Source organism: Flavobacterium pedocola (assembly GCF_053764385.1).
Map to the genome: position 1 here is coordinate 57,672 of NZ_JBSNCR010000004.1, position 230,686 is coordinate 288,357.

General features: G+C 40.1%; 230 protein-coding genes and 2 tRNA genes (2 of these 232 only partly in view). 156 read left to right on the forward strand and 76 right to left on the reverse strand.

The genetic code is table 11. The features are described from left to right. Positions 1-1,735, reverse strand: the 5' portion of a protein-coding gene (gcvP, locus tag ACWPKD_RS10080; protein ID WP_455412566.1) for an aminomethyl-transferring glycine dehydrogenase. The gene continues 1,133 nt to the left of window position 1, outside the view; the window shows 1,735 of its 2,868 coding nt (coding positions 1-1,735); the start codon lies at positions 1,733-1,735; the stop codon falls past the left edge of the window. 181 nt (positions 1,736-1,916) lie between these two features. Between gcvP and ACWPKD_RS10085 the strand changes: the two genes are divergently transcribed. From ACWPKD_RS10085 to ACWPKD_RS10105, 5 genes are all read left to right on the forward strand, one after another. Continuing rightward, on the forward strand, positions 1,917-2,732 hold the full coding sequence (locus ACWPKD_RS10085; RefSeq protein WP_455412567.1) for a hypothetical protein: 816 nt from the start codon (positions 1,917-1,919) through the stop codon (positions 2,730-2,732). An 84-nt stretch (positions 2,733-2,816) separates the two neighbouring features. Continuing rightward, positions 2,817-4,223, forward strand: a complete 1,407-nt coding sequence (locus ACWPKD_RS10090; RefSeq protein WP_455412568.1) for a Gfo/Idh/MocA family protein — start codon at positions 2,817-2,819, stop codon at positions 4,221-4,223. Continuing rightward, a complete protein-coding gene (locus tag ACWPKD_RS10095) occupies positions 4,138-5,130 on the forward strand; it encodes a sugar phosphate nucleotidyltransferase (RefSeq protein WP_455412569.1) in 993 nt (330 codons plus the stop codon). The genes ACWPKD_RS10090 and ACWPKD_RS10095 overlap by 86 nt, the downstream gene beginning before the upstream one ends. Next, positions 5,090-6,172, forward strand: a complete 1,083-nt coding sequence (locus ACWPKD_RS10100; RefSeq protein WP_455412570.1) for a phosphotransferase enzyme family protein — start codon at positions 5,090-5,092, stop codon at positions 6,170-6,172. Before ACWPKD_RS10095 ends, ACWPKD_RS10100 begins: the two co-directional genes overlap by 41 nt. A gap of 308 nt (positions 6,173-6,480) precedes the next feature. Beyond that, positions 6,481-6,774, forward strand: coding sequence for a hypothetical protein (locus tag ACWPKD_RS10105; RefSeq protein WP_455412571.1), 294 nt, complete (start codon positions 6,481-6,483; stop codon positions 6,772-6,774). 63 nt (positions 6,775-6,837) lie between these two features. On the opposite strand, the gene ACWPKD_RS10110 is transcribed toward ACWPKD_RS10105, so the two are convergent. The 8 genes from ACWPKD_RS10110 to ACWPKD_RS10145 all read right to left on the reverse strand — a co-directional run bounded on the left by ACWPKD_RS10110 (position 6,838) and on the right by ACWPKD_RS10145 (position 11,722). Next, complete coding sequence (locus ACWPKD_RS10110) at positions 6,838-7,233, reverse strand: hypothetical protein (protein ID WP_455412572.1); 396 nt, start codon at positions 7,231-7,233, stop codon at positions 6,838-6,840. Between the two features lie 2 nt (positions 7,234-7,235). Next, positions 7,236-7,985 (reverse strand): class I SAM-dependent methyltransferase, encoded by a 750-nt coding sequence (locus ACWPKD_RS10115; RefSeq protein ID WP_455412573.1) that lies wholly within the window; start codon positions 7,983-7,985, stop codon positions 7,236-7,238. Then, entirely contained in the window at positions 7,952-8,713 is a 762-nt protein-coding gene (locus ACWPKD_RS10120) for a DUF2071 domain-containing protein (protein WP_455412574.1), read from the reverse strand. The genes ACWPKD_RS10115 and ACWPKD_RS10120 overlap by 34 nt, the downstream gene beginning before the upstream one ends. Positions 8,714-8,718: 5 nt before the next feature. Beyond that, entirely contained in the window at positions 8,719-9,135 is a 417-nt protein-coding gene (locus tag ACWPKD_RS10125; RefSeq protein ID WP_455412575.1) for a DoxX-like family protein, read from the reverse strand. Next, positions 9,132-9,503, reverse strand: a complete 372-nt coding sequence (locus ACWPKD_RS10130) for a hypothetical protein (protein WP_455412576.1) — start codon at positions 9,501-9,503, stop codon at positions 9,132-9,134. Before ACWPKD_RS10130 ends, ACWPKD_RS10125 begins: the two co-directional genes overlap by 4 nt. Beyond that, positions 9,500-10,213, reverse strand: a complete 714-nt coding sequence (locus ACWPKD_RS10135) for a YqjF family protein (RefSeq protein WP_455412577.1) — start codon at positions 10,211-10,213, stop codon at positions 9,500-9,502. The genes ACWPKD_RS10130 and ACWPKD_RS10135 overlap by 4 nt, the downstream gene beginning before the upstream one ends. Continuing rightward, entirely contained in the window at positions 10,210-11,151 is a 942-nt protein-coding gene (locus tag ACWPKD_RS10140) for a hypothetical protein (protein ID WP_455412578.1), read from the reverse strand. Before ACWPKD_RS10140 ends, ACWPKD_RS10135 begins: the two co-directional genes overlap by 4 nt. A gap of 67 nt (positions 11,152-11,218) precedes the next feature. Beyond that, entirely contained in the window at positions 11,219-11,722 is a 504-nt protein-coding gene (locus tag ACWPKD_RS10145; protein ID WP_455412579.1) for a GbsR/MarR family transcriptional regulator, read from the reverse strand. Positions 11,723-12,139: 417 nt separating this feature from the next. On the opposite strand from ACWPKD_RS10145, the gene ACWPKD_RS10150 reads away from it, so the two are divergent. Then, positions 12,140-16,828: a beta strand repeat-containing protein gene (locus ACWPKD_RS10150; protein ID WP_455412580.1), complete on the forward strand. Its 4,689-nt coding sequence runs from the start codon at positions 12,140-12,142 to the stop codon at positions 16,826-16,828. Between the two features lie 69 nt (positions 16,829-16,897). Here ACWPKD_RS10150 and ACWPKD_RS10155 read toward each other — a convergent pair whose 3' ends face one another. The 6 genes from ACWPKD_RS10155 to ACWPKD_RS10180 form a co-directional block, all read right to left on the reverse strand. Then, complete coding sequence (locus ACWPKD_RS10155) at positions 16,898-18,925, reverse strand: M3 family metallopeptidase (RefSeq protein ID WP_455412581.1); 2,028 nt, start codon at positions 18,923-18,925, stop codon at positions 16,898-16,900. A 206-nt stretch (positions 18,926-19,131) separates the two neighbouring features. Further along, entirely contained in the window at positions 19,132-19,617 is a 486-nt protein-coding gene (purE, locus tag ACWPKD_RS10160) for a 5-(carboxyamino)imidazole ribonucleotide mutase (protein WP_455412582.1), read from the reverse strand. Between the two features lie 27 nt (positions 19,618-19,644). After that, entirely contained in the window at positions 19,645-20,058 is a 414-nt protein-coding gene (locus ACWPKD_RS10165; RefSeq protein WP_455412583.1) for a hypothetical protein, read from the reverse strand. Positions 20,059-20,061: 3 nt separating this feature from the next. Further along, a complete protein-coding gene (locus tag ACWPKD_RS10170; protein WP_455412584.1) occupies positions 20,062-21,216 on the reverse strand; it encodes a 5-(carboxyamino)imidazole ribonucleotide synthase in 1,155 nt (384 codons plus the stop codon). Between the two features lie 97 nt (positions 21,217-21,313). Continuing rightward, positions 21,314-22,429 carry a hypothetical protein gene (locus ACWPKD_RS10175; RefSeq protein ID WP_455412585.1) on the reverse strand — a complete coding sequence of 372 codons (1,116 nt, stop codon included), beginning with the start codon at positions 22,427-22,429 and terminating at the stop codon, positions 21,314-21,316. A gap of 82 nt (positions 22,430-22,511) precedes the next feature. Next, complete coding sequence (locus ACWPKD_RS10180; protein WP_455412586.1) at positions 22,512-23,042, reverse strand: hypothetical protein; 531 nt, start codon at positions 23,040-23,042, stop codon at positions 22,512-22,514. A 119-nt stretch (positions 23,043-23,161) separates the two neighbouring features. Here ACWPKD_RS10180 and ACWPKD_RS10185 point away from each other — a divergent pair, with 119 nt between their 5' ends. From ACWPKD_RS10185 to ACWPKD_RS10225, 9 genes are all read left to right on the forward strand, one after another. Continuing rightward, the gene (locus tag ACWPKD_RS10185; RefSeq protein WP_455412587.1) at positions 23,162-23,692 is read left to right on the forward strand and encodes a phosphoribosyltransferase; all 531 of its coding nucleotides are present in this window, start codon (positions 23,162-23,164) and stop codon (positions 23,690-23,692) included. 47 nt (positions 23,693-23,739) lie between these two features. Beyond that, the gene (locus ACWPKD_RS10190; RefSeq protein ID WP_455412588.1) at positions 23,740-24,312 is read left to right on the forward strand and encodes an adenylate kinase; all 573 of its coding nucleotides are present in this window, start codon (positions 23,740-23,742) and stop codon (positions 24,310-24,312) included. Positions 24,313-24,378: 66 nt separating this feature from the next. Then, the gene (locus ACWPKD_RS10195; protein WP_455412965.1) at positions 24,379-25,611 is read left to right on the forward strand and encodes a hemolysin family protein; all 1,233 of its coding nucleotides are present in this window, start codon (positions 24,379-24,381) and stop codon (positions 25,609-25,611) included. Positions 25,612-25,744: 133 nt separating this feature from the next. Then, positions 25,745-26,746: a GTPase ObgE gene (gene obgE, locus ACWPKD_RS10200; RefSeq protein WP_455412589.1), complete on the forward strand. Its 1,002-nt coding sequence runs from the start codon at positions 25,745-25,747 to the stop codon at positions 26,744-26,746. Positions 26,747-26,865: 119 nt separating this feature from the next. Further along, on the forward strand, positions 26,866-28,110 hold the full coding sequence (locus ACWPKD_RS10205; RefSeq protein WP_455412590.1) for a zinc-dependent metalloprotease: 1,245 nt from the start codon (positions 26,866-26,868) through the stop codon (positions 28,108-28,110). Positions 28,111-28,269: 159 nt separating this feature from the next. Next, positions 28,270-30,420 carry a S46 family peptidase gene (locus ACWPKD_RS10210; RefSeq protein ID WP_455412591.1) on the forward strand — a complete coding sequence of 717 codons (2,151 nt, stop codon included), beginning with the start codon at positions 28,270-28,272 and terminating at the stop codon, positions 30,418-30,420. A gap of 194 nt (positions 30,421-30,614) precedes the next feature. Next, on the forward strand, positions 30,615-31,298 hold the full coding sequence (locus tag ACWPKD_RS10215; protein ID WP_455412592.1) for a tetratricopeptide repeat protein: 684 nt from the start codon (positions 30,615-30,617) through the stop codon (positions 31,296-31,298). Between the two features lie 17 nt (positions 31,299-31,315). Next, positions 31,316-32,671, forward strand: coding sequence for a UDP-N-acetylmuramate--L-alanine ligase (locus ACWPKD_RS10220; protein WP_455412593.1), 1,356 nt, complete (start codon positions 31,316-31,318; stop codon positions 32,669-32,671). Between the two features lie 43 nt (positions 32,672-32,714). Then, positions 32,715-33,362, forward strand: a complete 648-nt coding sequence (locus tag ACWPKD_RS10225; RefSeq protein ID WP_455412594.1) for a hypothetical protein — start codon at positions 32,715-32,717, stop codon at positions 33,360-33,362. On the opposite strand, the gene ACWPKD_RS10230 is transcribed toward ACWPKD_RS10225, so the two are convergent. Beyond that, a complete protein-coding gene (locus tag ACWPKD_RS10230) occupies positions 33,359-33,946 on the reverse strand; it encodes a DUF1287 domain-containing protein (protein WP_455412595.1) in 588 nt (195 codons plus the stop codon). The two genes, ACWPKD_RS10225 and ACWPKD_RS10230, sit on opposite strands and share 4 nt — an antisense overlap. A 49-nt stretch (positions 33,947-33,995) precedes the next feature. Here ACWPKD_RS10230 and radC point away from each other — a divergent pair, with 49 nt between their 5' ends. From radC to ACWPKD_RS10260, 6 genes are all read left to right on the forward strand, one after another. Further along, complete coding sequence (gene radC, locus ACWPKD_RS10235; protein WP_455412596.1) at positions 33,996-34,688, forward strand: RadC family protein; 693 nt, start codon at positions 33,996-33,998, stop codon at positions 34,686-34,688. 63 nt (positions 34,689-34,751) lie between these two features. Beyond that, positions 34,752-35,381, forward strand: coding sequence for an ABC transporter ATP-binding protein (locus tag ACWPKD_RS10240; RefSeq protein WP_455412597.1), 630 nt, complete (start codon positions 34,752-34,754; stop codon positions 35,379-35,381). After that, positions 35,378-36,634, forward strand: coding sequence for an ABC transporter permease (locus tag ACWPKD_RS10245; protein WP_455412598.1), 1,257 nt, complete (start codon positions 35,378-35,380; stop codon positions 36,632-36,634). Before ACWPKD_RS10240 ends, ACWPKD_RS10245 begins: the two co-directional genes overlap by 4 nt. After that, positions 36,627-37,166, forward strand: coding sequence for a hypothetical protein (locus ACWPKD_RS10250; protein ID WP_455412599.1), 540 nt, complete (start codon positions 36,627-36,629; stop codon positions 37,164-37,166). The genes ACWPKD_RS10245 and ACWPKD_RS10250 overlap by 8 nt, the downstream gene beginning before the upstream one ends. After that, positions 37,167-37,856, forward strand: coding sequence for a YjjG family noncanonical pyrimidine nucleotidase (locus ACWPKD_RS10255; RefSeq protein WP_455412600.1), 690 nt, complete (start codon positions 37,167-37,169; stop codon positions 37,854-37,856). 1 nt (position 37,857) lies between these two features. Then, on the forward strand, positions 37,858-38,592 hold the full coding sequence (locus ACWPKD_RS10260; protein WP_455412601.1) for a hypothetical protein: 735 nt from the start codon (positions 37,858-37,860) through the stop codon (positions 38,590-38,592). Positions 38,593-38,604: 12 nt separating this feature from the next. Here ACWPKD_RS10260 and ACWPKD_RS10265 read toward each other — a convergent pair whose 3' ends face one another. Continuing rightward, complete coding sequence (locus ACWPKD_RS10265) at positions 38,605-39,882, reverse strand: replication-associated recombination protein A (protein ID WP_455412602.1); 1,278 nt, start codon at positions 39,880-39,882, stop codon at positions 38,605-38,607. 185 nt (positions 39,883-40,067) lie between these two features. Between ACWPKD_RS10265 and ACWPKD_RS10270 the strand changes: the two genes are divergently transcribed. Further along, entirely contained in the window at positions 40,068-40,865 is a 798-nt protein-coding gene (locus ACWPKD_RS10270) for a rhomboid family intramembrane serine protease (protein ID WP_455412603.1), read from the forward strand. Positions 40,866-40,950: 85 nt separating this feature from the next. Here ACWPKD_RS10270 and ACWPKD_RS10275 read toward each other — a convergent pair whose 3' ends face one another. The 8 genes from ACWPKD_RS10275 to ACWPKD_RS10310 form a co-directional block, all read right to left on the reverse strand. Next, the gene (locus ACWPKD_RS10275; protein ID WP_455412604.1) at positions 40,951-42,645 is read right to left on the reverse strand and encodes a bifunctional metallophosphatase/5'-nucleotidase; all 1,695 of its coding nucleotides are present in this window, start codon (positions 42,643-42,645) and stop codon (positions 40,951-40,953) included. Between the two features lie 10 nt (positions 42,646-42,655). Next, the gene (locus ACWPKD_RS10280) at positions 42,656-43,759 is read right to left on the reverse strand and encodes a c-type cytochrome (RefSeq protein ID WP_455412605.1); all 1,104 of its coding nucleotides are present in this window, start codon (positions 43,757-43,759) and stop codon (positions 42,656-42,658) included. A gap of 211 nt (positions 43,760-43,970) precedes the next feature. Further along, the gene (rlmB, locus tag ACWPKD_RS10285) at positions 43,971-44,705 is read right to left on the reverse strand and encodes a 23S rRNA (guanosine(2251)-2'-O)-methyltransferase RlmB (protein ID WP_455412606.1); all 735 of its coding nucleotides are present in this window, start codon (positions 44,703-44,705) and stop codon (positions 43,971-43,973) included. 131 nt (positions 44,706-44,836) lie between these two features. After that, a complete protein-coding gene (locus ACWPKD_RS10290) occupies positions 44,837-45,805 on the reverse strand; it encodes a hypothetical protein (protein WP_455412607.1) in 969 nt (322 codons plus the stop codon). Between the two features lie 18 nt (positions 45,806-45,823). Then, on the reverse strand, positions 45,824-46,636 hold the full coding sequence (locus tag ACWPKD_RS10295) for a hypothetical protein (protein WP_455412608.1): 813 nt from the start codon (positions 46,634-46,636) through the stop codon (positions 45,824-45,826). Positions 46,637-46,650: 14 nt separating this feature from the next. Further along, entirely contained in the window at positions 46,651-48,162 is a 1,512-nt protein-coding gene (locus ACWPKD_RS10300) for a SusD/RagB family nutrient-binding outer membrane lipoprotein (protein WP_455412609.1), read from the reverse strand. 4 nt (positions 48,163-48,166) lie between these two features. Then, entirely contained in the window at positions 48,167-51,220 is a 3,054-nt protein-coding gene (locus ACWPKD_RS10305) for a SusC/RagA family TonB-linked outer membrane protein (RefSeq protein ID WP_455412610.1), read from the reverse strand. Between the two features lie 70 nt (positions 51,221-51,290). After that, on the reverse strand, positions 51,291-52,958 hold the full coding sequence (locus ACWPKD_RS10310; RefSeq protein ID WP_455412611.1) for a hypothetical protein: 1,668 nt from the start codon (positions 52,956-52,958) through the stop codon (positions 51,291-51,293). 181 nt (positions 52,959-53,139) lie between these two features. On the opposite strand from ACWPKD_RS10310, the gene rpsL reads away from it, so the two are divergent. The 39 genes from rpsL (at position 53,140) to ACWPKD_RS10505 (ending at position 81,455) form a co-directional block, all read left to right on the forward strand. Then, positions 53,140-53,523 (forward strand): 30S ribosomal protein S12, encoded by a 384-nt coding sequence (gene rpsL, locus ACWPKD_RS10315; RefSeq protein ID WP_026981392.1) that lies wholly within the window; start codon positions 53,140-53,142, stop codon positions 53,521-53,523. A gap of 23 nt (positions 53,524-53,546) precedes the next feature. Next, the gene (rpsG, locus tag ACWPKD_RS10320; protein ID WP_367231019.1) at positions 53,547-54,023 is read left to right on the forward strand and encodes a 30S ribosomal protein S7; all 477 of its coding nucleotides are present in this window, start codon (positions 53,547-53,549) and stop codon (positions 54,021-54,023) included. 10 nt (positions 54,024-54,033) lie between these two features. Further along, the gene (gene fusA, locus ACWPKD_RS10325) at positions 54,034-56,190 is read left to right on the forward strand and encodes an elongation factor G (RefSeq protein ID WP_455412612.1); all 2,157 of its coding nucleotides are present in this window, start codon (positions 54,034-54,036) and stop codon (positions 56,188-56,190) included. An 11-nt stretch (positions 56,191-56,201) separates the two neighbouring features. Beyond that, the gene (rpsJ, locus tag ACWPKD_RS10330) at positions 56,202-56,507 is read left to right on the forward strand and encodes a 30S ribosomal protein S10 (protein WP_023579610.1); all 306 of its coding nucleotides are present in this window, start codon (positions 56,202-56,204) and stop codon (positions 56,505-56,507) included. 116 nt (positions 56,508-56,623) lie between these two features. Further along, positions 56,624-57,241: a 50S ribosomal protein L3 gene (gene rplC, locus ACWPKD_RS10335; RefSeq protein ID WP_455412613.1), complete on the forward strand. Its 618-nt coding sequence runs from the start codon at positions 56,624-56,626 to the stop codon at positions 57,239-57,241. Next, a complete protein-coding gene (rplD, locus tag ACWPKD_RS10340; RefSeq protein ID WP_455412614.1) occupies positions 57,241-57,870 on the forward strand; it encodes a 50S ribosomal protein L4 in 630 nt (209 codons plus the stop codon). The genes rplC and rplD overlap by 1 nt, the downstream gene beginning before the upstream one ends. Before the next feature lie 7 nt (positions 57,871-57,877). After that, the gene (rplW, locus tag ACWPKD_RS10345) at positions 57,878-58,168 is read left to right on the forward strand and encodes a 50S ribosomal protein L23 (protein ID WP_455412615.1); all 291 of its coding nucleotides are present in this window, start codon (positions 57,878-57,880) and stop codon (positions 58,166-58,168) included. A 6-nt stretch (positions 58,169-58,174) separates the two neighbouring features. After that, complete coding sequence (gene rplB, locus ACWPKD_RS10350) at positions 58,175-58,999, forward strand: 50S ribosomal protein L2 (RefSeq protein ID WP_237790055.1); 825 nt, start codon at positions 58,175-58,177, stop codon at positions 58,997-58,999. Positions 59,000-59,009: 10 nt separating this feature from the next. Then, entirely contained in the window at positions 59,010-59,288 is a 279-nt protein-coding gene (gene rpsS, locus ACWPKD_RS10355; RefSeq protein WP_023570340.1) for a 30S ribosomal protein S19, read from the forward strand. A gap of 9 nt (positions 59,289-59,297) precedes the next feature. Continuing rightward, entirely contained in the window at positions 59,298-59,708 is a 411-nt protein-coding gene (rplV, locus tag ACWPKD_RS10360; RefSeq protein WP_026981385.1) for a 50S ribosomal protein L22, read from the forward strand. Positions 59,709-59,716: 8 nt separating this feature from the next. Continuing rightward, positions 59,717-60,451, forward strand: a complete 735-nt coding sequence (rpsC, locus tag ACWPKD_RS10365) for a 30S ribosomal protein S3 (RefSeq protein WP_455412616.1) — start codon at positions 59,717-59,719, stop codon at positions 60,449-60,451. A gap of 18 nt (positions 60,452-60,469) precedes the next feature. Continuing rightward, on the forward strand, positions 60,470-60,889 hold the full coding sequence (gene rplP / locus ACWPKD_RS10370) for a 50S ribosomal protein L16 (RefSeq protein ID WP_026981383.1): 420 nt from the start codon (positions 60,470-60,472) through the stop codon (positions 60,887-60,889). Between the two features lie 12 nt (positions 60,890-60,901). After that, on the forward strand, positions 60,902-61,093 hold the full coding sequence (rpmC, locus tag ACWPKD_RS10375) for a 50S ribosomal protein L29 (protein ID WP_026981382.1): 192 nt from the start codon (positions 60,902-60,904) through the stop codon (positions 61,091-61,093). Positions 61,094-61,110: 17 nt separating this feature from the next. Further along, complete coding sequence (rpsQ, locus tag ACWPKD_RS10380; RefSeq protein WP_026981381.1) at positions 61,111-61,368, forward strand: 30S ribosomal protein S17; 258 nt, start codon at positions 61,111-61,113, stop codon at positions 61,366-61,368. Between the two features lie 2 nt (positions 61,369-61,370). Further along, the gene (rplN, locus tag ACWPKD_RS10385; protein ID WP_014166275.1) at positions 61,371-61,739 is read left to right on the forward strand and encodes a 50S ribosomal protein L14; all 369 of its coding nucleotides are present in this window, start codon (positions 61,371-61,373) and stop codon (positions 61,737-61,739) included. Between the two features lie 12 nt (positions 61,740-61,751). Then, positions 61,752-62,066 carry a 50S ribosomal protein L24 gene (gene rplX, locus ACWPKD_RS10390; protein WP_237790051.1) on the forward strand — a complete coding sequence of 105 codons (315 nt, stop codon included), beginning with the start codon at positions 61,752-61,754 and terminating at the stop codon, positions 62,064-62,066. 2 nt (positions 62,067-62,068) lie between these two features. Continuing rightward, positions 62,069-62,620 (forward strand): 50S ribosomal protein L5, encoded by a 552-nt coding sequence (gene rplE / locus ACWPKD_RS10395; protein ID WP_455412617.1) that lies wholly within the window; start codon positions 62,069-62,071, stop codon positions 62,618-62,620. 3 nt (positions 62,621-62,623) lie between these two features. Further along, on the forward strand, positions 62,624-62,893 hold the full coding sequence (gene rpsN / locus ACWPKD_RS10400; RefSeq protein ID WP_023574067.1) for a 30S ribosomal protein S14: 270 nt from the start codon (positions 62,624-62,626) through the stop codon (positions 62,891-62,893). Between the two features lie 141 nt (positions 62,894-63,034). Beyond that, positions 63,035-63,433 (forward strand): 30S ribosomal protein S8, encoded by a 399-nt coding sequence (gene rpsH / locus ACWPKD_RS10405; protein ID WP_237790049.1) that lies wholly within the window; start codon positions 63,035-63,037, stop codon positions 63,431-63,433. An 18-nt stretch (positions 63,434-63,451) separates the two neighbouring features. Continuing rightward, a complete protein-coding gene (gene rplF / locus ACWPKD_RS10410) occupies positions 63,452-63,994 on the forward strand; it encodes a 50S ribosomal protein L6 (protein WP_455412618.1) in 543 nt (180 codons plus the stop codon). An 11-nt stretch (positions 63,995-64,005) separates the two neighbouring features. Next, complete coding sequence (rplR, locus tag ACWPKD_RS10415; RefSeq protein ID WP_455412619.1) at positions 64,006-64,353, forward strand: 50S ribosomal protein L18; 348 nt, start codon at positions 64,006-64,008, stop codon at positions 64,351-64,353. Between the two features lie 5 nt (positions 64,354-64,358). Next, positions 64,359-64,883 carry a 30S ribosomal protein S5 gene (rpsE, locus tag ACWPKD_RS10420; protein WP_237790046.1) on the forward strand — a complete coding sequence of 175 codons (525 nt, stop codon included), beginning with the start codon at positions 64,359-64,361 and terminating at the stop codon, positions 64,881-64,883. Positions 64,884-64,895: 12 nt separating this feature from the next. Then, complete coding sequence (rpmD, locus tag ACWPKD_RS10425; RefSeq protein WP_455412620.1) at positions 64,896-65,078, forward strand: 50S ribosomal protein L30; 183 nt, start codon at positions 64,896-64,898, stop codon at positions 65,076-65,078. A gap of 13 nt (positions 65,079-65,091) precedes the next feature. Continuing rightward, the gene (rplO, locus tag ACWPKD_RS10430; RefSeq protein ID WP_455412621.1) at positions 65,092-65,544 is read left to right on the forward strand and encodes a 50S ribosomal protein L15; all 453 of its coding nucleotides are present in this window, start codon (positions 65,092-65,094) and stop codon (positions 65,542-65,544) included. Positions 65,545-65,557: 13 nt separating this feature from the next. Continuing rightward, positions 65,558-66,904 carry a preprotein translocase subunit SecY gene (gene secY, locus ACWPKD_RS10435; RefSeq protein ID WP_455412622.1) on the forward strand — a complete coding sequence of 449 codons (1,347 nt, stop codon included), beginning with the start codon at positions 65,558-65,560 and terminating at the stop codon, positions 66,902-66,904. A 5-nt stretch (positions 66,905-66,909) separates the two neighbouring features. After that, positions 66,910-67,125, forward strand: coding sequence for a translation initiation factor IF-1 (gene infA / locus ACWPKD_RS10440; protein ID WP_026714631.1), 216 nt, complete (start codon positions 66,910-66,912; stop codon positions 67,123-67,125). A 12-nt stretch (positions 67,126-67,137) separates the two neighbouring features. Continuing rightward, a complete protein-coding gene (gene ykgO / locus ACWPKD_RS10445) occupies positions 67,138-67,254 on the forward strand; it encodes a type B 50S ribosomal protein L36 (RefSeq protein ID WP_002987490.1) in 117 nt (38 codons plus the stop codon). A gap of 2 nt (positions 67,255-67,256) precedes the next feature. Continuing rightward, positions 67,257-67,631 carry a 30S ribosomal protein S13 gene (gene rpsM / locus ACWPKD_RS10450; RefSeq protein WP_026981370.1) on the forward strand — a complete coding sequence of 125 codons (375 nt, stop codon included), beginning with the start codon at positions 67,257-67,259 and terminating at the stop codon, positions 67,629-67,631. A gap of 11 nt (positions 67,632-67,642) precedes the next feature. After that, complete coding sequence (gene rpsK / locus ACWPKD_RS10455; protein WP_023574076.1) at positions 67,643-68,026, forward strand: 30S ribosomal protein S11; 384 nt, start codon at positions 67,643-67,645, stop codon at positions 68,024-68,026. A gap of 85 nt (positions 68,027-68,111) precedes the next feature. Beyond that, entirely contained in the window at positions 68,112-68,717 is a 606-nt protein-coding gene (gene rpsD / locus ACWPKD_RS10460; RefSeq protein WP_455412623.1) for a 30S ribosomal protein S4, read from the forward strand. Positions 68,718-68,742: 25 nt separating this feature from the next. Continuing rightward, a complete protein-coding gene (locus ACWPKD_RS10465) occupies positions 68,743-69,735 on the forward strand; it encodes a DNA-directed RNA polymerase subunit alpha (protein WP_455412624.1) in 993 nt (330 codons plus the stop codon). A gap of 62 nt (positions 69,736-69,797) precedes the next feature. Further along, positions 69,798-70,295 (forward strand): 50S ribosomal protein L17, encoded by a 498-nt coding sequence (gene rplQ, locus ACWPKD_RS10470; RefSeq protein WP_455412625.1) that lies wholly within the window; start codon positions 69,798-69,800, stop codon positions 70,293-70,295. 256 nt (positions 70,296-70,551) lie between these two features. After that, positions 70,552-71,661 carry a glutamine-hydrolyzing carbamoyl-phosphate synthase small subunit gene (gene carA, locus ACWPKD_RS10475; RefSeq protein ID WP_455412626.1) on the forward strand — a complete coding sequence of 370 codons (1,110 nt, stop codon included), beginning with the start codon at positions 70,552-70,554 and terminating at the stop codon, positions 71,659-71,661. A gap of 32 nt (positions 71,662-71,693) precedes the next feature. Then, complete coding sequence (gene eno, locus ACWPKD_RS10480; RefSeq protein ID WP_455412627.1) at positions 71,694-72,989, forward strand: phosphopyruvate hydratase; 1,296 nt, start codon at positions 71,694-71,696, stop codon at positions 72,987-72,989. Between the two features lie 165 nt (positions 72,990-73,154). Beyond that, the gene (locus ACWPKD_RS10485; RefSeq protein WP_455412628.1) at positions 73,155-74,492 is read left to right on the forward strand and encodes a peptide-N-glycosidase F-related protein; all 1,338 of its coding nucleotides are present in this window, start codon (positions 73,155-73,157) and stop codon (positions 74,490-74,492) included. A gap of 185 nt (positions 74,493-74,677) precedes the next feature. Beyond that, positions 74,678-76,648, forward strand: coding sequence for a tetratricopeptide repeat-containing sensor histidine kinase (locus ACWPKD_RS10490; RefSeq protein WP_455412629.1), 1,971 nt, complete (start codon positions 74,678-74,680; stop codon positions 76,646-76,648). Further along, positions 76,649-77,419, forward strand: a complete 771-nt coding sequence (locus ACWPKD_RS10495) for a LytR/AlgR family response regulator transcription factor (protein ID WP_455412630.1) — start codon at positions 76,649-76,651, stop codon at positions 77,417-77,419. A 93-nt stretch (positions 77,420-77,512) separates the two neighbouring features. Continuing rightward, positions 77,513-79,993, forward strand: coding sequence for a DUF7619 domain-containing protein (locus tag ACWPKD_RS10500; RefSeq protein WP_455412631.1), 2,481 nt, complete (start codon positions 77,513-77,515; stop codon positions 79,991-79,993). 178 nt (positions 79,994-80,171) lie between these two features. Then, on the forward strand, positions 80,172-81,455 hold the full coding sequence (locus tag ACWPKD_RS10505) for a citrate synthase (protein ID WP_455412632.1): 1,284 nt from the start codon (positions 80,172-80,174) through the stop codon (positions 81,453-81,455). A 62-nt stretch (positions 81,456-81,517) separates the two neighbouring features. Here ACWPKD_RS10505 and ACWPKD_RS10510 read toward each other — a convergent pair whose 3' ends face one another. Next, on the reverse strand, positions 81,518-81,976 hold the full coding sequence (locus tag ACWPKD_RS10510; RefSeq protein WP_455412633.1) for a hypothetical protein: 459 nt from the start codon (positions 81,974-81,976) through the stop codon (positions 81,518-81,520). Between the two features lie 243 nt (positions 81,977-82,219). Here ACWPKD_RS10510 and ACWPKD_RS10515 point away from each other — a divergent pair, with 243 nt between their 5' ends. Together ACWPKD_RS10515 and ctlX are read left to right on the forward strand one after the other, a co-directional pair. After that, the gene (locus ACWPKD_RS10515) at positions 82,220-83,173 is read left to right on the forward strand and encodes an arginase (RefSeq protein ID WP_455412634.1); all 954 of its coding nucleotides are present in this window, start codon (positions 82,220-82,222) and stop codon (positions 83,171-83,173) included. 3 nt (positions 83,174-83,176) lie between these two features. Next, positions 83,177-84,127: a citrulline utilization hydrolase CtlX gene (gene ctlX / locus ACWPKD_RS10520; protein WP_455412635.1), complete on the forward strand. Its 951-nt coding sequence runs from the start codon at positions 83,177-83,179 to the stop codon at positions 84,125-84,127. Between the two features lie 65 nt (positions 84,128-84,192). On the opposite strand, the gene ACWPKD_RS10525 is transcribed toward ctlX, so the two are convergent. Further along, the gene (locus tag ACWPKD_RS10525; protein ID WP_455412636.1) at positions 84,193-84,816 is read right to left on the reverse strand and encodes a MarC family protein; all 624 of its coding nucleotides are present in this window, start codon (positions 84,814-84,816) and stop codon (positions 84,193-84,195) included. Between the two features lie 145 nt (positions 84,817-84,961). Here ACWPKD_RS10525 and ACWPKD_RS10530 point away from each other — a divergent pair, with 145 nt between their 5' ends. Next, positions 84,962-85,318 carry a CoA-binding protein gene (locus ACWPKD_RS10530; RefSeq protein WP_455412637.1) on the forward strand — a complete coding sequence of 119 codons (357 nt, stop codon included), beginning with the start codon at positions 84,962-84,964 and terminating at the stop codon, positions 85,316-85,318. Here ACWPKD_RS10530 and ACWPKD_RS10535 read toward each other — a convergent pair. Further along, positions 85,315-86,811 carry a sodium:solute symporter gene (locus ACWPKD_RS10535; RefSeq protein WP_455412638.1) on the reverse strand — a complete coding sequence of 499 codons (1,497 nt, stop codon included), beginning with the start codon at positions 86,809-86,811 and terminating at the stop codon, positions 85,315-85,317. The two genes, ACWPKD_RS10530 and ACWPKD_RS10535, sit on opposite strands and share 4 nt — an antisense overlap. An 83-nt stretch (positions 86,812-86,894) precedes the next feature. Here ACWPKD_RS10535 and recR point away from each other — a divergent pair, with 83 nt between their 5' ends. From recR to ACWPKD_RS10645, 22 genes are all read left to right on the forward strand, one after another. Further along, entirely contained in the window at positions 86,895-87,515 is a 621-nt protein-coding gene (recR, locus tag ACWPKD_RS10540) for a recombination mediator RecR (protein WP_455412639.1), read from the forward strand. Positions 87,516-87,598: 83 nt separating this feature from the next. Next, positions 87,599-88,396 (forward strand): polysaccharide biosynthesis/export family protein, encoded by a 798-nt coding sequence (locus tag ACWPKD_RS10545; RefSeq protein WP_455412640.1) that lies wholly within the window; start codon positions 87,599-87,601, stop codon positions 88,394-88,396. A 9-nt stretch (positions 88,397-88,405) separates the two neighbouring features. Further along, positions 88,406-90,865 carry a polysaccharide biosynthesis tyrosine autokinase gene (locus ACWPKD_RS10550; RefSeq protein WP_455412641.1) on the forward strand — a complete coding sequence of 820 codons (2,460 nt, stop codon included), beginning with the start codon at positions 88,406-88,408 and terminating at the stop codon, positions 90,863-90,865. Between the two features lie 81 nt (positions 90,866-90,946). After that, complete coding sequence (locus ACWPKD_RS10555; RefSeq protein ID WP_455412642.1) at positions 90,947-91,927, forward strand: SDR family oxidoreductase; 981 nt, start codon at positions 90,947-90,949, stop codon at positions 91,925-91,927. Between the two features lie 2 nt (positions 91,928-91,929). Next, complete coding sequence (locus tag ACWPKD_RS10560; protein ID WP_455412643.1) at positions 91,930-93,318, forward strand: UDP-glucose 6-dehydrogenase; 1,389 nt, start codon at positions 91,930-91,932, stop codon at positions 93,316-93,318. Between the two features lie 16 nt (positions 93,319-93,334). Further along, positions 93,335-94,612, forward strand: coding sequence for a nucleotide sugar dehydrogenase (locus ACWPKD_RS10565; RefSeq protein ID WP_455412644.1), 1,278 nt, complete (start codon positions 93,335-93,337; stop codon positions 94,610-94,612). 22 nt (positions 94,613-94,634) lie between these two features. Then, positions 94,635-95,879: a hypothetical protein gene (locus ACWPKD_RS10570; protein ID WP_455412645.1), complete on the forward strand. Its 1,245-nt coding sequence runs from the start codon at positions 94,635-94,637 to the stop codon at positions 95,877-95,879. After that, the gene (locus ACWPKD_RS10575; RefSeq protein ID WP_455412646.1) at positions 95,879-97,330 is read left to right on the forward strand and encodes an MOP flippase family protein; all 1,452 of its coding nucleotides are present in this window, start codon (positions 95,879-95,881) and stop codon (positions 97,328-97,330) included. The genes ACWPKD_RS10570 and ACWPKD_RS10575 overlap by 1 nt, the downstream gene beginning before the upstream one ends. Continuing rightward, positions 97,320-98,396: a glycosyltransferase gene (locus tag ACWPKD_RS10580; RefSeq protein ID WP_455412647.1), complete on the forward strand. Its 1,077-nt coding sequence runs from the start codon at positions 97,320-97,322 to the stop codon at positions 98,394-98,396. Before ACWPKD_RS10575 ends, ACWPKD_RS10580 begins: the two co-directional genes overlap by 11 nt. Further along, positions 98,393-99,517 carry a glycosyltransferase gene (locus ACWPKD_RS10585; protein WP_455412648.1) on the forward strand — a complete coding sequence of 375 codons (1,125 nt, stop codon included), beginning with the start codon at positions 98,393-98,395 and terminating at the stop codon, positions 99,515-99,517. The genes ACWPKD_RS10580 and ACWPKD_RS10585 overlap by 4 nt, the downstream gene beginning before the upstream one ends. An 83-nt stretch (positions 99,518-99,600) precedes the next feature. Continuing rightward, a complete protein-coding gene (locus tag ACWPKD_RS10590) occupies positions 99,601-100,797 on the forward strand; it encodes a glycosyltransferase (RefSeq protein ID WP_455412649.1) in 1,197 nt (398 codons plus the stop codon). After that, positions 100,794-101,840, forward strand: coding sequence for a glycosyltransferase family 4 protein (locus ACWPKD_RS10595; RefSeq protein WP_455412650.1), 1,047 nt, complete (start codon positions 100,794-100,796; stop codon positions 101,838-101,840). Before ACWPKD_RS10590 ends, ACWPKD_RS10595 begins: the two co-directional genes overlap by 4 nt. Before the next feature lie 43 nt (positions 101,841-101,883). Continuing rightward, positions 101,884-103,032 carry a hypothetical protein gene (locus ACWPKD_RS10600; RefSeq protein WP_455412651.1) on the forward strand — a complete coding sequence of 383 codons (1,149 nt, stop codon included), beginning with the start codon at positions 101,884-101,886 and terminating at the stop codon, positions 103,030-103,032. Then, on the forward strand, positions 103,032-104,120 hold the full coding sequence (locus ACWPKD_RS10605; protein ID WP_455412652.1) for a hypothetical protein: 1,089 nt from the start codon (positions 103,032-103,034) through the stop codon (positions 104,118-104,120). Before ACWPKD_RS10600 ends, ACWPKD_RS10605 begins: the two co-directional genes overlap by 1 nt. A gap of 1 nt (position 104,121) precedes the next feature. Continuing rightward, the gene (locus tag ACWPKD_RS10610) at positions 104,122-105,276 is read left to right on the forward strand and encodes a glycosyltransferase family 4 protein (protein WP_455412653.1); all 1,155 of its coding nucleotides are present in this window, start codon (positions 104,122-104,124) and stop codon (positions 105,274-105,276) included. Then, a complete protein-coding gene (locus tag ACWPKD_RS10615; protein ID WP_455412654.1) occupies positions 105,269-105,871 on the forward strand; it encodes a sugar transferase in 603 nt (200 codons plus the stop codon). The genes ACWPKD_RS10610 and ACWPKD_RS10615 overlap by 8 nt, the downstream gene beginning before the upstream one ends. Positions 105,872-105,873: 2 nt before the next feature. Then, entirely contained in the window at positions 105,874-106,476 is a 603-nt protein-coding gene (locus ACWPKD_RS10620) for an acetyltransferase (RefSeq protein WP_455412966.1), read from the forward strand. Positions 106,477-106,480: 4 nt separating this feature from the next. Further along, entirely contained in the window at positions 106,481-107,038 is a 558-nt protein-coding gene (locus ACWPKD_RS10625; RefSeq protein ID WP_455412655.1) for a sugar transferase, read from the forward strand. Between the two features lie 80 nt (positions 107,039-107,118). After that, entirely contained in the window at positions 107,119-108,258 is a 1,140-nt protein-coding gene (locus ACWPKD_RS10630; protein ID WP_455412656.1) for a DegT/DnrJ/EryC1/StrS family aminotransferase, read from the forward strand. Between the two features lie 19 nt (positions 108,259-108,277). Further along, positions 108,278-110,242, forward strand: a complete 1,965-nt coding sequence (locus ACWPKD_RS10635; protein WP_455412657.1) for a polysaccharide biosynthesis protein — start codon at positions 108,278-108,280, stop codon at positions 110,240-110,242. Between the two features lie 60 nt (positions 110,243-110,302). Beyond that, positions 110,303-111,133: a polysaccharide biosynthesis/export family protein gene (locus ACWPKD_RS10640; protein ID WP_455412658.1), complete on the forward strand. Its 831-nt coding sequence runs from the start codon at positions 110,303-110,305 to the stop codon at positions 111,131-111,133. Between the two features lie 4 nt (positions 111,134-111,137). Beyond that, positions 111,138-113,531, forward strand: a complete 2,394-nt coding sequence (locus tag ACWPKD_RS10645) for a GumC family protein (protein ID WP_455412659.1) — start codon at positions 111,138-111,140, stop codon at positions 113,529-113,531. Positions 113,532-113,543: 12 nt separating this feature from the next. Here ACWPKD_RS10645 and ACWPKD_RS10650 read toward each other — a convergent pair whose 3' ends face one another. After that, the gene (locus ACWPKD_RS10650; RefSeq protein ID WP_455412660.1) at positions 113,544-114,278 is read right to left on the reverse strand and encodes a tyrosine-protein phosphatase; all 735 of its coding nucleotides are present in this window, start codon (positions 114,276-114,278) and stop codon (positions 113,544-113,546) included. 236 nt (positions 114,279-114,514) lie between these two features. Between ACWPKD_RS10650 and ACWPKD_RS10655 the strand changes: the two genes are divergently transcribed. The 28 genes from ACWPKD_RS10655 (at position 114,515) to ACWPKD_RS10790 (ending at position 142,573) form a co-directional block, all read left to right on the forward strand. Next, complete coding sequence (locus ACWPKD_RS10655; protein ID WP_455412661.1) at positions 114,515-115,384, forward strand: ABC transporter permease; 870 nt, start codon at positions 114,515-114,517, stop codon at positions 115,382-115,384. Between the two features lie 42 nt (positions 115,385-115,426). Further along, entirely contained in the window at positions 115,427-116,710 is a 1,284-nt protein-coding gene (locus ACWPKD_RS10660; RefSeq protein ID WP_455412662.1) for an ABC transporter ATP-binding protein, read from the forward strand. 1 nt (position 116,711) lies between these two features. Next, on the forward strand, positions 116,712-117,251 hold the full coding sequence (locus tag ACWPKD_RS10665) for an acyltransferase (protein ID WP_455412663.1): 540 nt from the start codon (positions 116,712-116,714) through the stop codon (positions 117,249-117,251). Positions 117,252-117,255: 4 nt separating this feature from the next. Then, positions 117,256-117,891 (forward strand): acyltransferase, encoded by a 636-nt coding sequence (locus ACWPKD_RS10670; protein ID WP_455412664.1) that lies wholly within the window; start codon positions 117,256-117,258, stop codon positions 117,889-117,891. Continuing rightward, positions 117,892-118,644, forward strand: a complete 753-nt coding sequence (locus ACWPKD_RS10675; protein ID WP_455412665.1) for a cytidylyltransferase domain-containing protein — start codon at positions 117,892-117,894, stop codon at positions 118,642-118,644. Beyond that, the gene (locus tag ACWPKD_RS10680) at positions 118,641-119,672 is read left to right on the forward strand and encodes an N-acetylneuraminate synthase family protein (RefSeq protein ID WP_455412666.1); all 1,032 of its coding nucleotides are present in this window, start codon (positions 118,641-118,643) and stop codon (positions 119,670-119,672) included. The genes ACWPKD_RS10675 and ACWPKD_RS10680 overlap by 4 nt, the downstream gene beginning before the upstream one ends. Position 119,673: 1 nt before the next feature. Then, a complete protein-coding gene (locus tag ACWPKD_RS10685; protein WP_455412667.1) occupies positions 119,674-120,231 on the forward strand; it encodes a serine O-acetyltransferase in 558 nt (185 codons plus the stop codon). Then, positions 120,232-120,726 carry a KdsC family phosphatase gene (locus ACWPKD_RS10690; RefSeq protein WP_455412668.1) on the forward strand — a complete coding sequence of 165 codons (495 nt, stop codon included), beginning with the start codon at positions 120,232-120,234 and terminating at the stop codon, positions 120,724-120,726. Then, complete coding sequence (locus ACWPKD_RS10695) at positions 120,726-122,141, forward strand: hypothetical protein (protein WP_455412669.1); 1,416 nt, start codon at positions 120,726-120,728, stop codon at positions 122,139-122,141. Before ACWPKD_RS10690 ends, ACWPKD_RS10695 begins: the two co-directional genes overlap by 1 nt. Positions 122,142-122,143: 2 nt before the next feature. After that, positions 122,144-123,106 carry a glycosyltransferase family 2 protein gene (locus ACWPKD_RS10700; RefSeq protein ID WP_455412670.1) on the forward strand — a complete coding sequence of 321 codons (963 nt, stop codon included), beginning with the start codon at positions 122,144-122,146 and terminating at the stop codon, positions 123,104-123,106. Further along, a complete protein-coding gene (locus ACWPKD_RS10705) occupies positions 123,107-124,027 on the forward strand; it encodes a glycosyltransferase family 2 protein (protein ID WP_455412671.1) in 921 nt (306 codons plus the stop codon). After that, a complete protein-coding gene (locus tag ACWPKD_RS10710; protein ID WP_455412672.1) occupies positions 124,017-124,679 on the forward strand; it encodes an acylneuraminate cytidylyltransferase family protein in 663 nt (220 codons plus the stop codon). Before ACWPKD_RS10705 ends, ACWPKD_RS10710 begins: the two co-directional genes overlap by 11 nt. A 6-nt stretch (positions 124,680-124,685) precedes the next feature. Continuing rightward, a complete protein-coding gene (locus tag ACWPKD_RS10715; protein WP_455412673.1) occupies positions 124,686-125,339 on the forward strand; it encodes a hypothetical protein in 654 nt (217 codons plus the stop codon). Next, positions 125,336-126,382, forward strand: coding sequence for an N-acetylneuraminate synthase family protein (locus tag ACWPKD_RS10720; RefSeq protein ID WP_455412674.1), 1,047 nt, complete (start codon positions 125,336-125,338; stop codon positions 126,380-126,382). Before ACWPKD_RS10715 ends, ACWPKD_RS10720 begins: the two co-directional genes overlap by 4 nt. Positions 126,383-126,388: 6 nt before the next feature. Then, on the forward strand, positions 126,389-127,510 hold the full coding sequence (gene neuC, locus ACWPKD_RS10725) for a UDP-N-acetylglucosamine 2-epimerase (RefSeq protein ID WP_455412675.1): 1,122 nt from the start codon (positions 126,389-126,391) through the stop codon (positions 127,508-127,510). Then, positions 127,511-128,938, forward strand: a complete 1,428-nt coding sequence (locus ACWPKD_RS10730; RefSeq protein WP_455412676.1) for an MBOAT family O-acyltransferase — start codon at positions 127,511-127,513, stop codon at positions 128,936-128,938. It abuts the gene before it with no gap. A gap of 2 nt (positions 128,939-128,940) precedes the next feature. Beyond that, positions 128,941-129,840, forward strand: a complete 900-nt coding sequence (locus tag ACWPKD_RS10735; protein WP_455412677.1) for a hypothetical protein — start codon at positions 128,941-128,943, stop codon at positions 129,838-129,840. After that, positions 129,827-131,245, forward strand: coding sequence for a UDP-glycosyltransferase (locus ACWPKD_RS10740; RefSeq protein WP_455412678.1), 1,419 nt, complete (start codon positions 129,827-129,829; stop codon positions 131,243-131,245). The genes ACWPKD_RS10735 and ACWPKD_RS10740 overlap by 14 nt, the downstream gene beginning before the upstream one ends. Beyond that, positions 131,238-131,876, forward strand: coding sequence for a CatB-related O-acetyltransferase (locus ACWPKD_RS10745; RefSeq protein ID WP_455412679.1), 639 nt, complete (start codon positions 131,238-131,240; stop codon positions 131,874-131,876). The genes ACWPKD_RS10740 and ACWPKD_RS10745 overlap by 8 nt, the downstream gene beginning before the upstream one ends. Next, positions 131,867-133,015 carry a glycosyltransferase family 4 protein gene (locus ACWPKD_RS10750; protein WP_455412680.1) on the forward strand — a complete coding sequence of 383 codons (1,149 nt, stop codon included), beginning with the start codon at positions 131,867-131,869 and terminating at the stop codon, positions 133,013-133,015. Before ACWPKD_RS10745 ends, ACWPKD_RS10750 begins: the two co-directional genes overlap by 10 nt. Positions 133,016-133,025: 10 nt before the next feature. Then, complete coding sequence (locus ACWPKD_RS10755; protein WP_455412681.1) at positions 133,026-134,558, forward strand: glycosyltransferase family 2 protein; 1,533 nt, start codon at positions 133,026-133,028, stop codon at positions 134,556-134,558. Between the two features lies 1 nt (position 134,559). Continuing rightward, positions 134,560-135,552: a glycosyltransferase family 2 protein gene (locus ACWPKD_RS10760; protein ID WP_455412682.1), complete on the forward strand. Its 993-nt coding sequence runs from the start codon at positions 134,560-134,562 to the stop codon at positions 135,550-135,552. 2 nt (positions 135,553-135,554) lie between these two features. Beyond that, a complete protein-coding gene (locus tag ACWPKD_RS10765; protein ID WP_455412683.1) occupies positions 135,555-136,568 on the forward strand; it encodes an ATPase in 1,014 nt (337 codons plus the stop codon). A 10-nt stretch (positions 136,569-136,578) separates the two neighbouring features. Next, complete coding sequence (locus tag ACWPKD_RS10770) at positions 136,579-137,694, forward strand: glycosyltransferase family 4 protein (protein WP_455412684.1); 1,116 nt, start codon at positions 136,579-136,581, stop codon at positions 137,692-137,694. A 1-nt stretch (position 137,695) separates the two neighbouring features. After that, positions 137,696-138,790: a glycosyltransferase gene (locus tag ACWPKD_RS10775; protein ID WP_455412685.1), complete on the forward strand. Its 1,095-nt coding sequence runs from the start codon at positions 137,696-137,698 to the stop codon at positions 138,788-138,790. Next, positions 138,787-140,154 (forward strand): O-antigen ligase family protein, encoded by a 1,368-nt coding sequence (locus tag ACWPKD_RS10780; protein WP_455412686.1) that lies wholly within the window; start codon positions 138,787-138,789, stop codon positions 140,152-140,154. The genes ACWPKD_RS10775 and ACWPKD_RS10780 overlap by 4 nt, the downstream gene beginning before the upstream one ends. Next, entirely contained in the window at positions 140,102-141,112 is a 1,011-nt protein-coding gene (locus ACWPKD_RS10785; protein ID WP_455412687.1) for a glycosyltransferase family 4 protein, read from the forward strand. Before ACWPKD_RS10780 ends, ACWPKD_RS10785 begins: the two co-directional genes overlap by 53 nt. 75 nt (positions 141,113-141,187) lie before the next feature. After that, the gene (locus ACWPKD_RS10790; protein WP_455412688.1) at positions 141,188-142,573 is read left to right on the forward strand and encodes a sugar transferase; all 1,386 of its coding nucleotides are present in this window, start codon (positions 141,188-141,190) and stop codon (positions 142,571-142,573) included. A gap of 14 nt (positions 142,574-142,587) precedes the next feature. Here ACWPKD_RS10790 and ACWPKD_RS10795 read toward each other — a convergent pair whose 3' ends face one another. Further along, positions 142,588-143,721, reverse strand: coding sequence for an Lnb N-terminal periplasmic domain-containing protein (locus ACWPKD_RS10795; protein ID WP_455412689.1), 1,134 nt, complete (start codon positions 143,719-143,721; stop codon positions 142,588-142,590). A gap of 3 nt (positions 143,722-143,724) precedes the next feature. Next, complete coding sequence (locus tag ACWPKD_RS10800; protein WP_455412690.1) at positions 143,725-144,795, reverse strand: putative type IX sorting system protein PorV2; 1,071 nt, start codon at positions 144,793-144,795, stop codon at positions 143,725-143,727. A gap of 99 nt (positions 144,796-144,894) precedes the next feature. On the opposite strand from ACWPKD_RS10800, the gene ACWPKD_RS10805 reads away from it, so the two are divergent. Together ACWPKD_RS10805 and ACWPKD_RS10810 are read left to right on the forward strand one after the other, a co-directional pair. After that, entirely contained in the window at positions 144,895-145,638 is a 744-nt protein-coding gene (locus ACWPKD_RS10805; RefSeq protein WP_455412691.1) for a CDP-alcohol phosphatidyltransferase family protein, read from the forward strand. A 3-nt stretch (positions 145,639-145,641) separates the two neighbouring features. Continuing rightward, positions 145,642-146,517 (forward strand): glycoside hydrolase family 25 protein, encoded by an 876-nt coding sequence (locus ACWPKD_RS10810; protein ID WP_455412692.1) that lies wholly within the window; start codon positions 145,642-145,644, stop codon positions 146,515-146,517. 28 nt (positions 146,518-146,545) lie between these two features. Here the strand turns inward: ACWPKD_RS10810 and lptB are convergent, their stop codons facing one another. From lptB to ACWPKD_RS10830, 4 genes are all read right to left on the reverse strand, one after another. Continuing rightward, on the reverse strand, positions 146,546-147,286 hold the full coding sequence (gene lptB, locus ACWPKD_RS10815; protein WP_455412693.1) for an LPS export ABC transporter ATP-binding protein: 741 nt from the start codon (positions 147,284-147,286) through the stop codon (positions 146,546-146,548). A gap of 82 nt (positions 147,287-147,368) precedes the next feature. Then, positions 147,369-147,719 carry a carboxymuconolactone decarboxylase family protein gene (locus ACWPKD_RS10820; protein WP_455412694.1) on the reverse strand — a complete coding sequence of 117 codons (351 nt, stop codon included), beginning with the start codon at positions 147,717-147,719 and terminating at the stop codon, positions 147,369-147,371. 1 nt (position 147,720) lies between these two features. Next, complete coding sequence (gene tatC / locus ACWPKD_RS10825) at positions 147,721-148,539, reverse strand: twin-arginine translocase subunit TatC (protein WP_455412695.1); 819 nt, start codon at positions 148,537-148,539, stop codon at positions 147,721-147,723. Then, positions 148,539-149,504: a KpsF/GutQ family sugar-phosphate isomerase gene (locus ACWPKD_RS10830; RefSeq protein WP_455412696.1), complete on the reverse strand. Its 966-nt coding sequence runs from the start codon at positions 149,502-149,504 to the stop codon at positions 148,539-148,541. The genes tatC and ACWPKD_RS10830 overlap by 1 nt, the downstream gene beginning before the upstream one ends. An 87-nt stretch (positions 149,505-149,591) precedes the next feature. Here ACWPKD_RS10830 and recQ point away from each other — a divergent pair, with 87 nt between their 5' ends. Beyond that, a complete protein-coding gene (gene recQ, locus ACWPKD_RS10835; protein ID WP_455412697.1) occupies positions 149,592-151,787 on the forward strand; it encodes a DNA helicase RecQ in 2,196 nt (731 codons plus the stop codon). Between the two features lie 58 nt (positions 151,788-151,845). Here the strand turns inward: recQ and ACWPKD_RS10840 are convergent, their stop codons facing one another. Continuing rightward, positions 151,846-152,082, reverse strand: a complete 237-nt coding sequence (locus tag ACWPKD_RS10840; protein WP_455412698.1) for a hypothetical protein — start codon at positions 152,080-152,082, stop codon at positions 151,846-151,848. 90 nt (positions 152,083-152,172) lie between these two features. Here ACWPKD_RS10840 and ACWPKD_RS10845 point away from each other — a divergent pair, with 90 nt between their 5' ends. The 9 genes from ACWPKD_RS10845 to ACWPKD_RS10885 all read left to right on the forward strand — a co-directional run bounded on the left by ACWPKD_RS10845 (position 152,173) and on the right by ACWPKD_RS10885 (position 157,914). Next, positions 152,173-153,237 carry a DUF2891 domain-containing protein gene (locus tag ACWPKD_RS10845; protein WP_455412699.1) on the forward strand — a complete coding sequence of 355 codons (1,065 nt, stop codon included), beginning with the start codon at positions 152,173-152,175 and terminating at the stop codon, positions 153,235-153,237. 60 nt (positions 153,238-153,297) lie between these two features. Then, entirely contained in the window at positions 153,298-154,863 is a 1,566-nt protein-coding gene (locus tag ACWPKD_RS10850) for an NAD(P)/FAD-dependent oxidoreductase (protein WP_455412700.1), read from the forward strand. 42 nt (positions 154,864-154,905) lie between these two features. After that, positions 154,906-155,433 carry an isopentenyl-diphosphate Delta-isomerase gene (gene idi, locus ACWPKD_RS10855; RefSeq protein WP_455412701.1) on the forward strand — a complete coding sequence of 176 codons (528 nt, stop codon included), beginning with the start codon at positions 154,906-154,908 and terminating at the stop codon, positions 155,431-155,433. Then, entirely contained in the window at positions 155,430-155,840 is a 411-nt protein-coding gene (locus tag ACWPKD_RS10860; RefSeq protein WP_455412702.1) for a 6-pyruvoyl trahydropterin synthase family protein, read from the forward strand. The genes idi and ACWPKD_RS10860 overlap by 4 nt, the downstream gene beginning before the upstream one ends. After that, positions 155,840-156,298: a peroxiredoxin gene (locus ACWPKD_RS10865; RefSeq protein ID WP_455412703.1), complete on the forward strand. Its 459-nt coding sequence runs from the start codon at positions 155,840-155,842 to the stop codon at positions 156,296-156,298. The genes ACWPKD_RS10860 and ACWPKD_RS10865 overlap by 1 nt, the downstream gene beginning before the upstream one ends. After that, a complete protein-coding gene (locus ACWPKD_RS10870) occupies positions 156,298-157,269 on the forward strand; it encodes a type I phosphomannose isomerase catalytic subunit (protein ID WP_455412704.1) in 972 nt (323 codons plus the stop codon). The genes ACWPKD_RS10865 and ACWPKD_RS10870 overlap by 1 nt, the downstream gene beginning before the upstream one ends. A 56-nt stretch (positions 157,270-157,325) precedes the next feature. Beyond that, complete coding sequence (locus ACWPKD_RS10875) at positions 157,326-157,592, forward strand: hypothetical protein (RefSeq protein WP_455412705.1); 267 nt, start codon at positions 157,326-157,328, stop codon at positions 157,590-157,592. A 121-nt stretch (positions 157,593-157,713) separates the two neighbouring features. After that, a tRNA-Thr gene (locus tag ACWPKD_RS10880) sits at positions 157,714-157,787 on the forward strand. Positions 157,788-157,840: 53 nt separating this feature from the next. Next, positions 157,841-157,914 (forward strand) — tRNA-Thr (locus tag ACWPKD_RS10885). 95 nt (positions 157,915-158,009) lie between these two features. On the opposite strand, the gene ACWPKD_RS10890 is transcribed toward ACWPKD_RS10885, so the two are convergent. The 8 genes from ACWPKD_RS10890 to htpG form a co-directional block, all read right to left on the reverse strand. After that, entirely contained in the window at positions 158,010-158,729 is a 720-nt protein-coding gene (locus ACWPKD_RS10890) for a DUF4369 domain-containing protein (RefSeq protein WP_455412706.1), read from the reverse strand. Positions 158,730-158,833: 104 nt separating this feature from the next. Continuing rightward, a complete protein-coding gene (locus tag ACWPKD_RS10895; RefSeq protein WP_455412707.1) occupies positions 158,834-160,699 on the reverse strand; it encodes a M61 family metallopeptidase in 1,866 nt (621 codons plus the stop codon). A gap of 99 nt (positions 160,700-160,798) precedes the next feature. Then, a complete protein-coding gene (locus ACWPKD_RS10900) occupies positions 160,799-161,080 on the reverse strand; it encodes a TIGR03643 family protein (protein ID WP_455412708.1) in 282 nt (93 codons plus the stop codon). Between the two features lie 150 nt (positions 161,081-161,230). Continuing rightward, the gene (locus tag ACWPKD_RS10905) at positions 161,231-161,833 is read right to left on the reverse strand and encodes an alpha-ketoglutarate-dependent dioxygenase AlkB family protein (RefSeq protein ID WP_455412709.1); all 603 of its coding nucleotides are present in this window, start codon (positions 161,831-161,833) and stop codon (positions 161,231-161,233) included. 62 nt (positions 161,834-161,895) lie between these two features. Continuing rightward, complete coding sequence (aqpZ, locus tag ACWPKD_RS10910) at positions 161,896-162,603, reverse strand: aquaporin Z (protein WP_455412710.1); 708 nt, start codon at positions 162,601-162,603, stop codon at positions 161,896-161,898. A 51-nt stretch (positions 162,604-162,654) separates the two neighbouring features. Then, on the reverse strand, positions 162,655-163,548 hold the full coding sequence (locus ACWPKD_RS10915) for an EamA family transporter (protein WP_455412711.1): 894 nt from the start codon (positions 163,546-163,548) through the stop codon (positions 162,655-162,657). A gap of 154 nt (positions 163,549-163,702) precedes the next feature. Continuing rightward, positions 163,703-164,536, reverse strand: coding sequence for a hypothetical protein (locus ACWPKD_RS10920; protein ID WP_455412712.1), 834 nt, complete (start codon positions 164,534-164,536; stop codon positions 163,703-163,705). A 135-nt stretch (positions 164,537-164,671) separates the two neighbouring features. Continuing rightward, the gene (gene htpG, locus ACWPKD_RS10925; RefSeq protein WP_455412713.1) at positions 164,672-166,555 is read right to left on the reverse strand and encodes a molecular chaperone HtpG; all 1,884 of its coding nucleotides are present in this window, start codon (positions 166,553-166,555) and stop codon (positions 164,672-164,674) included. Positions 166,556-166,721: 166 nt separating this feature from the next. Between htpG and ACWPKD_RS10930 the strand changes: the two genes are divergently transcribed. Together ACWPKD_RS10930 and ACWPKD_RS10935 are read left to right on the forward strand one after the other, a co-directional pair. Next, positions 166,722-167,192, forward strand: a complete 471-nt coding sequence (locus tag ACWPKD_RS10930; RefSeq protein ID WP_455412714.1) for a lipocalin family protein — start codon at positions 166,722-166,724, stop codon at positions 167,190-167,192. Positions 167,193-167,203: 11 nt separating this feature from the next. Next, positions 167,204-167,899 (forward strand): OmpA family protein, encoded by a 696-nt coding sequence (locus tag ACWPKD_RS10935; RefSeq protein WP_455412715.1) that lies wholly within the window; start codon positions 167,204-167,206, stop codon positions 167,897-167,899. Positions 167,900-167,963: 64 nt separating this feature from the next. On the opposite strand, the gene ACWPKD_RS10940 is transcribed toward ACWPKD_RS10935, so the two are convergent. After that, positions 167,964-168,581: a hypothetical protein gene (locus ACWPKD_RS10940; protein WP_455412716.1), complete on the reverse strand. Its 618-nt coding sequence runs from the start codon at positions 168,579-168,581 to the stop codon at positions 167,964-167,966. A 132-nt stretch (positions 168,582-168,713) separates the two neighbouring features. Between ACWPKD_RS10940 and ACWPKD_RS10945 the strand changes: the two genes are divergently transcribed. Beyond that, positions 168,714-169,658, forward strand: coding sequence for an ABC transporter ATP-binding protein (locus ACWPKD_RS10945; protein ID WP_455412717.1), 945 nt, complete (start codon positions 168,714-168,716; stop codon positions 169,656-169,658). Continuing rightward, complete coding sequence (locus ACWPKD_RS10950) at positions 169,659-170,045, forward strand: hypothetical protein (RefSeq protein ID WP_455412718.1); 387 nt, start codon at positions 169,659-169,661, stop codon at positions 170,043-170,045. A gap of 41 nt (positions 170,046-170,086) precedes the next feature. On the opposite strand, the gene ACWPKD_RS10955 is transcribed toward ACWPKD_RS10950, so the two are convergent. Further along, positions 170,087-172,501 carry a prolyl oligopeptidase family serine peptidase gene (locus ACWPKD_RS10955; RefSeq protein ID WP_455412719.1) on the reverse strand — a complete coding sequence of 805 codons (2,415 nt, stop codon included), beginning with the start codon at positions 172,499-172,501 and terminating at the stop codon, positions 170,087-170,089. Positions 172,502-172,690: 189 nt separating this feature from the next. Between ACWPKD_RS10955 and ACWPKD_RS10960 the strand changes: the two genes are divergently transcribed. Together ACWPKD_RS10960 and ACWPKD_RS10965 are read left to right on the forward strand one after the other, a co-directional pair. Beyond that, a complete protein-coding gene (locus ACWPKD_RS10960; RefSeq protein ID WP_455412720.1) occupies positions 172,691-173,698 on the forward strand; it encodes a 3-oxoacyl-ACP synthase III family protein in 1,008 nt (335 codons plus the stop codon). Between the two features lie 276 nt (positions 173,699-173,974). Beyond that, positions 173,975-174,637, forward strand: a complete 663-nt coding sequence (locus tag ACWPKD_RS10965; RefSeq protein WP_455412721.1) for a sterol desaturase family protein — start codon at positions 173,975-173,977, stop codon at positions 174,635-174,637. Between the two features lie 72 nt (positions 174,638-174,709). Here the strand turns inward: ACWPKD_RS10965 and ACWPKD_RS10970 are convergent, their stop codons facing one another. Further along, entirely contained in the window at positions 174,710-177,217 is a 2,508-nt protein-coding gene (locus ACWPKD_RS10970) for a TonB-dependent receptor domain-containing protein (protein WP_455412722.1), read from the reverse strand. A gap of 289 nt (positions 177,218-177,506) precedes the next feature. Between ACWPKD_RS10970 and argS the strand changes: the two genes are divergently transcribed. From argS to ACWPKD_RS11020, 10 genes are all read left to right on the forward strand, one after another. After that, on the forward strand, positions 177,507-179,282 hold the full coding sequence (gene argS, locus ACWPKD_RS10975) for an arginine--tRNA ligase (protein ID WP_455412723.1): 1,776 nt from the start codon (positions 177,507-177,509) through the stop codon (positions 179,280-179,282). A gap of 72 nt (positions 179,283-179,354) precedes the next feature. Continuing rightward, entirely contained in the window at positions 179,355-180,803 is a 1,449-nt protein-coding gene (locus ACWPKD_RS10980) for a hypothetical protein (protein ID WP_455412724.1), read from the forward strand. Continuing rightward, entirely contained in the window at positions 180,793-182,214 is a 1,422-nt protein-coding gene (locus ACWPKD_RS10985) for a GDSL-type esterase/lipase family protein (RefSeq protein WP_455412725.1), read from the forward strand. The genes ACWPKD_RS10980 and ACWPKD_RS10985 overlap by 11 nt, the downstream gene beginning before the upstream one ends. Before the next feature lies 1 nt (position 182,215). Next, on the forward strand, positions 182,216-183,901 hold the full coding sequence (locus ACWPKD_RS10990) for an MBOAT family O-acyltransferase (RefSeq protein WP_455412726.1): 1,686 nt from the start codon (positions 182,216-182,218) through the stop codon (positions 183,899-183,901). A gap of 73 nt (positions 183,902-183,974) precedes the next feature. Next, positions 183,975-184,301 (forward strand): hypothetical protein, encoded by a 327-nt coding sequence (locus tag ACWPKD_RS10995; RefSeq protein ID WP_455412727.1) that lies wholly within the window; start codon positions 183,975-183,977, stop codon positions 184,299-184,301. 65 nt (positions 184,302-184,366) lie between these two features. Beyond that, a complete protein-coding gene (locus ACWPKD_RS11000) occupies positions 184,367-184,558 on the forward strand; it encodes a hypothetical protein (protein ID WP_455412728.1) in 192 nt (63 codons plus the stop codon). 129 nt (positions 184,559-184,687) lie between these two features. Further along, positions 184,688-185,146 carry a hypothetical protein gene (locus tag ACWPKD_RS11005; protein WP_455412729.1) on the forward strand — a complete coding sequence of 153 codons (459 nt, stop codon included), beginning with the start codon at positions 184,688-184,690 and terminating at the stop codon, positions 185,144-185,146. Positions 185,147-185,264: 118 nt separating this feature from the next. Beyond that, positions 185,265-186,605 carry a signal recognition particle protein gene (ffh, locus tag ACWPKD_RS11010; protein ID WP_455412730.1) on the forward strand — a complete coding sequence of 447 codons (1,341 nt, stop codon included), beginning with the start codon at positions 185,265-185,267 and terminating at the stop codon, positions 186,603-186,605. 63 nt (positions 186,606-186,668) lie between these two features. Then, positions 186,669-187,550, forward strand: coding sequence for a bifunctional 5,10-methylenetetrahydrofolate dehydrogenase/5,10-methenyltetrahydrofolate cyclohydrolase (locus ACWPKD_RS11015; RefSeq protein WP_455412731.1), 882 nt, complete (start codon positions 186,669-186,671; stop codon positions 187,548-187,550). Then, positions 187,551-188,057, forward strand: coding sequence for a GNAT family N-acetyltransferase (locus ACWPKD_RS11020; RefSeq protein ID WP_455412732.1), 507 nt, complete (start codon positions 187,551-187,553; stop codon positions 188,055-188,057). 18 nt (positions 188,058-188,075) lie between these two features. On the opposite strand, the gene ACWPKD_RS11025 is transcribed toward ACWPKD_RS11020, so the two are convergent. From ACWPKD_RS11025 to rluF, 6 genes are all read right to left on the reverse strand, one after another. Next, entirely contained in the window at positions 188,076-188,909 is an 834-nt protein-coding gene (locus ACWPKD_RS11025) for a hypothetical protein (protein ID WP_455412733.1), read from the reverse strand. A 62-nt stretch (positions 188,910-188,971) separates the two neighbouring features. After that, complete coding sequence (locus tag ACWPKD_RS11030; protein ID WP_455412734.1) at positions 188,972-189,787, reverse strand: hypothetical protein; 816 nt, start codon at positions 189,785-189,787, stop codon at positions 188,972-188,974. 46 nt (positions 189,788-189,833) lie between these two features. After that, positions 189,834-190,559, reverse strand: coding sequence for a hypothetical protein (locus tag ACWPKD_RS11035; protein ID WP_455412735.1), 726 nt, complete (start codon positions 190,557-190,559; stop codon positions 189,834-189,836). Positions 190,560-190,768: 209 nt separating this feature from the next. Next, the gene (locus tag ACWPKD_RS11040; protein ID WP_455412736.1) at positions 190,769-190,987 is read right to left on the reverse strand and encodes a helix-turn-helix domain-containing protein; all 219 of its coding nucleotides are present in this window, start codon (positions 190,985-190,987) and stop codon (positions 190,769-190,771) included. Between the two features lie 582 nt (positions 190,988-191,569). Continuing rightward, positions 191,570-192,331 carry a hypothetical protein gene (locus tag ACWPKD_RS11045; RefSeq protein ID WP_455412737.1) on the reverse strand — a complete coding sequence of 254 codons (762 nt, stop codon included), beginning with the start codon at positions 192,329-192,331 and terminating at the stop codon, positions 191,570-191,572. 126 nt (positions 192,332-192,457) lie between these two features. After that, positions 192,458-193,282, reverse strand: coding sequence for a 23S rRNA pseudouridine(2604) synthase RluF (rluF, locus tag ACWPKD_RS11050; protein ID WP_455412738.1), 825 nt, complete (start codon positions 193,280-193,282; stop codon positions 192,458-192,460). Between the two features lie 92 nt (positions 193,283-193,374). Between rluF and ACWPKD_RS11055 the strand changes: the two genes are divergently transcribed. Together ACWPKD_RS11055 and ACWPKD_RS11060 are read left to right on the forward strand one after the other, a co-directional pair. Then, entirely contained in the window at positions 193,375-194,385 is a 1,011-nt protein-coding gene (locus tag ACWPKD_RS11055; RefSeq protein WP_455412739.1) for a hypothetical protein, read from the forward strand. Next, a complete protein-coding gene (locus tag ACWPKD_RS11060) occupies positions 194,363-195,043 on the forward strand; it encodes a S8/S53 family peptidase (protein ID WP_455412740.1) in 681 nt (226 codons plus the stop codon). Before ACWPKD_RS11055 ends, ACWPKD_RS11060 begins: the two co-directional genes overlap by 23 nt. On the opposite strand, the gene ACWPKD_RS11065 is transcribed toward ACWPKD_RS11060, so the two are convergent. The 3 genes from ACWPKD_RS11065 to ACWPKD_RS11075 are packed head-to-tail and all read right to left on the reverse strand — an operon-like array spanning position 195,044 to position 197,809. Then, the gene (locus ACWPKD_RS11065) at positions 195,044-195,898 is read right to left on the reverse strand and encodes an alpha/beta hydrolase (protein ID WP_455412741.1); all 855 of its coding nucleotides are present in this window, start codon (positions 195,896-195,898) and stop codon (positions 195,044-195,046) included. Positions 195,899-195,931: 33 nt separating this feature from the next. Continuing rightward, positions 195,932-196,711 carry a zinc ribbon domain-containing protein gene (locus tag ACWPKD_RS11070; RefSeq protein ID WP_455412742.1) on the reverse strand — a complete coding sequence of 260 codons (780 nt, stop codon included), beginning with the start codon at positions 196,709-196,711 and terminating at the stop codon, positions 195,932-195,934. 3 nt (positions 196,712-196,714) lie between these two features. Beyond that, positions 196,715-197,809 carry a Nif3-like dinuclear metal center hexameric protein gene (locus ACWPKD_RS11075; RefSeq protein ID WP_455412743.1) on the reverse strand — a complete coding sequence of 365 codons (1,095 nt, stop codon included), beginning with the start codon at positions 197,807-197,809 and terminating at the stop codon, positions 196,715-196,717. An 81-nt stretch (positions 197,810-197,890) separates the two neighbouring features. Here ACWPKD_RS11075 and lpxK point away from each other — a divergent pair, with 81 nt between their 5' ends. Together lpxK and ACWPKD_RS11085 are read left to right on the forward strand one after the other, a co-directional pair. After that, positions 197,891-198,916, forward strand: coding sequence for a tetraacyldisaccharide 4'-kinase (gene lpxK, locus ACWPKD_RS11080; protein WP_455412744.1), 1,026 nt, complete (start codon positions 197,891-197,893; stop codon positions 198,914-198,916). After that, complete coding sequence (locus tag ACWPKD_RS11085; protein WP_455412745.1) at positions 198,888-199,700, forward strand: purine-nucleoside phosphorylase; 813 nt, start codon at positions 198,888-198,890, stop codon at positions 199,698-199,700. The genes lpxK and ACWPKD_RS11085 overlap by 29 nt, the downstream gene beginning before the upstream one ends. An 8-nt stretch (positions 199,701-199,708) precedes the next feature. Here ACWPKD_RS11085 and ACWPKD_RS11090 read toward each other — a convergent pair whose 3' ends face one another. Genes ACWPKD_RS11090 through lipA form a run of 3 tightly spaced genes read right to left on the reverse strand, consistent with a single transcriptional unit; the run spans position 199,709 to position 203,851 of the window. Then, the gene (locus tag ACWPKD_RS11090) at positions 199,709-201,913 is read right to left on the reverse strand and encodes an ATP-binding protein (protein WP_455412746.1); all 2,205 of its coding nucleotides are present in this window, start codon (positions 201,911-201,913) and stop codon (positions 199,709-199,711) included. A 32-nt stretch (positions 201,914-201,945) separates the two neighbouring features. Next, positions 201,946-202,950 carry a type I glyceraldehyde-3-phosphate dehydrogenase gene (gene gap, locus ACWPKD_RS11095; protein WP_455412747.1) on the reverse strand — a complete coding sequence of 335 codons (1,005 nt, stop codon included), beginning with the start codon at positions 202,948-202,950 and terminating at the stop codon, positions 201,946-201,948. A 28-nt stretch (positions 202,951-202,978) separates the two neighbouring features. After that, entirely contained in the window at positions 202,979-203,851 is an 873-nt protein-coding gene (gene lipA, locus ACWPKD_RS11100; RefSeq protein ID WP_455412748.1) for a lipoyl synthase, read from the reverse strand. A 156-nt stretch (positions 203,852-204,007) separates the two neighbouring features. On the opposite strand from lipA, the gene nhaA reads away from it, so the two are divergent. Beyond that, on the forward strand, positions 204,008-205,162 hold the full coding sequence (gene nhaA / locus ACWPKD_RS11105) for a Na+/H+ antiporter NhaA (RefSeq protein ID WP_455412749.1): 1,155 nt from the start codon (positions 204,008-204,010) through the stop codon (positions 205,160-205,162). Between the two features lie 25 nt (positions 205,163-205,187). Here nhaA and ACWPKD_RS11110 read toward each other — a convergent pair whose 3' ends face one another. From ACWPKD_RS11110 to recF, 7 genes are all read right to left on the reverse strand, one after another. Beyond that, complete coding sequence (locus ACWPKD_RS11110) at positions 205,188-206,015, reverse strand: energy transducer TonB (protein ID WP_455412750.1); 828 nt, start codon at positions 206,013-206,015, stop codon at positions 205,188-205,190. A gap of 168 nt (positions 206,016-206,183) precedes the next feature. Then, a complete protein-coding gene (locus ACWPKD_RS11115) occupies positions 206,184-206,702 on the reverse strand; it encodes an RNA polymerase sigma factor (RefSeq protein ID WP_455412967.1) in 519 nt (172 codons plus the stop codon). Positions 206,703-206,740: 38 nt separating this feature from the next. Then, the gene (locus tag ACWPKD_RS11120) at positions 206,741-207,847 is read right to left on the reverse strand and encodes a glycosyltransferase (RefSeq protein WP_455412751.1); all 1,107 of its coding nucleotides are present in this window, start codon (positions 207,845-207,847) and stop codon (positions 206,741-206,743) included. 97 nt (positions 207,848-207,944) lie between these two features. Beyond that, complete coding sequence (locus tag ACWPKD_RS11125) at positions 207,945-208,559, reverse strand: FMN-binding negative transcriptional regulator (protein WP_455412752.1); 615 nt, start codon at positions 208,557-208,559, stop codon at positions 207,945-207,947. Between the two features lie 80 nt (positions 208,560-208,639). Further along, the gene (murB, locus tag ACWPKD_RS11130; RefSeq protein WP_455412753.1) at positions 208,640-209,653 is read right to left on the reverse strand and encodes a UDP-N-acetylmuramate dehydrogenase; all 1,014 of its coding nucleotides are present in this window, start codon (positions 209,651-209,653) and stop codon (positions 208,640-208,642) included. 18 nt (positions 209,654-209,671) lie between these two features. Further along, positions 209,672-210,367: a thioredoxin domain-containing protein gene (locus ACWPKD_RS11135; RefSeq protein ID WP_455412754.1), complete on the reverse strand. Its 696-nt coding sequence runs from the start codon at positions 210,365-210,367 to the stop codon at positions 209,672-209,674. A 25-nt stretch (positions 210,368-210,392) separates the two neighbouring features. Beyond that, the gene (recF, locus tag ACWPKD_RS11140; RefSeq protein ID WP_455412755.1) at positions 210,393-211,472 is read right to left on the reverse strand and encodes a DNA replication/repair protein RecF; all 1,080 of its coding nucleotides are present in this window, start codon (positions 211,470-211,472) and stop codon (positions 210,393-210,395) included. 135 nt (positions 211,473-211,607) lie between these two features. Here recF and ACWPKD_RS11145 point away from each other — a divergent pair, with 135 nt between their 5' ends. The 6 genes from ACWPKD_RS11145 (at position 211,608) to ACWPKD_RS11170 (ending at position 217,662) form a co-directional block, all read left to right on the forward strand. After that, entirely contained in the window at positions 211,608-212,399 is a 792-nt protein-coding gene (locus ACWPKD_RS11145; RefSeq protein WP_455412756.1) for a tetratricopeptide repeat protein, read from the forward strand. 2 nt (positions 212,400-212,401) lie between these two features. Next, positions 212,402-212,896: a 6,7-dimethyl-8-ribityllumazine synthase gene (ribH, locus tag ACWPKD_RS11150; RefSeq protein ID WP_367230879.1), complete on the forward strand. Its 495-nt coding sequence runs from the start codon at positions 212,402-212,404 to the stop codon at positions 212,894-212,896. A gap of 161 nt (positions 212,897-213,057) precedes the next feature. Next, on the forward strand, positions 213,058-214,938 hold the full coding sequence (gene mutL / locus ACWPKD_RS11155; RefSeq protein WP_455412757.1) for a DNA mismatch repair endonuclease MutL: 1,881 nt from the start codon (positions 213,058-213,060) through the stop codon (positions 214,936-214,938). Beyond that, positions 214,935-215,669 carry a rhomboid family intramembrane serine protease gene (locus tag ACWPKD_RS11160; protein WP_455412758.1) on the forward strand — a complete coding sequence of 245 codons (735 nt, stop codon included), beginning with the start codon at positions 214,935-214,937 and terminating at the stop codon, positions 215,667-215,669. The genes mutL and ACWPKD_RS11160 overlap by 4 nt, the downstream gene beginning before the upstream one ends. Before the next feature lie 55 nt (positions 215,670-215,724). Continuing rightward, positions 215,725-216,600, forward strand: a complete 876-nt coding sequence (locus ACWPKD_RS11165; RefSeq protein ID WP_455412759.1) for a rhomboid family intramembrane serine protease — start codon at positions 215,725-215,727, stop codon at positions 216,598-216,600. A 21-nt stretch (positions 216,601-216,621) separates the two neighbouring features. Continuing rightward, entirely contained in the window at positions 216,622-217,662 is a 1,041-nt protein-coding gene (locus tag ACWPKD_RS11170; protein WP_455412760.1) for an endonuclease/exonuclease/phosphatase family protein, read from the forward strand. A gap of 4 nt (positions 217,663-217,666) precedes the next feature. On the opposite strand, the gene ACWPKD_RS11175 is transcribed toward ACWPKD_RS11170, so the two are convergent. From ACWPKD_RS11175 to ACWPKD_RS11215, 9 genes are all read right to left on the reverse strand, one after another. Beyond that, on the reverse strand, positions 217,667-218,278 hold the full coding sequence (locus tag ACWPKD_RS11175) for a WbqC family protein (protein WP_455412761.1): 612 nt from the start codon (positions 218,276-218,278) through the stop codon (positions 217,667-217,669). A gap of 4 nt (positions 218,279-218,282) precedes the next feature. Then, positions 218,283-218,615, reverse strand: a complete 333-nt coding sequence (locus ACWPKD_RS11180) for a four helix bundle protein (RefSeq protein ID WP_455412968.1) — start codon at positions 218,613-218,615, stop codon at positions 218,283-218,285. Positions 218,616-218,736: 121 nt separating this feature from the next. After that, a complete protein-coding gene (lepB, locus tag ACWPKD_RS11185) occupies positions 218,737-220,488 on the reverse strand; it encodes a signal peptidase I (RefSeq protein WP_455412762.1) in 1,752 nt (583 codons plus the stop codon). Between the two features lie 80 nt (positions 220,489-220,568). After that, complete coding sequence (gene dapB, locus ACWPKD_RS11190) at positions 220,569-221,285, reverse strand: 4-hydroxy-tetrahydrodipicolinate reductase (RefSeq protein WP_455412763.1); 717 nt, start codon at positions 221,283-221,285, stop codon at positions 220,569-220,571. 8 nt (positions 221,286-221,293) lie between these two features. Further along, positions 221,294-221,860: a DUF5683 domain-containing protein gene (locus ACWPKD_RS11195; RefSeq protein WP_455412764.1), complete on the reverse strand. Its 567-nt coding sequence runs from the start codon at positions 221,858-221,860 to the stop codon at positions 221,294-221,296. Further along, entirely contained in the window at positions 221,860-222,759 is a 900-nt protein-coding gene (locus ACWPKD_RS11200) for a ParB/RepB/Spo0J family partition protein (protein ID WP_455412765.1), read from the reverse strand. The genes ACWPKD_RS11195 and ACWPKD_RS11200 overlap by 1 nt, the downstream gene beginning before the upstream one ends. 6 nt (positions 222,760-222,765) lie before the next feature. Continuing rightward, a complete protein-coding gene (locus tag ACWPKD_RS11205; RefSeq protein ID WP_455412766.1) occupies positions 222,766-223,533 on the reverse strand; it encodes a ParA family protein in 768 nt (255 codons plus the stop codon). Between the two features lie 363 nt (positions 223,534-223,896). Continuing rightward, entirely contained in the window at positions 223,897-224,778 is an 882-nt protein-coding gene (locus ACWPKD_RS11210; RefSeq protein WP_455412767.1) for an SDR family oxidoreductase, read from the reverse strand. A gap of 59 nt (positions 224,779-224,837) precedes the next feature. After that, positions 224,838-225,347, reverse strand: a complete 510-nt coding sequence (locus ACWPKD_RS11215) for an SRPBCC family protein (RefSeq protein WP_455412768.1) — start codon at positions 225,345-225,347, stop codon at positions 224,838-224,840. A gap of 195 nt (positions 225,348-225,542) precedes the next feature. Between ACWPKD_RS11215 and ACWPKD_RS11220 the strand changes: the two genes are divergently transcribed. Beyond that, positions 225,543-228,797 (forward strand): VIT domain-containing protein, encoded by a 3,255-nt coding sequence (locus ACWPKD_RS11220; protein ID WP_455412769.1) that lies wholly within the window; start codon positions 225,543-225,545, stop codon positions 228,795-228,797. Between the two features lie 39 nt (positions 228,798-228,836). Here ACWPKD_RS11220 and ACWPKD_RS11225 read toward each other — a convergent pair whose 3' ends face one another. Next, the gene (locus tag ACWPKD_RS11225) at positions 228,837-229,964 is read right to left on the reverse strand and encodes a methionine aminotransferase (protein WP_455412770.1); all 1,128 of its coding nucleotides are present in this window, start codon (positions 229,962-229,964) and stop codon (positions 228,837-228,839) included. 236 nt (positions 229,965-230,200) lie between these two features. Between ACWPKD_RS11225 and ACWPKD_RS11230 the strand changes: the two genes are divergently transcribed. Together ACWPKD_RS11230 and ACWPKD_RS11235 are read left to right on the forward strand one after the other, a co-directional pair. After that, the gene (locus ACWPKD_RS11230; protein ID WP_455412771.1) at positions 230,201-230,521 is read left to right on the forward strand and encodes a panthothenate synthetase; all 321 of its coding nucleotides are present in this window, start codon (positions 230,201-230,203) and stop codon (positions 230,519-230,521) included. Positions 230,522-230,642: 121 nt separating this feature from the next. After that, on the forward strand, positions 230,643-230,686 hold the start of the coding sequence (locus ACWPKD_RS11235; protein ID WP_455412772.1) for a class I SAM-dependent methyltransferase. It continues 769 nt past the right edge of the window; 44 of the gene's 813 nt are visible here — the first part of the coding sequence; the start codon lies at positions 230,643-230,645; the stop codon falls past the right edge of the window.

A 230,686-nucleotide genomic window follows, 5' to 3' on the forward strand; every position in this document is an offset into this window, starting at 1 on the left:
TCAATCCTGCGTATTCTCCCTGAGCACCGGAGTTAGGTTGTAACGAAGTACCTTTGAAACCGGTTACTACGTTCAACTGTTGCTCTAATTTTTTAAGCATAGTCATATAGCCCTGTGCCTGATCTGCCGGAGCAAACGGGTGAATGCTGTTCCAGTTTGGCATTGATAACGGTAACATTTCTGCAGCCGCGTTCAATTTCATGGTACAAGAACCTAACGAAATCATGGAGTGGTTCAATGATAAGTCTTTACGCTCTAATTTTTTGATATAACGCATCAATTGGCTTTCCGAATGGTGGTTGTTGAAGACCTCGTGCTGTAAGAACGATGAGGTACGCTCCAAGGCTTCCATTCTGCCTGACGGCATTAATATTTTTCCTGATGGTAATAAGATTTTTACCGGAGTGAATGTTGCACCTGTTGCTTCTGAGAAGATCGCCAAAATCTGGTTGATGTCTGCAATGGAAGTTGTCTCGTTGAAAGAGATAGAAACGCTTTCGCTGTTCGGGTAGAAGAAGTTCACTTCGTTTTTCTCAGCAATCGCTCTTACTTTGGCAGCATCCGCTTTTACTAAGATCGTGTCAAAGAAAGCCGAGTTCATTTGGCTGATGCCCATTTCGGCTAAGGATTGCGCTGTAGTAGCTGCCGAAGCATGTACTTTATCAGCAATATATTTCAAACCTTGTGGTCCGTGGTAAACCGCATACATACCTGCCATAACCGCTAACAATACCTGAGCGGTACAGATGTTTGAAGTTGCCTTTTCACGTTTGATGTGCTGCTCTCGAGTACCTAATGCCATACGTAAAGCACGGTTTCCGTTTACATCGATAGAAACACCAATAATTCTGCCCGGCATCGAACGTTTGTATTCTTCTTTAGTAGCAAAGTAACCGGCGTGAGGTCCTCCAAATCCCATTGGAATACCGAAACGTTGTGTAGTTCCCACTACCACATCGGCACCCATTTCACCCGGTGATTTTAATTTCACAAGGGATAGGATATCTGCAGCAACGGCTACTTTGATTTCTTTTGATTTTGCTTCGTTGATGAAACCGGCATAATCGAAAACCTGTCCGTATTTACCAGGATATTGTAACATCGCTCCGAAGAAGTCTTCTGAGAAATCAAACGCTTCGTGGTTTCCTACAACTAATTCAATATTTAATGGGGTCGATCGGGTTTGTAAAATCGATAATGTTTGTGGTAAAATTTCTTCCGAAACGAAGAATTTACTAACGTTATTTTTCTTTTGGTCACGCGTTCTTACGTCAAAAAGTAACGTCATTGCTTCAGCAGCAGCAGTACCTTCGTCAAGTAATGAAGCGTTAGCGATTTCCATTCCTGTTAATTCAATAACCATAGTCTGGAAATTTAACAAAGCTTCTAAACGACCTTGTGCAATCTCCGCCTGATATGGCGTATAAGCTGTGTACCAGCCCGGGTTTTCGAAAATGTTTCTCTGGATAGCCGGAGGAACAATCGCTGGGTGGTATCCTAAACCGATGTATGATTTGAATACTTTATTTTTAGCGCCCAACTGCGTAATGTGAGTAGCGTACTCATATTCCGTCATCGCCGGGTCTAATTCGATATCTTGTTTTAAACGGATTCCGTCAGGGAATGTTTCGTAAAGTAATTGTGTCATGTCCTTCACGCCAATGGTTTTGAACATGTGTTGTAAATCCGATTCTCTCGGGCCAATGTGTCTTAAAGCAAATGCATCTGTTCTCATCAGTTTTCTCTACTGTTTGTTTAAGTGTTTGGGGCAGAACCTCAAACAAGTTTAAGTTGTGTTTAAAAAGCGAACAAAAATAATTATTAATCTGCTAATAATCTTGTTTTTTAACGGCAATTTTTGGAAGAATTTTTAACCAAAAAAGGAGGTTGTTAACATATTGTGTACTTTTGTAAGGATGCAACTACTCAAACGCATATTCGACTTTTACCTGCACGGAAGCATCCACGTGGCGCTGGCGGTTTATGCCCTGGTGCGCATGACGTTTCATTTCTTTCATATTGCGTATGATGCGCCAATGGCTTTGTTCGCTTTTTTCGGAACCATTGTAGGGTACAATTTCGTGAAATACGACGAATTGGTACGCGCCAAAAAACTCAAAATGACTACCGAACGAAAAGCAATTGTTGCCCTGAGTTGCGTTTCGTTTTTAGGAGCCTTGTATTGTTTTCTTCAGTTGCAGCCCCAAACGCTGATCGTTTCCATAGCTTTTATGGGGTTGACGATGTTGTACACTTTGCCTGTTTTTCCGAAGATCGGCAACGCCAGAAATTGGGCCGGTGTGAAGATTTACATCGTAGCCTTCTGTTGGGCGGGCATCACCCTTTTTCTGCCGATTATCAATGCGGATTTACCGCTTTCTCAGGATGTGTGGCTGAAGTTCTGTCAGCGTTTTTTACTGGTCATTATTTTAATTCTGATATTTGAAATCATCGATTTAAAACACGACGATGCCTTGCTGCAAACCGTTCCGCAGAAATTGGGTGTCCAAAAGACTAAACTGCTCAATCTTTTCCTTCTGATTCCGTTCTACTGCCTGGAGTTTTTAAAGTCTGATTTTCAGATTATTCAGTTGTGGATCAATCTGGTACTGATAGTTGTAATCGCTTTGTTTACACTTTTTGCCAGCCCGAAGCGCTCGGAATACTACACGTATTTCTGGGTGGAAAGTATACCGGTTTTCTGGTGGTTGATGGTGGTTTTCTGGGGGTAGGATTGCTGATATCGTAGTTTTTTTGTTAAAATGAAGCAATTCTTTAAAAAATGCTATTTTAGCAAATCTAAAAAAAAAGCTACCATGACTCATGATTCAAACCGACGCGATTTTCTGAAAACAACTGCGCTTGCAGGTTTCGGAGCCTTAATTTTACCTAATTCTTTGTTTGCTCTTGACAATGAAAACACAAAAGATGGAATCACAAAAAAAGTCCGTTTGGGTTTCATTGCAACAGGATACAGGGGACAGTCTCACATGGAAGAAATGCTGAAAAGAGAAGATGTTGAAATTGTAGCTATTGCAGATCCGGATAAGCGAATGCTTGCAATGGCACAAAAACTCGTAGCGAAATATAAGAAAACTGCACCCAAAGAATTTTCCAACGGGAATTATGATTACAAGAATCTGTTAAAGGAGAAAAATATCGACGCGGTAATCATATCCTCACCATGGGAGTGGCATAAAGAACAAGGGATTGATGCGATGCGTGCCGGGAAAATTGTAGGAATGGAAGTTTGCGGTGCCATGAAACTTTCCGATTGCTGGGAATATGTAAAGGCTTACGAAGAAACCAAAGTGCCTATTATGATGCTCGAAAATGTGTGCTACCGCCGCGATGTGATGGCCGTGCTGAACATGGTGCGAAAAGGGATGTTTGGCGAATTGGTGCACGGTCAGGGCGGATATGAACACGATTTGCGGGGCGTTCTTTTTAACGATGGGCAATCGGCTTATAATTCAGGCGTAGAGTTTGGTGAAAAAGGATTTAGTGAGGCCGCATGGCGTACCAATCATTATCTGAATAGAAACGGAGAGCTTTATCCAACGCATGGTTTAGGCCCTGTCGCAGTAATGTTTGATGTTAACAGAGGAAACCGATTGCTGCGCTTGTCTTCATTTTCAAGTAAGGCGAGAGGCTTGAACAAATATATAACCGACCATCCCAAAGGCGGTAAAGATCACCCTAACGCCAAAGTGGAATTCAAACAAGGTGATATCGTTACTACCCAGATACAATGTGCCAATGGTGAAACTATTCTGTTAACCCATGATACAAGTTTACAACGTCCTTACAATTTAGGTTTCCGGGTACAGGGGACCGAAGGGTTGTGGCAGGATTTCGGTTGGGGAGAAAAGAATCAGGGCTTTATTTACTTTGAAAAACAGATGAAACATTCCCATCAATGGGACAATACTGAAAAATGGCTAACAGAATACGATCACCCTTTGTGGCAACGATATTCTGCAGCCGCCGAAAATTCAGGGCATGGTGGGATGGACTTTTTTGTTGACAATACCTTCATCGAATGCATCAAGAGAAATATAGAATTCCCTCTGGATGTTTATGATTTGGCGACTTGGTATGCCATTACACCCTTAAGCGAAATGTCGATTGAGAACAATGGAGCCGTTCAGGAAATTCCTGATTTTACCAAAGGTGCCTGGAAAACCCGTAAACCTGTTTTTGGCTTCGATGGTGCATTCTAACTCTCTTAAAACGGTTGTCATTTTAGCTGGAGGATTAGGTTCCCGATACAACGGACTGAAACAAACAGATGCCTTGTTGGCTACCGGGGAAACCCTGCTTGAATTTTCGATATTCGATGCGATACAAGCCGGATTTAACAAATTTGTTTTAATTGTAAATCAGCATATCGCAAAAGAATATATCGCAAGATTAGTACAAATCGGAGCAACTGAAAACGTTGAAATGCATTTTGTCCGTCAGGAAATAAACGGGTTCTTGCCCGATGAATACAGTGATCTGGCAAAAGAACGACGCAAACCCTGGGGGACGGCACATGCTGTTTTGACGGCGAAAGCTGTTGTTAGTGAGCCTTTCGTGGTAATCAATGCCGATGATTTTTACGGAAGGGCGTCGTACATGAAAATTAAGGAATCGATAGCTTTTGATACCATTAAAAAGGACCATTACGAGATGATTGCCTTTCCCGTGAGTGCAACATTGAGTAAAAACGGCACGGTTTCCAGAGGTATTTGTACTTTGGATAACCAACAGCATTTAATTGGAGTTGTAGAACATACGCGCATAAAAAAACAGGATGCGGAAATTGTTTCGGAAATCGGAACAGGGAATATTGTTCTAAAAGAAAACATATTGGTTTCCATGAATTTTTGGTGCTTTCATCCTTCGGTATTTGATTTTTTACAGCATGAGCTTTTGCAATTCCTTCAAAAGGGGAGTGCCGCAGATTCGGAGTTTTTTATCCCTGCTGTGGTTCAGCATCTGGTAAGCTCGAATCGGATAAAAGTAAAAGTTCACGAATCCGAATCACAATGGATGGGATTGACGTATCCCGAGGACAAAAGTGAGTTGACAACATTTCTTTCGGATGAAATTAAGAGAGGAAATTACCCCAATGGACTTTGGTAGTATGGAAAAGATTCGACACATCGCCGCCCAATTTTTTACGGTTCCTTTCGAAGCTATTCAGATTTCCGAAATTGGACACGGATTGATTAATAATACCTATCTGATTAGCTCTGGAAACACAAATAAAAAATACATCCTTCAAAAAATAAATACGGCTGTTTTTAAGGATGCAGAAGCTTTGATTCAAAATGCAGCCAACGTGGTTGTGGCTTTGAAACAATCCGATTATCCGTTGGAAGTGAGTTCTTTAATTGCAACAAAAACTGGGGAGCTGCTTCATTATGATGTAGACGGTCATCCATGGCGGATGTTTACTTATGTTGAAAAAAGTATTTCATTAACCAAAGCGGACAATCCGGTAATTGCTTTTGAAGCTGCCCGGGCCTTCAGTTTGTTTTATAAGACGAAGAACGGTAATGTACATAAAATGCAACTTCAGCCAGTTCTTCCGGATTTTATCAATTTTAAAAAAAGAATTGCCGATTATAAAGGTGCATTGAAAAATGCCTCAGAAGAACGCAAACGTAATGCGGCGGCTGTTATTGAGTTTGTAGCCGAACATATCTCATTGCCGGATAGGTGGATTGCTCTGCAATCCGCTAATTTGCTTCCTAAAAGAATTATACATGCTGATCCGAAAATCAGTAATGTGCTGTTTCATGAAGAGACACATAAAGCTATTGCCGTCATTGATTTGGATACGGTGATGGAAGGGACACTGCTGTATGATTTTGGAGATATGATTCGTTCTTACACCAATATCACCAATGAAGACGTTACCTCGGCTACTACTACTTTTGATCCGGAATTGTTTGTCGCCACAAAAAAAGGTTTTTTGTCCTGTCTTGAAACAATTTTGGAACCTGTTGAAAAAGAAAATCTTGATTATGCGGCCAAAGTGGTCGTGTTTATTCAGGCTATCCGATTTTTAACCGACTACCTAAAGGGAGATACTTATTACCATATATCCTATGAAAACCATAATTTGTACCGCACCGCAAATCAGATTAATTTACTGAAAGGGATTTTGGATTTCTGTTAAAGGAACGTTTAGGGTTTTGATTGTTGTAATCGCCTTTTTTACGGTTTTTTTCAGCCCAAAATGCTCGGAATATTATACCTATTTCTGGGTGGAAAGTGTGCTGGTATTTTGGTGGGTTTTGGCACTCTGCTTTGCCTGAAAAAAATCTTTTTCAAAAACAGGTATTTCTACGCTATACTCTTTTTCGCTCAGTCTTTAAGTTTGCTTTGTAATATTACTAACGACGTCGGGGTTGAGTTGCAACAACCTTAAAAACGAGGCGGAATCTGAAAAGCCAACGAGTAGGAAAACCAGAAAAATATAGAATTATGTCAACCAATACAGTTTTAAATAATGAGAATGCAGTTATTGTAGGAGGATGGTCTGCTTACCACCCGTTAACAGCAAATGATAAAGCGGTTTTTGATCAGGCTATGAACGGATTCGTAGGTGTTTCTTACACTCCAAATGTAGTGTCTTCACAAGTAGTAGCGGGAACTAACTACCGTTTCAAATGTACGGCAAGCATGCCGCCGGCAGATGTGGTTTGGGAAGCTATTGTTGAGATTTTCCAGCCGTTAAACGGAGGAAAGCCTTATGTTACCGGAATCGTAAGAATCTAAGTTTTCTGTTTTCATGATATAAAAAGCGGCTTGATTAAGCCGCTTTTTCTGTTGTATACTTATTTAATTGAAGTAAATCAAACCGAAAACAGTGGTCATATACATCCAAAGCAGAGAAAAAGCAATGTGCACGAGCGTTTCAAATGTTTTTCCTTTCCAGAGTTCGGGTGAATACCCAAAGAACTGAACAATCAGTCTGACAAACCAAAAGATGCCCAAGCCCAATGCAATTTTTCTTCCGAAAGGCGTCGCGGTTAATTCTTCTGCAGAAGTGAAACAAAGCATTGCCATCAGAAATACCACAAAGGCAATGAAAAACGTGTGCACCTGCATCACTTGCCGGTTGATCAGACTTAATGAAGCCAATTCCTGTTTCCAGTTGAAGTATTGTGGAAAAATAATGTGCAGCATAGCCAAACCGGTTAATAAGGTTCCGATGATTTTTAAATGTAGTTCCATAATTATTTTTTGAGTATAAAAGTTGAAATAAAGGGTGTGGTTTTGATTTCTTGTATCAGGTTGAAATTGGCTTCTTCAAAGGTTTTCAGCCAGTTCTTTTTGCTGTAAAAATGAAAGAATCCGATGTTAAAGGCAAGGAAGTTAGGTATGTCCCGAAGATGTTCCGTTACCACAACAGTTCCGTTTTCTTTCAGTGCCCGTCGTACTTCTTTCAGAAAAACAATCCTTTCTTCAGGATTTCGTATTTCATGAGCTGCTAAAATAAGTAACACTTTATCCGTAGAATTGGTTTCCAAAGCAAGTTGTTGGGTAGCTGTTTTTACAAGGAATGGATTTGGCGGATAGGCTTTTCGGGCTCTTTCAATAGAGATTTCTGTATGCCTTTCCGGGTTGTAGAAATCAAATTGACGAATGACAGCATTCGGATACTTTGCTGCAAGTAACGCACTGGTTTCGTCAAATCCGGCACTGATGTTGGCAATACTTTCACCTTTTTCTATGCTGATGGAGTCAAGCCATTTCAGTTGAAACAAATCCGACTTGTCATAAATGTAATAAGAGGCTAGCAAGGAAGTCAGGCAGGATGCTAGACTTAAAAAGCCCAGACAGGTCAACAACAGTTTCAGCTTTTCCGGTGCATAGTAACGGAAAACGAATAGTGCAACAGTCATAAGTAATGCAAAAGCGTAAAAATGCCAGTTAAAGCGGACGATGTTCGTTACGCCTTGATAAGGTTTTCTTGTGGTGTCCATGGGTCGGTTTTTCCTTTTTTCCAGTAATAAGGGATAGCGTCAATTTTGAAGGCATTGGCCAACACGCAGTCTTTCAGGTTCAGTTTTTCCAGGAAAGAAAAGTGTTGCTCGGTAACTTCGATCGGTTCCGGTTTCCAGTTTTCCCGGACGCCTTCGATGATTAAAATTTCCTTTTTGTCAGCATTGTAAGTAAACGTGAAAGGCAGCGGGCCGGCAAAGCGTCGGGCTTCTTTCCAGTCCCCGAAAGGCGAATTTTCAGGTAAAGCAATAAGCTCGTTTTTCTGCTGAAACGTAAAACGGAAATCTGATTTTTCAGAACGGTATTCGATGGTGTCGTTTGTAATTTGCTTTGCAATGTCAATTTTGCTGTAATGATAATGCGTGAACAGATTCCCGAAAAAGACCATTTTACTTTTGTCTGTTTCCGATTTTAAGATGTACAAACCCCGAAGTCTTTTACCGGAACTGTTGGTGTAACGGACGAAGATGCGATAACCCGTCAGGAAAAAATCGTTCCCGAAAACAGCCGGAAAACCTTTAGGACGTAAGCCTGCAGTTTCCACCATGGCCACAGCAATAAAAGCCCATTTATCCTGAAAAGTGTCCAGCGTAAGGCATTCCGGAATTAAAGGTTCAAGCTCCTCTTTGGGTACGGCAAAAGTCAGTACGACAGAGCTTTTAAAAAATGCCTCTACCGGAAACGGATGGTTTTGTAAAGATTCCAACATCTGTTTTAATTTTTAGATTCAACAAATTCACGATAATACAGGAAAATCATAAAACACACTGCAAAAATGATGTTCCATCTGCCCCAAAGCAACAGGTCGGAGGCGAAGATTAATTCCAGAACGTTCATCAGTCCTATGATTGCGATTTGCAGGCGTGTGTTCAGCTTTGAATGGATTCCGCTAAAAATCCAGACGGCCATCAGGATTTCTGAAAAACCAATTAAAAAAGTCATTTCCCGCGCCATATCCTTTCCGAAGAAAACTGCAACAATCTGCTCGTGTCTGGGTACAAGGTTCAGTACTTTGCAAAAAAAACCGTTACAGAACCAGACCATTACAATGAGAAAAGTTGTGATTTGCGTCCAATGGTTTTGTGATTTGTAATGTTGTAGCATTGCTGTTTTCTTCGTTGTGTTGTTCATGGTTCGTAAGTGTTAGGTTTAACGGCTTCTTCATACCGGATAAGTTTGTTCAGGATTCTCAAAAAGTAAAGCGCGCATACATTTGGAAAGAAAGTGATGAAAGGGAACTGCAGGATGTCGTTGTTCAGTACCGTTTCAAAAAACACAGAGACTATCGCTAAGTTCAGGATTGTAGTGATCCAGAAAATTTTCAGTTCTTTCCGATAGATGGTAATGGGTTTAGTATACACATCGAGGGTAATGCTTAGTGCTGATATCAGTACGGCGAGTTCCAAAAACACCTGGCCGATAAAACGCAAATAGCAGGTCAGATATAACAGGAAACAGAACAACATTGCAAATTTGATAAAAGCTTTCAGACGTCTCATAATACAATTTTTTGTTTGTTTTTTACCTGGATTTCAGAACCTTCCGCTAAAAATACAGAAGTTGGTTCGAGTTGGTTCAGGAAGGCAAAATCGTTTCCGTAAACCGTTTTGAAATCAATGCTAATCTGATGGTTTTTGATGACGTAATGTTTCCATTTCGGATGCTGTACTTCGTATTCGTAGGTAGTACTTTCGTTATATTTGGTATATCCGAAATAATGCTCCATGATGAATTCGGCTTCAGAATCGGCATCGGTTTCTGTGGCAAAGTCATACGCATTTACTGCTATGGAATGTGTTTCGCTTTGGTTTTTCCAATGATAACCCACAGTTAGGATTTCGGCCTGAAGTTGGTTCTGATGCGTCATGTCACGGGTTTCGTAATGTTCGTTATAAAGAGAGTTGGCTACAAAAGTGATGGCGCGTTTCGGAACTATTTCTTTCACAAACACCACACCGCGTTTCCAGTGGCCATTCTCAAAACGCTTTACGTAAAAACGCAGGTTCACTTCTTCGAAATCGGTATGTTTTGGGATGCTGAACCCTAAAACTTTGGTGTTTTGGAATAGAAAACCTACTAAACTTACGTAACAATTTCCGTTCCAGTAATCCAACTCAGTACCAGCCGGTAGATATTTTTTTAGTTGCTCCGGTTGCACGATGTAATTGGCCAGTATCAGGTTTTTCCAGTTCGCGGTTAAGAAGGTCATGACGGTAGGTTTTCAAGGTTGTTTTTTAAAGCATTCAGTAAGTTTTCTTCGAAATCTAACAGGATTTTTCCGGCTATGAATTTTGTATAATTCGTCAAATTAGTTTTCAGACGGTAATTACAGGTGAGTTTAACGGCTGTGGTTTTTGAGCTTATGCGGGTCAATTCGTAAGTGATTTTGTCAAATTGTATCGATTCTTCTTTGATCACATTTTCTAGCGTCGGACTGTTCACGATGGTGGATTTTTGCATGTCGATTGAAAAGCTCAGTTTTTTGCCGTGCTGTTCTTCCACGACTTTTTCGTGTAAAATGATGCCGTTGTCGAAATAGCCAAGACGGATGTTTTTAACCGGATCGTATTCGGAATGAATAGGTTTTGGAATGCCGATGCTGTTGATAAAACTTGTTCGCGTGAATTTTGACAGGTTAGGAACCGCATGTAAGTGCCGCCAAATCGTTTCATTGTCTGTGTTGATGATAATCGTGCTTTCGGTTTTGTGTTCAATAGTTTGCTTTCCGATATGATTTTCTACGGCATGAGAAAGAAAAGGGAGCAGTAAGAGCGGCAAAAGGTTGGCTTGTAGGCGGTTCTTTTTTCTATTTTTCATGATTTGGCGTAACCCTAAACTGGTGAAGACCGAAATCAAAACGTAGGGCAATCCGATTATGATGAAACATAAAAGTTCTTCAATCCTGCTTATCACCGCAATCACAAGAAAAAGTACCACGGCTAACAAAGGATAGCAAATACATTTCAGTATGCTTTTAAGGAACGTTTCGTCATTAAGGAAAAACGGAATGAAGCTCATCACCATTGGTGCGATGATAAGATAAGAGCTTGAGTTGATGTCGATATAACCGAATGCTGCAGCATAACGGATAATCAGGGCATAAAGAGCACTAAACAGGATTCCGGCTAATGGTTTTAATATTTTCATAATATTGATTATTTTAAACTTTCAGAAAAAATTGAAACTTTTATTTAAAAAAATATAATTGATTATTTTATTTCATAAATTTTACAAACAGCTGTGCCAGCCAATTGTCTTTGTATTCGGTGATTTTGTCCAGTACGTTGTCTGCTTTTAAAACGAAATCGTACAGTTTGGAGGTTTGTTCCACAAAATGTTTTTCTTCTGCCGATGCATTTGCCTGAATTGAGGACACTTCCTTTAAAACTTTCAAGGCAGGTTTAATTTCTCTCTTGCTGCGCTCTTTTGAAATTTTTACGGCCAATTCATCCAGATCCTTCTCAGCGGTGAAAAACTCTCGACGTTCCCCGGCTTTGAATTCTTTGTAGACGATACCCCAATCCATCAGGGCGCGTAAGTTCATACTGGCATTACCTCTGGAGATTTGTAACTCCTCCATAATGTCTTCCATAGAAACCGGTTCGTTCGATACCATCAGCAAGGCGTGGATCTGTGCCATCGTTTTATTGATGCCCCATTGCGATCCTAAGGCTCCCCAGGTCTGAACAAATTTATTCTTAGCTTCTTTGAATTCCATTTGAAGTTCTTATTGTTTTTTAAAGGTCAAATGCAAACGCCTTAAAAAGGCTCATTGTCATAGGTCAAAGATATAAAATATTTTTAAACTTTCAAAAATTATTGAAACTTTGAAAATTGCTTGACATTGCAACTTTTTGTAACAAAATTTGGGACAAAATGATACATATTAGGGACAGATATCAATTTTTTGTAGTATTTTTAGTAAGTAAAAGCTGTTTAATAATAACAAAACGAATCCTTTATGTTTTAAAAACAACAATAAAGGATAAACGGTGTTAAAAAATCGACGAAAGGCTCCTGAGAATTTTGGAAAACAAAACGAGGAGGCATTTTTTTTAAATTTGTAACCAATAATCAACAGACATATATGAGTAAAAATTACTTTTTTAAAAATGGAGTGCATTTTTTGTTAAAAATGTTTACTTCTGAAAATCAGTTACGTGCTAAAAAACGATCAATGTCGATGGTTTTGGGTATGATGCTGACTTTTTTTGTTTCTGCCTTTTCTTTTGCGCAGGTAACAACTAACAGCGGATCAGGGCTGAATGCTTCGTATCCGGATTTAGCCACTGCTATTACCGCTTTGAATGGTGCGACCATTACCAGTCCGGTAGTAATTACGTTGGCTGGTAACGAAACGGCTCCAGCAGGAGGGTATGTAATTACGGCTGTAGGAACATCGGTCAACACCATTACAATTACAGGTAGTGCCAGTACAATTACGGCTTCCGGTGCTTTAACGGCCGGTAACCTTAATGATGCTATCTTCAAGCTTGTGGGTTCGGATTATGTTACTATTCAAAACTTTACAATGCTTGAAAATGCAGCAAATACAACAACCACTGCTGCAAGTAATAACATGACAGAATGGGGTGTTGCCTTGCTGTATGCTTCGGTAACCGATGGCTGTCAGAACATTACCGTTCAAAACAATACCATAGATTTAAACAGAACGTACCAGAATACTTTCGGTATTTATGCTAATGCGACACATACGGCTGCTGCACCAACAACTTCTGCAACAGCAACGGGTGTAACGGGAGGAAATCACGGTCTTAAAATTTATGGGAACCAGATTACCGATGTAAATATGGGTATCGTAGTTGTGGGACCTACTGCGGCTACAGATCATAATGATGGAGTAGATATTGGAGGTGTTGCTTTGGCTACAGGAAACACTATTACAAATTACGGGACTACCGGTACTTTTTCGGGCTATGCCAATGTTTCGGGTACGGTAAATGGTATCTTGGTGAGAAATACTAAAAATTTCAATATTTCTTTTAATACGGTAACAAGTTCCAATGGAGGGGTTACCGCTGGTACATTAAGAGGGATTTTTATTCCGAGTTTTAATAATGCACCGACAGGGACTTTTACAAATAATATCCTTAATAACAATATCTCAGTACGAAGTGCTAATGCCAGCGGATCAATTTTAGGGGTTCACAATGATGCAACTACTGCTTCAGCTACTGCCACATTGAATATTAATAATAACGATTTCAATACCAGCGGTCACACGGTGGCAGGGACGGGTACAATTACTTTTATCCAGAATGCTGTTACTGCGGGTACTTTGAGTATTAGCGGGAATACGTTTACAAATATGTCGGTTAATACAACTGCTACAACGTATCTGATAAACAATAACTGTTCGACGAATAATTTTACAGTAAACAACAACTCGGTTGTAGGATCGTTCAGTAAAACGGGTGCGGGAGGAATTATGTATGGATATTATAATTTTGGTTCACCAACTGGAGGAACAGCAGTAGTTAGTAATAACAACTTTTCCAATATTTCTGTAACCGGAGCAACGAATTTTTACGGGATCAGACAATATACTACTGTTGCACAGATTGAAAATGTAATCAATAATGTGGTTTCTAATATTACGGGAGGAACGAGTGGTATTTTTGGAATCTCTCATGGTTACGGTGCTGCCGGAAGTACGGTGAGCGGGAACCTTGTTCATACGATGAGTAGCGGAGCAGCTATTAATGGTATTAATATAGGAGATACTACTGCGGGTACTGTAGACTGTTATAATAATACGGTTTACGGGTTAACCACTACCGGAGGAAATACTGTTTCAGGGATTTCTGTAGCTACATCAGTAACATGTAATGTTTACAAGAATAAAGTTTATAATCTGGAAGCCAATAATGCTACCGGGACTGTAAACGGGATTTTAGTATCAGCAGGTACGACAAATAATATTTACAACAACATCGTTGGGGATTTAAGAACACCAATTGCCAATGCAGCTAACCCGCTAAACGGAATCAATATTGCCGGAGGAACAACTGCAAACGTGTACTATAATACCGTAATGTTGAATGCTTCAAGTGCAGGGGCGTTGTTTGGATCAAGTGCTGTTTTTGCAAACAGTACTCCTACAGTAACGTTACGAAACAATATTTTTGTTAATAATTCTACTGTGGCCGGTGCGGGTCTTGCGGCAGTATACAGAAGATCATCGACTACTTTAACATCGTACGGATCAGCTTCAAACAACAATTTGTTCTACGGAAGTACGATTTTTACAGATGGAACCAATACAGACGCAACTTTAACAGCATACAAAACAAGAGTAAGTACGAGAGATGCTTCGTCTATCACTGAAAATCCAACATTTGTAAGCACTGTTGGGTCTAATGGACAGTTTTTACACATCAATACTGCTACCCCGACATTAATTGAAGGAGCAGCTGTTGCAATTGCAACCTTTACAGATGATTTTGATGGGGATGTACGTAACGGGGTCACACCGGATATTGGTGCGGATGAGTTTGCAGGTATACCAATTGCGGTTGTAGTAATCAACAGTATTTCTCCAAATCCAATTGTAAATCAGTGTACTGCGGTAAGCAGAATGGTTACTGCGAATATTACGGCAGGAGGTAATGATATTACTTCCGTAAGTTTGAATTATTCCTTTAATGGAGTGCCGCAAACACCAATTGCAATGACCGGAGGGAATTTAACGGCTGGGACGACATCTGATTTTACAGGTTTAATCCCGGCGGCGGTACCGGTAAACGCCACGGTAACATGGAGCGTAACCGCAGTCGATCCGTTAACGTCAAAAAATTCAGCAGGAAATACTTATCAAGATGAGCCTTTATTTGGATCAACAGCCACTGCAAATGCTTCAGTAATGACCATTTGTAACTCAGGAAGTTCTGTTTTAAGTGCAACACTAACTAACATCGGTACAAAAACATTGGGGGCTGGTGCTTCGGCAACAACTTCCAGCGGTACGTCTGCAACAAACTATGTGAGTCCTTTTACGCATTATTATGGAGGATACAAGGCACAATACATCATTAGAGCTTCGGAATTATCAGCAGCAGGTTTTGGTGCAGGAAGTAGTTTAACCTCATTGGCTTTTGATGTAACAGCGGCCGGGACTACTTACAATGGATTTACCGTTAGCATGGGAGCTACTGCAACGAATTCTTTGACGACTACTTTTGATACAACTCCTTTAACACAGGTGTATAACGGTAACTTAAATGTGGCGGCAACCGGAATATTGACTTTACCTTTCGGAACCGGTGGTGGAGCTTCATCATTTGTTTGGGACGGAACTTCAAATATTTTAATCAACCTTTGTTGGAGTAATGCCAATACAGGAGGTACAGCAGCTGAGGTTCGATACGACGCTACTTCATTTGTGGCAATGGCTTATTACAGAGCGGATAGTGCAACACAAGCAGCAATTTGTGCACAAGCTACAGCTACAAATACACAATCCAACAGACCAAAAATGGTTTTCGGTGGAAACTTTGCAACTTCAATTACAGCCTATTCATGGTCTGATGGTTCAACAGTAGTGGGAACTGGAAATAATTTATCTGTTTCTCCTACAGTTACGACTACTTACACCGCTACATTAACAGCAGCAGGTTGTACAATTGCTACCAACAGTGTAACAGTGACCGTAAATGTTACCGCTCAGCCAACCGCTTCTGCACAAACTTTTTGTAACAGTGCAATCGTTGCGGATTTAGTGGCTACAGGTACAGCAATTCAGTGGTATGCAGGCCCTTCAGGAGGTTCTGCTTTAGCATCAACGACCGCTTTGGCTACTGGAACTTACTATGTAACACAAACGATCGCAGGATGTGAGAGTACAAGATTGGCAGTGTCAGTTACTGTAAATGTGACGGCTCAGCCAACAGCTTCTTCGCAAACATTCTGTAATACTGCAACCGTAGCGGATTTAGCGGCTACAGGTACAACAATTCAGTGGTATTCCGGTCCTTCAGGAGGTTCTGCTTTAGCGTTAACAGATGCTTTGGCTACAGGAACTTACTATGTGACTCAGACCATCGCAGGATGTGAGAGCCCGAGATTGGCAGTATCAGTAACGGTAAATGTTACGGCTCAGCCAACTGCTTCTTCACAAACTTTCTGTAACAGTGCAACCGTAGCGGATTTAGTGGCTACAGGTACAGCAATTCAGTGGTATGCAGGCCCTTCAGGAGGTTCTGCTCTAGCATCAACGACCGCTTTGGCTACTGGAACTTACTATGTAACACAAACGATCGCAGGATGTGAGAGCCCGAGATTATCAGTTTCAGTAACTGTGAACGTTGTGGCTGCTCCAACAGGTTCTACCACTCAGGTGATTTCAGTACCGGTTCCAACGGATGCAACAATTGAAGATATTGTAGTTGTTGGATCAAACATTATTTGGTATCCTTCTGCAGCTGATGCTGTGGCCGGAACAAATGCACTTCCTGCGGGAACAATTTTGATAACTGGATCTACTTATTATGCAACGCAAACGGTAGGAGGTTGTACAAGTGCAACTTCATTAGGGGTTACTGTAACCGTAACACTGGGAACTTCAGATTTTGATACAGCTGCTTTTAAAGTATATCCTAACCCGGTTACAGATATCTTAAATGTTAGCTATTCTGAGAATATTTCAGACATTGAAGTATATAATACAATTGGTCAGCAGGTTATGGTTAAAACTGTCAACCAAATGAATGCAACTGTAGATATGTCTGGATTGGCCGGAGGAACTTACTTTGTAAAAGTGCGTGTGGACAATGCAGTGAAAACAGTGAAAGTGATCAAAAAATAAGACTGCTTTATAATAGAAATGCCACCTCAATCGAGGTGGCTTTTTTTATGGATATAAGTAAAGTTGCTATTAAAGTAACCCGGCACGTTTTAACAATGCCTCAGGTTTCGGCTCCTGTCCGCGGAATTTTTTGTACAGCGTCATCGGATGATCGGTACCACCCTGTGAAAGCACATTGTCTTTGAATTTATCGGCTACTTCTTTGTTGAAGATTCCTTTTTCCTGGAAAAATGCGAAAGCATCTGCATCCAAAACTTCAGCCCATTTATAACTGTAATAGCCCGACGAATAACCGCCCTGGAAAATATGTGAGAAAGAAACACTCATGCAGTTTTCCGCTACATCCGGATACAAAGCCGTGTTTTCCATTGAAGTTTTTTCAAAGGCTTTTACATTGGTGATGTTGGAAGGATCGGCACCGTGAAAATCCATGTCCAATAAACCGAAGCTAAGTTGTCGCATCGTAGCCATGCCTTCTAAAAAGCTGGCACTTTCCTTGATTTTATCAACATATTCCTGAGGAATGATTTCGCCTGTTTCGTAATGATATGCAAACAAAGCCAATGCTTCCGGTTCGTAACACCAGTTTTCCATCACCTGGCTTGGCAACTCCACGAAATCCCAATATACTGAAGTTCCTGATAAACTAGGATAGGTCGTATCAGCTAACATACCGTGTAATGCATGACCGAATTCGTGGAATAAAGTAGTTACTTCGTTAAAGGTCAATAAGGATGGTTTGGTTTCTGTCGGTTTGGTAAAATTACATACGATGGATACGTGTGGCCTTTCATTTACGCCTTCTTTAATATATTGTGGTTTGAAAGATGTCATCCAGGCGCCGTTTCGTTTTCCTTTTCTCGGGAAGAAATCGGAGTAGAAGATGGCTACTAAATCACCTTTTGCATCAGTTACTTCAAAAGTATGGACATCTTCATGGTATTTGTCAATATCAAAGACTTCTGTGAAAGTCAATCCGAATAAACGTTTTGCCACTTCGAAAGCGCCGTGCTGAACATTCTGTAATTTGAAATACGGTTTCAGTTTTTCATCATCAAGATTGAAAAGTTCCTGACGCAGTTTCTCCGAATAATAGGCTCCGTCCCATTTCTCCAGCTTTTGGGTTCCATCCAGTTTTTCAGCGAAGCCGGTTAACTGTGAAAACTCTCGCTGTGCTGCGGGTTTGGCTTTGGTTAATAAATCGTTTAGAAAGGATTTTACTTTTTCAGGGGTTTGTGCCATGCGCTCTTCCAAAACGAAATCGGCATGGGTTTTATAGCCTAATAAATTGGCTCTTTCGTGTCTGAGGTTGGCAATTTTTAAAACATTGGCCTCATTGTTGAATTCGTTCTGCTGAAATGCTTTTTTTCCGTAGGCAATTGCCAGTGCTTTACGCAATTCGCGGTTGTCGGCATACGTTACAAAAGGCTGATAACTCGGAATGTCTAAAGTGAAAACCCATCCGTCCTGATTATGGCTCTTGGCAATGGAGCGGGCAGTTTCAACAGCGCCTTCCGGCAAACCTTTTAAATCTTCCTCGTTAGTGATATGGAGTTGAAACGCATTGGTTTCGGCTAAAACATTTTCACCGAACGTCAGTTTTAATTTGGCCAGTTCGGTATCGATTTCACGTAATCTGGTTTTCTTGTCTTCGGCTAATAACGCTCCGTTTCTGGAGAAATTTTTGAATTTCTTGTCTAAAAGAGTGGCTTGTTCCGTGGAAAGATCCAGTTGGTCTTTTTGATTGTAAACGGCTTTGATTCGTTCAAACAGTGCCACATTTAACGTAATGTCGTTGCTCAATTCGGTCAGCATCGGCGAAACGTCCTGTGCTATTTTCTGCATTTCGTCACTGGTTTCGGCTGAATTCAGGTTGAAAAAAATGCTGGTGATTCTGTCCAGTGTCTGTCCGGCAAATTCTAACGCTTCAATAGTGTTTTCGAAAGTGGGCGTCTCATCCGTATTGACAATCGCATCAATTTCGGAACGCGTTAAAGCAATGCCTTCCTTTATGGCCGGTACATAATCTTCGATTTTTATCTGCGAAAATGGAGCTGTATTGTGCTTAGTTGAAAAATATTTAGTAAGAATATTCATTTTGTTATGTATTTCATCGATTTTATTTGTTGTATATCGAATGGAATTATATATTTGACAAGTATAATTTTGATTTCTAAATTATTACAGCTCTTTTTGGCCCAAAAATATTACGATACACTAAACTAATATAACCCATTAGTTTTGTGGACCCCTGAAAAAGCGCTAGCCACAAAGCGCTTTTTCTTTTTTATATCCTTACTGTTTTATTTTTTCAGGTTTTCTGCTGCAGTCAGTACTGCTTGCTTCAATCCTTCTTTGTACTCAATCATTTTATCCAAAACTACTTTGTCGTGGCTTCCGATGATTTGTGCTGCCAGGATTCCTGCATTTTTTGCTCCGTTTAAAGCTACAGTAGCTACCGGAACACCACCGGGCATTTGTAAAATGGATAAAACGCTGTCCCAACCGTCAATGGAATTGCTCGATTTTACCGGAACACCAATTACAGGCAGCGGGCTCATCGAAGCAACCATACCCGGTAAATGTGCAGCTCCGCCAGCTCCGGCAATAATAACCGAAATTCCTCTGTTGTGAGCATTTTTGCTGAAATCGAAAAGCTTTTCAGGGGTTCTGTGTGCTGAAACGATGTCTACTTCTGTCTCGATTCCGAAGGTTTTTAATATGTCGATGGCTTCCTGCATGACCGGCATGTCGGAAACACTTCCCATTACGATGGCTACTTTATTCATTTTATTTTAAGTTTTTTAACACGCTTCTTAATTGATTGCAGCTTTCTTTTTAACAGCCAACCCGTGATAAACTATTGCAGAATATTTTTGAGTGGGTTCGCTGCTGAAAACTAGTCCTCTTTCTCTGTCAATATACGTTTTTTTTAGGGTTATAATGGCGTCACAGCACTTACTTTTACTAAGCGTTTTTATTTTTTCTAGTAATTCTGCATCATTGGAAAATTGTTCTCCCTGCACCTCTATCATACCTACTTTTTCGTATTCGAAATCTATTTTCTCACCTTCAAAGAATAACTCTACATTTTGGGGAGGATTGTCACAAGTTGCAGTGGTATTTTTTAATGGAGTGAAATTTTGACTAACGGAATAGCCAAAACCACAAGATTGGATTGTTATACATGAAAGTATTATTAGTGTCAATCGAATTGTTTTTTTCATCATTTTTTAAATTGAAATCACTCGGATACTGTTTTTTACTTCTTCCGCAATTTTTCTTGCTTCGGCCATGTTTTCGTTCACGATGGTCACGTGGCCCATTTTTCGGAACGGACGGGTTTCCCTTTTTCCGTAGATGTGAGGTGTCACGCCGTCAATAGCCATGATTTTTTCGATGTTTTCATAAATCACCGGGCCTGAAAATCCTTCAGCGCCTATCAGGTTTACCATGATTCCGGCTACTTTGCTGTCTGTATTTCCTAAAGGTAAATCTAAAATGGAACGGATGTGTTGTTCAAATTGTGACGTATAACTGGCTTCAATGCTGTAATGTCCGGAATTGTGAGGACGGGGCGCTACTTCGTTTACCAGAATTTCGTCGTCTTCCGTCTGAAACATTTCCACGGCTAAAAGGCCGATGTGGTTAAAGGCTTCCGAAACTTTTAAGGCTATTTTTTGGGCTTTCTTGGCCACTTTGTCGTCAATACGGGCCGGACAGATTACATATTCCACCTGATTGGCTTCCGGATGGAATTCCATTTCCACTACCGGGTAGGTTTTTACTTCACCGGAAACACTTCGGGAAACAATAACGGCTAATTCATTTTTGAAAGGTACCATCTGTTCGGCGATGCATTCCACTTCCGGTAAATCCATTAAATCCATGGTGGAACGAACTATTTTCACTCCATTACCGTCGTAGCCGAACTGCGCACATTTCCAAACGAAAGGAAAATCCAATTCGTCTTCTTCCAGTGCTTTTTTCAGATCATTGATGCCTATGAAACGCTGGTGTGCCGAAGTCGGGATTCCGTTTTCTACATAAAAATCCTTCTGACGTCCTTTGTTTTGAATTAAGCGTAAGGTTTTCGGAGATGGATAGACTTTTAAACCTTCTTCTTCCAAGGCATCCAAAGCGTCTAAGTTTACGTTTTCGATTTCAATGGTCAGTAAATCAACCATTTTGCCAAATTGGTAAACGGTGTCGTAATCCATTAAACTTCCTAAAAAGAATTTTGTCGCACCAAATTGACAAGGTGCTTCTTTACTGGAGTCTAGAACGTAAGTTTGAATGTCTAATTTGCGGGTTTCCGTCAGGATCATTTTTCCTAACTGACCTCCGCCTAAGATTCCTAATTTGAAATCGGAAGAAAAATAATTCATTGCAGTTGTGTTGTGTAAGGCACAAAGATAGTGTTTTTGAAAAAAAGGAAAAAATTAACCCGACAGGTTTGCAGTTGCCGGGTTTTAGGTTTTGTATTTACAGCTTTACTTTTTTCAGTTGCATTTGGATCGTGTCGTTGTAAAGCACCATTTTCCAGGAAATATTGTCTTTGTTCAGTTTGAAATCCACGGGGATGGTATCTGGGGTTTCCCGCTCGAAGGCGATTACCTTCATGGATTTTTTTTCTTCATCATAATCGTATTTCATAAAAACGGAAACACTGTCGATATAAACATAAGGATTCGGACAATATAATAATTGGTTTCGCTCTTCAAAATAAATGTTTTTCCAAGCTGTAGTGTCTTTAATCCATGCAAAATCGTCTATGTTTTTACCATTGCGAACCATAGATGTTACGTGCCATTTTCCATGAAGGCTTTTAGGGACTTTTACATGGAAGAAACTGAAATACGTCACAAATACAGCGGCAGTTGCGATGCTCATGATTTTACCAACGGTTTTAAAAGTTGCATTGTTAAGCGGTTGGGTTGCGGTTTTTAAGTTTGTGAAAAAAGCGATGATTTCATCTTTGTGTAAAAACAGCAAATAGCACAAGCCAAGATTGGTTAAAACTGCGGTAATATAAGCTCCTGGGCCATTCAAATAGAAGAAGTTGATCAGGAGGATATTAATCATTATCGGGAAGAGTATGGCGGCTCCCAATAAAAGCGTACGTCTAAATAAAAGCAGTATGCCACCGCCAAGCTGCATGATGCCTATTATGAAGGATAGTGCATAAGAGTATCCATAATACGACCAGGTCAGTTCGTTTCCGGACAGCATGCTAAGTGGAGTATCTTTATGGATGTAAGCAATCCCGAACTGCACTTCAAAAAATTTCGAAAAGGCAAAACTCGTCATTTGAAAGGCGATCCAATAGCGCAAAAGGGCAATTGACCAGTCTTTATATTTGTTGGAATCGATGGTGCCTGTTTTTTCTTTTTTATGCCAATAGACTGAAAAGACTATCGAAGCTATGAGAAAAAGAGAGAATACAGTTATAACTACAAATGGAGTAACCTCTCTTTCAACAGTGTCAGGGATTAAAGGAATAAAGGTTAAAAGTGAATTTCCGATTCCGAAAAGACCTAAAAAGGAAATGATGAATTTAGAAAACCAGTTCGTTTTGTTTTCGATAGGGTGAGTGGTCATAGAGTTTGTTTGGGTAAATTGTTTCTGGTTAAAATTTTTTTCAAGGTCAATAGTTAGCCAATATGGAACGATGTTGTAATTGTTATTTGTTTTTTAGAATTTCTTTCGCAGCGGCTTTATATCCTGCCGATTGGTGGGTATAATCGCGACTGACGATATCTCTTATTTCTTCAGTAATCCAGGGTTCATTTTTGCCAAAATGCTGCAGGGTTTTCATTGCGTATACTTTGCAGGCAACACGTTCGTCACGGATGAGCCAGTCGAGACAGATTTCCACCAGTTTTTCGTGTTGGAATTCTGTAAGCGTTATTTTTCCGGAAGTTCCTAAAAAATAAGCCACGCGCGACATACCCCTTATGGCGGAATCATTGGTGTACTTCGAGATGGTGGTGCAAATTCGGTCTGCAAACGGAGCGAGTAATTCGGTTTGGTGTTCGGCTAACATTTCGATAATCCAAACGCCTTTATGATGGTTTTTATTGTTGAGGTCGGTTCCGAAAGCAATCAGTTCTTCCAGATGTTCCGGATGTTGGAGTACGAAATCCCGCATGCCCTTGCGGTTCAGAGTGCTGGCGTTTATACGGTTTAACTGTTCGCTGAAGGTCAAATTCATTTTTGATTTTCTTGAAAGTACTAAATTAAGTGAAAAAGCCAGATTAACAATTCATAACTTATAATTCATAACTCATATCTAAAATTAATTATCTTTGCCAATTATTCTATACGTTAACAATGGAAATTCAACTTCACGACAAACAGTTTGTGCCTTTTATTTCGGCGGAAGAACTGGATTGGGCGATTGCCAGGATGGCGAAACAGGTTGCCGATGATTTGGGCAATGAAATCCCCGTGTTTATTGGTGTTTTGAATGGTGCATTTATGGTCGTTTCCGATTTCATGAAACATTATAAAAAACCGTGTGAAGTCAGTTTTATCAAAATGGCTTCTTACGACGGCATGGAAACAACCCATGAAGTAAAGGAGCTGATCGGACTGAATCAGGACCTTAGCGGAAGAACCGTTGTGGTGATTGAAGATATTGTGGATACCGGGAATACTGTGGAAGAACTTCAAAAAATGTTTGCTGGGAAAAACCTGAAGCAACTGAAGTTTGCCACCTTGTTTTTAAAGCCGGAAGCGTATAAAAAAGACATCAAAATTGATTATATTGGTATAGAAATTGAAAACCGGTTTATCGTAGGTTTTGGTTTGGATTATGATGGATTAGGAAGAAATCTGCCGGAAGTATATCAGTTAAAATGATTAAATAAGAATAAACATAACAACACACATAAACATAACTTTTTAAAATGATCAATATTGTTTTGTTCGGGAAACCGGGCGCAGGTAAAGGAACTCAGGCAGAATTTTTAAAAGAGAAATACAATTTAACACATCTTTCCACGGGAGACATCTTTCGTTTCAATATGAAAAATGACACCGCTTTGGGAAGAGAGGCCAAAAGCTACATCGACAACGGTGATTTGGTTCCGGACAGCGTAACCATTAAGATGCTGCAGGATGAAGTAGAGAAAAACATGGATTCCAAAGGTTTTTTGTTCGACGGATTTCCAAGAACATTAGCGCAAGCCGATGCTCTTGATGCTTTTCTGAAAACCAAAAACTGGGAAGTTACCGCCACGATTGCTTTGGAAGCCGATGACAATGTTTTAGTGGAAAGAATTCTGGAAAGAGGAAAAACCTCAGGCCGTATTGATGATCAGGATGAAGAAAAAATCCGTAACCGTTATCAGGAGTACAATGAAAAAACCGCTCCGTTGATGGATTACTATAAAGCACAAAATAAATTCCACGCCGTAAACGGTATTGGTTCTATCGCCGAAATTACCGAGCGTTTGAGTAATGTGATAGACAAATTGTAACTAAAATTCTAAAATTTGGAAATAGTCATAATCTTCTTGCTGATTTTACTAAATGGAGTTTTCTCCATGTCGGAAATCGCACTCATATCAGCAAGAAAGAACAGGTTGGAAACCGCCGCTAAAAAAGGTAACACGAGTGCAAAAACAGCTTTGGATCTGGCGAATTCGCCGAACAAATTTTTATCCACGGTACAAATCGGGATTACCTTAATTGGTATTTTGACCGGTATTTACAGTGGTGAAAAAGTAACCGATAACGTTCAGCTTTTTTTAGAGCAGTTTGAAATATTAAAACCATATTCTCAAAGTTTAGCTGTTGGGATAGTAGTGGTGATTTTAACCTATTTCTCATTGGTTTTAGGAGAGTTATTGCCGAAACGTATCGGATTGAATTACCCGGAAACCATTGCTAAGGCCGTGGCTGTTCCAATGAAAATGGTCTCAGTTGCTACGGCTCCGTTTATCTGGTTGCTTACTACATCCACCGATTTTGTGCTGAACGTGTTAAAAATCAAACCGACAGCAGACGGAAAGGTAACCGAGGAAGAAATCAAAGCCATCATTAAAGAAGGGACCGAAGTAGGGGAAGTTCAGGAAATTGAGCAGGACATTGTGGAGCGCGTGTTTCACATTGGTGACCGAAAGATTAATTCCTTAATGACGCACCGTAAATCCCTGATGTATTTAACTTTGGAAGATACCATCGAGGAAACCAAAGAAAAAGTACTGGAAGAATTGCATTCGCTGTATCCTGTTTGTGAAGAGAATCTTGACAACGTGATCGGGATGGTGCTTTTGAAGGATTTGTTCCTGGCTTTTGAGAAAAAAGGAACTTTTGATTTGAAATCCATCGTGAAAGAACCGGTGTATTTCATTGAGCATACTTCGGCCTATAAAGCTTTGGAAATTTTCAAAACAACAAAAGTACATTACGCTTTAGTAACCGATGAATATGGTGTGGTTCAGGGAATTATTACCTTGAACGATATCCTGGAAGCCCTTGTGGGAGATGCTGCTGAATTTTATGATGAAGAATTCCAGTTGATTGCCCGTGAAGACGGTACCTGGTTGGTAGACGGCCATTATTCGTTGCACGACTTCCTGACGTATTTCGATATGGACGACCTGATCAACGATTATGACGTGACTACTGTTAGCGGTTTGATTATGACTGAGCTGACCTATATACCGAAAGTAGGCGAAAAGCTGATCTGGAATAAGATGGAACTGGAAGTAATCGATATGGACGGGGTTAAAATCGATAAGGTTTTGGTCCGCGCCCTAAAAGATGATGAATAAATAAAATTTTGGTTTGCATAACTGTAAACTGTAAACTGAGAAATGACTGAGGATTTGATGTTACATGGATGACAGTTTATGATTGTCAGATATGATCAAACTTTGGACATTAATATAGAGAGAGGAAAATAAAATGACAGAAGGGAATTTCGTAGATTACGTTAAAATATATGCCGCTTCCGGAAAAGGAGGTAAAGGTTCTTCGCACTTGCACCGCGAGAAATTCATTGAAAAAGGAGGCCCGGACGGTGGAGACGGAGGTCGTGGCGGCCACGTGATCTTAGTGGGGAACAAGAACTTATGGACGCTCTTTCATTTGAAATTTTTGCGTCACGTTAAAGCGGGACACGGAGGTGATGGTGGAAGTTCTCGAAGCACCGGTGCGGATGGTGAAGATAAATTCATCGAAGTGCCGCTGGGAACGGTTGTAAAAGATGTGGAAACCGGTGAAACCCTTTTTGAAATCACCGAAGACGGACAAAAGGAAGTTCTGGTAAAAGGAGGAAAAGGAGGTTTGGGGAACTGGAATTTCAGGAGTTCGACCAACCAGACGCCTCGTTATGCACAACCCGGAATTCCAGGAGAAGAAACCGATGTGATCTTAGAGTTGAAAGTTCTTGCTGATGTAGGGCTGGTAGGTTTTCCGAATGCAGGGAAATCAACGTTGCTTTCAGTATTAACGTCTGCAAAACCCAAAATTGCGGATTATCCGTTTACAACTTTAAAACCGAATTTAGGAATTGTAGCTTACAGGGACTTCCAGTCGTTTGTAATTGCAGATATTCCTGGAATCATAGAAGGAGCTGCCGAAGGAAAAGGTTTAGGCCATTATTTCCTGCGTCACATTGAACGGAATTCGACTTTGTTGTTCCTGATTCCAGCCGATGCCGCCGATATTATAAAAGAATACGACATTCTGATTGATGAATTACGTCGTTATAATCCGGAGATGTTGGACAAAGACCGTTTGGTGGTTATTTCCAAATGCGACATGCTGGATGAGGAGCTGAAATCGGAAATGAAAAAGCAACTCGATAAAGAGTTTAAAGGCACAGAATACATGTTTATTTCTTCTGTGGCACAACAAGGGCTTATAGAACTGAAAGACAAGCTTTGGCAAATGCTTAATGCATAAAATAAATAAGTAAAAAAAGCGCTCATTTGAGCGCTTTTTTTATTTAACAATTTAAATAGTAATATGTTATAAAATTAAAAAATAATTTTATTTTTGCGACTTAACTAAAACCTAACTAAATGAAAATCAAATTACTTTTAATCATAGCTATGGTTTCCCAAATGGCTATATCACAGCAAAGGACCTGTGGTGCTCATGAGCACATGAGCAAGTTGATGCAAGATCCTGAAAAGAAAAGAGAATATTTAGCGATTCAGGAGAAATTCCGTGCTGAGTACCAGAAAATTTTGGCACTTCGTCAAACCGGTAAAAATGCAAATGCAACTATCAGAATCCCGGTTGCGGTACATTACCCAAGTGCCGGTGCTGCATCAGCTGCAGTAAAAACCTGTTTAAGGAACTTTGCTCAAAATCAGATTAATATTCTAAATGCAGATTATAATGCAATGAACTCAGATCTTTCCAACTGGACAGCGGCAAGTGGTTTTTACCCTGGCGTTGTGGTTGGGGATTTAGATGTTGAGTTTGTGTTGGCTACTAGAAACCACCCTGCCGGTACAGGATTGGTAAACGGTGATGTGGCGGTTACTTTTGGTACAGATTTCTTGTCCAACAGTGACAATGATCCTACTTGGGCAGGCTATATGAATTTTGTGGTAAGAAATATTTCGGGCGGTATTTTAGGATATTCTCCACTCGGAGGAACTCCTGGAAACGGTGCGACTGTTGTAATGGATAATAATGCTTTCGCTTCAGGTGCGGGTTGTACAGGTTATGTTCCGGGTGCTCCTTATAACTTAGGAAGAACCGTGACTCACGAATTAGGACATTTCTTCAACTTAGATCATACTTTTGCTAATGATAATGGTTGTGGAACGGATGATGACGGTATCGCTGATACACCAAAAGTAGGTGAAGCAACATACAGCTGTCCGGCAGACGGAAGTGTAGCGGGTTGTGTTGCAGGTCAGTATGCTTTAACCATGAACTATATGGATTATGTTGATGATGCTTGCATGTACATGTTTACACAAGGTCAGGCAGATGTGATGAGAGCGTATTATAATGCAATTGCTTCACAATTCCAGGCGAATGTTTTGGGTAACAACGAAGCGTTCAAATCTAAATTTGTTGTTTATCCTAACCCGAACAAAGGAAGTTTCAATATTCAGTTTGAAGAAGTGTTTTCTAACTACAGCATTCAGGTAGTGGATCAGTCAGGAAGAGTTGTTTTAGATAGCGAATATGCTCAGAACGGAAGTTTGTTGCAAACCATCAATTTAAATGCTACGGCTTCAGGAGTTTATTTTGTTACAATTAAAACAGACAATGAAATCGCTACGAAAAAAGTTGTTGTAGAATAATTTTCAGGCATAAAAACATGGTAAAGCGCTCCTCGGGGCGCTTTTCTTTTTTATATCACGTTTTGTTAAAATTTTCTTAACGTTTGTGAATTGTAAACCATAATGTCCTGTCAATTAGCCAAAAAAAATTATATTCGCACCACTAAAAATAAATTAACTATGAAAAAATTACTTTTATCTCTAATCGCAGCAATCATGCTTGTTCCTTCAAGTGTGAAAGCGGATGAAGGTATGTGGTTTTTGATGTTCATCGAGCGTTTGAACCACAGAGATATGCAAAAAATGGGATTGCAGTTAACCGCTGAAGAAATCTACAGTATTAACCATCACAGTTTGAAAGACGCTATCGTTCAGTTCAACGGAGGGTGTACTGCGGAAATGATTTCAAAAGACGGTTTAGTGTTGACCAACCACCACTGTGGGTATGACGCTATTGCAGAATTGTCGACAGCAGAGAAAAACCACTTGAAAAACGGTTTCTGGGCGAATTCAAGAATGGAAGAATTAAAGCCTTCAAGCTTATTCGTACGTTTCTTCGTTCGTATGGATGATTGTTCCAAAAGAATTTTAGCTGTAGTAAACGATAAAATGACTGAGGCAGAGCGCGAAAAAGCGATCAATGCTGAAATCGCTAAAATTGAAAAAGAAAATAACGAAGGAGGAAAATATACTGTTTCGGTTCGTTCTTTCTTCCAGGGAAATGAGTTCTACTACTTTGTTTACCAGGATTATAAAGATGTTCGTTTAGTAGGTACACCTCCGGAAAGTTTAGGTAAATTCGGTGGCGATACAGACAACTGGGAGTGGCCTCGTCACACTGCGGATTTCTCTATGTTCCGTGTTTATGGTGATGCTAACGGTAACCCTGCTGAGTATTCAACTAATAACGTGCCTTTAAAACCTAAACATTACTTACCGGTAAACATCGGAGGGGTTAAAGAAAACGATTACGCAATGATTTTAGGATATCCGGGAAGAACGAACCGTTGGATGCCGGCTTCAGGAATCGAGCAAAACGTAAAATTTGCTTACCCGGCTTGGGTAGAAGGTTCTAAAACCGGAATGGACGCGATGAAAAAATACATGGATCAGAGCGATGCTTTGAACTTGGTGTATGCTTCTAAATATGCGGGTGTAGCTAATTACTGGAAAAACCGTCAGGGTATGATTGATGCCTTAACGAAATTCGGTACAGCTAAAACTAAAGCGGCTCAGGAAGCTAAATTCAACAAATGGGCTAACAAAGCGGAGAACAAAGCAAAATACGGAAACGTAGTAGCTACGATCAACAACTTCTACAAACTGACTAACGAGAAATCACGTCATGACAATTACTTAATGCAATTGTTGAGAACAAGTGCTTACGGAACAGTTTCAAGAAGTTTAGGAAAACAATTGGAGAACTACGCTAAAGCGGATGCTGCTAGACGTGCACAAATGGCTCCGGCTATTGCTGAAATGGCAGAAGAATTCTTCAAAGAAGTACACATTCCTGCTGAAAAAGACATCTTGGCTGCAGAATTGAAATTGTATGCTACGAAGTCTACAGGTTACGCGATTGCTCCGGCAGTTGCAGAATTAGGAAAAGCAAACAACAATGATTTTACTAAATACGTAAACGCTGCTTTCGATTTGAGTATCTTATCTTCTAAAGAAAGAATCAAAGCCTTTTTGGAAGTGCCGAACGAAGCGTTAATTACTAATGATCCATTAGTGAAATTATCAAACGATTTATTGAACCACTATAACTCAAAATCAGACGAGGTTGCTAAAGCACAAAACGATTACGGTGCAGCGTTCCGTAAGTTGGTGGAAGGATTACGTGAGTCTAAAATCGGAACAATCAAATATCCGGATGCTAACTCAACATTACGTTTAACGTACGGAAAAGTTCGCTCTTTGCCAGCAGACAAACGTAATGATGCGACTATCAACAACTACACGACTTTGGCTGGTCAGGTGAAAAAATACAAAAAAGGTGATCAGGAATTCGATTTGCCAACGCGTGTTTTGGAAATGAACAAAAACAAAGATTTCGGTCGTTATGCAGATAAAGACGGATCGTTACACGTAAACTTCTTAACGGACAATGACATTACAGGTGGTAACTCAGGTTCACCGGTATTGAACGGAAAAGGAGAGTTAATCGGTTTGGCTTTCGACGGAAACATCGAGGCTATGGCGGGTGACGTAATCTTTGACAAAAACTTACAAAGAACCATCAACTGTGACATTCGTTACGTATTGTGGGTGATTGAGAACTTCTCAGGAGCGAAACACATCGTAGACGAAATGACTATCGTGAAATAATTTTTTCCTTTATGGAAATTAAGATCCGGACGCAGCAATGTGTCCGGATTTTTTTTTTGGAGCGATTGGTCTGGGTATTTTTGCAAACGTAGTTCCCGTGTTCCGCTTTATCCCGATTGCTATCGGGATCGCTGCACCCGGGGCTAAAAAGCAAAGGTCTTTTGTGTTTGGATGCTTTTCCCTATTTTTGACCCATGAGGCATTTTTTATTTCTTTTGCTGTTTCCCTGTTGGATCTGGTCACAATCCGATTACGACAAGGGCGTGAAACTCTTTCAGGAGCGAAAGTATACTGTTGCCCAGAAATTCTTTGAGCAGTATCTAACTGAGCGTCCAAACGATTCCAAAACCTTGGAATATCTTGGAGACATTGCCGGTTACCAGAAACAATGGGACGAAGCTATCGGTTACTATAAAAAACTGAAACTCCAATTCCCAAAAACGGCAAACTACCATTACAAATTTGGTGGTGCTTTAGGATTGAAAGCCCAATCGGTGAGTAAGTTTAAGGCCTTGGGAATGGTTGGCGACATTAGAGAAGCTTTTGAAACTGCTGCAAAACTCGATGCAAAACACATTGATACCCGTTGGGCTTTAGTAATGTACTATATCGAATTGCCCGGAATTGTAGGCGGCAGCGAAACCAAAGCCCAGCAATACGCCGACGAGCTCATGCAATTGTCCAAAGTAGACGGTTATTTGTCCAAAGGCTACATCGATGTCTATTTTAAACGGTATACCCGTGCGGAAAATAATCTGAAGAAAGCGCATGAAATTGGCCAGTCCAAAACCACTTTCGAAAAGCTTTATGATTTATATTTGAACAAATTAAAAAATGTTGAAAAAGCCAAAAAACTGAAGGCTGATTTCGACAGATAACAACATAGAATAAACAAATGCGTACACATTTTATAGCGATTGGCGGAGCGGCCATGCACAATTTGGCATTAGCATTACACAGTAAAGGCTATCAGGTAACCGGTAGCGATGATGCTATCTTCGAACCTTCGAAATCAAGATTGGAAAAGAAAGGATTATTACCTGTAGAAATGGGCTGGTTTCCTGAAAAAATCACGTCAGACATCGAAGCGATTATTTTAGGAATGCACGCCAAAGCTGACAACCCTGAATTGTTGAAAGCAAAGGAATTAGGATTGAAAATTTATTCCTATCCGGAGTTTTTATACGAGCAGTCCAAGAATAAAACGCGTGTGGTAATCGGGGGTTCCCACGGAAAGACGACCATTACTTCTATGATTCTTCACGTAATGCATTATCACGGGATCAATGTGGATTATATGGTAGGAGCACAGTTGGAAGGTTTCGATACCATGGTGCATTTAACCGAGGAGAATGACTTCATTGTTTTGGAAGGCGACGAATATTTGTCCTCACCGATTGACAGAAGACCAAAGTTTCATTTATACCAACCGAATATTGCCTTAATCAGTGGTATTGCGTGGGATCATATCAACGTGTTCCCAACCTATGAAAACTATGTAGAGCAATTTGAAATTTTCATTCAGAAGCTTACCAATGGTGGTATTTTAGTTTACAACGAAAACGATCCGGAAGTAAAACGGGTAGCAGAAGCCGCGACTAATCCAATCCGTAAAATTGCGTACAATACACCGGAATATGCAGTAGAAAATGGCGTTACGTTATTAGAAACTCCGGAAGGTCCAATGCCGATTGAAGTGTTTGGGGCGCACAACCTGAACAATTTAGCGGGCGCCAAGTGGATTTGCCAGAACATGGGTGTGGACGAGGCGGATTTCTACGAAGCGATTGCCAGTTTCAAAGGTGCTTCCAAACGTTTGGAGAAAATTGCGGAAAGCAAGACCAAAGTTGCTTACAAAGATTTCGCGCATTCCCCAAGCAAAGTAGCGGCCACGACTAAAGCTGTAAAAGAACAATATCCGAACCGAACTTTGGTAGCGTGTCTGGAATTGCACACCTATAGTAGTTTAAATGCAGCTTTTTTAAAAGAATACGAAGGCGCTTTGGACAATGCCGATGTAGCGGTGGTGTTCTATTCACCCGATGCCGTAAAAATCAAACAACTGGAAGAAGTAACATACGAACAGATTGCACAGGCTTTCAAACGTAACGATTTGATCATTTATACCAATCCGGAAGAATTTAAACATTTTTTGTTCAACCGTGATTTAGAGAATTCTGCCTTATTGCTGATGAGTTCCGGGAATTACGGGGGATTGAATTTTGATGAAGTGAAAAATCTGATGCAATAATACTTTAGCACTGTCGTTTTGTATTAAAACCAGTGTTAAAGTTATGAAAAAAGTTATTTTGCTATTGTGTTCAATGGCAGTTTTTTGTTCGTGTTCCAATGATGATTCCACTGCCGATCCGCAAGAGGATTTCTTTAGATTGGAGGAGGGGAATCTTTGGGTATACAAGCGTTATTATTCCAACGATAATATCACTTATAGTCATACTACTTACATTGATAGTGTAAGGGTTCAGGGCGATTCTGTAGTTGGAAATTATACGTACAAAAAAGTTGTTCATAACCAATATGATAATACTAGATTTACAGGATCCTTTACTGAAAATCTGCGCGTTGACGGCTTCGGCCATTTGGTTAATTCAGACGGGCTGGTGCTTCACCCGGGAACAGATAATCAATATCAGTATTCAAGAGAAGTTAGGTTTCCAAATCCTGATGTTGGAAATTATACAGTATTCGGGAATGTTAATTATCAATTATTACCGAATCCCATCCAGGTGAACGTGGAAGGATCTGATTATTTGGTTCATTCGTATTACGGTAACTTTATTTCAACCAGACCGGAAGAAACTCCGGACAATTATGTTTTTTTTCAGTATAAGCAAGGGTTGGGTTTTGTCAATACACATTGTGCAGGGCTTTCCGGGAACTTTTTTTATGAAGACCGCCTTGTTTCTTATGATATAGATTAACGACTATACTTATAATGCCCGACAATGGCGTAGGAGAACAAACAATCCTCCAACACTTGTCCGGCACCCACATTATGAACAATCATCGGGCGTTTGCCGTCCGGTGATTTTTTGTTGGTAACGATACCAATGTGCGGCAGTTTATCGTTAATCATCCAGGTTACGATTTCGCCCGTTTTATACTCTTTCGGGTTTTGGCTCACTATGAGTTTTTTGCCTTTTCGTTCGAAGAATACTTCCAGATTGGGCACTCTGCGATGATCAATATTGGTGTCCGGTTTTTTTAATCCCCATCGTTTCTGGTTGGGATATAGTGAAAAATTTGCCTTCATGTCCTCATGCACTTCTTTCTGTAAATCGATGCCCAGTTTTCGGTAGGCGCGGATTACCACATCGGTGCAAACGCCTTTGTTTTTGGCAACATCGCCACCGGGATATTTAAGTGTGACATAACTCGGGTCGTAAGTGACGTTGTCTTTGGTCAGTGTCAGCGCAGCATCGGATAACTTCTGATAAAAGTCCATATTTGACACGATGAAACTATTAAAAAGTAAGAAAATGACTAAGTAGTATAAAAGTTTCATATCTTCGTTTTTTCAGTATAACGCCAAAATAAATTTTTAAGTATAAGCCATGGAAACTACAAACTTCTCCATAAAGTATTGGGCTGAAGACGATAAGCCCCGTGAAAAATTACTGCTCAAAGGAAAATCGGTACTCAGTGATGCCGAATTGCTAGCCATCCTGATTGGTTCCGGCAGCCGAAATGAAAGCGCCGTACAACTTTCCCAACGTATTTTGTCTTCGGTTGATAATAATTTGAATGCCCTGGGAAAACTTCCTGTGAAACAATTGACACAATTCAAAGGAATAGGGGAAGCGAAAGCCATTTCCATAGTCGCCGCCACGGAATTAGGCCGAAGGCGGAAAGCCGAAGAAGCTGTAACACTTTTCAAAATTACTTCCAGTAAAACAGTTTTTGAACTCATGCAACCGCTGCTGGGGGAACTCCCGCACGAAGAATTTTGGGTGGTGTTTCTTAACAATTCGAATAAAGTGATTTATAAGTCACAAATCAGTAAAGGCGGCATCACAGGAACCGTTGTGGATACGCGCATCATTTACAAAACCGCTCTGGAGCACCATGCCACCTCCATTGTTTTGGTACACAATCATCCTTCCGGAGCTTTAGTGGCCAGTGAAGCGGATAAACAGGTCACCCGAAAACTGAAGGAAGCCGGAAAACATCTCGATATTTCCGTACTCGATCACGTGATCGTTACCGAGAAGGCCTATTTTAGTTTTGCCGATGAGGGAATTTTGTAGATTAAGGTTCCTTTAAGATGTTATTCTTTCTCAATTTCTTAAATTGCGCCAAATTGTTTCCGGATGATCCAAACCAAAAACATAACGTTTTCCTATAATACTGCAACGTCGTTTCAGTTTCCGGACATGAATTGTCAGGAAGGGGAGACCTGTCTGATAACAGGCGGAAGTGGAAAAGGGAAAACTACTTTGTTGCACATATTGGGCGGGCTGTTAAGAGCAAGTTCCGGCGAAGTGATCATCAATAATACTAATATCGAGCAGTTTTCGGAACGGAAGTTGGATTATTTCCGTGGAAAAAATATCGGTTTGGTGTTGCAGGAAAACCATTTTATTGAAGCATTTACCGTTTTGGAAAATGTAACGCTGGCCTCTTGGCTGGCTTCCGGGAAGAAAGCGAAAGATAAAGCAAAAGCCTTATTGGAACACCTTGATCTGAAAGATCAGCTGCATAAATTGCCATCCCAATTGAGTGTCGGCCAGCAGCAAAGGGTTTCCATTGCACGGGCCTTAATTAACGATCCTAAAGTGGTATTGGCCGATGAGCCTACTTCGAGTCTGGATGATGAAAATGCTTTTAAAGTAGCCGATTTACTTGAGAAATTATCCGTGGAATATAAAACTGCCTTGGTTATCGTAACCCACGATTCCCGTTTAAAAGAACGATTCACCAACCAAATTTCGTTATCATGATTGTAAAATTAGCGTGGCGAAATACCTGGTTCAAACCTTTAAGCACTGTACTGAGCATCATTTTATTGATGTCGAGCGTGGCGATCATCACCGTTTTGATTTTGCTGAACAAACAATTCGAGGAACAGTTTTCCAGCAATGCCGATGATATCGATTTGGTTTTGGGAGCTCAGGGAAGTCCTTTACAATTAGTACTGTCATCCGTTTATCAGATGGATGCGCCAACGGGAAATATCGATTACAGCGAAGCTAAAACCTGGATGCAAAACCCGTTTGTGAAATCTGCAATACCTTTGGCTTATGGTGATAATTATCTCGGATTTAAGATATTAGGGACTACGCCTGAATATCTGGCCAAATTCGGCGGAAAGGTTGAGAACGGAAAAATGTTTGCCAATACTTACGAAGTCGTAATCGGAAGTGAAATTGCCGAAAAACTTCAATTGAAAGTAGGGGACAGCTTTTTTGGTTCCCACGGCGACGCCAAAGAAGGTGAGAAGCACGAAGAGGCCGCTTATAAGGTAGTAGGGATTGCATCTAAAACAGGGAAAGTGGTCGATAATCTGATTCTTTCCAATATCCAGAGTGTTTGGGCGATGCACGAAACCCATGACCATGAAGAAGGTGTGCACCCACATGGGGAAGCAGAACATGTTCATGAGGAAGGGGACGAAACGCAGCAAGATCTCACCATTGTAGAACAAGGTAAAGAAATCACAGCAGTACTGATTAAGTTCCGCAACAAAATGGGCATTGTCTTATGGCCAAGAATGATTGCACAAAACACCAAGATGCAGGCTGCTTCTCCGGCAATTGAAATCAACCGTCTTTTCACACTTTTCGGGATTGGGTTGGAAGCGTTGCAATATCTTGCGTATGGGATCATGCTGATTTCAGGGATAAGCATTTTTATTGCCTTGTTCAATACGCTGAAAGAACGAAAATACGAATTTGCCTTGCTAAGGATTCAGGGGGCTTACCGTTTCCAGTTGTTGCAGGCGATTGTTATTGAAAGTATGATTTTGTGTACCATCGGCTTTGTTTTTGGAACAATTCTTGGTAGAATAGCTTTGGTATTCATCTCCAAATCCTCCGATGAAGAATTCAAGATTGCATTCAATCCGTTGGAACTGGTTTGGGAGAAGGAAGGAGTTTTATTTTTAGTAACTATATTTGTAGGGCTCTTGGCGGCTTTTATACCGGCGGTTAAGGCTTATCGTTTAAATATTTCAAAAACGTTGTCCAATGCGTAAATCGTATATACTATTATCCATATTAATTGTTGCGCTCCTGCTTATGGAAGCTTTTTACAGTCCGAAGGAAAAAACTTTGGATGAAAATGCTTTTAGGTTTCAGCAGGCCGGATTTGTTTCCTTTCCGAATGAAGTTTCGTTCTTTCAGAAGCATCCGGATACGCTTACCTGGAAATTGCTGGGCGACATCAAATTCGTGAAGAAAAAGCATGAAAGCTACGGTGAAGTGATGTTCCCGGTGGTGAATACCAAACTGCGTCTGACCAACAAACGCAAAGTAGCCATGAGCGGTTTCATTGTGCCGATAGATAACAAAAATTATGCGTTGAGCAAAAACGTGTTTGCATCTTGTTTTTTCTGTGGGAAATCAGGGCCTGAAACGATTGCCGGAATTAAATTTCGAGGCGAAACCCCAAAACTGAGAACCGATCAGTATGTTACGATAGTGGGAACCTTCCGATCCAATGAAACCAATGTGGACGACTGGATTTATCATATCGAAGATGCTGTAATTGTGAAAGGAGCCAAATAAATGAGATTTTCCAACAAGACCGATATTTTTTTTGATCTTGACCATACGCTTTGGGATTTTGATCGTAATTCCGCCTTGACTTTTGAGAAAATTTTCCGGGAACATTCCATTAGGGTTGATGTCGAAGCATTTTTAAAGTATTATCCGCCGATAAACCAACAGTATTGGGTCTTGTACCAGCAGGAAAAAATCGGGCATCTGGAATTACGTTACAGGCGGCTGAAAGATTCGTTTGACAGCGTGTCTTTTGATGTTGACGACACTACCATTGATTTGATTTCAGAAGAATACATTAAATACCTGCCGACGTTTAACCATCTTTTTGAAGGAGCGATCGAAGTTTTGGATTACCTGAAGCTTAAGTATAACCTGCATATCATTACCAATGGTTTTCATGAAGTTCAGTACGGGAAACTGCGGAATTCGAATATCGCGCATTACTTTTCAACGGTAACCAATTCGGAAATGGCGGGGGTAAAAAAGCCAAATCCTAAAATTTTCGAGTATGCCCTGAATCTGGCAAAAGCAGAAAAAAATTCAAGTCTGATGATTGGCGACAGTTTTGAGGCAGATATCGAAGGCGCTTTGAATATTGGGCTGGATGCCGTTTTTTTTAACGAATTTAGAATAACCGTTCAAAATGATGTACCGCAGGTATATCATCTGACAGAATTAAAAAACATATTATAAGATGAAAAAGCTATTACTATTGGCCGGACTATTGTTTTGCGGCGTAACCTTTTCACAGGAGGCAAATGATTATCAGTATATTGTTGTTCCTGCGAAGTTCAGTTTTCTTAATGAGCCCAACAAATATAATCTGAATGCGCTGACAAAAATGGTTTTTGAAAAGCAAGGTTTCCAGGTTTTTTATGATACCGATAAATTACCGCTTGAAATATCTGAAAACAGATGCAAAGCGCTGTATGCAGACATGATCGAGGAAAATACCATGTTTGCCACCAAGATTAAACTGCAATTGAAAGATTGTCAGAATAAGTCCGTTTTTATGTCCCAGGAAGGCACTAGCCGTGATAAATCCTATTCGAAAGCTTATTTGGAAGCTTTTCGCGGAGCCGGTAAATCGGTATCGGTTTTACAAAGTGCTCCTAAAACGGTTATCTCAAATCCGGTAGTGACTACAACGCAGGTGGAAAGTGTAAAAATCGAAGATAAGACGGTGGTTGTAACGACCAAAACGGTTTCAGCAAACAGTCTTTATGCTCAACCCATTGCCAATGGCTATCAGTTGGTAGATACCACCCCGAAAGTGATTATGAAGGTTTTTAAAACTACGGATGCAAATGTTTTTATCGCACAAAAAGAGACACTTTCAGGAGTTATGATCAATAAAGCAGGGAGTTGGTATTTTGAATACTATCTTAACGATAAACTTGTTTCAGAAAAAATGGAGATTAAATTTTAATCTCCATTTTTTTTAATAGCCGTATTTATCTTCCCAGCGGTTTTTCAAAAACTGGCGCAGTTCCCGTTCACGGGCGTTATTTCCCGGATCGTAAAAGGCGGTGTTGGAAAGTTCATCAGGTAAATATTCCTGAGCGGTAAAATTATTGGCATAATCGTGGGAATACAGGTATTCGTCACCATAGCCGAGTTCTTTCATGAGTTTGGTCGGAGCATTTCGCAAATGGATGGGTACCGGCAAATCACCGGTTTGTTTTACGATTTGCTGTGCTTTCCCGATAGCCATATAACTGGCGTTGCTTTTTGCTGAAGTGGCCAGATAGATTGCGCATTGGCTCAAGAGAATCCTGCTTTCCGGATAACCGATAGTGGTTACTGCCTGAAAGGTATTGTTGGCAAGGATTAACGCGGTCGGGTTGGCATTGCCGATATCTTCGGAAGCTAAAATCAGCATTCTTCGGGCGATGAACTTCACGTCTTCACCCCCTTCTATCATTCGGGCCAGCCAGTAAACCGCTCCATTGGGGTCACTTCCGCGGATTGATTTGATAAAAGCCGAAACAATATCGTAATGCTGTTCTCCTGTTTTGTCATAGAGTACCGTGTTTTTCTGTACCAATTGCATTACCTTTTCGTTTGTGATTTCAATGGATTCCGAATCTGAGGCGTTGATGATCAGTTCGAAGATGTTAAGCAGTTTTCTTCCGTCACCTCCGGAAAGCCTCAGTAAAGCTTCCGTTTCCTTTAACTTGATGTCTTTGGTTTTGAGGATAGTATCGGTTTCGATAGCCCGATGCAATAAAGCTTCCAGATCGTCTTTCGTGAAAGCATTCAGTATGTATACCTGACATCTTGACAATAGGGCGGGAATTACCTCAAAGCTTGGATTTTCGGTAGTGGCGCCAATTAAGGTTACCCAGCCTTTTTCCACAGCGGCCAATAAAGAATCCTGTTGTGATTTGCTGAAACGATGGATCTCATCGATAAATAGAATCGGATTTTTAGCTGTGAAAAGGCCACCGCTTTGTTTGGCTTTGTCGATTACCTCACGGATATCTTTTACCCCGGAATTGATAGCACTTAAAGTATAGAAAGGACGTTTGCTTTCCTGTGCCATGATTTGCGCCAGCGTGGTTTTTCCCGTTCCCGGAGGTCCCCATAAGATAAGTGATGGGATGATGCCACGATTGATCTGATGGGTTAACGAACCGTTGGGGCCAACCAAATGTAACTGACTGATATATTCCGATAAATTTTGCGGACGAATGCGTTCGGCTAAAGGTGCTTCCATTTTTTTATTTTTGGTTTTTCGTCAATTCGATGATTCGGTTATTTGGGAATTACGAAACATCAAATTTAGACATTTCTGTTGTCAAATCAACAAATAACCAAAGCATCAAATACCCAATTTCTGCCAAAACTTCATTAAATTTAGTTTGGATATGTTTTTGATAGCACTAGTATAAAATCAATCTGATGAAAGAAACCGATTTCAAATTTTCCGCTTCCGTGATTGCCTGGCCTTTACTTTTTCTGTTGGCCATTTGGGTGGTTTTTTGGGTTGAGATCCGTTTTAAGATTAGTTTATACGATTACGGAATTTACCCTCGTACCTTTTCCGGAATGAAAGGAATAGTGCTGAGTCCTTTTTTACACGGCAGTCTGGAGCATTTGTATAACAATTCCATTCCGCTTTTCTTTTTGGTGATGGCTTTACGGTATTTCTATAGGGAACAGAGTTTCAACGTGTTGTTTTTTGGGATTTTGCTTTCCGGTTTCGGGACCTGGCTTATTGGTAGGGAAAGCATGCATATCGGTGCCAGTGGATTGATTTATGTTTTGGTGAGTTTTATGTTTTTCAAAGGGATTCAGTCCCAGTATTACCGTTTGGTGGCACTTTCGCTGACCATAGTGGTTTTGTACGGCGGAATGGTTTGGTATTTGTTTCCTAGTGCCGAGCAGAATATTTCCTGGGAAGGGCATTTGGCGGGTTTTATCACCGGTTTTCTGCTGTCCTATTTTATTAAGACTCAGGATTATCAAAAACCTATAAGATACGATTGGGAACGACCGGATTTTGATCCTTCGCAAGATCCTTTTATGAAACATTTCGACGAAAACGGGAATTTTTCGCCACCGCCAAAACCGGATCTGATGGAGCAGCAATATTCTTATTTTATCTCCAACTTGCCGGTAATTTATTTCCTGAAAGACAGCCAGCAAGAAAACGGAAACCCTTCTAGCCCCGATAGTACGGAAAGCTCCGTAACGTAGTGAAGGCCTTGGAGGGAGAGCGGGATTAAGGAAAACAAAAAAGCCCGAAACTCTCGCTCCGGACTTTGTTTAATTCTTTAAAATCTTATCTAAAAGTATAATCCACGCCTGTTACCTGTGTAAGTAAGGTCTCTGGAGCATCGAGGATAATTGCATTTTTTTGTGGTAACGGTGTCACCGGAGAATTCGTGGCTAAATACTCCCGCATCACGGTATGTAAAGTGGCGTTAGTGTTTTTAGGCTCGACCACTCCTTTCATCCGGCAAAGCATGTCTACAGGATCGCCATCGCGTTCACAGGCCAGGATGGAGTAGTATTTGTCGTATTCAATAGGTTGGTTTTTAACGGTGATGGTTTGTACGCGTTTCCCCATTTCCGCAAAAGCATTGAATTGTACTTCCATTCCTTTGAATTTCACGACCCAGCCGCCAAAACGCTTGGAAGCGTCGGAAGCAAAAACATTGTTCAATTCTTTTTCAAGCCAGTTTTTCAATTGGGTTCCTGTTACTTTGGCTGTTCTTACCGTACTGTCTACAGGCAGCATGTCGAAAATGAATCCGTTGGTAATAGGGATGTTACCGGTATGATCCGGTGTTGTTTTTGGAGGGCAGAAACGGAATCCGTTGGACAGGGCAATGTCGATTTCCGGAAATTTCCATTTTAAGGCATCCAGAATCATGGTGTCAATCGGGTTTTCCACTACGAAATAACGGTAGAGCGGAATGGTGCTGTAACCCAAAACCTGACTGATGCTTTCGTGATGCTGTGTTTCTTTTTCCTGCAACAGTTTTTGGATTTTGGTATCCGGTTTTATTTTGGAGGAATTCACTTCGATCAGTTCATAATGGTCCTCAATTACCTTTCCGTTTTGAACGGTTAAATCCAGTTTGCCGATGAATGATCCAAAGGCACCCGGTTCCACCACCTTAGCATATTGACATATAATTGGTTTGCGCACGCGTTCATGGGTATCGCCTCCTAAAATATAATTTACGCCTTTGCATTCCGGGCTGTTGGCCAGCGCGATTTGTTGGGAAAGACCAAGATGTGCAATGATAATGATAAAGCTGCATTGTTCCTGGTTTTTCAATACATCTACATAATGGGCGAGATTCTCTTCGGGATTGGTATAGACGATGCCTTTACTGTAATTCGGGCTTTGACGTATTGGAACCAAAGGATCTGTATAGCCCAAGAACCCGATTTTTGCACCGGCAATGTTCCAGATGGTATAAGGCTGGAAAATAAGTTCACCGCGTTTACCGTCTCCTAAATCATGGTACATATTGGTACATATTTTCGGAGCATGTAAGGAGCCCATAAGGGTTTGCATTTTTCGCTTTCCATAAATCACTTCCCAATTGCCGGGAAGGTATAGGTCATAGCCGAGAGCGTTTAAGATAGGGATAAAAGCATCGCCTGTTGTTTTTACGCTTAAGGCACTGCCCTGGAACATGTCGCCGGTATCAATGGTATAGGTGTTCGGGTTTTTTCTTTTTAATTGGTCGAAAAGGGTTTTCATCTGAGCATAACCACCTGTTTTTCTGAAAACCATTTTTTCATTTTCCCAAAATAATTCGTCATGCGGATGGATTTGGCAATGTACATCCGTTGTTTGAAGGATGGAAACCGTTGTCGGTTTTGTCAAATCTGTTTCTTTTTCGGTAAAAATTTCTTCGGTCGGATTAGTGCCGGCAATAGCATTAAAAGGTGCCACAAGTGCGGTGCCAAGCCCTAAGGTTCCTACGGATTTGAGAAAGTTTCTTCGGTTATTGCTCATGGGTATGGGGTTATTTTTTTGGGTGTGCTTTTTTTATAGGTTTGAAAGGCCCAAATTTATGCTGAATTTCGCTAAACTTATCAGAAAAAGGTCCAAAAGGATGGTCAACCGGTTTTTTGGAAATATCCGGCCAATCCTTGCTGAAATCTTTTGTGGGTCTTGGTTGGGTTTCAACATAGGCCGCAATGTCCCAAGCTTCTTCGTTAGTTAGTTGAGGATTTGCGTAAGAAGCCCCTTGAGGCATGTTGTATTTGATGTACCCGGCAAAGCGACTGATTCTGTATAATCCGGCCCCTTGGTTGTAGGAGGTATTCCCCCATAGGGGCGGATAGGTGTATTCTTTTTTGTCGGCTGCCAAAACACCTTGTCCGTTGGTTTGATGACACGTGACACATTTTGCAGCGTATAGCGTTTTGCCTTTTAAAGGATCGGCAGCCCGGTCTAAGTATTCCAGATTGTAAATCCCGGCACCATTGGCTTCCTTTCCTTTTGGTACATTGCTGCCTATGAAATCAATGTAGGCAATCATGGCTTTCATTTCTTGGTCTTCTTTTTCAAGTGGCTCACCGTTAAGGCTGCGCTGCATGCAGTCGTTGATTCTCTTGAAAAGATCTTCTATTTGTCCGCTTCGGGCTCTCATTTTAGGATACATGGAATACACAGAACCGTAATTGTTGCCCCAGGGTTTGGTTCCGGCTTCCAAATGGCAGTTGTTGCAGCTCATGCCGTTTGTGATTTGTTTCACGCTTCCGTTGGGTCCCAGGTATTTAGAGGTATGTGCGATTAGCTCTTTGCCGTATTCGACTTGTTCTTTTAAAGTGCTGTCTGTTATAGTGTTAAGATCGTTAGGTTTCCAGAGTTTTGCCATTTCTTTCTCCAGTATTTCTTTTTTTTCAAGGTCAGCGTACAGTTTGCTGATTTCCGCTTCGTTATTCTTGGGCCCTGTGCTAAAGGAAGGTTTGAAGAGGAGAAAACCGAATGCTGTTAGGATTAGAAAAATAAAGGAGCTAAATAAATACACCAGTCTTTTTGCCAGTGTTGAGAATTGTTGTTGCTGTTGATTGTTCGAATGCATCTTTTGTTGTAGCGGTTTAGCCGGAACGAATTTAAACATTCGAAAAGGATTATGAAATGATTCTCAGGATAATTCTAAAATTATTAAAAAACTGTTAATGGGTTTGCTAAAATTAATATGGAAACCTAACTAGCCCCGATAGGACGGAAAGCTCCGTAACACCGTGAAGGACTTGGAGAGATAGCGGGAACAGGATAAGCAAAAAAGCCCGAAACATTCGCTCCGGACTTTTCAATTTTATATGTCTAAATTAACTGCGCTGTCTAACGGTTTCATATAAAAACGCACCGCATGCTACCGATACATTTAAGGAAGAAATGGTTCCGAACATAGGCAGTTTGGCTTTTTCGTCTACAATTTTCAATACCGAAGGATTTACGCCGCGGTCTTCGCTTCCCATGATGATGGCTACCGGTTCGCTGAAATCGATATCGTAAATGTTCTGGTCTGTTTTTTCAGTGGCTGCAACCGTTTTGATTCCGGAACCCTGTAAATAGAAAATCGCATCTTTAATATGATCGACTTTACAAATCGGAACGTTGAAAACCGCTCCGGCAGAGGTTTTTACGGTGTCGCCGTTTACAGGTGCCGAACCTTGCTTCTGAACGATGATGCCGTCCACACCGGTACATTCCGCCGTACGGATGATGGCACCGAAATTACGGGCATCTGATAGCTGGTCCAAGATAAGGAATAGGGGGTTTTTACCGGTTCCCATAACGCCTTCCACTAAAGTTTCTAGCGATACGAAAGTGATAGGAGCAATGCTGGCCACAGCGCCTTGGTGGTTGTTGTGGGTTAGCCTGTTGAGTTTTTCAACGGGCACGTAGCTGAAATTGATATTGTTTTTTTTCATGGTCTTCATGAGCTCCTGCATCAGGTCGCCTTGGGCATCTTTCTGAATGAAAACTTTGTCAATCTCTTTTCCGGCATTGATGGCTTCTATAACCGCACGGATTCCAAATATCTGGTGTTCTTTTTCCATCTGGCAAAGGTATAAAAAAACACCTAAAAATCGAGGACATTTAGGTGTTATGGGGAATAAGGTATTTTGGTGCTTCTTTTGAAGGATTTAAAAAAAAAAAAGAGGTTGCCTAGGCAACCTCTTTGGGAAAATTATTTTCTGGTTTTTTTCAAACCTTTTTTAAACATGTTGGATTTGATTTTTCCTTGCTCCAATACGTTTCCTTCGAAATCTGATAAGGTGTAAGTGTCACCTGCTTTAGTTACAATACCTACTGGAACATAAGCATCAGCGTTTCCGTTTTCTGCAGGAACTGTGCTGGTGTTGATTAGGTCTGGGTATTCGAAAACTCTTGCCCATACCCCTTGTTTCGCTACGGTAACCGTGAAAGGAATATCTTGATCAGGCATAGGGTCTGCATCACCTAAACTCCAAAAACTTCCAATGATGTAATAATCGCCATCAGCAAGGTCACCTGTCAAGGAAATAATTTCCTCAGGACAGTTTGTGTAACTATCAGCAACAACGTTGAAGCTCTCATCATAAAGTTCTAAATCGAAGTCAATGTCACAATTATCATGCTCTTCACCATCTGTTCCGATATAGGTTCCATTCCAGTTTAGGATGCTGATTAAATCAGTAGAGGTGTAGTTGTTGATGGTAACCTTAACAGTTTGGTCAATTTTGATTTCACCTTTTCCAACGCTGAAAAATCTTAACTCTAATGTTTCTGCACCTTCAGGGAAAATATCCTGAACAGATTCAAGAGTCAAAGTGTAGTGCGATGTTAAAGGATCGATTTCGATATAATAACCAGGACCACCGAAGAAACCTCCTCCGATATCCTCAACAGTTGGCAATTCATTGATGTAATCATCACCATCAGCTGTTGATGAGCTAAGAACTTCCATTCTCAATTCTGCAACGCTCTTGATAGGGAATTCGAAAGTAAAGTCTAATTCAATGTCTTCACCTTCAGTGATTGTAATGTCTTTGTTGTCAACCGTGATGGTTGGTTTGCCTTTGCGCTCAAGAGACTCATCCTCCTGACAAGAATTCAAAAGGAAAGGTGTGATTCCTAATGCGGCAATTATAGCTAATAATTTAATTTTTTGTTTCATAACTGTTTGATTAAGTTATTAATTTAGAGTATAAGTTGATGTCGCAATAGCTGGAACAACTGGAGGGTCAGAAGGGCTTGTACCGTTGTGAATAACAAGGTTTGTGAACGTGATTGTGTTTGCAGTTGGATTGAAAACAATGTCGTCCGCTGTTATTAAATACGTACCGTCTAAATCTGAACTTACCATAGTTAATGTACCACAAGTGTCGTTAAATACGAAACGAATCAACTGACCTCCTAAGGTATATCTAGGTAAAACAGTTTCAAATGTGTTAGGAGCAATTTCTTCAACTAAAGCTGAACCACCTGTTGAAGTAGGTAAGCCCGGGTTTAGGTAAGTTCCAGGAATAATCTGAGAGTTACATCCAACGAATTCGATAGTAACCGACTTTCTTGAGTTAGTAGAAAGTAAGCTACCGTTAGTAACAATGTTTAATTTAACAAAGGTTGGAGCAAGAGGATCCAAACTTCCAGTGTTAACAGCGATTTTGAATTTACCTAAATCACGGTTTGCATCAATAGTGAAAGTTTTTCCTTGTGGGAATGAGAACTCTTCACCTTCCGTAGCTGTACTGCTTGGGTCGATTTCAAATGTAGCTGTCGTTGCTGAATTCGAAAAACCGGTCTGTCCACCAATAACCTCTACAAAGATGTCATTTTCAACTGTACCAACGTTCTCGAAATAGCTAAAGTTTAAGCTAGTTCTGCTGAATCCAACTACGATTGGAGTGTCTTTTAAATTTTCGGTTGAAACTTCATCGTCAACCAAACAAGAAGTTGCTATGCTTCCTACAAATAGGGCTGCTAGTAAAATTTTAATTTTTTTCATGTTTTTTCTTCTTTTTAGTTATCCCAGAAAATTCTACTTGTAAACGCATCTCCTGAAGTTTGAGCAGGAACGTTGTTCGAGTTTCCAGAGTACTCAGACTGAGGATATAACAATCTTACAGGTCTGCTTGTTTGTGTAGTAATAGTCGGTAGAGGAATGTTTGCAGGGAATCCTGTTCTTGTATACTCAATCCATCCTTCGATACCGTTGATACTGTTCAAAGCAATCCATTTTTGAATGATAATTGCCTGGATTTTGTCTGCAGAGGCAGTCCAGCCTAGACCATTAACACCGTTAGCGTTAGCAATGTATGACGTAGCTTGTGCACCATTTGGATCTAAGCCTAAAGTGTTGAAAGATGCTTTGATTCCGCTTTCGAAAGTCGTTTGTGCATCTCCGGCTAAGTATCCTCTTTGCATAGCTTCAGCCTGAAGGAAATAACTTTCTGCAGCAAGCATTAAGAATAAATCTTGGTTTGAACTTTTGATGATACCAGGTCCTAAATAAGAAGGTCTTCCAGTAGTTGCACCTTGAACAGTTCCAGAGATATCTGCACCAGAACGTTGTTCGAAGATTCTGAATCTTCTAGGATCTGCAGTACTTCCTGAAACCAAACCTTTTAAGAAATCTGAAACATATCTTGAAGGGCCAACTAAATTTCTGTTTGAATCTGCATCACTTCCTAAAGCATTGTAACCATAAGTTTCGTAGAAAGGATTTAGTTTTCCTTCAGAGTTGATGTAGCCAGGGTTAACTGTAACGTCTGAACCAACAAATTCAGCACCAACAAGATCAGCAAATTTTGTGTTCAAATACGTTTGAGTTGCAGCATCCGTTTGCGCTAATACAGATTGTCTGATCAATAAACGTAACTTAAGCGTGTTTGCAACTTTTACCCACTCGGTCATGTTACCGTGAAGGATTACGTCAGAAGCAGTAGCGCTTTTCACTGTAGACTGGTCTGTGTTTTCAATCATGTCAACAGCTTCATCTAAAGCATCGTATAAGTTTTTGTAGATGTCTTTGTCATCGTCATACTTAGGGAACAAAATGCTTGCATTGTGTGTTTCAGAGTATGGGATGTCTCCGTATAAGTCAACCAAGTACTGGAAGTAATAAGATTTTAAAATCTTTGCAATCGCTTTGTGATTGTCCCAGTTTGCACCGTCATTGTAGTTTTCGATATGACTGAAATTCGCAGTTCTAACCATTAAATTAGACCAAATGTCAGTATAGAAGTTACTGGTCAAATCGTACTGGAATTCTGTTCTGAATGGGCTGGCAAAATCTGATGCATTGGCAGACCAGTTCGTTGTGAACAAATTTCCTAATTGGTTCATCCTTACATTAAGCGTAGTCGCTGTTGTTGTTTGAGCTCCCGGAAGCATTGCTTCTGGAGTTATGTTTTCGGCAGGAGGATTACCCGGATCATTGTTTACATCCACGTAATCGTCACATGAAATTACTGATGCTGATACAAAAGCAACAAGCAGTAAGTGGGTTAAAGGTCTAAATATTTTTTTCATACAATTAAAAAGCAAGGTTAATACTAAAAGCATAGAATCTGGTAGGAGGAGTGAAACTGTAACCAGCTAAACCATTACCTGTCTCTGGATCATTATAGCCTCTGTTTTCTTTTGGTAAAACAGTCAATAAGTTTCTTCCGCTAACACCTAAATTTAAACGGTTTAATTTAAGTTTAGAGATAAATTTAGCAGGCATGTCATAAGATAATGATACCTCTCTTAATTTAAATGCAGTAGCGTCTAAAACGAAGTTCTCGTCGAAATAACCGTAGTTGTCAGTAACATAACTTTGGTAACCTGCGTATGAACCTGAACCTCCTGATAATACTGTAGTGTTTGTTACTCCTGAACCTTGAACGGTTGAGTTAGGAAGTAAAAACGGCTCTCTACCACCCTGAGCAGATTCGATCGTTCTACCTTGGCTGTTTAACTGATCAGCTACACCTGAATAGAATACGTGTCCTGTTCTGTAATCACCAACAGCTGTTAGTTTTAAGTTTTTGTATTTGAAAGTAGTTGAGAAGTTTAAGATGTAATCTGGAGTTGTTTTTCCTAAGATTTGTAACTGAGAGCTTCTGATTGGGTTTCCATTAGCATCAATTACGATTCTTCCTTGATCATCTCTTGTATAAGCAGTACCTCTGATAAGTGGGAATTGCTCTCCTTCAACTGCATAGATACCTGGAGCTCCAGAACCTACGATATTAGATTGGTCAGTTACTTTGTCAACAACAGTTTTGTATGTTGAGTAAGAAATTAAACCATTCCATTCGAAATCTTTAGTTTTAATAGGAGTGAAACCTAAGTCAACCTCCAATGCTTTTGAACTGGTTTTACCTACGTTGATAAGTGTAGAAGTAACTCCGGTAGCATTAGAACTTGTAGTGTTCAATAACTGATTCGTGTTGGATGAGAAAGTAGCAGAAGCATCTAAAGTCAACCTTCTCTTTAAGAATTCAAGGTTAAGGTTGATCTCTTTTGATGTAATGAACTCATTTTCGATGTTTGGATCAACTCTTGATGTTTCCAATAAGAATGAGTTAACCGGCGTCAGGAAATATGGATAACCAGGAGCCTGATTTGCCGTAAAGTTAAGACTGTGTGCAGGAAGTGCAGAAGCATTACCTACTTTTACAATACTGGCTGAAATTTTAGCTTTGTTTAAAATGTTTCCTTTCAAAGACTCAAATGCATTGGTCGGGATGAAGGAAATACCTGCAGACGGATAGAAGAAATTGGTAGTAGTTGATATGTTCGCACTATTTGAAGATAAAACTGAGTTCCAGTCGTTACGTCCTGTTAGGTTTAAGTATAGGTAGTTTTTGTACCCTAAATCCACATTGGCAAAAATACCAGCTGTACGTTGTTTTGATTTACTTTCGTTAGCATCAATTACGTTAGAGATGTTAGAAAGGTCATAGAAGTTTGGTAAAGTTAAGTCCATACCACCTGCTGATAAACCTCCGAATTTAGTTTCAGTAAGGTTTAAACCAACGTTCGATTTGAAAGTAAGGTTTTCCGTTAATTGATAATCGAAGTTAGCCATTAAATCGGTGTAAAGCGTTGTAGACTCAGTCAAACTTCTGTTGTAAGAAGATCTGATTGATCTGTTAGTACCGGTGTATTCGTAAATATCAATAAAGCTATTTGTGAAGGAGTGAGAGTTAGTGCTTACGCTTCTTACAGAACTTCTTAAAAGGATGTCGATATTCTTGTTTACGAAATATTGTCCTTCTCCCATTAACTCAGAAATTGAAGTGTTTGAGAATGAACGGCTGTTTTTTAACACCCAGTACGGAGAGTTGTCATATAATGTCCAGTGGTCATTGTTGTCTCCAGATCCGAATTGTTCTACACGGATGTTTCCTGGTGTGTTTGATAAAGTCTGGTAAAGACTACCGTTTGCACGCTCATTTTTATCTTTAGTGTATCTGGCGATACCAGAAACTCTGAATTTTCCAATTTTTTTACCGGCTGCGAAACTAACATAGTTTTTAGCTCTTGTGTCATCCGGAATTAAACCTTCAAAATCTTGTCTGTTGAAATTTAAAGACGCATATCCTGCATCTTCGTTACCTCCGGAAATAGAGATACTGTTTTGGAAAGTAACCCCAGTGTTGAAGAATGGTTTGATGTTGTCCTCAACGTGCTCATAACGGTTGTATCTCCAGTCTGTAGCGGTTGGGTAAGGAATACCTGTTACCTGGATTGAACCGTCATACTCAGGTCCCCAAGAACCTTGGTCAGTCCAGTCAAAATCACCTTGCCACCCTTGTCCGTAACGGTCTTGAGTTTCCGGTAAGTAAGCGATTTCTTCAAAAGTTACAGAAGAAACAAGATCTACGCTAAGTTTTTCTGTTTTGTTTCCTTTTTTAGTAGTAACGATGATAACCCCGTTAGAACCTCTTTCTCCGTATAAAGCGGCACCATTAGCCCCTTTGATAACGTTCATGGATTCGATAGAGTTAGGGTCGATAGATGCTAAAACACCTGCACTTGAAATGATATTGTCAATTACAACCAAAGCCTCATTGTTTCCAGAGATGGATTTTGGCCCTCTCAATACGATGCTGGTGTTTGGTGTTAATCCTGTTGATGTTGTATTGATTTGAAGTCCAGATACTTTACCAGCTAAACTCTGAATAGCATTTGGGTTACTTGCCTGAGTTAATTCGCTGGTTTTAACAACCTGGTTTGAAGTAGTTAACTCGTCCGGTTTTCTTTTGATACCGACTGCTGTTACAACCAAGTCCTCAAGAACGTTTACTTCGTCTTCAAGTTTTACGTTGATTGTTTTACCGTTAACCGCGATTTCTTTTGTTTTTAATCCGATTGAACTGAAAACTAAGGTAGCTCCCTGATTTACACTGATGGAGTAATTTCCATCCAGATCTGTTTGCGTACCATCTGTAGTGCCTTTTACTACAATTGAAACACCAGGTAGTCCTAAACCTCCTTGGTCCGTAACTTTTCCTGATACAACCCCTGTCTGAGCAAAGATTGTTTGTCCAATAAGCATAACTAATAGACTAAGCCATGCATTAAATTTGAATTTCATATTTTTCATTTTGAGTTAGTAACCGCAAATATTGTAAAAAAATATGAACGAAAAAAGATATTTTTTTTCTTTATCTAAAAAAAACTGATAATTTTAAATGAATAATGGAATTGTTCAATTTTATCTCCTGTCCTTTTGAGCTTCCGTTTGCATAAATGAGGTTGAATAAGCCGCTTTTGGTAAATAACCCAAATCCAAATCCAAATCCCAGTATTTTATCGTTAAAGTTAGAGGATTTATCCTGAAAATAGCCGTAATCGGTTATGGTGTGTATGTACATGCCTGAGGTGATGGAATAACGATATTCTGTCATTAGTCCTGTGAAAAGATCGGCCTGTAGGCTGTTTTCTGTAAAACCGCGTATGGAGTTGATGCCGCCAAACCTATAGAGCTCGTTGATGATGTAGTGCTTGCTGTGTAAATAAAAAGTCTGGCTTTTTATCGAAATGCTGTTTTTTCGGTTAAGGTAAAAATTGTGATGGGCATTAAGTTGTGTAAAATATTGCTCTGTGGATTCCAGTTTGGATTTACGGTTGCCAATCCCTAATTTTAAGTATAAGCTTGTACGCTCCCGAAACAGGAAATCATCAAAATTATAATCCGTGAATTCGTAGGAAGTAGTCCAGAAAGCGTTTGAGAAATCACTGATGAACGAATTGTTGGTGTTTTGGATGTCTACCGATTGTGAAGACTGGTGGCCCAGAAATACTTTTGAATTATAACGAAAGTAATAGCCTAAGTTCAGATCGGTAGTAGTATTTTGAAAAGTGCTGTCCTGCTTGAAGATTTTTAAATTCGCTTTGATACCTAACGGGGTTTTGAAAATATAAGGCAGTTCCGTGCCGATATTAAAGGTGGTTTGTTTTTTGCCGTCGCTTTTCCAGTAGAGGTTGAATTTTTCGCCCGTGTTTAAAGCATTGTTGAGTAATAAGTCAAGATAACCGTTAAAACGGATGCCGGTATTTTCTTCGTTGGCAAAACCTATGAAGCCGTCAAAGCGGTTGGCTTTTGTTTTTTCCAGGTATACATAAACTTTAGTACTGTCTTTTGTGAAAAGGATTTCAGGGTATTTCACCGGATTGATAAACGGCAGTGCTTTAAAATTGTCGTTCAGTTGTTTTAAGTTCTCCTGGTTGAACGGTTGTTTTCGGTATTGTTTGGTGATGTGCTTGCGGATGCCTTCCGGGAATTTGGTGTAGCCGACAACTACGATGTCATTAAGGTGGCGTTTCTTTTCCGTTTTGATTTTCAGTTCGGCCAGCAGGTGGTTTTTTTCTTTTCGGTGATTCACTAATTGCAGCTCGCTTAAGGAATACCCCTTTTGTTCCAGTTTGGCCAGGTTGCTGTTCATGAAGTTTTCTACTTCGGAGGTGGTTGTTTTTATGGTGTCGGAAGTGAATTCGAGCAGTTTTTTTTCGCCTTCGGAAATCCTACCTATATATATATGTATGCGATTCGTTTTTTCACCTATTATATATTGGTATAAAAAAGTGGAATCGTTTACTTTTTTTTGATTGAAAAGCTGGCTTTCCAGATAGCCTTTTTGGAGCAGGGTAGAAGTCAGGTTTTTTGTTTCTTCTACTATTGATTTGGTATTTTCGTGCAGTTTTTTGTAACCGATGCTGTCGAGAGTTTTGGTCTCTTCGGCGGAATTCCCTTCGATTTGCAAATGCAGAATTTGAGCTTTTGAAGTAAAGCCGGTGCTGATCAGAAGTAAAAAAAGAAGCAAATTTTTCAAGCGGGAAAATCTTTTGGTAAAAATAACGTAAAAAATGGTTTTTGAATATGTGATTTTTGCCGAATATAGAATTGTATTGAAAATTAAATATTTAGGGTTTGTTTTCTAAAATTTAATTCCTACATTTGCAGCCCCGAAAAGTGTCGGGAATTAATAACGATAGTAATTTTTATTAAACATTATGCCAACAATTCAACAATTAGTAAGAACAGGGAGAGCCCAGGTAACTAAGAAGAGTAAATCGGCTGCTTTAGATTCTTGTCCTCAAAGAAGAGGGGTTTGTACGCGTGTTTACACTACTACACCAAAGAAACCAAACTCTGCAATGCGTAAAGTTGCGCGTGTGCGTTTGACCAATGGTAATGAAGTGAATGCTTACATCCCAGGAGAAGGACACAATCTACAAGAGCACTCGATAGTATTAGTTAGAGGCGGAAGGGTAAAAGATTTACCAGGTGTTAGATACCACATCGTACGTGGTGCTTTGGATACTGCCGGAGTTAACGGTAGAACTCAAAGAAGATCTAAATATGGTGCTAAAAGACCTAAAGACGCTAAAAAGTAATTTTTAACTTTTAAGAAAAAGACATGAGAAAAAGAGCGGCCAAGAAAAGACCCCTTTTACCGGATCCGAAATTTAACGATCAGTTAGTAACACGTTTTGTAAACAACTTAATGTGGGACGGTAAGAAATCAACAGCTTTTAAAGTTTTTTATGATGCATTGGACATCGTTGAGGCTAAAAAGCAAGATGCAGAAAAATCTGCTTTGGAAATTTGGAAAGATGCGTTAACAAATGTTATGCCTCACGTAGAAGTTCGTTCACGTCGTGTGGGTGGAGCTACGTTCCAGATTCCTATGCAAATTCGTCCAGATAGAAAAATTTCTTATTCTATGAAATGGATGATTTTGTATGCAAGAAGAAGAAATGAAAAATCTATGGCAGGTAAACTTGCTTCAGAAATCTTAGCTGCGGCTAAAGAAGAAGGAGCAGCTGTTAAGAAAAGAATGGATACTCACAAAATGGCAGAAGCTAACAAAGCATTCTCTCACTTTAGATTTTAATTCATAAGAAATGGCTAGAGATTTAAAATTCACAAGAAACATAGGTATTGCTGCTCACATTGATGCTGGTAAAACAACAACAACTGAGCGTATCTTATTTTATACTGGAAAATCACACAAGATTGGTGAGGTGCACGATGGTGCAGCTACCATGGACTGGATGGCGCAAGAGCAGGAAAGAGGTATTACCATTACTTCTGCAGCGACAACTTGTGAGTGGAGTTTTCCAACGGAACAAGGTAAATTAATCGCAGATTCTAAACCTTACCACTTTAACATTATCGATACCCCGGGGCACGTTGACTTTACAGTTGAAGTAAACCGTTCGTTACGTGTATTGGATGGTTTAGTATTCTTGTTTTCTGCTGTTGACGGTGTAGAGCCTCAATCAGAAACCAACTGGAGATTAGCAGACCAATATAGAGTTCCTCGTATGGGATTCGTAAATAAAATGGACCGTCAAGGTTCTAACTTCTTAAACGTTTGTCAGCAGGTTAGGGATATGTTAAAATCTAACGCGGTGGCAATTACTTTACCAATCGGTGAAGAGAACGATTTTAAAGGAGTTGTAGACTTAGTTAAAAACCAGGCGATTGTATGGCATGATGCTACTCAAGGGGCAACTTTTGATATCGTAGACATCCCTGCTGATATGGTGGCTGAAGTTAAAGAATACAGATCGATCTTAATTGAAGCAGTTGCTGAGTACGATGAAAATCTACTTGACAAGTACATGGAAGATGAGAACTCAATCACTGAGGAGGAAATCAACGCTGCATTAAGAGCTGCTACTATTGACATGGCGATCATCCCGATGATTGCTGGTTCTTCTTTCAAAAATAAAGGAGTTCAGTTCATGTTAGATGCGGTTTGTAAATATTTACCATCTCCTTTGGATAAAGAAGGTATCGAGGGTATCCACCCTGATGATGCTGATTTGTTAGAGGAAGATCAAACTAAAATCTTACGTCGTCCGGATGTAAAAGAGCCTTTCGCGGCTTTGGCATTTAAGATTGCTACTGACCCTTATGTAGGTCGTTTGGCGTTCTTCCGTGCATATTCTGGTCGTTTAGATGCAGGTTCTTATATCTTGAACACGCGTTCAGGAAACAAAGAGCGTATTTCTCGTATCTACCAAATGCACGCTAACAAACAAAATCCAATCGAGTACATCGAGGCTGGAGATATTGGAGCGGCAGTTGGATTTAAAGATATCAAGACTGGAGATACAATGTGTGATGAAAAACACCCAATCATTCTTGAGTCGATGAAATTCCCTGATCCGGTAATCGGTATCGCGATCGAGCCTAAAACAAAAGCTGACGTAGATAAAATGGGTATGGCTTTAGCGAAATTAGCTGAAGAAGATCCTACGTTTACAGTTAGAACAGATGAGGCTTCAGGTCAAACGATTATCTCTGGAATGGGTGAGCTTCACTTGGATATCCTTGTAGATCGTATGAAACGTGAGTTCAAAGTGGAAGTTAACCAAGGTGAACCTCAGGTAGAGTACAAAGAGGCGTTTACTAAATCTGCTCAACACAGAGAGGTTTACAAGAAACAATCTGGTGGTCGTGGTAAATTCGGGGATATCGTTTTCCGTTTAGAGCCTGCAGACCTTGTAGATGGTAAAGCTCCTGTTGGTTTACAGTTTGTAAACGAAGTAAAAGGTGGTAACGTTCCTAAAGAATATATCCCTGCAGTTGAAAAAGGTTTCCGTGAAGCTATGAAGCAAGGTCCTTTGGCAGGTTATGTAGTTGATAGTTTGAAAGTTACTTTATTGGATGGTTCTTACCACGCGGTGGATTCGGATGCATTATCGTTCGAATTGGCAGCGAAAATGGGTTACAAAGAAGTGGCGAAAGCTGCTGGAGCTGTAATCTTAGAGCCAATCATGAAAATCGAAGTTATTACTCCTGAAGAAAACATGGGTGATATCGTAGGTGACTTGAACCGTCGTAGAGGACAAGTTAATGACATGGGTGACAGAGCAGGTGCTAAGACTATCAAAGCAAATGTGCCGCTTTCTGAAATGTTTGGTTATGTAACTACATTAAGAACATTATCGTCAGGTCGTGCAACTTCTACTATGGAATTCTCTCACTATGAGCAAACTCCATCGAACATTTCAGATGAAGTAATTAAAAAAGCAAAAGGTAACGCTTAATTTTTATCAAGATGAGTCAAAAAATCAGAATAAAATTAAAATCTTACGATCACATGTTGGTTGATAAATCAGCAGAAAAAATCGTAAAGACTGTAAAAAGTACAGGAGCTGTGGTAACTGGACCTATTCCATTGCCAACGCACAAAAAGATTTTCACTGTATTACGTTCTCCGCACGTAAACAAAAAATCAAGAGAGCAGTTTGAAGTGAGTTCATACAAAAGACTTTTAGATATCTACTCTTCCTCTTCAAAAACTATCGACGCTCTAATGAAATTAGAGTTGCCTAGTGGAGTAGAAGTAGAGATCAAAGTGTGATAAATCACGCATTTTAAAGTATTTAGGGATTATGTTTTGATATTCAAAACATAATCCCTACTTTTGCACACTCAAAAAAATAAGAATTTTTATAATTTATTAATAAATAGTTTAATATGTCTGGGTTAATTGGAAGAAAAATCGGCATGACTAGCTTGTTCGACGAGAACGGGAAGAATATTCCTTGTACTGTAATCGAAGCAGGTCCATGTGTCGTTACCCAAGTCAGAACCAATGAGGTTGACGGGTATGAAGCGTTGCAACTTGGTTTCGATGACAAAACAGAAAAACACGCTACTAAAGCTGAGTTAGGTCACTTTAAGAAAGCGGGTACTTCTGCTAAAAAGAAAGTCGTTGAATTCCAGGAATTTGCAAACGAGTATAAATTAGGTGATGTTATCACTGTAGATGTTTTCGCTGAAGGTGAATTCGTAGACGTAGTGGGAGTATCAAAAGGTAAAGGTTTCCAGGGGGTTGTTAAACGTCACGGTTTTGGTGGTGTTGGACAGGCTACTCATGGTCAGCATAACCGTTTGAGAGCACCGGGTTCTGTTGGAGCATCGTCTTATCCATCAAGAGTATTCAAAGGAATGCGTATGGCGGGAAGAACAGGAGGAGAAAATGTAACAGTTCAAAACCTTAGAGTTTTAAAAGTAGTGGCTGAGAAGAACCTGCTTGTGATTAAAGGAGCGATTCCTGGACACAAAAACTCTTACGTAATCATTCAGAAGTAATGGAAGTAAAAGTATTAGATATCAACGGAAAAGATACTGGACGTAAAGTACAACTTGCGGACTCAGTATTCGCAATTGAGCCTAATAATCACGCTGTATATCTTGATGTTAAGCAATACTTAGCAAATCAAAGACAAGGTACGCACAAAGCTAAAGAAAGAGCTGAAGTGACCGGAAGTACACGTAAGATTAAAAAACAAAAAGGAACAGGTACAGCTCGTGCAGGTTCTGTAAAGAATCCTTTGTTTAAAGGTGGAGGTACGGTTTTTGGTCCAAGACCTAGAAGTTATTCTTTCAAATTGAACAAAACTTTAAAAAGATTAGCTCGTAAATCAGCTTTCTCTTTAAAAATGAAAGAATCGAATTTAGTAGTTCTTGAAGACTTCAATTTTGAAACTCCAAACACTAAAAATTTCATTAACGTATTGAAAGCTTTAGGGTTAGAAAACAAAAAATCTTTATTCGTATTGGGTGAGTCAAATAAAAATGTATATTTGTCATCGCGCAATTTAAAGGCTTCTAATGTTGTAACTTCTTCAGAATTAAGTACTTATGCGATTTTAAACGCAAACAGTTTAGTGCTTTTAGAAGGTTCAGTAGAAGGGATTGTAGAAAATTTAAGCAAATAATAGGGCTATGAGTATCATAATTAAACCTATCATTACTGAAAAAATCACCAAAGAGGGAGAGGCATTCAACCGCTTTGGTTTCATTGTTGACAAAAAAGCTAACAAAATCCAGATCAAAAACGCTATTGAAGCAGCTTTTGGTGTGAATGTAGTAGCTGTAAATACAATGAATTACAGAGCTGATAGATCGGTTAAATACACTAAGAGTGGTTTAATCAGTGGAAAGACTAATGCTTACAAAAAAGCGGTAGTACAAGTACAAGAAGGAGAAACAATAGATTTTTATACTAATATCTAATAGAAAATGTCAGTTAGAAAATTAAAACCTATTACCCCGGGTCAGCGTTTTAGAGTTGTAAATAGCTTTGACACTATTACAACTGACAAGCCGGAGCGTTCATTGATCGCACCGAAAAAAAACTCTGGAGGTAGAAATAGTCAAGGAAAGATGACCATGCGCTACACAGGTGGTGGTCACAAACAAAAGTATCGTTTAGTAGATTTCAAAAGAACTAAAGTAGGAGTTCCTGCTACAGTTAAAACAATCGAGTACGATCCAAACCGTTCAGCGTTCATTTCGTTATTACACTATGCAGATGGTGCTAAAACGTATATCATCGCTCAGAATGGTTTACAAGTAGGACAAACTGTAGTTTCTGGTCCAGAAGCGGCTCCGGAAATCGGTAACACTTTGCCTTTAAGTAAAATTCCTCTAGGAACTGTTATTTCTTGTATCGAGTTAAGACCAGGACAAGGAGCGGTTATCGCTCGTTCGGCTGGAACTTTCGCTCAGTTAATGGCAAGAGACGGAAAATATGCTACTATCAAAATGCCTTCAGGTGAGACAAGATTGATCTTGTTAACTTGTTCTGCAACGATTGGAGCAGTTTCTAACTCAGACCACCAGTTAGTTGTATCAGGTAAAGCTGGTAGATCTAGATGGTTAGGTAGAAGACCAAGAACTAGACCGGTAGCAATGAACCCTGTTGATCACCCAATGGGAGGTGGTGAAGGACGCTCTTCTGGAGGTCACCCACGTTCAAGAAAAGGTTTACCTGCTAAAGGTTATAGAACTCGTTCTAAAGTTAACCCGAGTAATAAGTATATCGTAGAACGTAGAAAGAAATAATAAGTAAGATATGGCACGTTCATTAAAAAAAGGACCTTTCGTACACTTTAAGTTAGAGAAGAAAGTTCAGGAAAATATCGAAAAAGGTAACAAAGGGGTTGTTAAGACTTGGTCTAGAGCTTCTATGATTACTCCGGATTTCGTTGGACAGACTATCGCAGTACACAACGGTCGTCAATTTGTACCTGTTTACGTTACAGAAAACATGGTAGGTCATAAATTAGGAGAGTTTTCGCCAACAAGATCTTTTAGAGGTCATGCTGGAGCTAAAAATAAAGGTAAAAAATAATAAGAAGCTATGGGAGTTCGTAAAAGAGAAAGAGCCGAGCAGACTAAAGAAGCTAAGAAGCAGGTTGCTGTTGCTAAGCTGAATAACTGCCCTACTTCACCTAGAAAAATGCGCTTAGTAGCAGATTTAGTAAGAGGTCAGAAGGTAGAAAAAGCTCTTAATATATTAAGATTTAGTTCAAAAGAAGCTTCTCGTAAGTTGGAGAAATTGTTGTTATCAGCAATCAACAACTATCAGCAGAAAAATGCTGATGTGAACATCGAGGAAGCAGGCTTATTCGTAAAAGAGATCCGTGTAGACGGCGGTATGATGTTGAAAAGACTTCGTCCGGCTCCACAAGGTCGCGCACACAGAATCAGAAAACGTTCTAACCACGTAACAATCGTGTTAGGAGATATTAATAACACACAAAGCAATTAATAAGCAGTATGGGACAAAAGACAAATCCAATCGGAAATCGCCTTGGGATCATCAGAGGATGGGACTCAAACTGGTACGGTGGAAATGACTACGGTGATAAATTAGCAGAAGATGCTAAAATCCGTAAGTACATCCATGCTCGTTTATCAAAAGCTAGTGTTTCTAAAGTAATCATCGAGAGAACTTTGAAACTTGTAACCGTTACTATCACTACTGCTAGACCTGGTATCATTATCGGAAAAGGTGGTCAAGAGGTAGACAAGTTGAAAGAAGAGCTTAAGAAAATTACTGACAAAGAGGTTCAAATCAACATCTTTGAAATTAAAAGACCAGAGCTTGATGCGTATTTAGTGGCAACAAGTATTGCTCGTCAGATTGAAAGTCGTATTTCATACCGTCGTGCAATCAAGATGGCTATCGCTGCTGCTATGCGTATGAACGCTGAAGGAATCAAAGTTATGATTTCTGGTCGTTTGAACGGTGCTGAAATGGCACGTTCTGAAATGTTCAAAGAAGGACGTATTCCTCTATCAACTTTCAGAGCTGACATCGATTACTCACTAGGTGAAGCGCATACTACTTACGGTAGAATGGGTATCAAAGTGTGGATCATGAAAGGTGAAGTTTACGGAAAAAGAGATCTTTCTCCGTTAGTAGGTATGGACAAAAAACAGTCTAAATCTACAGGATCTTCAAATTCTCCAAAAGGGAATGGTAAACCAAACCAACGCAAAAGAAAGTAATTTTTAAACTAAAGAAAAATGTTACAGCCTAAAAGAACAAAATACCGTAAGGTACAGAAAGGTAAAATGAAAGGTGTGTCTCAAAGAGGTCACGAACTTTCAAATGGAATGTTTGGTATCAAATCTTTAGATTATTCATTCATTACTTCTCGTCAAATTGAGGCGGCTCGTATCGCAGCAACGCGTTACATGAAGCGTGAAGGACAATTATGGATCAAAATTTTCCCAGACAAACCTATCACAAAGAAACCTCTTGAAGTACGTATGGGTAAAGGTAAAGGTGCAGTTGAATACTGGGCTGCTGTTGTAAAACCTGGAAGAATCATGTTTGAGGTTGGTGGAGTGCCAATCGCAGTTGCTAAAGAGGCTTTACGTCTTGCTGCTCAAAAACTTCCAGTTAAAACTAAGTTTATCGTTGCTAGAGATTTCGAAGCATAATAAAAAAGCATTATGAAACAATCAGAAATTAAAAATCTGTCTGCAGCTGAGTTACAAGGACAACTTAGTCAGTTAAGAAAGACTTATACCGACCTAAAAAATGCTCACGCAATTTCTCCAATTGAGAATCCTTTACAGTTAAGAACTGTGAGAAGATCAATCGCAAGAGTTGCTACTGAGTTAAGCAAAAGAGAGTTACAATAATTGTATTCTGCTGAAAGATGGAAAAAAGAAATTTAAGAAAAGAGAGAATTGGTGTTGTTACTAGCAACAAAATGGAAAAATCTATTGTTGTTTCTGAAACAAGAAGAGTAAAACACCCATTATACGGTAAGTTCGTGTTGAAAACAAAGAAATATGTAGCACACGACGAAACAAACGATTGCAACATCGGCGATACGGTAAAGATCATGGAAACACGACCTATGTCTAAGTCAAAATGTTGGAGATTAGTTGAAATCATTGAAAGAGCGAAGTAATTATGGTACAACAGGAATCGAGATTAAAAGTAGCAGATAACACGGGAGCAAAAGAAGTTTTGACTATTCGTGTTTTAGGGGGAACGAAACGTCGTTATGCCTCTGTTGGAGATAAAATTGTAGTAGCGATCAAAGATGCAACTCCAAACGGAAACGTGAAAAAAGGAGCGGTATCTACTGCAGTTGTTGTACGTACTAAAAAAGAAGTGAGAAGAGCTGATGGATCTTACATCCGTTTCGACGATAACGCTTGCGTATTGTTGAACGCTGCAGGTGAAATGAGAGGAACTCGTGTTTTTGGTCCGGTAGCAAGAGAACTTCGTGAAAAACAATTCATGAAAATTGTATCATTAGCACCTGAAGTGCTTTAATTCGTTAAGACAATGATAAAGCTAAAAATCAAATCTGGAGACGTAGTAAAAGTTATCGCAGGTGACCATAAAGGTGCTGAAGGTAAAGTTTTACGTGTACTTCGCGAGAAAAATAAAGCGGTAGTTGAAGGGGTGAACATGGTGTCGAAACACACTAAGCCAAGTGCTAAAAACCCTCAAGGTGGTATCGTGAAAAAAGAAGCTCCTATCCATATTTCTAACATCGCTTTAATCGATCCTAAAACTAAGTCTGCGACTAGAGTAGGGGTTAAAGTTGAAGGAGATAAGAAAGTGAGAATTTCTAAAAAATCTAATCAAGTATTATAGTCATGACTTATATACCTAGACTTAAAGAAGAATACAAGAGCAGAGTAATTGCTGCTCTTACAGAGGAGTACGGCTACAAAAACGTAATGATGGTTCCTAAATTGGAGAAAATCGTTATCAGCCGTGGTGTTGGAGCTGCTGTATCGGATAAGAAATTAGTTGATCACGCAGTTGAAGAGTTAACAAAAATTACAGGTCAGAAAGCTGTTTCTACAATCTCTAAGAAAGACGTTGCGTCTTTTAAATTGAGAAAAGGAATGCCGATTGGAGCTAAAGTAACTTTACGTGGAGAAAGAATGTATGAATTCTTGGATCGTTTGATCACGTCTTCATTGCCACGTGTAAGAGACTTCAACGGTATCAAAGCTACAGGTTTCGACGGAAGAGGAAACTACAACTTAGGTGTACTTGAGCAAATCATTTTCCCTGAAATTGATATTGATAAAGTGAACAAGATTGCAGGTTTCGATATTACTTTTGTAACTTCTGCAAACACAGACAAAGAAGCAAAATCATTATTAGCTCAATTAGGTTTACCTTTTAAAAAGAATTAAGACATGGCTAAAGAATCAATGAAAGCCCGCGAGGTGAAAAGACAAGCGTTGGTAGAAAAGTATGCTGAAAAAAGAAAAGCTTTATTAGAAGCTGGAGATTATGAAGGTCTACAAAAATTACCAAAAAATGCTTCTCCGGTACGTTTACACAACCGTTGTAAATTGACTGGAAGACCAAGAGGGTACATGCGTCAGTTCGGAATTTCACGTGTTACTTTCCGTGAGATGGCCAACAGCGGATTAATTCCAGGAGTAAAAAAAGCAAGCTGGTAAGATTGTTTATTGAGCAGATAATTGTACATTTGCCGGATTTTTGCCGTCAACGTGCAATTATCTGCTTTTAAAAATAGAGTTTAATGGCTTCAGGTTCAATGAGATAGTCTTGTTGAAAACCGTTGCCACAATTTAATAAATATGTATACAGATCCTATTGCAGATTTCTTGACAAGAGTTAGAAATGCAGTGCGTGCTAACCACAAAGTGGTGGAGATCCCTGCTTCTAACATGAAAAAAGAAATCACTAAGATTTTATTCGATCAAGGATATATCTTAAGTTACAAATTCGATGACAGTACTGTTCAAGGTACTATCAAAATCGCTCTTAAGTATGACAAAGACACTAAAGAGTCGGTAATCAAAGATATCCAAAGAATCAGTAAACCAGGTTTGCGTAAGTACGCTGGTGCTGCTAAACTACCTAGAATCTTGAATGGTTTGGGTATTGCTATCGTTTCAACTTCTAAAGGTCTTATGACTGGGAAACAAGCGAAGCAATTAAATGTTGGTGGTGAAGTAGTTTGTTACGTATACTAATTTTAAAAAGACTTAACAATGTCAAGAATAGGTAAAAGTCCAATTGCAATTCCAGCTGGTGTAACTGTAGAGGTTAAGGATGCTGTAGTTACAGTAAAAGGAAAATTAGGTGAACTTTCTCAAGAGTTTTCAGATGTATCTGTTAAAGTTGAGGAAGGACAAGTAATCGTGGAAAGAGCTACAGATCACAAAAATGATCGTTCTAAACACGGTTTATACAGAGCTTTGATCAACAATATGATTGTTGGTGTATCCGAAGGTTTCACTAAGGAATTAGAATTAGTGGGAGTAGGTTATAGAGCGGCTAACCAAGGACAAAAATTGGATGTTGCTTTAGGTTTTTCTCATAACATAGTTCTTGAGGTGGTTCCTGAGGTGAAAGTAGAAACTGTATCTGAAAAAGGTAAAAACCCTATCATTAAATTAACTTCTCATGACAAGCAATTGTTAGGACAAGTGGCTGCGAAAATCAGAGGTTTCCGTAAGCCAGAGCCTTACAAAGGAAAAGGAGTTAAATTCGTAGGGGAAGAGTTAAGAAGAAAAGCAGGTAAATCAGCTTAAAAATTAAGACTATGTCATTAACAAAATCTGAAAGAAGACAAAGAATCAAGTTCAGAATCAGAAAGATTGTAAGCGGTACTGCTGCGAATCCAAGACTTTCTGTTTTCAGAAGTAATAAAGAAATCTATGCGCAAATCATAGATGACGTAAACGGTGTGACACTAGCTGCTGCCTCTTCAAGAGAAGCTGGCGCAAAAGGAACAAAAATTGAAGTTGCTGCTGCTGTAGGTAAATTGATTGCCGAAAAAGCACAAAAAGCAGGAATCAGTACTGTTTCATTTGACAGAGGTGGTTATTTATATCACGGAAGAGTTAAATCATTAGCAGACGGTGCCAGAGAAGCTGGACTTAAATTCTAAGAATTATGTATCATAATTATAAAAACGTAGAACTAGTAAAACCTAGTGGTCTTGAATTGAAAGACCGTTTGGTTAGTGTGAACCGTGTAACTAAAGTTACAAAAGGTGGTAGAGCTTTCGGGTTCTCAGCTATTGTAGTAGTAGGAGACGAGAACGGAGTAGTAGGTCACGGTTTAGGAAAATCAAAAGACGTTTCGGAAGCTATCGCGAAAGCAGTAGAAGATGCGAAAAAGAACTTGGTGCGTATTCCTCTAAGTGGACAATCTGTTCCTCACGAACAAAAAGGTAAATTTGGTGGAGCAAGAGTATTATTGATGCCGGCTTCTCACGGTACAGGAGTAATTGCCGGTGGTGCAGTTCGTTCAGTATTGGAGTCTGTGGGTATTCACGATGTATTATCGAAATCTCAAGGTTCATCTAATCCTCACAATGTTGTTAAAGCTACTTTTGATGCTTTATTGCAAATGAGAAGTGCTCATACTGTTGCAAAACAGAGAGGTATTTCTTTAGAAAAAGTATTTAAAGGTTAATTCAAGGAAATTATGGCAAAGATATTAGTAAAACAAGTAAAAAGTCAGATCAACTGTCCTCTTATTCAAAAGAGAACATTAGTGGCTTTAGGTCTTAAAAGATTAGGACAAGTTGTGGAGCATGATGCAAATTCTGCTATCCTTGGAATGGTAAATAAAGTTAAACACTTAGTTTCTGTAGAGGAAACTAAATAATATCATATTCATTATGAATTTAAGTAACTTACAACCGGCTGAAGGTTCAACACATAACCAAAATAAAAGAGTAGGTAGAGGAGAAGGTTCTGGAAAAGGTGGTACCGCTGCACGTGGACACAAAGGAGCTAAATCGCGTTCTGGTTATTCTAAAAAGATTGGATTTGAAGGAGGGCAAATGCCACTTCAAAGACGTGTACCTAAGTTTGGTTTCAAAAACATCAACCGTGTAGAGTATCAAGGTGTAAACCTTTCTGCATTACAGTTGCTTGTTGACAACGGAATCGTTACTGATACTGTAGATTTTTCAGTATTTGTTGAAAACCGTTTGGCTACCAAAAATGAGCTTGTAAAGATATTAGGAGGAGGAGAGCTTAAAGCAAAATTAAAAGTAACTGCTCACAAATTTACTGCGACTGCAAAAGCGGCTATCGAGGCTGCAGGTGGAGAAGCTGTAACTTTATAATCCGATATACCACATGAAGAAGTTTATAGAATCGTTAGCTAATGCTTGGAAAATTGATGAGTTAAGAAACAAGATTGTTCTTACTCTAGGGATGTTAATGGTGTACCGTTTTGGTGCTCAGGTAACCCTTCCAGGTATTGATGCAACCAAATTGCACAATTTATCGACTCAAACTGATCAAGGTATAGGATGGTTAATCAATGTATTTACAGGTGGCGCGTTTTCGCAGGCATCTGTATTTGCATTGGGTATCATGCCGTACATCTCTGCTTCGATTGTAGTTCAGTTAATGGGAATCGCTATTCCTTATTTACAGAAATTACAAAAAGACGGAGAAAGCGGAAGAAAGAAAATTAACCAGATTACAAGATGGTTAACAATAGGTATTACCTTATTACAAGGTCCTGGTTATATTTATAACCTTTACAAACAATTACCGGCAGATGCCTTCTTATTGGAGTTGAGCTCGTTCTCATTCCTGTTTTCTTCTGTAATCATCTTAACGACGGGTACTATTTTTGCCATGTGGTTGGGAGAGAAAATTACAGATAAAGGTATCGGAAACGGAATCTCATTATTGATCATGGTGGGAATCTTGGCTCGCTTGCCTCAGTCATTCATTCAGGAGTTTTCTTCTCGTGTGTCTGAGAACAACGGAGGTCCAATGTTAATTGTTTTCGAAGTGGTTATTTGGTTATTAATCATCATTGCTTGTATTCTATTGACTATGGCAGTACGAAAAATTCCGGTACAGTACGCGCGTCGTACGACTGCTGGGGATTTCGAACAGGATGCTATGGGTGGTAACAGACAATGGATTCCTTTAAAGCTTAACGCTGCCGGGGTAATGCCAATCATTTTTGCTCAGGCAATCATGTTTATACCTGCTGCGGTTGCTGGGTTGTCTTCTTCGGATGCGGCTCAGACTATTACAACTAGTTTCCAAAATATCTTTGGATGGCAGTATAATTTAGTTTTTGCTTTGTTAATCATAATTTTTACTTACTTTTACACCGCGATTACGGTTCCTACCAATAAAATGGCTGATGATCTTAAGAGAAGCAGCGGATTTATCCCAGGAATCAAACCAGGTGTGGAAACAGGTGATTATCTTGATAAAATTATGTCATTACTTACCTTTCCAGGTTCGTTATTCTTAGCATTGATTGCTGTGTTCCCAGCGATTGCCGTTAGTTTGCTAGGTGTACAACAGGGATGGGCAATGTTTTATGGCGGAACATCATTATTAATTATGGTGGGAGTTGCAATTGATACTATTCAGCAGGTGAATTCTTACCTATTGAATAAGCATTATGATGGGTTGATGAAAAGCGGTAAAAACAGAAAGGCAGTAGCTTAATTTTTATGGCAAAACAATCAGCAATAGAACAAGACGGTTCAATCATTGAAGCATTGTCAAATGCGATGTTCCGTGTAGAATTAGAGAACGGGCATGTTGTGATTGCTCACATTTCAGGAAAGATGCGTATGCATTACATCAAATTGTTACCTGGTGACAAAGTGAAACTGGAAATGAGCCCTTACGATTTGTCAAAAGCAAGAATTACTTATAGATACTAAAGCTATTATAAAATGAAAGTAAGAGCATCAGTTAAAAAAAGAAGTGCCGAGTGCATTATTGTACGTAGAAAAGGAAGATTGTACGTTATTAACAAAAAGAATCCTAGATTTAAACAAAGACAAGGATAATTATGGCAAGAATAGCAGGGGTTGATATCCCAAAAAACAAAAGAGGAGTTATTGCTTTAACCTACATCTTCGGAATTGGTAGAAGCAGAGCACAGGAAATCTTAGCAAAAGCAAACGTTAGCGAAGATAAAAAAGTTCAGGATTGGAATGACGACGAAATCGGAGCAATCCGTGATGCAGTTTCTTATTTCAAAATTGAAGGAGAATTACGTTCTGAAATTTCTTTGAACATCAAACGTTTGATGGACATCGGATGTTACAGAGGTATCCGTCACAGAGCTGGTCTTCCATTACGTGGTCAGAGAACTAAGAATAACTCTAGAACAAGAAAAGGTAAAAGAAAAACTGTTGCTAACAAGAAAAAAGCAACTAAATAATAAGTAGTAGTATGGCTAAGGCAAGTACAAAAAAACGTAAAGTGATCGTTGAATCAACAGGCGAGGCTCATATTAATGCAACTTTTAACAACATCATCATCTCGTTAACTAACAAGAAAGGTGAAGTTATTTCTTGGTCTTCAGCTGGTAAAATGGGCTTCAGAGGTTCTAAAAAGAATACTCCGTACGCAGCTCAGATGGCAGCAGAAGATTGTAGCAAAGTAGCGTTAGAAGCTGGACTTAAAAAAGTAAAAGTTTACGTTAAAGGTCCAGGAAACGGAAGAGAGTCTGCAATCAGATCAATTCACAACGGAGGAATTGAAGTTACCGAAATCATCGACGTAACTCCAATGCCGCACAACGGATGTCGTCCTCCAAAGAGAAGAAGAGTTTAATTTATAGTATAACCAAAGGTAGGAATACGATTATCGGAGGATAAGACCTGAATTCATAATCCCTACCTTTTTTATTTATTTAGCAATGGCAAGATATACTGGTCCAAAAACAAAAATCGCCCGTAAATTCGGTGAAGCGATCTTCGGAGATGACAAAGCCTTCGAAAAAAGAAACTACCCTCCTGGTCAACATGGTTTGGCTAAAAAAAGAGGTAAAAAATCTGAATATGCTGTTCAGTTAATGGAAAAGCAAAAAGCGAAATATACTTACGGTATTTTAGAGCGTCAATTCAGAGGATTATACGAAAAAGCAGCTGCATCTAAAGGTGTAACTGGTGAAATTCTTTTACAACTTTGTGAAGCGCGTTTAGACAACGTGGTTTACAGAATGGGTATCGCACCTTCTCGTCGTGCAGCTCGTCAAATCGTTTCTCACAGACACATCACTGTTAACGGTGAAGTAGTAAACATCCCTTCGTACCACTTACGTCCTGGTGATAAAGTTGCGATTCGTGAGAAATCTAAGTCTGTAGAGGCTATCGAGCGTTCGTTATCTAATTCTAGTGCTGTTTATGAGTGGATTACTTGGAATAATGATACTAAAGAGGGAACTTTTGTTTCTGTTCCTCAAAGACTTCAGATTCCAGAAAACATCAAAGAACAGTTAATCGTAGAGTTGTACAACAAATAATAACTGACAGCAGTCGAAAACAAATATGGCATTATTCAATTTTCAAAAGCCCGATAAAGTTATCATGATCGATTCAACCGATTTTGAAGGTAAGTTTGAATTCAGACCTTTAGAACCGGGTTACGGATTGACAGTTGGTAACGCTTTAAGACGTGTATTGCTTTCTTCTTTAGAAGGATACGCAATCACTTCGGTACGTATTGAAGGAGTGGAACACGAATTCTCTACAATCTCCGGGGTGGTTGAAGATGTTACGGAAATTATCCTTAACCTTAAACAGGTACGTTTCAAACGTCAGATTGAGGATATCGATAACGAGTCTGTATCTATCTCTTTCTCAGGAAAAGATCAATTAACGGCTGGGGATTTCCAAAAATTCATCTCAGGTTTTCAAGTGTTAAACCCGGAATTGGTAATCTGCAATTTAGATAGCAAAGTTACCATCAACATGGAATTGACTATCGAGAAAGGTCGTGGTTATGTTCCGGCTGAAGAAAACAAAAAACAAAACGCACCAATAGGGACTATTTTTACAGATTCAATCTATACACCGGTTAAAAATGTAAAATATGCAATCGAAAACTTCCGTGTGGAGCAAAAAACCGACTACGAAAAGTTGGTTTTCGAAATCATCACTGACGGTTCGATCCATCCTAAAGATGCGTTAACAGAGGCAGCTAAAACGTTGATTCATCACTTTATGTTGTTTTCTGACGAAAGAATCACACTTGAGGCGGATGAAATTGCTCAAACCGAATCTTACGACGAAGAGTCTTTACACATGAGACAATTGCTTAAGACTAAGCTTGTTGATATGGACTTGTCTGTAAGAGCGTTGAACTGTTTGAAAGCGGCTGAAGTTGAAACACTTGGCGATTTAGTGTCATTCAACAAGAATGACTTAATGAAGTTCCGTAACTTCGGTAAGAAATCCTTAACTGAGCTGGATGAACTAGTAGCGGTTAAAGGGCTTACTTTCGGAATGGATTTAGCTAAATACAAATTAGATAAAGAATAAATTACTTCATATTTTGCGCTCCCTAGAGGATTGATGCAAGATGAAGGTTAAAAAATCACGTCATGAGACACGGAAAAAAAGTAAATCATTTAAGCAGACAAGCTGGACATAGAAAATCTATGTTGGCTAATATGGCTTGTTCGTTAATCGAGCACAAACGTATTAATACTACTGTTGCTAAAGCTAAAGCGCTTAAGCAGTTTGTAGAGCCTTTGGTAACAAAATCAAAAGAAGATACTACTCACAACCGTCGTATTGTTTTCACTTACTTGAGAAACAAATATGCAGTTACTGAGTTGTTCAGAGAAGTTGCTGCTAAAGTTGGAGATCGTCCGGGAGGATACACCCGTATCATCAAGTTAGGAAACCGTCTTGGGGATAACGCTGATATGGCAATGATCGAGTTGGTAGATTTCAACGAATTGTACAACGGAGGTAAAAAAGAAGTTAAGAAAGCTACTACCCGTCGTGGTAGAGGTAAAAAAGCAGAGGCTACTGAAACAGCAGCTCCTGAAGCACCTGCAGCTGACGCAACTGAAAATACTGAAGCTACAGAATAATCATGAAACACTGATTTTCAATAAAATTAAGGATGAACTTTTTGAGTTTGTCCTTTTTTTTTGATTTTTCGGGAGCAAAACGACAGGGATTGTTTAAGCCGTGTTCCCGCTGTCCGCTCTATCTCGTCCCAAAAGACGAGACCGCTCCCATCGGAGCTGAAGAAAAACTATAGGCTTCTTTTAAACGAAATTTTTTAAAAGCAATAATTTAACCTAAATTTGCACAACTTTTTACAACACAACATAACAACACACAATGAAGTATTCAAGTAGAAATCAAGCCATTCTATTGTTAAATGACGGAACCGTTTTTTACGGAAAATCCATTGGGATTGAAGGAAAAACGTTTGGGGAAGTTTGTTTCAACACCGGGATGACCGGATATCAGGAAATTTTTACTGACCCTTCTTACTTCGGTCAGATCATGGTGGCTACCAACGCACACATCGGAAACTATGGGGTACATGCAGGCGAAACGGATTCCGACAGCATTAAAATCGCAGGTTTGGTTTGTAAAAATTTCAGTTTCAACTACTCAAGACCGGATGCCGAAGGAAGTTTATTTGACTACTTTGAGAAGGTAAACTTAGTTGCTATTTCAGACGTAGATACCCGTGCTTTGGTAAGCTACATCCGCGATAACGGAGCACAAAATGCGGTAATCTGTACTGACGGAACGCCACTGGAAGAACTTAAAAAACTATTAGCAGAAGTGCCGAATATGAAAGGTTTGGAGTTGGCCTCGAAAGTGTCCACCAAAGAACCTTATTTCTTCGGAAATGAAAATGCAGCTTATAAAGTTGCCGCGCTGGATTTAGGGATTAAAACCAATATCCTGAGATGTCTTGCGGAAAGAGACTGTTACGTAAAAGTGTTCCCTTATAACGCCACGTTCGAAGAGCTAAAAGCCTTCAATCCGGACGGATACTTCTTGTCCAACGGGCCTGGAGATCCGGAGCCTTTGAAAGGTGTTCAGGAAGTGGCGCGCCAAATCATTGCGGAAGACAAACCGGTTTTCGGAATCTGTTTGGGACACCAGACTTTAGCTTTAGCCAACGGGATTTCAACTTATAAAATGTTCAACGGTCACCGCGGAATCAACCACCCGGTAATGAATGTAATCACCAACAGAGGGGAAATCACCTCGCAAAACCACGGATTTGCCGTTGTGCGTGAAGAACTGGAAAAACACCCAGATTTTGAGATCACACACGTGCACCTTAACGACGGGACTGTTGCTGGAATGCGCATGAAAAGCAAAGCTGTTTTTTCCGTACAATATCACCCTGAAGCAAGCCCGGGACCACACGATGCCCGTTATTTGTTTGACGATTTCGTAGCAAATATCAAAGCGGCCAAAAACTAATTACTTTTTACTAACGACAAATTACTATATATATGAGCATGATTATCAAAATTCACGCGAGACAAATATTAGATTCAAGAGGAAACCCAACCGTAGAAGTAGATGTAGTGACGGAAAACGGTATTTTAGGAAGAGCTGCAGTGCCATCTGGAGCTTCAACCGGAGAACATGAAGCCGTTGAATTACGCGACGGAGGGAAAGCTTTTATGGGTAAAGGTGTATTAAAAGCCGTTGAGAACGTAAACACAACTATCGCTTCTGAATTGGTAGGAATGTCGGTTTTCGAACAAAACGCCATCGATAAAATGATGATCGAATTGGACGGAACGCCAAACAAATCCAACTTGGGTGCTAATGCTATCTTAGGTGTTTCTTTGGCTGTGGCTAAAGCGGCGGCTAACGAATTAGGTTTGCCTTTATACCGTTATGTGGGCGGTGTTTCCGCTAACACACTTCCAGTGCCGATGATGAACATTATCAACGGAGGTTCCCATTCCGATGCGCCTATCGCGTTCCAGGAATTCATGATTATGCCGGTAAAAGCCCAGAATTTTACACATGCCATGCAAATGGGGACGGAAATTTTCCACAACCTTAAAAAAGTATTGCACGACAGAAACCTTTCAACGGCAGTAGGAGACGAAGGTGGTTTTGCTCCAAACTTAGCGGGCGGAACTGAAGACGCTTTGGATTCTATCAAATTGGCGGTTGAAAATGCTGGGTACAAATTCGGGGACGACATCATGATTGCCTTGGATTGTGCGGCTTCGGAATTCTATGTAAACGGAAAATACGATTATACGAAATTCGAAGGCGAAACCGGAAAAATCAGAACTTCTGAAGAGCAGGCGCAATACTTAGCAGATTTAGCTGCAAAATATCCGATTATTTCCATCGAAGACGGTATGTACGAAGACGACTGGAACGGTTGGAAATTGCTGACTGATAAAATCGGTGATAAAGTACAATTAGTTGGAGACGATTTGTTCGTGACCAATGTACAGCGTTTGTCTCAGGGAATTGAGCAGAATATTGCAAATTCAATCCTGATCAAAGTAAACCAAATCGGAACCTTGACTGAAACTATTGCGGCGGTTAACATGGCACATAACGCAGGTTATACTTCAGTAATGTCGCACCGTTCGGGAGAAACCGAAGATAATACGATTGCGGATTTAGCAGTGGCTTTAAACTGTGGACAGATCAAAACAGGATCGGCTTCCCGTTCCGACCGTATGGCAAAATACAACCAATTGCTTAGAATCGAGGAAGAATTGGCAGAAGTGGCTTATTTCCCGAAAGAAAGAGCGTTCAAAGTAAAGAAATAATTTTTTTCTGAATAGTAAAAGAGCCTGATGGGAAACCGTCAGGCTTTTTTTGTGGATGAAAAATCCCGGATAGGGAAGTAATTGATTTTTAAAGGGATGTAAAGATTTCAAAAAAAAACAATTGGGTTGTTTTTCATTTTAGCTTTGTGTTCAAACAATGCATTTATGAAAAAACTTTACTCATTACTTCTAGTTCTTATAGGTTTAAGTTCTGTTTCAGTGGCGCAGAATACCATTCCCATTTATTCAAACGTGCTTTTTTATGACGGGTATGCCGGAATAGTGTCAGAGCCAACACCGGAAGGGGTTTTCCGATTAAGAAATGATTTGTTCACCAGGAAATTAACCGCAAGCGAATTAGCGCAAATCGGCAACACCTTGTCTATCAATATTTCGATATCGGCAGCATGCGATAATTACGACCGTATCGGTAACGTGAATTTGGCTTTGGTTCCAAAAGGTGCCACGAGTTATGATTTGGCAACTACACAGCGTATAGAATTGGGAAGGTACATTACTCCTTTTATGAATAAAAATGTGGCTCCGAATTTAGTTCCGTATGTTTTTAATGTAGATAATGTCGTTAAAATATTGAAAGATACTTCTTTTAATACCTTGTATGATTTCTGGGTGGAATTTGAATTATTTGGAGTACCCTATGCGGCGAATACCCAAATTGCGGGTTGTTCCGGTCGAAATGATGTTTTTTACGGAACAGTGAATTTTATTTCCGACGGACCCTCTGAAACGCCTAATAACACTTATCTGTTGCCTTTGAATTTCAAAAAGAATTTGAACAATTATGAAGCGGGTGCTTCAGATGCCATTGGCCAAACCGTAAGGACCATTAACTTTAACTTGCCATCTGCTATCAATAATTCAAAATTTCACCTGATTACCTCAAACCATGGTGCAAACAGTGGTGGGGAAGAGTATAACAGACGTTGGCATTATATCGATTTAGATCAAAATATGATTTTATCGTACAAACCTGGGGAACTTACCTGTGAGCCTTATAGAGTTTATAACACACAGTCAAATGGTATTTACGGTCCGGTTCCAAGATCCAATGCAACGTGGCAATCGTTCAGTAATTGGTGTCCGGGAGCCATTATTCCGATCAGGACAATTAACGTAGGGAATTTAACCGCCGGGGCACACTCTTTTAGAATTTCTGTACCGAGTGCTGTTTTTACTGGAGGTCAGGGTTATTTTCCTATTTCGGTTTACCTGCAGGGAGAAAATACTGTTTTAAGTACTACAGATTATTATGTGGTGTCCTATGATATTTTTCCTAACCCGGCCAAGGGAATTGTAACTGTAAATTGCAGTCATACCCTGAAAAACCTGCAATTGTTTGATGCTCAGGGAAGATTGGTTAAAGAGGAAATGGTAAACGGCCTTACTTCAAAAATTGATGTTTCAGCGCATTCCAACGGAATTTATTTTCTGAAAATTGAAACTGAAAACGGTGTGTTTTCCGAAAAAATAATTAAGGAGTAAATTTTTGCTCATAGATAGTTAAATCCATTTAAATTACAATGCAAAATGCAAAAAGGTCTGGCTGGTAACTGTCAGGCTTTTTTGTTTTTTTTTCAAATTCTCATCCGGAAGCGGGAAATTCTCATTTAGAAGTATTCGTAAAGAAGGAAAGGCTATTTTTGTTTTGCAATTTACAGGCGTTTTTTATGAGGATAAAACAGTGTGCTTTCTTATTGGTAATTCTCTTTTCGGCTTATGTGTCCGGGCAGAATAAAAAGGCTGACAGTCTTTTGGCTGTGGTGCGGAAAACCGAAAATGATATCGATAAAGCCAAATTATATAATGCAATTGCTGTGGAATATGGTGCTGATGATCCGAAACAGATGCAGGATTATGCAGAAAAAGCATTGCAATTGTCGCAAAAAATAAAATTCCGGTTAGAGGAAGGGAGGGCATATTTGAATAAAGGCAATGCCAGTATCATTGTTGGGAATTACGAACAGGCACTTTTTAGTTTTTCAAATGCCAAATCGGTTTTTGAAAAGGAACTGGAGCATAAAAGTGCAGATAAGAGTGAAGAACTGAGCAATGGACTGGCCCGTGCTTACGGGAGCATTGGGATAGTGTTTTCCGAGCAAAGCAATTATTCTAAAGCGCTGCAATACCATCTGAAAGCCTTGAAAATATATGAAGCTGGTAAAAATTATGAAAAACTGGCCCGTGTTTATAACAATGTGGGAATTGTGTATAAATCCCAGGGCGAAGAGTTTAAAGCGCTGGAATATTTTATCAAATGTCTTAAGCTCCAACAGAAAATAGGGGATAATACCATTGGGATTACCACTACCAATATAGGGAATATTTACCTTCAGCAGAAAAATTACGGTAAAGCTTTGGACTACTACACTGAAGCACAACGTTTGTTTGAAAAATACCCGAACGCCAGAGGTTTAGGAGAGTTGTACAACAATATAGGACTTTACCATAAAAGCAAAGGCGAACCGGAAATAGCGTTGCTAAACCTTGATAAAGCTTTGGTATCGTTTGGAAGCATCGATGATAAGTTTGGGAAGTCGGCCACTTATTTTTACATCGGCGAGGTCTATTTTGAGATGAACAATTTTCAGGAAGCACTTTCGAACACTGCAAAGTCTCTGCAGTTAGCACAGGAGCTTGAGATTACCGAACAGGTTCAGTTTGCGGAAAAACGCCTGAGCGAAATTTACGAGAAACTCGGGCAATCCGCTGAAGCCCTGAAGCATTATAAATTGTACAGTGCGGCGAAAGACAGTGTGAGCAATCATGAAAGCATCCGGAACAGTGTCCGTGCGGAAATGAATTTCGAATTCGATAAGAAAGAAGCGCTTCAAAAGAAAGAGCAGGAGCAGAAAGAAATTGTTTATACTGAGCAGTCCAAAAGGCACCGCCAGCAAATCTGGTTCGTCATTTTGTTTGTTTTGGCTTTGAGCGGCATCGGCTTTTTGATTTACAATAGATTACAGCTGAAAAAGAACTTAACCCTTCAGAAAGAACTGGCAGAATACGAGCAAAAAGCGTTGCACCTGCAGATGAACCCGCATTTTGTGTTCAATTGTCTTGGGTCGATTTCCAGTTTTATTGTTCAGAACGGAACCGATTCGGCTATCAAATATTTATCTAAATTCTCCAAACTGATGCGATTAACCCTGGAGTATTCCAAAGAGTCGCTGATTCCGATCGACAAGGAAATTGAAAGCCTGCAGAATTATCTCGAACTGGAACAGCTTCGCTTCAATCAGAAATTTGATTTTGAAATCCGAAAAGATACAGTCATTGAAGACGATACGGCACTTCCGCCGCTTTTGTTGCAGCCTTTTATCGAAAATGCGATCATTCACGGTTTGATTCCCAAGAAAGATGCCGGTAAGATTCTGGTGGATTTTTCGCTGAACCATGAAAGCCTCATTTGTACCATAACCGACAACGGAATCGGTTTTGACGAATCCAAAAAACTGAAGGAAAATCTGGTTTCGGTTCATAAGTCGATGGCGCTCGACATCACAAGAAAGCGTTTGGAAATGATGGAAGCATCCACTTCGAAAAAGGCAAAAGTCGCGATTGAAGAGCTAAATGAAGCAGGAACAATTCAGGGCACCAAAGTAGTTTTAAATTTACCAATCCAATACATTACCAAATAAATGAATGCAATTGCAGCTTTACTGATTGATGACGATGCCAATTTACGTAACGGAATGAAGAGTCTTTTAACCCGATATGCGCCGGAAATCAAAATTATTGGGGAAGCCGACAGCGTGAAATCTGGAGCAGAAGCCATACAACTACTGGAGCCTCAGGTGGTTTTTCTGGACATTCAGTTGGGTGACGGAACCGGTTTTGATATTCTGGAGGAAATCGCGCAAAAGAATGGTAAATCTACTTCTCATATCGTTTTCATTACAGCACATGAGCAATATGCAGTAAAAGCATTTCGATTCAGTGCTTTGGATTTTCTGCTCAAACCCGTCGATCCGGAAGAACTGGAAAAGGTTGTGGTGAAAATCAAAAACGTGTTGCACAAAAGCGATAATTATGCACACATCGATTTGTTGCTCGAGAACATTCGCAAGAAAGTGGATAATTTCAAAAGGATCGCTCTTTCCACTTCAGACGGGATTCATTTGTTTGAAATCAGCGATATCATCCGATGCGAGAGCGAAGACAATTATACCAAGTTCTACATCAAGAACAATAAGCCGGTTCTTATTTCGAAAACCTTGAAGGAGTACGAAGAATTGTTAACCGAACACGGATTTGAGCGCATTCATCAATCGCATTTGATCAACCTGTCGTATCTGAAATCCTATATCAAGAAGGATGGCGGTTATGTGATTATGGCAGATGACAGCAACCTCCCGATTTCGCAACGGAAAAAGGAACGTTTGCAGGAGCTTTTAAAGAATCTCCACTAAATTCTAACCGAAACAAGGCGAATACTCAATTGCCGGAATTTGCTGATTGTAAGTTTTTACTTTTGAGGTGTGATACTACAGAAAATATAAAATATGAGAAAAATACTTTTACTTCTTTTGTTGATTAGCGGCTTAGTCCAGGCACAGAATGTGGTTATTCCGGATGTGAATTTTAAAGTGAAATTATTGGCGGCTGATGTGACAAATAATATTGCTAAAGATTTGAGTGGGAATTCTTTTAAAATTGATTCGAATAATGATGGTGAAATTCAAGTTTCTGAAGCGCAGCAGGTATCTGGTTTGCTTGTGCATAATTCCAATATAAGTTCATTGGTTGGGATTGGTAGTTTTGTGAATCTTACGATATTGAATTGTTATAGCAACAATATTTCGCAATTGGATCTTACAGGATTGAATCAGTTAGAAATTTTAAATTTTTCGTATAATCAAGTTCAGAATTTTGATGCAAGATCATTCAGTAATTTACAATACATAGAGTGTAGTCATAATGTTATGACAACATTGGAGGTTTCGGGACTTCAGAATATGATTAATATAACTTGCAATAATAATTTAATATCGAATATTGATTTTACAGGGTTGAATGCATTGACCAGCATCACTTGTCAAATTAATAGATTGTCCAGTTTACTGCTTGAAGATTTGCCGAATCTTGAGTATGTGAATTTTGACAGCAACTTATTAAGTTCTGTAACTATCAATAATTGTGATTCTTTGGATTCGATTTCATTATCCGATAATCAAATGCAAATGCTATCACTGATGAATTTAACGAATTTAAGTGGATTAAGTTGTGATAATAATCAATTGGCATCTCTTAATTTAGTCGGGTTGAATAACTTGAATTATCTATCATGTTCTTTTAATCAGCTTTCTAATATGGATTTTTCAGGCGTGCCAAATTTATATAGCTTTTCAGGTGATAATAATGATTTTAATAGCCTCGATTTTTCAGCGTTGCCAAATTTCGGGCTGCTTAACTGTAAAAACAATCTGAATCTCACTTCAATAAATTTAAAAAATGGAAGGCAGCAAACTTATAATCTTGATTTTCCAAATGAATGGTTAAATTGCCCGAGTTTGACGTTTGTTTGTGCTGATGAAGCAGAAATTCCGACGATTCAGCTTGTGCTGCAAAACAATAGTTTGAATGATGTGGGTTTAAGTACTTACTGTTCCTTTACTCCGGGCGGTGATTATAATACCATAACCGGAAATATAATTTATGATGTGTCTGGTAATGGTTGCGATGCGACCGATTTGCCTCAGCCTTTTATCAAAGTTAAAATTAACGACGGAACTAATGAAGGAGCTTCTTTTGCAGATGGAAATGCTAATTATGTGTTTTACACACAGGCTGGGAATTTTACAGTGACCCCGGATGTTGAAAACCCGTCATTCTTCAATTTTTCGCCTGCCAATGCAGTAATCAACTTCCCGGATAACAATAACAACGTTGCGATTCAGAATTTTTGTGTCACTGCAAACGGTGTGCATCCGGATTTGGAGGTGGTTATTGCTCCTGTCTTTTTGGCACGACCAGGATTCGACGCCTATTACAAAATAGTGTATAAAAACAAAGGGAATCAATTGTTTTCCGGGAATGTGGTATTGAATTTTAACGATGGGGTTTTGGATTTGGTTTCGTCAGTGCCCATGCCGGATATACAAACAATGGGACAGTTCACATTTAACTTCACAAATTTGTTGCCTTTTGAAAATAGGGAAATTTTAATTGTTTTCAATGTTAATTCATCTCTGGAAACACCAGCGGTTAACAGTGGGGATGTTTTGAATTTCATGGTTTCAATTAGTCCGACTGTTGGCGACGAAACACCTAATGATAATCAGTTTGTGTATAACCAAACTGTTGTAAATGCTTGTGATCCTAACGATAAAATATGTCTGGAAGGTGATGTAGAGTCGCCCTCAAAAATTGGGGATTATCTGCATTACACCATTAATTTTGAGAATATAGGAACAGCAGATGCGGTTAATGTGGTGGTGAAAGATGTTATCGATACAACAAAATTTGACGAGAAATCACTTCAGGTTTTAAACAGTTCGCATCCGGTTGTAGCAAGAATCAAAGGAAATATTGCAGAATTTATTTTTGAGAACATTCATCTGGAGGCAGCCGGAAACGGCGGAGGCGGAGGCGGACACGGTAATATATTGCTGAAAATCAAGACCAGAAGTAATCTGGTTGCAGGGGAACAGGTAAGCAATAAGGCAAACATCTACTTTGATTACAATGCGCCGATTGAAACCGATTTTGCCCGCACCACTTTCCAGACTTTAGGATTGAATGATCATTTGGTTGATGATACAATTGCTTTGTATCCGAATCCAACGCAGAATACGGTGAATATTAAGTCGGATGCGGTTATCAAATCGACTCAGCTTTTCGATGTCCAAGGCAGGATTTTGCAGACTGTTTTGACAGATGAGAGACAGCAGTTGCTGGATTTGACGTCACAGGCTGCCGGTGTTTATTTTGTGAAAGTAACTACTGATAAAGGAGTTAAACTGGAACGGATAATCAAAAAGTAGTTTTTTGGAAAAAGCAATTTTGGGAAAACCTGGAGAGAATTACGCTTCAGGTTTTTTCATTTGAAAGGAATTTTAAAATAATTAACGAAAAGGCTATCATTTTTCTTTTTTAATTCATTGGGAATTTCATAAATTCGCGTAGAACAAAAAACAAATACATTTAATTCCTAATACAAACATGTCGAAAACTGCAATATTAGAAATTGATGGCAACAAATATGAGTTTCCAATTATCGTGGGAAGTGAGAAAGAGGTTGCTATCGATATTGAGAAGCTACGTGCTGCTACCGGTGCAATTACCTTAGACCCAGGGTATAAAAATTCAGGATCTTGTCAAAGTGAAATCACTTTCCTTGACGGTGAAGAAGGAATTCTTCGCTACAGAGGTTATTCCATCGAAGACTTAGCAGAAAAAGCAAATTTTTTAGAAGTATCGTATTTAGTGATTTTCGGGGAATTGCCAACTGCAAAACAGTTAGAGCAGTTTGAGACCGATATCCGCAGATATACTTTGGTGAACGAGGAGATGAAAAACATCATCGACGGATTCCCTAAAACGGCACACCCGATGGGTGTTTTATCGTCCTTAACCAGTGCGTTAACGGCATTCAACCCTAAAGTGGTGAATGTGGAGAACGAAAAGGAAATGTATGAGGCGATCTGCAAAACCATGGGTAAATTCCTGGTGATTGCAACCTGGACGTACAGAAAATGTATGGGTTATCCGTTAAACTATTACGATAACACTAAAGGTTATGTGGATAACTTTTTGCGTTTAATGTTTGAATTGCCAACCGGGCCTTACAAAATCAACCCTGTGGTGGTGAGTGCGTTGGATAAATTGTTCATCCTTCACGCCGATCACGAACAAAACTGTTCTACTTCTACGGTAAGAATGGTAGGTTCTTCTCACGCAGGTTTGTTTGCGTCTATTTCAGCAGGAGTTTCTGCACTTTGGGGACCACTTCACGGAGGGGCTAACCAGGCAGTATTGGAAATGTTGGAAGAAATCCAGAAAGACGGTGGTGATGCGGAAAAAGCATTAGCAAGAGCAAAAGATAAAAACGATGATTTCCGTTTGATGGGCTTTGGTCACCGTGTTTATAAAAACTTCGATCCAAGAGCAAAAATCATCAAAAAAGCTGCTGATGAAGTATTGGCAGAATTAGGTGTAAACGATCCAATCTTAAATATTGCGAAACAATTAGAAGAAGCGGCTTTACAAGACGAATACTTCAAATCAAGAAACTTATATCCTAACGTAGATTTCTATTCCGGAATCATTTACCGTGCATTAGGAATTCCAACGGATATGTTTACTGTGTTGTTCGCCATCGGTCGTTTGCCGGGATGGATCGCACAATGGAAAGAAATGCGCGTGAACAAGGAGCCAATCGGACGTCCGCGTCAGGTATATGTTGGAGCGCCTTTGCGTCCGTTTAAACCAATGAACGAGAGATAATCAGATTCAAAAGCAATAAAAAAAGTCCCGAGCAATCGGGACTTTTTATTTTAAATGATTTTTTATTGAGCTGGTTTTTCCTCTTCGGAATTTCCTTCCTCGGATTGTGTTGCTTCTTCCGGTTTTGCTTCTTCCGCTTTCTGTTCCTCTGGCTTTTCTTCCGGTTTTGCTTCTTCAGTATGACTTGCAGTAACCTCTTCAACTTTATTTTCAACGCTGTCTACCACACCTGAGATGGCTTCGCTGGCTTCATGAGCTTTTTCTTCTACCCAGTCAGCAGCCTGAGAAGCTTTTTCTTTTGCAGAATCCACTAAATTGTTCAAAGAATCTTTTACGCCTAATTCTTCTAATTTTTGTTCTGCTTTGTCTGCCATTTCGTTAACCTTTTCGGAGGCTTCTTTGGCAAACGATTCAACTTTATCCACAGCGGTATCCGCCATGTTGGAAACATTTTCGCTCATGTTATCGGTGCTTTTTTTAGCTTTTCCGAAAAGCGAATTAAAAAAACTTGATAGTCCCATAATTTCTTTTTTTATCAAATATACTTAAAAATAACTTAGGAAATACCTTATAGGAAGAGAAACTCGTGATGGTTTGCTGTTTTCAATTTGTTGATTTAGTGTGAATTGAAAAGGTGTTAACTTATTTTTAACGAACTCTTTCTTTTATCAGAGCCCTTTTTTTATCTTTGTCAAAAGCCCGAAAATAACGAATTTTCAAGATGCTGTGATTTTTCAGTATTTTAGGGTTGAACAAAGACTTTTATGAATAGGGAGATTACTTTTCTAATAAACAAATCTGAAATTACAGCCGGTACACGGGGCTCCTCTTTAGGCCCGGACTCCATTATGACGGCCGCCCGAAAAAAAGGGAGCTATATTTTTGGTGAAAACAAGGTTGAAAAACTAAAGAATAAAAATGAATTACTGGACCATCCGACGCGTTATCAGTTTGCTAAACGGATTGATGGTTTGGCGGAAGTGTATGCGGTACTGAACGATACGGTGTCCAATATTATAAAAGGAGATTCCTTTCCGATTGTTTTGGCAGCGGATCACGGTTCAGCAGGAGGAACTATAGCCGGGATAAAATCAGCCTATCCGGACAAACGTCTTGGTGTGGTCTGGATCGATGCCCATGCGGATATTCACACTCCATTTACAACACCTTCCGGAAATATGCACGGAATGCCTTTGGCTACGGCTCTGAATATCGATAATCTTGAATGTAAGATAAACGATGTTGATTCCGAAACCGTGGCTTTTTGGAACCAACTGAAAGGAATGGGCGGGATTACCCCAAAAGTGGCTCCGGAAGATTTAGTCTTCATCGCAGTAAGGGATACCGAAGAGCAGGAAGATGCGGTTTTAAACCGATTATCGATCAAAAACTACGAAGTTGCTGAAGTGAGAAGCAAAGGCGTAGCGGCCATGATGGCGGAAATCGAGCAGCAGTTAAGCCATTGTGATATCATTTATGTGTCTTTCGATGTGGATTCGATGGATCCCGAGATGACTTCCCACGGAACCGGAACCCCTGTTGAAAACGGGCTTTCTCCGGAAGAAGCAAAGGAGATTTTGCTTCATATGGCTAAAAATGACAAAACTGTTTGCATTGAAGTGGTGGAAGTGAACCCTTGTCTGGATGAGAAAATCAATGTCATGGCTGAAGTGACTTTGGGAATTATCGAATCGATTACGGAAGCCTTAAAAAAGTAAATTATGCGACAAACAACCAATACAGTGGTAATGATTCGACCGGTAGCTTTTCGAAGAAACGAACAGACTGCCGTTAATAATTATTACCAAAAGAGTGGCGACGGACTTTTGCCGGCGACCATTAATGCAAAAGCACAGAATGAATTCGACCATTTAGTGCTGAAACTGGAAGAAGCTGGAGTGAACGTAATAGTGGTAAACGATACATCAACCCCTGATACGCCGGACAGCATCTTTCCTAACAACTGGATTTCTTTCCACGAAAGTGCCGATGTTACTTTATATCCGATGTTTGCCGAAAACAGACGTTTGGAGCGCCGTGACGACCTTTTGGATCTTTTGGAAGAAAACGGTTTTTATATCGAACAGTTAGTGGATTATTCCGCTGCGGAAAACGACGGGGTGTTTTTGGAAGGTACCGGAAGTTTAGTCTTGGATCGTGAAAACGGAAAAGCCTATTGCTGCGTGTCTCCACGTTCCGATGAAGAACTGATGATTGAATTCTGTGAAGATTTCGAAATGGATCCGGTGATTTTCGATGCTTTTCAGACCGTGAATGGCGAACGCATGCCGATTTATCACACGAATGTAATGTTGTCCGTAGGAGAAAAATTTGCGGTGATTTGTGTCGATGCCATAGATGATGCCAAAGAGCGCAAAATGGTTTTGGATTGTCTTCGTTCCGACGGAAAAGAAATCATTATCATCACAGAAGAGCAGGTGAATGGTTTTGCCGGGAATATTCTTCAGTTACGAGGAGAAGACGATAAAAGAATTATCGTGATGAGTACAGCTGCCCAACAAAGCTTTACACCGGCGCAGTTGAAAGTTTTGGAAAAGCACGGAGAAATCATAACTGCTGATTTGACTACCATTGAAACTTACGGAGGCGGAAGCGCCCGCTGTATGATGGCGGAAGTTTTTTTACCGCTTCAGGAGGATGATGAGGAGTAAGGAAATAGATAAAAGAGAATAGAATACAGAATAAAAAAAGACCTCAAATTGAGGTCTTTTTAGTTTTATATCGCTTTAAAAATATTTACCATTGCACTGCTGATGTACTGGACTCCGATGGCAATTACAAAGAATCCGATAATTCTCGAAATCGCTACAATTCCGGAAGCGCCCAGTAATTTGGAAAGGTAATGACCGCTTCTCAAGATGATGAAAATGGCAAAAGCCACTGCCAATATTGATAAACAGATAATCCCTTTGTCCATATAATCCGGATAGTCCTGATAGAAAGCAATCAATAAGGAAATGGAACCCGGTCCGGCAAGAATCGGCATGGCTAACGGGGTTAGCGCAATGTCGTTACGGGTCTGGGCATCACTGGTCACTTTTTTGTTCACACCTCTTTTCTTGCTGAATTTTCCGCTTAACAAAGCAAAACCCGAACTGGCAATCACCAATCCGCCTGCGATACGAAGCGCATCAAGACTGATCCCGAAAAACTTAATCACATATTCCCCCACAAAAAAGGAAATGATCAAAATGATGAAAACGTTAATCGCGGTCCATAACGAGGTTCTGAAACGTTCGGATTTCGAATCGTGTTCGGTTAAACCTACGTAAATCGGAATGGCTCCAAGCGGATTCAATACGGAAAATAGGGCGGCAAAAATGTAAACGAATAATTCCATGGTTTTTATTGCAAAATTAATTTTAGACTGACGGACAAGGGTAAACTGAAATTTAAGGAAAGATTATCTTATCGGCTGCGGTCTTGTTTTTACTAAAATAGGAAAAAATGGATAAAAACAGTAACTTTATTGAAAATTATTCCACATGAAAACACTGGTAATCGGAGCTTCAGACCATCAGGAACGCTATTCTTTTCTGGCAGTGAACAGTTTATTGCGTCACAATCACGAAGTGGTGGCTATTGGCGGGCATAAAGGGCAGATCGAAAACGTTGTCATAGAAACTGAAAAACAGCCATTCCAAGATGTTCATACGGTAACCATCTACCTAAATCCGCTCAGGCAGCAAGAATATTATGAGTATGTCGTAGGCTTAAAACCCGAGCGCGTCATTTTTAACCCCGGAACCGAAAATCCGGAATTTTTCCAGGTACTGTTTAAAAATAACATTCCTTTTGAAACGGCTTGTACTTTGGTTTTGCTCAGTACTAATCAGTTTTAAAAACGGGTTTGTCCTGTGGCAGGTTTGCTGATTAAGAACAATCCCAATGCTGTAATCAATCCGTTTACGATAATCAGTTCGAAGGAAAAGGCATAGCCGCCAAACCATTCTTTGGAGTGGGAATTGATGAAGTACGTTACCAATGGCGAAAGGATACAAATCAGAGGAACCAGTTTGTCGTTTACCGTTTTCGACTTAACAAATAATCCAAAACCGTATAAGCCTAAAAGCGGCCCGTAAGTATAACCGGCAACCGTGAAAATCATGGTAACCACGGATTTGTCGTTAAGGGAGTTGAAGACCAAAATCACCAAAAACATTAAAAACGAAAAAGCAAGATGCACCATGTGTCTTGTTTTTACTGTCTGTAAATTGTTAGCATTTTCACCTTTGTCCATGCCCAGGAAGTCTACACAGAAGGAAGTGGTTAAGGCAGTTAAAGCACTATCGGTTGTGGCAAAAGTAGCAGCAGTCAATCCTAAAAGGAAAATCACGGCCGGTACTATGCTTAAATGTTTGAAAGCAATTTCCGGGAAAAGATAATCGGTTCGGGCAACGCCGTCCACCATCGGAATACTGATGCCGTTCTTTTCGGCATACATATATAAAAGGGCGCCGACACTTAAAAAGAAAATATTGATCAACACGAAGATACCGGTAAAGGTGAACATGTTTTTCTGAGCTTCCCCGATGTTTTTACAGCTAAGGTTTTTCTGCATTAAATCCTGATCCAAACCTACCATGGCGATGGTTACGAAGATTCCGCCCAAAATCTGTTTTACGACATAATTGCCGGCCAGATAATCCTCATAGAAAAATATTTTGGAATACTGACTGTTTTTTACTGCCTCAAAAGCTTCAACTGCACCGAAATCCAAACTCTGACAAACGAAAATAATGGTCAGGAAAACGGAGGAAACCAGGAAAAATGTCTGTAAAGTATCTGTAATAATAATGGTTTTAAGTCCTCCGCGATAGGTGTATGCGAAGATCAGACCTAATGAAATAAGCGAAGTGGCTGCAAAAGGAACTTTGAAATCGTCAAATACATAACGCTGCAATACGATAACCACCAAATACAGACGAAAAGACGAGCCGATCGTTCTGCTGATCAGGAAGATAATTGCTGAAGTTTTATAACTGATGGTTCCCAGTCGTTGTTCAATATAACCGTAAATCGAAGTCAGGTTCATGCGGTAATACAACGGAAGCAGGACTTTCGCAATGATGATAAATCCGATGGCGTTTCCGAGTATGAACTGAAAATATTTGAACTGCAAATCAGGATTGCCAACCTCACCGGGAACGGATATGAAGGTTACCCCTGAGAGCGCCGTACCGATCATTCCGAACGCCACCAAGTACCATTTCGAGTTTTTATTGGCTTTGAAAAACGTATCGTTACTATGGTCTTTCTTGCTTACGATGTTGGAAATCAGGATAAGTAGTCCGAAGTAAATGATAATAATGATCAGTATGGTCGTTGAACTCATTGCGAATATTTTAGGATGCCAATTTACATAAATAATCTTCATAATTTCAAATCGGATAATTTTCAAATAACTACTTTTGTGGCATGGAATTTTCATCGAAACTTTTAGAAAAAGCGGTTAACGAAATATCGCAGTTGCCCGGCATAGGAAAACGGACAGCTTTACGACTGGTGTTGCATCTGCTGAAACAGCCTAAAGAACAGACGCAGCTGCTTAGTGAAGCGCTTTTGCAACTGCGGGAAGATGTGAAATTCTGTAAAAGTTGTCATAATATTTCAGATACCGACATTTGTGAGATCTGTGCAAATCCTTCCAGAGATACTTCGGTGATTTGTGTGGTGGAAGATATCCGCGATGTGATGGCCTTGGAAAACACCGGAATTTTTAAAGGGCTGTACCATGTTTTAGGCGGAAAAATTTCCCCGATTGACGGTGTTGGGCCAAGTCAGCTCAACATTGTGACATTGGTGGAAAAAGTAAAGTCCGGAGCGGTTAAAGAAGTGATTTTTGCGTTAAGTTCCACCATGGAAGGCGATACTACTAACTTCTATATTTACAAACAAATCAAAGATTGTAATGTGGTTACTTCGGCCATTGCCAGAGGAATAGCCATTGGTGATGAGCTGGAATATGCTGACGAAGTTACTTTAGGCAGAAGCCTTATGCAGCGGATTCCGTTTGAGAATTCGCTGAACAACATGTAAGTGTTACTTTTTGGGATATTATCGCCGAAAAGTTTAAAAATATAAATTGAAGAACTATATTTGTTTTTTCTAAAAAAATGAGAATGCGGAAAGTTATTTTTCTTTTATTGATATTGATAGGTGTGACCAGTGTTTCCTGTATTCCAAACCGGGATTTGGTCTATCTTCAGAATAAGTCACAGGATAGTTTATCAGTTTCAGTAAACCCTGTTATGAATAAGCCTTATAAAGTTCAGGTAAACGACATTTTGAACATCAAAATCAAAGCCCTGGATCAGAAATTGGTGGAAATGTTTAACCCTTCGGAAGGCGGTAACGTACAACAGACACAGTCAGAACAAGGATTGTATTTCAACGGGTTCTCTGTAGACGATCACGGAAACATCCGAATTCCTGTTTTAGGGGAAGTAAACGTTTTAGGATTTACGCTGGATGAAATCAGACAGAAAGTGGAAAAACAACTTCTGGAAGAATATTTTAGAAAAGAAGCCAATATTTTCGTAACCGTTAAACTGGCCGGTTTGCGTTATACGGTAAACGGTGAAATTGCAAGCCCCGGTACCAAAACATTGTATCAGGATAAGGCAACCATCATGGAAGCTATTGCCAACGCCGGGGATATCACGATGACCGGAAACAGGAAAGAAGTGACCATTATCAGACAATATCCGTACGGTACGGAAACACATACTATCGACCTGACCGATTCCAAAGCCATGAAGTCTCCTTATTATTTTATTCAGCCGAACGATTACATCTATATCAAACCGCTGAAACAAAAATCGTGGGGAACCGGTACTACAGGAACACAGTCCGTGGCGACTATCATTACGGCATTGTCATTAGTTACCACAACTTATCTGTTACTTAGAAATCTATAAAACAAAAGCATGTTAGACGTCAAAGATTTTAACTTTTTTGAAAATCAGAACAGCTTTGATTTTAAAGGCTTTTTTGTTAAAATACTGAGCTATTGGAAATGGTTTATCGTTTCGCTGATCATAACTTTTACCATTGCTTATCAGGTTAATATCCGTAAAGAAAAAATTTTCGGTATGGATGCCTCCATCGTGGTGAAAGACGAGAACAACCCGTTTTTTACCTCCAACACGAGTTTGGTGTTCAACTGGGGCGGTGTGTCTGACAAAGTTCAGACCGTAATTACAGAATTCCGTTCCCGTTCCCATAATGAGCTGGTTGTAGACCGGTTGAGTTATTATATCGATTATCTGAAACAGGGGGAGTATAATCTGGTTGATGTGTATGGTGAAGTTCCTTTTTATGTGGAAATCGACAAATCAAGGGGGCAATTGGCGAACATCCCGATTCAGATTAAATTCTTGTCCGAATCCGAGTACCAGCTGAAAATTGCTTTTGAAAGCACTTCGGTGAATACCTTTGTTTATGCTTTAAATGAGGTAGAGAAGAGCAATGTGCAGGCCGGTGAATTTGTGAAAAAATACAAAGTCGGGGACCGTGTGGATTTGCCATTCCTGAACATGAGGCTTTTCATTCATCCGGATTCAGGATTTTATAAAGGAAATGAATACCTTATTCGTTTTAACAGTTTTGACGGGACCGTTGCAAAATATAAAGCGATTGATGTGGATGCCGATACCAAAGCGGGTTCCATCATCAGGATTGCCCTTCAGGGGACCAACAAAGCCCGTTTGGTGGATTATCTGAATACTACAGTTCAGGTACTTAAAAAGAAACAGTTGGATGGTAAAAACCAGTTTGCCATCAATACCATACGATTCATTGACAGTACGTTACTGGCCATGGAGGGGCAGCTGAAAGACACAGAAAAGGAACTGAAGGATTTCAGACGCGACCGAAATGTTTTTGAATTGGAGGCCGGTGGCGATAAAATATCAGAACGCTTAACCGGTTTTGATGCCGAGCGTGACGCTATTATGAGAAAAATGGCCTACTACAATTCTTTGGCGGGCTATTTAAGAAACAGTAACGATTATTCCAAATTGCCTGCACCAACGGTAGCCGGTATTGAGGATCCGAATATTATTAACAACGTTTCCAAGTTGATCGGGCTTTCCACGCAACGTTCCCAGTTGGCTTATTCCGTAAAAAGCGAAAAGATTTTTAAGGAATTCGACAATGAAATGGATGCGGTAAAACGTGTTTTGCTGGAGAACATCAATACAGCAAAAGGTGCTTTGCAGTACGACTTGTCTTTGGTGAGCCGAAACATCGGGGAAGCGGAAAGTTCCATTAAAAAATTACCGGAAGACCAGCAGGACCTGCTTAAAATCACCCGTAAATATGATTTAGGGGAAAGCATCTACAATACTTTTCTTCAAAAAAGAAGTGAAGCGAACATTGTAAAAGCGGCTAACGTTTCAGACATTGAGTTTGTGGATTCTGCAAAAGATGTCGGCGGCGGACTTTTAGGGCCGAAAACAAGCGTGAATTATATCCTGGCGTTGTTTTTAGGGATATTAGTCCCTTTGATAGTTGTTTTTGTGATCACTTTACTGGACAACAGTATCCACACCACCGATGATATCGAGAAACTGACCAAGATTCCTATAATCGGGATTGTCGGGAAGAAAAATACGGAAAACAACCTTTCTGTTTTTGAAAAACCTAAATCACCTTTGGCCGAATCGTTCAGGGCAATCCGTTCCTCGTTACAATATCTGTATAAGAAGCAAAAAGGAGATACCACTAAGATTCTGATGCTTACATCTTCTGTTGGGGGAGAAGGAAAAACATTCTGTTCCATCAATATGGCGACAGTTTTTGCCTTAAGTGAGAAGAAAACCGTAATCGTCGGACTGGATTTGAGAAAACCGAGAATTTTTGGCGATTTCAAAATTGAGAACAATATCGGAGCGGTAAATTACCTTATCGGACAGAAAACCATAGATGAAATTATCCAGCCTACGCACATACCACACCTGGATGTAATCACTTCGGGGCCCATTCCTCCAAATCCTTCCGAGTTAATCTTAGGGGATAGCATGCGGGAAATGATTGAAGAGCTTAAACTCAAGTATGATTATATCGTTCTGGACACACCTCCGGTTGGTTTGGTAGCCGATGCGCTTGAGTTGACACAATATTGTGATGCGACTTTATATGTGGCACGCCAGAATTTCACTAAAAAAGGCATGTTGTCCATTGTAAATGAAAAGCACAAACGAGGTGAACTTCACAACATCAGTATCATCCTTAACGGCTTTGAAAGCAGAGCGAAATACGGTTACGGCTATGGTTATGGCTATGGTTACGGTTACGGTTATGGTGCTTACGGCAGTGGTTATCTTGAAGTGGAAAAACCCAAAACCTTTATGGAAAAAGTAAAAGGCTTCATTTTTAGAAAGTAACGGAGACAAAACTTTTTTCTTACAGATCAACCATTACAGCATTAGTAAAATTAGCGTAACTTTGCACCAAAATCTGCAAAAATGGCAAACGGCGAATATAAAATCTTAATAACGGGAGGGGCTGGTTTTATCGGTTCCAATTTATGTGAATACTTTTTAAACAAAGGGCATCATGTAACCTGTCTGGATAATTTTTCGACCGGTTTCAGACATAATATTGAACACCTGGTGGATCATACCAACTTTAAATTGATTGAAGGCGATATTAGGGATTATCAGACGTGTTTAAAAGCCCTTGAAGGAATAGAGTATGTGTTGCATCAGGCCGCTTTAGGCTCTGTGCCGCGTTCCATTCAGGATCCTATTACCTCCAATGAGGTCAATGTGAGCGGTTTTCTGAACATGTTGTATGCTTCAAAAGAAGTGGGTATAAAACGTTTTGTCTATGCGGCGAGTTCTTCCACTTATGGCGATTCCGAGTCGCTTCCTAAAGTAGAAGAAGTTATTGGGAAACCGTTATCACCGTATGCCATAACAAAATACGTAAACGAATTATATGCCGATGTTTTCAGTAAGACTTACGGAATGGAAACGATCGGTTTGCGTTATTTTAATGTTTTCGGACGCAAGCAGAATCCCAACGGGGCGTATGCGGCTGTGATTCCGAAATTCGTGATGCAGTTGATGCGCCATGAAAGCCCGGTAATAAACGGTGACGGTAACTATTCCAGGGATTTCACTTATATCGATAATGTTATCCATATGAATGAAGAAGCCATGACAACGCAAAATGCCAAGGCTCTTAATACGGTATACAATACCGCATATGGAGATCGCACCACTTTAAACCAATTGGTGGGGTATCTTAAAGAATACCTTTCGGAATATGATTCTGAAATCAAAAATATAGAAAGTATACACGGGGCAAACAGGGTTGGGGATATCCCGCATTCCCTGGCAAGTGTTGAAAAAGCAAAAGAGTTATTGAATTATAATCCGCAATTTTCAATTTCACAAGGACTGAAAGAAGCCGTGAAATGGTATTGGGAAAATTTAAAGTAAATATGATAAAAAATATTTGTTGTATAGGCGCAGGATATGTTGGAGGTCCGACCATGGCAGTGATTGCCCAAAAATGTCCTGATATCAAGGTGGTTGTAGTGGATCTGAATGAAAAGAGAATAGCCGCCTGGAATGATGCCAATCTGGAAAATATCCCGGTTTACGAACCCGGACTTGGAGCAGTTGTGGGAGAAGCAAGAGGTAGAAACCTGTTTTTTTCCACTGAAGTAGACAAAGCCATTGAGGAAGCCGACATGATCTTCATCTCCGTAAATACCCCGACCAAAACTTATGGTGTAGGTAAAGGCATGGCGGCCGATTTAAAGTATATTGAGCTTTGTGCCCGTCAGATTGCCCGAGTAGCGAAAACGGATAAAATCGTTGTTGAAAAATCGACTTTACCGGTACGTACAGCCAGTGCCATCAAAGATATTTTGGATCATACCGGAAACGGGGTGAACTTTCAGATTCTTTCCAATCCTGAATTTTTAGCGGAAGGGACCGCGGTTGAAGATTTGTTTTCACCGGACAGAGTTCTGATAGGCGGAGACAGCACACCGGAAGGTCAGAAAGCGATACAGTCTTTGGTGGATATTTATGCAAATTGGGTTCCCAAAGAGCGAATCTTAACCACCAACGTATGGTCTTCGGAATTGTCTAAGTTAACGGCAAATGCCTTTTTAGCACAAAGAGTATCCTCTATTAACGCGATGTCTGAACTTTGCGAAAAAACAGGAGCAGATGTTGGCGAAGTAGCCAGAGCGATTGGAATGGACAGCCGAATTGGAGCTAAATTTTTAAAATCTTCTGTTGGTTTTGGAGGATCATGTTTCCAAAAAGACATCCTGAACCTGGTTTATATCGCAAAATCCTACGGATTGAATGAAGTGGCCGATTATTGGGAGCAGGTTATTATTATGAACGACCATCAAAAGCGTCGTTTTGCTAAAAATATTATTAAGACGTTATACAATACGGTTTCCGAGAAAAAAATTGCCTTTTTGGGCTGGGCTTTCAAAAAAGACACCAACGATACCCGGGAATCTGCAGCCATTTATGTAGCCGATGATCTATTGAGCGAGCAGGCAAATGTTTCAGTGTATGATCCTAAGGTAGAAGCGGAACAGATTTATTTTGATTTGAATTATCTGGAAACCCGTCAGGAATCTGAAAACAAAGCACGTGTTACGGTAATTACGGATCCGTATAAAACATGTGAAGGAGCTCATGCTATCGCCGTATTAACGGAATGGGATGAATTCAAAACGTATGATTGGCAGAGAATTTATGACGGTATGCTGAAACCGGCATTTGTTTTCGACGGAAGAAATTTATTGGATAAAAATAAACTTGAAAAAATAGGATTTGTTTATCAGGCTATCGGCTCATAAGCAACCGTATTGAAATATGGGGATTAAAATCGCAGTAATAGGATTAGGATATGTAGGCTTGCCCTTGGCACGTTTGTTCGCGACTAAGTATTCGGTAGTTGGTTTTGATATCAACAAAGAAAGAATAGCAGAGCTGAACAAAGGTATCGATGCAACATTAGAGGTAGACAATGATGTGTTGCGTTCCGTTTTGGTAGCACATCAAAGTGAAGGAAATGGGCTTTTCTGTTCTTATAATCTTGATGATATAAAAGAGTGTAATTACTATGTGGTAACGGTTCCTACCCCTGTGGATAAACACAATAGGCCCGATTTGACACCTTTGTATAAATCAAGCGAAACGGTTGGTAAAGTGTTGAAGAAAGGTGATATCGTAATTTACGAATCAACGGTTTATCCCGGAGTTACGGAAGAAGAATGCATCCCGGTGCTTGAGAAAGTTTCGGGCTTGAAATTCAACGTGGATTTCTTTGCCGGGTATTCACCGGAACGAATCAATCCGGGCGATAAAGAGCATACGGTTGAGAAAATCCTAAAAGTGACTTCAGGTTCCACACCTGAAATCGGTCAGAAAGTGGATGCTTTGTACAAAAGTGTGATCACAGCCGGCACCCATCTGGCACCAACCATAAAAGTTGCCGAAGCTGCCAAAGTTATCGAAAACTCACAACGGGACATCAATATTGCTTTCGTAAACGAATTGGCGAAAATTTTCAACATACTGGATATTGATACCCACGCGGTTTTGGAAGCCGCTGGAACGAAATGGAATTTTCTTCCTTTCCGACCGGGTTTAGTAGGCGGACATTGTATTGGTGTTGATCCTTATTATTTGGCACAGAAAGCACAGGAGCATGGCTATCATCCTGAAATCATATTGGCAGGACGTCGTCTGAATGACAGTATGGGTGAATATGTGGCGTCTCAGGTGGTGAAACTTATGATCAAAAAGAGCATCAAGGTGAACGGTTCTAAAATTTTAATGCTTGGAATTACTTTCAAGGAGAACTGTCCGGATGTGCGAAATACTAAAGTGGTTGACGTAGTCAATGCGCTGAAAGATTATGAAACTGCGGTGACAGTTTACGATCCTTGGGCTAATCCGGAAGAAGTAATGCACGAATACGGAATGAATACGGTTACTGAAATTCCAAACGAAAAGTTCGATGCTATCGTTTTAGGCGTTGCCCACAAAGAGTTCTTGGACATGGATTTCGCAGCCTTGAGAAAAGACAACAGTTTGTTGTTTGATGTAAAAGGAATTTTAGGGGAAAAAGCAGACGCTAAACTATAATAACCTTAAAAAGGGATTGCTTATGCAAAAAAAAGTGCTGGTTTTAGGAGTAGAACAGAATAATTTCCTGTCTTTTTTATATGGCACTTTAAAGAAAGCCTATCCGGATCTTATGGTTTCGGTTCCGAAGTATCATGAACTGTCCGATAAATCGAGTGTTAATGATTGGATGTACAACAACGAAGGACTTAAGCAACATCGTTCGCTGGTTTCTTTTGTTCAGGCCTTCTTTTCCGTATTGGTTTCAAAACATTTTTATCAGACTTTTTTTTTCATACTTGTTTTCGAACTGAAGCTTAAAAAAGCGGCGCATTTTTTTGTGGAAAGTGTAAAAGGGAAAGCTTTTTTTCTTACCAATGCTAATTTCAAAACCTACGATACTTTTCATTTTCATTATCTGCAATACAGTTACCTCAGAGAATTGTTTTTTGTGCCTAAAGGAAAGAAAATCGTCTGTTCGTTTTGGGGTTCCGATCTGATGCGTACTTCCGATACCTTTAACCATTATTTTGTTGGGAAAGCCCTGCGTAAAGCAACGGTCATTACCTGTCAGTCGTTGGAGATGCGCGAAATTCTGCTTTCCAAATTCGGGCGCGAGCTGTTGGATAAAGTAGTGGTGATTACTTTTCCGATCGATCAAAAGGTTTTCGATGGTATTGATTCGAAGCCCATGAATTCCGAGGCGCTTGAGGCTTTTAAAAAAGATTTTCAGTACGGAAACGATAAAATCAATGTACAGATCGGGCACAACGCCAATCCGCAGAACAATCATCTAAGCATACTTGAAGGATTCGAAAAAGTTTCCTTTAAAGACAAACTGCATCTTGTGGTGCATTTAGGTTACGGCATTTCTAAAGAAGAGAAGCAATCCTATACTAATTTGTTACATCAGCAATTAAATAAAACCGGAATTCCTTTTACACTTTCCGATGATTTTTTTGTGGACGATTCTCTTGTTTTTTCAAGACTGGCAACAGATATCTTTATTCATTTGCCGGTTTCTGACGCCTTAAGCGCCACGATGACCGAAATGTTATATGCCGGAAGTGTGGTGATCACCGGTTCCTGGCTTCCGTATAAAACCTTCAGAAAAATAGGGTTGCATTATCATGAGATTGAGGATTTTAAAGAACTTCCGGAAAAACTGAATTTTATTATGGCTAACTTAGATTCGGAAAGACAAAAATGCCAACAGAACCGAGCAGTAATCCGGGCCTATTTCTTCCGAAACGAAATAGCGGCAACCTGGGCGGAAATTCTTAATTGATGTCGAAAGAAATTAAAAATAAAGTCAAAAGCAGTCTGTTTTGGTCTTTTGCAGATCAGTTTGTAACACAGGTTGTTTTTATTCTTTTCAGTATATACCTGGCCAGGATATTATCGCCGGATATTTTTGGCGTGGTGGGCATGATAACCGTTTTCACTAATTTTGCCATACATTTTATCGACATGGGATTTGGAGTGGCACTTATTCAGAAGAAAGATGCCGATACGCACCATTATTCTTCCGTCTTTTGGCTGAACCTGTTTATCGGAATGTTGCTGTATGGCCTGTTTTTTTTAGCAGCTCCCTTTATCAGTACGTTTTACGATCATCCTGAATTAACCCTCTTGATCCGGGTGATTTGTCTCATTTTTATCATCAGTTCCCTCTCTTCGGTCCAGGCTAATTTAATGGTCCGTGAACTGGAATTCAAGCGAAAAGTAATTTACAATTGGATAGCCAATCTTATTGGATACGGTTTGGCCTTCTATCTGGCTTATAACGATTACGGAGTTTGGGCTTTGGTGGGCATGACACTAGCCACGGCCTTGGTTAACAGTGTGCTGTGTTGGTTTTTTTCAAAATGGCGACCGGAGTTTGTCTTTCATTGGAGTAAGATCAAAGAGTTGTCCGGTTTCGGTTTGAACGTTTTAGGCGACACCACGGTTAACTATTGGTCCAGAAACTACGATAATTTCATCATTGGAAAAGTATTGGGTAGTACCGATTTAGGGCTTTATTCCCGAGCTTATTCACTAATGATGCTTCCGATGCGAAACGTTACGGCTGTGATTTCCAGAGTATTGTTTCCGGCCTTTTCGAAAATTCAGGATGATGTTGCTAAAATACAAACGGCTTATCTTGAGGTGATTAAATACATAGCGGCCATTACTTTTCCTGCGATGGTCGGAATGTCTTTGGTTTCCAAAGAATTCGTTTTACTGTTTTTTGGTGCACAATGGAGTAAAATGATTCCTGTATTGTCATTGCTTTGTCTTTTAGGTGCGGTTCAGTCTATCGTCGCTCTAAACGGCCTGATTTATAATTCCCTGGGCAAAGCGAATATTGCTTTTAGAATATCCCTTGTCGTGAATCTGATTTTGATCATAACCTTTACCGTTTGCGTGCGTTATGGCATTTACGGGCTTTCATTGGGGTATCTTATCGTAGGAAGCCTTCTTTCCTGGCCGGTTTATCACATCGCCTTAAAACAGATAAACTTAACCGTACTGGACGTTCTTAAGCAATTAAAAGGCATTCTGATTTCACTAATGGTCATGGCTTTAACACTGCTTTTTCTCAATTATATATTGGATATTGACCCTTTGTTAGCTTTTGTGCTTAAAGTGATGGCGGGAAGTTTGGTATATTTACTGTTCGTTTTTATTTTTGAGAAGCCAATGGTTGTCCAGTTGAAAGCAAAAATCACGAAGTTCCGTAACAATGAAAAATAAGCCTCTTAAAATTGCCAGAGTTACTACTTTGCTCGATTTCGGAGGGCAGGAACAACAGTATTTGTCTTTTACGGAATGTAAGGACATGTTGAAAAACGACTATGTGTTTTCGGCAATCGGCCACGGAGGCTTTGCGGAAAAAACAATCAGAGAAAGAGGTTTTGAAGTACAGGTTTTCAATCAAAACCCCAGCATTTCCAATCTTAAGAATATCTGGTTGTTATGGAAATGGTTCCGAAAAATCAAACCCGATGTTGTTCATACGGCAGCGGCCGAAGCAAATTTCCATGCTGTAATCGCGGCAAGGCTTGCGGGTGTAAAAACAGTCGTAGCGGAAGAAATAGGTTTTCCTAACCATTCCCAAAAAGCCCGCTTCATTTTCAGGGCTGTTTACCGATGGACTAATAAAGTAATTTGTGTGTCGAAAGCGGTAAAAGCATTTTTAATCGAAATTGATGAGGTAAGGGAAGATAAAGCATTTGTTTTGTACAATCCGGTTTCCCAATTGGTTGCTGAGGGACATGAAAAACCGGAACAATTCACTATTGTATGCGTAGGCCGATTGGAAAAAGTAAAAAACCAGCAATTGCTCCTAAAAGCGTTTTCAGAATTAGACAATAAAGAAGCAAGACTCATCATGGTAGGAGACGGCCGCGAAAGAGCTTCTTTAGAACAACTCATAAATAAATTGAACCTCCAAAACAGGGTAACCATTACCGGGTTTTCTTCGGATCCCGGAGCGTATTTAACTGTGGCCCATTTGTTTGTGTTGCCGTCGTTGTCCGAAGGTTTCGGGATTGCAGCCGTAGAAGCCATGCAGCTGGGATTGCCGTGCCTGTGTTCAAATGTAGGCGGGATTCCGGAATTTGTGGTCGAAAATGAAACCGGCTGGCTTTTTGATCCTAAGGATGAAGCGGCTTTCAGTACGAAATTAAACGAAATCTGTGCCAAACCGATTGAGGAATTAAATCAGATTGGTGAAAAAGGAAGGCTTTTTGTAAAAGATACTTTCACACCGGAAAAATATGCGGTAGCACTAGAGAATTTTTACCAGGAATTGCAATGATACGAGTGTTGAACATAGTGGAAACTATCGGTTATGGTGGTGTGGAACGACGTCGGTTGTCGATGGCCAAACTGTTGGACAAATCCAGGTTTGAACTCAAAATCATCTGTACCAAAACAGAAGGTAATTTCGCAGACGAAATCAGGGCGCAGGGTGTCGAAGTTATAGAAGTAGGCATTTTAAAACAGCCGTTCGATTTCAAGCACCATGAAAAAGTAAAGGCTATCATTGAAGATTTTCAGCCGCACATTATCCACGGAGCGGTTTTTGAAGGCGTAACCATGGCAGTACTCAACGGTTTTTCAAAGAAAGTGCCCATCATTATCGCCGAAGAAACCTCCGATCCGCAAAACAGAAGCTGGAAAGGAAATTTGCTGATGAAAGCTTTTTGCACCATGTCGGATGCCGTAGTAGGTGTGTCACCCGCGACTATAGCCTATCTTCTTGAAAAATTGAGAATCAGGAAATCCAAAGTGCATCTGATTACTAATGGCGTAGCATTGCCGGAAAAGGTTTCACCGGAAGAAGTTGAAAAATTACGAACAGATTTAGGCCTGAACGAAAACCATATTATCATCGGTTCGGTCGGAAGAATGCTCAGTGACGCGAACAAACGCTTCTCAGATTTGATTAAAGCTTTTGCCGTTGTGGTTTCCCAAAATCCTGATGCACGACTTGTTTTGGTGGGTGAAGGAAATGAAAAACCGAACTATATTGCCCTTAGTGAGGAATTGGGCATCAGCGATAAAGTTGTTTTTGCCGGTTATCAGAACGAAGTGTCTAAATATTATGAACTCTTTGATGTGTTTTCTTTAGTATCTTCACACGAATCGTTCGGGTTGGTTTTAGCCGAAGCCATGCTGCATCATCTTCCAATCGTAGCGACCAATGTAGGCGGAATGCAATATATTGTAGTCGATGGAGGAACCGGTTTTCTGGTGGAAAAATACGATGTAGATGCCATTGCAGACCGACTTAAAAAATTATGTGACGAGGTTCCGTTGCGGAAACAAATGGGCGAAAAAGGGTTTCAGCGGGCAATCGAAAACTATACAGAAGAACGTTACGTGCAACAGGTAGGGGAATTGTACGATAAGCTGTTAAAGAAGAAGGGGTTGTGAAATACAGCTTCAAACTAAACGAAATCGGTTGAAATCATACCAGTAATAATCAATACTTTTACGGAAGCAGAATTTCCGAGCGCATGAATACAGTTCACCATAACATCCTTTTTATCACCTGGGACGGCCCACAAACCAGCTATATGGAAGGCCTTTTTATGCCCATTTTTAAGGAGGTTTCCAAAACCGATACAGCGGATTTTCATGTGATTCAGTTCACTTGGGCGGATCAGTCCAAAAATGAAAAGGTGTCTGAGGTTGCAAATCATTATGGTATAAAATACACACCGGTTAAAATCCATAGAAAACCAAATAGTGTACTAGGAACTTTTTACACCTTGCTTAAAGGCGTGAAGTTCATCGACAACTATATTAAGGCTAACAAAATTTCCATAGTTATGCCCAGAAGTACGATGCCGGCCGTAATGGTAAACCGGCTCAAGCTTCAAAATTGCAAAATCCTTTTCGATGCCGACGGGCTTCCTTTGGAAGAACGGGTAGATTTTGCAGGACTGTCCCAAAAAAGCGGGCAGTACCGTTGGCTGAAAAAAGAAGAAATCAAACTTAAAATAAAAGCCGACGGAATTATTACCCGTTCGCAGAAAGCAATCGAAGTTCATCTTGATGAAATAGGGGAAAGGTACAGGGAGAAATTCTCTGTGGTGTATAATGGCAGGGATGTTTCTTTTTTTAAGCCTTCCGCAGATGTCGGGTTTCGCGAGACCATCGGCATAAAACCGGATGATTTTGTTTTTGTGTACTGCGGTTCTCTTGGGCCTCAATACAGTTGGGAGGAAATGATGCTGATTTTCGAACAATTCCACAGTAAAAGGCAAAATTCCAAATTCTTGATCGTGTCCGGGAATGATGATTATGCAAAAGAACGCATTCCGTCTTCCTTAAAAAAACATGTTATAGTCAAAAAAGTACCGTTTCAGGAAGTGTCGAACTATTTAAATTGTGCCGATGTCGCCTTTGCGCTTCGACAACCGACTTTCAGTATGCAGGGCGTTGCGCCGATTAAATTAGGGGAATACCTGCTCATGGGACTTCCGTCGATTGCCTCCAAAGGAATCGGTGATACGGAAACCTTGCTGCAAAATACACCGGATTGTTATCTTTTTGATCATGAGAATCAAAAGGCAGTTGAAGAAGCGGTGCTATTTGCTTTACAATCGGATAAAAAAAGAGCAGAACAAGCCATACGAACAGCCGCTTTGCAGTATTTTTCCCTTGAAAGAAGTGCGATGAGTTACCTAAATGCTTTTCAGAAACTATGAAAGTCCTCTACTTTACCAAATACAGCCGATTAGGAGCCAGCAGCCGTTTGAGAAGCTACCAGTATTTTCCTTTTTTGGAAGCGAAAGGGATTGCGGTTTCGGTAAGTCCGCTTTTTAATGACGCGTATTTAGAGCATCTGTACAGCGGTAAAAAATCTATAATGACGGTTTTGCTGGCGTATCTGAAGCGCTTTTTTGTGTTTTTTACGGTTTTCCGCTATGATAAAGTTGTTATTGAGAAAGAACTGTTCCCTTATTTGCCGCCGTTGTTTGAAAGAATCCTTGCTTTTTTAGGGATTAAATATATTGTGGATTACGACGATGCGATTTTTCATAATTATGATTTAAGCACCAATAAGGCAATCCGTTTCTTTTTGAAACATAAAATCGATACCGTAATGAAATGCGCCGGGACAGTAGTGGCCGGAAACAGTTATCTGGCATCAAGAGCTTTGCAATCCGGTGCGGTCAATGTGGTTGTTTTGCCTACGGTTATTGATATTTCACGATATGAAGTGAAACAAAAGCAGGATCATGAAGAAATTGTAATCGGTTGGATCGGTTCGCCTTCCACGTATAAATATGTGAAAACAATTTTGCCGGTAATTGAAAAATTATCTACAAACTACTCAATTGTTTTTCAGGTGATTGGAGCGAAAGAAACTTATAAGGGACCAGCAAAAGTTGAATTTCTGGACTGGAGCGAAACATCCGAAGTAAACTTGATTCAACAATTCGATATAGGTATCATGCCGCTTGAAAATTCGCCTTGGGAACAAGGGAAATGTGCCTATAAACTGATACAATATATGGGCTGCGGTATACCGGTTGTGGCTTCTCCGGTAGGGATGAACAGTGAAGTGGTGCATCAGGAGAATGGTTTTTTGGCCGACAGGGAAGAGCAGTGGTATCAGGCTTTTGAAAAACTAGTGCTGGATGCCACATCAAGAAAAACATTGGGAGCAAACGGAAGAAAGAAAGTCGAGGAAGCGTTTTCGCTGCAAAAAGCTTCTCAGAAAATCATAGCGCTATTAGAAGATTAAATTGTACTTTTAATTCTACGCGATTAATTAAAACTTAGGGAATTTGGACATTATTTTTATTCTGATCATACTGGTGGCCGGTTTTGGATTCGCTTCCGTTTTTAAAAAGGAATTGGGGAATTCCAACACGGAAACGCTGAAAAAGCTGTGGCTGTACCACATTATTTTCGGGATATACTATTGTTTCTTTGTTCAGGGGGATGCCATCGGGTACTGGAAAGTCGCTCAGGAAATGACGATCGAAGACTTTCAGGAATATATCGTAGAACAAAAAGGAACCTACTTTTTATTTGCCCTTAATTATTATCCGGCCAAGATCCTGGGTTTGTCGTATTTATCAGGAACGATGTTTTATACGTTTCTGGGATTTATGGGACTGACTTTTTTTTACGTTACGGCATATAAAACCGTGCCGTTTAATTCCAAGTTTAACGGGTATAAGTTGTTTCCGCTGGTGTTTTTTATGCCGAACCTGCACTTCTGGAGCTGTGGTGTCGGAAAGGATACCTTGCTTTTTCTCTGTATCGGAATGTTTGTCTACGGTATTTTAAACGTCGGCAGGCGCTTGCCCTTGCTTTTGTTTGCCTTGGGGCTTTCCTATTTTATCCGACCACACATTACCTTGTTTTTAGTAGTCTCCTTTGGACTTTCGTATGTGATGAGTTCAAAAGTGTCCGGAACACAACGCGTGTTGTTTTCATTGGTTTTGATTGGCGTCGGCATCGCGATTCTGCCTTCTGTTATGGAATTTGCCAAAATCGAGGAAACGACCATCGACAGTTTTGAACAGTTTTCAGAAAAGAAAGCCAATTTACTCAGTCGGGCCAGTTCCGGATCCCGTATCGATATTTCCTCGTACCCATTTCCGTTGAAAGTGTTCACGTTTTTGTACCGTCCGTTATTTTTCGATATAAACGGAATACCTGCGGCGATTGCCTCACTGGAGAATTTAGTCTTATTGATCATATCGTTCAGGATTTTCAGGTCGAATCCGATACAAATCTTCAAAGCCGCTCCTTTTGCGATCAAAGGACTGGTTTTTTTTCTGATTATCGGAACCCTGGCCTTTTCACAATCACTTGGTAACCTTGGTATTATGATCCGCATGCGGAACATGTTCCTCCCGGGATTGCTTATCTTTATCCTTTGGGCGTTTTCCTATCAGAAAGAACTTTTACAGAAACATAAGTAATGGAGCCGCAACGTAAAAAAAGTAATTGGTTTTTCTTAGCCTTTTTATTTGGCTACCACATGCTTTTTACCGTTTTGACCTATCGGTTTTTTAAGGAAAATGGAGGTGACGCTTCGTTTTATTGGCTGCAGCATCAAGAGGCAAAGCATCAAGACTGGTTTTTCTATTTTGACTACGGATCCCACTTTTTACAGTTCCTGAATTATCCTTTGGTTGCGTATTTCGGCTGGGATATTTCGGCTGGATTTTTTATTTACAGTTGTGTCGGGTTTTTGGGAATTGTGCAGTTTTACCGGTTGCTTAATTTTTGTATTGAAGATAAGCTTAGTTTTTTCGGAATCAACTTTTTGTCTTTGGTGGTATTGCTTCCGAATCTTCATTTCTGGACGGCAATGCTCGGTAAAGAGGCGCTGTGTTTCTTGTTTCTTACCACAATACTGTTACAATTGTCAAAAGAAAATTTCAAATCGGTTTCCTTGGGGTTGTCCTTGTTTTTTCTGATTGTCATACGGCCGCATATCGCTTTAATGTTGTTTTTCAGTATTTATACCGGCTATCTTTTCTTCGGAAAATGGAGCGTTAAAATAAAGATTTGGTCAACCGCTGTTGCCTTATTGTTGTTTTCAGGCTTGTTTTACATGTTTTTACAGCTTTCGAAAATCAAACGATTCGATTGGGAACGGATCCAGCGTTTTAATGAGTATTCGTTGTTATCGTTCAAAGATTCCGGGACGTATGTGCCAATTATTGAGTATTCCTATCCTTATAAAGTATTTACCTTTTTTTTCCGGCCGCTTTGGCAGGAAGTGCCGGGTCTTTTTGGTTTGGCAGTAGGGATTGAAAACCTTTTGGTACTGTTTTTACACATAATTGCGTTACTGATTGTTGTCGTATATTACCGTAAGATTGATTTTCCGTTGCTTTTTAAAATTATCCTGTGTTTTGCGATAATTTCGGGGGTATTGATAGTGCAGCGTTATTCTGGGTTTGGTATTTTTGCGCGCACAAAAATTATGATACAGCCATTTGTACTGGTTGTTGTTTGCTCGATCATTGCACAGTTCAAAACCAAAATTGTAAGCCGATAAAATGAAAAAACTCATCCGCATCACCACGATTCCGCTTTCTCTTGAGAAATTACTTGAGAATCAGTTGCGTTTTATGAATGGTTTTTATGAAGTAATCGCGGTTTCATCAGAAGGAGAGCGATTGAAAGCCTTCGGGGAAGAGCAAGGTGTGCGAACATTCGAGCTAGGAATGACCCGAAAAATAACGCCGTTTCAGGATTTGAAAGCCGTTTGGAAACTCTACTGGTTTTTTAAAAAAGAAAAGCCGTTTATTGTACACAGCCATACACCAAAAGCCGGAATAGTGGCGATGTTAGCCGCAAAATTAGCCGGAGTACCGAACAGATTGCATACCGTGGCCGGGCTGCCATTGCTGGAAACCACTGGGCTGAAAAGAAAAATTCTGGGATTAGTGGAAAAGATAACGTATGCTTGTGCGACAAAGGTTTATCCAAATTCAAAAGGTTTGTTGACGATAATAGAGCAAGAAAAATTCTGCCGACCGGACAAATTGAAAGTCATTGGTCAGGGAAGTTCCAACGGTATAGATGTAAAGTATTTCAATCCCGATGCGATTGGAGAAGAGGCTAAAAGACAACTCAAACATGAATTAGGAATTGAACCAAATGATTTCGTATTCCTTTTTGTAGGCCGGATCGTGACGGATAAAGGCATCAACGAATTAATAAAAGCCTTTGCCCGACTTTCCAAGGAAAATAAAAGCGTGAAATTACTGTTGGTAGGCCCAACCGAGAAAGAATTGGATCCGCTGTCACCTGAAACGGAACAATTGATAAATACTATGAAAAGTATACGCACGGTAGGTTTTCAAAAAGATGTCCGTCCTTATTTTGCGGTAAGCGATTGCCTGGTTTTTCCAAGTTACCGTGAAGGGTTTCCAAATGTGGTGATGCAGGCCGGAGCGATGGGATTGCCCTCAATTGTAAGTGATATAAACGGATGTAATGAAATTATTCTTTCCGGCGAAAACGGAATCATCGTAAAGCCGAAATCGGTTTCGGAATTATATGAAGCTATGGGTAAGATGCTTGGTGATAGTCAGTTGTACAATGCAATGCATCAACAGGCAAGAACGATGATAGTGAGCCGGTATCAGCAATCCACGGTTTGGGATTTGATTTTAAAGGAATATAAACTATTGGAAGACAATGTATAAAGCCTGGTGTAAACGATTTTTGGATCTGATGTTCTCCTTAGTGGGGCTTTTGGTGTTGAGTCCGATTTTTTTGCTTGTCACCGCTGGGCTTTTTGTTGCCAATAGCGGGAAGCCGTTTTTTTGTCAGTGGCGCCCGGGAAAAGACGAGCAGCTTTTCAAAATCATCAAGTTTAAAACCATGAACGACAAAAAGGATGCTGATGGCAAACTTCTTCCGGATGCCGACCGTTTAACCGTTGTCGGGAAACTAGTAAGAAAAACTTCTTTGGATGAAATCCCGCAATTGATCAATGTGATGAAAGGCGATATGAGTCTGATTGGTCCCAGGCCATTGTTGGTGGAGTATCTTCCGTTGTATAATGACTCACAGCGAAAAAGGCATAATGTCCGTCCGGGAATTACGGGATGGGCTCAGGTGAATGGCAGAAACGCCATCAGTTGGGAACAGAAATTTGAATACGATATTTGGTATGTTAACAATATTTCACTAAAATTGGATACCCTTATACTGCTGAAAACGATTCAGAAAGTTGTAAAAAGAGAAGGAATCTCAGGTGAAGCCGTTGCAACCGCCGAACCATTTAAAGGAAACTGATGATGTATTTATACGGGGCCAGCGGCCACAGCAAGGTTATTGTTGATATCATAAAAGAACTTAAAGGCGTTATTGAGGCCGTTTTGGACGATTATCCCAAGACGGATTCGATTTACGGGCTGCCGGTTATGCATCCATCCGCTGCCGGTTTAAAGAAAAATGATACCCTGATTATTTCCATAGGCGATAATTCGGTACGGAAAAAAATCGCACAACAGTTGGAAGTGACATTCACTACTGCAGTGCACCCTTCAGCAATTGTCTCAGAAAGTGCTTCACTTGGCGAAGGATCGGTGGTGATGCCTAATGCAGTGGTTAATGCCTTTTCGGAAATAGGGAAACACTGTATTATTAATTCCGGTGCGATAGTGGAACACGATTGTAAACTGGAAGATTTTGTTCATATTTCACCCAATGCGGCTTTGGCCGGGAATGTAAATGTAGGAGAAGGCAGTCAGGTAGGGATTGGAGCTTCCGTTATTCAGGGAGTAACCATTGGAAAATGGGCCGTAATCGGTGCCGGGACGGTTGTTCTTAAAGATGTGCCGGATTATGCGGTTGTGGTAGGGAATCCCGGAAAGGTAATTAAGAATTTGAAACCGTAAACACATGGCAAAACGCCTTTTTGATATCTTTTTTTCATTGACCGCTTTACTGCTTTTGGGTTGGCTTATCCTTTTAGGCTGGGTAGTAGCGACAATCGATACAAGGGCAAATGGTTTCTTTTTACAGCAACGGGTGGGGCAATACGGGAAACTTTTTACCATCATTAAGTTGCGGACCATGTGTTTTGAGAACGGAACAGGTTCCATATCAAAAGCCGGGGCTTTTCTCAGAAATTCAAAAATTGATGAATTGCCACAGTTTTTAAATGTTTTGATAGGCGATATGAGTGTGGTGGGACCGCGTCCGGACATTCAGGGTTATTACGATGTGTTGCAAGGAGAAGACAGAAAAGTACTCGAATTAAAACCCGGCCTTACCAGTGAAGCCTCGCTTAAGTATTTTAACGAAGAAAATATTCTCAACTCAAAACATGATCCGTTGCAGTATAACGATACGGTGATTTTTCCCGATAAAGTAAAAATGAATCTCGAGTATTATTACAACAGGTCATTTTTTACTGATCTTAAAATTGTTTTGAAAACAGTATTGCGGAAATTCTAGCAGTTGTTATCTGCAAATGCTTACAAAAAAATACTTAAATTTGCAGTTAAACCCCAAAGAATAAATATAACTACTTAAAAATGAGTAATCAGAAGATATGGCTTTCTTCTCCTCACATGGGGGGAAGAGAACAGTTTTATATAAATGAAGCTTTTGCCGCAAATTGGATTGCACCACTTGGACCGAATGTGAGTGGTTTTGAATCGGATTTAGAGCAATATCTTGACCATAATGTTTTTGTTGCCGCTCTAAGTTCAGGGACAGCAGCGATACATCTGGGACTGATACTGCTTGGCGTGGGAAAAGACGATGAGGTGATTTGTCAAAGCATGACTTTTTCAGCTTCTGCTAATCCTATTCTTTACCAGGGAGCTATTCCGGTTTTTATTGACAGTGAAGCAGATACCTGGAACATGTGCCCAAAAGCATTGGAAGAAGCAATACTTGACAGGATAAATAAAGGAAAAAAACCAAAAGCCATTATTGGAGTGCATTTGTATGGTATGCCGTTCAAAGTAGATGAGATTCTTGAGATAGCTAATAAGTATGATATTCCGGTATTGGAAGATAGTGCAGAGGCCTTAGGAAGTTCTTATAAAGGACAGAAATGCGGGACTTTTGGAGCGTTGGGCGTTTTATCGTTCAACGGAAATAAGATTATTACCACTTCAGGAGGTGGGGCACTTGTGGCCCATTCACAGCAAAACAAAGAGAGAGCTGTTTTTTTTGCCACGCAGTCCCGGGACAACGCCCCTCATTACCAGCACAGTGAAATAGGGTACAATTACAGGATGAGCAATATCTGCGCCGGGATTGGCAGAGGGCAGATGGAAGTTTTGGATGCGCATGTGGCTTTAAGAAGAGCGATGCATGTTTTTTATGTCGATTTTTTTTCCGATATTGAGGGAGTAACTGTTCTTAAGGAGCCTTCATCGGATTATTTTTCAAATCACTGGTTGTCTGCCATTGTTATGCAGGAAGACGTGATTGGCAAATCTGCGGAAGATTTGCGACTGGCATTGGAAAAGGAAAATATTGAGTGCAGGCCTTTGTGGAAGCCGATGCATCTCCAACCGATTTTCAGCCAATATCCGTATTATGGCGGTGAGATTTCAGAAACCTTGTTTAAGAAAGGGCTTTGTCTTCCGTCAGGTTCAAATTTGACCGACCAGGACCGGGAAAGAATTGCTGGTGCATTGAAAACGTTTTTTAAGAACTAAAAGACCAAATTATTTTAAAGTGATTACTTTTTCCAAGATACAATTTAGAAGTGCTGTCAAGCAGGCGCTATGGGGAAGCAGTTTTAGATTTGACATAAAAAATTTAAGCTATTTACCACGCTGGATTATTTTGTCCATCGATATCGTAATGGTGGTATTGGCGGCATTTTTAGGACATATACTGTTGAAAGGTATTGGTCTGGACTTTTTTCTGAATGAAAATGTTTATGCACTGAGTGTGCTTTATTTCGTTGTAACACTTTTTTTCTTCTGGACTTTCAGGACATATTCCGGGATTATAAGGCTTTCCACGTTTATTGATGCGGTGAAGCTTTTTATGGCGCAATCCTCAACCTTTCTTTTTCTGTTGTTGCTGAATACTTTTTTCGAAGTGATCCGAGGGGAAAAACTGTTTCTTAACACCCGTCTTTTCATAACGGTTTTATTGTCGTTTTGTTTTCTTTTATTGTACAGAATCGTTGTGAAACAGTTGTTTGAACATTATCTGGATGAAAGTCTTAACAGTAAACTGGTACGTTCGTTAATTTACGGTGCCGATGCCAATGCGATTTCAGTTGCCAACGCTTTACGATTGGAGAGCCCGGCAAGGTTTAAAGTGGTAGGTTTCATTGATAAGGAAAATAAGAATACCACCAAAAGAATACTGGATTTACCGATTTTAAACGAAAGAAGAAGAATTCCGGTATTGTTGCGTTCCAACGGTGCAGAAGCACTTATTGTAGCGGACAAAACATTAACTAAGCAGGAAAAGCTGGCCATAGTGGACGACTGTCTTGAAAACAATTTTAAAGTGTTTTCCATTCCTAAGATTACGGATTGGGAAGACCGTGACGATATCTCAAAAAATATTCAGAATTTCCAGATTTTGGATTTGTTGGAACGACAGCCAATTGAGCTGGACGATCAGGCGATTTCAAGTAAAATCAAAGGCAAAACCGTACTGATTACCGGAGCTGCAGGTTCCATCGGAAGTGAAATTGTATGGCAGGTGCATTCGTTTGCCCCTGCAAAGATTATCCTGATTGACCAGGCCGAAACCCCGTTACATCATTTAACCCTCGAAATCGAGAAGTTGAAATCCAAAACATCGGTTCGTTCCATTATCGCCGATGTCCGTGATTTTAAAGTGATGGAATCGGTCTTCAAAACGCATAAGCCGCATTTGGTGTATCACGCAGCGGCCTACAAACACGTACCATTGATGGAGGTAAATCCTTCCCAGGCCATTTTTACCAATGTTTTAGGAACTAAAAATCTTGCCGATTTGTCCGTGGCTTACAACATTGAACGTTTCGTGATGGTTTCCACTGATAAAGCGGTTAATCCGAGTAACGTAATGGGGGCCAGTAAGCGAATTGCGGAGAAATACGTTCAGTCCTTATATCTTTATTTAAGCCGTACAGGTGTCCTGACAACGAAATTCATAACCACCCGATTTGGGAATGTTTTGGGTTCTAACGGATCGGTTGTTCCGTTGTTTACCGAGCAAATTGCAAAAGGCGGGCCGGTAACGATTACGCATCCGGAAATTATCCGTTACTTTATGACTATTCCCGAGGCCTGTCAATTGGTTTTGGAAGCGGGTGCCATGGGTAAAGGCGGAGAGATTTATATTTTTGATATGGGCAAACCGGTTAAAATAATTGATTTGGCGACCAAGATGATCCGTCTGGCGGGGCTTCGACCGGAAAAAGATATCAAAATACAGATTGTAGGGCTTCGTCCCGGTGAAAAATTATACGAAGAGTTGCTTAATGATACCGCCAAAACACTTCCGACACACCACGAGAAAATCATGGTTGCCGAAGATGTTTCCGATAATTATGAGGAACTCGAAAAGAAAGTAGACGAATTAATAGCCATAGCAAGAGGGTTTTTAGCCGAAGAAATTGTTTTGAAAATGAAAGAAATCGTTCCGGAGTTCCGTAGTATGAATTCCACTTACGAGTCGTTGGACAAGTAGTGAAATCGATTTTTGTTTCAAAATGGCGTAAACCCATATATTTGTAAAAAATTGCAGCATATGAAGTTGGTAAAACCAGCCCATTTTTTCTTTTTAGCCGTTCTTTTCAGTACGCTCTTTTCTTGTGCATCAAGGAAAGATATGGCGTATCTGTATGAAGGGGAAAACAAAGGGAAAGAATCAAAAGACAGTAACTCAAAAGATACTAATTCAAAAGAGAAAGAATCGAAAGCTACGGCTTATGAGCCTTTCATACAGAAAGACGATTTATTGCACATCACCGTTTCGGCTGAAAATCCGGAAGTGGCAGCACCCTATAATCTAAAAGCAGTTTCTGTTGATGGTGCAACCGGATCAGCAACCACTGGTCAAAACCATCTGGAGGCGTATCTGGTAGATAAAAACGGAGAGATCGATTTTCCACAGTTGGGCAAAATTAAACTGGCCGGACTTACACGTCTGGAAGCCGTTGAGAAAATAAAGACCGCTTTAACCGATTACATCGTAAACCCAACCGTTTATATCCGACTGGTGAATTTTAAAGTATCCGTTTTAGGGGAAGTGACGCGTCCGGGTGTACATTCGGTTGCCGGTGAGAGAATGACATTGTTGGAAGCTTTAAGTCTTTCCGGAGATTTGACGGTTTACGGGAAAAGGAAAAATATCATGGTGATCCGTGAAAAAGAAGGTGTGAAAACAATCGGGAAAGTAGATATTACCAATCCGGATTTTATCAATTCCCCGTATTATTACCTTTCCCAAAACGATGTGGTTTACGTAGAACCTAACAAGGTTAAAATGAATGCTTCTACGGTTGGACCTAATATTGCGGTAGGCTTGTCAGTAGTGTCTATGGCGATTGGAATTGTTTTATTATTGATAACAAAATAAGCCGATGCAGGAGGATTTTACAGAAAAAGACAACCCGTTCGATAACGGTTTAAACCTACAGGAGCAAATCCATTATTACATCCGTAACTGGAAATGGTTTTTCCTGAGTGTTTTTTTGGTGTTGTCTACGGCCTACATCTATCTCCGTTATTCCATTCCGCAGTATAAAGCGGCGACGACGCTTATGCTTAAAGACGAAAAACGGGGCGGCGTGGAATCCGAGCAATCCGCTTTTTCCGACTTGGGCGTTCTTGCGAGTGTAAAAAGTAATCTTGATAACGAAATTGAAGTGATCAAATCCCTTACGATGATCAAATCTACGGTAAAGGAATTGGGACTTAATGTGTCTTATATCAACGAGGGTAGGGTTAAATCTGAAGAATTATACCGAAAAACCCCTGTGAATTTTATTTTCTCCCGCCTTCATGAGCAATACGAAGAAAGCACAATTGTCTATAAAATTGTCAGTGAGACTTCTTTAACTTTTTTACTGTTGGACAGAGAGGAAAACGTAAAAGGGAAGTACCATTACGGGGAAACCATTCATTTAAAAGAAGGCGATGCGGTTGTTTTAGGGACGCCGGCCAAGAAAAACTTTAAGGAGAATCCTTTTAAGGTAATGATCATGGTACGCCCTGTGGGAGCTGTAGCCGGAACTTTTAAGAGCCGACTGAACATTGCCAAAATAGGCGAACGAACCAGTGTGGTGGAACTATCCATCGTAGATCCGGTTCGGGAGAAAGCCGAAGATTTCCTAAACGGGCTTATCAAAGTGTACAACGAAGATGTGGTGAATGATAAAAACCTCGTTTTCGAAAACACCTCAAGATTCATCAACGAAAGGTTGCGAATCATCGCCGGGGAACTCGAAGATGTGGAAAAAAACACTGAAAATTTCAAACGATCGCATCATGTTACCGATATCGCTTCCGAGGCAAGTTTGTTTTTGGCCAATGCCAGCGAATTTGAAAGAAAAGAAATCGAAACGGAAACCCAGCTGAAAGTGGTGGCTACGATGATGGATTACGTAAAGGAAAACGATAAAGCCGAACTGATCCCCACCAATGTTTTAACTTCCGATGCTAACGCGTCCGGTCTTATCGATCAGCACAATCAGTTGGTTTTGGAACGCAACCGCTTGTTGAAAAATGCGGCGCCTAAAAACGTGGTTATCCAAACGATTGATAAAAAAATTGAAGCTTTAAAACTAAACATTCAATCCAGTTTGGCCCGCCTGAAATCGTCGCTTCAGATCAAAAAGCAGGACCTGGCCTATCAAAACGCTATTTTTAACGGTAAGATTTCAAAGATTCCAACGATAGAACGCGAATCCAAAGTGTTGGGCCGTCAGCAGCAAATCAAAGAATCCCTTTATTTATATTTATTGCAGAAGAGAGAAGAGACAGCTATTTCTTTAGCAGTTACGGCTCCCAATGCCAAAGTGATCGATCCGGCCATTTCTTCTAAAGCACCGATTGCGCCGCAAAAAGGATCGATTTATTTGATGGCGTTTGCCATAGCCCTGATTCTGCCTTTCAGTATTTTGTATTTGTTGCGAATGATGGACAATAAGGTGAAAGGGCGTCATGACGTGGAAAGTAAGCTGTCCATTCCGTTTTTGGGGGATATCCCGACTTCGCAATCGCATGAAGAAGTCATTGAAGCTAATAGTCGTTCCAATTCGGCGGAAGCGATCCGTATCATCCGTACGAATCTCGAATTCATGCTGAATCAGGTGCCGGACAACGAGGCAAAAACGATATTCGTTACTTCCACTTTACCGAAAGAAGGTAAAACGTTCGTTGCAGTTAATTTAGCCTGTACGATAGCGCTTTCAGGTAAAAAAGTATTGTTGATCGGTATGGATATCCGTAATCCGAAACTGGAAGATTATCTTCATTTGCCAAAAGAAGGAGTCACCAATTATCTGTCCGGTAAAGATGTGGATTTAGATTCGCTCATTCACAAAATTCCGAACTATAATGAGTTTTATGTGTTGCCTTCCGGAGTGATTCCGCCAAATCCTGCCGAATTGCTGATGAGTCAGAAAGTGGGAAGGCTGTTTGAAAAGTTTAAAAAGGAATTCGATTACATTATCGTGGATACGTCTCCGGTGCATCTGGTGACCGATACCATGCTGATTTCCCATCATGCACATTCTTTTATTTATGTGATACGTGCTAATTATCTGGATAAGCAATTGCTTCGAGTACCTTATCAGCTATATAAAGAAAAGAAAATGCCGAACATGTCGATTCTTCTGAACGATACCAACATCCAACGCGGTTATGGTTATGGCTACGGTGCTTACGGCTATGGTTACGGTTACGGTGTTGAGGTTGAAAAGAAAAGCTGGTTACAGCTTCTGAAAGATAAATTATTTAAAAAAGAGGTCTAAATGGACCTCTTTTTATTTGAATGTACTATTGTTTTTCATCGCTTCGATTAACGGAAGCGGATCTTTAATTTTGATTTTCTTCGAAAAAGCTTCGATATGGTTTTTGTGGTGAATGTCTGATCCGGTAAAATCGATCATGCCTTTTTTGAGCAGTTTTTTTGCTATTTCCGCTACTTCAGGCCCGTAATACCCCATAGTGGATAAAAGGTTGAGTTGAAACAGGCAGCCCGCTTTTTTAAGTTTTTTGTATTCCGAAAAATTCTTGTGGTAATAGGCATATCGCTCGGGATGTGCCAATACAGGCGTGTATCCGGCCAACTGCAATTGAAATAACGTATCTAAAAGCTGTAATGGCGGATTCAGATAGGAAATCTCCACCAACACGTAGTTGTCTTTTAATGTTAACAGCGAACCCGACTGATACAGTCTTGTGAAATTCTCATTGATCATGTATTCCGAAGCGGTTCTCAACTCAAGTTTAGCGGTCAGTTCCGGGGAAAGTCGTTTGACGTCTTCGTATTTTTGAAGAATGGATTCACGGGTGTTGTCCCAGACATGTTCAATGGTATGCGGTGTGGTAATAATTTTTGAAAAACCGAGATTCAGCATCGATTGCATCAGATAGTTGGAATCTTCTATTGTTTTTGCCCCATCGTCTATCCCAAAAAGAATATGGGAATGGATATCCACATAATCATTGGGAATCAATTCTTTTAATAACGGTTTGGATTTAAAAATGGAAAACATGCTGCAAAGGTAGAAATTTTTTGTTTTTTTCGGGTTCCGGTCTGAGGTTTCAAGATGTTTTGCGATAAAAAAAAGTTACATTTTTTACTAAGAAATTAGTTTTGTAACAAGTTTGTTGCCGGATTATGATTAAAGGGCATCGGAGCGGAATAAGAAGGTTATTTTGCAACCCTTAAATTTGTTCAGTCCTTAAAATAGTTTAATTTTGAAAGTTTATAAGATATGGATTGCTAATAATGGAAAAGAAAAGCTTTGGTGAAGAAGAATGGCTTTATGAAATAGGGCCGAAAAACAAATTTTTTTCCCTGAATCTAAAGGAGGTTTGGCGTTATCGGGATTTACTGATGCTTTTTGTAAAACGTGATGTGGTTACGGTTTATAAGCAGACTGTTTTGGGGCCGTTATGGTATTTGATACAGCCTTTGTTCACCTCTATAATTTTTACGATTATTTTTAACAATGTGGCCGGTATTGCCACAGGAACCGTTCCACCTTTTTTGTTCAATTTAGGCGGTGTAATGGTGTGGAATTATTTTACCTCTTGTTTGAATGATACCTCAGATACGTTCAAAAAGAATGCTTCGGTTTTCGGAAAAGTGTATTTCCCGAGACTGATTGTACCACTTTCCATAGTGGTGTCCAATCTGCTGAAGTTTGCCATTCAGTTTTTTGTTTTTATCGGCTTTTATATCTTTTTTGTTTTCAGAGGAATGCCAATGGAATTATCGGCAAAGGTGTTGTTTTTTCCTTTTTTGGTAGCCATAATGGGGATTTTAGGCTTAGGCCTGGGCATGATTATTTCGTCGTTAGTAACCAAATACAGGGATTTAAGTTTTTTGGTAACTTTTGGTGTTCAGTTGTTGATGTATGTATCGGCAGTGATGTACCCTATGGAGCTGATAAAGCAAAAAATGCCGCAATTCGGATGGTTGATTGAATACAATCCTTTGGCTTATGTAGTGGAAACTTCCCGTTATTTATTGTTGAATCAGGGCACGGTTTCAATTGGAGGATTGTGTTATACCGTAGCCGTAACCTTAGGGGCCTTCTTATTCGGGCTTGTGATTTTTAACAGAACGGAAAAGAATTTTATCGATACCGTGTAAAATCCTGCGAGATAGGGTTTGTAATGTAAACTATATTGATTAGTGAGTAATAAAGACATCATATTAAAAGTTGAAAATATATCCAAGCAGTACCGTTTAGGAACTGTTGGGACAGGTACGTTAAGCCATGACTTAAACCGTTGGTGGCATGCCTTATGGGGTAAAGAAGACCCGTATCTGAAAGTAGGGGAAACCAACGATAGAAGTTCAAAAGGCAGCAGCGATTACGTTTGGGCATTGCAGGATATTAATTTTGAAGTGCATCGTGGTGAAGTTTTAGGAATTATCGGAAAAAACGGTGCCGGTAAATCGACACTTCTTAAAATATTGTCGAAAGTTACCGCTCCTACAACCGGAACCATTAAATCCAGAGGTCGTATTGCTTCTTTACTTGAAGTGGGGACAGGGTTTAATCCGGAATTAACCGGCAGGGAAAATGTATACCTGAACGGTGCTATTTTAGGAATGACGAAAAAGGAGATCGCTTCCAAAATGGACGAAATCATCGCTTTTTCAGGTTGTGAGCGCTATATTGATACGCCTACAAAACGTTACAGCAGTGGTATGACCGTGCGTTTGGCGTTTGCCGTAGCCGCTTTTCTGGAGCCGGAAATTTTAGTGGTTGATGAAGTATTGGCCGTCGGAGATGCGGAGTTTCAGAAGAAAGCCGTTGGGAAAATGCAGGATATCGCTAAGGGTGAAGGAAGGACCGTATTGTTCGTAAGTCATAACATGACCACGATTAATAACCTTTGTAAAAATTCCATACTTTTAGACAAAGGAAGGATTTTTAAGACGGGACCTACAGCTGAAATTGTTCCCTATTATTTGTCCTCTTCCAGTGATGAGGAAATGATACCGAAGATTATATTCGAAGAGAAGGACACTAAGCGTTTTCAGTTCCTGGAAGCAAAACTTGTGGATGAAACCGGAAGTGTTTTTTCAGATGGGGTTGTGCCCACCAATCAATCTTACTTTTTCGAAATTGATTATCTTTTTAAAGATGAATTGCCTAAGTGTCACTTAACCTTGATTATTAAGAATTCTGTCGGCGAGGTGGTGTTGTTTATTGACAGAAGTGATTTTTATCAGGAATATTTTGTTGCCGAAACGGGTCGTTACAAAGCCAGAGTTCAAGTTCAAAATCCGCTTTTAAAACCGGATGTGTATTATGTTACTTTAGGGTTGGCCAATCAGTATTCTAACGCAAATGATCATCAGTTTGATATTTTAAAATATAAAATTGAAGATTTGAGTTCCATACGAAGTTCAAGACAGGGAAGCCTTTTTTTACCGACAAAATGGGAAATGACAAAAGTCGAATAAGATGAAAAGATTTTTGGCAAATATGCTTGCCAGGCTCTTGCTTAAGGCCGATGGCGATTTAAAGAGAAGACTGTACGATGCTTTCAAAAACAGTCATTCTCATGCAAAATACCTTGCGTACAGGGAAAAATATAAGATTGCGGAAAGCTTCAGGTTTAACGGATTGGATATTGTTTTTTACGGTGAAGGCCAGATTAGCTGCGGAGCGAATTCGTATATCGGAAATTATTCCACGGTTCAGGCCGCTCCCAATCAGAAAGTGGTTATAGGGAATAACTGTTCCATATCTCATAATGTAAGGATTTATACTTCCTCGAATGCAACCGATCAGGACATGAACACTTTGGCTGCAAAACAAAAAGTTGTTGGAGATGTAATTATAGGCGATGGTGTCTGGATTGGCGCCAATGTTTTTATCCGAGAAGGGGTTGTTATAGGAAGTAATGCGGTCATCGGAGCCAATTCGGTGGTCACAAAAGATGTCGAGGCAAACGCTGTTTACGGAGGTATTCCGGCTAAATTAATAGGAAGAAAATCGTAAGCTCATGTTGAAATCCGCCATCAAAATGTTTTTCAGGGGAAGTGGTATACGAAGGATAAAGACGCTTTCCGTAAATTTAAGTTACCCTGCCATCCGAATCTATATTTACAAAAAGGTTAGTTTTTTTAAAAGTAAAACAGCAAACATTGTATTGGAACCGGGCGCTTTCCTGCAATTAGGATCCGTTTGGAAAAATACCGGTTTTCAGGCCACAACCTTTAAAATGGATGACAATGCTGTTTTAAAAGTTCAGGGGAAATTCGACATCCATACCGGTGCTTTTATAGTGGTCAATAAAAACGCACAACTTGTTTTAGGAAGCGGTTATGCGAATAATGATGTGGAAATAAATTGTTTCAAATCCATTACAATCGGGCATCAGGTAGCTATTTCCAAAGGGGTCATCATAAGAGATTCAGATAACCATGTTTTGAATGGCCAAAGCGATAAGGTAGCTGCTCCCATTGTAATCGGAAACCATGTTTGGATTGGTCTTCGCGCCGTTATTCTGAAAGGTGTTACCATTGGCGATGGCGCGGTAATAGCAGCTGGAGCCGTAGTTACAAGAGATGTGCCGGCCAACAGTATAGTAGCGGGAGTACCTGCAAGAGTGATTAAAGAAAATTGTAGTTGGGAATAAATGGGTAAAACAGCTTTTTTTATACAAGCCAGAGTTGGGTCGACACGATTGCCCGGTAAAGTTTTGCTGCCTTTTTACGGGAACAGTTCAATTCTGGATTTAGTGACTGAGAATATCAAGAGTGCTTTTCCGGATATTTCTTTAGTCTTGTGTACCTCAACAAGCAGTGCAGACGATTTGATAGTTGATTTTTGTAAAAAAAACGGAATCGACTGTTTCAGAGGAAGTGAAAACAATGTTTTAAGCAGGTTTACGGAAGCAGCCGATTTTTACGGGGTTTCAACCGTTATCAGAATATGTGCTGACAACCCTTTTCTGGACGTTTCGTTTTTGAAAGAGTTGCTTGACTTTTATGCTGAAAACCCAAATGCGGACTATTGGAGTTTTAAAAATACAGCGGGAACACCGGTGATAAAAACACATTACGGTTTTTTTGCCGAAATTGTAACAAATGAAGCGCTGCAGGCTGTTTTGCAAAGAACCGATGATCCTTTGTATCTGGAGCATGTTACCAATTTTGTTTATGCACACGATGGTTTTGAGGTAAGGCTTAAAGAATTGCCGGATTATCTGAAAGACAGAACGGATTTACGATTCACCATAGATGACGAGGACGATTTTGAAAATTTGAAACCGGTGTATCAATTTTATAAAAATAACAATCAAGATCTTCGAAAAACTGTTTTATTTGTAGATCAGAATAGCAGTGTGAGGGATAAAATGATTGCTAACATTAAAAAGTATTCTAAATGACATATATAATTGGGGAAATAGGACAAAACCATAACGGATCCGTAGAATTGGCCAAAGTGACCATTGACTTGGCATCAAGAGAGATTAAGGATGAGGTTTTCGGTACTGTTTTGAAAGGGATGGATGCGGTTAAACTGACCAAGAGAGATTTGAATCAGGAACTTTCAAAGTCTCAGATGGACATGATCTATAATTCACCACACTCTTTTGGAAGAACGTATGGAGAGCACAGACAGTATCTGGAGTTGTCCGATGAGGAGCACTTTGAAGTGTATAAACATGCAAAAGAGAAAGGGCTTGATTTTGTGGAAACCCTTTGCGCCACAGGTTGTTTGTCCATGTTGAAACTCTTCACCCCGGATAAACTGAAAGTTGCTAGTAGGGATTTGACCAACTTACCGCTTTTAGAGGCATTGGCCGAAACCAAAATACCAATTATTGTTTCCACCGGGATGGCCGGAAAAAAAGAGTTGGATGATGCAATAGCAGTAATAACAAAATACCATTCCGATTTGGCGATACTGCATTGTGTTTCACAATACCCTACAGAACCCAAAAACGTCAATCTGAATACCATTAAATTTTTATTGGAAAACTATAAGCAGTTTGTAATTGGTTATTCAGACCATACTATAGGAATTTCAACCCCGGTGGCTGCGGTAGCTATGGGTGCTAAAATCATTGAAAAACACATTACGATCGACCGCAGGATGAAAGGAACCGACCAGGCAGGATCGTTAGGTCCTGACGGCGTTCACCGCATGGTTAGGGATATCCGTATTTTGGATCAGTCCATGGGAGAAGAAGCGATTTTCATTGTACCTGAAACGGAATCGGCAAAAATTAAATTAGAACGATCGATCGCCACTAAAAGAGACATGAAAGCGGGAGAGGTTATTACTGAAAACGACATTCATATGCTTTCACCGGGTGATGGTTTTAAATGGGCCGAGAAAGATAAGGTAATCGGAAAAGTGTTGCAAAAAGACATTGCCGGAAACGAAGTGATTTATCAAAATATCCTGTAAAATGGTTGATAGTTTAAAAGCAGAAATACAAAAGCTTTCTGAGAAATCAATATTCAGCCCAAACGTTGATTGCCTTACGGAGCCGGAATGGGAGACAGTCATAGCTGTTTTTAAATCAGATTACGCGAGGTATTATACGGGAGATCTGGATTTTAGTAAGGTTAAATATTTTCCGGGACTTTTGGCCACTTTATGTTACCGTATTTCCCGAAGCCTGTTTCTGAAAGGAGACGAAAAAAATGCTTTGGAATATTCCTCGCTGGGCTTTTCTTTAACTGCTATCGAAATGTATTATTCAGCAGATATCGGCCAATCCTTAAAAATCAATCATGGCGCAGGTACAGTTATTGGTTCAAGAACCAAGGTGGGCAATAATGTTTTGTTGCATCAGAATGTCACCTTAGGAGAAAAAAACGGAGGCAGGGCTTCGATTGGCAATAATGTAACAGTATACCCGGGTGCTATTATTGTCGGAGATGTTTTCATTGGTGATAATTCTATAGTTGGCGCAAATGTTTTTACAGATAAAAGTCATCCGGAAAATTCAAAAATTATTTAAATGAAGCTACCCAAATTAATACTGACAGACATTGACGGCGTTTGGACTGACGGAGGCATGTATTACGATCAGACCGGAAACGAATGGAAAAAATTTAATACTTCTGACAGTGCAGGGGTGCTTTTCTGTAAAAAACTAAGTATTCCGGTAGGGATAATTACGGGGGAAGATACAGAAATAGTGAAGCGCAGAGCAGACAAACTGAAAATCGACCTGTTGTTTCAGGGTGTTTCCGATAAACTGTCTACTGCTAAAACATTGTGTGCTGAGTTGGGAATCACGCTGGATGATGTCGCTTATATCGGAGATGATATCGGCGATATCGAATTGTTGTCGCATGTCGGAATAAGTGCGGCGCCTAATAACGCTCCATTATACATAAAGAACAAAGTTGATTTCATTACTAAGAAAAACGGAGGCGAAGGCGCTTTCAGAGAGTTTGTGGAAACTGTTTTAGGGGATGATAAAATGGATGAAATAATTCGAAATCTTTAATGAACAATCGTTTAGATATAAAAGATTTTATTCTCAAAATTGAACAGGATTTTCCGGTTAACAGCTGGCGGATCAATTCCGTGGCTATTTGGCCGGTGTTGCGCTATCATTTGTTTTTTTGGCTGGTGTACACCACTGAAAATGACAAGCTGAAATTTAAAAAAGAAACGCAGCCCTCAACGGAACCACAGGCGATAGTAGGTTTGGTACATCATCTGAAACAAGCTTTTGGCTGGCTTTGGTTTATCACCGCGTTACAGGCTAAAAAACAACTTTTTTTTTCGCCAAATCACATTCGTGTCAATTACAAAGGCAAATTTTTTAACCGCTTTTTTGACAGTCTTATCCGCTTGAACCAGCTGGAAAAATCATCCTATATTTTTGATTACCATCAGGAAAATAAATCGGATCTGACTGTTGAGAATGAAGCTATCTTTCATCCTCTTTTAAAATATAACAGCGGGTTCAAATCCTGGAAAGCCTTACTTGGGAAGTTGGGCCTGTACAAAAAAAAGGAAGTGTCATTTGAATTAAACGGTTATGAGGAGTTCCTGCAATTCCTGAAAACTTCCCCACTTACCGAGCCCTTTGCCAAGAAATACGAAATCTCTTTTCTGTCGGGGTATTTCAAAGGAATATTTGAAAACGAATCTTTTTTTGATAAAATCCTCGAGAAGACAAAGCCAACTGAGATTTACATCATTTGTTATTATACACCGCTTATGCATTCTTTACTGTTAGCCGCAAAAAAGAAAGGAGTAAAAGTAATCGAAGTTCAGCATGGGCCAATGTCCAATACCCATTTGTCGTACACCCATTGGCATAATTTGCCTGAAGAAGGCTATGTGTTTTTGCCCGATGAATTTTGGTGTTGGGATCAGGATAGTTTAAACAACATGAACTCCTGGTGTACTAAAACCCGGAAGCATTCGGCTTTTCTCGGAGGAAATCCTTGGTTGGATTATCTGAAGGGAGAGAAACAGTCAGCAGATTTGCCTCAAAACATGATTTTGTATACGCTGCAGCCATTAGCTTTCGAAGTGTTATTCCCAGAAGAATTACTGAATGTAATGCGTACGCAAAAATGGATGTGGTACATCCGATTGCATCCCAGACAATACAATCAAAAACAAGAGCTTTCAGATTATTTAAGGGATAATGGTGTTTCGGATGTTGTAAATTTGGAAGAAGCTTACAACTTACCATTACCTATTTTGTTAAATAACTGTCTTGTACATCTTACTCATTTTTCAGGATCGGCCATAGAAGCTTCAATGATGAATAAATTCACAATTATTCTGGATAAATTGGGCGAAGATACTTTTAAGGAAATCATACAAAATCAAAAAGCGATATATTTACCGATTGACAACCAGTTTTCAGATGCGTTTGAAAATGTTTTAAACCAACTTTGATTTTGCAGCCTTTTATTTCGATTATCATACCAACTTTTAACAGGGCAAACCTCATTGGAGAAACACTCGATTCGATAGTGGAGCAAACGCATGCTGATTGGGAATGTATACTTGTGGATGACGGATCTACGGATAATTCAAGAGAAGTGATTGAAACATATCTGAAAAAAGATTCCCGTTTCCGATATTTTGAAAGACCTTCAGACCGTAAAAAAGGAGCTAATGCTTGTCGTAATTATGGTTTCGAGCAGAGTAAAGGGGCTTATGTGAAATGGTTTGACAGTGATGATGTGCTTTTACCGGATGCTTTGGAAAAACAATTGGAGGTTTTAAAAGAAACCGGAAAACAAATTGCTGTCTGCGAATATCATTTGTTTAGAAATAGAGAAACAGAAAATATAGTTCCGCAATATTTAAATGAAAAAGTAACGAATCTTTTTTTAACCTACATTTCCGGGGACATAACTTTAAATACACAAATTGTGTTGTTTTCAAGAGATGTAGTGGAAGGATATTTATTTGATGAATCGCTTTCGAGGGCACAGGATTTGGATTTTATCTACCGGATATTGAAAGACCACAACGCAGAAGTGGTATTGCAAAATGAGGTTTTGGTTCAGATAAGAGCGCATTCGGACTCCATCACCGGAACTTTTCACAAAGGCAATCTGAGTGCTTTAAATTCGGAAATCCGGGTACGCCAACATATCTTTAACGATAATTATAATAATCCTCAAATTCCTCAGGAAGTACAGCAACGGGTGTTGGTTACGTGCCTTAACAGTTTCAGGGCTTTACTGCTCAACGGTTATTATCAGGAGTACAGAAGTTTTATGAGGGATTTTAAGAAGAAACTGTCTTTTCAGAAAAAATGGAAGATCAACGTATTGTTAGGGATCGCCAGCTTATACAAAAGAACGGGTAAAGGGATTTATATTTACGGTAAAATCGCAAAAAAAATTTAATTGGAATCAACTCGAATCAAATACAGTATTTTAATCACAACCAAGAACAGGTTGGAGGATTTGTTGTATACGCTTTCCGAAATACGGCCTTTATTGCAACGCGATGATACGGAATGTATTATTTGTGATGACGGTTCAACAGACGGTACTTTTGAAACGGTTCAAAATCAATTCCCGGAAGTTCAGTTAATGCGTAATGAAACAAGCAAAGGTTTGATTTTCAGCAGAAACAGAATGCTTAATGCCATTTCTTCTGATTATGCCATTTCTTTAGATGATGACGCTAATTTCCTGACGGCTTCTTCGTTGGAACTGATAGACCGTTTTTTTGAAGCACATCCAAAATGCGGTGTTCAGAGTTTCAGGATTTTCTGGAGTACGAAACAACCTCATTCCATAACCTCAAAAGACGAAAGCAAACGAGTGAAGAGTTTTGTGGGGTGTGGTCATGTGTGGAGGATGAAAGCCTGGAAGGAAATCCCGGATTATCCGGCTTGGTTTATTTTTTACGGGGAAGAAGATTTTGCGGCACTCCAATTGTTCAAAAAAGGTTGGGAAGTCCATTACAATCCGGAAGTTTTAGTACACCATCGTGTTGATTTGTCTGCGCGAAAAAACAATAAAGACTATCAGTTGCGACAGCGAAGAGCGTTGAGGGCAGGCTGGTACCTGTATTTCATGTTTTATCCCTGGAAGGTAATTCCGAGAAAATTAGCCTATACCTTATGGATACAATTAAAAACCAAAGTTTTTAAAGGTAGTTTTAAAGCAACAATGGCAATACTGCAGGCCATGGGCGATGTTTTGGTTAATATGCCTAAATTAATTAGCCAGAGCAACCGTTTAACATCAGAAGAATTAAATCAATTTAGTAAATTGCCTGCGTTTAAAGTATATTGGAATCCTGAAGATGAGTCATAAAACAATAGCGATAATTCCGGCCCGTGGTGGTTCAAAAAGGCTGCCCGGTAAAAACACCATGTTGTTGGGCGGCATCCCTTTGTTGGTCCACAGTATAAAGTATGCCCAAAAGCATGATTTTATCGATCAGGTTTATGTATCAACAGACGATGCGAAGATAAAAGAAGTGGCTTTGCAATTCGGCGCATTGGTTGTAGACAGGCCAAGTGAACTTTCAGGTGATTTTGAACCAACGGTTTCCGCGCTGAAGCACGTTTTGAGTACAATAGAACCTGTTGAAAATGTAATTTTACTGCAACCAACCAATCCGTTACGTCCGGAGGATTTACTTCAGGAAGCTTTTCAGGTTTTTACCTCTGGGAAGCACGAAAGTTTATTTACCGTAACAAGGAATTTGCATAAATTAGGAAAAATAAACAATAATCAATTCGAGCCGTATAACTACGAAATTGGGCAGCGCAGCCAGGATCTGGAGCCTTTGTATTTTGAAAACGGACTGCTTTATATTACCAAAGCTTCTTTGATTGAACAGGATACCATTATCAGTCAGGAGGCATTTCCCATGATAGTCACTAGTGTCTTTGCCGGGATCGACATCGATACACAGGAAGATTTTGACTATGCGGAGTACATTTTAAATAAAACTAACTAACATTTTATGAGGGGAGAAATAAAGAACCTTGCTGTTGAAAATTATAAGCATTTTTGTTCTTTGGAGGGAAGTGACTATATCGCCAGTGAATTTGCTTTGGCAACAATATTGCAACTGATTTCCAGATTTAAGGCGAAAAAGATTTTAGAATTGGGCATGGGAATTGGCTCGGTATCCGATACTGTTTTAAAATTCAATAAAAAGAACAATCTGGGGATTCACTACAGCGGAACCGAAAAGAATGAGTTCTGTCTCGCTGCTTTGAAGAACAATGTTGAAGAATATGAAAGTATTTTCCTTTTTTCGGAGCTTAACCAGGTTACAAATAAGGATTTTGATTTTGTTATAATTGACGGGCTCGACGAATCTTTGAAAAATATTAAAGACTATTGCGGAAAACACGCCATCCTTTTTGTGGAAGGCGACCGAAAAGCCCAAACCCAAACGATTTTAGATGTTTTTCCCAATAGTTTGTATGTGAATGTCATTACTTTGGAGAAAAACCCCTCGTATGCCCATGAAGGCAGAAGCGTGAACAGCTATAAAGGAGGAGGCCAATTAATTTTTACAAACCCGACTCTTGAAATGAAATGGTATTGGTTTGTGGAAAAAGCGGCAACGTATATCAAACGAAAAATCAGAAAAATTAACAGAAAATGAATTCAAAACCCTATATAGAAATTGCCGGAAGAAAAGTTGGTCCGGATTTTCCACCGTTAGTAATCGCCGAAATAGGAATCAACCATGAAGGATCCCTGCAGGTAGCCAAAGAAATGGTAGACGCTGCTTTTCGGGCAGGTGTTGAGGTGGTGAAGCATCAGACCCATATTGTTTCCGATGAGATGAGCGGAGCGGCCAAAAAAGTGATTCCGGGAAATGCGGATGTTTCCATTTATGAAATCATGGAGCGTTGTGCTCTTAATGAAGAAGAAGAATTAGAACTGAAAAATTACGTGGAAAGCAAAGGGATGATTTTTATCTCCACACCTTTTTCAAGAGCAGCAGCAGAACGTTTAAAGAAATTTGACATCCCGGCTTATAAAATTGGTTCGGGAGAATGTAATAATTACCCTTTGCTGGAGCACATAGCCTCTTTCGGAAAACCGGTTATTTTGAGTACCGGTATGAATACCATAGAGAGCATTCAAAAGGCGGTGGCCATTTTTGATAAACATAAAATACCGGTAGCGCTATTGCATACGACTAATTTGTACCCAACACCAATTCACCTGGTGCGTTTTGGTGCAATGATGGAAATGCATCAGGCTTTTCCGGACAAAGTTTTCGGTTTGTCGGATCATACACTAAACAACAATGCCTGTTTGGGAGCGGTGGCTTTAGGAGGTTCAATTTTAGAGCGTCATTTTACCGACCATATGAACCGTACCGGCCCTGATATTGTATGCAGTATGGATGAGACGGCTTGTAAAGAACTGATTGTAAACAGTGCAGAAATGGCATTGATGCGCGGAGGGACCAAGAAACCGGCAGCGGAAGAACAGGTCACTATCGACTTCGCCTTTGCTACCGTTTGTTCGATTGCGCCAATTAAAGCCGGGGAAGTGTTCACTAAAGAAAATATCTGGGTGAAACGCCCGGGAACCGGTAAAATTTTAGCGGAACATTTTGAAGGATTACTTGGGAAAAAAGCAACCAGAACTATTGAAAACGATGAACAGTTAGACTGGGGTGATTTCGAATAAACAGCTATGAAAAAAATAGTATTCTTAACCGGCACACGTGCGGATTTCGGTAAAATAAAATCGTTGATCCAAATTCTTGAAGCACATCAGGGGTTTGAGGTATTCGTATTTGTTACCGGGATGCATTTGCAGAAAGAATATGGTTATACGCTTCTGGAAATTGAGCGTTGCGGCTTTTCGAATGTGCATACTTTTGAAAACCACACCCACGAAACCACTATGGATTTAACATTGGCGAAAACCATTGAAGGACTTTCAGCCTATGTAAAAGAATGCTCGCCCGACATGATTGTGATTCACGGCGATCGGGTAGAAGCCTTGGCCGGAGCTATTGTCGGTTCACTGAACAATATTCTGGTGTCGCATATTGAAGGAGGGGAGATTTCGGGAACCATTGATGAGTTGATCCGTCATTCCACCAGCAAGATGAGCCATATTCATTTTGTGTCGAATGATTTGGCTAAAAGCAGACTGATACAGATGGGAGAACTCTCCGAATCCGTTTTTACCATCGGATCTCCGGATGTTGATATTATGTTTTCAGATGCGTTGCCGGATTTGGATGTTGTTAAAAAGTACTATGAAATAGCCTTTGAAAAATATGCCGTGGTCATGTTCCATCCGGTTACGACCGAAGCCAAATACATGGAACAATATGCCGACGCTTTTGTAAGTGCCTTGTTAGAGGATACGCATAATTATGTGGTTATTTTTCCGAACAACGATTTAGGGAGCCAGGCTATTTTAAAAGCGTACGATAGGTTTAAAGGCAATCCGAGGTTCAGGGTTTTCCCTTCGTTGCGTTTTGAGTACTTCCTTACGTTGCTGAAAAAATCACAATTCATTATAGGAAACAGCAGCGCGGGGATTCGTGAGGCACCTTATTATGGCCTGCCGATTATCAACATCGGAACCCGTCAGCAAAACAGGGCGCTTCATGCTGATATTCTTAACGTTGGTTATGATAAAGAAAGCATTGAAGCCGCACTTAAGATAATAGATTCACACAAAACACAGCCAACTTCCTCTGATTTTGGGAAAGGCGACAGTGCTCAGTTATTTTTGAATTCCTTGGAAAAAAACGATATTTGGCAATTGAATCATCAAAAACAATTTAGAGACATATAAATGCTTTTTAATTCCATAGATTTTTTGCTTTTCCTTCCGTTGGTGTTTGCAGTGTACTGGACGGTTAACAATAAAAGTTTGCAATGGCAAAACCTGTTGTTGCTTATAGCCAGTTACTACTTTTATGCCTGTTGGGACTGGCGTTTTTTGTTTCTTCTGATGTTTTCGACCGGGTTGGATTATTTCACCGGATTGAAAATGCACGATGCGCCCAATGAAAAATTGAGAAAATTTTGGTTTTGGCTCAGTATTGGAATCAATGTTGGGTTTTTAGGGATTTTTAAATATTATAATTTCTTTTCAGATTCCTTTGCGGCGTTATTGTCCGGATTTGGTATTCAGACCAATTTTTGGGTACTGGATGTCATTTTGCCGGTAGGAATCTCTTTTTACACCTTCCACGGTTTATCCTATGTAATCGATATTTATAAAAAAAGAATCGAACCGGAAAGAGATGTCGTGGCCTATTCGTTGTTTGTAAGTTACTTTCCGCTTTTGGTGGCAGGGCCTATCGAACGGGCAACTCACTTATTACCGCAAATTAAACGATCGCGTGTTTTTAATTATACTCAGGCTTCTGAAGGCGTGAAGCAAATTATATGGGGTTTGTTCAAAAAAGTTGTGATAGCCGATAATTGTGCTTTTTTTGTCAACAAACTTTTTGAAGACAGCACCAATTACTCAGGCCCAGAACTGTGGATGGGTGCCGTGTTTTTTGCCTTCCAGATTTATGGGGACTTCAGCGGGTATTCCGATATTGCTTTAGGGACCTCGAAATTGTTTGGCATTGAACTGCTTCGGAACTTTAACTTTCCGTATTTTTCAAAAGACATAGCCGATTTCTGGAGACGTTGGCACATATCGCTTTCGACCTGGTTCCGGGATTATTTATACATTCCTTTAGGAGGAAGCCAAGGTGGAAAAGTAATGCGTTTGCGCAACACCATGATTATCTTTTTGGTGAGCGGATTTTGGCACGGCGCCAATTGGACGTTCATCATTTGGGGATTGATTCATGCCCTGTTGTTCATTCCTTTGCTTTTAACGGATAGTAACAGAAACAGTTTGGCCGATAAGTATTTCCGTCTGAAAGATTTACCAAAAGTACTTCTTACGTTTTTACTGGTGTGCATTGCCTGGGTATTTTTTAGGGCAGATACGGTGCAGGAAGCCATAACCTATATTATTGGCATGTTTGACTGGCATGCGCCGTCACTACATTACTTTTATAAAAACAGCAGGTATTTTCTAACCACTGCCATTTGTCTTTTCAGCGTTTTTGTTTTATTGGCTGTTGAAGCAAGACATATGAGGCAAGGTGTTCAGAATCTGAGATTGTCTAATGTTTTGGTTGTATTTGTCCTACTGCTGATCTTCTTTATGGGATCGTTTAAAAATCAGGCAGACTTTATTTATTTTCAGTTTTAAAGATGAAAAAGTTTCTTATAAAAATAGCGGCTTATGCACTGGTATTGTTTGTGTTGTTAAACGGAGTAGCCTGTTTGAACCTTTACTTTTTGGGGAAATCTAATTTTTACAAGCCTCAATTCGTGAAAAACGGAGTTAAGGAAACCCATTTTGATTATGTTGTTTTAGGTTCCAGTACAGGACTGACGACTTTGAATACCATTGCGATAGATTCTGCATTGCATACTCAGGGCCTGAACATCAGTATGGATGATTCGTCTTTAAATTCGCATTATTTAATGTTGGAACATTTTTACAACTGTGGAAAAACCACCGATAAACTCGTTCTGAGCATTACACCCTGGGATGTTTCTTCCACCGAAGCGAAATTAAACAACAACGATTATCGTTTTGCATCAGAACTAAGCAAAGACTATGTTCATGAATATTATGCCGAAATGGAAGAGGGGAATTTCAAAGTTTTGACCTATTCTAAATATATACCGATACTGGCCATAAGCTATTACAATACAGAATTGTTTTTCCCTTCGTTCTTAAGTGCGATGAATCCCAAAAAACAAAACCGTTCCGATGCTAAAGGGAATTATTCGTATCCGGATTTCAACGGAAAACCAACACCGGGAAAACGTAAGACGATGAAAGGGGATTTTAAAAACCCGTATTTTTACAAAGTACAGGAGCTTTGTAAAAAGCATAACACGGAACTGGTTTTGTATCAGTCACCTTTGTATAATTCAGATTTGGAATACAGTGATTTTCCGAAACAGCATACTTTTGTAAACCATTATAATCTGGTTTCGGAGGATTGTTTTTATGACAATATCCACGTAAACCAAAGAGGGCGAAAAGTGTGTTCGGAAGCTTTTGCTGTGGCATGGAAAAAACATTATGGGAACGACTAAAGGAATGGGGAACAAAAAGATATTCATATTACTTCCGGACGGAGTCGGCTTAAGGAATTTTGCCTATACGGATTTTTATTCGATAGGGAAGAAGTTGGGCTACGATATCGTGTATTGGAACAATACTCCATTTCCGCTTACAGATTTAGGGTTTGAGGAAGTAAAAATCGAGAGACCAAAGCTTCATCCCTTTACAGATGTTTATAAAAATGCCAGAAAACAAATTGAGTTAAATTTAAACATTCAAAAAACAAACGATACCGTTTACGATACCTACAGGTTTCCCTTGTCGTATAAAACTTTGAAAAGCAGCTTTAAAAGTATTGCGGTTCAGGGGTTAACGGTGTGGCATGCTTCCCAAAAAGGCTTGGCCGGATTGCGACAAAAAATCAAAGACTGTGAGCGTAAAACAGACTATTACAAAGTCTGCCTGCAAACCCTGAAAGATGAAAAACCGGATATGGTCTTTTGTACTAATCAGAGACCGGTTTTGGGTATTTCACCAATTTTAGCGGCTCAGGAATTGGGAATACCAACCGCCACCTTTATATTTTCCTGGGATAATTTACCTAAGGCGACCATGGTGGTGGAAACCGATTATTATTTTGTGTGGAGCGATTACATGAAGCAGGAATTGATGTTTTATTATCCCTACATAAAAGAGGAACAGGTTGTAGTAACCGGTACGCCGCAGTTCGAAGCCCATTTTGATGTGGCCAAAAAACTACCGCGGGAGCAGTTTTTTCAGGATAACGGTTTGGATATAACTAAAAAATACATTTGCTATTCCGGAGATGATATTACTACCTGTCCGGATGATCCACAATACCTTCAGGACGTGGCAGATGCGGTTAGAAAGCTGAATGCAGAAGGAGCATCTTTAGGGATTGTTTTCAGGCCAAGCCCGGCCGATTTTTCAAACAGGTTTGAAGAAGTGCTGCAGAAGAACAGCGATTTAATAGTCAAATTGCATCCCAAATGGGTAAACTTAGGCGGCGGATGGAATGCTATCCTGCCAACACCGGAAGATGCCGATTTACAGGTTAATACCATCGCGCATACGGAGTTTGTTATTAATTTAGGATCGTCCATGGTCTTTGATTATGCTTCGCATGGAAAGCCCTGCGTTTACCTGAATTACGATGTGCCCAATAAATTAGACAAGAACTGGTCGGTTAAGAAAATATACAATTACATCCATTTTCGTTCCATGCCTAGCAAGAAAAGTGTGCTATGGCTGAACCATTCCACAGAAATTGAGAATGTAATCAAAACTATACTGTCAAAAGAATCTAATCCTGTCGAAGAGGCTCAGAAATGGTTTGCCGTTATTGCTAAACAACCTGTTGAAAAAGCTTCGGCAAATATTTGGGAAGGCATCACAAAAATCATTTCGAATGACTAAATGGATAAGACAAATAGGCTGGAAACTACTTGGGAAAAGTTATTTTACTTTTTTAGAAGGACAGCGCAAAGTATATCTGGATAAGGCTTCCAATGTTTCGATAGGATACAAAACTTATCATAACGGAGCTTTTGTGTGGAAATGGCACAAAGATTCACAACTTACCATCGGAAAGTATTGTTCGATTGCCAACGATGTTCATTTCGTTTTGGATTGCGGTTATCATTTGGTTAGCGAGGTGACGAGTTTTCCGCATTTTAACCATATGAAAAATGCAGATCTTCCCATAGGAGGCGTTTCACAAGCGATTTTTAAAAAGGAAATACAGCCTAAAAAAAGCAATATCGTTATAGGCAATGATGTCTGGATCGGAATGAATGCGGTCATTATGCCTGGTGTAACTATTGGAAACGGCGTAACGGTTATGGCCGGAGCCGTGGTTACTAAAGATATTCCGGATTATGCCATTGTTGGCGGAGTCCCCGCAGCGCTATCGAAAATGAAGTACGATGCAACAGTAATTGAAAAGATGCAACAGATTGCCTGGTGGGATTGGCCGGCTGAAAAAGTGGAGGAAAATGTCGGGGATTTCTATCTCCCAATAACCGAATTCATAAACAAATGGACTTGAAGATAGCGTTTCTAACCCCTGAGTACCCGCATGCGAAAACCGGTAATGCTGCTGGTATCGGTACCAGTATCAAACTACTGGCTAAAGGTTTACAGGCGCAGGGAGTTGCGGTGAGCGTATTGGTGTACCGTCAGAAAGAAGACGGCTTTTTTGAGGACGACGGCATTTCGGTTTACCAAATAAAAAACGTCACTTTCAAAGGGATATCGTTATACCTTACCCAAAAGAAAATAGAACGTCTGATCGATACACTTTATGCTGAAAATAAAATAACAGTAGTGGAAACTCCGGATTGGACGGGAATCACATCTTTTATCAAACCTAACAAATGCCCGATAGTAATTCGTTTGCACGGAAGTGATACCTATTTTTGTCATTTGGATGGAAGGAAAGTAAAGTGGATCAATCGTTTTTTAGAGAAAAGAGCTTTGCAAAAGGCGAACGGATGGCTTTCTGTCAGTCGTTATACCGCCGAAAAAACCAATGAAATCTTTGGCTTGAGATGTCCGTTTACCATCATACACAATGGAGTAGATGTAGCGCTTTTTAATCCTGCCAATACAGTTGCCAAAGCAGACACTAAAAAAATACTATATTTAGGAACCTTGATTCGCAAAAAAGGGTTGTTGGAATTGCCTGAGATTTTTAACAGGGTCATTGTTCAAAATCCTGATGCAGAATTAATTCTGATAGGTAAAGACAGTGCCGACATTGTTACGGGTTCCAAATCTACTTTTGCCTTGATGAAGCCTTTGTTTACTAAGGAGGCTTTTGAGAAAGTAAACTATTTAGGCAGTGTTCCCTATACCGAAGTGGCGCGGCACATTAATGAAGCTGCGGTCTGTGTCTATCCGTCATTTGCCGAAGCTTTTCCGGTATCGTGGCTGGAAGCTATGGCGATGCAAAAAGCAATTGTGGCTTCAAATATCGGATGGTCATCTGAACTGCTTTCCGATGGAGTGGAAGGCTATTTGGTGCATCCGAAAGAACACGGTTTGTTCGCAGAACGAATTACGGCTTTTTTGAACGATGATGCCCTGCAGAAACAATTTGGGGAAAAGGCTCGCGAGAAAGTTTTAAATTTGTTTTCGATTGATGTGATCGCCAAACAAAACATAGCATATTACAATACAATATAATTCATACGATTTGATTTTAATCCTTCATAGTGATAATAAGGTAGTAAAAGTTGCAGACGGGAACAATCAGGTTGTTTTTTCAGATGGGAAATCGATATCGGAAGTACTGTTGCAACTGGCTTCTCAATACCCGGAGCAAAGACTGGTCTGGTGTGATGATTTCCTGTACCCCATACTTAACTTTGGTTTTATTGCTGATTTTAAATCGGAAGTGCCCGTTATTTACGGCTTTAATCCAAGGGAAGAAGAATATTTGGGAAGAAAGATCGGGTACGTTGAACCTTCTTTGTTTATAAAAGTTAATAAGAAAGTTAAGTATCCAACTTGGCAAGTTAGTTCGAGTGTAGGATTTACCGATGCTAAATGGATACGTCAGGTTTCAAGTGGGTTAAAACCGGATTCCAACTTCGATTATTTTCTGCAATCCTTTTCAAAGCTGGTTTTGGAACAAGGAATGCTGTGCTATTCGGAGCCTAAGTTATTGTTGGAGGAGCTTGTGTTAGCGCCTCACAGGAAATCAAATTTCGAATTGTTCCGATTTGTAAAACAGCATTATCACATCAAATGGATTTTTCTGTTGTTACTGAATTTGTTTCTTTACGAAAGAAGTATTGCTTTGTTCCCTTTTTTAAATTCGTTGCGGTATAAGAAACGAAATCTTGTTTTTAAAAATGAAACGGGCCAAACTCCGGATTCCAGGTCCTTTTCGGAAGAAACGATTGACATCATCATTCCAACTATCGGAAGGAAAAAATATTTGCACGACGTATTGCTGGATTTAAAACAACAAACCGTTTTGCCACGGAAAGTAATCATCGTAGAGCAAAATCCACTGGAAAATTCAGTATCGGAACTGGATTATTTAACCGATGGAACTTCATGGCCTTTTCAAATCAAACATATTTTTACGCATCAGTCCGGAGCTTGCAATGCCCGAAACCTTGCTTTGAAAGAAGTAAGCGGGAAATGGGTTTTTCTGGCCGATGATGACATCCGTTTTTCAAAAGATTTACTGGAAAACTGTTTGGTCAATGCCTTTCTATACAAAGGTAAAGCCATGACTTTAGCCTGTTTAAGGGAAAATGACCGGCCTTATATCCATGAGGTTAAGCAATGGGGAACTTTCGGATCCGGCTGCAGTTTTGTTCCGGCCGAAGCGTTATCCGGTTTAACCTTTGATACACGATTTGAATTTGGTTTTGGGGAAGATGCTGATTTCGGGATGCAACTCCGGAACCACGGAAACGATGTGTTGTATTTTCCACAGCCACAGCTTTTGCACCTGAAAGCACCGGTAGGGGGATTCCGCGTGAAACCCGTTTTGGCCTGGAGTCAGGAGCCAATCCCGCCAAAGCCTTCTCCAACGATTATGCTTTATAAGTTAAAATACCATACCCCGGAACAAAGGAACGGGTATAAGACGTCTTTGTTTTTAAAGCATTACCGTCATCAGAAAATTAAAAATCCTTTTGGTTATATTAGCCGTATGAGAAAGCAATGGGAATGTAGTATGAACTGGGCGACCAAACTGAAAAACAGCTAAGATGATTTTTTCACTGATTGTTTGTACCTATAAACGACCGAAACCGCTTCAGACGCTTTTGAAATCTGTAGCCGGTCAGACGCGATATCCGGATGAGATCCTAATAGTGGATGGCTCACCGGACGAGTTGACCAAGACGATGCTGGAAGAAAATCCCTTTGGAAATCTTAAGTATTATTTAGTTGAAGAAAAACACCGGGGCTTGACCAAACAAAGGAATTTTGGTATTGAAAGAGTACAGGATTCCTCTGAAATTATTTGCTTTCTGGACGATGATACCGTTTTGGAACCTGATTATTTTGAAGAAATCCTCAAGACTTATACGATTCATCCAACTGCTTTAGGCGTCGGAGGTTATATTACCAATGAAGTAAACTGGACCAAAACCGAAGCGCATTACAAACCTGCCCTAAACGAGTTTTGGTACGATGGCTGGAAGCGTAAAGACGGAAGCCGTTTTGTTTGGCGAAAAAAGTTAAATCTGGACAGTGACCGACAGCCGGGGTTTTTACCGGAGTTCTCACACGGACGGAGCATCGGGTTTTTACCGCCATCGGGTAAAACGTATCAGGTGGAGCAATTGATGGGCGGCGTTTCGTCCTTTAGAAAGGCAGTTTTTCAGCGTATGAAGTTTTCCACTTATTTTGAAGGATACGGTTTGTATGAAGATGCCGATTTTACCTTAAGGCTTTCCAAAGAAGGTCCGTTGTTTGTCAATACATCGGCTTGTTTGGCGCATTATCACGATGCTTCGGGAAGACCCAATAAATATGATTATGGTAAAATGGTTGTCCGCAATGGCTACTATGTCTGGCGGGTTAAGCATCCTAAGCCGTCTTTTAAATCAAAATTGAAGTGGCATGCGATAACCCTTTTGCTGACCGGTATCCGATTTACCAATATCTTTACCACTAACAAGAAAAAAGAAGCACTGACCGAATCTTTAGGAAGATTTTTTGGTTGGTTGAGCTTGTTTTACAATACACCCCGATAAGAATGTACCTACTGAAAAAGAAAATCAGCCGAAAAGTAAAAGAATTTCGTGAGAACTTCCAATACATTCGTTTCTATAACGAGCCTGAACCGGTTATTTTGATTGGCCTGAACAACAGAACCAAGATCAGGACCTATTTAAATCTTATTTTCAGGATACGGCAACAGTACGAACATCCCATAGTTATTGAATTTTCATTGTTCCGCTATTTTCTTTTTGCCAAATGGTTTAAAGAACTCGATTTTATTTATTTTTCCAAACCTTTTTCCAAACCCAAAACATTTAGAGTATTCAGTCATTCTGAAAAAGCAGATTTCAGGGTAAATTACAATTACAGGAAGGTGTATTCTAAAGATGAATATGTATCAGAGGCTTTGCCGTATATCATGCATCCGCGAAATTACATGCATCCGGAACCTGTTTTGCTTGAAAAAAATATCGGGATTCTCATCAGTGGCAATTTTGAAGCAAAAATTTATGATACGACTTTGATCAGGGATAATTTTAAGATGCTTAACCGTTGGGAGATTTATTCTGAAATTGTCAAACATCCTTCGTTAGTGCAAATAACCGGGACCGAACTGATGGAAGGCTTAAGTTCCAAAGTTTTTTCAGATAAATTTGTCCTGATGAAATGGCAAAACGGTGCGATTCCAAACGATAAATGGCGTCATTACCTGTCTGCCTCCAATTTTTTGTTTTGCGCCCCTGGGATGACCATGCCCATGTGCCACAATGTGGTTGAAGCCATGTCAGTAGGGGTAATTCCTATCATCAATTATGAAAATTGGTTGAATCCTTCTTTAGAAGATAAGGTAAACTGTCTGGTCTATCACGATCAAAAAGATATTGCGAACGTAATCGATTTAGCGTTGTCGATGTCGGAAGCTGAAATTTTGCATTTGCGAAAGAATGTGGTCTTATATTTTGAAAGCTATTATAAAGCGTTTGATTTTGAAGCTAAACAAACGAAAGAACTTGTTTTAATTAATGAAGATATCAGAGATTTAGTCTGAGTCAGGAAATATGAAGTTTGCAATCATAACACACGTTCAGCATATTGAGAACGAGCAACGGTTTTACGGCTATGCTCCTTATGTGCGTGAGATGAATATCTGGTTAAAACACGTAGATGCGGTTGAGGTTGTCGGGCCTTTGGTGGAAAAATCTCTATCCCCCATTCATATTCCGTATGAGCATTCGGAGTTGACTTTTTCGACCGTTAGCGAGTTTAATATCACTTCCGTTAAAGAATTGTGTAATTCGATAATACGTTTGCCTAAAATTTCATGGACCATATACAAAGCCATGAAAAGGGCAGACCATATCCATTTGCGTTGCCCGGGGAACATGGGATTATTGGGAGCTGTTATCCAGATCATGTTTCCGTCCAAGAAAAAAACGGCAAAATATGCAGGAAACTGGGACCCGAAGAGCAAGCAGCCTTTTACCTATAAATTGCAACGGTGGATATTGAGCAACACATTTTTGACCAAAAACATGCAGGTTTTGGTGTATGGACAATGGGACAACAGTACCAAAAACATCAAATCGTTTTTTACCGCTACCTATTCCGAAACTGATAAAACTGCCGTCGAAGTCAGATCTATTAACGGAAAAATTAATTTCCTGTTTGTGGGAACCCTGGCAAAAGGCAAGCAACCGCTTTATGTTGTGAAGATGGTTGAAAGCCTTCGTCAGCAAGGCTTTGATGTTGCATTGACTGTTTTTGGAGACGGTAAGTTGCGACCGGAATTAGAAGCCTATATCCAGGAGGGCGGACTTGCGGATTATGTGTTTCTAAAAGGAAACCAAACAAAGGAAACGGTTCAACAGGCTTATCAGGACAGCCATTTTTTGGTTTTGCCCTCGTTAAGTGAAGGTTGGCCAAAAGTTGTTGCCGAAGCCATGTTTTGGGGATGTGTTCCCGTAGCTACCAAAGTTTCGTGTGTTCCCTATATGCTGGGGTACGGGACCAGAGGAGTTTTGTTGGAAGAACAGTTGAACCATGATGTAAAGCAACTTTCCGAAATCATTACAAACGAAAGCTATTATAAAGAGATGGCTGCCAAAGGAAAGGACTGGTCGCGGGAATTTACCATGGAAAAGTTTGAAGCGGAAATCCAGAAACTAATTCGTTAATTTGCAGCTTAATCAGAATCAGTACATGCGAATTGTTCAGCTAATAGACAGTTTGGAGCCCGGCGGAGCAGAAAGAATTGCCGTTAATCTTGCTAATGGGTTTTCCCAAAGGCATGACTTTTCGGGCCTAGTTGTTACAAGGGCAGAAGGCGGTTTGCGAAAAACCATCAAAGAAGAGGTGGATTTTTTTTTCGCAGCTAAAAAAAGCGCTGTGGATATGGCTGCTTTATTGCGATTTGTCAAGTATCTGAAACAAAATAAAATTGAAATCATTCATGCCCACAGCAGTTCGTTTTTTTTCGGGACACTGGCCAAGCTATTGTATCCGAAAGTAAAGCTGTTTTGGCACGATCATCATGGGAACAGGATCAAAAGTCATCAGAAAAACCACCTGATTAGACTTTGTTCTTTCTTCTTTTCGGGCGTTTTTACCGTTAACGAAGAAGTGCTAGCCTGGGCTCAGAGCAATCTTTTTTGTAAGGAATGCAGTTTCCTGCCGAATTTTACAACCGCTACTGCTATAGAAACGAAAACTACTTTTTTAAAGGGAGAAGCCGGTAAACGAATGGTCTGTCTTTCTAATTTAAGAAATCCTAAAAACCATGCCATGATTGTCGAGGCTTTTGCAGACAGTTCGCTGGCCGGTCAGGGATGGACGATGCATTTTATAGGGAAAGACAATCAGGATCAGTATTCTGATCAGGTGAAGGAAAGTATCAGACAGTATAATTTACAGGATGCGGTCCATTTATATGGCTCTTGCGATGATGTTTATCATATTTTAAGTCAGGCAGCAATCGGGCTATTGGCATCAACTTTTGAAGGATTTCCTGTAGCGTTATTGGAATATGGAAACGCCGGTTTAGCTGTAATCTCAACTAATGTCGGATATTGTGCTTCTATTATTACGGATAATGAATCAGGGTTGCTGTTTTCGCCGACAGAAAAAGAGGAATTAACACAAAAAATGGTTACTTTGGCGCAAAACCCGATGCTAAGAACTACTTTTGGAACCGTTTTAAAGCAAAAAATTGATAGTGATTATTCGGAAAAAGCCGTTTTATCGCTTTTAGAAAAAAAATATTGCAGCCGTTGAAATCCAGACAATTGTCATATACCACACTAGTCTTTATCCATGTTTTTTTAGGGATATTGATTTTTATTGCCCCGTTTTTGGCGAAGATATATAGTTTGCTGATACCGGTTTTAGGGTTTTATTTCGTCTTAAATTCTAAGAACAGGAACAATGAAGTGCTGCTTGTTGCTGGGTATATAGTGGGAGTAGAGGTTTTTTTAAGGATGACTGAAGGAAATGCCGTGCATGAGCTTTCAAAATATGAGGTGATTGTCTTTTTGATGATCGGAATGTTTTACAGTGGCTTTTCGAGATACTCCTATATATTTGGGGTCTTTCTGCTTCTTTTGGTACCCGGAATCATAAAAGGAGCCAATGAATTAAGTTTTGCGGTTAATGTCCGAAAAGCGATAGCCTTCAATATCTCAGGACCGGTTTGTTTGGGAATTTGTGCCATGTATTGTTATTTGAGGCCCGTCACGATGGCTTTTTTCAATAAGTTGTTGATTTTCATAGGACTTCCGCTTATTTCCATGGCAATGTATCTGTTCCTGTATACGCCCAATGTAAAAGATATCATTACGGGAACCCAATCGAATTTTGAGACTTCCGGAGGCTTCGGTCCTAATCAGGTTTCCACTGAATTAGGGTTGGGGATTTTTGTCTTTTTTGCCCTGATGCTTTTGTATTCCAAAACAAAGCGCATGATGATCGTCAATATGGTTCTTGTGGCCGTAATGGCTTTCAGGGGGATCGTGACTTTTTCAAGGGGAGGAGTGATTACGGGTGTAGTAATGATTGTCATGTTGCTTGGAATTGTATATTACAGATCAAGCCAGAAAATTAAAAGTAAACTCAGTATTATTATTCTGATTAGCTTTCTGGGAGGAATGGGCATTTGGGCCTATAGTTCCTATCAGACCAATGGGATGATCGAATACCGTTATGCTAATAAAGATGCCAGAGGAAGGGTTAAGGAAGACCGATTGGGAGGACGCGAAAAGATCTCCGGTACCGAAATTCAAATGTTTCTTGAGAATCCCATTATGGGGGTAGGGGTAGGTAAAAATGCCGAATACCGGGAGGAAATGCTTGGTGAAAGGGTTTCATCTCACAACGAAATTACCCGTATGCTTGCAGATCACGGTCTTTTTGGGGTAATAGATTTACTGATATTGTTCATTACCCCGGTTTTACTCATGTTCAATAATAAGCAGCATTTGTTTTTGCTGGCTTTTTATTTTTTCTGGTTTTTAACCATCAACCATGCTTCAATGCGAATTGCCGCACCGGCGTTTATTTATGCCCTAGCACTTTTAAAAGTCACCATACATGAAGAACCTGTTGTACATAGGGAACAAACTCTCCAGCCACGGATTGAATAAAACATCGATTGAAACCTTGGGGGCTTTTTTGGAGCAGGAAGGCTATAATGTATGTTTTTCGTCTTCAAAAAAGAACCAGCTTCTTCGGCTTTTAGACATGTGCCTGACGGTAATAGCCAAAAACAGAAAAGTTGATTATGTACTGATAGATACCTACAGTACGTTCAGTTTTTGGTACGCCTTTGCCACCAGTCAGTTGTGCAGGGTTTTCGGATTGCCTTACATTCCGATACTAAGAGGTGGGGATTTACCGCAGCGTCTAAAGAATAGTCCGAGATTGTCCCGAATGGTTTTTAAAAAAGCTTATGCCAATATTGCGCCGTCCCATTATCTTTTGGAAGCTTTTAAGAATGCAGGTTTTGAGAATCTTCAGTTTATTCCCAATACGATTGAAATTGAGAAGTATCCGTTTAAGGAAAGAAATCCGATAGCGCCAAAACTACTTTGGGTTCGTGCTTTTGCGTCCATTTACAATCCTAAAATGGCTGTTGAGGTGTTGTGTGAATTGCAGAAAAACTACCCGGATGCCCAATTGTGCATGGTGGGGCCCGACAAAGACGGAAGCATGATTACTACGAAGCAATATGCTGAGGATAAAGGCGTTTCGGTTCGTTTTACCGGTCAGTTAGCCAAAGAAAAATGGATTGCGCTTTCTTCGGAATATGATATTTTTATCAATACCACACATTTTGACAATACGCCCGTTAGTGTTATGGAAGCCATGGCGCTCGGATTGCCGGTCATAACAACAAATGTAGGCGGGATTCCTTATTTGCTCGAAGATGAAAAAGAGGCTTTGCTGGTGACGGATGGTGATGTTGTCGGAATGGTTTCTGCCATAAAAGATTTGATGAGTGATACTGCGCTGAATGTCAGTATATGTAAGAATGCCCGTTCAAAATCTGAATCCTGGGATTGGGCCAGTGTAAAGCTGCAGTGGAGCGCACTCTTGCATTAAATACTTAATTTATTAACGTTTCCGGTTTTAGTTGTTCCAAAATATTCGTTATTTTGCATAAAAGATCCCAATTGAATGACTAAGAAAAACAAAATTCACTTTGAAATTTCAGAACGCAAAATCCTGTTGCGTATTTTTGATCTTTTCTTTGTCTTTTTAGCATTATACCTGGTAGGAAGAGGTTTTGAATTCGATTATTTCCGTATATCCATTCACAATTACTACTGGACTTTTGTGCTTGCGTTTTATATTTTCTTCTTCGGAACCGTGTTTGAAATCTACAACCTGCAGGTTGCCGCGAACCAGTTTCAAATCATAAAGAGTATCATCCTGACCGCTACGGCTACAGTAGTTATGTATCTTTTGACGCCAATCCTTACGCCATCGTTGCCTAAAAACAGGTTGCAGATTATCTTCTTTTATGCAGCGATCATGGGCGCTTTGTTTTTGTGGCGTATGTTTTACCAGCGGTTTTTATCCGCGCAGCGTTTTCATAAAAAAGTACTTTTTTTAGGCGAAGACAAAAGTGTGGACAGTCTGGCAAAAGAGCTGGAAAAGGCAGATCCGAACTACAAGGTTATCGGTTATCTGAGCACTCGTGAATCTTTAAAGAAAAAGGTAAAGCTGTCTAAAATTGAATTAGGCGCACTGGATGATTTTATTCGTATCAACTACGTTTCTGAAATTGTTGTGGCCCAAAAAAGTACCGATGAAGTACCTGTTGAAATTTATGATAAACTTTTAACCTTGCTTGAAACGGGTGTTATCATAAGAGAATATACCGATGTGTATGAGAACAGTACCCAACGTTTGCCTGTTCAGTATGCGGATAAAGATTTTTACAAGTATTTCCCTTTCAGCAGAAGCAATAATAACCGTTTGTATCTTTTAGCTATCCGGTTGTTTGATATCCTGATTTCGTTAGTGGGTATAGCTGCCGGGATTCTTTTTCTGCCTTTTATATTGCTTGGTAATTTGCTCGGCAATCGCGGCTCCTTATTGTATACACAGGAAAGAGTCGGGAAAAACGGTATTACTTTCAAGATATACAAATTGAGGAGCATGGTCAAGAATGCTGAAGCCGGAGGTGCAGTATTTGCTACTGCAAATGATAACAGGGTTACCCCATTCGGAAGGTTTTTGCGTAAATCAAGAATGGACGAATTTCCACAGTTTATCAATATACTGAAAGGCGATATGGCCGTTATCGGACCAAGACCGGAACGACCGGTTTTTGTAGATCAGATTGCTGAAATCATGCCGTTTTATCAAACACGCCATGTCATTAAACCCGGTCTGACCGGCTGGGCACAGGTAAAACATTCTTATGGGGAAACCATCGACGACAGTTTGATCAAACTGCAATACGACTTGTATTACATCAAGCACCGAAGCCCTTTTTTGGATGTCAACATTATTCTGAAAACGCTGAGTACAGTGTTGTTTTTCAGAGGGCAGTAATTTAGTAACCAGAATCAGTGATTGCTCTGAGTTTTTTGTTTTTTCCAAATCTGCCAAAGTAACAAGCCATGAAGGGTAATAAGCGGCAACATCATTAGTAACTGAACTTTTACACTGATGAATAAAGTGTAGCATAGAAGGCAAATTCCGCAGATTAATACCATTTTTCTTGTTCCGGAAATGTTGTTTCGCCATAAAAAGAAAACCAGCAGTAAAAATAACGGATTCATTAAAAAGACGTTGTAATTCCATAACACTTCTTTGTGGAGCGAATACAAACCAACCAAAGAGAAGAAAACACCGATAAGGCCGGTTATGGTCAGCCAGAATAACTGAAACTTTCGTTTTCCTGTAAGTAGTCCCAGCACTATAATGGCGATAAGAAATGTGATATAATTGTTCCAAACCGATTTACTTTCATCGGTTGCCCTTTTTTTGTAGACCAGTTTTTCTTCTTTTACCAGCTTTCCGCCATTGTTTTTACTGATGGAAACGCCTTGTTGTAATTCAACGGGAAGGAATAATTTTTCGGATTGTTGGTCGGTTTTCAGTCCAAACATCAGGTTAATGCCCAGATTTTCATAAAAATTTTTGTTCAGATAACCGTATAAAATGGTGCGGTAGGTTTTTTCGGTATCCGGAATTTTAGTGGATATTTTTTCCGGTAACACACTGTTGATCAGATCGGCTACCATAGTGGTGCAGTTCCTGTCGATGAATTTATAGGTGTAATACCTTTTTTCGGAGCTTAAAACGTCGCCAAGTTCTAAAAAGATCTTTTCTTTTTGGGCAGGCGTCAGATTTAAAACCTGTTCCGTGATTTCACGGTTGTCGTACACATACGAATAGTTGAATTCTTCAAAAGAACTGGTTGAAACGAAATACTGCAAATCCCCTTTGATGAATTTACCGTAGAAATTAGGGGTTGTAAAATCGAAAGAACCGTAATTGTATACAATGTCAATCCCTTTTTCCGGATCGTGAATGCGTAAGGCGGTATGCCCGTAAATGGAATACAGCTCGTTTCCGGTTCCGCAGGTTAATAAACTTACGGTTACTTTTTCCGATAATAGCGTCGATTGTCCGTAACTATTGCTAAAACTGCTTAAAACTAAAATTAAAGTAAAAATCCTGAATAAGAACTTCATGAGTTATCTGAAAATGCTGAAATCAATTTTTAAAGAAAAAATATTGGAATACAAAGCAGCACTCTGATCTCCGATATCGGTTAAGGCATAATCGACCTGAATACCTTTGTATTTGAAACCCAGACCAATATTAGGCTGGAAACTGATGTTTTTGGAGTTGTCTATTTCGGTAATGTGCTGAAAATTACCAACACCTCCGCGAAGGAATACCAAATCGATATAACCGGCTTCGAAACCAATGGCAGGGTCAATGCTGACAATATCCGAAGAAATAATATCGTTGGTTTTTGCAAACTGCATGTTCAGGTTGGCCGCGGCCAGTATCGTATAATCGTAATGGATAGTGAATTTTTTGGAAAGCCCTAACTGTGCTTTTGGTAAGGTGATTTCTGAGGTTTGGGGCAATTCCTGGTTTTCGCCCGGAACGGCTTCCTGTATTGTTTTAAACTCGTCTTCATCTATCGCCCAAACGTTATACGTGGTTGTGATATCGCGTAACATAACGCCCATTTTCCATTCGTTTCTGGTTTCATACTGAAGGCCTAAATCAAAACCAAAGCCCCAGGAATTGGCAAATTTTCCAATAACACGGCGGATAACTTTGGCATTTACACCATAGTTAAATCCTTGCACGGGTAGTTTTCGGGCATAGGAAACGGTTAAACCGTAATCAGCAGCAGAAAACAGGCTGATGCGGTTGTAGTCTACATTGCCTTCACTGTCAATAAGCTGTGTGGTGTTTAAGATGTCGTCTACACCAAAACGAATTAACGAGATACCTACCGCACTTCGATCATCAAGTGGCATGGCAAAACCGGCATAGTCGTATTGTGCAATATTGGCAAAATAACTGGCATGCATCAGGGAAAACTGCTTGTCTTCAAGTTGTATCAAACCGGCAGGATTCCAGTATCCGGAATTCACATCGGCAGTATGGGAGGTAACAGCGTTGGCCATTCCTAATGCAGCAGCGTCTACACCGAGGTTCATAAATTCGTTGGAATATTTCCTAACCGCCTGACTGTGTGAGAGTAATGCGAAAAAAAACAGTAAAAGGGAGTAGGTTTTTTTCAAAGCCAATTATTTTTACAAATATGATATAAAAATCTCAAATACTAAACTCAATTTTATGTAACTTATTGTATAACTTTGTCTCACATAAAAACAAAATGTATGTCATTTAAAAAGCATGTTCCTAATCTGATTACCTTTTTGAACCTAATTTGTGGATTATTAGCGCTTATACACGCTTTTAACGGAAGTTACAACGAAGCCTTTTCGTTAGTGTGTTTGGGTATCTTTTTTGATTTTTGGGATGGTTTTTTTGCCCGTATCTTTAACGCACAGAGTCCGTTAGGTGTTCAGTTGGATTCTTTGGCTGACATGGTGACCAGTGGCGTTGTGCCGGGTGTGGTGATGTACAAAATGCTTTCGGATATTCAGGAGAATCAGGCTATTTACACCTTGACGCCGGAGACGAATTATATGGGCGTTGTACCGTATATCGGTTTTATCATTACGATTGCGTCTTGTTTTAGGTTGGCAAAATTCAATATCGATACCCGTCAGACGGATTCATTCATCGGATTACCAACTCCTGCAAATGCTTTGTTGATCATGAGTATCCCGATGATTTTGTTCAAGAATCAGTTTGAAGGATTGTCTGAAATTTTAAGCAATCCGTACTTTTTGGTTGGGTTGTGTTTCTTAAGCGCGTATCTTTTGAATGCGGAAATTCCTTTGTTTTCGCTTAAAGTGAAATATTTCAGTTGGGAGAAGAATAAGCTTCAGGTTTTCTTTTTGGCTGTTTCGGCACTTTTATTGGTGTTTTTCCAGTATTTGGCCATTCCGATGATTATCTTGTTTTATGTTGGTCTTTCTGTGATTAACAATACTCTTTTGAACAAGCAGGCATAATTCATGAAACGCACACCTGCGAAGAAAAATACATCCAGAAAAGTTGCAAAATCCACTGCCGGAAGAGGGAAAAGTACTTCTTTCGGGAAGATTTCCATGTACATATTTATGGCGTTGTTTCTGTGTGTTGCACTTGGAGCAGTTTATCATTACCGTAACGGATTGTTATATTATCTTGGTTTTAAAACAAGTCATAACGTTAATGAACTTACGGAGGAAGAGCGAAAAATCCATGATATCCGCATTTTTGAAGTGTTAAGCCGTCACGATACCAAAGTGGTGGGTTTTGATGTTTCGGAATATCAAAGTGAGATTACCTGGGAAAAGATTGATAAAATCGACGAAGAATTTCCGCTTGCCTTTGTATTCATGCGGGCCACCTGCGGGAACGACCGTCCGGACCGTCGTTATAAAGAAAACTGGAAAGCGGCAAAAGAACATTATTTTATCCGTGGTGCCTATCATTACTACAGGCCGAATGAAAATTCATTGGAACAGGCTGATAACTTCATTAAAACCGTAAAACTTCGTAAAGGCGATTTACCGCCGGTACTTGATATTGAGAAATTGCCTAAAAATCAATCGATTGATAGTCTGAAGGTTGGCTTGCGCCGTTGGTTAAACCGGGTTGAAAAGCATTACAAGGTGAAACCGATCATCTATTCCGGGGAAAGTTATTACGTAGATTTTCTGAAAGACGAATTCAAAGGTTATCCATTCTGGATTGCAAATTATAATTTCTTTGTGGAAAACATCAAAGAAGACTGGATGATCTGGCAGTTTACCGAAAAAGCACAGATTCGCGGCATTGAAGGTTTAGTGGATGTAAATGTCTTTAACGGTAACAAAGAAGATTTGAAGGCACTTACTATCAAATAAAAAATCCCGATTAACTCGGGATTCAGTATTAAAATTCTAATTTCTTCTTTCTTAACTCGAAATTCTGTCCTAGATATACTTTACGTACCATTTCGTCTTCGGCTAATTCCTCAGGAACACCAGCTTTCAGGATTCCTCCTTCAAACATTAGGTAGGTTTTGTCGGTAATCGCTAAGGTTTCCTGTACGTTGTGGTCGGTAATTAAAATGCCGATGTTTTTGTTTTTTAACTGCGCTACAATTCGTTGAATATCTTCTACCGCAACCGGGTCAACCCCAGCGAAAGGTTCATCCAATAAAATGAATTTCGGATCGGTTGCCAAACAGCGTGCAATCTCGGTTCTGCGTCGTTCACCACCCGATAATAAATCGCCACGGTTGGTTCTGATATGCTGTAAGCTGAACTCGTCAATTAACGATTCCATTTTGGCTTCCTGCTCTTTTTTGGAAAGACTGGTAAGCTGTAAAACGCTCAAAATATTATCCTCAATGCTGAGTTTTCGGAACACGGAGGCTTCCTGTGCCAAATAACCGATCCCGTGCTGGGCACGTTTGTACATTGGGAAATCGGTGATGTTGGTATCGTCTATATAAATGTTTCCGGAGTTGGGTTTAACCAAACCTACGATCATGTAAAACGAAGTGGTTTTTCCGGCACCGTTAGGGCCTAACAATCCTACGATTTCGCCACGGTTCACTTCCACGGAAACGCCTTTTACAACACTTCTTCCTTTGTAGGTTTTGACTATATTTTCAGCTCTTAATTTCATTTTGACGGTTATTCTGTTTCCGGTTATTCGGTTATTCGGCAAATTAACGAATAAACAAATAACCAAATCAACACATTAACAATTATTTAGTTTGGTTTTCCAAGGCTTCCCAAAATTCGTAAGCTCTTCGTAAATGCGGAATTACGATGGTTCCGCCCACCAAAGTGGCAATCCCCATGGCTTCCATCATTTCTTCTCTGGTGATACCTTGTTTATAGGAAGTCTCCAGATGGTATTTGATGCAGTCGTCGCAACGCAATACTGCCGAGGCTACTAAACCTAAAAGCTCTTTTGTTTTTACATCTAAAGCGCCGTCCATGTATGCATTGGTGTCCAGATTGAAAATACGTTTTACAATCTTGTTGTTGTCGGCCAGTAACTTTTCGTTCATTTTAGAACGGTAGTCGTTGAATTCTTTTACTAAATCAGACATATTATGCGGTTTTTAGTTCGGCTTTTTTGGTTACAAATTTGGAGATGAAAATACTCGCTTCGTATAAAATGATCAACGGAATTGTTACAATCGTTTGACTGATTACATCCGGAGGGGTTACAATCGCGGCAATGATCAGGATGATTACATAAGAATATTTTCGGTAATCTCTTAAGAATTGCGGTGTTACGATGCCTAATTTGGAAAGGAAGTAAATTACGATGGGTAATTCGAAAACCAATCCGGTTGCCAGTGAAGTGGTTTTTACCAATCCGATGTAGGATTCAACATCAATAGCATTTTTAATATGATGACTTATCGTGGTATTGGCCAGGAAATTAATGGATAAAGGCGTCAGTACAAAATAACCGAACGCTACTCCTAAGAAGAATAGTAGGGAAGCAATGAAAATGAAAAGCTTAACATTTTTTCGTTCCTTGTCATATAAGGCTGGGCTGACGAACTTCCATAACTCCCATAAAATGAACGGGAAAGCGATTACAAACCCGCAGGTGATGGAGGTCCAGATCAACATCGAGAATTGCCCTTCCATGGTACGGTTCTGTAATTCGAACGGCAATTCCTTGATACAAAAACTTTTGTCCAAATCGTATTGGTTCGCCAGATCACAGAAAAAACGATACGTGATAAAATTACCGTCTTTCGGGCCGAAAATCACGGTGTCAAAAATAAAATCACTGAAATAATAGGCTACGCATCCACCAACCAGAATGGCAATCGAACTGCGTACCAACAACCAACGGAGTTCTTCCAGATGGTCCAAAAACGACATTTCCTTCGCAGGTTTCTTATTCGCCATTATACAATTCCTTCTTTTAAAATATCGTGAATATGCAGCACACCTTTGTATTCGCCATTATCAACAACCACCATTTGTGTGATGGAATTATTTTCCATAGTGTTGAAAGCATCTACGACCATGTCTGATAATTGTACCATTTTCGGGCTGTGTGTCATGATGTCTTTGGCGGTCAAATCAGTGAAAGTGTCTCTTTTTTCCAGCATTCTTCGGATGTCACCATCGGTAATGATACCTACCACGTGATTGTTTTCCACTACGGCGGTAACCCCTAAACGTTTAGCGGAAATCTCCACAATTACATTTTTGATGCTGGCATCCGGAGTAACCTGCGGACGGTGCGTCTGGTCCAACATGTCGCCTACACGAAGTAATAATTTTTTGCCAAGAGCGCCTCCCGGATGGTATTTGGCAAAGTCCTCACTTTTGAAATTACGCATTTCCATCAGGCAAACCGCCATCGCATCGCCTAAAACCAATTGAGCAGTGGTGCTGTTGGTTGGTGCTAAGTTGTTCGGACAAGCTTCTTCTTCAACATAGGCATTCAGTACATAATCGGATTCTTTGCCTAAGAATGATGTTTTACTTGCCGTCATCCCGATTAACGTATTGCCGAATCGTTTCAACAAAGGGACCAATACTTTAATTTCCGGACTGTTACCGCTTTTTGAGATGCATATCACCACGTCGCCCGGTTGTACCATTCCCAGATCACCATGTATGGCTTCAGAAGCATGTAAAAACATGGAAGGTGTTCCCGTGGAATTCATCGTGGCCACAATTTTAGTGGCAATGATAGCGCTTTTACCTATTCCGGTTACTACCAGACGGCCTTTACAGTTATAGATAAGTTCTACGGATTTTGCGAAATCATCGTCCAGAAAATTAACAAGATTTGCAATGCTCTCACTTTCAGAAAGTATTGTTTTTCGGGCCGCAGCCAAAACAGATTCTTTTGTTGTCAAACCTAAAGTTTTTAGAAATTTGCGTTTATTAAAGAAATTCGTATCTTTAATCTCTGCAAATTTATGTAAAATACCTATTAATAAATAATGAAACCAAGCGAAATTGACTTACATAAAGAGTTAAAAAAATATTTTGGTTTTAACCAATTCAAAGGTTTACAGGAAGGTGTTGTTAGAAGTATTATTACCCATAACAACACTTTTGTGATTATGCCTACCGGTGGAGGGAAGTCGTTGTGCTACCAGCTGCCTGCATTGGTTTTGGACGGAACCGCCATTGTGGTTTCGCCTTTGATTGCCCTAATGAAAAATCAGGTGGATGCCATCCGAAGCCTTTCATCCGAAGGCGGTGTGGCCCACGTTTTGAATTCCTCTCTCACAAAAACAGAAGTAAATCAGGTTAAAAAAGATATTACATCCGGATTGACCAAGTTGTTATACGTAGCGCCCGAATCGCTTACTAAAGAAGAATACGTTGATTTTTTGAGCAGCGTTCCGATTTCGTTTGTAGCCATTGACGAAGCGCACTGTATATCGGAGTGGGGACATGATTTTCGTCCGGAATACCGCAATCTGAGAGCGATTATCAAGCAATTGGGGGATGTGTCCATTATTGGATTGACCGCTACCGCTACACCAAAAGTACAGGAAGATATCCTTAAAAACCTGGATATGACCGATGCCAATACGTTTAAAGCATCGTTCAATCGTCCGAATTTATACTACGAAATACGTCCGAAAACCAAAAATGTTGAGGGTGACATCATACGCTTCATTAAACAGCATAAAGGGAAATCAGGCGTTATTTATTGTCTGTCCCGTAAAAAAGTGGAAGAAATTGCCCAGGTTTTACAGGTAAACGGAATCAGTGCCGTGCCTTATCATGCGGGATTGGATGCGAAAACGCGTGCGAAACACCAGGATATGTTCCTTATGGAAGATGTCGATGTGGTGGTGGCGACAATCGCATTTGGTATGGGGATTGACAAGCCGGATGTCCGTTTTGTGATCCATCATGATATTCCGAAATCCCTGGAAAGTTACTATCAGGAAACCGGAAGAGCCGGTCGTGACGGAGGAGAAGGTCATTGTTTGGCGTACTATTCCTATAAAGATATCGAGAAACTGGAAAAATTCATGTCCGGAAAACCGGTGGCAGAGCAGGAAATTGGTTTTGCCTTATTGCAGGAAGTGGTGGCTTATGCGGAAACTTCGATGTCCAGACGTAAATTCCTACTGCATTATTTCGGTGAAGAATTCGACGATGTGAATGGAGAAGGTGCCGATATGGATGACAACGTCCGCAATCCGAAAAAGAAAGTGGAAGCGCAGCAACAGGTGGTGACTTTACTGGAAACCGTTCGTGATACCAAAGAATTATACAAATCCAAAGAAGTTATCTTTACCCTGATCGGTAAGATCAATGCGGTGATTAAATCGCACAAAACCGACACTCAGAAATTTTTTGGTATAGGGAAAGACCATGAGGAAAAATACTGGATGGCATTAATAAGACAAGTGTTGGTAGACGGCTTGCTTACTAAGGATATTGAAACTTACGGGGTTTTGAAACTTTCCGAAAAAGGAGAAACGTTCATTAAGAAACCGGAGTCGTTTATGATGTCTGAAGATCACGAATACAGTGAATCAGATGATGAAGCCGTGGTGACTTCAGCAAAATCTTCGGGTACAGCCGATGAAGCCCTGATGACCATGCTGATCGATTTGCGCAAAAAAGTAGCTAAGAAACTGGGAGTGCCGCCATTTGTAGTGTTCCAGGAGCCTTCTTTGGAAGATATGGCGCTGAAATATCCGATTTCCGTTGATGAATTAAGTAATGTTCACGGTGTAGGGGAAGGGAAAGCCAAAAAATACGGAAAAGAATTCGTAGAACTGATAGCCCGTTACGTAGAAGATAACGACATCATGCGACCGGATGATTTGGTTGTGAAATCTACGGGAGCAAATTCAGCGTTGAAATTATACATTATCCAAAACATCGACCGCAAGCTTCCGCTGGATGATATTGCCAAGTCGAAAGGTTTGGATATGGATGCTTTATTGAAAGAAATGGAGCAAATAGTGTATTCGGGTACCAAACTCAATATTAAATATTGGATTGATGAAATACTGGACGACGACCAACAGGAAGAAATCCACGATTATTTTATGGATTCCCATTCAGATAAAATTCAGGATGCTTTGGATGAATTCGACGGCGATTATGATACCGAAGAATTACGTCTGATGCGCATTCAGTTTATCAGCGAAGTGGCAAACTAAAAGTTGACAGTTTTCAGTCTCGGTTGACAGTTAAATCTGTAAACGGAGACTGAGCTGCTTATTCAAACAATTCCCCACGATGCGGTTTCAAAGCATCTCTCACCGGAATCATAAAGCTGTCTTCCACTACCATAAAAGCGATAGCGTGCATGTCATTGATGATTTGGAACCCGGTAATGTTCAGCGGTAATTTTTCGATTTCAATATATTCTTTCAGGTGTATTTCATGATGCTCCGCAGTTTTGGCAGCGGCAGGTCCTCGGAAATCCCAAATGAGTTTGATTCGGCGTTGCATTTTAATCGGTTTTGAATCACAAAGGTAATGGACTTCTTAAAATTCTAAAGCTTAAAATACTTAGATTTGTGATTATCCAAAACCAAATCGATGAGAATATATTATAATATCGCTGCTTTTTTAGCTTTTTCCCTTACGTCTGTAGCACAACAGTTGAATCTTGAACAGGCCAATCGTTTGGCTTCATTGCCTTTGAAATGTTTGCAGCAAGAATACCCGAATAAATTAGGGCAACTTCTTCTGGATGCTACGGAAATAGGAACACCAAAACAATTGCATCCTACTTTTTACGGTTGTTTTGACTGGCATTCGTCAGTGCACGGGCATTGGTCGTTGGTATATCTTCTGAAACAATTTCCGGATTTGAAAAACCGAGCTGAAATCATTCAGAAACTCAATACCAATCTTTCTAAAGAAAATGTTGAAAAAGAAGTGTTGTATTTAAGCAAAGCACATGAGAAATCCTTTGAACGCCTTTACGGATGGGCTTGGGTTTTAAAATTGCAACAGGAATTAGCCGAATATGACGAGCCGTTTGCCCAACAACTTTCCGCGAATCTTCAGCCCTTATCTAATTTGCTGATCGAGCGTTATACCGAGTTTTTACCAAAACTTTATTACCCGGTTCGTGTAGGGACACATAATAATACTGCTTTTGGAATGATACTGGCGTGGGATTATGCCGTATTTGTCAAAAATGAAGCGTTTAAAAAAGTGTTGAAAGATAATGCTTTAAGGATGTTTTCAAAAGATGAAGGCTGTCCGTTCACCTGGGAGCCTAGTGGTACCGATTTTCTGTCACCCTGCATGGAAGAGATGGGTATCATGCAAAGGGTTTTATCCGAAAAAGAGTTTTTGAAATGGGCGAAAAAATTTGCAAAGCCCTTGTTTGATAAAGAATTTTCATGGGAAACCGCAAAAGTCTCTGATAGAACCGATGGGCATTTAGTACATCTTGACGGATTGAATTTCAGTCGAGCCTGGCATTTTTATGCATTGGCCAAGCAGTTTAAACGATTTGAGCATTTGAAAAAAGCAGGTGATCTGCATTTGGTACATTCATTATCTTCTTTGGTGGATGGGAATTACGAAGGGGAGCATTGGCTCGCTTCCTTTGCTTTAAGGGCTTTTGAACAACGAAAAGACGAGCAGTAATCGGTTTCAAATTCGTACTTTTGCCTTTGAAATGTTTGTAAAATAAAAATTTACCTTCTTATGCCTAGAGAATTACTGATACAGGTAGCTCCTGATGTGGCAGCCAATCCGGTGTTGCTGCAAGAACATTTGGTGAAACTTTTGCATGTCAAAACTACCGATATTCAGCATGTTGCGGTGTTGAAACGTTCGATTGATGCCCGGCAGCGTTCGATAAAAATCAATCTGAAAGCAACGGTGTTTTTTCAGGACGAACCGATTGTTGAAGAAACCATAGTATTACCCGATTATAAGAATGTAGCCGATGCACAGGAAGTAATCGTCGTTGGTGCTGGCCCGGCAGGATTATTTGCCGCGTTGCAACTGGTAGAGTTGGGGCTAAAGCCGATTGTAATCGAAAGAGGAAAAGATGTACGCGGTCGCCGTCGGGATCTGAAAGCCATCAATCGTGATCATATCGTGGATGAAGATTCCAATTACTGTTTTGGGGAAGGTGGAGCCGGAACGTATTCAGACGGAAAATTGTACACCCGGTCCAAAAAGCGTGGTGATGTAGACCGAATCCTTAAATTACTTGTGGCTTTTGGTGCGACTCCCGAGATTTTGGTGGAAGCGCATCCGCACATCGGAACCAATAAATTACCGCAGATCATTCAGGATATCCGTGATAAAATCATCGAATTCGGAGGAAAAGTCCTGTTCGAAACACGGGTAACCGACATCTTGATAAAGAACAATGAAGTTCAGGGAATTGTTACGCAAAAAGGTGATGTCATTGAAGCTAAGAAACTCATTTTAGCCACAGGACATTCCGCCCGCGATATATTTGAATTACTGGACAGAAAAAAAGTATTGATTGAGGCCAAGCCTTTTGCCTTAGGGGTTCGTGCTGAGCATCCGCAAAGTTTAATTGACAGCATTCAGTATTCCTGTGATTTTAGAGGGGAATTTCTTCCGCCGGCGCCGTATTCGATTGTGAAACAGGTGAATGGGCGCGGAATGTATTCGTTTTGTATGTGTCCGGGAGGGGTGATTGCGCCTTGTGCCACCAGTCCCGGGGAAGTAGTAACCAACGGATGGTCGCCTTCCAAAAGGGATCAGGCTACAGCCAATTCCGGTATTGTTGTTGAATTGAAATTGGAAGATTTTAAGCCGTTTGCTAAATTCGGAGCCTTGGCAGGAATGGAATTTCAGAAAGCCATAGAGCAGAAAGCCTGGCATTTGGCAGGGGAAACACAAAGAGTTCCCGCGCAACGCTTGGTCGATTTTACCCAGAATAAAGTTTCAGCTGATATACCGAAAACATCTTATGTGCCCGGCACAACGTCAGTGGAACTAGGACAGGTGTTTCCGGGGTTTTTGACCCAAATTATGCGGGAAGGATTTGTACAGTTCGGGAAATCGATGAAAGGCTACTATACCAATGAGGCCATTTTGCATGCACCGGAAAGCAGAACATCCTCACCAGTGCGTATTCCGCGGGATAATGAAACGCTTGAGCATTTGCAAATCAAAGGGTTATATCCGTGTGGAGAAGGAGCAGGTTATGCAGGAGGAATCATTTCTGCGGCCATCGACGGAGAAAAATGTGCTATTAAATGTATGGAATCGTTAAGGGTGTCTTAGATTTGAAACGCTTTTCGTAATTTTACGAAGCATTTATAAAACATGAAAGAAGAAAACGTAATATTAGTCAACGAACAGGACGAGCAAATCGGCTTAATGCCAAAGTTGGAAGCGCACGAAAAAGCACTTTTGCACAGGGCTTTTTCCGTTTTTGTTTTAAACGATAAGAACGAAATCATGCTCCAGCAGCGTGCCCATCATAAGTACCATTCCCCTTTGTTATGGACCAATACCTGTTGCAGTCATCAGCGTGAAGGCGAGAGCAATATTGAGGCGGGAACAAGGCGTTTGCGAGAAGAAATGGGCTTTACAACCGAATTGAAAGAGCTGTTTTCGTTCATTTACAAAGCGCCGTTTGATAACGGTTTGACCGAACACGAGTTAGATCACGTGATGATTGGGTATTACAACGGGGAACCGTTCATCAACAACGATGAAGTGGAAAGCTGGAAATGGATGGAGATTGATGCGGTAAAAACCGATATGGAGCAAAACCCGGAGCTATACACCGTTTGGTTTAAAATTATTTTTGACGAATTTTATCATTTTCTCGAAGACCATAAAGTATGAGAGTAACTGTTTCCAGAAAAGCGCATTTTAACGCAGCACACCGATTGTATCGAAAAGACTGGTCGGACGAACAGAACGAAAGTGTTTTCGGTAAATGTAATAACCCTAATTTTCACGGGCATAACTACGAACTTATTGTAAGTGTGACCGGAGCGATAAATCCTGAAACCGGTTATGTGATAGATATTAAGGATCTAGCGACCATCATTTATGAGGAAGTTGAAGTGCAGTTCGATCATAAAAACCTGAATCTGGATGTGCCGGAATTTGAGAACCTGAATCCCACTGCGGAAAACATAGTAGTGGTGATTTGGAATAAAATAAGAAAACGAATTGCTTCAGGAAATGATTTGGAAGTGATTTTATACGAAACCCCCCGAAATTTTGTAAGCTATAAAGGATTGTAATGGGAGCACTTAAAGAAGGAGATAAACTGCCGCTTTTTGAAGGAATTGATCAGCACGGAAATACATTTGATATTGCTTCATGCCTAGGAAAAAAAGTTCTGGTAATCTATTTTTATCCGAAAGACGATACGCCGGGTTGTACCAAACAGGCCTGCTTTTTTCGTGATCAATATGAAGAGTTTACGGATTTAGGTGTTGAGGTGATCGGAATCAGTGGTGATGATGTTCAGTCCCATAAGAAATTTGCGGAAACCTATAAACTTCCTTTTGTATTGTTAGCAGATGAAGACAAACGTTTGCGAAAGCTGTTTGGCGTTCCTACGAATTTACTTGGATTGATTCCCGGGAGAGTAACATATATAGTTGATAAAGAAGGGATTGTTCGTATGATGTTTGACAGCATGAAGGCCGAGAATCATTTATCGAAAACAATTGAACAGGTAAAGGAATTACTGTAATGGAGACGGAATTGTATCCTTTGGTTTTTAAACCAATTTTAAAAGATCGTATTTGGGGAGGGACTAAGCTGAAGTCACTTTTAAATAAAGACATACCGACCACAACAACCGGCGAGAGTTGGGAGATTTCAACGGTTCCCGGAGATGCCAGTATAGTAGCCAACGGGGTTTTTGAAGGGACTTCCATTAATGAATTGGTTTCGAAGGATCCTGCAGCGGTTTTAGGGAAACAGGTTTATGAGAAATACGGAGTGGAATTCCCGCTACTGTTCAAATTCTTAGACGCAAGGGAAGATTTGTCCATTCAGTTGCATCCTAATGATGAATTGGCTAAAAAACGTCATAATTCTTTTGGTAAAACCGAGATGTGGTACGTGATACAGGCGGATCTGGATTCAAAGATTATTGTTGGATTTAAAGAAAAGTCGTCGCCGGACGAATACCTGATTAACCTTGAAAATAAAACACTGCCTAAAATCCTTAAAGAAATCCCGGTAAAGCAAGGTGATGTTTTCTTTTTGGAAACCGGAACCATTCATGCTATCGGAGCAGGGATAGTGATAGCTGAAATACAGCAGACTTCCGATATTACTTATCGTATTTACGATTGGGACAGGGTGGATGCCGAGGGTAATTCACGTGAGTTGCATATTGATTTGGCGCTGGAAGCAATTACTTATGATGTGGTTAATGCCAAAAGAAGGTATTCAAATGCAATTAATGTGAGTAATCCGGCTGTGCACTGCGATTATTTTACCACGAACGTACTTCCGCTTGACGGAAAAGCACAGTTTAGAAAAAATGGCGATTCGTTCACAGTTTTTGTATGTGCCGAAGGAGAATTTAGCGTAGTAACGGGTTCAGGTTCAGAATATTCATTCCGTCAGGGTGATACCATACTGATGCCGGCAATACTGACTGATTTTGAAGTGGTTGGAAAAGCGACTTTATTAGAAATATTTATTTCATAACCTTTATTCAGAAGAATAATTGTAATTTTGCAAACGAAATTTTAAACAAAAATAAAATGGCAAGCGTAAGAAACTTAAAAAAAGACATCAACTACGTATTAGGAGACATTATTGAGGCAGTTTACATCTATGAGATGACTACTACCGGGAAACCGTCTGCTCAATCTGATGCGTTAATTGATGAGGCAATTTCTTCTTTCGACGGTTTAATCACAAAAGTGAACCAAAAAAATGTTGAAAACAAGAAAGCGCATTTCAGACAAATCAACAAAGATTTAGAAGCAGCTGCTAATCAGTTGGTTGAAAAAATCAACGCATTATAACAGCAGAAAAGCAATAAAAAGTGTGTTTAAGTATTTGCAGTTTTGAAAAACTCGCTTATATTTGCACCCGAAATGATACTTACAGTAGCCTTTTAAATAAGGTTTTGTGAATCATTGAGCCGCCGGTGTAGCTCAGCTGGCTAGAGCAGCTGATTTGTAATCAGCAGGTCGTGGGTTCGAGTCCCTCCATCGGCTCTTTTTTTTTCCACGCATTGCGTGGTTTTTTATGATTTTTTTTAAGGTTAATTGCCGGTGTAGCTCAGCTGGCTAGAGCAGCTGATTTGTAATCAGCAGGTCGTGGGTTCGAGTCCCTCCATCGGCTCTGGTAATTAACTGAAAAGCCATCACAAAGTGATGGCTTTTTTTATGCCTTATTATTATAAAAAAAGCACCTTAAAGGTGCTTTTCGTTATTCTGTTATGGCTGCGTTTCAGTTTCTTTACGTTTTGCTATCAGATCCGTCAGCATTTTACCATATTTCGATTTAGCTACTTCAGGCGACATCGATTTTTGTATGGTGTCGAGGTACTTTAAATTTACATCGGCAATTTCCGTTAAAGCGATGTAAGGAGCAACTTCTTTTTTGCCATTATTTACGGCAAAATTTACCGCGTTAAAATATCTTCGGACCGTTAACTTTTTTGAGATTTGGGTTAAGCTGTCGATTTTTTCCGCCTGCTGTTTTTTTCGGGCAAGCATTGTTAAACTGATCGTTTTGTTTTGCTCGTTGTTGAAAACCGATTTTGATTTATTGTAGTTCTCGTATAATTCATGGTTTTTGGAACCGGTCACTTTGGCTTTGGCAAAAAACTCCTTTAAAGAAGTTTCTATGGTCATTGTTCCGGGCTCAGCAAAAAACGGTAAGGAATTGTCCATGGAATTGGTGGTTCCGCGGTCCAGAGATAGATAAAGCATTTCAGGTTCGGTTAAATCGATATCGCTGATGAAGTCTGCTTTCCCTTTAATAGTCATACTGTCCAGCGCTACGAAGGCCGTATCCTTGATTTTGTGAATGTATAAGGTGCCTTGCTGCAGGCCGTCTACTTTTACAGTTAAATGAAGTCCTTTGTCGGACTCTGTTTTATTACAGGCAACCAATAATACTACTGCGGCTGCCGCACCAATTATTTTTTTCATTACAGTCATTTTTTTGGAGCTGCAAAGTAAGGAAAAATATCGGTAATAAAAATCCCCAATCCACTTAGCGCGAATTGGGGTATTTTACTTTGTTCAAAAGAAAATTATCCTTTTAACCAGGCCTCTTTTAATTTTGCTTTAGAAGTATCTACCGCATGATACCCTTGAGCATCCTGCATCGGTAAAATTACTTTTCCTTTAAGAACCTGTTCTTTTCCGTCGCGTCTGATTTTTACAGAAACGGCATCACCTTCTTTCCAGTCCATGCTTGCCATGATCATGTCATAAATGTTGTCCAGATTGTAGCTGGTGTCGTTTACCGCCAGGATATAATCGTCGCCTTTAATGCCCAGATTTTTCATGAAACCGTTAAGTTCACCCGGAAGCACTTTGATTTCTTTTGTGGCAGGATCTACGGTAATATAAGGTGTAGATTCGTCTTTAAGGAACGGATTCCCCGGTTTTTGAACTGTTGCCTCTTTAACTCCCATTTTAGCTAAATATGCCTCGTAAGGAATAGGTGTTTCTCCTGCTACATATTTGTTTAAGAATTCGCCAACAGCGGGATAAGTCAATGCGGTGATTTTAGCAAATAATTCATCGTCGTTGAAAGGTTTTTTACTTCCATATTCGTTTGATAAAGCCTGCATTAAGTCAAGAATCCCTTTTTCTCCGTTGCTGCTTTCACGTATCTGAATGTCGATACACATGGCAATTAAAGCCCCTTTAAGGTAAACGTTGTAGTATGAGTCTTTGTATTGTGCCTCCAAAATGTCCTTGCTCATCTTCGTGAAAGGCATTTTTTCGTCGAAACGTTTTGACTGCTCGATTTTGTCTGCCATACGGATGTAGAATTCTTCTTCGCTGATCAATCCTTGGTTAATCTGGAAAAGATTTGCAAAATACTCCGTAACTCCTTCATACATCCACAAGTGCTGGGACATTTTCGGGTTGTTGAAATCGAAATAATGAATTTCTTTGGAATGTACCGTTAAAGGTGTTACAATATGGAAGAACTCGTGGGAAACCACATCTTTTAATTGCTCTAACAAGGCTGCTTTCGGCATCATTTCCGGCATTACCACTGTTGTGGAAGTCGTGTGTTCCAAAGCACCAAAACCTTTAGCGTCTTTCGTCTTCATATCAGCCAGGTAAATTAAAACGCTGTATTTTTTTGTAGCATTTACAGGACCTAAGAATTTCTTCTGGGCTTTCATCATCGTTTCCATCGACGGAGCAAGATCGCTGGCTTTGTAAGCTCCGTTTGGAGAATAAACGCTGATCAGGATATCCATGTCGTCCACTTTGAAAGTAACGTAATCCGGTTTAGAGTACATGATCGGATGGTCTACCAATTCTGCATATCGCGACATTAGGAAAACATCGTTTTCATTGCTGCTGTCGGTGTCGATCATTGAGGTAGCGCCCCATAAAGTTGACGGGTGTGCAATGTTTACTTTATATGGCAATTCGGATTTTCCTTCGAAATACCCGATAAAACCGTGCGTGTTGATCATAAAGTTCTGACCTTCAATAATATTGGTTCCTGCCGGTGAAAACACATCTTTACCACCGATACCGCCTGAAGTTTCCACATCAAAACTGTCGTTAACCCAATAGGTCACTTTAGCCAATGCTTTTGCATTAGCGATTTTCCAGGTATTTTCTCCTTCTTTACTTACTGTAAGTTCTTTACCTTTCTTATCGTAAGCTTTTACGTTTTCTATGAATCGTCCGTAATTGTCTGCCGAATAGGTTCCCGGAACAGTTTTCGGGATATTGAAAGTTGTTGTTTCCGTTGTAATTGCCGGCGCCATAACAGTAACCATGACTTTGTCGTCTGTTACTTTTTTCAAATCGATGGAAACCTCCACCTGGCCTTTTGCCCCAACTCCGGAGTCGGCTGGTTTTTGTGCGTTACAGCTCAGAAAAGTTGCTGCAATGGCCGCGGTATAAAGTATTTTTTTCATTATTTATTGTTTGTTGTTAATCGTTATATAGAATAAGTAGAAAGTGTTCACGCTTTGTTACATTCCAGGTTAAAAAAAATCCCGAGTGATCGGGATTATTTAATCAAACTTATTTTTAAAATAATACTTGCTGTCTAAATCGTCGTCCTCAATATCAGTTGTTTTTTGAGGTTTCGGTTTTGGTTTACTGGCACTGACTTTCTTCTTCCAGAGTTCAAAATTGTCTTTGGAAAGCCTTTTTCGCATCAGTTCGGTTACGTCGTTTTCCGATATTCCAAATTCTTCTTTTAACACTTCAAAAGGTTTTTTTTCCTCCTGAGCCATAGTGACAACGCGATCCAGTGTCTCGTTATCCATTTCTGAAATTTTGCTTTTTTTCATCAGATGAAAAATTAATCGAATAATTGTATTTAGTTATGTTCAATATGTAACTCAATATTACTAAAAAAATAAACTTAGAATAGCAGGGGTATCATTTTTTACAAATTTTCAAAAATCAGACCAAAATCCAAATCGGCTTTGAATTTTGTTTTATAAAATGATTCGAAATGTAAGATTTATTCTCGGATTTACGATTTTTTTTGTTTTGGGAATCTGGTGCTTCCAAAAATGTTGTGTGGTTCCTTTCATCAAAAGCAGGCTCCCGTTTTTTAAAACCACGTTATGTTTTTCTGTCGGATCGGTATTGTGTTTCAGTTGAAAATTACGTTCGGCTCCAAAACTGACTGAAGCAATAACAGGGTTTTGTCCTAATTCCTTTTCGTTGTCGGCGTGCCAGCCATTGCTGTCTTTCCCGTCCCGGTACAAATTGAGCAGAACGGTGCTGAAAGTGCAGTTAACTTCTTTTTCGACTTTGGTTTTAATGGTTAAAAGTGCTTCCGTCCAGGCGTTAGGATGCATCGTGATTCCTGAATAAGAATAGTTTTTTCCGTCGTTTCCGTATAATGCGGTCAGTCTTGGCTGTTGGTGTTTTTTGCCAAAGACGGTAATGTCGTCCTGTTGCCAGGGTGTTTCGGTATATAGTTTTTGAAAAAGTTCAGTAGCTTCCTCTTCCGTGAAAAAATCCGGATAATATAAGATGTCTGCATCTTTTAAAGCAAGCGTGATATTTTCGGCAGCAAACAACGAATTCATATTTAAAGTTACAAAAAAAGCGATGGATGTCCATCGCCTCTTATATTGAATATGAAAAAAAACTATTCGGTTTCATTGTGCTGCAGCAGCTTTTTGTATAGAAATCCTGCCAGTATTGCACCTAATATCGGGGCAAGCCAAAACAGCCATAACTGCATAAGCGGTTCTCCCTGAGTGAATAATGCCTGTGAGGTGGAACGCGCCGGATTTACGGAGGTGTTTGTTATCGGGATGCTAACCAGGTGGATTAAAGTTAAACCCAATCCGATGGCTACCCCTGCAAATTTTTTGCTGGCAAGTTTATCCGTTGCGCCTAAAATGATCAGTAAAAAGAACATGGTAAGCATAAATTCTGCCAGAAAAGCTGCCCCAAGCGAATAACCGTCCGGTGAAAATGCGCCATATCCGTTAGAGGCAAAAGCGCCTGCCTGGGTATTGTCTATGGCAAAACCCGGTTTCCCGGATAAAATAAGGAATAAGGTCCCGGCAGCGGCTATGGCACCGATGCATTGGGATAGGATATAAGGTAGTAAATCTTTTGTGTTGAAACGGCCGCTTGCCCATAAACCGAAGGAAACCGCCGGATTAAAATGTCCGCCTGAAATGTGTCCTACGGCATAAGCCATGGTTAGAACTGTCAGACCGAATGCAAGGGAAACGCCCATAAAACCAATTCCCAAATCGGGAATTCCTGCGGCAAATAAAGCACTGCCACAACCTCCGAAGACTAACCAGAAGGTTCCGAAAAATTCTGCAAATAGTTTTTTCATAAAAATGAGTTTTGGTTGCACTCAAATTTATGAAAAATAGTAAATAACTTGTTAATTTTTTTTAAAATTCACATTCATTATTACAATTGCAAGAATTATTAATAGTATTCCGAGCCATTGTGTGAAGATTACTGTTTCTTTCAGAATCAAGAAAGCCATCATTACAGATACCGGTAATTCCAGTGACGATACGATACTTCCAAGGCCGATTCCTGTGTTGGGAAATCCGGCATTCATAAGGATAGGAGGGATTATGGTTCCGAAAAGCGACAGGACGATTCCCCATTTCAGGAAAATAGCAAAGTTGAAAGGAGTAACCTGCGTGGCAATGGAAAATCCGAACACAATTACAGCGCCGCCCAATAACATGTACAAACTTCTCTGTGCGGAAGAAATACCCAAAGCTATACGGTTTGCCGTAAACATTGTCGTGGTGAAAGACGCCGCTGCCAGCATTCCCCACATGATGCCCCGCCAGTCTAAAGCGATTTTAGTATTGATAAGATTTGTGGCTAAAACGGTTCCGATTAATACGATAAATACAGACGCTGTTTTCTGTTGAGAAGGTGCTTTTTTGTCTAAAATCCATTCGAGTATAACGCCCATCCAGACGGTTTGCATCAGCAATACAATTCCGATGGATACTGGAATATATTTTACGGCCAGATAATAGAATACACTGGTCATTCCTAAAGAAGTTCCCGCCAGCATCAGATGGAAAATATTTCGGCTGCTGGCTTTTACGACCTGGTTTCCTTTATTGTATTTCTGAAAGGCATTAATAAGTAACATCCCGATAATTCCTAATACGAATTGAGAAGTGGTTACTTCCGCAGTGGTGTATTTTTCTTCATAGGCCAGTTTTACGAAAGTGGCTAACATACCATAGCTGGTAGCACCTAACCCTACTAAGAAAACTCCTTTTAATACCCTGTTTCCAAACATGTTATCAATTTTTAAAAAGCCGGCAAAGATATGTTTTTTGTTTCAAGCCACAAGGCCTTGTTGAAAAATTGACATTCTTGCTTTATGAAATCGTTTCCAATTCAAAAAAAATCCCAATCAAAACGATCGGGATTTTAAATACGTTAAATCAGTATTAGAGATTGATATTGAATACCTGGCCGTTTGAATGTGTGTAAGTAGCCTGGTTGTCGCAAGTGTCGTTTCCGTAATCTAAGACACCGTCTAAATACGAGCCCAGTAAAGTCAGTTTCCCTTTGGAAATGTAATTGCAGGAATATCTTTTGATCAGTGTTTCCAGAACTGTTACTGTTAATGACGATCCGTTCGGTCTGTTTACGGTATGGGTTCCGGATATAATATGATAAACGTTATCACCCAAAGCCAATGTGCCGGCTCCTTCCATCTGTCTTACTGTTCTTGTTCCGGAATGTGTAAAGACGTCACCGGCAATATTTGTAATCCTTCCATCCGTTACGGTTCTTGTCCATTGTGGTGTTTCCGGATTTGTGGTCTGGTTAACATAAGTTACCGTGCCTTCAACATGTCGCCCGTTTACAAAATAATTGGAGCGTTCAATGGTCATGGTGGTACCGTTGCTCATCAGATAGCCGGAAAGGGTAATGGTTAAGGTACCGGATCTAAGGACGCCGTTATGTACACAACCCGGATGAAAAGCGATGGTGATGATTTTTGGAAAGACGCCCGGAGTGGTATTGTTTACCGTTATATCCGCACAAGCCGGAAATCTTGAAGCGATATCGGAATCCCTGTTGGAGAAACTCGAGTTTTCGGTTGCGGCTTCCATCCCAACGCTGAAGTCCGTCTCATTAGAGAAATCGATATCGGCAGAAGCTTTCATTAATTGCTGATCGACCAGTACGCTTTCGGTTTCGTCTTTTGAACAGGAAATTAAAACTAAAGTTGCCAAAACCAATCCTCCAAATAATTTTAAACTGAAATTTTTCATAGCCTGTAGTTTTATGGTTTATTTATTTAGATGCAAAAAAGGTAAAAAGGTTTAAAAGAAATCTTAAAAAAAATCTAAAAAAACAAAACCCGCAGCTTGAAGTTGCGGGTTTTAAAGATATGAAAATTATTTTCTTTATTTAATCAGTTCGAAGCTTCTTTTTACAAAGGATGTAAGCTCTTCGCCTTTTAGTAAGCCTTGTGAAAGTTTGGCTAAATCCAAAGCCTGACGGACAACACTTTCCTGAACGGTTTTGTCTTTTTGACTGATAATCGCCGTGGCCAACTCTGAGTTCGTATTCACTACTAAATTGTACATCTCCGGGAAATTACCCATACCGAACATTCCGCCTCCGGTCTGGCTCATTTCTTTCATACGGCGCATGAATTCAGGCTGTGTGATGATAAAAGGAGCCGCTTGGCTGTCCATTGCCTCCAATTGCACGCTGTAGGTTGTTTTGGGAACGATTGCTTCCAGAACGGATTTTAAGCTTTCTTTTTCTTCTTCCGATAATTTGGAAATCTGACTGTCTTCTTTTTTGATAAGATTGTCAACATGATCGGAATCGACGCGGGTAAACATAAGGTTTTCGTTGTCGGCTTCCAGTTTCTGAATCAGATGCGATACAATCGGGGAATCCAAAAGCAATACTTCATAGCCTTTTTCTTTGGCTAAATCGATGTAGCTGTGTTGTGCATCTTCATTGGAAGCGTATAAAACAACCAGTTTGCCGTCTTTGTCGGTTTGGTTTTCTTTTAAGTTTTCTTTTAATTCTTCCAGCGTGAAATACTTTTTATCTACAGTCGGATACAGTACGAAAGCTCCGGCTTTTTCATAGAATTTAGGTTCCGACAACATACCGTATTCCAAAACGATCTTGATATCGTTCCATTTCTGTTCAAAATCTTCACGGTTTTCCGTAAATAACGACTTTAGTTTATCGGCTACTTTTCGTGTGATGTAGTTTGAAATCTTCTTAACCGCTCCATCCGCCTGCAGATAGGAACGCGATACGTTTAAAGGAATATCCGGAGAATCGATAACCCCTTTCAACATGGTCAAGAATTCCGGTACGATACCTTCCACGTTATCGGTTACGAAAACCTGGTTCTGGTACAATTGAATTTTGTCTTTCTGAAGCTGTAAATCAGCTGACATTTTCGGGAAATACAGGATTCCGGTTAAATTGAACGGATAATCCACATTCAAATGGATGTTGAACAGCGGCTCGTCAAACTGCATCGGATACAACTCACGGTAGAAGTTTTTGTAATCTTCATCGTTTAAATCTGAAGGTTGTTTGGTCCAGGCCGGAGTCGGGTTGTTGATGATGTTGTCTACTTCCGTGTATTCGGTTTTGTAGTCATCACCGGCATCTTCCGGTTTCGGTAAGGCTTCCTGTCTTGTTCCGAATTTAATCGGTACCGGCATGAATTTGTTGTATTTTACCAAAAGCTCGCGGATTCTGCCTTCTTCAAGGAATTCCAAAGAATCTTCGGCGATATGAAGCACGATTTCTGTACCTCTTTCGGTTTTGGAATGCGGTTCTAATGTGAATTCCGGGCTACCGTCACAAGTCCAGTGTGCCGCCGGCTCGTCTTTATACGATTTGGTGATGATCTCTACTTTTTCGGCCACCATAAAGGCAGAGTAAAACCCTAACCCGAAATGTCCGATAACTCCAGAGTCTTTAGCGGAGTCCTTGTATTTTTCCAAAAACTCTTCTGCACCTGAAAAAGCGATCTGGTTGATGTATTTTTCCACTTCTTCGGCAGTCATTCCCAAGCCCTGATCGGTAATGTGGATTTTTTTGCTGTCTTTGTCGATTTTGATAGCAATAACCGGTTGGCCATATTCCACTTTAGCTTCGCCAATACTGGTTAAGTGTTTTAATTTAAGAGTGGCATCAGTAGCGTTGGAAATAAGCTCGCGAAGGAAGATTTCGTGGTCGCTGTATAAAAATTTCTTGATTAAGGGAAAGATGTTCTCTACTGAAACATTGATTTTTCCTGTTGTCATATACTGTTGATTTTAGAATTAAAATTATAGTTCTCTTTTGTCAAATCAGATACCAAACCTTTTTTCCTGACAAATTGGCGTAAAAAATATGTTATAATTTAAACGTGTAGTAAAAACTTGAGGAATAATTGTGTTAAATTTGTAAGGCACATTAAAATTAATACTCATGAAGAAACTTATTTATCTGATTATGGTTGTAGCCTTTGTCGTAGGCTGTAAAAGCAATCCGGCCACTAAACTGGATATGAAATCCGAAGTTATGTTAAAAGGCACCTGGAAAATCTCATCTGTTACCTATCCCGGTTCGGAGTATTTTAAGGTAACCTCTTTTAATATAGCCGATTCCCAGTGTTTTGTAGGGAGTAATTGGAAATTTGTATCCAACAACAACAAAGGGGAAATGGCGCTTGATAACAGTAAGTGTACCAGCTATGGCAGCCACATAACATGGTTTATTAATAAGGAAGGGAATATCGTTATGAAATTCCTGACCGAAGGTGTAAAAGCCAGACATACTCCGTCAGGTTATGTTTTAAGAGTGGCCAATCAGTCTGAAAATTCGTTTCAGTTGCTCGATAAGGTTAACGTTGGCGGAAATACATCAAATATTGTTTATCAATTTGAAAGAACTAATTAAAAAATAAGGATATGAGAAAAGTAAGTATATGTGTTTTGGCATTAGCAGTAACATCAGCTTCGCTTTTTACAAGTTGTGAAGCGGTTAAAAATGCCAATAACACCCAAAAAGGTGCTGTAATTGGTGCTGCCGGAGGTGCTGTAATCGGAGGGATCCTGGGAAATAACCTTGGTAAAGGCGGAAAAGGAGCTTTAGGTGCCGTAATAGGTGGGGTTGTCGGTGGCGTTGCCGGTGGTTTAATCGGAAACAAAATGGACAAACAAGCCCGTCAAATCAAAGAAGCATTGCCAGGTGTTGAAGTAGAACGCGTTGGTGAAGGTATTAAACTTGTATTGGGTGAGAATTCGGTTAATTTCGATTTCAATAAAGCTACCCTGACACCAAGAGCAAAACAAAACCTTGATAAATTAGTACCTGTTTTCAAAGAATATCCGGACACAGACATTCAGATTTTTGGGTATACCGACAGTAAAGGTTCAGACGAATACAATTTGAATCTGTCCAACCAGCGTGCGGCGGCTGTTACCAGTTATCTTTCTTCGAAAGGTTTGGTATCTTCCCGTTTTAAAACCGTGGGGATGGGAGAAGCAGATCCGATGGCCGACAATGAAACCGACGCCGGAAGAGCTAAAAACCGTCGTGTGGAATTTGCCATTACCGCCAATGCTAAAATGGTTGAGGATGCTAAAAAAGAAGCCAATAAATAATTTTATAACTATATAAAAAAAGCCCAAACGAAAGTTTGGGCTTTTTTTATGGTTACAATATATCTTAACGTCCTCCAAAAGTAAAGGAAACGCCTAAACTCAAATTATAGGTAAAAGTTGTGGTGGCATTATCTGCCGCTTTAGAAACCCTTGTTCCGTCAAACTTTACGTGTTGTGCCAAATTCATGATTCCTGTGGCATCTAAGCCAATAGCAACGCCATCCATAACTGTAAGCTGTGGGTTTACCCCGAAGATCACGTGTGGGATTTCATCGATTCCGGGACCGCCTTTGGGAAACGTAACCGATTTTTGCCACGCATATCCTAAACCGGCATGCGAGAGAATTACAAAATATTCGTTGTAAAAATAACTTCGGTCGTCCAATAAGTTAGAAAGGTTACAAGCTGCCTGAACTGAAATTCTTTGATAATCGGTACCCATTTCCGGAGTTTCTTTCGTTCGGAACTTATCGGCGCCATAATCCAGTTTTACGCCCCATTTTTCGCCAAACATGTAGCGGAAACCAAAATCCATGTGGCCGAATTTGGATATTGAAGGCTCGTAAGCTCCAGACAATCCGTAATTTAAATCAATCGAGTAATTGTCGTACACCCTTTGGGAAAAGGCGATTGAAGACAATAACAAAAACGCGACTGTCAGTTTTTTAGCTGATAGCATCATGTACTAGTAGGTTAATTTTCTGCAATTTTAGGCATTATCTTTTAATAAACGAAAAAGAATTTAGTAAAAAAGTTGAAAGTTAATTCCTTAAAGCGGCCATAAGGGCTTAAATTTGCGGTTTAAACGGTTAATATGCTTGAGGTTAAAAACATAGCTTTCGGTTATACAGCGAAGCGAATTATCCAAAATATTGGTTTTGAGGTAAATGCCGGTCAGAATGTTGCGGTTATTGGAGAAAGTGGTTGTGGAAAAAGTACACTCTTAAAGCTGATTTACGGCTTATACGATTTGGAGGAAGGCCAGATTTTCTGGAATGGGACAGAAGTGACCGGGCCAAAATTCAATCTGGTACCCGGTATGCCTTTTATGAAATACCTGGCTCAGGATTTCGACTTAATGCCTTATATAACCGTCGCTGAGAACGTCGGGAAATACCTTTCCAATTTTTATCCCGAAGAGAAAAAAGAGCGTATCCATGAATTGCTGGAAATTGTTGAAATGACTGAATATGCTGATGTGAAAGCACAGTATTTAAGCGGTGGCCAGCAGCAACGTGTGGCTTTGGCGAGAGTTTTAGCGCTCGAACCCGAAGTATTATTGCTGGACGAACCTTTCAGTCATATTGATAATTTTCGAAAAAATGCACTTCGACGTAACTTGTTTACCTACCTGAAAGCTAAAGGAATAACGGTTATAATCGCCACGCACGACAGTGTGGATGCTCTTTCTTTTGCAGATGAAACCATAGTGCTTAAAGACGGTCAGATTTTGGACAAAGGGAATTCTTCCGTAATTTATCTGAACCCTATATCAAAATACAGCGCTTCGCTTTTTGGCGAGGTAAACGAAATCAAACTTTCGCAAATAGCCGAAGTTGACGGAGACGACCGCTTGTTGTTTTTATATCCGCATCAGTTAAAAGTGGTCGAAAACGGATTGATGAAGGTAATTGTTAAACAATCGTATTTTAAAGGAAGCCATTACCTTATCAAAGCAGCACTAAACGGAAAAGCAATTTTCTTTGAGCATGAATCCGCCTTAGAACATAATAAAGAAGTAACCTTAATGCTTAATTAAATGCCAAAAGAAGATTATTTATCGAAACAAATCAGCCAGTTAGGTTTTTTTCTGAAGAAAGCGCTGGAGAAACTCATAAAGCAAAACGCTGGAGCAGATGTATCAGAATCGGTTTCAGAAATCAATCTTAAACTACAGGAAGAATTAGGGTTCAATTTAAAAACACTTGAAACTATTGCTGAAGAAGAACTGATTGCTTTTTTAGAACAACATCCACAATTTAGTGCAGAAAATCTGGAAACCTTAGCCGATTTGTTTTCTGTTTTTGACAGTCAAAATTTCAATAGGAAAGCTTTACGGATTTACCATTATATTAATGCTATAACCGCAACCTTTTCTTTTGAACGTGAATCCAAAATAGAAAAACTAAAGCAAAAATTATACTAAAGAAAAACCCCGAAACGTGATTCGGGGTTTTATTTTTTAAATTAATTCTTCAAATACTTTTCCAGGAACTGATCCTGTTCCCAAAGCAAATGGAAGATATTCTCTTTAGCTGCATAGCCGTGCGATTCTTTCGGTAGCAGTACCATTCTTACCGGTGCTCCCAAACCTTTTAGGGCCTGGAAATAACGCTCCGTCTGTAAGGTGAATGTTCCCGGGTTATTGTCCGCATCACCGTGAACCAATAATAAAGGGGTCTTCATTTTTTCTGCGGTCATGAAAGGCGACATTCCGTTGTAAATAGCCGGAACTTCCCAGTAATTACGCTGCTCACTCTGGAATCCGAATGGGGTTAGCGTTCGGTTGTAAGCACCGCTTCGGGCAATTCCGCAGGCGAATAAATTGGAATGCGTCAATAAGTTAGCGGTCATGAAAGCACCATACGAGTGACCTCCAACAGCAACTTTCTTACGGTTGATGTAGCCTAAATTGTCCACTGCGTTGATTGCAGCTTCCGCATTGTCCACCAATTGCGTGATAAAAGTGTCATTTGGTTCTGTTTTGCCTTCTCCAATAATCGGGAATGCGGCGTCATCTAAAACGGCGTAGCCTTTCGTCACCCAATACACGAACGATCCGTAATTAGGGAACGTAAATTCGTTAGGATTCTGGGTGGTTTGACCGGCAGAGTTCTTGTCTTTGAATTCTGTAGGATACGCCCAAATTAACAACGGCAATTTTTCTTTTTTGGCTTTTCTGTCGTAATTAGCCGGTAAATAAAGCGTTCCGGAAAGTTCCACGCCGTCTTTGCGTTTGTATTTGATTACTTCTTTGTATACATTTTTGATGCTTTCAAAAGGGTTTTTGAAGGCTGTAATCGGAGTGATTTTATCTTTCGATTTGATGTTGCGGAAGTAATAATTCGGGAATTCCGTTGGGGATTGGATCTGAACCAAAACTTCACCTTTTTTGAAATCTTCAATCGACAGAATGTCTTCTTTCTTGTTTTTGAAAGCCGATTGGTACAGACGTTTTGTCTTCAGGGTTTTGGTGTTGAACTCGTCGATGAAAGGGAATTGCCCTTCTTTGGTAAATCCGTTACCGATTAAATAAGCATTGTCGCCTTCAAGTGCTAAAACCTGTCTTCCATACTCATTTTTCTTAGTTTCGAAATTACCCGGATCAGCATAAATGTCCTGAGAATTTCTGTCGGAAATCACTTTTGGTGCCTGAGCTGGGTTCGATGGGTTGATCAGATACGTTTTGGTGTTTCGGGTGTCATACCAGCTGTCGTAAGCAATGGCAATATTTCCGTTCCCCCAGGTGATGCCGCTGAAACGTTGCGGTGTTTTAAGGATTGAAGTCGGCTGACCGGAAAAAGGAGCATTCCATAAGAAAACTTCGTCTCTGAAGTCAACTTTTACAGCCGGGTCTCCACCGTCCAATGCCTCTGTAAATACTAAGGTTGCAGGAGTGTCATTTCTCCAGCTCATGCTTCGTTTCCCTTTGCGGACCGCCATAAAACCTTTTGGCATAATTTCGTTAAGCGGCACTTCATTCACCACTTTTATTTCGGTACCGGCTTTGTCAAACACAATGGTTTTTTGCGGGAAACGACTCAACGGAACAATGTACGAATACGGTTTTTGAATCGTAGTCACCATAAGGTAATTTCCATCCGGTGAAAAGGATTCGCCCGCGTATAAGTCCGCTTTTTTGAATAATTCGGTTTTACCGTTTAAATCTACTTTATAAAGTTCAGACGTTACCAGGGTTTCAAAATTGGTTTCGTCGGTTTTGTTTTTCAGTAAATCCTGAAAGGTTCTGTTTTGGGATACTTTTCCTTCACTGGTGGAAGTTGTAGGGCCTGTCGGTAAATCTTTTTTGGAATCGATCAGCGCCTGACGGTTCGCTACCATGGTTTTTACCAATAGGCTTTTTCCGTCACGGTACCAGCTCATCGGGCTTCCTAAATTGGCATTAAGGTTATCTGAAGTCAGTTTTACAGCTTTCGCGGAAGCAATGTCCAAAACCCAAAGTTCCACGCCTTTATTGGTGGTGTGGGTGAAAGCGATTTTCTTTTCATCCGGTGACCAGGAAAGGTTAGTAATTCTTGGATTTGCAGGTAAACCTTGTACCTGGATTTCGTTTTTATCTTTTACACGACGTACTTTCAGGTTGTTGATGTAGGTAACCGAACTGGAAATGTTCGTGATCGGATTGATTCGTAAACCGGCCAATCGCATTTCTTCCTGATTTAAATCGTCAAGGTTTTTATAGGTGTTGCGGTAGGTTAGGAGCATCCATTCTTTTTTGGTGTCCATGGTTACCGAAGGTGCTCTTTCGTATTCGGCTAAAGCCAGAATCTCCTTGGAAGGCTTTTGATAAGTCAGGTTTTCCTGCGCCAGTAACGACGAACCTGTTAACAGTAAAAGCCAAAAGCAGTTTTTTAGTTTCATGATTTACAATTTGGTTTTGGAATATTTGTCTAAAAGTACTGGGATAGTGTTACAGCTTCTGTTTAAATTTTGTTAAAACTGGATTTTCAGCGAAAGTTTGAAATGGTAGTCGAAAAAAACAACAGATTCTTTACTATGGCGTTAAATATCCTTAAATTTGTAGCCCTATTTTTAATAAAAGGAGAAATAATGTATCAATCGAAGATTTCAGGATTAGGGTATTACGTGCCCGAAAATACAGTGACCAACGACGATTTGTCGAAACTAATGGATACCAATGACGAATGGATTCAGGAACGTACCGGAATTCAGGAACGAAGACACGTTGTCCGAGGTGAAGATACTACGACCAGTATGGGCGTTAAGGCCGCTGAAATTGCCATTGAGCGTTCGGGAGTAGCCAAAGAAGATATTGATTTCGTGATTTTCGCGACCTTGAGCCCTGATTATTATTTTCCAGGGCCAGGTGTTTTGGTTCAGCGTGATTTAGGCTTGAAAACCGTTGGGGCCCTTGATGTGAGAAACCAGTGTTCGGGGTTTGTGTATGCGATTTCCGTTGCAGACCAGTTCATCAAAACCGGAATGTATAAAAATATCCTGGTTATCGGTTCCGAAGTGCATTCTACCGGTCTGGATATGACGACAAGAGGCCGCGGGGTTTCCGTTATCTTTGGCGATGGGGCAGGAGCAGCGGTTTTAAGCCGTTCGGAAGACAGAAACAGAGGTGTTTTATCAACGCATTTGCATTCCGAAGGACAACATGCTGAAGAATTGGCTTTGATTGCTCCGGGTATGGGAAAACGCTGGATTACAGATGTTATCAAAGACAACGATCCTAACGACGAGAGTTACTATCCGTATATGAACGGACAGTTTGTGTTCAAGAACGCTGTGGTACGTTTCAGTGAAGTGATCATGGAAGGTTTACAGGCGAATAATTTGCAGGTTTCCGATATCAATATGCTGATCCCGCATCAGGCGAATTTGAGGATTTCACAGTTTATTCAGCAGAAGTTTAAACTGGAAGACCATCAGGTGCACAACAATATTCAGAAATATGGGAATACAACGGCAGCATCCATTCCGATTGCTTTAACCGAAGCCTGGGAACAGGGCAAAATCAAAGAAGGCGATTTGGTTGTGTTAGCAGCTTTTGGCTCAGGATTTACTTGGGGAAGCGTGATTATCCGCTGGTAATTTCAGTCCCGTTTAAAATATTTTACCGCAGCTTCACAGATTTATCTGGAATTTGCGGTTTTTTTATTGGATTAAGTAGCTGTTGGTTTGTTTTTAGATAAGTAGTTGCTGCTAGTCAGTGCTTTATAATCTGCTAAGCAGCGGGGATTTTTATGGAATGGAGAGGCTTTTATCGACAATCTGTATGTTAAATCCTATGAAATCACTTTTCGTTTTGTAAATAAATGCCTAATTTTAGTTCACGTTTTCTGTTATTAATTTCTAATATAAAGAAGTATGGCAAGGAAGATAGTTTACAACGAAGGTCAGGCGCGTTTATTTGACAACAAATACCTGGAAATGCTCACCAAAGGAAACCCAATCCTGATATGGAGCATCTACATTCCGATACTAACCTATTTAGTTTACAGGGCATATAGTTTTTATCAAATCCCCGGACTGATTACGTTTTCCCTTTTTGTGAGCGGAATGCTGTATTGGACTTTTTTCGAATACATTGCCCACCGGTATATTTTTCATTGGGTAAGTGAAAATATCCGTGTACAGAAAGTCGCTTATGTGATGCACGGGAATCATCATGAATATCCAAGGGATCGCGACAGGCTTTTTATGCCGCCGTTCCCCAGCCTTATTTTGTCGTCCACTTTATTCGGCTTGCATTATCTGATTTTAGGGGATTATAATTGGGCCTTTTTTCCGGGATTCATGTTAGGCTATCTTTTGTACGCTTCCATGCATTATGCGATCCATGCTTTTGAGCCGCCTTTTGAATTTATGAAACCGTTATGGCGTAATCATCAGATGCATCATTACCGCAATGAACAGTTGGGTTTTGGCGTTAGCAATACGTTTTGGGACAAGGTTTTCGGGACTACTTTCGATCTTCGGAAGCACAAAGAAGAACCTGAAAAAGCCAAAACCCTGAAATTTGATGAATAGCCATAAAAAAACCTCGAAGTAAAAAAGCTCCGAGGTTTTTCAGTAATATAAAATCGAAAAGTTAACTACATTTTAGAACATTCCGCCGCTGCTTTGTGTTTCGTTGGCATCACGTTGTTTGCGTTGCATTGCTCTGTTTTTTCCTCCACCGAACATATAGTTGAATCCGATGTAGAACGTCTGGTTTTCCCAGTAGAATGCTCCGTACTGACGATAAGGGATGTTTCCGTCGAAAGCGAAACGCATGTTGTCGAAAACGTCATTGTAACGAGCTGTAATGGTTCCTTTACCTTTCATGACATTGTAGGTAGCCCCGATATCCGCTTTGTACATGTGTTTTCTTTCAAACTGTAAGCTTAAATCACGACCTCTGTACATACCGAACAATTGGAAACGAAGGTTTTTAGTTGCTGTGAAGGTGTTGTTCATTCTTGCGTTGAAGGTTGTAACATCCACTTCTGCATTTTCAAATTCGCTAGTTATGGCATTCTGTACCGTACCTCTTACGGTTTTAAAATAAGCATCCGAACTTAGGTTTGTCGACCACCATTTGGTAAATTTCAAATTAGCCGAAGCTTCAACTCCGTAGGCGTTGTTGTCTTTAAAGTTGTCAAAAGAAAGGATTTTTCTGTTGTCAGGATCGTTCGGATCGTTATAAACCACTCTGGAAATTTCATCGTTGATTCTTCTGTAGAATACTCCTGTTGTGAAAGTTCCCATTTTTGTGGTTCGGGTGTAATTTACTTCAAAAGAGTTTGTGAACTGAGGCTCAAGTGCCGGATTTCCTTTAGACTCCATCAAAGGTGTTGTCCACTCACGGATCGGGCTGATCTGACCAATGCTCGGGCGATCAACTCTTCTTGAATAATTAAAGTTGAATGAGTTTTTTTCATTCATTGCATACGTAAAGAAAGCAGATGGATAAACGGTAAAGATATTATCGCTTACTTTTTGTTTGTCATCCGTAATGGTATTGGTTGGTGTTAAATTGGATTGGAATTCATTGTTATGAGTACTAAAATCGGCATCAATATTATAGTATTCCACGCGGAATCCGATTTGCGAGCTCCATTTGCTGTTCCACTGTGTTCCAACGTTGGCGTAAACCGCACTGATGTCTCTGTTGAATTTGAAATAGTTGTTCAAATCGCTTGAGAAAGTATACGGTGTTACGTATTCGGTACCGCTTTCCGGTGCTTTAAAAGTACTTTTGGTAGTTTGGATTCGGGTTTCCGCTCCTAATTCCAATTTTGTTTTCTCAGTAAGCGGGTTGGTATAGTCAATGTTAACCTGCGTATAATCCGTTACACCGTCAATAATGTTTCTTGAGTTGGAATCCATTACCAAATCACCGTCAAATTCTCTGGTGGCATTGTAATACCTTGTATTCTCCGTGTTTTTGGTTTTGGAGTAATTTACCTGGAACTCAAGGTTTTCCCCTTTTTTATCGAAATCGTGTTTGTAAACCAAGTCATAGGTCTGGTTTTTATTTTCGTTTTCGTTGTCATAATGCTGGTGGGTATCGTTGTCGGCGTTGTCGGTGTAGTTAACATTGGTGTTACCCCATCCGTCCGTGTGTGTTAAGTTCTGGTTTGTATAGACTGAAAGCGTATTTTTCTCATTGATATAGTAATCCATACCAAGTTTCAGCAAATGGGAATTGTTTAAATTTCTGAAATCGAATTCCTGGAAGTTCTCACGTCCCGGATTGAAACTGGTTACATTACCGTGGTTGGCATTAACCCCGTGGTTTAAACCGTAATTGGTGTAAAAGTTAACTTTCCCTACTTTGTAGTTTAAGTTTAATGAAGTATTGGTTTTTGGTGTAATACCGAAGGTAACCCCTGTATTAATGGTTCCGTTAAACCCAGTGTTGGCGTTTTTGTGAAGGATAAGGTTGATGATCCCGCTCATCCCTTCCGGATTGTATTTAGCCGAAGGATTGGTAATCAATTCAATTTGTTTGATGGAAGACGAAGGAATCTGCTGTAACAACTGAGCTGCGTCTACATTGGAAGGTTTTCCGTCAATCAAAACACGAACGTTTGCATTTCCTCTCAAGCTTAATTCTTTAGTCTGCGGATCGATACTTACTGTCGGAACGTTATTTAAGATTTCCGAAGCAGTTGTTCCTGAGGCAATCAAATCTTTCCCTACATTAACTACTTTACGGTCGATTTTCTGAACCATGCTGGAGCGTTCTGCCACAACTTCAACACCTTCAAGCTGTGTAGCTTCAGACTCTATGGTAATGGTGCCCACATTGATGGATTTGTCGCCCGGAGTCAGTGCAATTGCCTTTGAAAATAATTTGTAGCCGATGAATTGTACTTCAAGGGTGTAGCTTTTCAGTTCAAGGTTTTTGATGTCAAAATTACCGTTCTCCTGAGAAATAGCACCCGTAATCACTTTGTCTCCTTCTTTAATGGAAACAGATGCATATCCGATAGGTTCTTTTGTGTTTTTATCGATGATTTTTCCTGATACGCTGCCCGGATTACCGTTTGCAGCCGCCGGAGCTTGTGCAAATACTGAGCTTAAGGAACTCAATAGGCATACAATAAATAACTTTAGTTTCATTTTTTCTGTTTTGATTGATGAAATTTGTAGGGCAAAAGTAGGTCTTTTTATACTAATGTGTAATACAAAGTACTTTTTTATACAAAATTTAACAATTCTTTAATTATAAATTTGAGGTAGTGCTTACTAGACTTCAAAAGTGGTGAATTGTTACACTTTTTTTGGAAAAAAATCCGTAATTGTAAATTATATTCGATAAACGGTTGGTTTTCAGTTTTAAAATTTGTGATTTTCTAATTTTCAAATTCTGTAATTAAACGTATCTTTGCACCCTTAAAATTTAACAGTTATGACACTTCAACAAATTCTTACGGAAAAAATCCAGAAAGCAGTTCAGGATTTATTTGATGTTGCACTCGATAAGGTGGAATTTCAGGCTACCCGTCGGGACTTTGAAGGTGATGTGACTGTGGTGATTTTCCCGCTTTTAAAGTTGGTGAAAAGCAATCCTGTGGAGTTAGGAAACAAGATCGGGGAATATCTGGTTGCAAATGTTGCTGAGGTAGAGCGTTTCAACGTGGTTTCCGGCTTTTTGAACATCGTGATTTCCGATGCCTATTATGTGAATTTCTTCAACGGCATCAGAACTCAGGAAAACTTCGGTTTTGTAACGCCAAAAGCAGGTGAGAAGGCTGTAATGGTGGAATATTCTTCGCCAAATACCAACAAACCGCTGCACTTAGGTCACGTCAGAAATAATTTATTAGGGTATTCGGTTGCGGAAATTTTAAAAGCATCGGGTAAGAAAGTATACAAAACCCAAATCATCAACGACCGTGGGATCCACATCTGTAAATCGATGTTGGCCTGGCAGAAATTCGGAAACGGGGAAACGCCTGCAACTTCCGGATTGAAAGGCGATAAGTTGGTTGGGAAATATTATGTGGAGTTTGATAAAGCGTACAAAACGCAAATCAATGAGATAATCGCTCAGGGGAAAACAGAAGAAGAAGCTAAAAAACAAGCGCCAATCATTTTGGAAGCACAACAAATGCTGTTGGATTGGGAAGCCGGAAAACCGGAAGTAATCAAGCTTTGGGAAACCATGAACCAATGGGTGTACGATGGTTTCGGAACCACCTACAAAAACCTTGGCGTAGATTTTGATTCCTACTATTATGAAAGCAATACTTATTTATTAGGAAAAGAAGTAGTACAGTTCGGATTGGAGAAAGGTATTTTCGAAAAAGATCCTGATGGCTCGGTTTGGATCGATTTGACGGCGGAAGGTTTAGACCGTAAAATCGTTTTGCGTTCAGACGGAACCGCGGTTTACATGACCCAGGACATCGGAACCGCTATCCAGCGTGTGAAAGATAACCCGGATGTGGGTGGTATGGTGTACACCGTTGGAAACGAGCAGGATTACCACTTTAAAGTGTTATTCCTGATTCTGAAAAAATTAGGTTTCGACTGGGCGGAAGATTTGTATCACCTGTCCTACGGAATGGTGGAATTGCCATCCGGAAAAATGAAATCCCGTGAAGGAACCGTTGTGGATGCTGATGATTTGATGGAAGAAATGACCGCTACGGCACAATCGATTTCAGAAGAATTAGGAAAACTGGATGGCTATTCTGATTCTGAAAAAGCGGAATTATACAAAGTAATCGGGTTAGGCGCCTTGAAATATTTCATGCTGAAAGTCGATCCGAAGAAAAACATGATGTTTAACCCGGAAGAATCGGTGGATTTTGCCGGAAACACAGGACCTTTCATTCAGTATACCTATGCGAGAATCCAGTCGATTTTGCGCAAAGCGGATTTCGATTTAAACAAAGAAGTAACCCTGGAATTACACGAAAAAGAAAAAGAATTACTAAAGCAGGTGGAAATGTTCCCGGCGTTAATTCAGGATGCGGCCAAGAACCACAGTCCGGCGTTACTTGCAAATTACACTTACGATTTAGTAAAAGAATACAATTCGTTCTACCAATCCGTTTCGATTTTAGGAGAAGAAGACGAGAATAAGAAAATTTTCCGTGTACAATTGTCCAAAAAAGTGGGCGAGATCGTCAAATCCGCTTTCAGTTTGTTGGGAATTAATGTGCCGGAGAGAATGTAAATAATTATAAGTTATGAATTATGAGTTTAGCTTGAACTCATAATTTATAATTCATAACTCATAACTTAAAAAGTGAACCAAAACAAATCATACTTCCTTCAGTCGTTTACCATTTTTGCCCTTTCCATAGCGGCATTTTTGGTGTTTAAATCGTTTTTGCCGAAGAAGATTTTCACGGAAAACGGTACCAATTCCAAAAACGTAGTCATCGACAGTTTGCTTTTGGAAGCTCTTGAAGAAGAAAATTCCGCGGAAGAAGGCGATACGCTTTCCAACCAACCGATCAGTTTTACGGCGGTGGACGGCATCACGTTCCCGGACGAAACCTTTAGTGATTACAAAGGATTTCAGCATTTGGTTCAGTTTTATGAGAAGTTGTATCAGTTGGAAACAACTAAGCAAGGCAATGTCCGCATCGCGTATTTTGGCGATTCCATGACCGATGGCGATATGATCGTGCAGGATTTCCGTTCGAGCTTTCAAAACCAGTTTGGCGGCCAGGGTGTTGGTTTTGTGAATATTACTTCCGAATCGGCAGCTTCGCGTAATTCGATTAAACACGAATATTCCGGAAACTGGAAAACCCAATCGTACTTAAATGTAAAAAAACCGCGCAGTCCTTTCGGGGTAAACGGTCACGTGTTTTTTGCCAATGATACGGCGCATGTGGAATGGGTGAAATATCAGGCCAGCAAGCTGAAAAACTTATCAGAATTGTACAATCCGACCCTTTTCTACGGAAGATCGGCTAACAAATCCGGTAAAATTGCCATGAAAGTGGGAGCCGATACGATTTATAAAAAACTGACCCCTAATAAATTGGTAAATACTTTAGTAGTAGGGAATACAACGAAAAATCTTAAAGTCGATTTCGTTAAAGCGGATTCCATTCCGGTGTACGGTTTCAATTTCGACGACGGAAAAGGCGTTCACGTGGACAATTTCTCCAACCGCGGAAATTCCGGATTACCGATTTCAACATTCAACACCGATGTGATGCGTCAGTTCCAGGAGAAACTGGGTTACGATTTGATTGTTTTGCATTACGGAACCAACGTGTTGAATTACGGGTCACTGAATTACAGCTGGTATGAAAAACGCATGAAACGCGTGGTGGCGCATTTGAAAGAATGTTTCCCTGGGGTAGCGATACTTATTATTTCCACGGCGGATAAATCCACGAAATACGATTTGGAAATGAAAACGGATTCGGCTGTAGTGCCGTTAACCTTAGCACAGAAAAAATATGCAGTGCAATCGGAAGCGGCCTACGTTAATTTATATACGTTGATGGGTGGTGACGGTTCGATGGTGAAATGGGTGGAAGAAGCGCCGGCCTCGGCAAATAAAGATTATACGCATTTCAATTTCAGGGGAGCGAAACGTATTTCTGCCATGATTTACAATCAGATTTATGGCGGGTATGAGCAGTTCAAAAAGTTGAGAGCCAACCGAAAAACAGCCAAACCGGCCGTGAAAGATTCGACAATCGTTAAAAAAGACAGTGTCAATGTGGAATAAAGTTTTCATAACCCTTTTCGGAATCCTTTTTTCCGTATCGCTTACTGCTCAGGTGCTGGATTCTACTTCGGTGGAAGCCGACACGCTTGGGATGGAAGAGAAGGTGAGCTATGGGGAGAACGCTATTTCGAATACCAGGGCGCTTGAAAAATTCTTTGAAAAATTATACTTGCTTGAGACCACAAAAGCAGGCAAAGTCCGTATCGTACATATAGGCGATTCCCACATTCAGGCCGATTTCTTTACCGGAGTAATCCGTAAAAACCTTCAGGAGAAATTCGGGAACGGCGGTTTAGGGTTTTCCTTTCCGCACAATCTGGCCAGAACCAACGGGAGTTATTTCATCCGATATTCTTCAAATGAATCCTGGAACAACCATCGGTTGACCAAAGAAAAAAACGGAAGTCCAATTGGTTTAAGCGGTATTTCCTTAACTACAAGAGCTAAGGATTTTGCTGTGGAAATCAATGTGAAAGACAATGCCTATCAGTTTAATACACTGAAAATCGTTTCGCCGGATAACCAGAATATGTTCGAGGTGGCCACGGCTAAAAAGACCATTACATTAGAATCGAATGTGCCGAAAAAAATCGTGCATAAGATCAAAAACGGGGAAGCAATTTCCATCATTGCTGATAAATACAATATTTCCGTAGCCGAACTGAAACGCTACAACGGCATGAAATCGGACAAAATCCGCGCCGGGAAAACCTTGAAAATCCCAACCAATGAAATGCAGAAGCGCAGTGTGAAGCGATCAGAGTTTATTCCGCTTTCGCTGACGGAAGAGCCTAATACGCATTCGTTTTACTCGGAAACCCCGATGGATAAAATCTACCTGATCCCGAACAAATCCTCCAATACTTTTGCCTTAAGCGGTTTGGTGATGGAGAAAAACGAGCCGGGAATTACCTATAGCGCCATCGGTGTAAATGGTGCAAAAGCTTCGGATTATAACAAATATCCTTTGTTTTTTGAACAGACACCGGCTTTACAGGCAGATTTGATCATCATTTCCTTAGGGACGAACGAAACGTTTGACAAAATGCCGTCTTCGGACTATATGACGCAGCTGAATACGTTTATCGCCAACATAAAAGCTAAAAATCCTACTGCGGAAGTTTTGGTTATGTCCACACCGCCTTCCTTGTTGTACCGCCGCTCGCTGAACCGTTTTGCCGATGCATATGCGCGTGATATCAACTCGCAGGCTCCGGTTGTGAACCACGCATCCTGGGATTTATTTGCCATCATGGGCGGAATGTACGGCGTAAACCGAAATTACCGTCAGGGATTAATGTCCGGAGATAAAGTGCATTATACCAAATCAGGATATGAGAAGCAGGGACAGCTTTTCAGTAAAGCCCTTTTAAACGCCTACGAAAATTTTAAAGTAACGAAGAAGAATTAATATGCAGGATTGGTTTACCCAAAATATAGCCTCATTGTTTACCGATATAACAGCCGAAACGGTTCAAAACTGGTTTGTGTTCAACCCGAAAGAGCCAATTTTGTTCAACACTGCCTTGTTTTTAGGGATGTTCCTGTTTTTTTACAGTATTTATATCACCCTGAAAAACACGTTTTACCCGCGTTTGGTGTATGTGATCCTGTTTTCGTTGTTCTTCTATTACAAATCAAGCGGAATCTTCTTTTTACTGCTGTTAGGATCTTCCATAGTGGATTATAATTTAGGGAATCTGGTGCATCGTACCCAAAGTGTCCTGAACAAAAAATTGTGTTTGGCCTTTAGTGTGGTACTGAATCTGGGCTTTTTGGGTTATTTTAAGTATACGAATTTTGCTATTGATACTTACAACTCGATTTCGGGAGGACATTTTGAATTTCAGAAAATTATTCTACCGGTGGGGATTTCGTTCTATACGTTCCAGTCCATCAGTTATATCATTGAGATTTACCGCAAAGAAATTGAGCCGACAAAAAACTATGTCGATTACTTGTTCTTCGTGTCGTTTTTTCCGCAGTTGGTAGCCGGACCGATTGTTCGTGCCAAGGATTTTTTACCACAGATTTACCAGAAATTAAACGTAACCCAAGAGGATGTTAATCGCGCTTTTCTTTTGATTATTGGCGGATTGATCAAGAAAACAGTTATCTCCGATTATATTTCCATCAACTTCGTAGACCGCGTTTTTGATGCACCGTCAAGTTATACCGCTTTTGAAAATTTAATGGCTTCGTATGGTTATGCCATCCAGATTTACTGCGACTTTTCAGGGTATTCGGATCTGGCAATTGGAGTGGCGTTGTTACTAGGGTTTAAATTACCGACGAACTTCCGTACTCCATATCAATCGGCATCAATTACGGAATTTTGGAGAAGATGGCATATTTCGTTATCGACCTGGTTAAAAGACTTTTTATATATTTCCGTTGGAGGAAATCGTAACGGGACCTTTGCCGGGTTTTTATTCCCGGCCGTATTCTTCTTCGGTCTTATCGTTTGGGGAATTACCTATGCGCCTACCAGCAATATTCCATTGATTATTGCGGTTTCATCAACGGTGGTTTTCACGCTTACGTTTTTATTGTCTAAGGAGAAAGAACGTACAATGTTTACCAATGTCAACCTGATGACTACCATGTTGTTGGGAGGATTATGGCACGGGGCCAGTTTGCGATTTATTATTTGGGGTGCTTTACACGGATTGGCACTGGCGGTACATAAAATCTTCATGGAATTCTTCCCGCCTAAAAAAGAAGGGAAAAGTTCATTTTTCAGTAGTATCTGGACTTTCTTGTCAGTGATTGCTACGTTTCATTTTGTTGCATTCTGTTGGATTTTCTTCCGTGCAAAAGATTTTGATACGGCTTTACAGGTAATCAATAATATAGGTAAAGTTACTCTTGATGTGCAACAATGGATGATAATTGCCGAAGGGTACAAAAACGTATTCTTATTAATGGTAATCGGATTCGTTTGGCATTTTCTTCCGGAAAAACTGGTGGAAAGCCTGCAGAATGTGTTCAAAGCCCTGCCAATTATCGGAAAAGCTGTCCTTTTAGGCTTGGTGTATTGGCTGGTGTATGCTATGGCTTCTGCCGGACCACAGCCGTTCATTTATTTTCAGTTTTAATTTTAATAAAATATTAAGTTTTCAAAGATTATCATAATTCATTTTTTTTTCTACATTTGAATCTGTGAAATTTTTGACAACCATAATAGCAGCTTATTTTGTACTTCTTATGGGAGTGCCAACTTTACGTGTTTTAAAATCGCACGTTTCAAAGCAGTGTATGGTTATGGCTCAAAAAGGATGTTGTCAGGGAGAAGAAATGCCCGACGGCTGCCAGAAAGAAAAATGTGTTTTGAACCTTAATTTTTCAGCAGGACAGTTTATCGTGCAGCAGATTCAGGATTTAAGTATTCCGGGTATTTTTGAAAAAGAGACAAAACAGCATTTGAACTATGCGAAAAATTTAATTCCTCACTTTTATAATTCCTTTTGGCATCCGCCGGAAATGAGGAATGTTTAAGCCGGAATCATCAATCAAATACAAAATTTAAAAAAAAAAATATAAACTCAAAATACATTATAAAGATGAAAAATATCGTAGCAATTTTAGCAGTAGCATTATTTACAGTTTCCATGAATGTAACTGCACAAGAGAAAAAAGTAGCGGGACCAGCTAAAAAAGAAACCACTACTAAAAAAGAGTCTTGCACTAAAGAAGAGAAAAAAGCATGTGCATCAGGAGAGAAAAAATCTTGTTGTGCTGCTAAAAAAGCATAATTTGAATTAAACAGCTTTGGAAAGCGCTTCGGAAACGGAGCGCTTTTTTTATTTAACATACATGACTTTTGTCATAGTTTCGGAATACTAAAGTGACGAACTTTATATTGAACTTTAAAATGTAATAACATGGAAACCAGGATTTTTAGAATATTGTTGTGTCCGTTGTTGTTTGTTTTTATCGGATGCAGTAGTGATGATGCTTCTTCATCCAACAACAGTGATTTAATTGCGGCCATAAATAACACCGTAACTTCGGGAACTTGGCGGATTACGTATTTTTATGATTCGGATACAGATGAAACGGCCAACTTTAACGGTTATGCTTTTACGTTTGTTTCCGCTGGGGTACTGACGGCAACCAATGGGGCTAATTCGTATACCGGAACTTGGTCTGTAACAGACAGTAACAGTAGCGATGATAATCCAAGCGATGTACATTTTAATGTCGGATTTTCGGCACCTTCAAATTTTGCAGATCTGAGTGATGATTGGAAAGTATTAGAGCGGACCAATACCAAGATCCGGCTTACCGATGTAAGTGGCGGTGGTGGTGGGACCGATTTCCTAACATTCGAGAAAAATTAATTTGATACCAGTCTAACGACTGGTTTTTTTATTCAGCCTATTATAAAACTTTGCTACTCCGTCACTTTGAACCTTTACGACTTTATATTATCTTTGCACCTCATTAAACAACAATACCATGTTTGATAATTTAAGCGATAAACTCGACAAAGCCTTCCATATATTAAAAGGTCACGGGAAAATTACCGAAGTAAACGTAGCCGATACCTTGAAAGAAGTACGCCGCGCGCTATTAGATGCCGACGTTAACTTCAAAATTGCCAAAGATTTTACCTCGCGTGTAAAAGACAAAGCAATCGGTCAGGACGTATTAACTACATTACAGCCAGGTCAATTAATGGTGAAAATCGTTAAGGACGAACTAACCGAATTGATGGGTGGTGATGTAGCCGGTGTAAACCTTTCCGGAAATCCGACCGTTATTTTGATGTCCGGTTTGCAGGGTTCGGGTAAAACGACGTTCTCGGGTAAATTGGCAAATTTCCTTAAAACCAAAAAAGGGAAAAAACCGCTTTTGGTAGCCTGTGATATTTACCGTCCTGCGGCAATCAATCAGTTGCACGTAGTTGGAGAACAGATTGGTGTTGAAGTATATTCAGAACCGGAAAATAAAAATGCGGTTTCCATTGCTGAAAACGCAATCAAACATGCAAAAGCTAACGGTTTCAATGTTGTAATTGTCGATACGGCCGGTCGTTTGGCGGTAGACGAGGAGATGATGACCGAAATCGCAAATGTTCACAAAGCCATCCAACCACAGGAAACCTTGTTCGTAGTGGATTCGATGACCGGACAGGATGCAGTAAATACAGCGAAAGCCTTCAATGACAGATTGAATTTCGACGGAGTTGTTTTAACGAAATTGGATGGTGATACCCGTGGTGGAGCGGCCATTTCGATTAAATCCGTTGTGGATAAACCGATTAAATTCATCGGTACCGGTGAAAAGATGGATGCGATTGACGTATTCTATCCTTCCCGTATGGCCGAGCGAATTTTAGGAATGGGAGACGTGGTTTCCTTAGTAGAAAGAGCGCAGGAGCAGTATGATGAGGAAGAAGCCCGTAAACTTCAGAAGAAAATCGCCAAAAACGAATTCGGTTTCGACGATTTCTTAACGCAAATACAGCAAGTGAAGAAAATGGGTAACATGAAAGATCTTGTGGGGATGATTCCAGGCGCCGGAAAAGCTTTAAAAGATGTGGAAATCGAAGATGATGCGTTCAAACATATTGAAGCGATTATTCATTCGATGACACCGGAAGAACGTTCTAGACCTGCTCTTTTGGATGCAAAACGCAAAACACGTATTGCGAAAGGTTCTGGAACCGATATCCAACAGGTAAACCAATTGTTGAAACAATTCGACCAAATGAGTAAAATGATGAAAATGATGCAGGGAGCAGGCGGAAAGAACCTGATGCGCATGATGGGCGGAATGAAAGGAATGAGACCATAAGTATAAAGACGCGACTATTCGCGTCTTCTTTTTTATAAAACAACACAAACAATAAGAAGAGGAATGCAACTACTAGACGGAAAAAAAACGGCTGAAGACATTAAGATTGAAATTGCTGCTGAAGTTCAAAAGATGAAGGCTAAAGGGGAAAAAGTACCTCATTTGGCTGCAATAATTGTTGGAAATGACGGTGCAAGTTTAACCTATGTCGGAAGCAAAGTTAAAGCTTGTGAACGAGTAGGTTTTGAATCGACTTTGATTAAAATGCCAAGTACGACTTCGGAAACGGAATTACTGAAAAAAATCAAGGAATTGAATGAAGATGACAATATTGATGGATTTATCGTTCAATTGCCGTTACCGGATCAAATCGATGAGCAGGAAGTACTGATGGCTATCGATCCAAGCAAAGACGTAGACGGTTTCCACCCTGAAAATTTCGGTAAAATGGCGTTGGATATGAGTACATTTATTCCGGCTACACCTTTCGGGATTTTAGAATTGTTGGAGCGTTATAATGTAGAAACAAAAGGAAAACATACGGTGGTTATTGGTCGCAGTCATATTGTAGGCCGTCCGATGAGTATTTTAATGGGACGTAAGGGTTTCCCCGGAAATTCAACAGTTACCTTAACGCACAGTCACACCAAAAACATTACACAGATAACTTCTCAGGCGGATATTATTATTACTGCTTTGGGAGTTCCAAATTACCTGAAAGCCGAAATGGTAAAAGATGATGTGGTAATCATCGATGTTGGGATCACACGTGTTGCAGACGAAACTAATCCGAAAGGCTATGTGATTACCGGAGATGTGGATTTTGAAAATGTTTCTAAAAAAGCATCACATATTACACCGGTTCCAGGAGGAGTAGGTCCGATGACTATCGCCATGTTGTTAAAAAACACTTTGTTGGCAAGAGAACAAAAAAGAGCAAAATAAATGCAGATTCTTTCCGCGGATAAAAACCAGCTTTATATTGTCAGAGATTTAGCGTATAAGATCTGGCCGGATGCTTATGGGGAAATCCTTTCAGAAGCACAACTCGATTATATGCTGGAAAATTTCTATGCGATTCCGTCTTTGGAAGAGCAGTTACAGCAGCACCATGTGTTTTTGTTAGCGGAAGAAAACGGTGTGTATTACGGCTTTGCTTCGTATGAAGTGAATTGTAAAAATTCAGGGAAAACAAAGTTGCATAAAATCTATGTGTTACCGGAAACTCAGGGGAAAGGAGTAGGGAAGCTTTTGCTGGAAGCTGTGGAAAAAGCCACTGCGGAGGCAGGCTGTAATCTCCTTTTTTTAAATGTGAACCGATACAACATCGCCCAGGAATTTTACAAAAGAAACGGCTTTGAGATTGTACACGAAGAAGATATAGACATAGGACGTGGTTATCTCATGGAAGATTATGTCATGGAAAAACAAATAAAAAAGCCGGAATCTTAAGTTCCGGCTTTTTTTATATTATTCTCCTAAATAGACAAACACGTTTGTTACTATGTGTTTGGGTGTGGCGTTAATCGGTGTATTAGAACCTCCTGAAGGTACTGTAACCGTGTGACTGTGACTTCCTGCACTTGCTGTATTGTATAAATTGGCGGGAGTAGCGTCATTGGTGCCCACCGTTTCGTTGAATAAAGGTACAAGCGGAAGGATGTTAGTAGCCAAACCCAGTGTTTTAGGACCATTATAAGCATCGGTATACTTGTGGTTATGGTTTCCTGCATTAGCGGTAGTCGGGGTGTAATTGATATTTGGAAGATTGGCTTGTGTCAATACAATGCTGTTGTTACCGGCTGTAGCCGTAATGGTTTCCGCCCCGCTTTTGGTTTTGATAAATTTGTCGCTCATGTTCGGTAAATTGCTGCTTATTCCAACCGCACCGGCATTATATTGGGCAACAGAAGGAAGGGATGTAACAGCTCTGCCGTTTAATAAGTACCATCCTTTGTGATCAGAGGCTTCAAGCGAATGTTTGATATCTCCAACCATTAGGGTATTAGGTCCCATTAGGTTCCATTTGGTCCCGTCATTATAATAAATCCCCTCACTCACAGAAGTAGAAGTTACTGTTGCAGAATTCACTGTGTTGTAGGTTGTCATTCCTTCCACATGTGTGGATAACGGAGACGGGCTATCGGTAGTTACAAGCGGCAAACGGGTTAACAATACTCCATTGCTTGGGCTGTAAATATCTAAAGCGGCGTTTGTATTCGGATTTGTTATGTCGATTCCAACATTTTGTGAAAATACCGGAATGGAAAGTAGGGTTAATAAAATTGTGATGGTATTTTTCATATCATGTAAATTAAAGGGTTAATGATAAGCTTTCGAATGTGTTTTGTTCGGGCTTTTAAATGTTATTTTCCTAAATACACGAAAGTGTTTGTTACCATGTGCGATACTTTTCCCAAAGAAGCAGAACTTCCTCCTGTGTTTACAGTAGCCGAATGGTTATGGGTGCCGCTATAGGATGAACTTGGAGTACTGATGGTAGTTACGGAATCAGATCCCACATCATTGTTAAGAATGTTCAGTACAATACCACCAAGAATTCCCAATAAACCGGTTACAAGATTTAAACTTTCAGGTGTTCCATGATATTTGTCGTCATGACCGTGGGAGTGGTCACCTGTAGTGTCTGTAGTCCCTGTAAACGTCACATTAGGAAGATTGGCTTGTGTAAGTGCAACCGTATTATTACCGCCTACAGCCATTAAGGATTCCGAGGCAGATTTTCCTTTAAGTATTCTGTCGGTAGCATCCGGAAGGTTAGTGGTAAATCCTACTGTTGTGGCGTTGGCCTGGGCTTTTGCCGGGAGAAGGTTTGTGTTTCTTCCGTCCAGTAAATACCATCCGTTATGGTCTTCGGTTAAAAGACTGTGTTTGACATCACCAATTTGAGTGGTAAGAGGTTCCAGTCGAATCCATTGGTTTCCGTCGTTATAATAGAATCCTTTATAAACAGCCAAATCTCCTGTTCCGGAAGGTGTTGTGTTGTAAACAATCATTCCGGCAACGTGCTGAGAAAGTGGCGATGCGATGCTTGTGGCAGAAAGTGTTACTCTGGATATAAGAACACCTTTGGCATCACTTTTTATATCTAAAACGGAATTTGAATCAGGTGTGCTTGTGCCAATTCCTACCTGTGAATACAGGCTTAGCGATACAAACATTATTATTAAGAGGGTAATTTTTTTTGTCATATTGTGTCGCTTTAAATTAATAACCTAAGTAAATGAAGATATTGGTGGCTAGGTATTTGGGAGTTCTGTCAACCGGTGTATTGCTACCGCCGGAATTAAAACTGACCGTATGGGAATGGTTCCCGGAATCTTGAGTAGTTCTTGCTACAGTAGTCGTTGTTTCTTTCGCAACATTTGCAATCTGGAATAAGGTCAGGATTGTTGTGGAAAGTAATCCGATGTTTTCAGTACCGATAAAGCTATCCACATTATGACTGTGAGCTCCTGTAGTATTAGTAGTACCTGTGAAATTTACATTTGGAAGATTGGTTTGTGCAATGGTAAATGCGTGGCTTCCTGCTGAGGAACCTACCGCATCTGAACCGTTTTTAGCTTTTAGAAAGCGGTCATCGGCATTTGGTAAATTTGAAGCGATTCCTATGGATCCAGCATTTGCCTGTACCGTTGCCGGTAAAGTGCCCAGTGCACGCCCGTTAAGTAAATACCAACCGCTGTGATCGGCTGTGGCAAAGCTGTGTTTCAGCTCACCAATCTTTACCGTGTTGGGATTTAGTCGTGTCCAGGATTTTCCGTCATTGTAGTATAAACCAGGAAAGATGGTGTTTATTCCTGTTCCGCTAAGTGCGGTGTTGTACACAATCATCCCGGCAACATGGGCTGCCATCGGATTGGGCATGTCAAGTCGTTCAAGTGGAACTCTTGGTAATAAAATTCCCTTAGTGGTACTCACTACCTCAATCATAGCATCTTCATTGGGGGAGGGGGTGCCAATACCTACTTGCGAATACAAGTTGCAACAAAAAAATAAAAGTAAAAGTTCTCGCATACATTAAGGTTTTTTATTGTTAAACAATTTTTTTTGATAATAAAAATGACACACAAGGCTTAGTTTTACTATCGGCGCTAAACACTTAAAAGAACTCGAAGAACATTAATTATATGGCGTATAACTTAAAATAATTCCTTAATCTCAATTTTCAGGACTTTACATATCTTGCTCAGGGTTAGGATTGTTGTATTGATCTCGCCTCGTTCTATTCTTCCGATCTGATTTCTTGGGACCGAAGCTTCATAAGATAATATTTCCTGAGACATACTTTTTTCCAACCTGATTTGCCTGATTTTTTTTCCTACATCTTTGGTAAGAGCTGTGTTGTCATTTTCAATCATGGTATAAAAGTGCTATTTTATTTCAAGCTTTAATGACACATTTTAGTGTCTTTTGCGATTTAGTTTTTTGAAATTGCTGAAATTCAAAAACTGTAAATACCTTTAAATGCTAATGAAATGGGGATATCTGCGCAATTCTTAAACTAAAAGGAACACAAGCATAAATAAATGAACGTTAAATTGAGAGTCACATAAATTTAGCGTAAAAAGATTTACAGATACAGAACTGTCAAAATTCTTCATAAATGTCTGTAAATGCGGGTGTTTTTGTCTTTTGAACAGCTGTGGATTTATTTTAGCCAACGCTAAAACTACTTTTTCCATTTAGCATTCTATTATTGATTACAGGTGAATTATAATTAACATTTGTAATAAAATACTTTCCCGTAATAATACCCTTTGAGATGGTAGTAATTTTATAATCGATTTAATTAAAATAATTGCTTACTGTTTTAAAAAATAGATTAACAGACAAAATAAATCGAGGAAATGCAGCACAAAAAAACTAACCATTTCTAATATGGTTGCTGTCGGGGCAAGAAAATACAGAAACAGTTTTGGTGTCTTTAGGAGAAAATGGGGTTATTCTCCGGTACGAACTTTAAATTCCAGACTTCTGATTTGACAGTATTGAGAACTGTTGGTGCCAAAAACACTTTTAATGTATTGTTTTACTTTTTTGGCTTTTTGAAGTATACCGGTTTCAGGATTGTACAAAATCATGTTACGCAGTTGCAAAGCATTACTGTACTGGGTGTAACTGTTTATCAGATTTAGGTTGTGCGTTTGCAGGTTGTTGAGTTTTTGTTCTAAAGAAACTACTTTTAGCTCTTGCTCATTAGGGCTGTAAACCGGATTTTGTTTCAGGATTTCGATCAAAGTGGCGAAATGATCAATTTTGCGGTCGTAGGATTGTTGTGAGGCAGATAGGGTTCCGCCACCCATGGTTTCATTTGCACTTTTCAGGACCACTCCCTGAATTTTTTTGTTTACGGCTTTCGCATCTTCAAGTGTTAATTTATTAACTCCGGAAACCGCAAAGGCATTGATTATTTTGGTGCAAAAGGGTTTTAAATCCTCAAAAGCGCTTCTTCGGTTGTTGGTGTGGTTGTCGAAGTTTGTTTTTTGTATCCTTACTTCGTTCAGTTTTTCAAAAGCGTTTTGGTATAAGTTATTAAGGTGGGGGATTTTCAAACGGTCGTTCGACGGGTTATAGGTTTCACCCAAACTCTGGCAAAATGAAATCAGTCTTAAAAAATTCGCAACGTTTTTGGCATGACCGGTTTCGCTGGTCGATTTTTTGAGTAGCCCGTTACCGTTGCCGAATTCAGAAGCTGAAGTCATTGTGTAGGTATTTTATTAGTTTCCCAAAAATATTAAAAAAATATTTTGTTAAGAAAGTTCTGTCTTATTTTTTTATCCGATAGTTGCCTTATTTTGTGATACTGAAGTGTTGGATAAAAAGAATGCTTATCTTCTGAACCTGTGTTTGTTATCAGGTTTTTTGTTGTCTGATGGTTTGAAATTCTGTTTAATTTCGGGTTTTTGGGTGCCGGTTTTCGGAAAACTTGCTTCTTCAGTTTTGCTGGAATCACCAATTAAACTGTTAAGTTGTTTGATTTCGGCATCGGTTAAATCGCGGTAACGGCCTACCGGTACATCAAGGGAAATGTTGATGATGCGGATGCGTTTTAAAGCCGTCACTTCATACCCTAAATACTCACACATACGACGAATCTGACGGTTCAATCCTTGTGTTAAGATGATTCGAAATACGAATTTGCTAACCTGTTCCACCTTGCATTTTTTGGTAACCGTATCTAAAATAGGTACACCGTTGCCCATGCGTTGTATAAAACGATCGGTAATCGGTTTGTTTACGGTAACAATGTATTCTTTTTCGTGGTTGTTGCGCGCGCGAAGGATTTTGTTCACGATATCGCCGTCGTCGGTCATGAAAATCAATCCTTCACTGGCTTTGTCCAATCGTCCGATAGGGAAAATTCGTTTGGGATAATTAATGTAATCGACTATGTTATTGCGTACATTTTGATTCGTGGTACATTCAATGCCCACCGGCTTGTGAAAAGCCAGGTAAATCGGTTTGGAAGTTTTTTCACGGATCAGTTTTCCGTCTACGCGGATTTCGTCTTCGGCAGAAACTTTTGTTCCCAGTTCAGGCTTTTTTCCGTTGATGGTGATTCGGCCTTCCTCCAGCAGTCGGTCTGCTTCGCGGCGGGAGCAGTAACCGGTTTCGGAAAGGAATTTGTTAATACGTGTTTTATTTTCTTCCATGATGCAAAAGTAAGGTTTAAATCCTTAAAAAGGAAAGAAATGGGAAAACCGATTTACTTTTTAATATCTTTGAGCCTTAATTTGTTAACGTCTTGAAGAAGCTGTTTTTAGCTATTGTTTTTTTAGCGGGTCTTAACCTTTTGGCACAAAGCCGAAAAGGGGAGTTTCATTTAGCTCCGGATTCGGATTCGCATGAACTTTACGTTACCTTTCAAACGGATTTAGTATTGGCTTCCGAAGACTTGGATAGCTCTTTGAAGCTGTTGATTCCTGAAATTCAATCAGTTGTTCAGCAATACGGCTTGCATTTCGAAAAAGGAATTCTGATTTCAGATGAAAAGCTAACGTTTCTTTCTCAGGAAGCGCTTCGGATTTCAAAGACCGATGCAGCCGTCCGAAAACTAAAAAACATCTTAAAAGTACAGATCAGCAATCCTACTAACAGCCGTCTTTTGGAAGTCGCTGAAAAATTAGAACGGTTACCCGAAGTTGACTATTGCGCTTTAATGTCTTTACAGCCTATTGTGCCGCCTTCTGATATTCCGCCCACTACTACTAATTATGAGCCCAATCAGACGTATATGGCCGCAAATCCAGGCGTAAACATGAGCTATGCCTGGGGATTAGGATTAACCGGAAGCGGAATTCGGGTCCGTGATGTAGAATATGGCTTCAATCCTAACCATGAGGATTTAAATGGTATTGCGGTTTCCATTGCGCCTGGAATGACAATTAGTTCTTCCGCCACTACAACGTATACCGAACACGGAACGGCAGTTTTTGGAATTGTCATAGCCGATAAAGGCACCTATGGAATTTCAGGAATGGCCTATGGGGCTCAGGAAATGGTGTTGTTCCCAGAGTGGCAGCAAAGTGGTTATAACAGAATCAATGCGGTAACGCAGGCGATTGCAGCTTCACAGGCAGGCGATGTGATTTTATATGAGATGCAGGCCTATGGTCAGGGGAGTAATTATGTTCCGGCGGAATATGATTCCGTGGTTTGGGATTTAACCAAAGCCGCTACCGATGCAGGCATTATAATCGTAGAAGCTGCAGCTAACGGCAATCAGAACCTGGATGCGACGTTTTATGCTTCCTAGTATGGGCAGAGGGAATTCCGGAGCGATACTGGTAGGAGGCGGAAGGTCAAATACGACACATAACAGGATTTCGTACAGCACTTATGGTTCCAGGGTTGATGTGCAGGGCTGGTCGGAAAACGTGTATGCCTCCGGTTATGGCGATGTGATACAAGTAGGTGGTGATTTTAATCAGGGCTATACTAATTTTTCCGGGACGAGTTCGGCTACTCCAATGGTGGCTTCGTGTGTGATTGTGCTGCAATCGTATTACCACAGTTTGACCGGAAATTATATGACGCCTTCTGCAATGCGTCAATTGTTGATAAGTACAGGGGTTTCACAAGGTGTTGGTGTTACGGGGCATATAGGTCCGTTACCAAATATGCAGGCAGCCATTGATCAGCTTACGGTTAACCTGTCCAGTGAGAATCCGTCGCTATTGGCGGTTTCAGTATATCCGAATCCGGTCAGCGATTATTTTATGGTACGATTTTCCGATGCTGTTTCGGAAGAAGCCACTGTGGAATTACTTGATGCTTTAGGCAGAGTTGTGCTCAGACAAGAGCGTCTTTCGCAACACCAACAGATTGCTATGGCGCAACTTCCGGCAGGTGTTTATTTTGCAAAAATCAGTGTTGGTGCAAAAACCGTTACCAAAAAAATCCTGAAACGTTAATTATTCCTCAAACAGGAAGTCGTAAATCTTCTGGTACAAGTGTTCGTCGTGCATGCTGTGTCCTAATCCTTTGGTTTGGATGAACTGAGCTGATTTCCAGGCTTCGGCAATTTTTTTTCCTTCGTTGAACGAAACCACATCGTCATCAATATCGTGAGCAATCAGTCCTTTAAGATTGAAGGTAGACGCAAAACGTTTTCCGGAAAATTCCGAAGGGGAAATATGGAAGCGTTCTGTAAACCGTTGTTTCAGCAGTTGAAAGGCTTTGTTGTTTAGGCTGATGGTTTTCTTGTAATTGCTCAAAAGGATTTCGAACTCGCTCGGAGCACCCAAAATCACCATTTTTTGAAGCAGCGGATTGTTGTATTTAAAATGATAATACAAACAGGTCGCGCCGCCCATGGAATGCCCGATCATGTATTGCGGCTGGAATTTGCGGATCAGCGCATCTACATAACTGGCATATTTCGGGATGTTGAATTCGGTTCCGCTTGAAAGTCCCTGTGCCGGACCGTCCAATGCAATAATGGTGCTTCCGGATTTTCGAAGTTGCGGAATCATGAGCTCCCAGCGCGACGCGTTACTTTCCCAGCCGTGTACCAATAGGATTTTATTTTCGTTTCCGTTCCAGATGTATGCCTGTATGGTGTCGGTTTCGTTTTGAATGACAACTTGTTCCGATTCCTGTAATATTTTAGGGATGGTGGAAAGGCTTAACTTTCCTTCACGCGGTTCGGTGAAATATTTATAAGCAAGTTTTGAGGCTTTTTCTGGATTTACATAACTAATCGCATTGATGTACAAACCAATGGATTTTGTTAGCACGTAGTAAGAAAATTTGTCAAAATATTCCATAAAAAAAGCCTCCGTTTGGAGGCTTTAAGTTAGTTATATTTTTGCAAATAATTGCTGCATTTTTTCTTTTTCTTCATCGGCTAATAAATTGTCGACTAAGATTCTTCCGCTGTGCTCATCGGTTAGGATTTTTTTGCGGGAAGCGATTTCCATTTGCGTTTGCGGCGGGATGGTGAAGAACGATCCTGCGGAAGCACCACGCTCGATGGATACTACGGCTAAACCGTTTCTTACGCTGGAACGGATTCTGTCGTAAGCCCCTAATAAACGGGTTTCGATTTGTCCGCGGAACTCATCCGATTTGCTGATTAAGAAGTTTTCTTCTTTTTCAGTTTCAGCCATGATGTCGCTTAATTCCGATTTTTTGTGTTTTAAATGCGTTTGTTTTGCATCTAATTTATCTTTGGTTTCCCCAAGAACCACTTTTTTGTGCTCGATGGAAGCCTTCATTTCCTTGATGTGCTTTTCAGCCAATTGGATTTCTAATTCCTGGAACTCAACTTCTTTTGTTAAAGCGTTGAACTCACGGTTGTTACGAACCTCTTTTTGCTGAGTGCTGTATTTTTTGATGGACTCTTTGTGTCCTTCAATAGCGTTCTTTTTGTCTTTGATTTGCTCCTCGATAGCTTCCAAATCGCTTTTCAGTTTCTCTAAACGAGTGCTTAATCCGGCAACTTCATCTTCTAAATCTTCCACCTCAAGAGGTAACTCTCCTCTCACATTTCTGATTTCGTCAATTCGAGAATCGATTAACTGTAAGTCATAAAGAGCTCTTAGCTTTTCTTCTACACTTAGTTCTTTAACGTTTGCCATATTTTAAAAGTACTTAACTGGATTTGTATTTTCTTCCGATAAAATGATTGCAAAATTACTAATTTTTTTCGTAAGATAATCAACTATATAATTTTTTGTAAATCTTTCGCTTTCATAATGACCGATATCCGCTAAAAGCAGTCTGTTTTCGGCCTCATAAAACTGATGGTATTTCAGATCGGCGGTCAGAAAAGCATCCGCTCCGGCGTTGATGGCGTTTTTGATGGCAAAACTTCCGGAACCTCCTAAAACCGCAACGGTCTTGATTTTTTTGTTCAGCAAAGCGCTGTGACGGATGCCTCCGGTTTTCATCTTCTCTTTTACCAGCTGAAGGAAATCCGCTTCGTTCATCGGAACTTCCAATTCACCAACCATACCTAAACCAATATTTTGATGGGCATTCTGTAAGTCGTAAATCTCATACGCTACTTCTTCATAAACATGATTGGAAAACAAGGCTTTCAGGATTTTGCTCTGCTGATGTTTTTCGAAAGTAACTTCGATTTTAATTTCCTCGGCTTCCACAAATTCAAAACGTTCTCCGATTTCTGGGTTGCTGTTTTCGTTGCCCATATACGTTCCGATGCCTTTCGAATTGAAACTGCAGTCGTCATAATTACCGATCTTTCCGGCGCCTGCATCAAACAAGGCATTGCGGACCTGCTCTACGTTTTCCGGTATGGTATAAGTAATTAGTTTTTGGATGAAATTTTGTTTCGGAACCAGTATTTTGGTGTTGATCAGTCCTAAAGCGTTACAGAAAATCTTGTTTACACCCTGCTGATGATTGTCCAAAGCCGTATGAACTGCATAAATGGCCACATCGTTTTTAATTGCCTTGATAACGGCGCGTTCCACATAATTCTTTCCTGTAATCTTCTTCAGCCCTGAAAATAAAATAGGATGGAAGCAAACCACGAGATTGCATTTTTTGGTAATGGCTTCGTCGATTATGGTTTCCAGCGCGTCATGGCAAACCAAAACGCCTGTAGCTTCGGAATCTGCATTTCCTACCAAAAGGCCTACATTGTCAAAATCTTCGGCATACGCCAACGGAGCCATTTCTTCTAAAACGGAAAGAACTTCTCTTATTTTCATCTGGAATAATTTTCGGTAAAACAAAGTAACGAATAAACGCATCAACTTTATAATAAAGATAAAAAATACTACATTCGTATTATGAATTTTCTCAGAAAACTACTCTTTCCGTTTGCGGTTTTGTACGGTTTTGTAACCTCCGTTCGTAATTTTTTTTACGATAGAGGAATTTTTAAATCGCATTCCTTTGCCCTTCCGATTATTGCTGTTGGTAATTTAAGTGTTGGCGGGACAGGAAAAACACCGCAGATTGAGTATTTGATCCGATTGCTTTCTGAAAAGTATACCATTGCAACCTTAAGCCGCGGTTATAAACGAAAATCAAAAGGGTTTGTCTTGGCCGATGAAAAGGCAAATGCTGCTGTTTTGGGCGATGAACCGTTTCAGTTTCATCAAAAGTTTCCGGAAATTCAGGTGGCAGTGGATGCTGATCGGGTAAACGGAATCACGAAATTGCTTTCCGCAGAGAAAAAACCACAGGTTATTCTGCTTGACGATGCCTTTCAGCACCGCAAAGTAAAAGCGGGTTTTTATGTGATCCTCACCGCTTACGATGATTTATATAGTAATGATTTGATTCTTCCCGCGGGAAATCTCAGGGAAAGCAGAGCAGGAGCAGAACGTGCCGATGTGATTATTGTTACCAAATGCCCGCCTCATCTGACGGTTACCCAACAGAATCAGTTGAAAACAGATTTGAAAATCCAACACCATCAGCAGTTGTTCTTTACTTTTATCGCTTACGATGATTATGTGTATTCCGATGAACGCCAAATTCCGGTGACTGAAATAGCCGATGTTGATAAATTACTTGTAGCGGGTATAGCAAAACCGGAATCTTTTTTTGCATATTTGCAGGCTGCGAAAAAATCAACGATGGTTTTTCCTGACCATCACGATTTTACGCCGCAGGACCTTGAAACGATAAAAACAAAAGCAAAGGACAGTCTTATCATCACCACCGAGAAAGATTATATGCGATTAAAAGGGAAGTTGCCGAAAGAACAGCTTTTCTATTTGCCCATCCGAACCTCTTTCTTAAACGATAAAGCCGAATTTGATAAAACCATTTTGAACTATGTGGGAGCAAGTGCAACAAACCGTTGAGTTTATAAAGGAGAAAACCAATTTCACTCCGGAATATGGGGTAATTCTAGGTTCCGGTTTAGGAGGTTTTACGGAAGATATTCAAATCGAGTATACCTTGCCTTATAATGAAATACCGAATTTTCCGGTTTCTACAGTTGAAGGACATAAAGGTGCCTTGGTTTTCGGTACGATTGAAGGTAAAAAAGTTGTGGCAATGCAGGGGCGTTTTCATTTTTATGAAGGCTACGACATGAAACAGGTAACTTTTCCGGTTCGTGTCATGAAATATCTTGGCGTTGAAAAACTGATTGTTTCAAACGCATCCGGAGGTGTAAATCCCCATTACCGTGTAGGTTCGATTGTGATTATCAAAGACCATATTAATTTTATGCCGGAGCATCCGCTTCGTGGTAAAAACGATTTGCGTTTCGGGCCCCGTTTTGTAAACATGAGCGAACCGTACAGCCGTAAGATGATTCATAAAGCCAAAGAAATTGCGTATGAATTGGGAATTGATGTGAAAGATGGTGTTTATTTAGGTTTGCAGGGACCGACTTTTGAAACCCTTTCCGAATATCGCATGGTGAAAATTTTAGGAGCGGATTGCGTGGGAATGTCTACTGTTCCTGAAGTGATAGTTGCGGCACACATGAATCTTGAAACGTTCGGGATTTCCGTGATTACCGATATGGGCAACGAGGAAAGCATTGATACCATCACGCATGAAGAAGTGTTGGAAGCTGCAAAAGAAGCGGAGCCTAAAGTGAGAAACCTAATCAGGAACCTTATTGTTTCGTATTAATTAAGGTATTAACTCTGAACGGCATTGGTGGCGTTCGATTCCATGATCGTATTAGCGATAATCTGATAGAATTTTTCCGGATCAAACGGTTTTGTGATGACTTCATTCATCCCGAAGGAAAGCAGCATTTCTTTGTTTTCGTCAAGGGAAATGGCGGTTAAGGCCACAATCGGTGTTTTCTTGTCGAATTTTCGGATCTCTTCCGTGGCAGTTGTTCCGTTGATGCCCGGTAAATGCACGTCCATCAGGATTAAGTCGTAACGATGGTCACGCATATGTTCTACAGCGTCCTCGCCATTTTCTATGATGAAACAGGTCATTTCTTTTTTCTCCAGCATTTTTTGGGTAATCATCTGGTTGATTTTGTTGTCTTCCACCAGAAGGATGTTTTTGCCGATCAGCCATATGTTTTCGTAAGCCGGACCTTCTTTTTTCTCGATTTTTTTCTCAGTAAAACGGAAGGACAGGTCAAAGTGGAAACGGGAGCCTTTGTTTTCCTCACTGTCCAGTTTGATTTTTCCGCCCATGATGTGCACCAGTCTTTTTACAATTGCCAGGCCTAAACCGGTTCCACCATACTTACGGTTGATGTGAACAGAGCCTTGTGTAAAGCTGTCAAAAATGGTTTCCTGATGTTCTTTTGGAATTCCAATACCGGTGTCTCTTACTTCGAAATGGATTTTCACGGAATTGGCTTTTTCTTTTTTGATTTCGGCAACCACCCAAACATTCCCCTTTTTAGTGAATTTTATCGCATTGTTGATTAGGTTGATGAAAACCTGCGAGAGTTTAGTCGGGTCTCCGATTAAGGTTGTGGGTAGTTTTTCGTCGATACTTAAATGGTAGACTGTTTTGTTTTTGTTGGCAATTTCGGTAAAGGAACCCACAATGTTTTCCAATAATTCCCTTAGGTCAAACTCGATGTTTTCCACATCGACATTGTCGGATTCCACACGGTTTATCTCAAGGATGTCGTTGATGAAAGTCAAAAGGTAATTTCCGGAGAATTTTAGTGAATTCAGGTAATTCATCTGCTCTGGTTTCGGGTCTTCGTCGATCAGAATATGGGTAATCCCGTTGATGGCATTCAAAGGCGTTCTTAACTCATGACTTACTGTTGACAGGAATTCAGCACGCGCTTTTGAGGCTTTTTCGGCTTTGGTTTTGGCATTCTCCAGCTCCTGGTTTTTATCTTTTAAAAGCTGATTGGTTTTGGTTCGGATGATATTGTTTTTGTATAGCGAAAGACTTAAAAGCGATAAAATCGAAATCAAGGCAATACTCAGGATACTGATCAGTTTTGAAAATTTAATGGTTTTTTCCTGTGCTTTGTTCTGAAGATTCATCCGGTCGATGGCCTTGAACTGTTCGCTGGGGATGAATGTTTCCGTTGAAGAAGCCCCGATAGCTTTGTTTCTTAATTTGGACAGTGAATCTCTTAACGAAGTGTGTTTTTTTAAATAGTAAAGCGATTGGTGCGTTGCATTGGTTTTCTCGTAGAGTTCGCTTAATCGACGGGTTATTTTTAATTTTTGCTTGAAATTATCCGAAGAAACAGATATGCCATAGGCTTTGTTCAGATAATCAATAGCTTTTTTAGGATCTTGTTTTGCCTCGATTTCTGCCAGTTGGTAATACGCTTCAGCTTTTGTTTCAAAAAAGACTTCAGAATTGTTTTTGTCAATTACGCTGTTGAAATTCTCAATAGCGTTGGCAATATCCCCGTTGTTTTTACTGATAACGCCCTTCTGTAAATCAATCAGCGTCACGGCTTCGGGGATGTTCATTTGGTTGTAAACCGAAATCGCTTTGTTGAAATAATTGTCGGAGAGGGTGTAATTTTTCTTATTCAGGTAACTGAGTCCCAGGCTGTAATAACAAAAGGCACTGTTGGAGGAAGGTGATAAACTGTTGTAAATGGCAAGGCTTCGGATGTAGTTTTCAATGGCCTGGTCATTTTTGTTCAATTCGTTATAAATACCGCCAATGGTTAGAAAACTGTCTGCCAATTCTTTTTGCAGTTTGTTTTTCTCGGCGAATTTCTGTGACTTTTTTGCATAGGACATCGCTTTGTCGTAGTCGATATTGTTTTTGTAAAAACCCGATAATTCAAGGTAATAAGTAACACTATCGATTTTGACATCGGCCTGATCGTTTTGCGAAAAGGCTAAGAATGAGAGAAATAGTAATAAAAAAGCGAAATAATTCCTCATGTTCTGCAAATAAGCAGTATAAATATAGGAAATTATTTCTTTGAAATAAAACTAATTAAATCAATTATTCGGGAAGAGTAGCCAATTTCATTATCATACCAGCCTACTACTTTAACCATTTTGTCAATTACGGAAGTAAGTTGGGAATCAAAAAGACAGGAATTGGTGTTGCCGAGAATGTCAACGGAAACAATTGGGTCTTCCGTATAGGCAAGAATACCTTTCAGTTCGTTTTCGGCTTTTTCTTTAAACGCTCTGTTGATTTCTTCGATGGAAACTTCGCGCTGAACATTAAAAGTAATATCCGTCAAAGAACCGTCCGGAACCGGGACACGAATACCGCAGCCGCCCATTTTTCCTAAAAGTTCGGGGAATATTTTGGTTATGGCTTTAGCTGCTCCGGTGGTAGTGGGAACTATCGATTGTGAAGCTGCACGTGCTCTTCGTAGATCTTTATGTGGTTGATCGTGAAGGCTTTGGTCGGTAGTGTAGGAGTGGACAGTTGTAATGTACGCCTGCTCAATGCCGCACAATTCCTGAATCACTTTGATCATCGGTGCTGCATTGTTAGTGGTGCAGCTTGCATTGGAGATGATTAACTCGTTTCCGTCCAGGATGTGTTCGTTTACCCCTAAAACAACGGTTTTTATGGAATCGTCTTCCGGAGGTGCAGACAGGATAACCTTTTGAGCGCCCGCTTTCAAATGTGCTTCGGCTGTGGAATGTTTTAAAAACTTTCCGGTAGCTTCAATCACAATATCAATGTCAAGATCTTTCCAGTTTAGGTTGACTATTTCTTTTTCATGGAAGAAAAAATAAGGTTTTCCGTCTACTAAAAGGGAAATTTCGTCTGTAGTGACTTCGTTTTTCAAAACACCGTGGATGCTGTCATATTTCAACAGATGAGCCATGGTTTTTACATCGGCTATATCATTAATGGCGACCACTTCAATCGTTGGGTGATCAAGCAGGAGGCGGAACAAATTTCTTCCGATCCTTCCGAAACCGTTAATAGCAACACGTGTTTTGGTAGTCATTTAAAATTTAAAAAGGTAATTTAAATTATTAAAGAATGTGTTTTTGAGCATGATAAGAAGAACGAACCAAAGCACCACTTTCCACATGGCGGAAACCTAATTCTTTTCCGATTTTTTCGTATTTCTCGAATTGTTCCGGAGTGATGAATTCTTTAACCGGTAAGTGTTTTTTACTCGGTTGCAAGTATTGTCCGATGGTTACGATGTCTACATTGGCATCGCGTAAATCTTTCATGGTCTGAATCACTTCTTCTTCCGTTTCGCCCAAACCTAACATAATGCCGGATTTGGTTCTGCGGATGCCTTGGTCTTTCAGGTATTTTAAAACGGCTAAACTTCTGTCGTATTTGGCCTGGATACGTACTTCGCGGGTTAAACGACGAACGGTTTCCATGTTGTGGGAAACTACTTCCGGGCTTACTTCCACAATGCGATCTAAAATACGTTCTACGCCTTGGAAATCAGGGATTAAAGTTTCCAGAGTGGTTTCCGGGTTCATTCTGCGGATGGCTTTCACGGTTTCCGCCCAAATGATGGAGCCCATGTCTTTAATATCATCACGGTCCACGCTGGTAATCACGGCATGTTTGATGTTCATGATTTTGATGGATCGGGCTACTTTTTCCGGTTCGTCCCAATCCACTGTTTCCGGTCTTCCGGTTTTAACGCCGCAAAAACCGCACGAGCGGGTACATACATTTCCTAAAATCATGAACGTGGCTGTTCCTTCTCCCCAGCATTCTCCCATATTCGGGCAACTTCCGGAAGTACAAATGGTGTTTAATTTGTATTTGTCAACCAAGCCTCGCAGTTCAGTGTATTTCTGACCTGTAGGCAGTTTTACGCGCAGCCATTTTGGTTTGGCTTTTGGTAAGATGTTGGAGTCTAAAACAGTGTCCATAATGCTGAAAATAATGGCAAAGATACTAATTGTTGTGAACTTATGACTTCGTTTAACGCATTTTTAATAGGTTAAATCATAAGTAATGGATTGGGTTTACGGTTTGTGTAAAAAGTGGTATTTTAGCGAAAATTCATCATAATAGCCGAAAATAGCATGAGGGTTACCAAGTTGTTTACCGAATTCTTCGAAAGTGAAAAAGCCTCAGGAGTGGTTTTGATTGTTTGTACAATGGTATCGCTGTTGCTTGCCAATTCCGGGTTTCATGAAAATTATGAGCAGCTTTGGCAGTACCCGATTGCCAATCATTCTTTTGAACATTGGATTAACGATGGTCTGATGACGATTTTCTTTCTGCTGATCGGTTTGGAACTAGAGCGGGAGCTTTACATTGGTGAACTTTCAACATTCCGGAATGCTTTACTGCCTGTTATTGCGGCCATTGGAGGTATGGTTGTACCGGCCGGGATTTATCTGTTTTTTAATTACGGAACCCAAACGCAAGCCGGAGCAGGGATTCCGATGGCTACCGATATTGCATTCGCTTTAGGGGTTTTGTCGCTTTTGGGAAAAAGGGTGCCATTGGCCTTAAAAGTATTTTTGACTGCATTGGCTGTGATTGATGATTTGGGGGCAATTTTAGTGATCGCTGTTTTTTATACCGATTCTCTTTCTCTTTTAAATTTAGGACTGGCTTTGGGAATTATGGGGGTTTTGTTCGTATGTAACCGAATGAAAGTCAACAGCTGGATCCCTTATGTTGTGGGTGGGATAGGAATGTGGTATTTTATGCTGAATTCGGGTATTCATGCCACTATTGCCGGAGTTTTACTGGCTTTTGTGATTCCTTTTGGGGATGGAAGTGAAAATGCAATTTCCCATAAAATGCAGCATTTGCTTCATAAGCCCGTCGCGTTTGTTATTTTACCGCTTTTTGCTTTGGCGAATACCGCTGTGGTTTTTGGAGGCGATTGGATAGCAGGGTTGACCCATGAAAACAGTATCGGTATTTTTTTGGGATTGGTGTTGGGTAAACCTGTTGGGGTTTTTCTTTTCTGTTTTTTGTTTGTGATGATAGGTGTCTGCAAACTGCCGGATAAACTGAAATGGAGTCAGCTTTTTGCCACGGGTTTTCTAGCAGGAATAGGGTTTACGATGTCTATTTTTATCACCTTGCTAGCCTTTAAGGAGCAATCCGAAGAAATTACAATTTCTAAAATAGCCATCCTGATTTCCTCGTTGGTTGCCGGACTGCTGGGCTATTTCTTTTTGTTTTTTACTTTGAAGAAAAACGATACGGAAAGTAAATAAAAGAAAGGCTGGAAGCCAGCCTTTCTTATTGAACGTTAATAACAATCGGAAGATTGTAAGCGGTTCGTACAGGTTCTCCGTTTTTATAGCCCGGTTCCCATTTGGTTTTCATGGAGTTCAAAACGCGTAGGGCTTCTTTTCCTAAGTTATAACCAGGATCACGTGTTACTTTGATGTTTGATAAAGAACCGTCTTTTTCAATTACAAAATATACTAATACCTTTAATGTTTTGGCATCGTTTTCCACTTCAGGAGTGTTGAATTTTTTTCCGACATTTTTTAGGAATTCAGCGATACCGCCCGGATATTGAGGTTGTTTGTCCACCGTAACAGTAGATTCTAAAGTGTTGGTAGACGGAGTTGTTCCTGTACCGCCTGTGTTGCCAGTTGGTTTTGGTTCAAGGGCATTTCCGCCGGGTTCTTTTCCTTCATTAGTTACGGTGCTTATCTGGGCATTTTCCAATTCCTTGTTAGTGGTAACATCTTCTGTGACATTTTTCTTTTCAGTAACGACCATGTTGGTGTATTTTACCGTTTTTTCTTCAACGGGTTCTGGAATTTCAGGGCCTTTTTCTTCTTTAAGAGGCTCTTCTTTAAGAGGTTGTAGATCGACCAATACTATCGGATCGTCCGGATGTGCCGGTTTTTCTACTCTTGCCATTCCTTGTGGACTGAAATAGCTTATCGCTAACGGGATTGCTGCGGCAGAGGCAAATAAACCCAAAGCAGTAAATAAGGCTCGTAAAGTAGTTTTTGGATTTTCAGTTCTTAACTGATAAGCGCCATAGGCTTTGTTTCGTCCTTCGAAAACCATGTTTAGCCAACCGGTTTCGTAAATGTTGATTTTAGACATACTAGTAAGTTTTGAGGTTAATTAAATAGCTTCTTTTTATTTAATAACGAAAACTATGCTAGCATGGTATATGAAATGTTAAAAATTTTATAAAATAATTTTAATTTAACATTTACATTGAAGATAATGTCTGAAAATAGGAATTTATTTTGTAAGAAAAACAGTTAATTAGTGCTTTTGTTGAATGATTTCCGCCAGGAGTTTTTTTGCTCGTAACAGTTTGATTTTTACATTGTTCAGAGGTTCTTCCAGTTCATCGGCAATTTCCTGATAACTCATTTCCTGGAAATAACGCAATTGTATCACTTCTTGGTATGCGGGTTTTAATTCTTTTATCAACAAAAGTAATCGGGCCAGGTTTTGTTCCTTGATGATTTCGTCTTCCACGGAAGGAGTTGTGTCGGCCACATCATACGCCTGATGGTCTTCTTCATCGGTCATTTCCACAAACAACGCTGATTTTTTCTTGCGTAACATGTCGATGTGAACGTTTTTGGCAATAGCGATCAGCCAGGTGTTGAAGCCGTATTCCGGGTTGTAGGTCGCGATTTTGTCAAAAGCTTTGGCGAAAGTTTCGATTACGATGTCTTCGGTGTCGGTTTCGTTTTCGGTTCTTTTGAGCATGAAGCCGTAAACCTCGTTCCAGAAAAAGTCCAATAAAAAAGTAAAGGCTACCTGGTCGCCCATTTTAGCCTTTTCAATATTTTGCTGTATGAATTCTGAAGTTATTTCCAATGTACAGGTTTTGAAACTAAATTAGTAAAAAACACATTTAACTGTGTGAAGATAAGGATTATTTCAAGGACTGGGAACCAGTAGATTATATCTTTTTCTTTAAGCTTTGCGGCAGCATATCCTAATGTAGTCCAGCTGAAGATGTAACGGAAAACGATTAATCCGGCCACAATCATCCATTGGAACTGAAAGGCTAACAGTAAAACCGCCAAAAGCAGGAAACTTAATTGGGAGAAATAATACAATCCCAGTTGAAATTTATCAAATCCTTTGTACAGTTTTGCGGTGGAAACATGACGGCGTTTCTGGTTGAACCAACTTTTCCATGTTTTTTTAGGTTCCGAAACCGTAAAACTTTCCGGAGTATAACAATACGTCGTGTTGCTGCCTTTTGCTGCCTGATTGATAAACAGATCATCATCACCGGAGCGCACTGTCATATGTTCGATAAAACCATTTACGCGGAAAAACTCCTCGCGTTTGTATGCCAGATTTCGGCCCACACCCATATAAGGTTTCCCCATCTTCGCCCATGAGAAATACTGGGTAGCGGTTAACATGGTTTCGAAACGGATGATTTTATTTAAGAACGAACCTTTAATTTTTTCATAAGCCCCATAACCTAAAACAATGGTTTTGTGCATCGTGAATTGAGAGCTCATGTTCGTGATCCAGTCTTTCGAAGTCGGGTAACAATCCGCATCCGTAAACAATAAATATTCTTTGGAAGCAGCTTTGATTCCCAGTGTTAAAGCGAATTTTTTATTCCCCCAAAAGGCTTCGTTATTCTGAACCTTAACTAATCTGATGTTGGGATACTGACGCTCAAAGGCTTCGAAAATCTCAAGGGTGTCATCGCTGGAAGCATCGTCAATTAAAACGATTTCGAAGTCCGGGTAGTTTTGCTCCGCTAAAATCGGGATGAATTCTTTTACGTTTTCGGCTTCGTTTTTAGCGCACACGATAACAGAAATAGGAATGCGTTTCGGGGTGATCTGCTGGTTTTTGGCAAAAGCGAATTTTCCGAAAACAATCAGATAATAAAATAGTTGAATGGCAATGATTCCGATAAAAACGTAAAGTAAAATTAGCAGCATAGGAAAGCCCGGATAGTGTTAAATTTCAGGGCAAATTTAGTGAAAAGAGTTCACTTAAATAAAATTGACAGGCTTAGTTTTTAACAATCGACAGCGATTAACCCCGATCTTTTTTCATGGCTTCGGCAATATGGTGCGAATTAGCATCTTTTCTTTTTTCCAGCTCGGAGATGACGGCTTTGTGGTTTTTATCGTCGCGGTTTTGGGAAAGTTTCTTTACAGCCTGAAGGTCGGTGATCTCTATTTCAAAAGCCACAATTCCCTTAATTTGTTTCATGGTTTCTGAAGAAAGATTTTCAATACGCACCGGATTTTTGGAGGCCGCTTCGTATTTATCGACCAGTTTTTTCATGGCGAAAAGCAAGTCGTCGCCTTCGATGATTTTTACTTTTCCGTAAACATGTACCGCAAGATAATTCCAGGTCGGGACGTTTTCATGATCGTACCAGGAAGAAGAGATGTAGGAGTGAGGTCCGTTAAAAATAGCCAGCACTTCATTGTTGTTTTCAAAACCGGTCCATTGCGGATTTTCTTTGGAAATATGTCCGAACAACACTTCTTTGCCCGCAGCATTCGTCTCCAGTTCCAAAGGAATGTGCGTACCCCAAAGTTTACCCTGCGTCTGATTCACCAATATCCCAAAGCTGTTGTTTTTGATAAAGCTTTTGATTTCTTCGGTGTTTTCGTTTTTGTAAAGGTCGGGGATGTACATTTGGAATTATGAATTATAAGTTATGAATTGTGAATTTTAAAATATCAAATAACCGAAAAATCAAATAACCAAATCATCGGCTAAATAATATTCACTTCCGCCTCAATGGCAATGCCGAATTTCTCCAAAACCGTCTTCTGGATTTCCTTTGATAAATTGAAGATTTCCTGACCGGTGGCGTTTCCGTAATTGACCAAGACCAAAGCCTGTAAAGTGTGTACGCCGGCATCTCCGAAGCGTTTGCCTTTAAAACCGGCTTGTTCGATTAGCCAGCCCGCCGGAACTTTTACTTCGTTTTCACCTACGTTATAATGTGGCATATCAGTGTAAATAGCATGCGCTTTTTCGTAGACTTCTTTTGCAACGATTGGGTTTTTGAAGAAACTGCCGCTATTACCCAACTCTTTCGGATCCGGAAGTTTACTTTGACGGATGGCAATTACCGCGTCACTTACTTCTTTAATGGAAGGATTGGTGATGCCGTGTTTAGCCAGTTCGCCGTCAATAGCACCGTATGATGTATTTATTTTGTGGTTTCTTTTGGTTAGTTTGTAAACTACTGAAGTGATTACAAATTCGTTTTTTGCTTCGTTTTTGAAAATACTCTCACGGTAACCGAATTTGCATTCTTCGTTGTTGAATGTTACAATTTCCTGAGTATCAATTCGCATAGCTTCGCAGGAGACGAAAGTATCTTTTATTTCCGCACCGTAAGCACCAATGTTCTGAATAGGAGTAGTGCCGACATTGCCCGGAATTAACGACATGTTTTCAATACCTCCGAAATCCTGCTGGATGTTCCACAATACGAATTCATGCCAATTTTCTCCTGCATTTCCTTCCACCCAAACGTAATCGTCGTCTTCCTTAAGGATTCTTTTGCCTTTAAGATTCACGTGGATTACCAAAGCCTCAATGTCCTGTGTTAAAAGCATATTGCTTCCGCCGCCAAGAATGAACAGTTTTTCGTTCTGGTGTTCTTTTAGGATTTGTGCCAGTTCTTCGGTATTGGAAACATCCACAAATGATTTTGCTTTGGCTTCAATTCCGAAAGTGTTGTAGTTTTTTAAGGAGAAATTATGTTGAATCTGCATTGAATGTCAGGCTTTTGATTAGTTAAGTTGCGCTTTTAACTCTGTTTCGGAAACAAAACCGTTCTTTTTCCATACTTCTTTTCCGTTTTTGAACACGAGCACCACCGGGAGTTCCTGGTAGCCCAATCCATTGAAAAGTGCTTTGTTTATATCAGCATCCAAACGAACGATTTTAGCTTTTCCAGCGTAGTCTTTCTCCATTTTAGTAAGATAGGGTGCCATTTTTTTGCATGGGCCACACCATTCCGCGTAGAAATCGATAACCACGACTTTATCGGAACTGATTAATTTTTCATATTCAGATTTGCTCATGCCTTTGTCTGCTGTTTTTGCTTCGGATGGATGGGAAGCGCTCCATTTCATGTAACCACCGTCCATTTCGTAAATGGTTTCAAAGCCCATTTCGGATAGTTTGGCTGCTGCTTTTTTGCTTCTTCCGCCGGCTAAACAGTATACAAAAATCGGTTTTGATTTATCCAGTTTGCTTGCTTCAGCTTCGAAATTATCACCATTCCAGTCGATGTTTTTCGAATTGCTAAGAGCGCCACCGGCATATTCACCGGAAGTTCTTACGTCTAACAATTGTGCGCTCGAGGTCGATTTTAATAAAGACTCAAAATCGGTAACGGAAACACTTTTAAAGGTTTGGCTTTCACTGCAGTTGCTGAAAAGTAATGTGGTAAAAGCAATGGTTATGATTTTTAATGCGTTCATTCTTAATTAGTTTTGGGCCGTAAATTTACAAATTAAATAGTTTGTATGACTGATGTGTGGATTTTACAATGGCTTCCGTACGTTCCGGATGCGTATCGGAGATGAACAATTGCCCGAAGGTTTCATCGTTCACCATTTCCACAATTTTGCTCACACGGGTTTCATCCAGTTTGTCGAAAATATCGTCGAATAATAAAATGGGTAAAACGCCGCATTGTTTTTTGATGAATTCGAACTGCGCCAGTTTTAACGCGATCAGAAACGACTTTTGTTGTCCCTGTGAGCCGAATTTTTTAATCGGAAAATTGTCGATTTCAAAGGATAAATCATCTTTATGGATGCCGACGCTGGTGTATTGCAGCGCGCGGTCTTTTGCCAGGAATTCGTCAAACAGATCCAAAAGCGGTTTTTCAAAGAGCTGACTTTCGTAAACAATCTGTACACTTTCCGCCGAATCGGTAATCGCTTTGTGGTGCTTGTCGAAAATCGGGATGAAATCGTCCAGAAACTGTTTGCGCTTTTCAAAAATTTGTTTCCCAAGCGTTTCCAGTTGTTCGTTGTAAATCGATAAAGTGTCTTTTTCAAAAGTCTGATTAAGCGCAAAATATTTCAACAAGGCATTGCGCTGGGCAACAATTTTCTGATACTGAATCAGTTGTTGTAAATAGTGGCTGTCCAGTTGCGAAATAACGCTGTCGATGAATTTTCGTCGGGTTTCACTGCCTTCGATAATCAAATCCTGATCGGAAGGCGAAATAATCACCAAAGGGATAAAACCGATATGGTCTGAAAACTTTTCGTAGGGTTTGTTGTTGCGTTTCAGGACTTTTTTCTGGCCTTTCTTTAAACTGCATACGATTTGTTCCTGGCGCTCTTCTTTTTCAAAAACGCCGTCCACTACAAAAAACTCTTCGCCGTGACGGATATTCTGCAGGGCCAAAGGGTTGAAATAGCTTTTTCCGTAGGCGAGGTGGTAAATCGCATCCAGGATGTTGGTTTTCCCGATTCCGTTCCTTCCTACAAAGCAATTTATTTTTGCATCGAAATCGAATGTGGCTTCGGCAATGTTCTTATAATTGAAAAGGGAAAGTTTCTTGAGATGCACGTGAAATCCTGAATTATTGAAGCGATTTTAAATCATTTTTCAAAAGTGGGTGCAAATTATTGAAAAATATCGACAAAAAGGATTTCCATATATGAATAAAAATTTTATTTTTGCCGTTCAATAAATTAAAAATAGATGGCAACATATAACAAAAGAGGTTATAAACAACCAAAACCAAAAGACGAAGCAGTTGAAAACCAAGTTGAAGTTGAAGCAGTAGACAACATCAAAGAAGAAGACAGTGCCACGGCTGAGGTGTTTAATACATTAGACGAGAGTGCTAATAAGTTAGAGGATTGGGTTGCTAAAAATCAGAAATACATTTTCGGAATTGTAGGGGTTATTGCCATTGCAGCTGCCGGGTATTTATTATACAGCAAATTTATCGTTGAGCCTAAAGAGACTGAGGCTGCAAACGAAATGTTCCAGGCACAGCAATATTTCCAACAGGCTGTAGACGGTCAGGCGGCTAATGATTCACTATATAATCTTGCTTTAAAAGGCGGGGAAGGAAAACTTGGTTTTATCGGAATTACTGAGCAGTATTCCGGAACGAAAGCGGCTAACCTTGCACATTACTACGCTGGGATGTCTTACCTGAATACAGGAAAATTCAAAGAAGCCGTAGCGGAATTAGAGCAGTTTAAATCAAACGATATGTTTTTAAGTGCAATCGCTACCGGAGCTATCGGTGATGCTTTCTCTGAATTAGGTCAGAAAGAAGATGCCTTAACGTATTACAAAAAAGCGGCTGATGCAAGTATCAACGATTTTACTACACCAAGATACATGTATAAAGCAGGTATGTTAGCTTTGGATATGGGTAAAAAACAAGATGCTTTGAAATTGTTTACCGATATTAAAGAGAAATACGAAATGTCTCAGGAAGCACAAAACATTGAGGCAACGATTGCAATGATTGAATAAGCATGGCAACAGCAAATAAGAATTTATCCAATTACGATAAAAACACAATCCCAAACGCGAAAGATTTTCGGTTTGGGATTGTTGTTTCAGAATGGAACGATAAAATTACCGAAGGCTTGTATTCCGGTGCGGAAGCAGCACTTTTAGATTGCGGGGCACTGCCGGAAAACATTATCCGTTGGAATGTTCCGGGTAGTTTTGAATTGGTGTACGGCGCACAACGCATGATTGTAACCCAGGAAGTGGATTGTGTGATTACCATTGGTTGTGTGATCAAAGGAGAAACCATGCACTTTGAATTTGTATGTGAAGGCGTAACGCAGGGAATTAAAGATTTGAACGTACAGACTGATGTTCCGGTAATCTTTTGTCTTTTAACCGATAACAACGAACAGCAGTCCATCGATCGCAGCGGGGGAAAACACGGAAACAAAGGAACGGAAGCGGCAATCGCAGCTATCAAAATGGCCGATTTAAGAAGAAATACAGCGCAATAAGCGTATTCTTTTTTACAATATGAAAAACCTATTCGGAAGAGTAGGTTTTTTTGTTTTTTTATGATTTCATAAACGATAAAACCCAAGAGATTTTCGTTAAATTTGTGAACTTAGGTTATGCATCAATTCATAACTTATAATTCATAACTTATAATTTTTGAATGTCGAGCATCATCCAATTACTTCCAGATCACGTTGCCAACCAGATAGCTGCCGGTGAAGTCGTTCAGCGACCTTCATCCGTAGTGAAAGAACTGGTGGAAAATGCCGTGGATGCGGGAGCAACCGAAATCAAACTGATCGTCAAAGACGCCGGAAAAACATTAATCCAGGTGATCGATAACGGTAAAGGGATGTCGGAAACTGATGCTAAACTGTGTTTTGAACGCCATGCGACTTCTAAAATCCGTCATGCGGAGGATTTGTTTTCCCTGCATACTAAAGGATTTCGTGGTGAAGCCTTGGCCTCCATTGCGGCGATTGCCCATGTGGAACTGAAAACCAAACAGGATCAGGAGGATTTAGGAACGCATCTTATCATTGAAGGGAGCAAATTTGTGTCTCAGGATGTAGCGGTTTTGCCCAAAGGGACTTCCTTTTCCGTAAAAAACCTGTTTTTCAATATTCCGGCGCGTCGTAATTTCCTGAAATCGGATACGGTTGAGTTTCGTCATATCGTTGATGATTTTGAACGGGTAGCTTTGGCGCATCCGAACATTCATTTTGTACTGATGCACAACGGTAGCGAAATGTTCAATTTGCCGATTTCCAATACAAGACAGCGAATTGTCAATGTTTTTGGCGGAAAGACTAATGAAAAGCTGGTGCCAGTTTCAGAAAGTACTGAAATTGTCGGAATCCAGGGGTTTGTCGGAAAACCGGAATTTTCCAAGAAGAACCGTGGGGAGCAGTTTTTCTTTGTAAACGACCGATTTATCAAAAGCCCATACCTGCACCACGCGATTATGGCCGCTTATGAAGGTTTACTGAAAGACGGCAGCCAACCGAGTTATTTCCTGTTTTTAGATGTTCCTCCGCACACTATCGATATCAATATCCATCCGACCAAGACCGAAATCAAATTCGATGACGAACAATCGATGTATGCGATTTTGCGTTCTTCGGTCAAGCACAGTTTAGGGCAGTTCAATGTTGCGCCGGTGCTGGATTTTGAAAGAGACGCGTCTTTGGATATTCCGTATGATTATAAAGATAAAGAAAGCGAAACGCCTTTAATTCAGGTGGATGCGAATTTTAATCCGTTTGCGGAAGAGAAACCCTCAAGAGTTTTTTCTTCTTCTTCAGGCGGTTCCCATTCTTTTGGTTCCGGGTATAAAAAGCAGGAAAGTCAGGCGGGTTGGGAAAGTTTATACGTCGGATTGACACAGGCGACTGATGAAATAGACGTCAAGGAAATTCAGTTTGAAAGTGAAGAAGTGACCGGATCGCTGTTTGAAGACGCCGAAGTGGAATCGGCTGGCAATAAAACGTATCAGATTCAAAAAAAATATATAGTAAGCCCGATTAAATCCGGATTGCTGGTCATCAGTCAGAAAAGGGCGCATCAACGGGTTTTGTATGAGCAGTTTTTGACAAACATCACCGTGCACCAGGCGGCAAGCCAGCAGTTGTTGTTTCCGTTGGAACTGCATTTTTCGCCTTCTGAAATGCTATTGTTGAAGGAGTTACAGTCTTCGTTGGAAAATACAGGATTTGTTTTCAACGCCATGACCACCGAGATCGTAATGATTTCAGGATTGCCGTCGAATGTAACCGAAAGCGAGGTTAGGCCGTTATTGGAAGAACTGATTCATGATTTACAGGGAGAGCTTCCGGAAAGCAGTTTCAGTCAATGCGATCGTATTGCGAAATCCATGGCGAGAAGTCTGGCTGTAAAAACCGGGGCTTATTTAACGGAAAAAGAACAGGAAAATATGGTGAATTCCTTATTTGCCTGTAAGGAACCGAATATTTCACCTTTTAATAAACCTACTTTCATTACGTTGGATGTTGAAGATTTAGACAAACGATTTGCCTTATGATAAACCTGACCGATACCGTTAAACATCTGATCATTATAAATGTGATCTTTTTTGTGGGTTCGTTATTCGTGCCTGCAGCTCAAGAGTATTTATCGTTGTACTATTTTGAAAATCCAGATTTCAAGATCTGGCAGCCTTTGACCAGTGTTTTCATGCATGCAGATTTCAAGCATATTCTGTTTAATATGTTTGGATTGTTCATGTTTGGAAGTACTCTGGAAAGGATGTGGGGAACCCAGAAGTTTTTGTTTTTTTATCTTTCCTGTGGTATCGGGGCTTCCTTAATCAGTTCCTGGGTTAATTATATTGAATTTCATCAATGGTTGAATTCTCTTGCCGATTTAGGCTTTAATAAAGATGAAGCTCTTACTATACTGAATCAGGGTATGTATGATAAAAGATGGGAAGAACATACGGATTTTTTCAAGTTGAGAAAAAGTTTCTTTTCAGTTGGATTAGGAGCTTCCGGTGCTATTTATGGGCTTATGGTAGCTTTTGCTTTTTTATTTCCCAATGCTGAATTTTTTACCTTTCCTATCCCAATTCCGATTAAGGCCAAGTATTTAATCACCGGATTATTGCTGATAGATTTGTTTTCGGGACTAACCGGGGCATCGCTTTTTGGTAGGGGAGGAATCGGGCATTTTGCACACTTAGGAGGAGCGCTTATCGGTTTTATCATGATGTGGTACTGGAAGAATAATCAGTTTAAGAACAATCGCTGGGATTAGTTTTGGGTTGGCAGAAAGCAGTAAACAGTATTCAATAAACAGTATATTTTAGTAAATGGATATTTTAGACGATTTAAAATTACAATACCGTACAGGAGGAATCACATTGCAATTGATTTTTTGGAATGTGGGTATTGCAATCCCCTTTTTTATCTTCAACAGTTATTTTAGAAACATCTATTTCCTGCTTGCCGATTGGCTGGCACTATCCTCATCGTTTCAGGAGTTTGCTTTCAAGCCATGGACTTTTTTCTCCTATGCTTTTTTGCATGCGGGCGTAGGGCATTTGCTGTTTAACATGCTGGTATTGTTTATGTCGGGAAGGTTGTTCTTAACCTATTTTACACAAAAACAGTTTTTAGGAGTATATTTTATCGGTGCTTTTTTCTCTGGGCTTGCGTTCGTTATCTCAAGTTTTCTGCTTCATGTAAACGGAACATTGATAGGAGCATCCGGAGCCATTATGGCTATTTTGTTTGTACCGGTTTGTTATGCGCCTACCTCCGAAGTCAAAATACCTTTAATCGGATATGTTAAACTGTGGCATATTGGTTTTGTGTTGTTGTTTATGGATTTAATTCAGATTCCGATGGAAAATACCGGAGGGCACATTGCGCATCTGGGAGGGGCATTTTTCGGGTTTCTGTACGTTAAATTATTAAGGAACGGCACCGATTTGAGTAAAATCGTGTCCAATATTATTGATTATTTCGTTACTTTGTTCCGCCCACGAAAATCTACCCCGTTTAAAAAAGTACATCGTAATACGAGTACCCAAACAAAAAATCAGCCGAAACCGCAAAAGGACTTTACCCAACAACAGATTGACGATATCCTGGATAAAATCAGTAAGTCCGGATACGACAGTCTGACCAAAGAAGAGAAGGAATTTTTGTTTAAAGTAGGTAAGGATAATAGCAGTAGTCAGTAAACCGTTAGCAGTATTCAATACGTGAAAAAGTTATCTTGGATTAATAAAACAGCGTTTTTCTTCAATATTGTCTTGGCATTATTGACTTTTCTCGCGTATTTATTGCCGTTCCTGGCGCCTAAGATGTTTCCTTTTCTGTCGGTTCTGACTTTGGTTTTACCGCTCATGCTGATCTTAAACATTGTATTTCTTTGTTATTGGCTGATACAACTGAAGCGTCAGGCGTTCTTGTCTGCTGTGGTATTTTTGATCGGGATTACTTTCTTTAATAAGTTTTATAAATTTTCCGGAAAAGATCTGGTAAAAGAAGAAGGCGATTTTACGATAATGAGTTATAATGTGCGTCTTTTCAATGTTTTTGAATGGATGAGCAAACAGAATATACCGGAAGATATTGTTGACTTTATCGGCTCGCAGGATCCGGATATTTTATGTATTCAGGAATATTCCACTTCTGCTAAAATCAAGTTGGAAGCCTATAAGTACAAATATATCCTGATGCAGGAAGGGGATAATATCCGTACCGGTCAGGCCGTTTTTTCTAAATTCCCCATTGTTCATAAAGGGGAAATCGAATTTCCCGGGTCCAATAACAACGTGATATTTGCCGATATTAAGATTAAACGCGATACCATTCGGGTGTACAGTATTCATTTACAATCCACCAAAATCAGCCCGGACATTAAGGAGGAAATAGACGAGGCGAAATCCAAAAAGATTTTCCGCCGCGTAAGTGAAGCTTTTGCAGAGCAACAGGTGCAATCGGAACTAATTAAGGAACACAAAGCCGAGTGCAATTACCCGATGATCATATGCGGCGATATGAACAACAGTGCTTTTTCGTATGTTTACCGTAACATAAAAGGGAATATGAAAGATACTTTTGAAGAAGCCGGAGAAGGTTTTGGAAAAACGTACGACTATGAATTCTATCCCGCGAGAATCGATTACATCCTGGTAGGTAAGCAATTTGATGTAAAGAGTTTTAAAAACTTCGATAATTTCATTAACTCAGACCATTTTCCGATCAGTACAAGAATCAGCCTGAAGGAAGAGGAATAATAAACTATAAAGTTTGGTTTTTTAGGTAGTCCATTGCATAACGGCCTTCGTTAAAAAGCAAATCCAGAATGCTCAGGTTGTTCAAAAAACCGTGTTTTTCTTCAAAAACCTGCGTGTAAGGTTCAAATTGTGCTTTGTCTTTTTTACCGTTAGCCAGCTGTCTGAAATCGGTCTTATCGGTTACTTCATGAAAATACTCTTCCGTTTTTCCATAGTCGAATTTCATGCCTAAACAATCCGTAACGATTTCCATAGTTTGAAAATTCAAATCCATGATGAATTCATGCCTTTTTTCGAAAATCGGACGGATATCATCTTCAAAATACTCAAAGAAAGGTGAGGTTCTGTAGGCAGCTTCCAATGATTTGAAATGGTTTTTCTGCCATCCAAAAGCATTTTCGATGCGGACATCCTTGAATTTCTGATGGAGTTCGTCACTGTGTTTAACAGGGATATTCAGCATTTGGATCCCGTTTGGGGAATAAATATACATCCGGTTACGATTGGTTTGTTTCTGGTAATTGTCTTCCATTTCAAATGTGATCGTATCGGCTTTTACCATTGCCGCAAAATGACTTACGGATGGAAAATAAGTGGGATGTATAAGGATGTTCATTTGGTTATTTGTGAATTTGGTTATTTGTTACTTCCAATGATTTGTCAATTTGATAGTTTCGCAAAGCATTCAATTTATTAGTAATGCTTTCCAGATTTTTACGCAAATCAATGTATTGGTTTTCTGAAATAAACTTTAATTCATGTGAGATGATCAATTGATTAAGAACTTCTACTGCTGAACTGAAAGCCATTGTTGTGAAATGGGTTTTGTCTTTGAAACTCTTTCTTGCTGAGCCTTCCGCTACATTCGAACAAATAGATATGGATGCCCTTCGGAGTTGACTAATCAATCCAAATTTTTCTGTTTCGGGAAATTCCGAAGTAACCTGGTAAATTGATTTTGAAAATTAATTTGCTTTAATCCATACTTCCAGTTTTTCAAATGAAAATACAAACATCTTTTTAAAGCAATTTAATTAACGAATAACCCAATAACCGAATCATCAAAACACTAGTTTATGCTTTTGCTTTTCTCTTTTTGTAAAAACTGTAGCCAAACCATCCTAAAAGAGCTAACAGGAAGTATTTGAAATACGACACTGGTTGTCCTTCACCGCCAACGGTTGTAAACAGTCTTTCCCAACGGATTTTGTCGATAGCTTTGCTCCAAGGAATATTAGGATCCATACTCATCCAGATGAATACAGGTTTTCCAACCACATGATCGAACGGAACGAAGCCCCAGTAACGGGAATCTTCCGAGTTGTGGCGGTTGTCTCCCATCATCCAATAGTAGTCTTGTTTAAACGTATAGTCCTTTACAACCTGACCGTTGATACGAATCTCATCGCCGTTTACTTTCAAATCGTTGTGCTCGTAATCAGTGATTATGGCCTTGTAAAAAGGAAGGGTTTCCTTGTTTAATGCTACTTTTTGCCCTGCTCCCGGAATGGTAATGGAGCCTAAGTTGTCTTTTGTCCATTCTCTTTGTCCTTCCGCATGAGGGAAAATCTCAATGGATTCTTTAACACCTAATACGGATTTTTGGTTTTTGATAATTTCCGCGAAATCTTTTGGAATATAGTCGATGAACAATAAGTTGTCTTCAGCTCTCAAAACCACATTGTAGCCTTGCGCTTTAAGTTTTGCAGTGATATTATCCAGCTCAGGGTCTTTGGTTTGCGGGTTTAATTTGAAAACATAAGACTTTGGCTTGTTTGCATTAGAAGTGTCAATCAATTTGGTTACTTCCAATACGCCTTGAATCGATTTTAATTTAGCTGCTTTCTCCGCTGTAAGGGCAGGGAAATAAATTAAACTGTCAATAGGGTTGTGCTGAAACCTGTCATAAGTATTCAGCTCAGTGAATTCTTTATTGTAATCGGTATTTGCTTTGTAATCAATTTTTGCAGCATACGAATACTGAAGTTGTGTTCTTTCCGGATAAACCAGTTTGGCATTATTGATGTATACGTCTCCGTTTTTGATATCGAGTTTATCACCCGGGATCCCAACACATCGTTTTACATAATTCGATTTTTTATCATTAGGTTTCAGTGTGTGTTGGTGTTGAGCATCTCTGAATTTGTACACAGTATCTGTAGGCCAGTTGAATACCACAATGTCGTTACGTTCGATTTTCTGGATTCCAGGAAAACGGAAATACGGTAATTGCGGATAGCTTGCATACGATTTCATGCCCACTACCGGAATTGTATCGTGAACCATTGGTGCGGCAACCGGTGTCATCGGTGTACGGGCTCCGTAATGGAATTTACTTACAAATAAGAAATCACCCACCAATAAGGATTTTTCCAATGATGAGGAAGGAATTGTAAAAGGTTGCATGAAATAGGTGTGTACCAATGTAGCAACTACCAAAGCAAAAATTAAAGAGCTGATGGTGTTTTCCTTTGGAATCGCATTCTTATTCGGGATGTGGGTTACATTCTGTGTATAGTTGATGTAATAGATGTAAAAACCAAGAGTAACAATACCTAAAATGGTGTCAACTGTAGATTTTTTGCCGAAAGCGCGTAAGGTTTCCACCCAAATTACCGGGAACATCATAAGGTTCACCACCGGAATGAAAAGTAATGCCGTCCACCAGGTTGGGCGGTCGATTATTTTCATCAAAACAATGGAATTGTACACGGGAATAGCAGCTTCCCATGATTTTCTTCCTGCTTTTTCATATAATTTCCAGGTTCCTAAATAATGAACTAATTGAATAACCAGGAAAAATATAAACCATTGTAAAAGTGTCATAATGTGTTTATTAGTTTATTTGATAATTTGTTATTTGGTGATCGGATACTTTGTTTAATTTGACTTTTCGAATAAACGAATTAACGCATAACCGAATCGCCTATGTTTAAAACATCTTTCATAGTGAAAACACCCTTTTTCCCCTGAAGCCATTCTGCGGCTACTACGGCTCCCAGCGCAAATCCTTCACGGCTGTGGGCGGTGTGTTTGATTTCTATCTGATCCACTTCAGAATCGTAAAAAACACTGTGTGTTCCCGGTACATTTTCGATACGTTTGGCATCGATATGGATTTCATCGCTTTTAGGCGTTTCCAAAGTCCATTGGTTGTACGCACTGTTTTTTATGATTCCTTCTGCCAATGTGATGGCTGTTCCGCTTGGGGCATCCAGTTTTTGGGTGTGATGGATTTCTTCCATTGCTACCTTGTACTGTTTTAAATTGGACATCATTTTGGCTAAATAATCATTCAGCTCAAAAAAAATGTTCACCCCAAGACTGAAATTAGAACCGTAAATAAAAGCGCCGTTTTTGCTTTCGCATAAGGCAACCATATCGTTGTAATGCTCCAGCCAACCTGTTGTTCCGCATACCACTGGTACATTAGTATCAAAACATGCCGAAACGTTACTGACTGCAGCGGTCGGAACGCTAAAATCTATGGCAACATCAGCATTTTCAAGACCTGAGTAATCGGAATCGTGGTCCTTTCGCAATACGATTTCATGGCCTCTTTCCAAGGCGATGCGCTCGATTACTTTTCCCATTTTACCGTATCCTAAAAGTGCAATTTTCATGGTGTTGTTTAAAAATTATAATTCAGCGTTAAGCCTAAGTTGTGTTTGTAATTTATTTCGTTTTGGTATAAATCCGGTCGTAATGAAAGGTTTTCGTTTACGTTGAATTGCATTAAATGCGCATCAACATTGGCATCCACAATGTTCAAAATGTAGATGGCTGTGGTGATTAAAACTGATAAATCCCTGTTTTTCTGATAGAATTTTTGTCCCTGTATAAGGCTTTCGTTGCTTAAACCACCAAAATAAGGATCGTTGGCGTCAGCTGTTCCGTTTAACCTTCTTTTGTACTCATCCCTGAAACGATGGTATTTTTTATTGTTGTCTGCGTAAAAATAAATCCCGGTTCCCAATCCGATATATACTATCGGCACTTTCCAGTATTTTTTATTGTAAACCTGCCCCAATCCGGGTACCACGGCCGAATAAAAAGCGGCTTTTGAAGGAGAAAGCGGGTCGGTTCTTTTGGCTTTAACGGAATCTTTTGCCACTAAAAGCGTTTGCTCAGTTTGGGCAAAAAACGATTGAGGTGCTAAAAACAGTGCAAAGAAAAATATGAGCAGTAACCGATTCACTATCCGTTGATTAGTTTGATAATTCTATTGAAATCTTCTTCGGAATGGAACGGAATAGTGATTTTACCTTTTCCGTTTCCGGCTACTTTTACGTCAACTTTCGCGCCGAAGAAGTCTGTAATGGCTTTTTTCTTGTCGTGGCTTACATCAAAAGAAGAACCTTTAGGCGCTTTTGGTGCTGTCGGTTTCAAGCTGTCCTGATACGCTTTAACCAAAGCTTCCGTCTCCCGTACGGAAAGGTTTTGGCTTACGATTTTCTGGTAGATATCGGTTTGAACATCAAGGTCTTCCACGTTGATGATGGCACGTCCGTGTCCCATGGAGATGAAACCGTCGCGGATTCCGGTCTGAATGATCGGGTCTAATTTTAATAAACGCAAGTAGTTGGCGATCGTGGAACGTTTTTTACCCACACGGTCACTCATTTGTTCCTGAGTCAATTGTATTTCGTCAATTAAACGTTGGTAAGACAAAGCGATTTCGATTGGATCTAAGTCATGACGCTGGATGTTTTCCACCAAAGCCATAACCAGGGAATCGTTATCGTTTGCTAAACGGATATAAGCCGGAATGGTTGTTAATCCGATTAATTTGGAAGCGCGTAAACGGCGTTCCCCTGAGATTAACTGGTATTTATTGAAATCGGTTTTTCTAACGGTAATCGGTTGGATAACCCCTAATTCGCGAATTGAAGAAGCCAATTCCTGTAAAGATTCTTCGTTGAAATTGGTTCTCGGTTGAAACGGGTTGATTTCTATTGCATCGATTTCCAGCTCAATAATATTGCCGACAACTTTGTCTGCATTTTTATCCTCAACCGATTTGATATCGTTTTCCGGATCTTTTAATAATGCTGATAATCCTCTTCCTAATGCCTGTTTTTTTACCACTTTAGTCATACACTATTAATTGCTGTTTTTCTTGATGATTTCTTCTGCCAAGTTCAGATAATTGGAAGCGCCTTTGCTGGTAGCATCATAATTGATAATGCTTTCTCCGAAACTCGGTGCCTCACTAAGTTTGATATTTCTTTGGATGATGGTTTCAAAAACCATGTTGTTGAAATGCTTCTGAACTTCTTCCACCACCTGATTGGAAAGACGTAAACGCGAATCGTACATCGTTAACAATAAGCCTTCGATGTCCAGTTCCGGATTGTGGATTTTCTGTACACTTTTGATGGTGTTCAATAGTTTTCCTAATCCTTCCAACGCAAAATACTCACACTGGATCGGGATTACAACCGAATCCGCAGCTGTTAAAGCATTCAAAGTTAAAAGCCCTAAAGACGGAGCACAGTCAATGATGATGTAGTCGTATTTGTCTTTCACACTTTCCATCGCCTGTTTCAGCATGTACTCACGGTTTTCTTTGTCCACCAATTCGATTTCGATAGCCACAAGGTCGATATGTGCCGGAATTACCGAAACATTCGGAGCCGAACAGCCAATAGTAGCTTCATCGGGTGTATTGCTATGTTCCAGAATCTGGTAGGTTCCGATTTCAACAGCTTCTACATCAATTCCCAATCCGGAAGACGCATTGGCCTGCGGATCAGCATCGATCAATAAAACTTTTTTCTCTAAAACACCTAAAGCGGCCGCTAAATTAACGGAAGTCGTAGTTTTTCCAACGCCACCTTTCTGATTGGCTATAGCAATGATTTTACCCATTTTGTCTTTACAAATTTTGAAGCGTAAAAATACAATTTATTATGGTTTATGAAAATGTTATTTGTTAACAATCTCGCAAAGTTTGAAGTCTCAGTTTTCAGTCACAGTTTGCAGCCGCAGTTTGCAGCCGCAGTCACAGTTTTCAGTATCATTATTATTTTGTGATATTTTAAAAAATAAGAAAAAGCGTACTGAATTTTTCTAATCGGACAGGTTTATGTCTGATCGCATTTTACTGCAAACTGTGACTGTGACTGTAAACTGTTTTGCGGTATTTTTGAAAATAAAAAAGTTAGCCCGAATTTCTTCAAGCTAACTTTGATTTTTATTGCATTTTCTGAAAACTGCGACTGCGACTGAAAACTATTTGTTTCCTTTCGATTTAATCATCATCTCCAGCATGTCCCACAATTCTTTCGGAACCTGTTCCAATAAGTTGAACTGACCGGCACCTTGCAGCCATTCACCGCCATCGATAGTAACGACTTCACCATTGATGTACGCCGAAAAATCAGAGACTAAATACGCCGCTAAATTCGCTAATTCCTGATGATCGCCCACGCGTTTTAAAGGCACTTTTTTGGCCAAATCGAATTTCTCTTTTAAATCACCCGGAAGTAATCGGTCCCAGGCGCCTTTTGTAGGGAAAGGTCCCGGAGCGATAGCGTTCATGCGGATGCCGTATTTTGCCCATTCCACTGCTAAACTGCGCGTCATGGCTAAAACGCCTGCTTTTGCCGTGGCTGAAGGAACCACAAAAGCGGAACCGGTCCAGGCATAAGTGGTTACGATATTTAAAACGTTCGTATTTTCCTGCTTCGCCTCAATCCAGTGTTTTCCGAATGCCAGCGTACAGTTTTTGGAACCTTTCAGTACAATATCGATAATCGTATCCCATGCATTTGCCGATAAACGCTCGGTAGGTGATATAAAATTTCCGGCAGCATTGTTCAGTAAAACATCTACTTTACCAAAAGCTTTCAGGGTTTCGGCCAACATGGCTTCCACCTGATCGTAATGACGGACGTCGCATTGGACTGCCAGGCATTTTCCACCGGTTTCGGCTTCAAGTTCTTTGGCAGTAGTTTGCAGTTTTTCCAGATCGCGGGAAGTAATGGCTACTTTTGCTCCCAATTCAAGGAAATATTTGGTCATGGCTTTTCCAAGACCACTTCCGCCTCCGGTAACGACGATTACTTTGTCTGCCAGGGCATTATCGCGTAGCATTTTTGCTGAAAAGTTCATAGCGTTGGTTTTTTAGAAGCGTAAAGATAACGAAAAATACTATGCTTGCATATTAACTGCTAATTTTTGAGCAGATAATCTTCCAGACGGTCCAAAGTCGCTTTGAAACTGAGCTCCATGCTTCCATGGTTCTCGCCAAAGGTTTTTATTTCGGCATCCGAGGCATTGTAGGGTAAAATGATAAAAGTGAGTACCGTAGTTCCGTTGGTTTCTTCCAAAGTAATGATGTTGAACATCTCCAAAGGCCAGTTTTCGTTGAAAGGCGCTCGGATAATTCCTGCATTTTCATCGGAAAAACAGTTAAGGAATTCAATTTTCTTGTTGGGAAGAATTTCCTTGAACACAAAGCGTCCCCACATTTTAAGATCGTCTGGGGATTGAAGGCAATAATGGCAAATCCCTTCCGGACGGAAATCAAAAGTGGCTACATTGGTTGTAAAACCAAGCGGTCCCCACCATTGTGCAAATCTGTCGGCTTCTGATAAGGCTTTAAAGACTAGGTTCTTTGGGGCTTTAAAATCTCTTGAAATGACAAGCTTGTTGTCAATGTACAGATTGTGCTGCGACATACGTTATAAAAATTTGATTTTCTTAAAGATAAGAAAAAAAAATTAAATTATAACATTATGTAATTTATAGCGTTGTTTTTCGTTTTTTCGTTATAAATCAAAATTTCAGAAAAAAATCAAAATAGCTTTCCAACCTTTTTCTGATTAATAGTATCTATATACTTAAAAGGTTAATTGTGTCCAAAAAAAATAAGTATGAAAAAAGTATTCGCTACCCTGTTGTTGCTGACCGTAGGTGCTGTTAAAGCCCAAAGTCCAAAGCTGAATGTAAAAGGCCAGGATTCACTAAACGTGAGGATGAACCAAATGTTTGTAGACGTCAAAATCATAGGCAACATCGCTTATACAACAACAGAAATGCACTTTGTCAATTCCGGATCAAGAGACATGGAAGGCGAACTGTTATTTCCGTTACCGGAAGGAGTTTCGGTTTCCCGATTTGCCCTTGATATCAACGGGAAGATGCGTGAAGCGGTTCCGGTCAATAAAAATAAAGGGAAACAGGTTTTCGAAGCGATACAGCACAGAAGGGTAGACCCCGGTTTATTGGAAAAGGTGGATGGTAATAATTTTAAAACCCGAATCTTTCCCATTTCCCCTAATAAAGAACGAATCGTAATCATCGGTTATGAGCAGGAACTTTCCGATTACGAGAAAAACAGTGCGGCATATCAGTTGGTAAGCAAATACGCCAACAAGCTCGATAAATATGAAATTAGCGTAAATGTCACTGCGGGTAATGTGACACCGCTGTTAATTAAGGATAACAAGGCAGCATCTCCAATGGAGCAAATGACTGAAATGTCCGGAAGTAAATCGTATGCTTATTCAATAAAGAAACTTAACTATCAGCCATCCGAGAATTTTTTGATCAAAATCCCGAAACAAAGCGAAGTACCAGATGTTTTTGTTCAATCGCTTGGGGATCAGTATTATTTTTATGTGAATGCGACTGTAGAAAGTTCTAAAATAAGAAAGCAGGCACCAGGTTCCATAGGATTGGTTTGGGATAATTCCTTGAGTTGTCAGGGGAGGGATTTGGACAAAGAGTTGAACTTCCTTGAGGGTTATTTTAAGGAGGTTAAGAATACGACTGTTACTTTGTACCTGCTTAATTATACTTTTGAGAAAAAGAAGGATTATGTAATTACAAACGGAGATTGGTCTGCCCTAAAGGCCGCTTTGCAAGCCGTTCAATATGATGGCGGTACGCGTTTTTCAAAAATGAAGCTGGCGGGCAATGATGAATATTTTTTCTTTACGGATGGTATTTCTTCCTTAAGTGATAATGAACTTCAGAAAATCAAAAAGCCGATTTATACCATAAGTTCTCTGGTCTCTTCAGATTACGCATTATTGAATTATACTGCTGCGAAATCAGGTGGTGATTTTATCAATCTCAATCAATTGAGTGTAGAAAAAGCGCTGGAAAAAGCACTTTACCAGCATTTGAAATTTTTAGGGATCAAAGAAAATTTTTCTGTGGTTGAAACCTATCCGGGAGTAGGAACAACAGTTGCGGGTAGTTTTAGTGCTTCGGGAATCTCCCTGAAACCGAAAAATGAGGTCGTATTGCTTTTCGGTTATGGGGACAAACCTGTTATGGAGAAGAAAGTCGTGCTTAATGCAGAGGATAAAGCAACGCTGCCGGTAAATATTGAAAGAATATGGGCTCAGAAGAAATTAGCTTCTCTGGAAATCCAGTCTGCCAAAAATGCTTCGGAAATAGAAACATTAGGCAAACGCTACGGAATCGTTACCCGAAACACTTCATTGATTGTTCTGGAAGATGTCAACGATTATATTTTATACGATATCACACCTCCTCAGGAATTAAGGGAACAGTATGACGTTTTGATGAAACAGAGAGGGGAACAAGCAAAAGCCACCAAGAAGGATAACTGGAAACAAATCGAAAACTATTACAATGAGTTAGCGACTTGGTGGAATAAGGATATTAAATACAGCGCCCCAAAACCATTGCCAAAGCCAAAAGCTACTACATCAACAAGACCGAGCGGATCAGCTGGCAGAGTTACCGGGGTTGTTACCGAAGGCGGCGTTCCGATACCGGGCGTTTCGGTTGTGATTAAAGGTACCAACAGAGGTGTGCAAACCGATTTTGACGGGGTGTATTCCATCAATGCACAACGAGGAGAAACTTTGGTGTTTTCCTATCTCGGGATGCATAATAAGGAAGTAGTCGTTAGGAATGCAAACAATTATAATGTTACGATGGAGGCTGCTTCAAGTAGTTTGGAGGAAGTTGTTGTGATGTCTTCGGCACCTACCAGTGATGGTACAAAAGCTGCTGATGCCCAGGAAGACGTTCAGGAAGTGCATAAAGGAGAAGCGGACTCAAATGACGAGATAGAAGAGCGCCCAGGGGTGCAATTAGTAGCAAGAGCACAAGGTATTCGGGTGACTTCGTCCGTTCAGACGGTGCAGGGCAGAACGATTGAAAGCAGATTGGACGGCTCTGTGATGACAGACACACTTGCATCCGGAAGGATAAGTAACAGGAATTTAAATTGGGCTGAAACCAAAACAAAAGCCTGGAATCCGGACAGAGTTTATTTAAAAGCAATGGACGCCGCTCCGAAGGAAAAACGATATGCGTTATATCTGGAACTGCGAAAAGAACAGTTGAACAACCCAAGCTTCTATTTTGATGTGGCCAATTATTTTTATAACGACGGTGAAAAACAAAAAGCCCTATTGATTTTGAGCAATATTGCCGATTTGAGCCTTGAGAACCATCAGTTGTATAAATCCCTGGTGTATCAGTTGCGTCAGTGGGAAGAATACGAAGACGCTTTGTTTGTCGCTCAAAAAGTTGCAAAATGGAGGGAGCACGAACCGCAAAGTTACAGGGATTTGGCTCTTACACTTGAAGATAATAAAAAATACCAGGAAGCCTTTGATGCGTTACTTAAAGCCTTAAATGTCAGCTATTATGAAGAAATGAGCGGTCAGTATGACGGAATTGAAGACATCATACTTATGGATATAAACCGTATGCTGTCGGAACACAAAGGAATTAATGATAACGAATTAGAGGATACGTTTAAAAGTAAGCTGCCGGTTGCCGTAAGAATCATCCTGAATTGGAACCAGATGGATACCGATATCGACCTGCATATAATCGAGCCCACCGGAGAAGAGTGTTATTACGGGAAAAGGACTACCGAAGCCGGTGCGCGATTCTCAAAAGATTTCACACAGGGTTATGGTCCGGAGCAATATCTTTTGCGTAATAAAGTGAAAGGGAAATTCATCATTAAAACAAACTTTTACGGTGAAAGAACTCTCACGCAGACAGGCCCGGCAACGGTAATGGTTGAAATTTACACCACGGGTAAAGACGGTAAAACCGAAAGAAAATTGCAGACCATTCAGTTAGGGAAGGTGAAACAAAATGAAAATTTAGCGGAAATCATTGTTGAGTAAAAATAAAAACCAGTCGAAAGACTGGTTTTTTTATGGAATCTAAATGCGGTTCAGTTTTTCAGCGGCCGCGATTAGGGTTTCATCGGTTTTGGCAAAACAAAAACGCAGCATATGTCTGTCAGTCGCATCATTGTAAAATACCGAAATAGGGATAGCCGCCACACCGTGTTGGGTGATTAATTCTTTAGCAAAATCCACATCGTTTTTTGTGCTGATGTTTTTATAATTCACTACCTGAAAGTAGGTTCCGTCACAAGGTAAAAGTTCAAAACGGCTGTCTTTTATAAGGTTTTGGAATAAATTTCTTTTCTCAAGATACATTTTCGACACTTCACTGAAATCCACTATATCCAAGTAAGCGGCAATGGCATGCTGTGAAAAACTGTTTACACTGAACACCAAAAACTGATGCACTTTTTTCATTTCTGCCATTAGTTTTTCCGGCGCAATCAGATACCCGACTTTCCAGCCTGTTACATGCAATGATTTCCCGAAAGACGAAGCCACAATGGTCCGTTCTACTAATTTCGGTCTTGTGTGAAACGAAATGTGCGGACGCAAAAACGAAATGTACTCATAGACTTCATCACCCAAAACTAATACCTGCGGATGTTTTTCCAGGATCTGCTCCAAAGCCTCAAAATCAGCAATGTTCCAAATCTTTCCGGTCGGATTGTGCGGGTTGTTGATCACAATCATTTTGGTATTAGACGTCATGGCCGCTTCAATCCTATTGAAATTCGGCGAATAATCCTCATTCAGTGAAATACGGACAGGAGTACCGCCGGCCACTAAAACCGAAGGTTCGTAACTGTCATAACTCGGGTCAAGAATGATCACTTCGTCTCCTTTCCCGATAAAAGTATTGATAGCCGTGAAAATCCCTTGTGTCGCACCGGCCGTAATCAGCATTTCCGTGGCAATGTTTACCTTGCGATAATACTGTTCCAAAGTAAGCCTGGCAATTCGCTCCATTAAAGCTGGCAAACCGGCCATAGGGGTATACTGGTGAATATTTTCGCGTTGCAGGCCTTCACAAAGCTGCAACAAACGTTCGTCTACAGGGAAATTCGGAAAGCCCTGCGATAAGTTAATGGCGCCGTGCTCGTTAGCCAAATGTGACATTACGGAAAAAATACTGGCGGTTACGTTGGGTAATTTCGACATGACTGAATTTTAAAAACGTAAAAGTAGTTATTTTTTGGAGCCAAACTACAGGTGTTTTTTATGCGTCGGTTCCTGCTGTCCGCGCTACACGGTAGCTTGCTCCCATCAGGGCTGGGGAAAACAGTTGGGAATTTTTTAAAGGTTTGGTTTTATTTGTCTGATAATAAGAAAGTTGGATGAATTTTAATACAGAATATTTCGTAACTTTAGTAAGTAATTTTTTAAATACTGAAGTCATGAAAATGTTAGTCAATGTTATTCTGCCGATTGAGCCGTTTAACTCCTTGGTGCGAAGTGGTAAAGCAAGTGAAATCTTAGGTCGTATCATTGACGATATAAAGCCGGAGGTTATCTATTTCACGGAAATTGAAGGCAATCGCGGCGCCGTTATGATTGTAGATATCAAAGACGCTTCTTCTATTCCTTCCGTAGCCGAACCCTGGTTCCTCAACTTTGAAGGCGCCTGTGAATTCAAACCCGTCATGTCCCCGGATGATTTAATGCGTGCCGATATCGCCAAACTGGCGGCAAAATGGTACGATGTGCACGTGTTGTAAAAGCGATGCGAAACAGTTCTCCTAATAGCCTGAAAATTTTTATTGATCAGAATGTTGGGGCGTATTGTCATGCGCAATAGTGAGAAAAAGTAAAAAATAGTAATTATAAAAATACTTGATTATGAATGCAAACAAAGCACTGTGGGAAAAAGGCGATTTTACACA

What these genes read in the sequence shown, in the direction of transcription:
- ACWPKD_RS10215 (WP_455412592.1), top strand. Translation starts at nt 30,615, where the DNA reads ATGAGGCATTTTTTATTTCTTTTGCTGTTTCCCTGTTGGATCTGGTCA.
- ACWPKD_RS10970 (WP_455412722.1), bottom strand. Translation starts at nt 177,217, where the DNA reads ATGAAACTAAAGTTATTTATTGTATGCCTATTGAGTTCCTTAAGCTCA.
- ACWPKD_RS10575 (WP_455412646.1), top strand. Translation starts at nt 95,879, where the DNA reads ATGTCGAAAGAAATTAAAAATAAAGTCAAAAGCAGTCTGTTTTGGTCT.
- purE (WP_455412582.1), bottom strand. Translation starts at nt 19,617, where the DNA reads ATGAATAAAGTAGCCATCGTAATGGGAAGTGTTTCCGACATGCCGGTC.
- ACWPKD_RS10505 (WP_455412632.1), top strand. Translation starts at nt 80,172, where the DNA reads ATGTCGAAAACTGCAATATTAGAAATTGATGGCAACAAATATGAGTTT.
- ACWPKD_RS10500 (WP_455412631.1), top strand. Translation starts at nt 77,513, where the DNA reads ATGAGAAAAATACTTTTACTTCTTTTGTTGATTAGCGGCTTAGTCCAG.
- ACWPKD_RS10960 (WP_455412720.1), top strand. Translation starts at nt 172,691, where the DNA reads ATGTATCAATCGAAGATTTCAGGATTAGGGTATTACGTGCCCGAAAAT.
- rplF (WP_455412618.1), top strand. Translation starts at nt 63,452, where the DNA reads ATGTCAAGAATAGGTAAAAGTCCAATTGCAATTCCAGCTGGTGTAACT.
- ACWPKD_RS11025 (WP_455412733.1), bottom strand. Translation starts at nt 188,909, where the DNA reads ATGAAAAATACCATCACAATTTTATTAACCCTACTTTCCATTCCGGTA.
- ACWPKD_RS11085 (WP_455412745.1), top strand. Translation starts at nt 198,888, where the DNA reads ATGTGGGAGCAAGTGCAACAAACCGTTGAGTTTATAAAGGAGAAAACC.
- ACWPKD_RS10085 (WP_455412567.1), top strand. Translation starts at nt 1,917, where the DNA reads ATGCAACTACTCAAACGCATATTCGACTTTTACCTGCACGGAAGCATC.
- ACWPKD_RS10555 (WP_455412642.1), top strand. Translation starts at nt 90,947, where the DNA reads ATGGCAAACGGCGAATATAAAATCTTAATAACGGGAGGGGCTGGTTTT.
- rpsL (WP_026981392.1), top strand. Translation starts at nt 53,140, where the DNA reads ATGCCAACAATTCAACAATTAGTAAGAACAGGGAGAGCCCAGGTAACT.
- rpsQ (WP_026981381.1), top strand. Translation starts at nt 61,111, where the DNA reads ATGGAAAAAAGAAATTTAAGAAAAGAGAGAATTGGTGTTGTTACTAGC.
- ACWPKD_RS10965 (WP_455412721.1), top strand. Translation starts at nt 173,975, where the DNA reads ATGGCAAGGAAGATAGTTTACAACGAAGGTCAGGCGCGTTTATTTGAC.
- secY (WP_455412622.1), top strand. Translation starts at nt 65,558, where the DNA reads ATGAAGAAGTTTATAGAATCGTTAGCTAATGCTTGGAAAATTGATGAG.
- ACWPKD_RS10930 (WP_455412714.1), top strand. Translation starts at nt 166,722, where the DNA reads ATGAAGAAACTTATTTATCTGATTATGGTTGTAGCCTTTGTCGTAGGC.
- ffh (WP_455412730.1), top strand. Translation starts at nt 185,265, where the DNA reads ATGTTTGATAATTTAAGCGATAAACTCGACAAAGCCTTCCATATATTA.
- ACWPKD_RS10630 (WP_455412656.1), top strand. Translation starts at nt 107,119, where the DNA reads ATGAGTAATCAGAAGATATGGCTTTCTTCTCCTCACATGGGGGGAAGA.
- ACWPKD_RS10810 (WP_455412692.1), top strand. Translation starts at nt 145,642, where the DNA reads ATGAAACGCACACCTGCGAAGAAAAATACATCCAGAAAAGTTGCAAAA.
- ACWPKD_RS10745 (WP_455412679.1), top strand. Translation starts at nt 131,238, where the DNA reads ATGACTAAATGGATAAGACAAATAGGCTGGAAACTACTTGGGAAAAGT.
- ACWPKD_RS10180 (WP_455412586.1), bottom strand. Translation starts at nt 23,042, where the DNA reads ATGAATTTGACCTTCAGCGAACAGTTAAACCGTATAAACGCCAGCACT.
- ACWPKD_RS10840 (WP_455412698.1), bottom strand. Translation starts at nt 152,082, where the DNA reads ATGCAACGCCGAATCAAACTCATTTGGGATTTCCGAGGACCTGCCGCT.
- ACWPKD_RS11120 (WP_455412751.1), bottom strand. Translation starts at nt 207,847, where the DNA reads ATGCTGCTAATTTTACTTTACGTTTTTATCGGAATCATTGCCATTCAA.
- ACWPKD_RS10225 (WP_455412594.1), top strand. Translation starts at nt 32,715, where the DNA reads ATGAAAAAAGTTATTTTGCTATTGTGTTCAATGGCAGTTTTTTGTTCG.
- ACWPKD_RS10190 (WP_455412588.1), top strand. Translation starts at nt 23,740, where the DNA reads ATGATCAATATTGTTTTGTTCGGGAAACCGGGCGCAGGTAAAGGAACT.
- ACWPKD_RS10275 (WP_455412604.1), bottom strand. Translation starts at nt 42,645, where the DNA reads ATGAGCAATAACCGAAGAAACTTTCTCAAATCCGTAGGAACCTTAGGG.
- rplD (WP_455412614.1), top strand. Translation starts at nt 57,241, where the DNA reads ATGGAAGTAAAAGTATTAGATATCAACGGAAAAGATACTGGACGTAAA.
- ACWPKD_RS11225 (WP_455412770.1), bottom strand. Translation starts at nt 229,964, where the DNA reads ATGTCGAAATTACCCAACGTAACCGCCAGTATTTTTTCCGTAATGTCA.
- ACWPKD_RS10570 (WP_455412645.1), top strand. Translation starts at nt 94,635, where the DNA reads ATGCAAAAAAAAGTGCTGGTTTTAGGAGTAGAACAGAATAATTTCCTG.
- ACWPKD_RS10730 (WP_455412676.1), top strand. Translation starts at nt 127,511, where the DNA reads ATGCTTTTTAATTCCATAGATTTTTTGCTTTTCCTTCCGTTGGTGTTT.
- ACWPKD_RS11070 (WP_455412742.1), bottom strand. Translation starts at nt 196,711, where the DNA reads ATGGCAAACGTTAAAGAACTAAGTGTAGAAGAAAAGCTAAGAGCTCTT.
- gap (WP_455412747.1), bottom strand. Translation starts at nt 202,950, where the DNA reads ATGACTACCAAAACACGTGTTGCTATTAACGGTTTCGGAAGGATCGGA.
- obgE (WP_455412589.1), top strand. Translation starts at nt 25,745, where the DNA reads ATGACAGAAGGGAATTTCGTAGATTACGTTAAAATATATGCCGCTTCC.
- ACWPKD_RS10300 (WP_455412609.1), bottom strand. Translation starts at nt 48,162, where the DNA reads ATGAAAAAAATATTTAGACCTTTAACCCACTTACTGCTTGTTGCTTTT.
- rpsJ (WP_023579610.1), top strand. Translation starts at nt 56,202, where the DNA reads ATGAGTCAAAAAATCAGAATAAAATTAAAATCTTACGATCACATGTTG.
- ACWPKD_RS10515 (WP_455412634.1), top strand. Translation starts at nt 82,220, where the DNA reads ATGAATAGGGAGATTACTTTTCTAATAAACAAATCTGAAATTACAGCC.
- rpsH (WP_237790049.1), top strand. Translation starts at nt 63,035, where the DNA reads ATGTATACAGATCCTATTGCAGATTTCTTGACAAGAGTTAGAAATGCA.
- ACWPKD_RS11200 (WP_455412765.1), bottom strand. Translation starts at nt 222,759, where the DNA reads ATGACTAAAGTGGTAAAAAAACAGGCATTAGGAAGAGGATTATCAGCA.
- ACWPKD_RS10735 (WP_455412677.1), top strand. Translation starts at nt 128,941, where the DNA reads ATGAAAAAGTTTCTTATAAAAATAGCGGCTTATGCACTGGTATTGTTT.
- ACWPKD_RS10905 (WP_455412709.1), bottom strand. Translation starts at nt 161,833, where the DNA reads ATGAATTCGTTGTTTGCTGCCGAAAATATCACGCTTGCTTTAAAAGAT.
- ACWPKD_RS10765 (WP_455412683.1), top strand. Translation starts at nt 135,555, where the DNA reads ATGTACCTACTGAAAAAGAAAATCAGCCGAAAAGTAAAAGAATTTCGT.
- ACWPKD_RS11110 (WP_455412750.1), bottom strand. Translation starts at nt 206,015, where the DNA reads ATGTCTAAAATCAACATTTACGAAACCGGTTGGCTAAACATGGTTTTC.
- ACWPKD_RS10685 (WP_455412667.1), top strand. Translation starts at nt 119,674, where the DNA reads ATGGTTGATAGTTTAAAAGCAGAAATACAAAAGCTTTCTGAGAAATCA.
- ACWPKD_RS11065 (WP_455412741.1), bottom strand. Translation starts at nt 195,898, where the DNA reads ATGGAATATTTTGACAAATTTTCTTACTACGTGCTAACAAAATCCATT.
- ACWPKD_RS10585 (WP_455412648.1), top strand. Translation starts at nt 98,393, where the DNA reads ATGATACGAGTGTTGAACATAGTGGAAACTATCGGTTATGGTGGTGTG.
- ACWPKD_RS11165 (WP_455412759.1), top strand. Translation starts at nt 215,725, where the DNA reads ATGGATATTTTAGACGATTTAAAATTACAATACCGTACAGGAGGAATC.
- ACWPKD_RS10900 (WP_455412708.1), bottom strand. Translation starts at nt 161,080, where the DNA reads ATGAAAAAAAGCAAAATTTCAGAAATGGATAACGAGACACTGGATCGC.
- ACWPKD_RS10115 (WP_455412573.1), bottom strand. Translation starts at nt 7,985, where the DNA reads ATGGACACCACAAGAAAACCTTATCAAGGCGTAACGAACATCGTCCGC.
- ACWPKD_RS11015 (WP_455412731.1), top strand. Translation starts at nt 186,669, where the DNA reads ATGCAACTACTAGACGGAAAAAAAACGGCTGAAGACATTAAGATTGAA.
- rplO (WP_455412621.1), top strand. Translation starts at nt 65,092, where the DNA reads ATGAATTTAAGTAACTTACAACCGGCTGAAGGTTCAACACATAACCAA.
- ACWPKD_RS10945 (WP_455412717.1), top strand. Translation starts at nt 168,714, where the DNA reads ATGCTTGAGGTTAAAAACATAGCTTTCGGTTATACAGCGAAGCGAATT.
- rlmB (WP_455412606.1), bottom strand. Translation starts at nt 44,705, where the DNA reads ATGGAAAAAGAACACCAGATATTTGGAATCCGTGCGGTTATAGAAGCC.
- rpmC (WP_026981382.1), top strand. Translation starts at nt 60,902, where the DNA reads ATGAAACAATCAGAAATTAAAAATCTGTCTGCAGCTGAGTTACAAGGA.
- ACWPKD_RS10620 (WP_455412966.1), top strand. Translation starts at nt 105,874, where the DNA reads ATGTATTTATACGGGGCCAGCGGCCACAGCAAGGTTATTGTTGATATC.
- rplC (WP_455412613.1), top strand. Translation starts at nt 56,624, where the DNA reads ATGTCTGGGTTAATTGGAAGAAAAATCGGCATGACTAGCTTGTTCGAC.
- ACWPKD_RS10845 (WP_455412699.1), top strand. Translation starts at nt 152,173, where the DNA reads ATGAGAATATATTATAATATCGCTGCTTTTTTAGCTTTTTCCCTTACG.
- ACWPKD_RS10185 (WP_455412587.1), top strand. Translation starts at nt 23,162, where the DNA reads ATGGAAATTCAACTTCACGACAAACAGTTTGTGCCTTTTATTTCGGCG.
- ACWPKD_RS10625 (WP_455412655.1), top strand. Translation starts at nt 106,481, where the DNA reads ATGGCAAAACGCCTTTTTGATATCTTTTTTTCATTGACCGCTTTACTG.
- ACWPKD_RS11205 (WP_455412766.1), bottom strand. Translation starts at nt 223,533, where the DNA reads ATGGGTAAAATCATTGCTATAGCCAATCAGAAAGGTGGCGTTGGAAAA.
- ACWPKD_RS10990 (WP_455412726.1), top strand. Translation starts at nt 182,216, where the DNA reads ATGCAGGATTGGTTTACCCAAAATATAGCCTCATTGTTTACCGATATA.
- ACWPKD_RS10250 (WP_455412599.1), top strand. Translation starts at nt 36,627, where the DNA reads ATGCGTAAATCGTATATACTATTATCCATATTAATTGTTGCGCTCCTG.
- lipA (WP_455412748.1), bottom strand. Translation starts at nt 203,851, where the DNA reads ATGGACACTGTTTTAGACTCCAACATCTTACCAAAAGCCAAACCAAAA.
- rplB (WP_237790055.1), top strand. Translation starts at nt 58,175, where the DNA reads ATGTCAGTTAGAAAATTAAAACCTATTACCCCGGGTCAGCGTTTTAGA.
- ACWPKD_RS10495 (WP_455412630.1), top strand. Translation starts at nt 76,649, where the DNA reads ATGAATGCAATTGCAGCTTTACTGATTGATGACGATGCCAATTTACGT.
- ACWPKD_RS10175 (WP_455412585.1), bottom strand. Translation starts at nt 22,429, where the DNA reads ATGACCACTCACCCTATCGAAAACAAAACGAACTGGTTTTCTAAATTC.
- ACWPKD_RS10580 (WP_455412647.1), top strand. Translation starts at nt 97,320, where the DNA reads ATGAAAAATAAGCCTCTTAAAATTGCCAGAGTTACTACTTTGCTCGAT.
- lptB (WP_455412693.1), bottom strand. Translation starts at nt 147,286, where the DNA reads ATGAAATTAAGAGCTGAAAATATAGTCAAAACCTACAAAGGAAGAAGT.
- ACWPKD_RS10230 (WP_455412595.1), bottom strand. Translation starts at nt 33,946, where the DNA reads ATGAAACTTTTATACTACTTAGTCATTTTCTTACTTTTTAATAGTTTC.
- argS (WP_455412723.1), top strand. Translation starts at nt 177,507, where the DNA reads ATGACACTTCAACAAATTCTTACGGAAAAAATCCAGAAAGCAGTTCAG.
- ACWPKD_RS10295 (WP_455412608.1), bottom strand. Translation starts at nt 46,636, where the DNA reads ATGAAAAAAATTAAAATTTTACTAGCAGCCCTATTTGTAGGAAGCATA.
- recR (WP_455412639.1), top strand. Translation starts at nt 86,895, where the DNA reads ATGGAATTTTCATCGAAACTTTTAGAAAAAGCGGTTAACGAAATATCG.
- rluF (WP_455412738.1), bottom strand. Translation starts at nt 193,282, where the DNA reads ATGGAAGAAAATAAAACACGTATTAACAAATTCCTTTCCGAAACCGGT.
- ACWPKD_RS10265 (WP_455412602.1), bottom strand. Translation starts at nt 39,882, where the DNA reads ATGGAAGCACCTTTAGCCGAACGCATTCGTCCGCAAAATTTATCGGAA.
- ctlX (WP_455412635.1), top strand. Translation starts at nt 83,177, where the DNA reads ATGCGACAAACAACCAATACAGTGGTAATGATTCGACCGGTAGCTTTT.
- ACWPKD_RS10650 (WP_455412660.1), bottom strand. Translation starts at nt 114,278, where the DNA reads ATGTTTTCCATTTTTAAATCCAAACCGTTATTAAAAGAATTGATTCCC.
- ACWPKD_RS10140 (WP_455412578.1), bottom strand. Translation starts at nt 11,151, where the DNA reads ATGAAAATATTAAAACCATTAGCCGGAATCCTGTTTAGTGCTCTTTAT.
- ACWPKD_RS11175 (WP_455412761.1), bottom strand. Translation starts at nt 218,278, where the DNA reads ATGAACATCCTTATACATCCCACTTATTTTCCATCCGTAAGTCATTTT.
- ACWPKD_RS10255 (WP_455412600.1), top strand. Translation starts at nt 37,167, where the DNA reads ATGAGATTTTCCAACAAGACCGATATTTTTTTTGATCTTGACCATACG.
- ACWPKD_RS10510 (WP_455412633.1), bottom strand. Translation starts at nt 81,976, where the DNA reads ATGGGACTATCAAGTTTTTTTAATTCGCTTTTCGGAAAAGCTAAAAAA.
- ACWPKD_RS10895 (WP_455412707.1), bottom strand. Translation starts at nt 160,699, where the DNA reads ATGAAAAAAATACTTTATACCGCGGCCATTGCAGCAACTTTTCTGAGC.
- ACWPKD_RS10090 (WP_455412568.1), top strand. Translation starts at nt 2,817, where the DNA reads ATGACTCATGATTCAAACCGACGCGATTTTCTGAAAACAACTGCGCTT.
- ACWPKD_RS11160 (WP_455412758.1), top strand. Translation starts at nt 214,935, where the DNA reads ATGATAAACCTGACCGATACCGTTAAACATCTGATCATTATAAATGTG.
- eno (WP_455412627.1), top strand. Translation starts at nt 71,694, where the DNA reads ATGAGCATGATTATCAAAATTCACGCGAGACAAATATTAGATTCAAGA.
- ACWPKD_RS10550 (WP_455412641.1), top strand. Translation starts at nt 88,406, where the DNA reads ATGTTAGACGTCAAAGATTTTAACTTTTTTGAAAATCAGAACAGCTTT.
- fusA (WP_455412612.1), top strand. Translation starts at nt 54,034, where the DNA reads ATGGCTAGAGATTTAAAATTCACAAGAAACATAGGTATTGCTGCTCAC.
- ACWPKD_RS10690 (WP_455412668.1), top strand. Translation starts at nt 120,232, where the DNA reads ATGAAGCTACCCAAATTAATACTGACAGACATTGACGGCGTTTGGACT.
- ACWPKD_RS11045 (WP_455412737.1), bottom strand. Translation starts at nt 192,331, where the DNA reads ATGACTTCAGCTTCTGAATTCGGCAACGGTAACGGGCTACTCAAAAAA.
- idi (WP_455412701.1), top strand. Translation starts at nt 154,906, where the DNA reads ATGAAAGAAGAAAACGTAATATTAGTCAACGAACAGGACGAGCAAATC.
- ACWPKD_RS10850 (WP_455412700.1), top strand. Translation starts at nt 153,298, where the DNA reads ATGCCTAGAGAATTACTGATACAGGTAGCTCCTGATGTGGCAGCCAAT.
- ACWPKD_RS10545 (WP_455412640.1), top strand. Translation starts at nt 87,599, where the DNA reads ATGCGGAAAGTTATTTTTCTTTTATTGATATTGATAGGTGTGACCAGT.
- ACWPKD_RS10260 (WP_455412601.1), top strand. Translation starts at nt 37,858, where the DNA reads ATGAAAAAGCTATTACTATTGGCCGGACTATTGTTTTGCGGCGTAACC.
- ribH (WP_367230879.1), top strand. Translation starts at nt 212,402, where the DNA reads ATGGCAACAGCAAATAAGAATTTATCCAATTACGATAAAAACACAATC.
- ACWPKD_RS10105 (WP_455412571.1), top strand. Translation starts at nt 6,481, where the DNA reads ATGTCAACCAATACAGTTTTAAATAATGAGAATGCAGTTATTGTAGGA.
- rpsD (WP_455412623.1), top strand. Translation starts at nt 68,112, where the DNA reads ATGGCAAGATATACTGGTCCAAAAACAAAAATCGCCCGTAAATTCGGT.
- neuC (WP_455412675.1), top strand. Translation starts at nt 126,389, where the DNA reads ATGAAAAAAATAGTATTCTTAACCGGCACACGTGCGGATTTCGGTAAA.
- ACWPKD_RS10605 (WP_455412652.1), top strand. Translation starts at nt 103,032, where the DNA reads ATGGAGCCGCAACGTAAAAAAAGTAATTGGTTTTTCTTAGCCTTTTTA.
- aqpZ (WP_455412710.1), bottom strand. Translation starts at nt 162,603, where the DNA reads ATGAAAAAACTATTTGCAGAATTTTTCGGAACCTTCTGGTTAGTCTTC.
- rpmD (WP_455412620.1), top strand. Translation starts at nt 64,896, where the DNA reads ATGGCAAAGATATTAGTAAAACAAGTAAAAAGTCAGATCAACTGTCCT.
- ACWPKD_RS10595 (WP_455412650.1), top strand. Translation starts at nt 100,794, where the DNA reads ATGAAAGTCCTCTACTTTACCAAATACAGCCGATTAGGAGCCAGCAGC.
- rpsC (WP_455412616.1), top strand. Translation starts at nt 59,717, where the DNA reads ATGGGACAAAAGACAAATCCAATCGGAAATCGCCTTGGGATCATCAGA.
- ACWPKD_RS10485 (WP_455412628.1), top strand. Translation starts at nt 73,155, where the DNA reads ATGAAAAAACTTTACTCATTACTTCTAGTTCTTATAGGTTTAAGTTCT.
- ACWPKD_RS11030 (WP_455412734.1), bottom strand. Translation starts at nt 189,787, where the DNA reads ATGTTTGTATCGCTAAGCCTGTATTCACAGGTAGGAATTGGCACAAGC.
- ACWPKD_RS10675 (WP_455412665.1), top strand. Translation starts at nt 117,892, where the DNA reads ATGGGTAAAACAGCTTTTTTTATACAAGCCAGAGTTGGGTCGACACGA.
- ACWPKD_RS11230 (WP_455412771.1), top strand. Translation starts at nt 230,201, where the DNA reads ATGAAAATGTTAGTCAATGTTATTCTGCCGATTGAGCCGTTTAACTCC.
- ACWPKD_RS10465 (WP_455412624.1), top strand. Translation starts at nt 68,743, where the DNA reads ATGGCATTATTCAATTTTCAAAAGCCCGATAAAGTTATCATGATCGAT.
- ACWPKD_RS11215 (WP_455412768.1), bottom strand. Translation starts at nt 225,347, where the DNA reads ATGTCGCAGCACAATCTGTACATTGACAACAAGCTTGTCATTTCAAGA.
- ACWPKD_RS10955 (WP_455412719.1), bottom strand. Translation starts at nt 172,501, where the DNA reads ATGAAACTAAAAAACTGCTTTTGGCTTTTACTGTTAACAGGTTCGTCG.
- ACWPKD_RS11020 (WP_455412732.1), top strand. Translation starts at nt 187,551, where the DNA reads ATGCAGATTCTTTCCGCGGATAAAAACCAGCTTTATATTGTCAGAGAT.
- ACWPKD_RS10490 (WP_455412629.1), top strand. Translation starts at nt 74,678, where the DNA reads ATGAGGATAAAACAGTGTGCTTTCTTATTGGTAATTCTCTTTTCGGCT.
- rpsE (WP_237790046.1), top strand. Translation starts at nt 64,359, where the DNA reads ATGTATCATAATTATAAAAACGTAGAACTAGTAAAACCTAGTGGTCTT.
- ACWPKD_RS10985 (WP_455412725.1), top strand. Translation starts at nt 180,793, where the DNA reads ATGTGGAATAAAGTTTTCATAACCCTTTTCGGAATCCTTTTTTCCGTA.
- ACWPKD_RS10820 (WP_455412694.1), bottom strand. Translation starts at nt 147,719, where the DNA reads ATGTCTGATTTAGTAAAAGAATTCAACGACTACCGTTCTAAAATGAAC.
- rpsS (WP_023570340.1), top strand. Translation starts at nt 59,010, where the DNA reads ATGGCACGTTCATTAAAAAAAGGACCTTTCGTACACTTTAAGTTAGAG.
- ACWPKD_RS10740 (WP_455412678.1), top strand. Translation starts at nt 129,827, where the DNA reads ATGGGAACGACTAAAGGAATGGGGAACAAAAAGATATTCATATTACTT.
- ACWPKD_RS11115 (WP_455412967.1), bottom strand. Translation starts at nt 206,702, where the DNA reads ATGGGCGACCAGGTAGCCTTTACTTTTTTATTGGACTTTTTCTGGAAC.
- ACWPKD_RS10875 (WP_455412705.1), top strand. Translation starts at nt 157,326, where the DNA reads ATGGCAAGCGTAAGAAACTTAAAAAAAGACATCAACTACGTATTAGGA.
- ACWPKD_RS10715 (WP_455412673.1), top strand. Translation starts at nt 124,686, where the DNA reads ATGAGGGGAGAAATAAAGAACCTTGCTGTTGAAAATTATAAGCATTTT.
- ACWPKD_RS11075 (WP_455412743.1), bottom strand. Translation starts at nt 197,809, where the DNA reads ATGAAAATAAGAGAAGTTCTTTCCGTTTTAGAAGAAATGGCTCCGTTG.
- radC (WP_455412596.1), top strand. Translation starts at nt 33,996, where the DNA reads ATGGAAACTACAAACTTCTCCATAAAGTATTGGGCTGAAGACGATAAG.
- mutL (WP_455412757.1), top strand. Translation starts at nt 213,058, where the DNA reads ATGTCGAGCATCATCCAATTACTTCCAGATCACGTTGCCAACCAGATA.
- ACWPKD_RS11145 (WP_455412756.1), top strand. Translation starts at nt 211,608, where the DNA reads ATGGCAACATATAACAAAAGAGGTTATAAACAACCAAAACCAAAAGAC.
- ACWPKD_RS10305 (WP_455412610.1), bottom strand. Translation starts at nt 51,220, where the DNA reads ATGAAATTCAAATTTAATGCATGGCTTAGTCTATTAGTTATGCTTATT.
- rplR (WP_455412619.1), top strand. Translation starts at nt 64,006, where the DNA reads ATGTCATTAACAAAATCTGAAAGAAGACAAAGAATCAAGTTCAGAATC.
- ACWPKD_RS10940 (WP_455412716.1), bottom strand. Translation starts at nt 168,581, where the DNA reads ATGATGCTATCAGCTAAAAAACTGACAGTCGCGTTTTTGTTATTGTCT.
- ACWPKD_RS11000 (WP_455412728.1), top strand. Translation starts at nt 184,367, where the DNA reads ATGAAAAATATCGTAGCAATTTTAGCAGTAGCATTATTTACAGTTTCC.
- ACWPKD_RS10135 (WP_455412577.1), bottom strand. Translation starts at nt 10,213, where the DNA reads ATGACCTTCTTAACCGCGAACTGGAAAAACCTGATACTGGCCAATTAC.
- ACWPKD_RS10645 (WP_455412659.1), top strand. Translation starts at nt 111,138, where the DNA reads ATGCAGGAGGATTTTACAGAAAAAGACAACCCGTTCGATAACGGTTTA.
- ACWPKD_RS10770 (WP_455412684.1), top strand. Translation starts at nt 136,579, where the DNA reads ATGAAGTTTGCAATCATAACACACGTTCAGCATATTGAGAACGAGCAA.
- ACWPKD_RS10245 (WP_455412598.1), top strand. Translation starts at nt 35,378, where the DNA reads ATGATTGTAAAATTAGCGTGGCGAAATACCTGGTTCAAACCTTTAAGC.
- ACWPKD_RS10125 (WP_455412575.1), bottom strand. Translation starts at nt 9,135, where the DNA reads ATGAACAACACAACGAAGAAAACAGCAATGCTACAACATTACAAATCA.
- ACWPKD_RS10640 (WP_455412658.1), top strand. Translation starts at nt 110,303, where the DNA reads ATGAAGTTGGTAAAACCAGCCCATTTTTTCTTTTTAGCCGTTCTTTTC.
- ACWPKD_RS10100 (WP_455412570.1), top strand. Translation starts at nt 5,090, where the DNA reads ATGAAATTAAGAGAGGAAATTACCCCAATGGACTTTGGTAGTATGGAA.
- htpG (WP_455412713.1), bottom strand. Translation starts at nt 166,555, where the DNA reads ATGACAACAGGAAAAATCAATGTTTCAGTAGAGAACATCTTTCCCTTA.
- ACWPKD_RS10110 (WP_455412572.1), bottom strand. Translation starts at nt 7,233, where the DNA reads ATGGAACTACATTTAAAAATCATCGGAACCTTATTAACCGGTTTGGCT.
- ACWPKD_RS11210 (WP_455412767.1), bottom strand. Translation starts at nt 224,778, where the DNA reads ATGAACTTTTCAGCAAAAATGCTACGCGATAATGCCCTGGCAGACAAA.
- ACWPKD_RS10865 (WP_455412703.1), top strand. Translation starts at nt 155,840, where the DNA reads ATGGGAGCACTTAAAGAAGGAGATAAACTGCCGCTTTTTGAAGGAATT.
- ACWPKD_RS10590 (WP_455412649.1), top strand. Translation starts at nt 99,601, where the DNA reads ATGAATACAGTTCACCATAACATCCTTTTTATCACCTGGGACGGCCCA.
- ACWPKD_RS10170 (WP_455412584.1), bottom strand. Translation starts at nt 21,216, where the DNA reads ATGAATTATTTTTCTTCCGATTTCAAATTAGGAATCTTAGGCGGAGGT.
- ACWPKD_RS10150 (WP_455412580.1), top strand. Translation starts at nt 12,140, where the DNA reads ATGTTTACTTCTGAAAATCAGTTACGTGCTAAAAAACGATCAATGTCG.
- ACWPKD_RS10205 (WP_455412590.1), top strand. Translation starts at nt 26,866, where the DNA reads ATGAAAATCAAATTACTTTTAATCATAGCTATGGTTTCCCAAATGGCT.
- infA (WP_026714631.1), top strand. Translation starts at nt 66,910, where the DNA reads ATGGCAAAACAATCAGCAATAGAACAAGACGGTTCAATCATTGAAGCA.
- dapB (WP_455412763.1), bottom strand. Translation starts at nt 221,285, where the DNA reads ATGAAAATTGCACTTTTAGGATACGGTAAAATGGGAAAAGTAATCGAG.
- ACWPKD_RS11125 (WP_455412752.1), bottom strand. Translation starts at nt 208,559, where the DNA reads ATGTACATCCCCGACCTTTACAAAAACGAAAACACCGAAGAAATCAAA.
- ACWPKD_RS10530 (WP_455412637.1), top strand. Translation starts at nt 84,962, where the DNA reads ATGAAAACACTGGTAATCGGAGCTTCAGACCATCAGGAACGCTATTCT.
- rplW (WP_455412615.1), top strand. Translation starts at nt 57,878, where the DNA reads ATGAGTATCATAATTAAACCTATCATTACTGAAAAAATCACCAAAGAG.
- ACWPKD_RS10290 (WP_455412607.1), bottom strand. Translation starts at nt 45,805, where the DNA reads ATGAAACAAAAAATTAAATTATTAGCTATAATTGCCGCATTAGGAATC.
- lpxK (WP_455412744.1), top strand. Translation starts at nt 197,891, where the DNA reads ATGAATTTTCTCAGAAAACTACTCTTTCCGTTTGCGGTTTTGTACGGT.
- ACWPKD_RS10615 (WP_455412654.1), top strand. Translation starts at nt 105,269, where the DNA reads ATGTATAAAGCCTGGTGTAAACGATTTTTGGATCTGATGTTCTCCTTA.
- ACWPKD_RS10195 (WP_455412965.1), top strand. Translation starts at nt 24,379, where the DNA reads ATGTCGGAAATCGCACTCATATCAGCAAGAAAGAACAGGTTGGAAACC.
- rplN (WP_014166275.1), top strand. Translation starts at nt 61,371, where the DNA reads ATGGTACAACAGGAATCGAGATTAAAAGTAGCAGATAACACGGGAGCA.
- nhaA (WP_455412749.1), top strand. Translation starts at nt 204,008, where the DNA reads ATGAGGGTTACCAAGTTGTTTACCGAATTCTTCGAAAGTGAAAAAGCC.
- rplE (WP_455412617.1), top strand. Translation starts at nt 62,069, where the DNA reads ATGACTTATATACCTAGACTTAAAGAAGAATACAAGAGCAGAGTAATT.
- recQ (WP_455412697.1), top strand. Translation starts at nt 149,592, where the DNA reads ATGAAACCAAGCGAAATTGACTTACATAAAGAGTTAAAAAAATATTTT.
- ACWPKD_RS10710 (WP_455412672.1), top strand. Translation starts at nt 124,017, where the DNA reads ATGAGTCATAAAACAATAGCGATAATTCCGGCCCGTGGTGGTTCAAAA.
- ACWPKD_RS10760 (WP_455412682.1), top strand. Translation starts at nt 134,560, where the DNA reads ATGATTTTTTCACTGATTGTTTGTACCTATAAACGACCGAAACCGCTT.
- ACWPKD_RS10525 (WP_455412636.1), bottom strand. Translation starts at nt 84,816, where the DNA reads ATGGAATTATTCGTTTACATTTTTGCCGCCCTATTTTCCGTATTGAAT.
- ACWPKD_RS10670 (WP_455412664.1), top strand. Translation starts at nt 117,256, where the DNA reads ATGTTGAAATCCGCCATCAAAATGTTTTTCAGGGGAAGTGGTATACGA.
- ACWPKD_RS10610 (WP_455412653.1), top strand. Translation starts at nt 104,122, where the DNA reads ATGAAAAAACTCATCCGCATCACCACGATTCCGCTTTCTCTTGAGAAA.
- ACWPKD_RS10795 (WP_455412689.1), bottom strand. Translation starts at nt 143,721, where the DNA reads ATGAAGTTCTTATTCAGGATTTTTACTTTAATTTTAGTTTTAAGCAGT.
- ACWPKD_RS10890 (WP_455412706.1), bottom strand. Translation starts at nt 158,729, where the DNA reads ATGAAAAAAATAATTGGTGCGGCAGCCGCAGTAGTATTATTGGTTGCC.
- ACWPKD_RS10560 (WP_455412643.1), top strand. Translation starts at nt 91,930, where the DNA reads ATGATAAAAAATATTTGTTGTATAGGCGCAGGATATGTTGGAGGTCCG.
- ACWPKD_RS11005 (WP_455412729.1), top strand. Translation starts at nt 184,688, where the DNA reads ATGGAAACCAGGATTTTTAGAATATTGTTGTGTCCGTTGTTGTTTGTT.
- ACWPKD_RS10790 (WP_455412688.1), top strand. Translation starts at nt 141,188, where the DNA reads ATGACTAAGAAAAACAAAATTCACTTTGAAATTTCAGAACGCAAAATC.
- ACWPKD_RS10915 (WP_455412711.1), bottom strand. Translation starts at nt 163,548, where the DNA reads ATGTTTGGAAACAGGGTATTAAAAGGAGTTTTCTTAGTAGGGTTAGGT.
- ACWPKD_RS10270 (WP_455412603.1), top strand. Translation starts at nt 40,068, where the DNA reads ATGAAAGAAACCGATTTCAAATTTTCCGCTTCCGTGATTGCCTGGCCT.
- ACWPKD_RS11090 (WP_455412746.1), bottom strand. Translation starts at nt 201,913, where the DNA reads ATGAGGAATTATTTCGCTTTTTTATTACTATTTCTCTCATTCTTAGCC.
- ACWPKD_RS10130 (WP_455412576.1), bottom strand. Translation starts at nt 9,503, where the DNA reads ATGAGACGTCTGAAAGCTTTTATCAAATTTGCAATGTTGTTCTGTTTC.
- rpsM (WP_026981370.1), top strand. Translation starts at nt 67,257, where the DNA reads ATGGCAAGAATAGCAGGGGTTGATATCCCAAAAAACAAAAGAGGAGTT.
- rplQ (WP_455412625.1), top strand. Translation starts at nt 69,798, where the DNA reads ATGAGACACGGAAAAAAAGTAAATCATTTAAGCAGACAAGCTGGACAT.
- ACWPKD_RS11220 (WP_455412769.1), top strand. Translation starts at nt 225,543, where the DNA reads ATGAAAAAAGTATTCGCTACCCTGTTGTTGCTGACCGTAGGTGCTGTT.
- ACWPKD_RS10680 (WP_455412666.1), top strand. Translation starts at nt 118,641, where the DNA reads ATGACATATATAATTGGGGAAATAGGACAAAACCATAACGGATCCGTA.
- rpsG (WP_367231019.1), top strand. Translation starts at nt 53,547, where the DNA reads ATGAGAAAAAGAGCGGCCAAGAAAAGACCCCTTTTACCGGATCCGAAA.
- ACWPKD_RS10220 (WP_455412593.1), top strand. Translation starts at nt 31,316, where the DNA reads ATGCGTACACATTTTATAGCGATTGGCGGAGCGGCCATGCACAATTTG.
- ACWPKD_RS10145 (WP_455412579.1), bottom strand. Translation starts at nt 11,722, where the DNA reads ATGGAATTCAAAGAAGCTAAGAATAAATTTGTTCAGACCTGGGGAGCC.
- ACWPKD_RS10165 (WP_455412583.1), bottom strand. Translation starts at nt 20,058, where the DNA reads ATGATGAAAAAAACAATTCGATTGACACTAATAATACTTTCATGTATA.
- ykgO (WP_002987490.1), top strand. Translation starts at nt 67,138, where the DNA reads ATGAAAGTAAGAGCATCAGTTAAAAAAAGAAGTGCCGAGTGCATTATT.
- ACWPKD_RS10240 (WP_455412597.1), top strand. Translation starts at nt 34,752, where the DNA reads ATGATCCAAACCAAAAACATAACGTTTTCCTATAATACTGCAACGTCG.
- ACWPKD_RS10565 (WP_455412644.1), top strand. Translation starts at nt 93,335, where the DNA reads ATGGGGATTAAAATCGCAGTAATAGGATTAGGATATGTAGGCTTGCCC.
- ACWPKD_RS11135 (WP_455412754.1), bottom strand. Translation starts at nt 210,367, where the DNA reads ATGAACGCATTAAAAATCATAACCATTGCTTTTACCACATTACTTTTC.
- ACWPKD_RS10535 (WP_455412638.1), bottom strand. Translation starts at nt 86,811, where the DNA reads ATGAGTTCAACGACCATACTGATCATTATTATCATTTACTTCGGACTA.
- ACWPKD_RS10785 (WP_455412687.1), top strand. Translation starts at nt 140,102, where the DNA reads ATGAAGAACCTGTTGTACATAGGGAACAAACTCTCCAGCCACGGATTG.
- lepB (WP_455412762.1), bottom strand. Translation starts at nt 220,488, where the DNA reads ATGACACTTTTACAATGGTTTATATTTTTCCTGGTTATTCAATTAGTT.
- ACWPKD_RS10805 (WP_455412691.1), top strand. Translation starts at nt 144,895, where the DNA reads ATGTCATTTAAAAAGCATGTTCCTAATCTGATTACCTTTTTGAACCTA.
- ACWPKD_RS10695 (WP_455412669.1), top strand. Translation starts at nt 120,726, where the DNA reads ATGAACAATCGTTTAGATATAAAAGATTTTATTCTCAAAATTGAACAG.
- ACWPKD_RS10935 (WP_455412715.1), top strand. Translation starts at nt 167,204, where the DNA reads ATGAGAAAAGTAAGTATATGTGTTTTGGCATTAGCAGTAACATCAGCT.
- ACWPKD_RS10280 (WP_455412605.1), bottom strand. Translation starts at nt 43,759, where the DNA reads ATGTTTAAATTCGTTCCGGCTAAACCGCTACAACAAAAGATGCATTCG.
- carA (WP_455412626.1), top strand. Translation starts at nt 70,552, where the DNA reads ATGAAGTATTCAAGTAGAAATCAAGCCATTCTATTGTTAAATGACGGA.
- ACWPKD_RS10655 (WP_455412661.1), top strand. Translation starts at nt 114,515, where the DNA reads ATGGAAAAGAAAAGCTTTGGTGAAGAAGAATGGCTTTATGAAATAGGG.
- tatC (WP_455412695.1), bottom strand. Translation starts at nt 148,539, where the DNA reads ATGGCGAATAAGAAACCTGCGAAGGAAATGTCGTTTTTGGACCATCTG.
- ACWPKD_RS10155 (WP_455412581.1), bottom strand. Translation starts at nt 18,925, where the DNA reads ATGAATATTCTTACTAAATATTTTTCAACTAAGCACAATACAGCTCCA.
- ACWPKD_RS10665 (WP_455412663.1), top strand. Translation starts at nt 116,712, where the DNA reads ATGAAAAGATTTTTGGCAAATATGCTTGCCAGGCTCTTGCTTAAGGCC.
- rplV (WP_026981385.1), top strand. Translation starts at nt 59,298, where the DNA reads ATGGGAGTTCGTAAAAGAGAAAGAGCCGAGCAGACTAAAGAAGCTAAG.
- ACWPKD_RS10920 (WP_455412712.1), bottom strand. Translation starts at nt 164,536, where the DNA reads ATGAAAAATTTCAGTTTAAAATTATTTGGAGGATTGGTTTTGGCAACT.
- rpsN (WP_023574067.1), top strand. Translation starts at nt 62,624, where the DNA reads ATGGCTAAAGAATCAATGAAAGCCCGCGAGGTGAAAAGACAAGCGTTG.
- ACWPKD_RS10750 (WP_455412680.1), top strand. Translation starts at nt 131,867, where the DNA reads ATGGACTTGAAGATAGCGTTTCTAACCCCTGAGTACCCGCATGCGAAA.
- rplP (WP_026981383.1), top strand. Translation starts at nt 60,470, where the DNA reads ATGTTACAGCCTAAAAGAACAAAATACCGTAAGGTACAGAAAGGTAAA.
- rpsK (WP_023574076.1), top strand. Translation starts at nt 67,643, where the DNA reads ATGGCTAAGGCAAGTACAAAAAAACGTAAAGTGATCGTTGAATCAACA.
- rplX (WP_237790051.1), top strand. Translation starts at nt 61,752, where the DNA reads ATGATAAAGCTAAAAATCAAATCTGGAGACGTAGTAAAAGTTATCGCA.
- ACWPKD_RS11035 (WP_455412735.1), bottom strand. Translation starts at nt 190,559, where the DNA reads ATGATTGAGGTAGTGAGTACCACTAAGGGAATTTTATTACCAAGAGTT.
- ACWPKD_RS10095 (WP_455412569.1), top strand. Translation starts at nt 4,138, where the DNA reads ATGGAGCCGTTCAGGAAATTCCTGATTTTACCAAAGGTGCCTGGAAAA.
- murB (WP_455412753.1), bottom strand. Translation starts at nt 209,653, where the DNA reads ATGCAGATTCAACATAATTTCTCCTTAAAAAACTACAACACTTTCGGA.
- ACWPKD_RS10950 (WP_455412718.1), top strand. Translation starts at nt 169,659, where the DNA reads ATGCCAAAAGAAGATTATTTATCGAAACAAATCAGCCAGTTAGGTTTT.
- ACWPKD_RS10210 (WP_455412591.1), top strand. Translation starts at nt 28,270, where the DNA reads ATGAAAAAATTACTTTTATCTCTAATCGCAGCAATCATGCTTGTTCCT.
- ACWPKD_RS10870 (WP_455412704.1), top strand. Translation starts at nt 156,298, where the DNA reads ATGGAGACGGAATTGTATCCTTTGGTTTTTAAACCAATTTTAAAAGAT.
- ACWPKD_RS10120 (WP_455412574.1), bottom strand. Translation starts at nt 8,713, where the DNA reads ATGTTGGAATCTTTACAAAACCATCCGTTTCCGGTAGAGGCATTTTTT.
- ACWPKD_RS11040 (WP_455412736.1), bottom strand. Translation starts at nt 190,987, where the DNA reads ATGATTGAAAATGACAACACAGCTCTTACCAAAGATGTAGGAAAAAAA.
- ACWPKD_RS10860 (WP_455412702.1), top strand. Translation starts at nt 155,430, where the DNA reads ATGAGAGTAACTGTTTCCAGAAAAGCGCATTTTAACGCAGCACACCGA.
- ACWPKD_RS11060 (WP_455412740.1), top strand. Translation starts at nt 194,363, where the DNA reads ATGCGACGTTTTATGCTTCCTAGTATGGGCAGAGGGAATTCCGGAGCG.
- ACWPKD_RS10720 (WP_455412674.1), top strand. Translation starts at nt 125,336, where the DNA reads ATGAATTCAAAACCCTATATAGAAATTGCCGGAAGAAAAGTTGGTCCG.